At 66.4% G+C, this 230686-nt stretch carries 200 protein-coding genes, 1 tRNA gene and 5 pseudogenes (2 of these 206 running past the window's edge); 93 read left to right on the top strand and 113 right to left on the bottom strand.

Annotation, left to right across the window (positions count from 1 at the left end; translation table 11 throughout):
- The 15 genes and pseudogenes from SKC41_RS23125 to SKC41_RS23055 all read left to right on the top strand — a co-directional run.
- Nucleotides 1-334: the end of a virulence factor Mce family protein gene (locus SKC41_RS23125; protein WP_330980107.1), read on the top strand. The gene continues 839 nt to the left of window position 1, outside the view; 334 of the gene's 1173 nt are visible here — the last part of the coding sequence; its start codon lies beyond the left edge, outside the window; its stop codon occupies nt 332-334.
- Complete coding sequence (locus tag SKC41_RS23120; RefSeq protein ID WP_330979986.1) at nt 328-1878, top strand: virulence factor Mce family protein; 1551 nt, start codon at nt 328-330, stop codon at nt 1876-1878. Before SKC41_RS23125 ends, SKC41_RS23120 begins: the two co-directional genes overlap by 7 nt.
- Nucleotides 1879-2805: 927 nt before the next feature.
- Nucleotides 2806-3807 (top strand): 1-phosphofructokinase family hexose kinase, encoded by a 1002-nt coding sequence (locus tag SKC41_RS23115; protein ID WP_330980106.1) that lies wholly within the window; start codon nt 2806-2808, stop codon nt 3805-3807.
- Nucleotides 3804-7457, top strand: coding sequence for a trehalose-phosphatase (gene otsB, locus SKC41_RS23110; RefSeq protein ID WP_330979985.1), 3654 nt, complete (start codon nt 3804-3806; stop codon nt 7455-7457). The genes SKC41_RS23115 and otsB overlap by 4 nt, the downstream gene beginning before the upstream one ends.
- Before the next feature lie 600 nt (nt 7458-8057).
- Nucleotides 8058-10454 carry a phosphoenolpyruvate synthase gene (ppsA, locus tag SKC41_RS23105; RefSeq protein ID WP_330979984.1) on the top strand — a complete coding sequence of 799 codons (2397 nt, stop codon included), beginning with the start codon at nt 8058-8060 and terminating at the stop codon, nt 10452-10454.
- Entirely contained in the window at nt 10451-12076 is a 1626-nt protein-coding gene (locus SKC41_RS23100; protein WP_330979983.1) for an NAD(P)-binding protein, read from the top strand. The genes ppsA and SKC41_RS23100 overlap by 4 nt, the downstream gene beginning before the upstream one ends.
- Nucleotides 12073-15657 (top strand): pyruvate:ferredoxin (flavodoxin) oxidoreductase, encoded by a 3585-nt coding sequence (nifJ, locus tag SKC41_RS23095; protein ID WP_330979982.1) that lies wholly within the window; start codon nt 12073-12075, stop codon nt 15655-15657. Before SKC41_RS23100 ends, nifJ begins: the two co-directional genes overlap by 4 nt.
- Nucleotides 15657-16667 (top strand): dihydroorotate dehydrogenase-like protein, encoded by a 1011-nt coding sequence (locus SKC41_RS23090; protein WP_330979981.1) that lies wholly within the window; start codon nt 15657-15659, stop codon nt 16665-16667. Before nifJ ends, SKC41_RS23090 begins: the two co-directional genes overlap by 1 nt.
- 22 nt (nt 16668-16689) lie before the next feature.
- A complete protein-coding gene (locus tag SKC41_RS23085; RefSeq protein ID WP_330979980.1) occupies nt 16690-18474 on the top strand; it encodes an NAD(P)H-dependent oxidoreductase subunit E in 1785 nt (594 codons plus the stop codon).
- Nucleotides 18471-19184 (top strand): 2Fe-2S iron-sulfur cluster-binding protein, encoded by a 714-nt coding sequence (locus tag SKC41_RS23080; RefSeq protein WP_330979979.1) that lies wholly within the window; start codon nt 18471-18473, stop codon nt 19182-19184. Before SKC41_RS23085 ends, SKC41_RS23080 begins: the two co-directional genes overlap by 4 nt.
- On the top strand, nt 19181-19810 hold the full coding sequence (locus SKC41_RS23075; protein ID WP_330979978.1) for an NADP oxidoreductase: 630 nt from the start codon (nt 19181-19183) through the stop codon (nt 19808-19810). Before SKC41_RS23080 ends, SKC41_RS23075 begins: the two co-directional genes overlap by 4 nt.
- 15 nt (nt 19811-19825) lie before the next feature.
- The gene (locus SKC41_RS23070; protein WP_330979977.1) at nt 19826-21286 is read left to right on the top strand and encodes a Ni/Fe hydrogenase subunit alpha; all 1461 of its coding nucleotides are present in this window, start codon (nt 19826-19828) and stop codon (nt 21284-21286) included.
- Entirely contained in the window at nt 21270-21752 is a 483-nt protein-coding gene (locus SKC41_RS23065) for a hydrogenase maturation protease (RefSeq protein ID WP_330979976.1), read from the top strand. Before SKC41_RS23070 ends, SKC41_RS23065 begins: the two co-directional genes overlap by 17 nt.
- A gap of 153 nt (nt 21753-21905) precedes the next feature.
- Nucleotides 21906-22034, top strand: a pseudogene (pstB, locus tag SKC41_RS23060) (phosphate ABC transporter ATP-binding protein); the annotation flags it as partial.
- Nucleotides 22035-22112: 78 nt separating this feature from the next.
- A complete protein-coding gene (locus SKC41_RS23055) occupies nt 22113-23441 on the top strand; it encodes an acyltransferase family protein (protein WP_330979975.1) in 1329 nt (442 codons plus the stop codon).
- 23 nt (nt 23442-23464) lie between these two features.
- Here SKC41_RS23055 and SKC41_RS23050 read toward each other — a convergent pair whose 3' ends face one another.
- Nucleotides 23465-24106: a TetR/AcrR family transcriptional regulator gene (locus SKC41_RS23050; RefSeq protein WP_330980105.1), complete on the bottom strand. Its 642-nt coding sequence runs from the start codon at nt 24104-24106 to the stop codon at nt 23465-23467.
- A 90-nt stretch (nt 24107-24196) separates the two neighbouring features.
- On the opposite strand from SKC41_RS23050, the gene SKC41_RS23045 reads away from it, so the two are divergent.
- The 3 genes from SKC41_RS23045 to mhpA are packed head-to-tail and all read left to right on the top strand — an operon-like array spanning nt 24197 to nt 27818.
- On the top strand, nt 24197-25330 hold the full coding sequence (locus SKC41_RS23045; RefSeq protein WP_330979974.1) for a VOC family protein: 1134 nt from the start codon (nt 24197-24199) through the stop codon (nt 25328-25330).
- Nucleotides 25327-26262: a fumarylacetoacetate hydrolase family protein gene (locus tag SKC41_RS23040; RefSeq protein WP_330979973.1), complete on the top strand. Its 936-nt coding sequence runs from the start codon at nt 25327-25329 to the stop codon at nt 26260-26262. The genes SKC41_RS23045 and SKC41_RS23040 overlap by 4 nt, the downstream gene beginning before the upstream one ends.
- A complete protein-coding gene (gene mhpA / locus SKC41_RS23035) occupies nt 26259-27818 on the top strand; it encodes a bifunctional 3-(3-hydroxy-phenyl)propionate/3-hydroxycinnamic acid hydroxylase MhpA (protein WP_330979972.1) in 1560 nt (519 codons plus the stop codon). Before SKC41_RS23040 ends, mhpA begins: the two co-directional genes overlap by 4 nt.
- Here mhpA and SKC41_RS23030 read toward each other — a convergent pair.
- The 5 genes from SKC41_RS23030 to SKC41_RS23010 all read right to left on the bottom strand — a co-directional run bounded on the left by SKC41_RS23030 (nt 27796) and on the right by SKC41_RS23010 (nt 34035).
- A complete protein-coding gene (locus SKC41_RS23030) occupies nt 27796-28683 on the bottom strand; it encodes a universal stress protein (protein ID WP_330979971.1) in 888 nt (295 codons plus the stop codon). The genes mhpA and SKC41_RS23030 overlap by 23 nt on opposite strands.
- Before the next feature lie 254 nt (nt 28684-28937).
- Complete coding sequence (gene efeB, locus SKC41_RS23025; protein WP_330979970.1) at nt 28938-30245, bottom strand: iron uptake transporter deferrochelatase/peroxidase subunit; 1308 nt, start codon at nt 30243-30245, stop codon at nt 28938-28940.
- 2 nt (nt 30246-30247) lie between these two features.
- Entirely contained in the window at nt 30248-31462 is a 1215-nt protein-coding gene (efeO, locus tag SKC41_RS23020; RefSeq protein WP_442931768.1) for an iron uptake system protein EfeO, read from the bottom strand.
- A gap of 7 nt (nt 31463-31469) precedes the next feature.
- On the bottom strand, nt 31470-33080 hold the full coding sequence (gene efeU / locus SKC41_RS23015) for an iron uptake transporter permease EfeU (protein ID WP_330979969.1): 1611 nt from the start codon (nt 33078-33080) through the stop codon (nt 31470-31472).
- A gap of 121 nt (nt 33081-33201) precedes the next feature.
- Nucleotides 33202-34035, bottom strand: a complete 834-nt coding sequence (locus tag SKC41_RS23010; RefSeq protein ID WP_330979968.1) for a DUF3097 domain-containing protein — start codon at nt 34033-34035, stop codon at nt 33202-33204.
- A gap of 149 nt (nt 34036-34184) precedes the next feature.
- Between SKC41_RS23010 and SKC41_RS23005 the strand changes: the two genes are divergently transcribed.
- Nucleotides 34185-34472, top strand: a complete 288-nt coding sequence (locus SKC41_RS23005) for a DUF3349 domain-containing protein (RefSeq protein WP_330979967.1) — start codon at nt 34185-34187, stop codon at nt 34470-34472.
- Here the strand turns inward: SKC41_RS23005 and SKC41_RS23000 are convergent.
- The 6 genes and pseudogenes from SKC41_RS23000 to SKC41_RS22975 form a co-directional block, all read right to left on the bottom strand.
- A pseudogene (locus SKC41_RS23000) lies at nt 34469-35424 on the bottom strand (patatin-like phospholipase family protein). The gene SKC41_RS23005 and the pseudogene SKC41_RS23000 overlap by 4 nt on opposite strands.
- Nucleotides 35421-36491, bottom strand: a complete 1071-nt coding sequence (locus SKC41_RS22995) for an ABC transporter ATP-binding protein (RefSeq protein ID WP_330979966.1) — start codon at nt 36489-36491, stop codon at nt 35421-35423. Before SKC41_RS22995 ends, SKC41_RS23000 begins: the two are co-directional and overlap by 4 nt.
- A gap of 3 nt (nt 36492-36494) precedes the next feature.
- Nucleotides 36495-37289, bottom strand: coding sequence for a carbohydrate ABC transporter permease (locus SKC41_RS22990; protein WP_442931767.1), 795 nt, complete (start codon nt 37287-37289; stop codon nt 36495-36497).
- A gap of 34 nt (nt 37290-37323) precedes the next feature.
- Nucleotides 37324-38187: a carbohydrate ABC transporter permease gene (locus tag SKC41_RS22985; protein WP_330980103.1), complete on the bottom strand. Its 864-nt coding sequence runs from the start codon at nt 38185-38187 to the stop codon at nt 37324-37326.
- 95 nt (nt 38188-38282) lie between these two features.
- A complete protein-coding gene (locus SKC41_RS22980) occupies nt 38283-39608 on the bottom strand; it encodes an ABC transporter substrate-binding protein (RefSeq protein ID WP_330979964.1) in 1326 nt (441 codons plus the stop codon).
- The gene (locus SKC41_RS22975) at nt 39598-40605 is read right to left on the bottom strand and encodes a sigma-70 family RNA polymerase sigma factor (RefSeq protein ID WP_330979963.1); all 1008 of its coding nucleotides are present in this window, start codon (nt 40603-40605) and stop codon (nt 39598-39600) included. Before SKC41_RS22975 ends, SKC41_RS22980 begins: the two co-directional genes overlap by 11 nt.
- Nucleotides 40606-40786: 181 nt before the next feature.
- Here SKC41_RS22975 and SKC41_RS22970 point away from each other — a divergent pair, with 181 nt between their 5' ends.
- Nucleotides 40787-41143, top strand: a complete 357-nt coding sequence (locus SKC41_RS22970; protein ID WP_330979962.1) for a DoxX family protein — start codon at nt 40787-40789, stop codon at nt 41141-41143.
- Here the strand turns inward: SKC41_RS22970 and SKC41_RS22965 are convergent.
- From SKC41_RS22965 to pncA, 3 genes are all read right to left on the bottom strand, one after another.
- Complete coding sequence (locus SKC41_RS22965) at nt 41140-41775, bottom strand: hypothetical protein (RefSeq protein WP_330979961.1); 636 nt, start codon at nt 41773-41775, stop codon at nt 41140-41142. The two genes, SKC41_RS22970 and SKC41_RS22965, sit on opposite strands and share 4 nt — an antisense overlap.
- Before the next feature lie 95 nt (nt 41776-41870).
- Nucleotides 41871-42671, bottom strand: coding sequence for a ketosteroid isomerase family protein (locus tag SKC41_RS22960; protein WP_330979960.1), 801 nt, complete (start codon nt 42669-42671; stop codon nt 41871-41873).
- Nucleotides 42671-43231 (bottom strand): pyrazinamidase PncA, encoded by a 561-nt coding sequence (gene pncA / locus SKC41_RS22955; RefSeq protein WP_330979959.1) that lies wholly within the window; start codon nt 43229-43231, stop codon nt 42671-42673. The genes SKC41_RS22960 and pncA overlap by 1 nt, the downstream gene beginning before the upstream one ends.
- A 78-nt stretch (nt 43232-43309) precedes the next feature.
- Here pncA and SKC41_RS22950 point away from each other — a divergent pair, with 78 nt between their 5' ends.
- Nucleotides 43310-44272 (top strand): DoxX family membrane protein, encoded by a 963-nt coding sequence (locus SKC41_RS22950; RefSeq protein ID WP_330979958.1) that lies wholly within the window; start codon nt 43310-43312, stop codon nt 44270-44272.
- 3 nt (nt 44273-44275) lie between these two features.
- On the opposite strand, the gene SKC41_RS22945 is transcribed toward SKC41_RS22950, so the two are convergent.
- The 3 genes from SKC41_RS22945 to SKC41_RS22935 are packed head-to-tail and all read right to left on the bottom strand — an operon-like array spanning nt 44276 to nt 48333.
- A complete protein-coding gene (locus SKC41_RS22945) occupies nt 44276-44737 on the bottom strand; it encodes a gluconokinase (RefSeq protein WP_330980102.1) in 462 nt (153 codons plus the stop codon).
- Nucleotides 44738-44775: 38 nt separating this feature from the next.
- Nucleotides 44776-46770: a DUF7064 domain-containing protein gene (locus tag SKC41_RS22940; protein WP_330979957.1), complete on the bottom strand. Its 1995-nt coding sequence runs from the start codon at nt 46768-46770 to the stop codon at nt 44776-44778.
- Nucleotides 46771-46827: 57 nt separating this feature from the next.
- Nucleotides 46828-48333 carry a carboxylesterase/lipase family protein gene (locus SKC41_RS22935; protein WP_330979956.1) on the bottom strand — a complete coding sequence of 502 codons (1506 nt, stop codon included), beginning with the start codon at nt 48331-48333 and terminating at the stop codon, nt 46828-46830.
- Between the two features lie 78 nt (nt 48334-48411).
- Between SKC41_RS22935 and SKC41_RS22930 the strand changes: the two genes are divergently transcribed.
- Nucleotides 48412-49104: a hypothetical protein gene (locus SKC41_RS22930; protein WP_330979955.1), complete on the top strand. Its 693-nt coding sequence runs from the start codon at nt 48412-48414 to the stop codon at nt 49102-49104.
- 36 nt (nt 49105-49140) lie between these two features.
- Here SKC41_RS22930 and SKC41_RS22925 read toward each other — a convergent pair whose 3' ends face one another.
- Nucleotides 49141-50109: an SDR family NAD(P)-dependent oxidoreductase gene (locus SKC41_RS22925; protein WP_330979954.1), complete on the bottom strand. Its 969-nt coding sequence runs from the start codon at nt 50107-50109 to the stop codon at nt 49141-49143.
- A gap of 7 nt (nt 50110-50116) precedes the next feature.
- Nucleotides 50117-51331, bottom strand: a complete 1215-nt coding sequence (locus SKC41_RS22920; protein ID WP_330979953.1) for a cytochrome P450 — start codon at nt 51329-51331, stop codon at nt 50117-50119.
- Nucleotides 51332-51423: 92 nt separating this feature from the next.
- Here SKC41_RS22920 and SKC41_RS22915 point away from each other — a divergent pair, with 92 nt between their 5' ends.
- Entirely contained in the window at nt 51424-52053 is a 630-nt protein-coding gene (locus tag SKC41_RS22915) for a TetR/AcrR family transcriptional regulator (RefSeq protein ID WP_330979952.1), read from the top strand.
- Nucleotides 52054-52057: 4 nt separating this feature from the next.
- On the opposite strand, the gene SKC41_RS22910 is transcribed toward SKC41_RS22915, so the two are convergent.
- From SKC41_RS22910 to SKC41_RS22900, 3 genes are read right to left on the bottom strand one after another with little or no spacing between them, the layout of a single operon-like run.
- Complete coding sequence (locus tag SKC41_RS22910) at nt 52058-52876, bottom strand: mycofactocin-coupled SDR family oxidoreductase (RefSeq protein ID WP_330979951.1); 819 nt, start codon at nt 52874-52876, stop codon at nt 52058-52060.
- Between the two features lie 7 nt (nt 52877-52883).
- The gene (locus SKC41_RS22905; RefSeq protein WP_330979950.1) at nt 52884-53966 is read right to left on the bottom strand and encodes an NAD(P)H-dependent amine dehydrogenase family protein; all 1083 of its coding nucleotides are present in this window, start codon (nt 53964-53966) and stop codon (nt 52884-52886) included.
- 53 nt (nt 53967-54019) lie between these two features.
- Nucleotides 54020-54808 carry an SDR family NAD(P)-dependent oxidoreductase gene (locus SKC41_RS22900; protein WP_330979949.1) on the bottom strand — a complete coding sequence of 263 codons (789 nt, stop codon included), beginning with the start codon at nt 54806-54808 and terminating at the stop codon, nt 54020-54022.
- A 211-nt stretch (nt 54809-55019) separates the two neighbouring features.
- Here SKC41_RS22900 and SKC41_RS22895 point away from each other — a divergent pair, with 211 nt between their 5' ends.
- Entirely contained in the window at nt 55020-55619 is a 600-nt protein-coding gene (locus SKC41_RS22895) for a TetR/AcrR family transcriptional regulator (protein WP_330979948.1), read from the top strand.
- A 4-nt stretch (nt 55620-55623) separates the two neighbouring features.
- Here SKC41_RS22895 and SKC41_RS22890 read toward each other — a convergent pair whose 3' ends face one another.
- Complete coding sequence (locus SKC41_RS22890) at nt 55624-56727, bottom strand: NAD(P)H-dependent amine dehydrogenase family protein (RefSeq protein WP_330979947.1); 1104 nt, start codon at nt 56725-56727, stop codon at nt 55624-55626.
- Nucleotides 56728-57026: 299 nt separating this feature from the next.
- On the opposite strand from SKC41_RS22890, the gene SKC41_RS22885 reads away from it, so the two are divergent.
- From SKC41_RS22885 to SKC41_RS22840, 10 genes are all read left to right on the top strand, one after another.
- Nucleotides 57027-57770, top strand: a complete 744-nt coding sequence (locus tag SKC41_RS22885) for a hypothetical protein (protein WP_330979946.1) — start codon at nt 57027-57029, stop codon at nt 57768-57770.
- 203 nt (nt 57771-57973) lie between these two features.
- Complete coding sequence (locus SKC41_RS22880; RefSeq protein ID WP_330979945.1) at nt 57974-59503, top strand: nitric oxide reductase activation protein NorD; 1530 nt, start codon at nt 57974-57976, stop codon at nt 59501-59503.
- Entirely contained in the window at nt 59500-60291 is a 792-nt protein-coding gene (locus tag SKC41_RS22875) for a CbbQ/NirQ/NorQ/GpvN family protein (RefSeq protein WP_330979944.1), read from the top strand. Before SKC41_RS22880 ends, SKC41_RS22875 begins: the two co-directional genes overlap by 4 nt.
- A 26-nt stretch (nt 60292-60317) precedes the next feature.
- Nucleotides 60318-60446, top strand: coding sequence for a hypothetical protein (locus SKC41_RS22870; RefSeq protein WP_330979943.1), 129 nt, complete (start codon nt 60318-60320; stop codon nt 60444-60446).
- The gene (locus SKC41_RS22865) at nt 60443-61162 is read left to right on the top strand and encodes a hypothetical protein (RefSeq protein ID WP_330979942.1); all 720 of its coding nucleotides are present in this window, start codon (nt 60443-60445) and stop codon (nt 61160-61162) included. The genes SKC41_RS22870 and SKC41_RS22865 overlap by 4 nt, the downstream gene beginning before the upstream one ends.
- Before the next feature lie 20 nt (nt 61163-61182).
- The gene (locus SKC41_RS22860) at nt 61183-61614 is read left to right on the top strand and encodes a hypothetical protein (RefSeq protein WP_330979941.1); all 432 of its coding nucleotides are present in this window, start codon (nt 61183-61185) and stop codon (nt 61612-61614) included.
- Nucleotides 61611-62684, top strand: coding sequence for an NAD(P)H-dependent amine dehydrogenase family protein (locus tag SKC41_RS22855; protein WP_330979940.1), 1074 nt, complete (start codon nt 61611-61613; stop codon nt 62682-62684). The genes SKC41_RS22860 and SKC41_RS22855 overlap by 4 nt, the downstream gene beginning before the upstream one ends.
- Entirely contained in the window at nt 62671-63093 is a 423-nt protein-coding gene (locus SKC41_RS22850; protein ID WP_330979939.1) for a hypothetical protein, read from the top strand. The genes SKC41_RS22855 and SKC41_RS22850 overlap by 14 nt, the downstream gene beginning before the upstream one ends.
- A gap of 26 nt (nt 63094-63119) precedes the next feature.
- Nucleotides 63120-63782 (top strand): cytochrome P450, encoded by a 663-nt coding sequence (locus tag SKC41_RS22845; RefSeq protein WP_330979938.1) that lies wholly within the window; start codon nt 63120-63122, stop codon nt 63780-63782.
- Nucleotides 63779-65005 carry a cytochrome P450 gene (locus SKC41_RS22840; protein ID WP_330979937.1) on the top strand — a complete coding sequence of 409 codons (1227 nt, stop codon included), beginning with the start codon at nt 63779-63781 and terminating at the stop codon, nt 65003-65005. Before SKC41_RS22845 ends, SKC41_RS22840 begins: the two co-directional genes overlap by 4 nt.
- Here the strand turns inward: SKC41_RS22840 and SKC41_RS22835 are convergent.
- From SKC41_RS22835 to SKC41_RS22825, 3 genes are all read right to left on the bottom strand, one after another.
- Nucleotides 65002-67626 (bottom strand): sugar epimerase family protein, encoded by a 2625-nt coding sequence (locus tag SKC41_RS22835; RefSeq protein WP_330979936.1) that lies wholly within the window; start codon nt 67624-67626, stop codon nt 65002-65004. The two genes, SKC41_RS22840 and SKC41_RS22835, sit on opposite strands and share 4 nt — an antisense overlap.
- A 16-nt stretch (nt 67627-67642) precedes the next feature.
- Nucleotides 67643-80158 carry a type I polyketide synthase gene (locus SKC41_RS22830; protein WP_330979935.1) on the bottom strand — a complete coding sequence of 4172 codons (12516 nt, stop codon included), beginning with the start codon at nt 80156-80158 and terminating at the stop codon, nt 67643-67645.
- 218 nt (nt 80159-80376) lie between these two features.
- Entirely contained in the window at nt 80377-80727 is a 351-nt protein-coding gene (locus SKC41_RS22825) for a hypothetical protein (protein ID WP_330979934.1), read from the bottom strand.
- Between the two features lie 170 nt (nt 80728-80897).
- Here SKC41_RS22825 and rbpA point away from each other — a divergent pair, with 170 nt between their 5' ends.
- The gene (rbpA, locus tag SKC41_RS22820; protein WP_090603109.1) at nt 80898-81233 is read left to right on the top strand and encodes an RNA polymerase-binding protein RbpA; all 336 of its coding nucleotides are present in this window, start codon (nt 80898-80900) and stop codon (nt 81231-81233) included.
- A 22-nt stretch (nt 81234-81255) separates the two neighbouring features.
- On the opposite strand, the gene SKC41_RS31885 is transcribed toward rbpA, so the two are convergent.
- From SKC41_RS31885 to SKC41_RS22805, 4 genes are read right to left on the bottom strand one after another with little or no spacing between them, the layout of a single operon-like run.
- A complete protein-coding gene (locus SKC41_RS31885) occupies nt 81256-82050 on the bottom strand; it encodes a polyprenol monophosphomannose synthase (RefSeq protein WP_442931755.1) in 795 nt (264 codons plus the stop codon).
- A complete protein-coding gene (lnt, locus tag SKC41_RS22815) occupies nt 82047-83957 on the bottom strand; it encodes an apolipoprotein N-acyltransferase (protein ID WP_442931754.1) in 1911 nt (636 codons plus the stop codon). Before lnt ends, SKC41_RS31885 begins: the two co-directional genes overlap by 4 nt.
- On the bottom strand, nt 83950-85554 hold the full coding sequence (locus SKC41_RS22810; protein WP_330979933.1) for an amidohydrolase: 1605 nt from the start codon (nt 85552-85554) through the stop codon (nt 83950-83952). Before SKC41_RS22810 ends, lnt begins: the two co-directional genes overlap by 8 nt.
- Before the next feature lie 29 nt (nt 85555-85583).
- Nucleotides 85584-86102 (bottom strand): FxsA family protein, encoded by a 519-nt coding sequence (locus SKC41_RS22805; protein ID WP_330979932.1) that lies wholly within the window; start codon nt 86100-86102, stop codon nt 85584-85586.
- Nucleotides 86103-86175: 73 nt separating this feature from the next.
- On the opposite strand from SKC41_RS22805, the gene SKC41_RS22800 reads away from it, so the two are divergent.
- Nucleotides 86176-86871 carry a dienelactone hydrolase family protein gene (locus SKC41_RS22800; RefSeq protein WP_330979931.1) on the top strand — a complete coding sequence of 232 codons (696 nt, stop codon included), beginning with the start codon at nt 86176-86178 and terminating at the stop codon, nt 86869-86871.
- Here SKC41_RS22800 and SKC41_RS22795 read toward each other — a convergent pair.
- Nucleotides 86860-87717, bottom strand: coding sequence for a type 1 glutamine amidotransferase domain-containing protein (locus SKC41_RS22795; RefSeq protein WP_330979930.1), 858 nt, complete (start codon nt 87715-87717; stop codon nt 86860-86862). The two genes, SKC41_RS22800 and SKC41_RS22795, sit on opposite strands and share 12 nt — an antisense overlap.
- A gap of 8 nt (nt 87718-87725) precedes the next feature.
- Nucleotides 87726-88112, bottom strand: coding sequence for a PPOX class F420-dependent oxidoreductase (locus SKC41_RS22790; RefSeq protein WP_330979929.1), 387 nt, complete (start codon nt 88110-88112; stop codon nt 87726-87728).
- Between the two features lie 134 nt (nt 88113-88246).
- Between SKC41_RS22790 and SKC41_RS22785 the strand changes: the two genes are divergently transcribed.
- Genes SKC41_RS22785 through SKC41_RS22770 form a run of 4 tightly spaced genes read left to right on the top strand, consistent with a single transcriptional unit; the run spans nt 88247 to nt 92070 of the window.
- Nucleotides 88247-89452: a hypothetical protein gene (locus SKC41_RS22785; RefSeq protein WP_330980101.1), complete on the top strand. Its 1206-nt coding sequence runs from the start codon at nt 88247-88249 to the stop codon at nt 89450-89452.
- On the top strand, nt 89452-90597 hold the full coding sequence (locus SKC41_RS22780; protein WP_330979928.1) for a sulfotransferase family protein: 1146 nt from the start codon (nt 89452-89454) through the stop codon (nt 90595-90597). Before SKC41_RS22785 ends, SKC41_RS22780 begins: the two co-directional genes overlap by 1 nt.
- Nucleotides 90584-91252: a TetR/AcrR family transcriptional regulator gene (locus SKC41_RS22775; RefSeq protein ID WP_330979927.1), complete on the top strand. Its 669-nt coding sequence runs from the start codon at nt 90584-90586 to the stop codon at nt 91250-91252. The genes SKC41_RS22780 and SKC41_RS22775 overlap by 14 nt, the downstream gene beginning before the upstream one ends.
- A gap of 14 nt (nt 91253-91266) precedes the next feature.
- Nucleotides 91267-92070: an SDR family NAD(P)-dependent oxidoreductase gene (locus SKC41_RS22770; protein WP_330979926.1), complete on the top strand. Its 804-nt coding sequence runs from the start codon at nt 91267-91269 to the stop codon at nt 92068-92070.
- 9 nt (nt 92071-92079) lie between these two features.
- Here SKC41_RS22770 and cobN read toward each other — a convergent pair whose 3' ends face one another.
- Nucleotides 92080-95655, bottom strand: coding sequence for a cobaltochelatase subunit CobN (gene cobN, locus SKC41_RS22765; protein WP_330979925.1), 3576 nt, complete (start codon nt 95653-95655; stop codon nt 92080-92082).
- Nucleotides 95656-95716: 61 nt separating this feature from the next.
- Between cobN and SKC41_RS22760 the strand changes: the two genes are divergently transcribed.
- Nucleotides 95717-95872 carry a hypothetical protein gene (locus tag SKC41_RS22760; protein ID WP_330979924.1) on the top strand — a complete coding sequence of 52 codons (156 nt, stop codon included), beginning with the start codon at nt 95717-95719 and terminating at the stop codon, nt 95870-95872.
- Nucleotides 95873-96072: 200 nt separating this feature from the next.
- Here the strand turns inward: SKC41_RS22760 and SKC41_RS22755 are convergent, their stop codons facing one another.
- A complete protein-coding gene (locus SKC41_RS22755; RefSeq protein ID WP_330979923.1) occupies nt 96073-96720 on the bottom strand; it encodes an alpha/beta hydrolase in 648 nt (215 codons plus the stop codon).
- Between the two features lie 71 nt (nt 96721-96791).
- Here SKC41_RS22755 and SKC41_RS22750 point away from each other — a divergent pair, with 71 nt between their 5' ends.
- Genes SKC41_RS22750 through SKC41_RS22735 form a run of 4 tightly spaced genes read left to right on the top strand, consistent with a single transcriptional unit; the run spans nt 96792 to nt 101488 of the window.
- Complete coding sequence (locus SKC41_RS22750) at nt 96792-98243, top strand: HNH endonuclease signature motif containing protein (protein ID WP_330979922.1); 1452 nt, start codon at nt 96792-96794, stop codon at nt 98241-98243.
- Between the two features lie 21 nt (nt 98244-98264).
- Complete coding sequence (gene cobG, locus SKC41_RS22745) at nt 98265-99377, top strand: precorrin-3B synthase (RefSeq protein ID WP_330979921.1); 1113 nt, start codon at nt 98265-98267, stop codon at nt 99375-99377.
- Nucleotides 99378-99386: 9 nt separating this feature from the next.
- Nucleotides 99387-100013, top strand: coding sequence for a precorrin-8X methylmutase (locus SKC41_RS22740; RefSeq protein WP_330979920.1), 627 nt, complete (start codon nt 99387-99389; stop codon nt 100011-100013).
- Nucleotides 100010-101488 (top strand): precorrin-2 C(20)-methyltransferase, encoded by a 1479-nt coding sequence (locus SKC41_RS22735; RefSeq protein ID WP_330979919.1) that lies wholly within the window; start codon nt 100010-100012, stop codon nt 101486-101488. The genes SKC41_RS22740 and SKC41_RS22735 overlap by 4 nt, the downstream gene beginning before the upstream one ends.
- Before the next feature lie 6 nt (nt 101489-101494).
- Here the strand turns inward: SKC41_RS22735 and SKC41_RS22730 are convergent, their stop codons facing one another.
- Nucleotides 101495-103057, bottom strand: a complete 1563-nt coding sequence (locus tag SKC41_RS22730; protein ID WP_330979918.1) for a PPE family protein — start codon at nt 103055-103057, stop codon at nt 101495-101497.
- A gap of 98 nt (nt 103058-103155) precedes the next feature.
- Here SKC41_RS22730 and SKC41_RS22725 point away from each other — a divergent pair.
- Nucleotides 103156-103791, top strand: a pseudogene (locus SKC41_RS22725) (DUF2275 domain-containing protein); the annotation flags it as partial.
- Nucleotides 103792-103971: 180 nt separating this feature from the next.
- On the top strand, nt 103972-104526 hold the full coding sequence (gene sigC / locus SKC41_RS22720) for an RNA polymerase sigma factor SigC (RefSeq protein ID WP_330980100.1): 555 nt from the start codon (nt 103972-103974) through the stop codon (nt 104524-104526).
- Here sigC and SKC41_RS22715 read toward each other — a convergent pair.
- Genes SKC41_RS22715 through SKC41_RS22700 form a run of 4 tightly spaced genes read right to left on the bottom strand, consistent with a single transcriptional unit; the run spans nt 104523 to nt 107906 of the window.
- Nucleotides 104523-105248, bottom strand: a complete 726-nt coding sequence (locus tag SKC41_RS22715; protein WP_330979917.1) for a cobalt-precorrin-6A reductase — start codon at nt 105246-105248, stop codon at nt 104523-104525. The two genes, sigC and SKC41_RS22715, sit on opposite strands and share 4 nt — an antisense overlap.
- On the bottom strand, nt 105248-106003 hold the full coding sequence (cobM, locus tag SKC41_RS22710; RefSeq protein WP_330979916.1) for a precorrin-4 C(11)-methyltransferase: 756 nt from the start codon (nt 106001-106003) through the stop codon (nt 105248-105250). The genes SKC41_RS22715 and cobM overlap by 1 nt, the downstream gene beginning before the upstream one ends.
- Complete coding sequence (gene cbiE / locus SKC41_RS22705; RefSeq protein WP_330979915.1) at nt 106000-107160, bottom strand: precorrin-6y C5,15-methyltransferase (decarboxylating) subunit CbiE; 1161 nt, start codon at nt 107158-107160, stop codon at nt 106000-106002. Before cbiE ends, cobM begins: the two co-directional genes overlap by 4 nt.
- Complete coding sequence (locus tag SKC41_RS22700) at nt 107157-107906, bottom strand: SDR family NAD(P)-dependent oxidoreductase (RefSeq protein WP_330979914.1); 750 nt, start codon at nt 107904-107906, stop codon at nt 107157-107159. The genes cbiE and SKC41_RS22700 overlap by 4 nt, the downstream gene beginning before the upstream one ends.
- Before the next feature lie 35 nt (nt 107907-107941).
- Between SKC41_RS22700 and SKC41_RS22695 the strand changes: the two genes are divergently transcribed.
- On the top strand, nt 107942-108355 hold the full coding sequence (locus tag SKC41_RS22695; RefSeq protein ID WP_090603160.1) for a F420-dependent biliverdin reductase: 414 nt from the start codon (nt 107942-107944) through the stop codon (nt 108353-108355).
- A gap of 34 nt (nt 108356-108389) precedes the next feature.
- Here the strand turns inward: SKC41_RS22695 and SKC41_RS22690 are convergent, their stop codons facing one another.
- On the bottom strand, nt 108390-108653 hold the full coding sequence (locus SKC41_RS22690; RefSeq protein ID WP_330979913.1) for a hypothetical protein: 264 nt from the start codon (nt 108651-108653) through the stop codon (nt 108390-108392).
- 12 nt (nt 108654-108665) lie between these two features.
- Complete coding sequence (locus tag SKC41_RS22685; protein WP_330979912.1) at nt 108666-111263, bottom strand: WXG100-like domain-containing protein; 2598 nt, start codon at nt 111261-111263, stop codon at nt 108666-108668.
- A 418-nt stretch (nt 111264-111681) separates the two neighbouring features.
- Here SKC41_RS22685 and SKC41_RS22680 point away from each other — a divergent pair, with 418 nt between their 5' ends.
- Nucleotides 111682-112443, top strand: coding sequence for a hypothetical protein (locus SKC41_RS22680; protein ID WP_330979911.1), 762 nt, complete (start codon nt 111682-111684; stop codon nt 112441-112443).
- Between the two features lie 237 nt (nt 112444-112680).
- A complete protein-coding gene (locus tag SKC41_RS22675) occupies nt 112681-113133 on the top strand; it encodes a hypothetical protein (protein ID WP_330979910.1) in 453 nt (150 codons plus the stop codon).
- Nucleotides 113134-113219: 86 nt separating this feature from the next.
- Here SKC41_RS22675 and SKC41_RS22670 read toward each other — a convergent pair whose 3' ends face one another.
- On the bottom strand, nt 113220-113438 hold the full coding sequence (locus SKC41_RS22670; protein ID WP_330979909.1) for a hypothetical protein: 219 nt from the start codon (nt 113436-113438) through the stop codon (nt 113220-113222).
- Between the two features lie 1089 nt (nt 113439-114527).
- Between SKC41_RS22670 and SKC41_RS22665 the strand changes: the two genes are divergently transcribed.
- Both SKC41_RS22665 and SKC41_RS22660 read left to right on the top strand, forming a co-directional pair.
- A complete protein-coding gene (locus SKC41_RS22665; RefSeq protein ID WP_330979908.1) occupies nt 114528-115319 on the top strand; it encodes a DUF5631 domain-containing protein in 792 nt (263 codons plus the stop codon).
- 11 nt (nt 115320-115330) lie between these two features.
- Nucleotides 115331-115636, top strand: coding sequence for a DUF2563 family protein (locus tag SKC41_RS22660; protein ID WP_330979907.1), 306 nt, complete (start codon nt 115331-115333; stop codon nt 115634-115636).
- On the opposite strand, the gene SKC41_RS22655 is transcribed toward SKC41_RS22660, so the two are convergent.
- Complete coding sequence (locus SKC41_RS22655; RefSeq protein WP_330979906.1) at nt 115633-116757, bottom strand: M24 family metallopeptidase; 1125 nt, start codon at nt 116755-116757, stop codon at nt 115633-115635. The genes SKC41_RS22660 and SKC41_RS22655 overlap by 4 nt on opposite strands.
- Nucleotides 116758-116792: 35 nt before the next feature.
- Here SKC41_RS22655 and SKC41_RS22650 point away from each other — a divergent pair, with 35 nt between their 5' ends.
- On the top strand, nt 116793-117749 hold the full coding sequence (locus SKC41_RS22650) for a 5'-3' exonuclease (protein ID WP_330979905.1): 957 nt from the start codon (nt 116793-116795) through the stop codon (nt 117747-117749).
- Nucleotide 117750: 1 nt separating this feature from the next.
- On the opposite strand, the gene SKC41_RS22645 is transcribed toward SKC41_RS22650, so the two are convergent.
- From SKC41_RS22645 to dop, 11 genes are all read right to left on the bottom strand, one after another.
- The gene (locus SKC41_RS22645) at nt 117751-118512 is read right to left on the bottom strand and encodes a DUF4333 domain-containing protein (protein ID WP_330979904.1); all 762 of its coding nucleotides are present in this window, start codon (nt 118510-118512) and stop codon (nt 117751-117753) included.
- Nucleotides 118513-118569: 57 nt separating this feature from the next.
- Nucleotides 118570-121326, bottom strand: coding sequence for a DEAD/DEAH box helicase (locus SKC41_RS22640; protein ID WP_330980099.1), 2757 nt, complete (start codon nt 121324-121326; stop codon nt 118570-118572).
- A 24-nt stretch (nt 121327-121350) separates the two neighbouring features.
- Entirely contained in the window at nt 121351-122331 is a 981-nt protein-coding gene (tatC, locus tag SKC41_RS22635) for a twin-arginine translocase subunit TatC (RefSeq protein WP_442931753.1), read from the bottom strand.
- A gap of 55 nt (nt 122332-122386) precedes the next feature.
- Nucleotides 122387-122653, bottom strand: a complete 267-nt coding sequence (gene tatA, locus SKC41_RS22630; RefSeq protein WP_330979903.1) for a Sec-independent protein translocase subunit TatA — start codon at nt 122651-122653, stop codon at nt 122387-122389.
- A gap of 72 nt (nt 122654-122725) precedes the next feature.
- Complete coding sequence (locus SKC41_RS22625; protein ID WP_330979902.1) at nt 122726-123697, bottom strand: helix-turn-helix transcriptional regulator; 972 nt, start codon at nt 123695-123697, stop codon at nt 122726-122728.
- A complete protein-coding gene (locus tag SKC41_RS22620; RefSeq protein WP_330979901.1) occupies nt 123694-124692 on the bottom strand; it encodes a helix-turn-helix transcriptional regulator in 999 nt (332 codons plus the stop codon). Before SKC41_RS22620 ends, SKC41_RS22625 begins: the two co-directional genes overlap by 4 nt.
- 219 nt (nt 124693-124911) lie before the next feature.
- On the bottom strand, nt 124912-126270 hold the full coding sequence (pafA, locus tag SKC41_RS22615; protein WP_330979900.1) for a Pup--protein ligase: 1359 nt from the start codon (nt 126268-126270) through the stop codon (nt 124912-124914).
- A 54-nt stretch (nt 126271-126324) separates the two neighbouring features.
- Nucleotides 126325-127080 carry a proteasome subunit alpha gene (gene prcA, locus SKC41_RS22610; RefSeq protein WP_330979899.1) on the bottom strand — a complete coding sequence of 252 codons (756 nt, stop codon included), beginning with the start codon at nt 127078-127080 and terminating at the stop codon, nt 126325-126327.
- Nucleotides 127077-127955 carry a proteasome subunit beta gene (gene prcB, locus SKC41_RS22605; RefSeq protein WP_330979898.1) on the bottom strand — a complete coding sequence of 293 codons (879 nt, stop codon included), beginning with the start codon at nt 127953-127955 and terminating at the stop codon, nt 127077-127079. The genes prcA and prcB overlap by 4 nt, the downstream gene beginning before the upstream one ends.
- Complete coding sequence (locus tag SKC41_RS22600; protein ID WP_330979897.1) at nt 127952-128146, bottom strand: ubiquitin-like protein Pup; 195 nt, start codon at nt 128144-128146, stop codon at nt 127952-127954. Before SKC41_RS22600 ends, prcB begins: the two co-directional genes overlap by 4 nt.
- 102 nt (nt 128147-128248) lie before the next feature.
- Nucleotides 128249-129757, bottom strand: coding sequence for a pup deamidase/depupylase (gene dop / locus SKC41_RS22595; RefSeq protein ID WP_330979896.1), 1509 nt, complete (start codon nt 129755-129757; stop codon nt 128249-128251).
- Between the two features lie 172 nt (nt 129758-129929).
- Between dop and SKC41_RS22590 the strand changes: the two genes are divergently transcribed.
- Complete coding sequence (locus SKC41_RS22590) at nt 129930-131111, top strand: hypothetical protein (RefSeq protein ID WP_330979895.1); 1182 nt, start codon at nt 129930-129932, stop codon at nt 131109-131111.
- A complete protein-coding gene (locus SKC41_RS22585) occupies nt 131086-131721 on the top strand; it encodes a hypothetical protein (RefSeq protein WP_330980097.1) in 636 nt (211 codons plus the stop codon). The genes SKC41_RS22590 and SKC41_RS22585 overlap by 26 nt, the downstream gene beginning before the upstream one ends.
- A gap of 20 nt (nt 131722-131741) precedes the next feature.
- Here the strand turns inward: SKC41_RS22585 and arc are convergent, their stop codons facing one another.
- A complete protein-coding gene (gene arc / locus SKC41_RS22580) occupies nt 131742-133571 on the bottom strand; it encodes a proteasome ATPase (RefSeq protein ID WP_330979894.1) in 1830 nt (609 codons plus the stop codon).
- A 323-nt stretch (nt 133572-133894) separates the two neighbouring features.
- On the opposite strand from arc, the gene SKC41_RS22575 reads away from it, so the two are divergent.
- Together SKC41_RS22575 and SKC41_RS22570 are read left to right on the top strand one after the other, a co-directional pair.
- A complete protein-coding gene (locus SKC41_RS22575; protein WP_330979893.1) occupies nt 133895-134560 on the top strand; it encodes a hypothetical protein in 666 nt (221 codons plus the stop codon).
- Nucleotides 134560-134856 carry a DUF503 domain-containing protein gene (locus SKC41_RS22570; RefSeq protein ID WP_330979892.1) on the top strand — a complete coding sequence of 99 codons (297 nt, stop codon included), beginning with the start codon at nt 134560-134562 and terminating at the stop codon, nt 134854-134856. The genes SKC41_RS22575 and SKC41_RS22570 overlap by 1 nt, the downstream gene beginning before the upstream one ends.
- Nucleotides 134857-134861: 5 nt before the next feature.
- Here the strand turns inward: SKC41_RS22570 and trmI are convergent, their stop codons facing one another.
- A complete protein-coding gene (gene trmI / locus SKC41_RS22565) occupies nt 134862-135704 on the bottom strand; it encodes a tRNA (adenine(58)-N(1))-methyltransferase TrmI (RefSeq protein ID WP_330980096.1) in 843 nt (280 codons plus the stop codon).
- Between the two features lie 73 nt (nt 135705-135777).
- On the opposite strand from trmI, the gene SKC41_RS22560 reads away from it, so the two are divergent.
- Nucleotides 135778-136668: a RecB family exonuclease gene (locus tag SKC41_RS22560; RefSeq protein WP_330979891.1), complete on the top strand. Its 891-nt coding sequence runs from the start codon at nt 135778-135780 to the stop codon at nt 136666-136668.
- Between the two features lie 11 nt (nt 136669-136679).
- Here the strand turns inward: SKC41_RS22560 and SKC41_RS22555 are convergent, their stop codons facing one another.
- From SKC41_RS22555 to SKC41_RS22535, 5 genes are all read right to left on the bottom strand, one after another.
- The gene (locus SKC41_RS22555; RefSeq protein ID WP_330979890.1) at nt 136680-138050 is read right to left on the bottom strand and encodes an FAD-containing oxidoreductase; all 1371 of its coding nucleotides are present in this window, start codon (nt 138048-138050) and stop codon (nt 136680-136682) included.
- Nucleotides 138047-138559, bottom strand: coding sequence for a DUF4126 domain-containing protein (locus tag SKC41_RS22550; protein WP_330979889.1), 513 nt, complete (start codon nt 138557-138559; stop codon nt 138047-138049). The genes SKC41_RS22555 and SKC41_RS22550 overlap by 4 nt, the downstream gene beginning before the upstream one ends.
- 105 nt (nt 138560-138664) lie before the next feature.
- Nucleotides 138665-139522 (bottom strand): ATP phosphoribosyltransferase, encoded by an 858-nt coding sequence (gene hisG, locus SKC41_RS22545; RefSeq protein WP_330979888.1) that lies wholly within the window; start codon nt 139520-139522, stop codon nt 138665-138667.
- 2 nt (nt 139523-139524) lie between these two features.
- Nucleotides 139525-139806 carry a phosphoribosyl-ATP diphosphatase gene (locus tag SKC41_RS22540; protein ID WP_090603224.1) on the bottom strand — a complete coding sequence of 94 codons (282 nt, stop codon included), beginning with the start codon at nt 139804-139806 and terminating at the stop codon, nt 139525-139527.
- A gap of 95 nt (nt 139807-139901) precedes the next feature.
- On the bottom strand, nt 139902-140504 hold the full coding sequence (locus SKC41_RS22535; RefSeq protein ID WP_330979887.1) for a TetR/AcrR family transcriptional regulator: 603 nt from the start codon (nt 140502-140504) through the stop codon (nt 139902-139904).
- A gap of 301 nt (nt 140505-140805) precedes the next feature.
- On the opposite strand from SKC41_RS22535, the gene SKC41_RS22530 reads away from it, so the two are divergent.
- From SKC41_RS22530 to malQ, 12 genes are all read left to right on the top strand, one after another.
- Nucleotides 140806-141645: an MlaE family ABC transporter permease gene (locus SKC41_RS22530; RefSeq protein ID WP_330979886.1), complete on the top strand. Its 840-nt coding sequence runs from the start codon at nt 140806-140808 to the stop codon at nt 141643-141645.
- Between the two features lies 1 nt (nt 141646).
- The gene (locus tag SKC41_RS22525; protein WP_330979885.1) at nt 141647-142510 is read left to right on the top strand and encodes an ABC transporter permease; all 864 of its coding nucleotides are present in this window, start codon (nt 141647-141649) and stop codon (nt 142508-142510) included.
- A gap of 111 nt (nt 142511-142621) precedes the next feature.
- Complete coding sequence (locus SKC41_RS22520) at nt 142622-144100, top strand: MlaD family protein (protein ID WP_330980095.1); 1479 nt, start codon at nt 142622-142624, stop codon at nt 144098-144100.
- Nucleotides 144097-145152 (top strand): MlaD family protein, encoded by a 1056-nt coding sequence (locus tag SKC41_RS22515; protein WP_330979884.1) that lies wholly within the window; start codon nt 144097-144099, stop codon nt 145150-145152. The genes SKC41_RS22520 and SKC41_RS22515 overlap by 4 nt, the downstream gene beginning before the upstream one ends.
- A 58-nt stretch (nt 145153-145210) precedes the next feature.
- Nucleotides 145211-146191 carry an MlaD family protein gene (locus SKC41_RS22510; RefSeq protein WP_442931766.1) on the top strand — a complete coding sequence of 327 codons (981 nt, stop codon included), beginning with the start codon at nt 145211-145213 and terminating at the stop codon, nt 146189-146191.
- The gene (locus SKC41_RS22505; protein ID WP_330979882.1) at nt 146191-147309 is read left to right on the top strand and encodes an MCE family protein; all 1119 of its coding nucleotides are present in this window, start codon (nt 146191-146193) and stop codon (nt 147307-147309) included. The genes SKC41_RS22510 and SKC41_RS22505 overlap by 1 nt, the downstream gene beginning before the upstream one ends.
- Nucleotides 147306-148529, top strand: a complete 1224-nt coding sequence (locus tag SKC41_RS22500) for an MCE family protein (protein WP_330979881.1) — start codon at nt 147306-147308, stop codon at nt 148527-148529. The genes SKC41_RS22505 and SKC41_RS22500 overlap by 4 nt, the downstream gene beginning before the upstream one ends.
- Nucleotides 148526-149776 carry an MlaD family protein gene (locus tag SKC41_RS22495; protein WP_330979880.1) on the top strand — a complete coding sequence of 417 codons (1251 nt, stop codon included), beginning with the start codon at nt 148526-148528 and terminating at the stop codon, nt 149774-149776. The genes SKC41_RS22500 and SKC41_RS22495 overlap by 4 nt, the downstream gene beginning before the upstream one ends.
- A gap of 26 nt (nt 149777-149802) precedes the next feature.
- A complete protein-coding gene (locus SKC41_RS22490) occupies nt 149803-150534 on the top strand; it encodes a DUF3329 domain-containing protein (protein WP_442931752.1) in 732 nt (243 codons plus the stop codon).
- 16 nt (nt 150535-150550) lie between these two features.
- A complete protein-coding gene (locus SKC41_RS22485) occupies nt 150551-151318 on the top strand; it encodes a mannan-binding family protein (RefSeq protein ID WP_330979878.1) in 768 nt (255 codons plus the stop codon).
- 81 nt (nt 151319-151399) lie between these two features.
- Nucleotides 151400-152299, top strand: a complete 900-nt coding sequence (locus tag SKC41_RS22480) for a class I SAM-dependent methyltransferase (RefSeq protein WP_330979877.1) — start codon at nt 151400-151402, stop codon at nt 152297-152299.
- A gap of 64 nt (nt 152300-152363) precedes the next feature.
- Nucleotides 152364-154328, top strand: a complete 1965-nt coding sequence (gene malQ, locus SKC41_RS22475) for a 4-alpha-glucanotransferase (protein ID WP_330980094.1) — start codon at nt 152364-152366, stop codon at nt 154326-154328.
- Between the two features lie 13 nt (nt 154329-154341).
- Here malQ and SKC41_RS22470 read toward each other — a convergent pair whose 3' ends face one another.
- Complete coding sequence (locus SKC41_RS22470; RefSeq protein WP_330979876.1) at nt 154342-154623, bottom strand: hypothetical protein; 282 nt, start codon at nt 154621-154623, stop codon at nt 154342-154344.
- 53 nt (nt 154624-154676) lie between these two features.
- Nucleotides 154677-158447 carry a methionine synthase gene (gene metH, locus SKC41_RS22465; RefSeq protein ID WP_330979875.1) on the bottom strand — a complete coding sequence of 1257 codons (3771 nt, stop codon included), beginning with the start codon at nt 158445-158447 and terminating at the stop codon, nt 154677-154679.
- A 355-nt stretch (nt 158448-158802) separates the two neighbouring features.
- Between metH and SKC41_RS22460 the strand changes: the two genes are divergently transcribed.
- Nucleotides 158803-159690 carry a PAC2 family protein gene (locus SKC41_RS22460; protein WP_330979874.1) on the top strand — a complete coding sequence of 296 codons (888 nt, stop codon included), beginning with the start codon at nt 158803-158805 and terminating at the stop codon, nt 159688-159690.
- Nucleotides 159691-159825: 135 nt separating this feature from the next.
- The gene (locus SKC41_RS22455; protein ID WP_330979873.1) at nt 159826-161256 is read left to right on the top strand and encodes an amino acid permease; all 1431 of its coding nucleotides are present in this window, start codon (nt 159826-159828) and stop codon (nt 161254-161256) included.
- Between the two features lie 7 nt (nt 161257-161263).
- On the opposite strand, the gene SKC41_RS22450 is transcribed toward SKC41_RS22455, so the two are convergent.
- The 7 genes from SKC41_RS22450 to SKC41_RS22420 form a co-directional block, all read right to left on the bottom strand.
- Nucleotides 161264-162145 carry an SDR family oxidoreductase gene (locus tag SKC41_RS22450; protein WP_330979872.1) on the bottom strand — a complete coding sequence of 294 codons (882 nt, stop codon included), beginning with the start codon at nt 162143-162145 and terminating at the stop codon, nt 161264-161266.
- A 25-nt stretch (nt 162146-162170) separates the two neighbouring features.
- Nucleotides 162171-163415: a cysteine--1-D-myo-inosityl 2-amino-2-deoxy-alpha-D-glucopyranoside ligase gene (mshC, locus tag SKC41_RS22445; RefSeq protein ID WP_330979871.1), complete on the bottom strand. Its 1245-nt coding sequence runs from the start codon at nt 163413-163415 to the stop codon at nt 162171-162173.
- Between the two features lie 81 nt (nt 163416-163496).
- A complete protein-coding gene (locus tag SKC41_RS22440) occupies nt 163497-164264 on the bottom strand; it encodes a 3'(2'),5'-bisphosphate nucleotidase CysQ (RefSeq protein ID WP_330979870.1) in 768 nt (255 codons plus the stop codon).
- A gap of 65 nt (nt 164265-164329) precedes the next feature.
- Entirely contained in the window at nt 164330-165154 is an 825-nt protein-coding gene (locus tag SKC41_RS22435; RefSeq protein ID WP_330979869.1) for an SCO1664 family protein, read from the bottom strand.
- Nucleotides 165138-165725 (bottom strand): DUF3090 domain-containing protein, encoded by a 588-nt coding sequence (locus tag SKC41_RS22430; RefSeq protein ID WP_330979868.1) that lies wholly within the window; start codon nt 165723-165725, stop codon nt 165138-165140. The genes SKC41_RS22435 and SKC41_RS22430 overlap by 17 nt, the downstream gene beginning before the upstream one ends.
- Before the next feature lie 63 nt (nt 165726-165788).
- The gene (locus SKC41_RS22425; RefSeq protein ID WP_330979867.1) at nt 165789-166529 is read right to left on the bottom strand and encodes a histidine phosphatase family protein; all 741 of its coding nucleotides are present in this window, start codon (nt 166527-166529) and stop codon (nt 165789-165791) included.
- Between the two features lie 66 nt (nt 166530-166595).
- A complete protein-coding gene (locus SKC41_RS22420) occupies nt 166596-166898 on the bottom strand; it encodes a hypothetical protein (protein ID WP_330979866.1) in 303 nt (100 codons plus the stop codon).
- Between the two features lie 109 nt (nt 166899-167007).
- Between SKC41_RS22420 and SKC41_RS22415 the strand changes: the two genes are divergently transcribed.
- The 3 genes from SKC41_RS22415 to SKC41_RS22405 are packed head-to-tail and all read left to right on the top strand — an operon-like array spanning nt 167008 to nt 169402.
- Entirely contained in the window at nt 167008-168066 is a 1059-nt protein-coding gene (locus SKC41_RS22415) for a YncE family protein (protein ID WP_330979865.1), read from the top strand.
- Nucleotides 168063-168317 carry a DUF5703 family protein gene (locus SKC41_RS22410; protein WP_330979864.1) on the top strand — a complete coding sequence of 85 codons (255 nt, stop codon included), beginning with the start codon at nt 168063-168065 and terminating at the stop codon, nt 168315-168317. Before SKC41_RS22415 ends, SKC41_RS22410 begins: the two co-directional genes overlap by 4 nt.
- Nucleotides 168318-168331: 14 nt before the next feature.
- Nucleotides 168332-169402: a quinone-dependent dihydroorotate dehydrogenase gene (locus SKC41_RS22405; protein ID WP_330980093.1), complete on the top strand. Its 1071-nt coding sequence runs from the start codon at nt 168332-168334 to the stop codon at nt 169400-169402.
- Nucleotides 169403-169415: 13 nt separating this feature from the next.
- On the opposite strand, the gene SKC41_RS22400 is transcribed toward SKC41_RS22405, so the two are convergent.
- Nucleotides 169416-170777, bottom strand: a complete 1362-nt coding sequence (locus tag SKC41_RS22400) for an HNH endonuclease signature motif containing protein (protein ID WP_330979863.1) — start codon at nt 170775-170777, stop codon at nt 169416-169418.
- A 237-nt stretch (nt 170778-171014) separates the two neighbouring features.
- Between SKC41_RS22400 and SKC41_RS22395 the strand changes: the two genes are divergently transcribed.
- On the top strand, nt 171015-171353 hold the full coding sequence (locus SKC41_RS22395) for a hypothetical protein (RefSeq protein WP_330979862.1): 339 nt from the start codon (nt 171015-171017) through the stop codon (nt 171351-171353).
- On the opposite strand, the gene SKC41_RS22390 is transcribed toward SKC41_RS22395, so the two are convergent.
- Genes SKC41_RS22390 through SKC41_RS22380 form a run of 3 tightly spaced genes read right to left on the bottom strand, consistent with a single transcriptional unit; the run spans nt 171347 to nt 173829 of the window.
- Nucleotides 171347-171907, bottom strand: a complete 561-nt coding sequence (locus SKC41_RS22390; protein ID WP_330979861.1) for a dienelactone hydrolase family protein — start codon at nt 171905-171907, stop codon at nt 171347-171349. The genes SKC41_RS22395 and SKC41_RS22390 overlap by 7 nt on opposite strands.
- An 18-nt stretch (nt 171908-171925) precedes the next feature.
- The gene (locus tag SKC41_RS22385; protein WP_330979860.1) at nt 171926-172456 is read right to left on the bottom strand and encodes a YbhB/YbcL family Raf kinase inhibitor-like protein; all 531 of its coding nucleotides are present in this window, start codon (nt 172454-172456) and stop codon (nt 171926-171928) included.
- A gap of 26 nt (nt 172457-172482) precedes the next feature.
- Nucleotides 172483-173829: a M20/M25/M40 family metallo-hydrolase gene (locus tag SKC41_RS22380; protein WP_330979859.1), complete on the bottom strand. Its 1347-nt coding sequence runs from the start codon at nt 173827-173829 to the stop codon at nt 172483-172485.
- A gap of 127 nt (nt 173830-173956) precedes the next feature.
- On the opposite strand from SKC41_RS22380, the gene SKC41_RS22375 reads away from it, so the two are divergent.
- A complete protein-coding gene (locus tag SKC41_RS22375) occupies nt 173957-174121 on the top strand; it encodes a hypothetical protein (RefSeq protein ID WP_330979858.1) in 165 nt (54 codons plus the stop codon).
- A 90-nt stretch (nt 174122-174211) separates the two neighbouring features.
- Nucleotides 174212-174297, top strand: a tRNA-Leu gene (locus tag SKC41_RS22370).
- Nucleotides 174298-174445: 148 nt separating this feature from the next.
- Here SKC41_RS22370 and SKC41_RS22365 read toward each other — a convergent pair.
- Nucleotides 174446-175204 (bottom strand): TetR/AcrR family transcriptional regulator, encoded by a 759-nt coding sequence (locus SKC41_RS22365; RefSeq protein ID WP_330979857.1) that lies wholly within the window; start codon nt 175202-175204, stop codon nt 174446-174448.
- Nucleotides 175205-175707: 503 nt separating this feature from the next.
- Between SKC41_RS22365 and SKC41_RS22360 the strand changes: the two genes are divergently transcribed.
- The 3 genes from SKC41_RS22360 to SKC41_RS22350 all read left to right on the top strand — a co-directional run bounded on the left by SKC41_RS22360 (nt 175708) and on the right by SKC41_RS22350 (nt 177629).
- Nucleotides 175708-176709 carry an SDR family NAD(P)-dependent oxidoreductase gene (locus SKC41_RS22360; protein WP_330979856.1) on the top strand — a complete coding sequence of 334 codons (1002 nt, stop codon included), beginning with the start codon at nt 175708-175710 and terminating at the stop codon, nt 176707-176709.
- Between the two features lie 81 nt (nt 176710-176790).
- Nucleotides 176791-177228, top strand: coding sequence for a TIGR03618 family F420-dependent PPOX class oxidoreductase (locus SKC41_RS22355; RefSeq protein ID WP_330979855.1), 438 nt, complete (start codon nt 176791-176793; stop codon nt 177226-177228).
- 146 nt (nt 177229-177374) lie between these two features.
- Nucleotides 177375-177629 (top strand): hypothetical protein, encoded by a 255-nt coding sequence (locus tag SKC41_RS22350; protein WP_330979854.1) that lies wholly within the window; start codon nt 177375-177377, stop codon nt 177627-177629.
- A gap of 301 nt (nt 177630-177930) precedes the next feature.
- Here the strand turns inward: SKC41_RS22350 and SKC41_RS22345 are convergent, their stop codons facing one another.
- From SKC41_RS22345 to SKC41_RS22330, 4 genes are all read right to left on the bottom strand, one after another.
- Nucleotides 177931-178200 carry a muconolactone Delta-isomerase family protein gene (locus tag SKC41_RS22345; RefSeq protein ID WP_330979853.1) on the bottom strand — a complete coding sequence of 90 codons (270 nt, stop codon included), beginning with the start codon at nt 178198-178200 and terminating at the stop codon, nt 177931-177933.
- Between the two features lie 103 nt (nt 178201-178303).
- A complete protein-coding gene (locus SKC41_RS22340) occupies nt 178304-178714 on the bottom strand; it encodes a RidA family protein (protein WP_330979852.1) in 411 nt (136 codons plus the stop codon).
- 355 nt (nt 178715-179069) lie between these two features.
- A complete protein-coding gene (locus SKC41_RS22335) occupies nt 179070-179375 on the bottom strand; it encodes a DUF427 domain-containing protein (RefSeq protein WP_330979851.1) in 306 nt (101 codons plus the stop codon).
- 192 nt (nt 179376-179567) lie between these two features.
- Nucleotides 179568-180176, bottom strand: a complete 609-nt coding sequence (locus SKC41_RS22330; RefSeq protein ID WP_330979850.1) for a TetR/AcrR family transcriptional regulator — start codon at nt 180174-180176, stop codon at nt 179568-179570.
- Between the two features lie 268 nt (nt 180177-180444).
- Between SKC41_RS22330 and SKC41_RS22325 the strand changes: the two genes are divergently transcribed.
- From SKC41_RS22325 to SKC41_RS22315, 3 genes and pseudogenes are all read left to right on the top strand, one after another.
- Entirely contained in the window at nt 180445-180897 is a 453-nt protein-coding gene (locus SKC41_RS22325) for an MmpS family transport accessory protein (RefSeq protein ID WP_330979849.1), read from the top strand.
- Nucleotides 180894-183782, top strand: a complete 2889-nt coding sequence (locus SKC41_RS22320) for an MMPL/RND family transporter (protein ID WP_330979848.1) — start codon at nt 180894-180896, stop codon at nt 183780-183782. The genes SKC41_RS22325 and SKC41_RS22320 overlap by 4 nt, the downstream gene beginning before the upstream one ends.
- A 312-nt stretch (nt 183783-184094) precedes the next feature.
- Nucleotides 184095-184781, top strand: a pseudogene (locus tag SKC41_RS22315) (phosphoribosyltransferase); the annotation flags it as partial.
- Nucleotides 184782-184783: 2 nt separating this feature from the next.
- On the opposite strand, the gene SKC41_RS22310 reads toward SKC41_RS22315, so the two are convergent.
- The 20 genes and pseudogenes from SKC41_RS22310 to SKC41_RS22215 all read right to left on the bottom strand — a co-directional run bounded on the left by SKC41_RS22310 (nt 184784) and on the right by SKC41_RS22215 (nt 207263).
- Nucleotides 184784-185086 (bottom strand): DUF308 domain-containing protein, encoded by a 303-nt coding sequence (locus SKC41_RS22310; protein WP_330979847.1) that lies wholly within the window; start codon nt 185084-185086, stop codon nt 184784-184786.
- 83 nt (nt 185087-185169) lie between these two features.
- The gene (gene wag31 / locus SKC41_RS22305) at nt 185170-185976 is read right to left on the bottom strand and encodes a DivIVA-like cell division protein Wag31 (RefSeq protein ID WP_330979846.1); all 807 of its coding nucleotides are present in this window, start codon (nt 185974-185976) and stop codon (nt 185170-185172) included.
- A gap of 248 nt (nt 185977-186224) precedes the next feature.
- The gene (locus SKC41_RS22300) at nt 186225-186515 is read right to left on the bottom strand and encodes a YggT family protein (RefSeq protein WP_007170773.1); all 291 of its coding nucleotides are present in this window, start codon (nt 186513-186515) and stop codon (nt 186225-186227) included.
- A 155-nt stretch (nt 186516-186670) separates the two neighbouring features.
- The gene (locus SKC41_RS22295; protein WP_090603292.1) at nt 186671-187312 is read right to left on the bottom strand and encodes a cell division protein SepF; all 642 of its coding nucleotides are present in this window, start codon (nt 187310-187312) and stop codon (nt 186671-186673) included.
- Between the two features lie 67 nt (nt 187313-187379).
- Nucleotides 187380-188165, bottom strand: coding sequence for a YggS family pyridoxal phosphate-dependent enzyme (locus SKC41_RS22290; protein ID WP_330980092.1), 786 nt, complete (start codon nt 188163-188165; stop codon nt 187380-187382).
- Between the two features lie 16 nt (nt 188166-188181).
- A complete protein-coding gene (pgeF, locus tag SKC41_RS22285; RefSeq protein WP_330979845.1) occupies nt 188182-188889 on the bottom strand; it encodes a peptidoglycan editing factor PgeF in 708 nt (235 codons plus the stop codon).
- 40 nt (nt 188890-188929) lie between these two features.
- Nucleotides 188930-190090, bottom strand: a complete 1161-nt coding sequence (ftsZ, locus tag SKC41_RS22280) for a cell division protein FtsZ (RefSeq protein WP_330980091.1) — start codon at nt 190088-190090, stop codon at nt 188930-188932.
- 301 nt (nt 190091-190391) lie between these two features.
- The gene (locus SKC41_RS22275; RefSeq protein ID WP_330979844.1) at nt 190392-191366 is read right to left on the bottom strand and encodes a cell division protein FtsQ/DivIB; all 975 of its coding nucleotides are present in this window, start codon (nt 191364-191366) and stop codon (nt 190392-190394) included.
- A complete protein-coding gene (murC, locus tag SKC41_RS22270; RefSeq protein WP_330979843.1) occupies nt 191363-192844 on the bottom strand; it encodes a UDP-N-acetylmuramate--L-alanine ligase in 1482 nt (493 codons plus the stop codon). Before murC ends, SKC41_RS22275 begins: the two co-directional genes overlap by 4 nt.
- Complete coding sequence (gene murG / locus SKC41_RS22265) at nt 192841-194052, bottom strand: undecaprenyldiphospho-muramoylpentapeptide beta-N-acetylglucosaminyltransferase (protein ID WP_330979842.1); 1212 nt, start codon at nt 194050-194052, stop codon at nt 192841-192843. Before murG ends, murC begins: the two co-directional genes overlap by 4 nt.
- Nucleotides 194049-195767, bottom strand: coding sequence for a putative lipid II flippase FtsW (ftsW, locus tag SKC41_RS22260; RefSeq protein ID WP_442931751.1), 1719 nt, complete (start codon nt 195765-195767; stop codon nt 194049-194051). The genes murG and ftsW overlap by 4 nt, the downstream gene beginning before the upstream one ends.
- Before the next feature lie 6 nt (nt 195768-195773).
- Entirely contained in the window at nt 195774-197231 is a 1458-nt protein-coding gene (murD, locus tag SKC41_RS22255; protein WP_330979841.1) for a UDP-N-acetylmuramoyl-L-alanine--D-glutamate ligase, read from the bottom strand.
- 1 nt (nt 197232) lies between these two features.
- Complete coding sequence (gene mraY / locus SKC41_RS22250) at nt 197233-198312, bottom strand: phospho-N-acetylmuramoyl-pentapeptide-transferase (protein WP_330979840.1); 1080 nt, start codon at nt 198310-198312, stop codon at nt 197233-197235.
- Nucleotides 198309-199868 (bottom strand): UDP-N-acetylmuramoyl-tripeptide--D-alanyl-D-alanine ligase, encoded by a 1560-nt coding sequence (locus SKC41_RS22245; RefSeq protein WP_330979839.1) that lies wholly within the window; start codon nt 199866-199868, stop codon nt 198309-198311. Before SKC41_RS22245 ends, mraY begins: the two co-directional genes overlap by 4 nt.
- Nucleotides 199865-201432 (bottom strand): annotated as a pseudogene (locus SKC41_RS22240) (UDP-N-acetylmuramoyl-L-alanyl-D-glutamate--2,6-diaminopimelate ligase). Before SKC41_RS22240 ends, SKC41_RS22245 begins: the two are co-directional and overlap by 4 nt.
- Nucleotides 201433-201557: 125 nt before the next feature.
- Complete coding sequence (locus tag SKC41_RS22235; RefSeq protein WP_330979837.1) at nt 201558-203597, bottom strand: peptidoglycan D,D-transpeptidase FtsI family protein; 2040 nt, start codon at nt 203595-203597, stop codon at nt 201558-201560.
- Nucleotides 203594-204904 carry a hypothetical protein gene (locus tag SKC41_RS22230; RefSeq protein ID WP_330979836.1) on the bottom strand — a complete coding sequence of 437 codons (1311 nt, stop codon included), beginning with the start codon at nt 204902-204904 and terminating at the stop codon, nt 203594-203596. Before SKC41_RS22230 ends, SKC41_RS22235 begins: the two co-directional genes overlap by 4 nt.
- A complete protein-coding gene (rsmH, locus tag SKC41_RS22225; RefSeq protein ID WP_330979835.1) occupies nt 204901-206106 on the bottom strand; it encodes a 16S rRNA (cytosine(1402)-N(4))-methyltransferase RsmH in 1206 nt (401 codons plus the stop codon). Before rsmH ends, SKC41_RS22230 begins: the two co-directional genes overlap by 4 nt.
- Nucleotides 206081-206512 carry a division/cell wall cluster transcriptional repressor MraZ gene (mraZ, locus tag SKC41_RS22220; RefSeq protein ID WP_067233643.1) on the bottom strand — a complete coding sequence of 144 codons (432 nt, stop codon included), beginning with the start codon at nt 206510-206512 and terminating at the stop codon, nt 206081-206083. The genes rsmH and mraZ overlap by 26 nt, the downstream gene beginning before the upstream one ends.
- A 349-nt stretch (nt 206513-206861) precedes the next feature.
- Complete coding sequence (locus SKC41_RS22215; RefSeq protein ID WP_330979834.1) at nt 206862-207263, bottom strand: DUF3040 domain-containing protein; 402 nt, start codon at nt 207261-207263, stop codon at nt 206862-206864.
- Nucleotides 207264-207591: 328 nt separating this feature from the next.
- Here SKC41_RS22215 and SKC41_RS22210 point away from each other — a divergent pair, with 328 nt between their 5' ends.
- Nucleotides 207592-208194, top strand: coding sequence for a GNAT family N-acetyltransferase (locus tag SKC41_RS22210; protein ID WP_330979833.1), 603 nt, complete (start codon nt 207592-207594; stop codon nt 208192-208194).
- A gap of 130 nt (nt 208195-208324) precedes the next feature.
- Nucleotides 208325-208972, top strand: coding sequence for an LppM family (lipo)protein (locus tag SKC41_RS22205; RefSeq protein WP_330980089.1), 648 nt, complete (start codon nt 208325-208327; stop codon nt 208970-208972).
- Here SKC41_RS22205 and SKC41_RS22200 read toward each other — a convergent pair.
- Nucleotides 208969-209865: a mycobacterial-type methylenetetrahydrofolate reductase gene (locus SKC41_RS22200; protein WP_330979832.1), complete on the bottom strand. Its 897-nt coding sequence runs from the start codon at nt 209863-209865 to the stop codon at nt 208969-208971. The genes SKC41_RS22205 and SKC41_RS22200 overlap by 4 nt on opposite strands.
- A gap of 218 nt (nt 209866-210083) precedes the next feature.
- Here SKC41_RS22200 and idsA2 point away from each other — a divergent pair, with 218 nt between their 5' ends.
- Complete coding sequence (gene idsA2 / locus SKC41_RS22195) at nt 210084-211133, top strand: bifunctional (2E,6E)-farnesyl/geranyl diphosphate synthase (RefSeq protein WP_330979831.1); 1050 nt, start codon at nt 210084-210086, stop codon at nt 211131-211133.
- Between the two features lie 4 nt (nt 211134-211137).
- Complete coding sequence (locus SKC41_RS22190; RefSeq protein ID WP_330979830.1) at nt 211138-212670, top strand: alpha-(1->6)-mannopyranosyltransferase A; 1533 nt, start codon at nt 211138-211140, stop codon at nt 212668-212670.
- Nucleotides 212671-212698: 28 nt separating this feature from the next.
- Here SKC41_RS22190 and SKC41_RS22185 read toward each other — a convergent pair whose 3' ends face one another.
- Nucleotides 212699-213103 (bottom strand): Rv2175c family DNA-binding protein, encoded by a 405-nt coding sequence (locus SKC41_RS22185; protein ID WP_090603340.1) that lies wholly within the window; start codon nt 213101-213103, stop codon nt 212699-212701.
- Between the two features lie 91 nt (nt 213104-213194).
- On the opposite strand from SKC41_RS22185, the gene SKC41_RS22180 reads away from it, so the two are divergent.
- Both SKC41_RS22180 and SKC41_RS22175 read left to right on the top strand, forming a co-directional pair.
- On the top strand, nt 213195-214427 hold the full coding sequence (locus tag SKC41_RS22180) for a protein kinase domain-containing protein (protein WP_330979829.1): 1233 nt from the start codon (nt 213195-213197) through the stop codon (nt 214425-214427).
- A 68-nt stretch (nt 214428-214495) separates the two neighbouring features.
- Entirely contained in the window at nt 214496-215194 is a 699-nt protein-coding gene (locus tag SKC41_RS22175) for a TetR/AcrR family transcriptional regulator (RefSeq protein ID WP_330979828.1), read from the top strand.
- Here the strand turns inward: SKC41_RS22175 and SKC41_RS22170 are convergent.
- The 3 genes from SKC41_RS22170 to SKC41_RS22160 all read right to left on the bottom strand — a co-directional run bounded on the left by SKC41_RS22170 (nt 215172) and on the right by SKC41_RS22160 (nt 219302).
- Nucleotides 215172-216257 carry a methyltransferase gene (locus SKC41_RS22170; RefSeq protein WP_330979827.1) on the bottom strand — a complete coding sequence of 362 codons (1086 nt, stop codon included), beginning with the start codon at nt 216255-216257 and terminating at the stop codon, nt 215172-215174. The genes SKC41_RS22175 and SKC41_RS22170 overlap by 23 nt on opposite strands.
- Before the next feature lie 578 nt (nt 216258-216835).
- A complete protein-coding gene (locus SKC41_RS22165; RefSeq protein ID WP_330980088.1) occupies nt 216836-218041 on the bottom strand; it encodes a PPE family protein in 1206 nt (401 codons plus the stop codon).
- A 40-nt stretch (nt 218042-218081) separates the two neighbouring features.
- Entirely contained in the window at nt 218082-219302 is a 1221-nt protein-coding gene (locus SKC41_RS22160) for a PPE family protein (protein WP_330979826.1), read from the bottom strand.
- Between the two features lie 190 nt (nt 219303-219492).
- Between SKC41_RS22160 and SKC41_RS22155 the strand changes: the two genes are divergently transcribed.
- The gene (locus tag SKC41_RS22155) at nt 219493-220950 is read left to right on the top strand and encodes an FAD-dependent oxidoreductase (protein WP_330979825.1); all 1458 of its coding nucleotides are present in this window, start codon (nt 219493-219495) and stop codon (nt 220948-220950) included.
- Nucleotides 220951-221090: 140 nt separating this feature from the next.
- Here the strand turns inward: SKC41_RS22155 and SKC41_RS22150 are convergent, their stop codons facing one another.
- From SKC41_RS22150 to SKC41_RS22140, 3 genes are all read right to left on the bottom strand, one after another.
- On the bottom strand, nt 221091-222479 hold the full coding sequence (locus SKC41_RS22150) for a class II 3-deoxy-7-phosphoheptulonate synthase (protein WP_330979824.1): 1389 nt from the start codon (nt 222477-222479) through the stop codon (nt 221091-221093).
- 73 nt (nt 222480-222552) lie between these two features.
- The gene (locus tag SKC41_RS22145) at nt 222553-223068 is read right to left on the bottom strand and encodes a polyadenylate-specific 3'-exoribonuclease AS (RefSeq protein ID WP_330979823.1); all 516 of its coding nucleotides are present in this window, start codon (nt 223066-223068) and stop codon (nt 222553-222555) included.
- 9 nt (nt 223069-223077) lie between these two features.
- On the bottom strand, nt 223078-223944 hold the full coding sequence (locus SKC41_RS22140) for a hypothetical protein (protein WP_330980087.1): 867 nt from the start codon (nt 223942-223944) through the stop codon (nt 223078-223080).
- Nucleotides 223945-224058: 114 nt separating this feature from the next.
- Here SKC41_RS22140 and SKC41_RS22135 point away from each other — a divergent pair, with 114 nt between their 5' ends.
- Nucleotides 224059-225372 (top strand): glycosyltransferase 87 family protein, encoded by a 1314-nt coding sequence (locus tag SKC41_RS22135; RefSeq protein ID WP_330979822.1) that lies wholly within the window; start codon nt 224059-224061, stop codon nt 225370-225372.
- Here SKC41_RS22135 and SKC41_RS22130 read toward each other — a convergent pair.
- The 5 genes from SKC41_RS22130 to SKC41_RS22110 form a co-directional block, all read right to left on the bottom strand.
- A complete protein-coding gene (locus SKC41_RS22130) occupies nt 225369-226106 on the bottom strand; it encodes a lysophospholipid acyltransferase family protein (protein WP_330979821.1) in 738 nt (245 codons plus the stop codon). The genes SKC41_RS22135 and SKC41_RS22130 overlap by 4 nt on opposite strands.
- Before the next feature lie 87 nt (nt 226107-226193).
- Nucleotides 226194-226601 (bottom strand): hypothetical protein, encoded by a 408-nt coding sequence (locus SKC41_RS22125; RefSeq protein ID WP_330979820.1) that lies wholly within the window; start codon nt 226599-226601, stop codon nt 226194-226196.
- Nucleotides 226598-227842 (bottom strand): ArsA family ATPase, encoded by a 1245-nt coding sequence (locus SKC41_RS22120; RefSeq protein ID WP_330980086.1) that lies wholly within the window; start codon nt 227840-227842, stop codon nt 226598-226600. Before SKC41_RS22120 ends, SKC41_RS22125 begins: the two co-directional genes overlap by 4 nt.
- A 73-nt stretch (nt 227843-227915) precedes the next feature.
- The gene (locus SKC41_RS22115; protein ID WP_330979819.1) at nt 227916-228353 is read right to left on the bottom strand and encodes an SRPBCC family protein; all 438 of its coding nucleotides are present in this window, start codon (nt 228351-228353) and stop codon (nt 227916-227918) included.
- Nucleotides 228354-228458: 105 nt separating this feature from the next.
- A complete protein-coding gene (locus SKC41_RS22110; protein ID WP_330980085.1) occupies nt 228459-228857 on the bottom strand; it encodes a polyketide cyclase / dehydrase and lipid transport in 399 nt (132 codons plus the stop codon).
- 192 nt (nt 228858-229049) lie between these two features.
- On the opposite strand from SKC41_RS22110, the gene SKC41_RS22105 reads away from it, so the two are divergent.
- Nucleotides 229050-230686: the 5' portion of an AMP-dependent synthetase/ligase gene (locus SKC41_RS22105; protein ID WP_330979818.1), read on the top strand. The gene runs 166 nt beyond the window's last position; the window shows 1637 of its 1803 coding nt (coding positions 1-1637); the start codon lies at nt 229050-229052; the stop codon falls past the right edge of the window.

Below are 230686 nucleotides of genomic sequence, written 5' to 3'. Positions count from 1 at the left end.
GCTGTCGCTGCAGTGTCCGTTGCGAGAACTGGGCCGTGCCGCGCCGTACCTGATCCGCGCACTCAAGCTGATCCTCGTCCGGCCATTCGACGTCGACGCGGTGCCAAAGTCGTTCCGCGGCGACTACTTCAACTTGTCGCTGACGCTCGACCTGACCCTCAGCTCGGTCGACAACGCCATCCTCACCGGGACCGGATTCTCCGGAGCGCTGCGCGCGCTCGAGCAAGCCTGGGGCCGCGACCCCGAAACGATGATCCCGGATGTCCGCTACACGCCGAACCCTAACGACGCCCCGGGCGGCCCACTGGTCGAAAGGGCCGACAGGCAATGTTGACCCGCTTCATCTGGCGCCAGCTGATCATCTTCAGCATTCTGAGTGTGCTCACGGCAATTGTGTTGGGCTGGTACTACTTACAGATTCCCAGTGCAGCGGGGATTGGCCAGTACACGTTGAAGGCGGACCTGCCCACTTCGGGCGGTCTGTACAAGACGGCAAACGTGACTTATCGCGGCGCGACCATCGGCACGGTCACCGCCGTCGAGCCGACCGAGACCGGCGCGCGGGCGACGATGAGTATCGCCAACAGTTACAAGATCCCGATTGACGCGTCGGCGAACGTACATTCGGTGTCGGCCGTCGGTGAGCAATATCTGGACCTGGTGTCGGTAGGCAACCCGGGCCAATACTTTTCGCCGGGGCAGACCATCAGCAAGGGCACCGTGCCCACGGAGATCGGGCCGGCGCTAGACGCCGCTAATCGCGGACTCGCTGTGCTGCCCAAGGACAAGATCGCATCGTTGCTTGACGAAACAGCCCAAGCGGTCGGCGGTTTGGGCCCCGCACTGCAACGACTGGTCGATGCGACGCAAGCGATCGCCGGCGACTTCAAGACCAACATCGGCGACGTCAACGACATCGTCCAAAACTCCGGGCCGCTGATCGACAGCCAAGTCAATTCGGGTGATTCGATCCAGCGCTGGTCGCACAACCTGGACATCCTGGCCGCGCAGAGCGCCGAAAACGACCAGCACGTGCAAAGCATCTTGACTCACGCCGCACCGACCGCCGATCAGGTCGATGCGGTGTTCAGCGACGTCCGCGAGTCGCTGCCGCAGACCCTGGCGAATCTGGAGATCGTGCTGGATATGCTCAAGCGCTACCACAAGGGGGTCGAGCAATTGCTGGTGGCCTATCCACAGGGCGCATCCGAAGGCCAAACAGTGACAACGCCTTTCCCCGGCTACGCCGCGCTTGGTACCTCGCTGACAATCAACCAGCCCCCACCGTGCCTGACCGGCTTCCTCCCGGCAGCTGAGTGGCGGTCTCCGGCGGACACCAGCCTGGCGCCGATGCCCTCGGGAACCTATTGCAAAATCCCGCAGGACACTCCCGCCAACGCCGTGCGCGGGGCCCGCAACATCCCGTGCGTAGACGTCCCGGGTAAACGCGCCGCAACGCCGCGCGAATGTCGCGACCCCAAGCCATACGTCCCGTCGGGCACCAACCCGTGGTATGGCGACCCGAACCAGATCCTGACCTGCCCGGCGCCCGCGGCGCGCTGCGACCAGCCGGTGAAACCCGGTCAGGTGATACCCGCGCCGTCGATCAACAACGGCGTCAACCCAGCACCGTCCGACAGGGTGGCGGGGACACCACCTCCCATCAGCGATGTGCTGCAACGGCCGGGATCGGGGACCGTCCAGTGCAATGGGCAGCAGCCAAATCCCTGCGTCTATACGCCCACCGGGCCTCCCCCGGCCGTTTACAGTCCACAGAGCGGTGAACTGGTGGGGCCCGACGGTGTCAAGTACACAGTCGAAAATTCGAGTAAGACAGGCGACGACGGATGGAAGGACATGCTGACACCACCCGGCTGAATCGAGGTCGTCACCGTGTTGCGCGCGTTCAATCATTCTCACTTGCAATGCTTTTCGCCCAAATCCCGCACCCGGTCGGCGGCGCGCCACTGCTCGGCACGCACAGCTCGTCGTACGAATTCTTCGCTAACCTCGGAACGTTGACACTGACCGCACGTACAGTCATATACTTGAGGCGACCGCGCGGAACCGCCGGAACGCTCCGAGTGCGCGGTGCAACCGCGGCCGCTGAACTGCAGAGATCGGAGCACAATGCCGGAAGTGATTGGCCTGGGCCAACTCCGGAGTAACACGTGTGGGTATCTTGAGCGAGTTACCGCCGGGGAGACGATCGATGTCGTCCGTCGCGGCAAGTTGGTGGCACGGATCGTGTCGGTCGGCGACTGGAGAGTGGCTCCGATTCCGGCGGGATCTGTCAAACCCGTTGGACCGGACACCGGCGGATGGGTCGGGCTTGACGAACTGCGAACGCGTGCCGGGCGGTGCTTCGATCGGGTTGCGGCAGGGGAGACGATTTATGTTGTCCGTGGCGGCAGGTTATTGGCGCGGATCGTGTCGGCCGATGACTCGAGGATAACGGCGATCCCGGCGGGCGGTGGTCGGCAAATCGAGCTTGACGAATTGCGAAAGCGTGCGGGGCGTTACTTCGACAGGGTTGCGGCAGGGCAGACGATTGAGGTCATCCGTGGCGGCGAGCTGGTTGCTCGCATCGTGTCAGCCCAGGAACAACGACCCTTATCAGTGTCTTCAGCGTGACGGCCGATGGCCCCGACACACCAGCAGACCCAGCATCCGGACCGTCGCTGAATTCAGCGCCGACGAACGGCCCCCGGACGCGGGACTTCCGTCCCTATTGCCGGTGTCCCTGAACTGGTCGGATTCGGGGTGCAGCTCAACTACACTTCCGACAAGGCAGAACTCATGGCAATGAAGGCACCGGCGAAGTCGGGAACCAGAATTGTTACCCTGACCATGAATCCGGCACTCGACATCACCACGGCCACCGATCGGGTCATCCCCACCGACAAAATGCGCTGCGGGCTGCCCCGCTACGATCCCGGCGGCGGCGGAATCAACGTCGCGCGAATCGCCCACGTGCTCGGCGAGTCGGTATTGGCGCTCTTTCCAGCGGGCGGCCATGCCGGCGACAAGGTGACTGATCTTGTCGCTGCCTCCGGGGTTCCGGTGCAGCGGATCAGCGTGACTAATTCCACCAGGGAAAGCTTCACCGTGGACGAGCACAGCACCGGAAAGCAGTACCGATTCGTGCTCCCAGGCCCGCGGCTCACCGACGTCGAGCTGACCGAGTGCCTCGACACGCTCAGCGCCGCAGCAGGATCCGCGGACTTCGTAGTGGCGAGCGGCAGCCTGCCGCCCGGAGCGCCTGCCGACTTCTATCAGCGGGTCGCCGACATCTGTCGCGAGCGCGATGCACCGCTGATTCTCGACACGTCAGGGGCCGGACTGCGACATGTCTCCTCCGGCGTCTACCTGCTCAAGCCGAGCGTGCGAGAACTACGCGAATGTGTCGGACGAGAACTCATCAGCGAATCAGAGCAGCTCGCCGCGGCACACGAACTCATCGACCGCGGCTGCGCCCAATTCGTCGTCGTGTCACTCGGGTCTGAGGGCGCTCTGCTCGCCACACCGCTTGGAAGCCAACGTTATTCAGCTGTAGAGGTGCCTTCCGGCAGCGGTGTGGGCGCCGGGGACGCCATGACCGCCGGTATCACCGTCGGCCTTAAGCGCGGCTGGCAACTCGACAAGGCGGTGCGACTGGGCATCGCGGCCGGCGGTGCCATGCTGCTGACGCCTGGCACCGCGCACTGCCTCCGCGAAGATGTCGAGCGGCTCTTCGAGATGGTCGCCGACCCCGTAGATATCGATCCCGCCCAATGGTTGTCCGCTCGAGTAAAGACATCGCGATGACGGCGCCGGTCACCGTGGACCCGCGCTACCACGACGCCGTGATTTTCAACCTCGACGCCGTGCTGACCGACACTGACGGTGTTCCGGTGCTCGACTCGACGATCAACCTGGTGCGAAAACTGCTCGAGGCAGGAGTCGCCACGGCGGCATATTCGTTGCGCCTGGGCGGTGAACAACTCTTGAAATCCGCTGGGATTGATGATCTCTTCGGCGCCTTTGTCGACGGCGTCCCCACCGCGTTCCTTGCCGAAGCACTTCGCCGACTCGGAGCGCGCCCGCAACGGTCCGTCGTCGTCGACGACGCCGGCGCCGGGATCGCGGCGGCTCAGGACGGCGGTTTCGCGCTTGTCATCGGTGTCGACGGCTCCGGGAATCCCGACCGGTTGCTGGAGCGCGGCGCCGACGTGGTGGTTGCGGATCTGGAGGACGTCGCGGTTCGCGCGGGTGACAGGCGGATCTCGAAGCTCCCCGATGCGGTGGAGTCATACGGTCAGGTCATCGGTGTTCTGAGCGCGCGAGAACCGGTCTTGTTCATCGACTACGACGGAACCTTGTCCCCCATCGTTGCCGATCCCGGCGCCGCCACCCTCGTCGACGGAGCCGCCGAGGCGCTGGAAAGCTTGGCGTCGCAATGCCCTGTCGCCATACTGAGCGGCCGCGACCTCGCCGATATCCGCGCCCGGGTACCGGTACCGGGTATCTGGTACGCGGGCAGTCACGGCTTTGAGCTAACCGAACCGGACGGCACCTACCATCGCAACGAAGCGGCGGCCGCCGCCGTCGATGTGCTCGAGGGTGCGGCTGCCGAGTTAGGCAAGAGCCTGGCGGAAATTCCCGGAGTGCGAGTGGAGCACAAGCGCTTCGCCGTCGCGGTCCACTACCGCGAGGTCGCGCCGGAGCACATCGGCGCGATCATCTCTGCCACACACAAGCTCGGACAGCGGGACGGCCTACGCGTGACCAACGGGCGCATGCTGGTCGAGCTGCGGCCCGACATCGACTGGGACAAAGGGACCACGCTGGCCTGGATTCGCGATCGCATCGACGCGACGGGTTCCCTGCTGCCGATCTACATCGGCGACGACCTCTCCGACGAAGACGCTTTCGACGCAGTCCAATTCGACGGCATCGGGATTGTCGTGCGCCACGACGAGGATGGCGACCGAAAGACGGCCGCCCGTTTCGCTCTGCAGAGTCCCGATGAGGTGCGGGAGTTCGTGCAGCGCGGATCGAATTGGCTAGCGATTAAACGTGAGAAGTCTTCCACGGCATGGGATTTCACCTATGACGGGTACGACCCGCAGAGCGAGAAGCTTCGTGAGTCGTTGTGCACGGTAGGAAATGGCTACTTCGCCACTCGGGGCGCTGCGCCCGAAGCGGAAGCCGACCAGGTGCACTATCCCGGCACCTATGCCGCCGGCGTCTACAACCGCCTCGTCGACGACGTATCGGGCACCGAAATCGACAACGAGAGCCTGGTCAACCTGCCCAACTGGCTTGCGCTGACCTTCCGCGTCGACGGCGGCAGCTGGTTCGACATCGACGCGGTGAACGTGCTGTCCTACCGGCAGCACCTCGACCTACGCGGCGCGATACTGACCAGGGAGGTGCGCTTCCGCGACGACGCCGGACGCACCAGTTCGCTTACCCAGCGACGATTTGCCGCGATGCACATGCCCCACGTCGGCGCCCTGCAGACGACGATTCTCGCCGAGGATTGGTCGGGGACCATCGAGATTCGCTCCACGCTGGACGGCAACGTGACGAATTCGCTCGTCGAGCGGTATCGCGATTTGGCCAGCCATCATCTCGGGTTGCTGGAAAAGCGGGAGATCTCCGGCAATTCCGTACTGCTGTCAGTTCAGACCACCCAATCGCGCATTCCGATTGCCATGGCAGCGAGAACCGTCGTGTGGCGGGACGGGACTGCCGTCCCGGCCACCTACCGCCTGGTCGACCGCGAAGCAGAAATCGGTCATGACATCGCCATCGAACTGTCATCCGGCGAGACGGTGACGGTGGAGAAGACCGTGACCCTGTTCACCGGGCGCGATGCCGCGACATCCGAGCCTGCTGTCGATGCCGAGCGCTGGGTGGGCCGACTCGGCAGGTTTGCCGAGTTGCGCGACGGGCATGTGAGTGCCTGGGTACATCTGTGGGAACGCCTGTCCGTCGAGTTCGAAGACTTCACCGACGAATCGCGCATCCTGCGACTGCACCTCCTGCATCTGCTTCAGACGGTCTCCCCCAACAGTTGCGATCTCGACGTCGGGATACCGGCTCGCGGACTGAACGGTGAGGCGTACCGCGGACACATCTTCTGGGACGAGCTGTTCATCTTCCCCGTGCTCAACTTACGACTACCCGCAATCACCCGGTCGCTGCTGGGATACCGCTACCGGCGCCTGCCCGAGGCACGTCACGCCGCCCAGGCGGCCGGCTACTCCGGAGCGATGTTCCCCTGGCAATCCGGCAGCGATGGACGCGAGGAAAGCCAACGCCTGCACCTCAATCCGCGCAGCGGCCGGTGGAACCCCGACGGCAGCGCTCGTGCGCACCACATCGGCATCGCCGTCGCCTACAGCGCGTGGAAGTTTTATCAGGTCACCGGGGATCTCGCGTACCTGATCGACTACGGCGCGGAGCTGCTGGCCGAGATCGCACGCTTCTGGGTGAGTAGGGCCACCTACGACCAGGAGCGCGACCGCTACAGCATCCGAGGGGTCATCGGGCCCGACGAATTCCACTCGGGCTACCCTGATGCGCCCTACGACGGCATCGACAACAACGCCTACACCAACGTGATGGCGGTCTGGGTGATCATGCGCGCCCTCGACGCACTGAAACTGCTACCGCTGCCGAATCGACTCGATCTGCTCGAGACACTCGGACTGAAGAATGACGAACTGGAGCGTTGGGACGAGGTCAGCCGAAAGATGTTCGTCCCGTTCCACGATGGCATCATCAGCCAGTTCGAGGGATACGGCGAGTTGGAGGAACTGGACTGGGCGGGGTACCGGCAGCGGTACGGCAATATCCAGCGCCTCGACCGCATCCTCGAGGCGGAAGACGACGACGTGAACCGGTACAAGGCTTCCAAGCAGGCCGACGTCCTGATGCTGCTCTACCTGATGTCGGCGACGGAGTTATGCGAGCTGCTCGACCGCCTCGGCTACCGCTTCATCTCCGACAAGGTCCCGGAACTGGTCGATTACTACCTGGCTCGTACGTCGCACGGGTCGACGCTCAGCGGTGTCGTGCACACCTGGGTGCTGGCCCGGGCCAACCGCGATCGTGCCATGGAGTTCTTTCGACAGGCGCTGAAGTCCGACGTCTCAGACATCCAGGGCGGTACCACGTCCGAAGGCATCCACCTGGCGGCGATGGCCGGCAGCGTCGACCTGATGCAGCGGTGCTTCACGGGGATGGAGACCCGGTCCAACCGCATCATTCTCTCGCCGTACTGGCCGGAAGAACTTGGCGTGCTGGCATTCCCGATCCATTACCGCGGTCTGCACCTGCACCTGCGGGTTAGTGGAAAGGGCGTCATCATCAGTGTGGATCCGCGCGACGCTGCCGGAGTCGAAGTGGAATGCCGCGGTCGAGTCGTTCAGCTGATGCCCGGGACCACGGTCCGATTTCCCGGTTGATCTTTGCCGCTATCGATGCGTTGCGTTGCGTCGCCAAGGCCGAGGACACATCCGCAGATTGAGTGCTGGGAGAAGCGATCCGGTGACCTCTCATCGGGTTAGAACGAGCAGCTGGCTGACACGCAATGTCTGGGTGTTGTCGGCTGTTTCCTTCCTCCAAGACGCTGCCAGCGAATTGCTATACCCGCTATTGCCGCTGACCGCGGCTGGAGGGCGCGACGGGCATCGCGGTCTTGTCGGCAGGTCTGTGGGCCGGTCTGCTTTGGGGAGCGAACGGCCAACTGCTGCTGGTGATCTCAGGAATCGCCGGTAGCTTCTTAGCGGCAACCCGGCGCATCTGGGCTGGGCTGTGACCATCACCGGCCCGGACCTGATCCTTATTTAACTCCGCACGGACGATGGTCCCAGCGGCGAAGACGAGTAGCTGCTCGTATCCCGTTCGGGTGACCTTCGGCCCTGGCACCATGCCTGCCGCTGTGCGAGGTTGGCAATTGTGGTGCTATCGCAGGCGGCGTTGTCGGACAACGATACCGGGCGAGTTCGACACCGCGTGACGTGCACGTCGGGCCGACTGTTTGACGCGCTAAGAGAGGACAGGTCATGAGCACATCCAAGTACGTCCGCTTTTTTGAGGAGTTCGGTATCGATGATGTGCCGCTGGTCGGCGGAAAGAACGCATCGCTGGGTGAGATGTTCCAGAAGCTGTCCGAGCAGGGCGTCCGTGTCCCACACGGATTCGCCATCACCGCCCAGGCCTATCGCCACATGTTGGACAGGGCCGGCGCCTGGGACCGTTTGCATGCCGAACTTGACGAGCTCGACCCCGACGACGTCGCCGCGCTAGCACGTAAGGGCAAGCGCGCGCGTGAGATCGTCTACGGCGCGGGGCTTCCCGACGATCTGGCCACCGAGATTCTGGATGGCTACCGCAAGCTTCAGCAGGAGTACGGCGAGGAGGTAAGTCTCGCCGTGCGGAGCTCGGCGACCGCCGAGGACCTACCGACGGCGAGCTTTGCCGGCCAACAGGATTCGTATCTCAACATCAAAGGCGAAGAGAGTCTGCTGGACACGTGCCGCCGGTGTTTCGCCAGTCTGTTCACTGACCGCGCGATTCATTACCGAATCGATCAGGGCTTCGACCATTTCAAGGTTTCTCTGTCGATCGGCGTGATGAAGATGGTGCGCTCCGACATCTCTTCGTCGGGTGTGATGTTCTCCATCGACACCGAGTCGGGCTTTCGCGATGCCGTCTTCGTGACGGGCGCCTACGGCCTTGGCGAAAATGTGGTTCAGGGTGCTGTTGACCCGGACGAGTTCTACGTCCACAAGCCGACCTATCTCTCCGGGCATCGCGCTGTGTTGCGCCGCCTCATCGGCGACAAGGCAGTGAAGATGATCCTCGTCGAAGGCGAGACGAAGAACACGACGCGAAACGTCCCCACACCAAAGTCCGACCGCGCTCGGTTCTGCCTCACGGATTCCGACGTCTTGGAGCTGGCCGGCTACGCGTGCACCATCGAGGCGCACTACGGGCGGCCGATGGACATGGAATGGGCGAAGGACGGTCTGGACGGAAAGCTCTACATCGTGCAGGCTCGCCCCGAAACGGTGGCCTCCCAGCACAGCGCGACGGCGCTGGAGTCCTATGTGCTCGAAGGCCGCGGCGACGTACTCACCGAGGGGCGCTCGGTCGGCGAGAAGATCGCCTCGGGTGCGGTCAAACGGATCGAAAAACTCACGCAGCTGGACGAATTCAAGCCCGGTCAGGTACTCGTCGCCGACACCACCACGCCCGACTGGGAGCCGGTCATGAAGACCGCCGCAGCGATCGTCACCAATCGCGGCGGCCGCACCTGCCACGCGTCGATCATCGCCCGCGAACTCGGCATTCCCGCCGTGGTCGGCACCGGAGACGCGACCACGTGCGTGCCCGATGGCGCCGTCGTGACGGTGTCGTGCGCCGAGGGCGACACCGGCCGCGTGTACCGGGGTGAGCTGGGCTTCCATGTCGACCGAACCGAGGTGGCCGACCTGGCGCGGCCGCGAACCCAGATCATGATCAACCTCGGGAACCCCGACCTCGCCTTCAAGACGTCGTTTCTGCCGAACGACGGGGTGGGACTCGCCCGGATGGAGTTCATCATCAGCGAGTACATCCGGGTTCACCCGCTAGCACTGCTGCACCCCGACAAGGTCGACGACGCCGAGGCACGTCGAACGATCGATCGGCTCACGCAGGGTTATCCCGACGGCAGCGCGTTCTTCGTGGAACGCCTTTCCGAAGGGATCGGCACCATTGCCGCCGCCTTCTGGCCGAAGCCGGTTGTGGTGCGGATGTCGGACTTCAAGACCAACGAGTACGCGAGCCTGATCGGCGGCGCAGCCTTCGAGCCATCGGAGAGCAACCCGATGATCGGGTTCCGCGGCGCCTCGCGCTACGCGCATCCCGCCTACGCCGAGGGTTTCGCGCTCGAGTGCCGCGCAATGCGACGTGTGCGCGACGAGATGGGTCTGACGAACGTGATTCTGATGCTGCCGTTCGTGCGGCGAATCGCCGAGGCGGACCTCGTCCTGCAAACGATGGCCGACCTCGGTCTGCGCCGGGGCGAGAACGGGCTCAAGGTGTACGCGATGTGCGAGATCCCGAACAACGTGATCCTGATCGATGAATTCGCCAAGCGTTTCGACGGTTTCTCCATCGGCTCCAACGACCTGACTCAGCTGACGCTCGGCGTCGATCGTGACAGCGAGATCGTGGCCTTCGACTACGACGAACGTGACGAGGGCGTCAAGGAGATGATTCGCCTAGCCGTTGAGGGCTGTCGCCGCAACGGGATTCACTCGGGGCTGTGTGGGCAAGCGCCGTCGGATTACCCGGACATGGCCGAGTTCTTGGTCCGGATCGGCATCGAGTCGATGAGTCTGAACCCCGACACGGTAATCAAGACCACACGTCAGATCCTGCAAGTGGAAAAGCAACTCGTTCCGGCTCGATGAGTAGCGATCTCACTCCGCTACCGGACTTATTGCACGGGCACTCCCGGGCCGGACCGGTTCGCGAGCACCGGCCCGTGTACGTCGACCTGCTACCGCCCTGCAATGCCGGTTGCCCCGCCGGCGAGAACATCCAAGCCTGGCTAGCCCATGCCACCGCCGGCCGCCACGAGCAGGCCTGGCGTCAGCTCGTCACGGACAATCCGTTCGCGGCGATCCACGGCCGGGTGTGCTACCACCCGTGTGAAATCGTTTGCAACCGTGCCCATCTCGACAGCTCGGTATCCATCCATTCGGTGGAGCGATTCCTCGGCGACCTGGCTTGCGAGCGGCACTGGGAATTCGACCTACCGCCAACCCGCACCGGCAGGCGAGTCCTGGTCATCGGCGCGGGGCCGAGCGGGTTGTCCGCCGCCTACCATCTGGCCCGCCTCGGCCACGAGGTCGAGATCCGCGACGCGGGTGCGGTGCCCGGCGGGATGATGCGGTACGGCATTCCGAGCTACCGGTTGCCCCGTGACGTGCTGGATGTCGAGCTGAACCGGATCGCGGCCATGGGCGTCCGGTTGACCAGCGATCATCGGGTCGATGACCTCGCGGCCGAGCGGGACGAGGGCGGCTTCGATGCGGTATTCGTCGCGGTCGGTGCGCATCTGGCCAAACGCGTCGACATCCCGGCCCGCGACGCCGGCACGATGATGGATGCGGTGTCATTTCTGCGCGACGTCGCTTCGGGGGAAAGGCCGGCGATCGGGCGTCACGTGGCCGTGTACGGCGGCGGCAACACCGCGATGGACGCCGCCCGCGTGGCCCGCCGCCTCGGTGCCGAGGACGCCGTCATCGTCTACCGCCGCACTCGCGAGCAGATGCCCGCCCACGAAGAGGAAGCCGTCGACGCCGAACGCGAGGGCGTGCGCATCAACTGGCTGCGGACGATCAGCGCCTTCGATGGTCCCGAATTGCAGGTCGAGGTAATGGAACTCGACGCCTCGGGCTATCCACGACCGACCGGGCGCTTCGAGACGCTGGCCGCCGACACCCTGATCATGGCGCTCGGCCAGGAAACGGAATCGGCGTTCATGCGGACGCTGCCGGGAGTCGAGTTTGACAACGACGGCAGCGTGCGCGTTTCGGATTCATTGATGACCGGCTGCGCGGGCGTCTTCGCCGGTGGCGACATGGTGCCCAGTGAGCGCACCGTCACAGTCGGTGTGGGACATGGGAAGAAGGCGGCACACCACATCGACGCCTGGTTGCGGAACACCACGGGTGCGCGCCCGGCCAAACACCCGACGGCGACGTTCGACTCGCTGCACCCTTGGTATTTCGGTGACGCCGCGCGGCGTCAGCAGCCCGAACTCGAACCGGACAAACGCGTGGATACTTTCGAGGAGGTTGTCGGCGGTTTGTCCGCCGACGAGGCGACCTACGAGGCGGGGCGTTGCCTCTCCTGCGGCAACTGCTTCGAATGCGACGGCTGCCTCGGCGCGTGCCCGGAGGACGCGGTGATCAAACTCGGCATCGGGCACCGCTACAAGTTCGACTACGACAAGTGCACCGGCTGCGCCGTCTGCTTCGACCAGTGCCCCGTGCATGCCATCGAGATGTTCCCGGAGCCGAAATGACACGTGCCACGGTGGATGGCAACGAGGCCGCCGTCTCGGTCGCCTACCGACTCAACGAAGTGTGCTGCATCTACCCGATCACACCGTCATCACCGATGGCCGAGTTGGCCGACGAATGGTCCAGCGCGGGACGGCCCAATGTGTGGGGCACCGTCCCGACGGTGGTCGAGATGCAAAGTGAGGGTGGAGCAGCCGGCGCTCTGCACGGCGCCCTGCAGAGCGGCGCGTTGACCACGACCTTCACCTCGTCGCAGGGCCTGCTGCTGATGATCCCGAACATGTACAAGATCGCCGGCGAACTGACCTCGGTCGTCATCAACGTGGCAGCCAGATCGATTGCCGCCCAGGGATTGTCCATCTTCGGCGATCATTCCGACGTGATGGCCGTGCGGCAGACCGGATTCGCGCTGCTCGCATCGGCCTCGGTGCAAGAGGCACACGACCTGGCCCTGGTTGCGCAGGCGGCCACTCTGATCACCCGGGTACCCTTCGTGCACTTCTTCGACGGATTCCGAACCTCGCACGAACTCAACACGATCGAGACGCTGTCGGACGATGACCTCCGGGCGCTGGTGCCCGAAGAGTTGGTCTGGGCGCATCGCGGACGAGCGCTGTCTCCTGAGCGCCCGTTCATTCGCGGCACCGCGCAGAACCCGGACGTCTACTTTCAGGCGCGTGAAACGGTAAATCCCTTCTACGCAAGGGTTCCCGGGGTGGTGGAGGATCTGATGGTGCGTCTGGGCGAACGCACCGGCAGAACGATGCATATCGTCGACTACACCGGGCACCCGGAGGCGCAGCGGGTGCTGGTGGTGATGGGGTCGGGCGGACAGACCGTCGTGCAAACCGTCGCCGCTCTCGCCGAGCGCGGCGAGCGCGTCGGCGTGGTGCAAATGCGGCTGTACCGACCGTTTCCCACCCGCGCGTTCCTCGATGCGTTGCCGACGACGGTGCGCACGGTCGGCGTTCTGGACCGCACCAAGGAGCCGGGGTCGATCGGCGAGCCGTTGTATCTGGACGTTGTCGCGGCGCTGGCCGAGGCCTTTTTCGACAAGGAAGCAGACGGGGAACGTCTCGTCATGCCGCGCGTGACGGGAGGACGGTACGGACTGTCCTCCAAGGAATTGACGCCCGCCATGGTCGCCGGGGTGTTCGCCGAACTCGCTCGCGAGCAGCCGCGCCCACGATTCACCGTCGGTATCGACGACGACGTCTCCGCTACGAGTGTCGACTACGACCCGTCGTTCGACATCGAGTCACCCGACACGGTCCGGGCGATCTTCTTCGGGCTGGGTTCGGACGGAACCGTCAGCGCGAACAAGAACACGATCAAGATCCTGGGAGCCGAAGAACGGCTGCACGCCCAGGGCTACTTCGTCTACGACTCGAAGAAGTCGGGTTCGCAGACCGAGTCGCATCTCCGCTTCGGCCCGGGCCCGATCCGGGCCCCGTATCTGGTGACTCGCGCCAACGTCATCGGCTGCCACCAGTTCCGGTTTCTCGACAAGGTCGATGTGCTGGGCCGAGCCGCTCCAGGCGCGACTCTGCTGCTGAACTGCCGGCATCAGCCGGACAAGGTCTGGGACGCGCTGCCCCGCGGCATTCAGCAACAGCTGCTGGACAAGCGAATGACGCTGTACACCGTCGACGCCGGCCGGATCGCCCGGGAGGTCGGGCTTGCCGGACGGATCAACATCGTGCTGCAGACGTGCTTCTTCGCGATCTCTGCGGTGCTTCCCCGCGAGCAGGCCATCGCCCGCATCAAGGAATCGGTCGAAAAGATGTACGGCGACCGCGGCGCCGACGTGCTGCGGCGCGAGCTGGCCGCGGTGGACGCCGCACTGGACGGATTGCACCGGATCGAGTTGCCGGCCCTGGTGACCTCCACGCGCACGCCGGCACCGACAGTGCCCGACTCGGCGCCGGAATTCGTCCGCAGTGTTACCGCGGAGATGATCGCGGGACGCGGAAATGCCTTGCCGGTCAGCGCACTTCCGGTAGATGGCAGCTATCCGAGTGGCACGACCGCATACGAGAAGCGCAACATTTCCGAGTTGGTCGCGGCCTGGGATGCCGGGAGCTGTATCCAGTGCGGAAACTGCGGTTTCGTCTGCCCGCATAGCGTGATCCGGTCGAAGTACTACGACCAGTCCCAACTGGCGGGCGCGCCGGAGACGTTCGACTCGGCGCCGCTGGACGCCGTCGGGTTGCCCAACGCGCGGTACTCGCTGCAGGTGTACGCCGAGGACTGCACCGGGTGTGGGCTGTGCGTGGAGGCCTGCCCGGTGGTCATACCGGGCACCACCGGGACCAAGGCGATCAATCTGACTCCCGGCGAGCCGCGGCTGGCCACCGAGCGCGAGAACATCGCCTTCTTCGAGACCCTGCCGATCAACGACCGGTCCCGGGTGGACTTCGGCACCGTGCGCGGCTCGCAGTTCCTGGAGCCGCTATTCGAGTTCTCCGGTGCCTGTGCGGGGTGCGGCGAAACGCCCTACCTCAAGCTGCTCTCCCAGCTCTTCGGCGACCGACTGATGATTGCCAACGCGACCGGCTGCTCGTCGATCTACGGCGGCAACCTGCCCACCACGCCGTGGACCACCAACGCCGACGGGCGGGGTCCGGCGTGGTCCAACTCGCTGTTCGAGGACAACGCGGAGTTCGGGCTCGGCTTCCGGTTGGCCAGTGACGCGCACGCACAGCTGGCCCAGCGGCGGCTAGCCGAGTTACGCGACGCCCTCGGCGCCGAGATCGTCGACGCCATTCTCGCGGCACCGCAGCTGCGGGAGTCGGAGTTACACGCACAACGTGAGCGGGTGGCAGAGCTCAAGAATCGCCTTGCGGGCCTCGATCCCGCGGTGACGGCCGACCTGCGCAGTGTGGTGGACCAGTTGGTCCGGCGCAGCGTGTGGATCGTCGGCGGTGACGGCTGGGCGTACGACATCGGGTCCGGAGGGCTCGACCACGTGTTGGCGACTGGGCGCAATGTCAACGTGCTGGTGCTCGACACCGAGGTCTATTCCAACACCGGTGGTCAGATGTCCAAGGCGACCCCGCTGGGCGCGGTGGCCAAGTTCGCCGCCGCCGGCAAGACAGTGCCGTTGAAGGATCTCGCGCTCCAAGCGATCGCCTACGGCAACGTCTACGTCGCCAAGGTCGCGATGGGTGCCGACCCGCAGCAGACCCTGCAGGCATTCCGCGAGGCGGAGGCGTACGACGGCCCTTCGCTGGTGATCGCCTACAGCCAGTGCATTGCGCACGGCATCGAAATGCGTCAGGGGATGGATCAGCAGTACCGTGCCGTGGCCAGCGGGCACTGGCCGCTGCTGCGCTATGACCCGGTGCTGCGGGCGGCCGGAGAGAACCCGTTCCTGCTCGATTCGCACCGGCCGCGGATCTCGCTCGCCGACTACCGCACCCGGGAACTGCGCTACCGCTCACTGGCCAACGCTGATCCGGCCGAGTATGACCGACTTCTCAGCCTCGCCGAACAGGCCAACACTCAGCGCTGGAATGTCTACGAGGAGATGGCTTCCCGCGGTCCCGAACAATTCCACGCCGACGCGCGCCGGGAACGCTGATGGAACTCTCGACTTCCTATATGGGCCTCAGACTGCGCAACCCTCTGGTGGCGGCGGCATCCCCGCTGTCGCAGACCGTCGACGGCGTCCGGCGCCTCGCCGACGCAGGCGTCGGCGCGGTCGTGCTCTATTCGCTGTTCGAAGAGCAACTGCGCCGCGAGGCGGAGCAGAACGCACGCCTTGCCAATGCAGGCGCAGAAGGCTTCGCCGAAGCGCTGAGCTACTTCCCGCAGGCCGCCGACGAGGACTACGGTCCGCGCCGCTACCTGAGCCTGCTCGAACGCGCGGCCGGCACGGTCTCAGTTCCCGTGATCGGCAGCCTCAACGGCGTCACGCCCGGCAGTTGGGCGCGCTACGCCCGGTCAATGCAGGACTGTGGTTCGGCCGCAATCGAATTGAACATCTACTACCTGCCCGGCGATCCGCACACCTGCGGCCGCGACGTCGAGCAGCGTCACCTCGACATTTTGGCGCGGGTCAAGGACGCGGTGACCGTACCGGTGGCCGTGAAGCTCAGCCCGTACTTCAGTGCGACCGGCGAGATGGCGCGGCGCCTGGATGAGGCCGGAGCAGACGGGCTCGTTCTGTTCAATCGATTCCTGCAGCCCGACATCGACCCAGAGACCCTCACCGTGGTGCGCAGGGTGTCGTTGTCCACTGCGGCGGAGATTCGGTTGCCGCTGACGTGGATTGCGTTACTGCGCGGCCGGGTCGGCGCGTCGCTCGCCGCGACGACCGGTGTCGAGAACGCTGCGGAGCTGATCAAGTACCTGCTGGCCGGCGCGGATGTGGTGATGACCGCGTCGGCACTGCTGCGCCACGGTCCGGAACACGCCGCCGTGCTGCTCGATGGCTTGGGTGAATGGATGGGGCGCAAGGGATATACCGCCGTAGCGGAACTGCGTGGGCTGCTCGCGGTACCCGTCGGCGCCGACGAGAGCTCCCGCGAACGCTGGGACTACGTCAGCGCGCTACAACAAGCCAGCAGCGCCGACTACCAGATACCCTGATTGACAGGGTGGTGCAGCAACGATGACTTCCGGTATCGCGACGATTCTTAATCGGCACGAGCGTGACCGTGCTGGGCTCATCGACATTCTGTGGGATGTGCAACGCGAATCCGGCTACATTTCCGCCGAATCCGCCGCTGGGATAGCCGATTGGCTCGGGCTCTCCGTCGAGGATGTTTTGGAGACTGCGACGTTCTACCATTTCTTCCACACCACGCCGTCGGGCCGTCACCGAATTTATCTGAGCAACAACGTCATCGCGAAAATGCACGGCTACCGCCAGGTGTACGAGGCCCTCGAACTCGAGACCGGGACACGATTCGGCGGCCCCGGGTCAGACGACTTCGGGCTGCTCGAAACAGCGTGCATCGGGATGAGTGACCACGAACCGGCGATGCTCATCGACGATGTCGTGTTCACAGACCTGACACCGGCTTCGGTCGGCGAGATCATAGGGCGACTGAAAAGGGGTGAATCAGCGGCGCAGATCGCCAATCCGGCCGGCCTGCCACCCGACGAAGTGGCATATGTCGATGCGCTGACACGCACCACCGTGCATACGTCGGGACCGGTGTTCTTTTGCGGTATAACCGATTACGGCGCGTTGTGGCGCCGCTGCCTGGCGATGACGCCTGAGAACGTGATCGCCGCCGTCTCCGAGTCCGGCCTGCGGGGGCTGGGCGGCGCGGGTTTCCCCACCGGCAACAAGTGGAAGTTCTGCCGTGCGGCGACCGGCGACGAGAAGTACATCATCTGCAACGCCGATGAGGGCGAGCCCGGAACCTTCAAGGACCGGGCGCTGCTGACCTATTCGCCCAAGCAGGTATTCGTGGGCATGGCGATCGCGGCGCACGGCGTTGGGGCCCGCAACGGCATCCTCTACCTCCGCGCGGAGTATGCGTACCTGCGCGATTACCTCGCCCGGCAGCTGGCGGAGCTACGCAAGGATGGCGTGCTCGGGGACGGGTTCGACATCCGCATCCAGTTGGGCGCCGGCGCCTACATCTGCGGCGACGAAACCGCGCTCCTCGAGTCCTGTGAGGGCAAGCGGGGAACGCCCCGACTCAAGCCGCCTTTCCCGGTCGAGCACGGTTTCCTGGGCAAGCCGACGGTCGTCAACAACGTCGAGACATTCGCCGCGGCGAGCCGGATCATGCAGGAGGGTGCCGCGTGGTTCACGGCAATGGGGGTGCCGGGGTCAACCGGCACCCGGCTGATCAGCGTTGCCGGCGACTGCGCCGCGCCCGGGATCTACGAGGTGGAGTGGGGGGTGACCCTGCGTCAGGTGCTCAAGATGGTCGGCGCCGACAACCCGCGGGCCGTACAGATCAGCGGTCCCTCCGGTGAGATGCTTTCGGTGGCCGCCGATGCCGACCGCAGATTCGGCTACGACGACCTGTCCTGCAACGGCTCCTTCATGGTGTTCAACCACGAACGCGACCTGCTCGACATCGTCGGGGACTTCATGCAGTTCTTTGTCGACGAGTCCTGCGGCATCTGTGTGCCCTGTCGTGCGGGCAATGTGATGCTGCGGCAGAAGGTCGGCCTGGTGGCCGCGGGTCGGGCGGTCCGATCCGATCTCGACGACATGGTTGCCTGGGGTGGGATCGTCGCTAAAACCAGCCGGTGCGGGCTCGGCGCCACCTCGCCCAATCCGATCCTGACCACACTGAAAAAGTTTCCGGAAATCTATTCGGCCCGACTTCGTGAGCGAAATGGCGACCTGCTGCCGTCCTTCGACTCGGAGGCTGAGCTGACCGGTTATGCCCAAGCCGTTGCCGAGCTCGCTCCGCAGGAGTCGCTGTGAGCGTCCGGATCGAGATCGATGGCGAAGGCATCACCTGCGAGGAGGGCGCGACGCTCGTCGATGTCGCCGCCGAGGCGGGCGTCTACATCCCGACCTTGTGCTATCTGCCCGACCATCCTGTCCTGGGTACCTGCCGGGTGTGTTCGGTCAAGGTGAACGGCGCGGTCGCCCCCGCTTGTGCGGTCGAGGTCAGCGATGGGATGCGGGTGGAGGTCAATGACCCGGAAACCACCGATGCGCGTAAAGCATTGGTGGAGATGCTGTTTTCTGAAGGCAACCACAACTGCCCGAGTTGCGAGAAGTCCGGCCGGTGCACGCTGCAGGCGGTCGGCTACGAGGTCGACATGACGGTGTCCCGTTTCCCGTACCAGTTCCCCGAGCGGGTCGCCGACCATGCGGCGGACACGATCTGGCTGGAGCGCGACCGCTGCATCTTCTGCCAGCGTTGTGTGGAGTTCGTCCGGGATCGCGAGACCGGCAAAAAGATCTTCAGCATCAGCGGCCGCGGCGCGGATGCCCGCATCGAGATCGATGTCGAACTGGCCAACAGGATGCCCGTCGAACAGGTCCGCGAGGCCGTCGACATCTGTCCCGTTGGAACGATACTCGAAAAAGGGGTTGGGTATGACGAGCCTATCGGCGAGCGGCGCTACGAAGTCGAATCGGTGAAGGACCGGGCGCTCGAACCACTACGGAGGCAAGGCAAGTGACGGCGTCGAACACCAATGAGCTTGCATCGCATCAACTTCCGGCCACCCCGCTCGACCCCGAATTGGCCGCGAAACGCGCTGGCAAGATCAAGGTCTCGATGATCAGCCTGTGTGGCTGTTGGGGATGTAGCTTGTCGTTGCTCGACATCGACGAGCGGATGATGGACCTGCTGGACAAAATCACAATACTGCGATCGTCCTTCACCGACATCAAGCGCATTCCGGAGCGGTGCGCGATCGGATTCATCGAGGGTGGCGTCGCCAACAAGGACAATATCGAGACACTGCGGCACTTCAGGGATAACTGCGACGTGCTGATCTCGGTCGGCGCTTGCGCGATCTGGGGTGGTGTCCCGGCACTGCGTAACCTGGTGGGCCTCAAGGATTGTCTTGCGGAGGCCTACACGAACTCCCCGACGGCGCCGCCCGCCTCCAGTCCGGTGGTTCCCTACCACCATCGGATCCCCATCCTCACCAACGACGTCTATCCGTGCCACGAAGTCGTGCAGATGGACTACTTCATCCCGGGCTGCCCGCCGGAGGCGGACGCAATCCTTGACGTCCTGGAGGATCTGGTCAACGGACGTCCTGTGAATCTGCCCAAGTCTCTTAACCGTTTCGACTGATCGGGGAATGCCGGTATGGCGAAGACACTCGTAATCGATCCGGTCACCCGAATCGAAGGACACGGAAAGGTGGTCATCGAACTCGATGACGAGCACAACGTCATCGATGCCAAGCTGCACGTGGTGGAGTTCCGCGGCTACGAGAAGTTCATTCAGGGCCACCCGTACTGGGAAGCACCAGTTCTCATGCAGCGGATCTGTGGGATCTGTTTCGTCAGCCACCACCTTGGCGGCGCCAAGGCCCTCGACGACATGATCGGCGTCGGGCCGGCGTCGGGCACGAGTCTCACCCCGACAGCAATCAAGATGCGCCGGCTGGGTCACTACGCACAGATGCTGCAATCACACGTCACCGCCTACTTCTACCTGGTGGTACCGGAGATGTTGTTCGGGATAGACGCCGCGCCCGAGCAGCGCAACCTAATCGGACTGATCGAGGCCAACCCAGATCTCATCAAACGTGTTGTCCGGCTGCGTAAGTGGGGCCAGGAGGTCATCGCCGCCGTCTTCGGAAAGCGCATGCACGGCCTTTCCGCGGTGCCCGGTGGCGTGAACAAAAACCTGACAGCCGCCGACGTGAACCGCTTGCTGCGCGGCGAGGACGGATTGTCCTCCATCGACGAGGTCATCGACGACGCTCAGCTGGGTCTGCAGATGTTCTACGACTTCCATGACGAGCACCGCGCCCAAGTCGACGGCTTCGCCAATGTGGCGGCGCTGAACATGTGTCTGGTGGACGATGACGGCAACGTCGACTACTACGATGGGCGGCTCAGGGTCATCGACGAGCAGAAGAAGCTCATCCGCGAGTTCGATTACCGCGACTATCTCGATCACTTCTCCGAGGGTGTCGAGAAGTGGACCTACATGAAGTTCCCGTACCTCACCGACCTCGGCCGCGACGCCGGCTCGGTGCGGGTAGGCCCGCTGGCCCGGCTCAACGTCACCCAAGCCCTGTCGACACCGATCGCCGCCGAAGCGCTGGAGAGGTTTCACGCTTACACTGGCGGACGCGCCAACAATATGACGCTGCATACCAATTGGGCGCGCACCATCGAAATCGTCCACGCCGCCGAGGTGATCAGGGGCTTGCTCAACGATCCCGACCTGCAAAAGGATGACCTCGTGGTGTCACCGGATGCCTGGACCGGAGAGGGAGTCGGGGTGGTGGAAGCCCCCCGGGGGACCCTGTTGCACCACTACCGCGCCGATCGCGAAGGCAATATCACCTTCGCCAACTTGATCGTGGCCACCACCCAGAACAACCAGGTGCTCAACCGGACGGTACGCAGCGTCGCCGAGGACTATCTCGGCGGCCAGGCTGAGATCACCGAGGGCATGATGAATGCCATCGAGGTGGGGATCCGCGCCTACGATCCCTGCCTGAGCTGCGCCACCCACGCCCTGGGGCAGATGCCCTTGGTCGTCACCGTTGTCGACTCGCGGGGGCGGGTGCTCGATGAACACGTGCGCTGAACCAGACTGTGTCAGTCTCGCGCTGCTCGACAATCCCACGTCGCTGATCTACGGCATCGGTAACGCCGGACGTCAGGACGACGGGTTGGGCTGGGCCTTCATCGACCGGCTCGAGCAAATCCGTCCTCAGCCTCGTGCACACCTGCGCCGTACCTATCAGCTGAGCCTCGAAGACGCCGATCTGATCAGCCGATTTTCGCGAGTGCTGTTCGTGGATGCCACGAAAGACCCTGCGGTCAAATCGTTCACCGTCAGCCGTCCGGAGCCGAAGCTGGACTTCAGCTTCACCTCGCACGCAATCTCAGTGCCGGCAATCCTGGCCACCACCCAGCAGTGCTTCGAAACCGTTCCTCACGCCTATTTGCTGGCGATCCGCGGCTACGAATGGGAACTCCAACAAGGACTGACCAACGCCGCCGAACACAACCTCAGCCACTCATTGGGGTTCTTGTCGAGACCGCAGTAGCGCCGGCCGCACGAGTGGACACTTCTTTGGACTGCCGGCTCGCAGTGGCCGTCATTGGTGTGGTGAGGGGTGCAGGTCGCCTATCAGCCCACCGGCTACGGCGGCGGTGTGCAGCAGATCGTCGCGGGCACAGTCGATTTCGGCGCATCCGGCACCGCGTTCTTTCACCTCGAGGCCAGCGGCAAACGCGGACGGTTGGTCGAAATCAACGGCACCCGGCAGATTTTCTCCATGCCCGACCAAAAATCCACCGAGGATTACGTTTCCGGTCGGTTCGGCTGACCCACCTGACCTTCGATGCGGCTTGACCGCGAACGGGTACCGTGGCGCTGTGTATCCGCTCGAGCTTCCCGTGAACTGATGGACCAGGCAGACACCGCACGCCCGGACCGCAATTTGGCGGTGGATTACTACCGCGTCTCGGGCGTGATCCTGATCGTGCTGGGGCACTGGCTGGCCGGATCCGTGACCTACCACGACGGACATTTCGGACGGCAGAATCCGCTCGTCGACATGCCCTGGACGCAGTGGCTGACCTGGCCGTTTCAGGCGGTGCCGGTATTCTTCCTGGTGGCCGGTTATGCGGGTGCGGTGTCCTGGACGCATCACCGCGAGAGCGGCGGGGTGTCGCGGCAGGCCTGGCTTCGGCGCCGACTCGCGCGCGTCCTGGGTCCGACGGTGGTATACGTCGCGCTGGTGTCGGCGATCGTGGTGGCTGCGGCGGCCTACGGTGTCGGCAGTTCGCTACTGGAATATGCGGGCTGGGCGGTGGCGATGCACCTGTGGTTCCTCGCCGTATACGTGTTGGTGGTTTCGCTGACCCCGGTTGCGATTGCCGCACAACGCCGTTGGGGGCTTTGGGTGCCGGTCGTGATCGCTGTGGCAGTCACCGTGGTGGACACCATGTTGAAACAGGGCCCGTTGCACGACCTCGGTTGGCTGAACTACCTGTTGTGTTGGGGAACGCTGTATCAGCTCGGCATCGCTTGGCATGGTGGGCTATTGGCCGGCCGTAGGCCCCTGCTGCTCGCCACCGGAGCTGGTGTCGCCCTGGCACTTCTGATCTGGCTGGCGGACTATCCGATCAGCATGATCGGCGTTCCCGGCCAAGCCGTGCAGAACACCTCACCGCCGACGGTGGCCATGCTCGCGTTCGGATGCGCGCAGGCTGGAATCGCGATGGCGGCCGCACCCGCGCTCAATCGCATCCTGCGCGCGGGCGCGATCCAACGGGTGCTCGCCGTCGGCAACAACAACGTGATGGCCCTCTACCTGTGGCACATGATTCCGGTCGTGATCGTGGCCCTCGTCGGTTACCCGGCCGGCTTGTTGATGCAACCGGCGGAGGGCACGGCGCAGTGGTGGCTGGGCCGGCTGCAATGGATTGCCATCCTGGGACTCGTGACGGCGGTCGAGATGGTGTTGTTGTGGTGGGGACGGGGCCTGTTCGCCGCGCCACTCCCCCTGCTCGGCATCCCGCTGCCGCAGCGCGGGGCCGAACCGGTCATGCTGCTGGGTGCGGTGCTGGCGGCATACGGCCTCGAGTTCGTCGCCGCCGACGGGTTCGCCCCGGACGGGCACTTTGCACGGGTGACGGTCGCGGTCTTCGCGGTCGGTGCGCTACTGGTGGCGCTTCGTCCCAAACAGGTCAGCCCGCGACCCGCGGCGCCCGCGTCGACGAAAAGTTGACGTGAGCAATCGCGTGTGACCGTTCAGGCCTCGGTGAACGCATCGGGCAACGGACGCCGACACACTTCGCGGGCCTCGTCGGCCCCGAGCCCGAACAGGCGCAGCACATTTTCGGTGACGGTGTCGGCGGCACGCGCGTCGTCGCGGTCCGGATCGTCGCGCAGTAGCTTTCCGAGCCCGAGCAGCGCACCGCCGGCCATGGCGAGGGCGAGCTCCGGGTCATCGACATCGAACCTGCCCGCATCGACGCCGGCCCTGATATCGCGCAGCGCCCGGGGAGCAAGGCCGCGGTCGGACGACAGTAATGCGGGTCCATGCGCCAGCAGAATCTCGCTCTCCTGGGGTCGCTGACGAAATAGCCGACCGGTCAGCCGGAAACTGGCGGCGAAGGTTTCGGCCGGATCCTCGATCGATTCGGTGAGCCGGTCCAGCATCGCCCCGTGGGCATCGAGCACGTCGGCGACCGCGGCCGCGAACAATTGCTCCTTGGTGTCGAAGTGGTTGTAGAAGGAACCCATTCCGACGTCGGCGGCCTGGGTGATCTCGAGAACCGGCACGTTGAGTTTGCCCTCGGCGATCATCCGTTGCGCGGCCTTGATCAGCGCCGCCCTGGTGCGCTGCTTGCGCCGCTCTAGACGATTGGGCTGGTCGGCTTCCTCGGGCATCACGCTCACTGACAGAGTATGCATCACTTTTGAGGATTTCGTCAGAAACCTTGACTGAGCGTTGTCTCGTATGTGACGATTTCGTCAGTTATGTTTCCTCAAGTCAGTGACACACACCGGGATCTGCACAGTGAGCAGGGCGCACTCCCGGGCGAACCCAGCGGCCGGTCCCGGAATCCGGTGATCAAGGTCGTCGACATCGCGTGGCTCGAGTTCGAGAAGCCGGACCTGCCCCGCTCCGAGGCATTCGCGCGGGCGTTCGGGTTTGCGTCGGCACACCGCGGCCCGGACGAAATTCAGCTGCGTGGTACCCGGGCGGGCGCACCGTGCGTGATCGTGCGGCACGGACCGCGAACGCGGTTCACCGGCGCGGCCTTTCGGGCGGCGGACGAGGCCGATGTGCTGCGACTGGCCGACACGTGCGGCACCCGCGCGCGGCCGCTGCCGGATTCCCTCGGGGGCGTGTCGGTCGACCTGATCGACCCCAGCGGCATGCCGGTCCGCGTGGTTGCCGGCATGCACGAGCTGCCGGAGCTGCCGACCCAGCAGTCCCACACGTTCAACTTCGGCGACCATCCGCAGCGCATCAACGCCGGCCAGCGTCCGGCACGGGTGCCCGCTCGAGTGCAACGCCTGGGGCACCTGGTGGTGCAGACCACGAAATACCTCGAAACCCTGAACTGGTATCTGGACAATCTGGGGATGGTCGTCAGCGACTTCCTGTTCTTTCCGGGGCAGCGCGAACGCGGACCGACCATGAGCTTCATCCGTTGCGATCGAGGAGCGACGCCCGCCGATCACCACACACTGGCGGTGGCTCTGGGTCCGGAGAACCGCTACGTCCATTCCGCTTATCAGGTCAGCGATCTCGATGCCCTGGCCGCGGGCGGGGAATACCTGCGCGAGTGTGGCTACTTTCGCTCGTGGGGAATCGGCAGGCACATCCAGGGCAGCCAGATCTTCGACTATTGGCGCGATCCCGACGGCTTTCTGGTCGAGCACTTCGCCGACGGAGACCTATTCGACAACACCGTCGAACCCGGCTGGGCACCGTTGCGCGCGTCCGGCTTGGCCCAGTGGGGACCGGCGGCGACCAGAGACTTTCTGGGAACCGATCTGAAATCGGCTCGCCACGAACTGGTTTCGATGATCACCGCTCTGCGCACCCGCAACGAATTCGATATCAGCCGCCTCATCGGTCTACTGAAGGTGCCCGCATCATGACCGTTTCCGTCCTGCGCACTGCCGACGCCTGGTGGCTCAAAACCGGGACGGGTGCGGCGAAGATCGACACCGCGGCGACGACGACTGGCGCGCTGCTGGCGGATCGGGCGGCAATCGACGCCGCCGCAACTGCGCACACCGTCCCGGTAGGCGACCTCCCGCTGCTTTCGCCGGTGACCCGGCCGTGCCGAGTGGTGGCTCAAATGACCAACTTTGAGTCGCACGTCAGGGACGCGGGCATGGACCCGGCATCGGTTCCGCTGACGTTCTTTCGCAAGGCCTCGGCATCGATCACCGGTCCGTTCGATGAGATCGTCAAACCGCCACACGTTCAGCTGCTCGACTACGAAGTGGAAATCGGGTTGGTGATCGGGCGCGCAATCCCGGTCGGCACCACCATTTCCGACGCGAACTTGGCCGAGTGCATCGCCGGATTGGTGGTCACCAATGATGTTTCGGCCCGCGACGTCCAGCTTCCGCAAACCCAGTTCTACGAGGCCAAGTCGTATCCGACATTCACCCCGGTGGGACCGCAGCTGGTGTTGCTGACGGCCGACGAGCTCGCCCGCTTCGGCGATCTGCGGCTGCGGCTGAGCGTCAACGGCGTCGAACGGCAGAACGCGCTGGTCGACGGCGACATGTTGTATCGGCCGCTGCAAGCTCTGCAGTCACTCACCGCCTTCCAGGAACTCGCCCCGGGTGACTTGGTGCTCACCGGCACCCCGGCCGGCACCGCGCTCAGCGCACCACCCAAGCCGCTGGCGATGATCGGGAACCTGCTGCCGACCTCCCTCAAGTGGAAGGTGTTCTTCAGCCGTCAGGCCGGCAACCCGAATTATCTGCAACGCGGTGACATCGTCGAGGCGACGGTCGCCACCGACGACGGAGCCATCGACCTCGGGACACAGCGCAACGCCGTCCGATTCGCGTGAGCGCTAAGGCTATTCGGCGCGTTCCCGTCGTGATCGTCGGCGGCGGACCGACCGGCATCACCGCCGCGACACTGTTGGCGCAGTACGGCGTGGACAACCTGGTCCTCGATCGCTGGCGCGGCGTCTATCAACAACCACGCGCCGTCCATCTCGACGACGAGATTTACCGCGTTATCGCCCGGCTCGGCATCGCCGACGAGTTCGCCGCTATTTCGCGGCCGACGCTGGGCTTGCGATTGCTCGATGGTCGTCTCCGCGTCCTCGCCGAGTTCACTCGCGATACCGCCCGCAGCCGCAATGGATTTCCGCAGGCCAACATGTTCGACCAACCGGAGTTGGAGGCACTGCTGCGGGCAAACCTCAAGCGGCACCCCCGGGCTGCGCTGCGCGGCGAAACCGAGGTTACCGACGTGACCGACACCGGACAATACGTGCGCGTCACCTTCACCGACCGCACCGACGGCACCGTGCACCAGGTCGATACCGACTACCTGCTGGGTTGCGACGGAGCCAACAGCCTGGTGCGCACCCAAATAGGCTCAGCCATGAAGGATTTGAACTTCGAACAGCGCTGGCTGGTCGTCGACGTCGCCACCGAAGCCGACCTGGGCCAGTGGGAAGGCGTGCACCAGGTGTGTGATCCGACTCGCGCGGGTACCTACATGCGTATCGGAGCGTCACGCTACCGCTGGGAGTTCCAGTTGCTCGACGGCGAATGTGCCGACGAATTCGGCACTGTGACTGCCTTGCGGCCGCTGATCACGCCTTGGACTGCCGGTGTGGAGGACCACGAACTGGCGGTGCTGCGCGTCACGGAGTACACGTTTCGCGCTCAGATCGCCGAGCGCTGGCGCCGGGGCAACATCTTTATCCTCGGTGACGCGGCGCACCTCACTCCCCCGTTTATCGGCCAGGGCATGGGAGCCGGAGTGCGCGACGCGATGAATCTCGCCTGGAAGATCGCCGGAGTTCACCATGGCAACCTTGCCCCGGCCGTTCTGGATACCTATGAGCAGGAACGTAAACCGCACACCCGAAGCCTGATTCGGTTGGCGCTGAACGTCGGTCGCGCGATGACCGGGGGCGCCCGGGTGGGCAATGCGCTCCGCCGCGTAGTGCTGCCCCGGTTACGGCTGATCCCTGGCCTGCGCGACAAGGTGGTTGACTCCACCACGCCGGCACTGCCTTCGTCCGCGCTGGTGTGCAGATCACGCCGGCCCGGCCACCTCGCCGGCAAGCTATGCCCGAACCCGCGGCTGGCCGATGATCAGCGGCTCGACGAGCTGTTGGGAAGCGGCTTCGGCCTGATCACCACCCGCAGCCCAAACGCCGCCGATGAAGCCGCGCTTGCGCAGCGCGGCTTCATCGTGCTGGTTGCCCAGCCAGGCGACGAACTCGCGCAATGGCTGCGCGACGGCCACGCCACGACCGCGCTAGTCCGCCCGGATCGGACGGTGATGCGCGTCGGGCGCGACGTCTCCGCGCTGTGCGCATGGGCATGCGGCGTCGTGGATGGCCGGTTCGGCCCGACGCTCAAGTCGGCCGCGCAACGATGACCGGGACCAACACCGAATGCAGGACGGTGTTACTTACCGAACCCAGGATCAGGCCGGTGAGACCACCGCGGCCGTGACTGCCCACCACCACCAGCTGCGCCTCTGACGACTTTGCCTGTTGAATGATCTGTTGGGCGGGCAGATCACGAGCCAGCAGGCGGCGCACCGTGACATCGGGATATTGTTCGTGCCAACCCGCCAGCCTTTCGGTGAGACTGCGCTCGGCATCGGCCTCGACCGCCTCCCAGTCGAATGCTGGAAGTTCGAGGATTGCGACGTCACTCCAAGCGTGCAGAGCCACCAGATCGACTCCCCGGCGAGACGCTTGATCGAACGCGATCGCCGTTGCGAGTTCGGACGCCGGTGAACCGTCGATCCCCACCAGGACGGGGCCGTGCTGCGGGTCCGGCACGTCTTCGTCGCGGATGACCGCGACCGGGCAGTTGGCGTGGCGCACCACGGTTGAACTGACCGAACCGAGCACACCGCGGGCCAGCAGCCCGCGACCCGAGCTGCCCACGACGATCATCTCGGCGTCGTCGGACATCTTGATCAGGGCCAGCGCCGGAGTCGAATAGACGAACTCCTTGGTGATGGTGACCTTACGGTCTGCCGGCATCGCCTCCTCGGCCAACTTGAATGCGTGAGCGAGTTGCCGGCGGCAATCGTCTTCCAGCTTTACCAACAGCGAGTCGGGATAGGGAACCGGCGGCCAAGTAGTGGTGGGAGTCACCACCGCGTGGAAAAGGGTCAGCGGAATGTTGTGCATCGCCGCGTCGCGGGCCGCCCAGACAACGGCGGTGTCCGATGCGGGTGAGCCGTCGACCGCGACAACGATACCCAGTGGTTTGACAGGTGCCGACATTTCGTACTCCTTTCGTCAGGAGTAACGCTATTGACCGGCGTGGTGTCGGTCGTGAGGCTTTGGTCCCCAACCACCGGGACTTCAGGACCTTCACCAGGTGGGCAGCAGCGCATCGACCGGTGTCTTTCCCGGTGCGACGCCTGGTCGTCGAGCTATCGGTATCGGTCCTCGACGCAGGCGACGGCGGGAACTGTGTTGTCGTGGAAAGTCATTGGCGGTACTCGGCGCGACCGCCAAGCCCGAGCGAGATTTGCTCAGCCGAACAAACTTTGCGCGATGTAGTGGCCTTCTGCAGGCGCGGGCGGCACTGCGAAGATAGCTGAACCGATGTGACGGACGTACTCGTTGAGGAGATCGTTGGCGCCCAGCCGGTTCTGCAGACGCATGAAATGTTGCGGATCATTTTGATACGAGACGAACAGCAGTCCGGCATTCAGTTGGCCATTGGGGTCCAGGCCGTCGGTGTAGTTGTAGGAGCGCCGGCGGATCATGATGCCGTCATTGTTTTCCCGGGCGGCCAAGCCGACGTGTGAGCGCGGATCGATCAGCGGTTCGCCGTCGGCGCCCTTGGCGGCGAAGTTCGGCGTGTCGAATTCGGCCTTGCCGCCCAGCGGCGCTCCTTCCTGCTTGGTACGTCCGAAGATCTTCTGCTGGTTGCCGATCCGGTCGACGTCCCACGTCTCCAGCAGCATCCGGATCTTGCGGACGACCTGATAGGTGCCGCCGTTCATCCACGACTGGTCGCTGTTGTCGACCCAGACGAAACGTTCGTACTCCGTCTCGGTGGCGACGTTGCGGGTACCGTCCTTGAATCCCAACAGGTTTCGCGGGGTCTGCTGACCAGGGCCGGCCGAGGCTCGGCCGAAACCCAGCACCGCCCAGAACGGGGACACGATATTGCGGCCGAGGCGGGCCAGATTTCGCACCGCGTGATAGCAGACCTGCGGGTCGTCGGCGCAGGCTTGCACCGACAGATCGCCGCCGTGCAGCCTCGGATCGAGGTTGTCCCCGTTGAGCGGCGGCAGATCAGTGAATACCGCCGGACGCCGCGCGGCAAGACCGAACCGATCACCGAAGAGCGACGGCCCCAATCCGATCGTGACGGTGAGACTGGCGGGGCTCAGTCCGAAGGCTTCCCCGGTATCGGTGGGAGGCTGCACCTCGACCTGTGGCTGGACCGTTCCGACGGGCTTACCCTGCTGCAGCACCGCCACCGCGGCCGACCAGCGCGCCAGCAGCGCCTGGACATCGGCACGGACGGCGGCCGAAGCCAACGAGAACGACATGAAGACGGCGTAACGCTGTGGGAGCGTGGCGATTCCGCCCTGGTGCACCTGGCCGTAGAAGGGATAGCTGCGGCGCATGTCCACGATGTCGTCATTGTCGCCGTGGTGCGCGGTCGCGGACGCGTAGCCGGCGAACCCGCCACCGACGGCACCGACCGCGGTCCCGGTGAGACCGGCCAGCATCGCGCCGCCGAGCATCCGCCGCCGCGATACTGACGCGTCATCGGCCGGCGTCTCGACGCCGTCGGCAGGTTCGGCCGCCTCGTCGTCAGCCATGATCAGTTGGCGGAGACCACTTTTTGAGCGACCATGGACAGGCTCTGGTGCAGGGGCTGAATCACCGCGGTCAGTTTCGGCGCATCGCTGCCCTGCAGTACCGGAGTGTACGTCCGGTAACCGCCCAGCGCGGCCGGGTCGCGGTAGCCGTCCAGCACACTGAGCACCGCACGGAATTGCTGATCGATCTGACTGACCAGGTTGGCGTCGATCTTCTCCAGGCCCGGCCGAAGCGAAGCGTAAGCCTGTTGGGCGCCTTCGACGTTTCCCGAAAAGTCAACCAGGTCAATGTGACTGAATGCCTCTTCCTCGCCGGTGATCTTGGTGTTCTGCACCTCTTCGATCAAATCGCTTGCGCCGTTTGCCAAGTCCTCGGGCTTGTATTGCAGGCCGGCGACCACATCTTTCAATTTGCCTACGTTACCGACCAATTCGGTGCTCAAGGCCTTGGTACCGGGGGTGATCGCGTTACCCTGCCAGAGGTCGCGCTCGATGGCGTGGAAGCCCTTCCACCCGACCTTGGCGTCGACGGGAGTGGAAGCGCGCATGTCGATCAGATAGTCCAGGCTGCCCGCGTTGTCGCCGACCGCGAAGCCCGGCAGGACGAAGCCCTCGACGCTGGATTCCGCGCGCTCATAGAACAGTCGGGCTTTGGCGTAGGCCGCCTTGGCGGCGTCGAGGTTGCCGGACTGGATCGCCGTATCGAGTGCTTTCACTCCGTCACTGAGCTGGCCGATCTGAGTCACGATGTAGGTCGCGTAGTCCCTGGTGCCCTGACCGAGGATGCTCGCCACCGTACCCGCCGGCCCTGCCGGCGCCTGACCCGTCACCGTCAGGGTTTGGTATTCCGCACTCGCTCCGGGGCAATACAGCTGATACGAGCCGCCGTCCAGAGTGACCGTGAACGACACCGGGTTCAACCCGGGTGCGAGGTTCTCCTTCTCGCCAACGATGCGCTGATCTCGGAGCAACTCCATCTCGGTGATGCCCGGCGCGCTGGTGTTGACGACGGTGAAGGTCACCGGCCCGGCCGGCACGCTGGTGGTGTCCAGCGCGCAACCGTCTTTTCCGCCGCTGTTGGCCATCGTTACTTTGACAGCGTTCGTCCCGCCGGGTGCACTGGCTTGCCGAGATGTCGGGGGGCTCGAGGCTCCGTTCGAGTGGTTGCAGCCCGCCGCGGCCAATACCGTGATGGCTACCAAAGCCGGTGCGATCAGCCAGAATTCACGAGACCGCGACCTTGCCCGGGCGGTGCGATTCGCTATCACTCGTTTTCCTCTCCTGTTCGGCTCGCGCGTCACTGCGCATCGAGATTATGGCGCCAAGGGCACAAGCCAGCGCAAAGCAGGCTAGTACCAACGGAAGCCAGACCCGCCATAGCTGTCGCTCGGCGTGTTTCTGGGTGCCGGCGGCGATCTGCCCGGCGGTCGACTGGTCTTCGGCGGCGGTGGTCGACCAGTCCGTCGGTAGCCCACCAAGGCTGACGGTCTTAGCCCCGGTCAGCCCACCGCCGGTCAAGATCGCCGTGCGGTTGCTCGTCGCTTGCGCACTGATGACGGAATCACCTTGCGTGAGAACCGTATACACCGTAGTCGTTGCCCACTGCCCCACAAACGGCCCCGGGGTGCGGCCGGCCGCCAGACCGACCGGCAGCCGGCCCCCCGCCATGTTTCGCAATTGATCCAGCGTGACCGCCGGCGCGCCATCGGCGCCGGCGGGTTCTGAAGCCTGCCATGCCTGAACCGGCAAACCGTCCACGGTTTGGTCGTCCGCCGGGATCAGCGGGATGCGGCGGACGGTCGAGGTGTCGTCGGCGGCGACGGTCAGCTCACGTCCGTGCGGGCCGGTCGTGATCGACACGCGGGCGGTGTGGCCGGAGTGGTCAGTGACGGTGCGCGCCCGCGCACTCGGCGACGAGCTATCGGCGGGCGCCATGGTCGCCAGCACCGCCGCGACGATGACCAGCACCGCCGCGGCTGCCAGCTGCAGCCGGCAGCGGGCTCGCGGCGTCGCCGCCAGGCGCGCAGGCCAGAGGAAGGCGACGAGCACGGGCACCGCGTACAGCAGCCAGCCCAGCACCTCGATGAGGCGAGGGTCGGTGGGGATGCCGAACACGCCGGCGAGCAACGCGCCCAGCACGGACTGGCTCGGTATCCAGGCGGAGAAATCGAGCACCTGCTGCTGGCCGATGGTCACCCAGCCCGCCTCGTGTGCGGTACGCAGCGCGCCCAGCACCAGCCCGGCGGCGATCAGCACCAGGAACACCCCGGTGATTCGGAAGAAGCGGCCGAGATTGAGCTTCAGACCGCCGAAGTACAGACCGACACCCAGCAGTATCGACACCCCGAGCCCGACCGCGCCGCCCAGCACGGCGAACCACCGGTTGCCGTGCGACGTCTGTGCGGCCGCCAGCAGGAACACCGACGTCTCGAAGCCTTCCTTGAGGACGGCCAGGAACGCCATGGCGACGAGCGCAAGTGACCCACCACGGTTGAGCGCCTGTTGGGCTTCGCGCTCGAGTTCGCCCTTGAGCCGCATGGAATTGCGGTTCATCCAGATGATCATCGAGGTCACAAACACCACGGCAATGGCGTTGATGACCGTCTCCATCATCTCCTGCTGGGCCTGTGGAAGCGTCGCCGAGAACAGATCCAGACCGACGCCGACCGCAACGCTGATCAGCACCGCCAAGGCCACGCCGCCAAACATCGGACGGGTCGACTGCCCACTTCGCTTGAGGAAGGCCGCAACGATGCTCACGATAAGCGTCGCCTCCAGGCCTTCGCGCAGGCCGATGAGGAACGTGCCGAGGAAAACGCCGAATATGCCTTGCATGCGTCCGATTCCCATCCCGCGGATCGGGACCTTCGACTTAGCCTAGCCTAAGTTGTCGTCGCGATTAAGAGCGGTGGCCCGCCCTCGCGACGCCGTCCTCAACGTGATCTTCCCGCCCGGCTCAGCGACCAGGCTCGGTGACGAAGTCGATGAGTTCTTCGACTCTGCTGATCAGCGCGGGTTCGAGGTCGTTCCAGTCGCGTACCCGTGACCGGATGCGCTGCCACGCGCGGGCGATGTCGGCCTGGCTGGCGTGCGGCAATCGAAGCGCCTTGCACGCGCCGTGCTTCCATTCGATGTGCCGCGGCACCTCGGGCCAGGCCGTCAGGCCGAGCCGCTGCGGCTTCACCGCCTGCCAGATGTCGACATAGGGATGGCCGACGACCAGCGTGTCGGGCCCGCCGGGTCCCCGGCGCACCGCCTCGGCAATGCGTGCCTCTTTCGAACCCGTGACGAGGTGATCGACGAGAACACCGAGCCGGCGCCCCGGACCGGGAGCGAACTCTGCCACGATGCCCACCAAATCGTCGACGCCACCGAGATGCTCGACGACGACCCCTTCGATACGCAGATCCTCGCCCCAGACCTGCGCAATGAGTTCCGCATCGTGACGGCCCTCGACGTAAATCCGGCTGGCACGCGCGACTCGAGCGCGCGCGCCCGGTACCGCGACGGAGCCCGAGGCGGTACGGCTCGCGGCGGCCGGTACGGCGCGGCGCGGCTCGGTGAGGATCACCGGACGCCCCTCCAGCAGGTATCCGGGCCCCAGCGGAAAGCCACGGACGTGGCCATGCCGATCTTCCAGGTCGATGCGCCCGTACTCGACCCGCACCACCGCACCGACGTAACCGGTCTCGACATCCTCGACAACAAGTCCCAGGTCAGCAGGGTGTTCGGTCGAGCGCGGCTTGCGCCGACCGGCGGCCAGCACGTCGGTTCCGTAGCGATCCATCACGCGGGCAATACTAGGAACGCTCGCGGCCGAGATCGGTGATCGGCGCGCCCATAAATGCCTGCCGACCGCGTTGCCCCGCCCGCGAATCAGCTGCTTGCTGCTACGTTAATTAGGGCGCCAAGCGCGCAGCAGTTGATGAGGTGGAAGCAATGGGGATTGCCGGCCTGGTATCGAAGGCTGTCGCGTTTCTGCGCGCCGGCTACCCGACCGGGGCGCCGAAGCACGGCTACGTGCCGCTGCTGGCGCTGCTGCGCCGTCGCGTCACCGATGACGAAATCACCACCATCGCAAGTGAATTCATGGCATGCAAAGCAGGGCCGGTCAGCACCGTCGATGTCGGCGTCGCGATCTTTCGGATCACGAATGAGATGCCCTCGCCGGACGACATCGCGCGCGTCGAGCAAAGACTCGACGCGATCGGGCGCGCGCGGCGTTAATCCTGTGCGACCGGCCCGCCGCAGGCCGCCAGATAGTCGGCATAGTTCCACGTCTTCAAGAACTCCCGGCCCGGACCGATCCGCGCTGGTAGAGCGCGTCGCGCTGCGCGGCGGTGATGTCGAAGTCGATCGGGCTCACCTCGTCGGCGGGCACGAAGATGGTGCGCCGCACCGTGCATGGATCGTCGATGTAGGCGTTGTCCTGATTACTCACCAGGGTCTCTACAACGGCGATGCCCAACGACACCGGCCCGTGCACCGGATGCGTGGGCGCAATGCCCGGCCGCGCCGATAGCCGGATCCCGAACGTCGGCCACCGCGGCTGAGCCCGGTCGAACAGCTCCACCGGAAAGCTCGACAACAACCCGCCGTCGACCCAGGTGGCGCCGCCCACTCGCACCGGTTCGAACACGTAGGGAATCGCCGCCGAGGCGTGCACCGCGCGTGCCACGGAGAAGTCGTTCGGGTCGACTCCGTACGAGTCGAGGTCCCACGGGATGCGCACCAGCCGGCGCCGGGACAGATCGCTGGCGGTGACCACCAGCGACCACGCAAATTGTTCAGGTTCTTCACCGGTGCGCAGGTCGCCGAAGGTCCGCACACCCAGGTCGGCGAGCAAGCCTGCCAGCAGGTGTTCGAGATGGGCGCCGTGGTAGACCCCATCCGACAGCAGCAGTGACAGTCCCCCACCGATCAGCGGCACATGCCCGACCAGGTTGCGGTCCAGAAACTTTCGGTAGTCGAGCGAACGCATGATCTCGGCGAGCCGGGTGATTGGTTCGCCCGCCGCCTGCAGGGCTGCCACCAGCGACGCGACGATCGCGCCCGCGCTCGTCCCGGCGACCCGAGGGAATCGGTAGCCGGCCGCGGCCAGCGCGTCCACCGCCCCGACCAGGCCGATACCCCGAACGCCGCCGCCCTGGCAAACGAGATCGACGGGCTGCGTGCTCATGAGATCCGGCTCCCGTCGGTCGCGAAGAAGTGCACATGTCCGGGTTCCGGATGCAACCGCACCCGGCTGCCCTTTTGGGGTGGATTGCGCCCATCGGCGCGAGCGACGACGTCTTGGTCGATTGCCTTCGCGGAGTCGGTGATTCGGCCATACAGGTAGGCGTCGGCCCCGAGCTCCTCGACGACGTCGACCTCCATCTCGACACCGAGCCCGCCCAGCTCGAAGTGCTCGGGCCGGACACCGACCACGATCTCGCTCGCACTGTCGGCGATCTCTCGCGGCAGTTGGATCGGCCAATCCCCCAGCGACACAGCGGAATCGACGATCGGCAGAGTAAACAGGTTCATTGCCGGCGACCCGATGAATCCGGCCACGAACACGTTGGCGGGGTTGCGGTAGAGCTGGCGTGGCGCCGCGAATTGCTGCAGCACACCGTCGCGCAGCACCGCCACGCGGTCCCCCATCGTCATGGCCTCGACCTGGTCGTGGGTGACGTAGACGGTCGTGGTCTGAAGCCGTCGCTGCAGCGCGGCGATCTGATTGCGGGTTTGCACCCGGAGTTTGGCATCGAGATTGGACAGCGGCTCGTCCATCAGGAACACGTGCGGGCGCCGCACGATCGCGCGTCCCATCGCCACGCGCTGGCGTTGCCCGCCGGAGAGGTCCTTGGGTTTGCGATCCAGATATGGTTCCAGGTCAAGCAGTTTCGCCGCGGCGAGCACCCGGTCGGTGATCTCGGCCTTGGAGGATTTCGCGATCTTCAACGCGAAACCCATGTTCTGCGCGACCGTCATATGCGGGTACAGCGCGTAGTTCTGGAACACCATCGCCACGTCGCGGTCCTTAGGATCGACATGGGTCACGTCGCGCTCACCGATGCGGACGCAGCCGGCGTCCAGCGTTTCCAGTCCGGCGACCATCCGCAACGAGGTCGTCTTGCCGCATCCCGACGGTCCGACCAGGACGACGAACTCGCCGTCGTCGACAAACAAGTCGAGGCCGTCCAGGGCTGGGCGTTCCGCGCCCGGGAAGTGTCGCGTCGCCTGCTCCCAACTCACCGACGCCACGGTTCAGCCACCAAGCCCGGTCACGGCGATGCCGCGCACGAAGGAACGCTGCGCGACCGCATAGATGATCACCAGCGGCACCATGATGATGATCGAGGCAGCCATGATGATCGGCCAGCGGGCCACGTACTCTCCCCGCAGCCGCACCAGGCCGAGCGTGAGGGTGGCCAGGCTGTTGCGCTGAATCATCAACAATGGCCACAGAAAGTCGTTCCAGACGTTGACCCAGGTGAGCACGGCAAGCACCATCACGGCGGGCCTGGCATGGGGCAACAGAATCCTCCAGTAGATCTGCCACGGCGTACAACCGTCGAGTATCGCGGCTTCCTCGAGATCGGCGGGCAGCGTTTGGAAGAACTGCCGCATCAGGTAGGTCCCGAACGCACTGCCGAACAGGCCGGGCACGATCATCGCCCAGGGCGTATCAACCCATCCCGCCGTGCGCATCAGGATGAACTGCGGAATCACCGTCACGGTCAGCGGCACCATCAGCGTCCCCAGGTACAACACGAACAACGTATCGCGCCCCCGGAATTGCAGTCGCGCGAAGGCATATCCGGCCAGCGAGCAAAAGAACACCTGCCCCGCGGTCACGCACCCGGCGTACAGCACGGTATTGAAAAACATTCGCCAGAACGGCATCACGTTGAACACCTCGACGTAGTTCGACCACCGCGGGTGGGACGGCAGCAGCTTCGGCTCGCTGATCTCGCCCTCCCTCTTCAGCGAACCCGACACCGCCCAGGCGACCGGGAAAAGCCAGCACCAGGCGATGGTGATCAGCAGTGTGTAGACCATCACGGCGCGAACAGCACTGCGCTTGACCACTCCCTCAGCTAAGGCCACGCGAAGCCTCCCACGATCGCCGATGCGTCAGCCGCAACTGGACAAAGGTCAATACCAGCAAAATCGCGAACATCACCCAGGCCAGCGCCGACGCGTACCCGAATTCCAGGAATGAGAAAGCATGCTGGAACAGCATGATGCCCAGCACATAGGTCGACGTCTCCGGGCCGCCATTCGAACCATTGAGAACGTAGATCATGTCAAACGCCTGGAACGCGTGGATGATTGAGATGACGACGACGAACGACACCGAGCCGCGGATCAGTGGCACCGTGATCGACCAGAACTGCCGTATCTCGCCCGCACCGTCGATTTTGGCTGCCTCGTAGACGGTTTGCGGCACTCCTTGCATCGCCGCCAGCAGGATGATGGTCGCGAACGGCACACTTCGCCACACGGCGACCACGCAGAGCGAGGCCATCGCCCAATCGGGGTCGACAAGCCACGGAACCGGACCGAGTCCCACCCAGCCGAGCATGATGTTGAGCAGTCCGTTGTCGGTGTTGAAGACGAACTGCCAGACGACCGCCAGGACCACCGACGAGATCGCCAGGGGCATGAAGACGATTGTCCGAACGATGGCTATGCCCTTGGCTTTCCGGTTCAGCACCGCCGCCACGACGAGACTGATGACGACCGTGGGTATGACCGTTCCGAGGGTGAAGACGATGGTGTTGCGGATCGCGATGAGAAACAACGGGTCTGACGTGAAAAGGTCTTCGAAGTTCTTGAGGCCCACGAACTTTGGCGGCCTGAACACGTCCCAGCGCTGGAAGCTCATGTACAACGAGAATCCGAGCGGAAAGAGCATGAACACCGCGACCGCGGCCAGGTTCGGTGCGACGAACATGCGTCCCGCCCAGGCTCGCCGCCGTGACGGATACGGCCCCTGCGGACGGCGTTTCGCGGCGGCCGGGGTGTGCACGGCTGATCTGTTGACCGATGTCATGGGTTGCGCAGCACCTCGTCAACGGCGACCGACAACCCGGTCAGCGATGTCGCGGGGCGCGAGCCACGCAAGACGGGTCCCATGTTGCGATCCATCAGCGCAACGACCTTTTCCCAAACCGGGGTGACGGGCAGGCCTTCGGAATAAGAGGGTCCTTCGGTGAGCACCGTGAGGTTGCGAATCCGCTGGTGGGCCTTGGCGAAGCCGTCCGAAGCAAGCACGGATCGCAACACTGGCACGAAGAGGCAGGATTGCGCGATGATCGCTTGACCCACGGGACCGCAGGCGAACTTGACGAATTGCCATGCCTGGTCCTGATGTCGGCTACTCGCCGAGATAGACAGCCCGGTGGTGCCGATGTTGGAGCAGGCGCTCCGCCCGCTGGGCAGCGACGGCCCCACCGGTAGGGGCGCGACGTCGAAATCCAATCCCTCGGCGCGAATAAAGGTCTGGTATCGCCAGTGACCGCCCAGCGCCATGGCTGCCTTGCCCGCGGCGAACAGATCTGGCGTCGACATCGATTGCACCTCGGAGGCGTTGGGTGCCACCTTGTGTTTGTTGGCGAGGTCGGCGTAGAACTGCACGGCCTCCATGAACGCCGGGTTGTCGAAATTGAAATGGGTCGGATTGCGAATCGGCGTCGACCACGGTACGCCGTTGTTCATCGCGAACAATCCGGCCGAGTAGTACGAGACGAAGGTGTTCACGAAACCCCACTGCGTGGCTCGCCCCGACCCGTCCCGCTTGGTCAACGCCTTGGCCGTGTCGAGGAACTCGGCGAACGTCCACGTCTTACTCCACGACGTGGGCGGGGGCGCCACACCGGCGTCGGCGAACAGCTGCCTGTTGTAAAACAAGAAGTTTCCCGACCACTGCTCCGGAAAAGCCGATTGCTGATCGTTGAACGCGAAGGTGTCATACAGCGGGCCAACGCTGTCCGCCTTGAACTCGGCGGCGAAGGCTTGATCGCGCCCCAAGCGGTCGTTCAAGTCCAGCAAAACCCCCCGGGCGGCCAATTCCGCATAGCTCAGTTCCCAGGTCTGCAGCACATCCGGGCATTTGCCACCCGCGCAGAACGTGGACAACTGCTGCATCACGCCGGGCCCAGACCGCACCGCCCGAACCTTGATGTCGGGGTGGCGGCGCTCGAACTCAGCGACGACACGTAGGCGGGCGGCGGCCTCGTCCGGGTTGGCGGCGAAGAAGAACGTCAACGCGTCGTCGTCGGAAGCACATCCACCGGCCCACGGTGCCAGAGCCGCGGCCGTCAGCGCGCCGGCGCCGCGCATCAAGCTCCGCCGTCCGAACGGCTTATCGAGCATCGTGGTCCCGTTCTCGCCCGGTCGCCGACGCCGCCGCCGGCCGTGTCCCATGTCCTTGGTACCCGATGGGACTGGGATATGTCTGAGACGGCCACTGCGGCAGCGCGAGCACGGCCCGGCGCCGACGGCCGCCGTCGGCGGTGATGCCGATGGTGTGAATGCGATTGTCCGCGCCGATGCCGAGCTGCAACAGGATCTCCGCGTGCCCGCGCGGCGCGATCACGATGCCCGGAGCCCCGTCGATCAGCATCACCACGCCGGCCCGGGCACGCTGCGCGAATTGACGCGTCTCCTCGGCGACCTCACGGGCCCCACGCAGCTCGGCGGCCACGTGATCGGGAACCAACACGCGATCGACCCGGCGCACCACATCGGGGGCCAACAGCTCGAGCAACGTGGCGATATCACCGCCACGGGATGCCGTCAGAAACGCCTCGACGATCTCGAGGTGCCCCGCCAGGTGGCGGGGCCGGGCGGGCGAGCCACCGTGCAGCCGCGAACGGGCCCGACTCGCCAGCTTCTTCGCGGCGGTCGGTGTCCGGTCCAACACGTCGCCGATCGTCTCGAAGGGCACGGCGAACAGGTCGTGCAGGACGAATGCGACTCGCTGCGCGGGCGACAGGCGATCCAGCACCACCAGCATCGCGGTGCGTACCGAGTCGGCCAGCAGCACGTCCTCGTCGGCCGGCACCGACGTGGTGGCTGCCAGTCGGTCCAATTCGTGCGCGTCGGCCACCGGTTGCTCGGCGCGACGCTTTCGCACGCGCAGCTGGTCGAACGCCTCGCGGGCGGTGATCGTGGTGAACCACCCGGTCAGATTGCGGACGGCGCCGATGTCGTGGGCCCGGCTGGCCTTCAGCCACGCGGACTGCACCGCGTCGTCGGCATCCGCGGCCGAGCCGAGTAGCCGAAACGCCACCGCCCGCAAGTGCTGACGATCGGCGTCGAACCGCTGCGCCAGATCGGCGAGGTCCACCAGATTTTCGGTTGCGTTCATGGGTCACCTTTTCCGCAGGGGAGTCGTCAAGAAGATGACCGCATCGATCGAACTCTCCGCACCACAGAGACCAGCACCATGACCCTACCGATTGTGCGCCGCGATGCGCATCGCAGGACGGCTCGCCGCAGCGGAAATAGCTGCACCACAACGGTTTGAACGAAGGAAGGACCTGATTCGCATGCACATCGCATACCTGGTGATCACTCTGATCACCGTGATCGCCACCGGCGGGATAGCCGTCGCCGACCTCATCCCCGCGAAATTCGTGTTGGCAAACTCGGCCGAGGTCGGTGTGCCCCGTTCGTGGATACCGGCGTTGGCGTTGACGAAGCTGGCCGGGGCCGTCGGACTGGTCGCCGGGCTGGTGGGTCTGTCGGCGTTAGGTATCGCGGCCGCGGCCGGCCTGGTCCTGTTCTTTATCGGGGCGGTGCTGACTCACGTCAGGGCACACGTCTTGTACAACATCGCCTTTCCGGGCGGGTTCCTGTGCCTGTCCGCAACGTCGCTGGCGCTGCTGGTGAGTGAGCGCTACTAGCTGGTCATGCGGGTCTTGACCGCGTCGTCCTGCTTCTTGGCCACGTCCATCACGAAGTCCTGCGGAGCGGCGTCGTTGGGTCCGCTGTCGAACTCCAGGTCGACGACGACCTTGCCCTCGGAGAACACCACGTAGGTCACCGATTTGGTGTTATCGGGCGACGGCCCGACGACGATGATGCCGTTGGTCCCCACCGCGAACGGCTGCGGGGCACCGGTGACGTATTTACCCAGGGAGGCCGGTCGGTCTTTGGCGCCTTGGGCGGCCGACGCCGCATCGGTAAAGACGACGAGGAGATCCGCGATGGTGTGGGTCTTGGAGGTGTTGCTGAAGGTCACCGCCACCCCGGCCACGCCGCCGGGGTTCTGCTCCGGCGGACCCAAAGTGGTGTCGGCGCCGATGTCGGCGGCCGAGATCAGCAAGTTGGAGTAGTCGGCGAGCGGCGCGGTCCCCGAAGGCGCCGCGCTCGACGCGGATGAGGATGTTGCCGAACTCGACGATGCCGCCGAGGACGACGAGGACGTCGACGACGATGACGGGGAAGATGACTTTTCGTCTTTGCCACAGGCTGTCGTGCCGGTCAGCAAGGCGCTGATCGCCACCCCAACGCCGACGGTTTTTACCACACTCATCGCTTGCCTACGTTTCATGACAGCTATTTCTACGGCACCTATCAGGTTCTCGGCAATACATGCAACGCTGGTAGCGAGCTGATCAGGGCGGGCGCTCAGGCCGGAAAATAGCGGATGTGATCGATGGCCTTGCCGCGCCGGCCCAAGTCGGCAAACATAATGCCGCGCCCGTGAGCCGAATTGAGCGAGACGGTGATCGTGGCCCCCGCACCGATCATCTTGGTCCAGTTCGCGCCAGCGAGTTCCGCCGCGAATTCGGCGATGTCGAGCGGGTCATTGTCACCCAGAGTGATTGCGGCAGCAGGCGATAGCGCGTGAGCAGCAGCCAATGTATCACCGCGCGAAACGGCCCCGAGGAATGTCTGCACCAGCCTCTTGTGCCGGGCACCCGGCCGGCGAAAGCCGGTCATGAAGCCCGCAGTTCCAGGCAGCCCTTGATTGTTCAGCAGCCCTCGCGACAGTGCTACCGCGGGTGACACGGCCTGCAATCCGGTCCGCAGGAACTGCAGCATCATCGCCGGCAGCTCCCAGTACGCCCGCAGATGAGCAATCTGCCACTGGCCGTTCGCTTCTCGCAGGTCGTAACGCAGGAACGCGGGTATATACATCGTGGTGGCCGCACCCATCGACACCTCGAGCTCGAGGTCGCGCAGCACAACCGTGCCGAAGACGATGTCGAGGTCGCGATGGAACTTGATCGCACGCGGGCCGATGAAGGTGTCGTAGAAGTTCCCGATCTGGACCCGGCCCAGGTGCGGCCGCGAGCCGACCGGGTCTTCGATGCGGGCGTCCTCGGTGAACAACCCCACCCAACCGGCGCGGTCGTGCGCGGCGGCCGCCCGGGGCGAGCGCTCCACCGCGGCCAGCAGGGACTCCCGATCCAGTGGCACCACCATCAGACGCCCTCGATCAATTCGATTCCGGCACTTCGCATCTCGACCAGTGCTTGCGCGGCCGAACTGGGCGACACCGCCGCGGTCAGGTCGAGCAGCACCCGGGTGCTCAAACCGTTGCGCGCCGCATCCTCGGCGGTTCGCCGGACGCAATGGTCGATGGCAATGCCGACGACGTCGACCTCGTCGACGCCGCGCTGGCGCAGCCAATCGAGTAGCGACGTCCCGTTCTCCTCGGCACCCTCGAAGCCGCTGTAGGCGGCGGCCCGGGCGCCCTTGCGGAATACCGCCTCGATCCGCCGGGTGTCGAGGTCGGGACGAAATTCCACTCCGGGACTTCCCGCAACGCAGTGCGGCGGCCAGGACGACGAATAGTCGGGGTGATCGGAGAAATGGGCGCCCGGGTCGATATGGAAGTCCTTCGTGGCCACAACGTGGTGGTAGCCGGGCTCGCGGGCCAGATAGTCGTTGATGGCGCCGGCCACGTCCTCGCCGCCGGTGACGGGCAGCGAGCCGCCCGCGCAGAAGTCGTTTTGCACGTCGACGATGATCAACGCTCGCACGCGCTCCACCATATCGCCGTCAACTGCGGCGATGGGCCAGCCGGTTTGTTTGCCGATTCGCCGGGTAACCTCCGTGCCATGGTGATCCGCAGAATCGCACGCCCGCTGTTGTCGGTTGCCTTTATCGGGCAAGGAGTTGAATCCCTGCTTAATCCCAAGGCTGCGGCGCAGGCCGCAGCGCCCGCGGTCGATGGCCTGCAGGCGTTGCCGGACCAGGTGGCCCGCAGCATGCCCAACGACCCCCAAACGTTCGCCCAGATAACCGCCGGTGTTCAGATCGGCGGCGGACTGCTGCTCGCCACCGGCAAAATGCCGCGCGTCGCGTCGGCCGTACTGGCACTGACGGTGCTGCCGGCCAACTTCGGCTCCTACTCGTTCTGGAACGAGAGCGACCCGGAGCGCAAAGCCGAGCGCCGCCGCGAGTTCCTGAAAGACCTGAGCCTGCTGGGCGGGCTGATGATCGCGTCCGCCGACACCGCGGGCAAGCCGTCGTTGGGATGGCGCGGCCGCAAGGCAGCCGAGCGCCTGTCCGACCGGGTGACCTCGGCGCTGCCCGGCTCCGACGACGCGTTGTTCGACACCGACTTCAGTGAGCTCGGCGAAAAGATCGCGCACGGCTTGCACGTTGGCGCCGACCGCGGTCGCGAACTGGCCACCACCGCTGCCGAGCGCGGCGCGCCGTACGCCGAGCTCGCCCTCGACCGCGGTCGCGAACTGGCCAGTGCGGCCGCCGAACGCGCCGAGCCGCTGGCCAAGAAGGCGCGCAAGCGCAGTGAACAGCTGGCCGACCAGCTGGCCGACGAGGTGGCCGAGCGAGCCGAAAAGGCCCGCAAGCGCAGCGAAAAGCTGGCGGAAGAGGCCGCCCAGAAGGCCGGACCGCTGGCGAAGAAGGCGCGCAAGCGTAGCGAGAAGCTGGCCAAGAAGGCTCGGGTGCGTAGCGAAGAAATCGCCGAATCCGCACGCGCGCACGGCAGCCAGTTGGCCGACGCGGCGCGCGACCGGGTCGGCGGCCAGGTCAAAACCCGTCGTCGTCCCTGGTAGCGGCTAGCCCGCCAGGAAGGTGTCGACGATAGCGTCGACACCTCGATCGATGTCGACGGTGCGCCCGGGCTCGTCGGCCCCCAGCGGTTCCAATGTGTCGAGTTGCGACCGCAGCAATGCGGCCGGCATGAAATGGTGCGATCTGGCCGCCAGCCGCGCCTCGATCAGTTCCGGTGAGCCGCTCAGATACAGGAACTCCACGTCCGGACAATGTGCGCGCAACCGGTCGCGGTAGCTGCGTTTGAGCGCCGAGCAACTCACTACCCCACCGTCACGGTGGTCGGCCAGCCAGTCCCCGACGCGTTCCAGCCACGGACGGCGATCCTCGTCGGTAAGCGGTTGCCCGGCGGCCATCTTGGCCACGCTGGCCGGCGGATGCAGGCTGTCGGCGTCGACAAAGGGCACCCGCAGCCGCTGGGCGAGCGCGGAGCCCACCGTCGACTTGCCCGATCCCGAGACACCCATCACCACGACCGGTGGCGCCGTGGCCGTCGGCACCGCGCCTAAGTCTGTCGCTGGAGGTTGCGGTTCCATTCCATCCAGCCGACGCCGGTGCGGCCGTCCGTGGTGTCGATGCTGACCCAGGCGCGCGCGAACTCGCTGACCTGTCCGTCGGGGCCGGTCAGGAGTACCGGAGCGTGGCCATGGATGTCGACGTCGCCGCTGAGCCCGCCGGGGTCCAGGCTCAAGGTCATTTTGAGCGGTAAACCGTTGTCGCCGAATGCTCTTGGGTTGGTCACGGTGTGCAGTTCGGTGACGTTGCGGTCGGCGTCCTGGATGTAGCCGATACCCATCGGGGGGACATTCGGGATGTCGATGTCCAATCCGTGCAGGTGCGTGCCGTCGCCCAGGTGCAGGGCGCTCCACATCCAGTCCATGCTCCACCAGTCGCGGACACCCCACGAGTGATCACGCTGTCCCGCAACCGAATCCATCCGATAGGTGGTGCCGTTGACGGTGACGGTTCCGGTTACGGTGCATGGGATTTCGTAGCGCGTCGTCACCCGGTATTTATATGGGGCACCGTCGGTGGTCCACACCAGATTCATTGTTATGTCGACGGGTGTTCCCGACTCGCCGCGCAATAGCGCCGACGGGTCCGCGTAGGACTGCCCGCTGGCCCGCACGTCGACCCGGTAGGTCTGCAGTGGTGCGCTGGCGGCGTGGCTGATTTCGAAGGCGTCGGTGCGCAACTCCCACGGGTCTTCGGGCAGCGGAACTTCGTAATCGAGCACGGCCACGGTCGGCAGGTCCGGTCCACACAGCAGCACCTGAACCCAGGCGGCCTGCTGGTTGGCGACCAGACCGATGCGGAACCAGCCGCCGAATCCCTGTGCGGCATCGACGAAGTCGGCATACCAGCTCTCGCTCCACAGCGGTTCGTCGGTCGGCACGTGCGCCAGTTCATCGTCGTCGGTTGGCCGCAGCGGTTCGGGCGCGACCGCAGTGGGCAGCGTCGCCAGCGCGTCGGTATCGAGCACATGATCGCAGTGTCGCGCCAGCATCGTCATGAACATCTGATCGCCGCGCTCGGTGCGTTCCACCAGCATCGACGACACGATCGCCATCATCACGCCGAAAAAGCTTTGCCGCCGCACACCTTCGGTGACGTCGGCAAGCGTGATCGGCGGTTGGGGACCGAGCGCCTCGTGGTAAGCGCGCAGCAGTGCGTCGTAGTGCGCCCGACGATCCAGCGTCCGCAGTGCGCAGCCGAGGAAGTAGGACAGGTCGGTGAACGGCACACCCCAGGAGACGGTCTGCCAGTCGACGACGGTCAGCGCGCGATCGGCCCCATCGGTGCCGAACAACAGGTTGTCCAGCCGATAGTCGCCGTGGACCAGGCCCAGAATCTGGTTTCGTTCCGTTTCGGCGGCCAGATAGGCGTCGAACGCTCCGACCAGGCGTTCGCACACCATGCGGTGCGCCGGCGCGATCTGGTCGCCGTAGCGCTCGAGGAAGCCGGCGTACAGCGGTGCGACCAGGGCCTGGTTGAGCGGAGCATCCCGGTTGAGCCAGGGCGCTTGGGCCAGCGTCGTGTCGCCGAGCAGCGGGCCGTGCAGCCGACCCAACTCGACGACCGCGACGGTGGCCTGTTCGATTGTGGCACCGGCTATTTCGTTGCCGACAACTGCGGGAACCGCGTCGCCGAGCAGCAGATCGAAGACACCGGCCGAGGTGTCGATCGCGGCGTGATAGCACGGGGCGATCGGCCCGCCCAGGCGTGGCGCGATATCGCCGTAGAAGCGGACTTCACGCTCGTAGAGGCCCAGCGCCAGCCCGGTTTGCCGACTGATCGGATCGCTGGCCGCGACCTTCAACACCACCGACTCCGGTCCCACGGCCCCATCGGCGTAGTGCAGCCGCACCCGATAGCACTCGCTCATCTGGCCGGTGCCGATGCGTTCGGTTTCGAAGTCGGCGACCTCGCCGGCGCCGATCGTGGCGGTCAACCACGAAGCGGTGAGATCACTGGGTCGTTCGACTGGCTGGGTCTGCATTGACGTCCTCTGCCGAATTTCGCTGACGGATTCAGCGTGCCACGTCAGCGTGCCAGGTCACTGCGCCAATGAGAAGCCTGCCCAGGCCATCCGGCGATGCGGGTGCGGATCGAATTCGATACGGCTCTTGCGGTCGAAGACCATCACCGCGCGGTCGTCGACGGTGTAGGCGGGCCAGTCCTCACCCGGGACCCCGCCGCGACTGAACGCTCGCCAACGGCGCTGCACATGGTCGCTCACCCGAAGTGCGGCGCGCTGGTCGGCCGCCGCGGTCAAGAACGCGCCGAGCCGGGTTCGATAGAAGTCGAAAACGGCCAACAACTCGGTGGCGTGGGTCGCGCCCAACCCCGACCAGCGCAGCATCCGCGGTGCGTAGTCGTAGCGATACAGATATGTCGGTGCGTTGCCACTGTGCGCCTCGGCGAGCTGCCAGGCCGCCGAGCTGAAGGCGAAGTCCCCTCCCAGCTGGATGCAGGCCGAGGATGACGGGTAACCCGGGTACGCGGCCGTAATGCGTTCGCGGGCAGCCGGTTCCGCGTCGGCCAGCAACTCCTCAATCATTGACTTATTGGTGGGCAGCATCTTGAGGAACCTGGTGAACAACCGGCCTTCTTCGGCGTTGGTGCCCACGATCAGCGGGACGCGATGCGCCCGACCGTTCTGCATCGCCACCACGGGGTCTTCGGGCAGGCAGTCGTCGCCGATCACCGGGCCGATCGGGAAGGCGCCCAGCCTGTTCTCCATGCCATGGTCGATCAGCCGGTGTTGGGTCTCGACGAGTTGGGCCGGGGATGCCTGCATGAGCGCGTTCGCGGCATCCTCGGGGCGCGCGCCCAGCAAGTTGGCGAATCTCGTCGCGAACTGGGCCGAAATCTCCTTCGACCGAACCAGGCCCGACGCCGGGCTTTCCGCGATCGCCCGCGCGAACAGGCCTTCGGCGGCCGGTACCGCCAACAACGTGGCGGTGATACACGCGCCGGCGCTTTCGCCGAAGATGGTGACGTTGCCGGGATCGCCGCCGAATCCCGCGATGTTCTCCCGGATCCACTGCAGCGCCAAGACCAGGTCGCGCAGGTACAGATTGCTGTCGATGGTGGTGTCCGCGGTCGACAACGACGACAGGTCAAGACATCCCAGGGCACCCAGCCGGTAATTGACCGATACGTACACACAGCCGCGGCGGGCCAGCGCCGCGCCGTCGTACAGCGGGACCGCGGAGCTGCCCAGGATGTATCCGCCGCCGTGAATGAAGACCATGACCGGCAGCGGTTCGTCGTGACCAGACTCCGGCGCAACGACGTTGAGGGTGAGGCAATCCTCGCTCATCGGCTGATATCTGCCGACACCCAGCATTGTGTAGCGGCGCTGCTGGGGCGCGCAGTTGGTGAAACCGTGGCAATGACGCACACCTGACCAGGCCTGCGCCGGCTGCGGCGCCCGCAACCGCAGCCGGCCAACCGGCGGCCGGGCGTAGGGAATCGATCGCCAGCGGTTGACGCCGTCGCGGGTGAAGCCTTCGACGATGCCGTTTGCGGTGCGTGCGCGGATAGTGCGCTCGTGCATACGCCGACGGTAGCCGACACTACGGACGTAGGGCGCGCGTAGCGGCTAAATCCACGGTGTGACGGATAGCCTGTCGGCATGCGAATGGCCGTCTTGGTCACACTCTCGGTATTGGTTGCCGGATGCTCGCACAGCGGCGGCGGTCAAGCGGCGCACAGCCAGACGCCGAACACGACGGCGGTGTCGGGGTACTCCCCGACCAGCACGACCTCGCCGGGGAGTAAACCGCCCGGGCCATCGGCCCCACCGGCGGCCGGCGCGCCGATCTCAGATGTCATCGCATGGATCGAGGCAGGTCATCCCGCCGATCCGGCCCGCTATCACGCCGTCACCCGCGACGGCGTCACCACCCAGCTCGGAAAGGACGTCGCCTTCAGCGTCCCGGCCGCTAAGGTCGCGTGCACGACGGACTCCGCGCACACCGGCGGCGCGCTGACCTGTCTGGTCGATCTGTCCAGTCCCCCGCCCCGGCCGGACACGGCCTACGGCGAATGGAAAGGCGGTTGGGTCACCTTCGACGGGACGACTTTGCAGGTCGGGGCGGCCCGCGCCGACCCCGGCCCGTTCGTCAACGGCAACGGGGCCGAATTGGCGGGCGGGGACACGCTGTCCTATGACGACTACCGCTGCCGCGCCGACCAAGCCGGCCTGTTCTGCGTTAACTACGCTCGCCAGTCGGCCGTACGGTTCAGCGGCGGCGGAATCCAGCAGTTCGGCTGTCTGCGGTCGGTCCCGCCGCCCGACGGCATCGGCATTGCATTCGGCTGCTGAGGACTTTTTCGCACGACGCGGGCGGGAGTAAGGCCGCTAGTCCGGTTGGTCGGCCATGATCATGGCGAAGAGCTCGGCCATCTCGTCGGCGGGTCCGCCGGGCACCGTGTAGCCGGCTTCGTCGCGGATCTGCCCCAGGTGGTCCCGCACCTCTTCGATTGACAATTCGGGGCTGTAGAAGCCCTTGGTCCGTCCGATGAAGAATCGCGAAACATGGCCTGCACCAACGGTATAGACCTCACCGGACACCGGGCAATCGCGATGGGTCAAGAAGGCCGCCACCGGGGCAACCAGGGCCGGGTCCAGCTTCTTGAGATACTGGTTCGTCAGGTCGTTCAACACGACCTGCGCCGCCGCATCGGCCGGGGGTGCGGCACCGTCGATCGAGTGCGTCAACATCCGCGTGTAGGCGATCGGGGCGATAGCGTTGACCTTGATGTCGCGGTCGGAACCTTCGGCGGCCAGTACGCGGGTAAAACCGAGCAGCCCGGTCTTGGCCGTGCCGTAGTTACTCATGCCCGTGGCACCCAGGATGCCGGCAGCCGAAGTGGTATTGAGGATGCGGCCGTACCCCTGCTCGCGCATCGCCTTCCACGCCGGTCGCGTCACGTGGAACGCGCCCCGCAAATGCACGTCCAGCAGCGGCTCGAGCAGCTCGGCGGTCATCTCCTCGAACGGCGCATCCCGCACGATTCCGGCATTGTTGATCACGATATCGACGCGGCCCCAAGTGCTCAGGGCGGTATCGATAATCGCTTGTCCCCCTGCGGGACTGGTCACGCTGTGACTGTCCGCAACGGCCTGACCGCCCAGCTCGCGAATCTCGCGTGTGGCAGCGTCGGCCGCTTCGTTGCTCGAGCCATCTCCTGTCACCGAGCCACCGATGTCGTTGACGACCACCCGCGCACCCCGAGACGCCAGCAGCAGTGCGTACTGCTTGCCCAGGCCGCCGCCGGCGCCGGTGATGACGGCAACCTGATCGTCGAACCTCAGCTCGTTGGTCATCGGATCCTCACCAGCTCACTGGAAGCTCTTTCATGCCATAGATGTTGGCTTCTTTGAACTTCAGCCCCTCAGGCGATACCGCCAGTTTGAGCCCGGGTAGGCGACGTGCCAGCGTGGCGAATGCGACTTGCATCTCGACACGCGCCAGGTTCGCGCCGATGCACTGATGCACACCGTAGCCGAATCCCAAGTGTCCGCGGGTGTTTCGGCTGATGTCGAAGGATTCGGGATGATCGACGAAGTCCGTGTCCCAGTTTCCCGCGAGCAGGTTCATCATGACGAACTCCCCGGCGCGAACCAGTTGACCGCCGATCATCAGATCTTCGGTCGCCACCCGATCGACCTGGCTGTGCACGATGGTCAGGTAACGCATCAGCTCTTCAACGATGTTCGCGATGACGGCAGCATCGTCGGTCTGTCCGAGACGCTGGAACGCATCGGGATGTTCCAGCAGCGCAACCGTTCCCAACGAGATCATGTTGGCGGTGGTTTCGTGACCCGCCTGCATCATGATCACACCGTTCATGGCGGTGGTGGCGTGGTCGAGTTGGCCCGTGGCGACATATTCGGTGACCAGACGGCTGATCAAGTCGTCGCCGGGTTCGCGCGCTTTGCGTTCCACCAACTGCTCGATATAGGCGTACATCGCCCCGAAAGCTTGGCCTTTTTGCTCGTCGGTGGACCTCTGGTCGAGCCCGGTGGTGGTGTGGCGCTGGAAAATCTCGAGATCCTCGGGAGGCACTCCCAGCAGCAGTGCGATCACCAATGATGGTACTGGCAAAGCGAATTCGCGCACCAGATCGGCCGGTGCACCGCCGGCGATCATCTGTCCGAGATAGTGGTCGACCGTTTCCTGGATGTGCGGGCGCATCGCTTCGCAGCGCCGGAAGGTGAAGTTGGTGGTCATCATGCGCCGCAACCGTTGATGCTCGGGATCGTCGGTGCGGGCGAACATCACCGGGACCTTGTTCTCGTCGTCCTTCGGCATGATCGAGTCCGGAATGGTCTTGGCGGACAAGCGCGGATCGACCAGCGCAGCCCTGATGTCCTGGTAGCGGCTGACCACCCAGACTGGATTGCCCTGGAACATCGCCCGCCGTAGCCCGGGCTGTTCCCTCCAGTCCGCGAATTCGGAGGGCGGCGCAAGCGGGCACCGCGCCGGCCGTGGCACCGGTAGCACCGGAAGATCGGCGTCAGAACGCACTTCGGAAGTTGTTGACATAGCCCGCTTTTCCCATTAAGTGTCAGTTGTCTGCCAGTTGTAAAGCCTAGAGCTACACTTATTGGCAGTCAACTGTCAGTTAGGCTGTCACCATGACCGCGGTTGAAGACCGGCCGTTGCGGGCCGACGCGGCGCGCAACGTCGAGCGCATCCTGCGCGCGGCGCGGGAAGTTTATGGCCGGCTGGGGCCCGACGCCCCGCTGGAAGCGGTCGCGCGGCACGCCGGCGTGGGTGAGCGCACGCTCTACCGCAGATTCCCGGCGAAGGCCGATCTGGTGCGGGCCGCCCTGGATCAAAGCGTCGCCGAGGACCTTACGCCGGTGATCGACAGCGCCCGCCGTGAGGCCGATCCGCTGCGGGGCCTGACCCAACTGATCGAGGCGGCGATAGCGTTGGGCGCTCGCGAACACAACCTGCTGACCGCCGCGCGCCGCGCCGGATCGCTCACGTCCGACATCTCGGTTTCACTCAACGAAGCGCTCGGCGAGCTTGTTCGAGAAGGCCAGCGCGTCGGCAGTATCCGCGACGACTTGGTGGCCGACGACCTTCCGCGCCTGGTCGCGATGCTCTTCGGTGTGCTGTCCACGATGGCTTCCGGCAGCGACGGCTGGCGCCGGTATGTCGCCCTCGTCGTCGATGCGATTTCGGTCAACGAACGCCAGCCATTGCCGCCGCCGGCAGCATTGCATTACGAGGTCGGGCCGAATAGCTGGCCGCTGTAGCGGTTTAGTTGATCGTTACCCCGGCGTCGACCTTGAATTGGAGCCCGGTCACGTATCGAGATTCGTCGGAGAGCAAGAACAGCACCGCGTTGCTGACGTCGGCGGGCTCCACAGCCGGCGTGGGCATTGCGTTGATGAAGATGGGAATCAGGTCGGACCGCTGCTCGCCGAGCAGCGGTCCGAACGACGGCGGAACCATCCCGGTCGGGACTCCGGTGGGAAGCACGGTGTTGACTCGCACGTTCCGTGCCGCCAGTTCGTTGGCCAGGGCCAGTGTCATGCCGACGACACCGTACTTGGCCGAGGTGTATGGCGTCTGCAGCGGAAAGCCTTTGATCGCGCCGGCGGAGCTGACAGTGACCACACTGCCGCCGCCCTGCTCGAGCAAGTGCGGTATCGCGGCCGCGCAAGTGTTCCAGACCCCGATGAGATTGACGTCGACCACCGTGCGCCACTGATCAGCCGTCGTCCGGTCCCAGGCCGCGACCGTCAAGACGCCCGCGTTGGCCACCGCACCGTCGAGTCCTCCGAGTTCGCTCACTCCGCGATCGACGGCCGAGCGCAAATGCGCCTCGTCGCGAACATCGACCACACAACTCACGCAGCGGCGGCCGAAATCTTCTACCAGTCTTACCGTCTCGGCCAGGTCCTCCTCCGTGGCCAAGGGATACTCAATCTGCGGCAAGGACTGGCAGATATCGACCAGGATGAGATCCGCGCCCTCCTCGGCAAGCCGCAACGCATGGCCCCGGCCCATGCCGCGGGCCGCACCGGTGATCAGAATGCGTTTACCGGCAACGCGTCGGGCTGGTGAAGTCGTCATACTTCGGTTAGTGCTCGCTCCACATTGCGCCGCGCATCGTTGCCGACAGCGGAATGTCTTCCACCGCAACAAGTCCCTGCGGTGCGCGACACACCCACTCGATCGCATTGACAGCGCGACCCGCCGTCGAGATACACCCCGCGTCAGTGGAATCCAGCACCGGGTGTGATACATGCGTGTTGATCTCGACCCGTGGCTCACCCTCCACGACGACGCGGTGCACGCCGGTGTGGCCCTCGGGCGGGAACTCCCAGTCCGGCGCCGCGGCGGTGGTGAGCCTGGTGACGTGCTCGAGGGTGATCACCGGCTTGCCGTCGCACACCCCCTCGGTCGCAAAGCGCACCGCACCCATCTGCCCCGGCTCCACCGTCATCATGGTGCATTCGATTCGTTTTGGCGTGTACCAGGGTTCGACGCGCTGACGCACCTCGTCGAGCTTGATGTCCAGGTTGTCCGCCAGACTGCGGAGCTGACCGCCCCACATCGACACGATCACCCCGGGCAGAAACATCATCGGCGAATCGTCGTCTTCAGTCGTCCCGAAACCCATTGCGGCACCGGTGAACTCGGCATCATCGTAATTTCCGTAGTCGAAGATCTCCTGCACGGTAATCGATTCCACCCGAGTGGTGAGGCTGACCGCCGCGTGCACGAGGGTATCGCCGGAGAAGCCGGGGTCGATGCCGTTGACGTAGAGCGAGGAGTTGCCGGTCTGGCACGCTTTTTGGAGCGGCTCGCGCAGCCAGTCTTCGGCGTGGTGCGGCGTGACCAGCCAGACCATCGACGTGCCGACGACGTTGGTGCCCGCGGCGAGGAACTTGGACATCTGCTCGATCGCTTCCATCGGCCGGGTCTCACCCTGCGACGTGTACACCACGCAATCGGCACCGAGGTTCACCAGGGCGTCGATGTCGTCGGTGGCGACGATGCCCGTCGGTGCGCCGAGTCCGCACAGCTGCGCGGCGTCCTTGCCGATCTTGTCGGGACTGGCGGCATGCACGCCGATAAGGTCCAGGTCCGGCCGGCCGATGATCGCCCGCAATGAATGCCGGCCGACATTGCCGGTGGAGAACTGTATGACTCTGCGCATCGCTACCTCACTCTTCCCGTGGACGATACTGTATCGCTTTCGGTGGAGCGGACCTAGTAATCCGGTATCGGCAGCGGGGAATTGTTCGAGTCGATGCCACCGTCGACGTGGAAGGTGGCGTTGGTGGCGTAGCAATCGCGCGTGGACAGATACACCGCCAGCCTTCCGAGATCCTCGACATCGCCTAGGCGATGCAGCGGCGTGGCCTCCTGCATCTTCTCCAGCGACCCGGGCATCAGGTCCAGGCTGCCCTTCAGGCCGTCGGTGGCAAAGGAACCCAGCGCGATGGCGTTGACGCGAATCTTCGGGGCGAGTTCCTGCGCCATCGCGCGGGTGAGCGCTTCGAGGCCGCCCTTCGCGACGCAATAGGCGGTCAGCGCCCGGATGCCGAAGCGGGCCGAGCCCGACGAGATGTTGATGATGGAACCGTGTCCGGCGCTGAGCATGTGTGGGGCCGCGAGCTGACTCATGATGAAAGCCGATGTCACGCACCAGTCGAAGGTGTGCCGGAAGTCTTCGTCGGTGATGTCCAGGAACCGCGCATAGGTGGATCCGCCGACGTTGTTGACCAGAATGTCAATGCGGCCGAACCGCTCCATGGCCGTATTCACGACCCGCTCTCCGTCGGGACGACTGATCGCGTCCGCGACGAGCGCCAGCCCCTTGCCCCCGCTGTTCTCGATACCCGCAATCGTGCCAACGATATCCGCCTCGGTGCGGGCGGTGCCGACGACCGTCGCACCCGCCTCTGCCAAGACCCGGGCGATGCCGGCCCCGACACCCTTCCCGGCGCCCGTGACGATCGCGACCTGCCCGTCCAGCCGGAACTGCTCCAACGCCATGCCGAGCTCCTTTGATCGTGTGGGACGTCCGCGTCGTTCAATCTATGAAGCTTGCTGACTAAAGTCAATGAACAGCCAGGACGGCGATCGGAAGCGGCGAGCATGCACCCACAATGACCAAGTCATGCAAGCCTTTTTGGTGAGGACACGGCATAATGGTCTGGTTAGCCTCGATGCTCTCGCATGAGTCAGGTCAACCGTAAGGAAAGAAATGGCTGTGACGGATCGAGTGTCTGCACGAGAAGCCAAGCGCTTGCAGACGCGAGAGCGCTTGATGGGCGCCTCGATTGCGGAGTTCGCTCGCGCCGGCATGGCCGAAGCCGACGTCAGTGCGATCGTGGCCGCTGCCGGAGTTGCCCACGGTACCTTCTTCTTCCACTTCCCCACCAAAGAGCATGTCCTGCTGGAGCTGGAGCGTCGCGAAGAGGACCGCATTGCCAAGCAGTTCGCGCAATTCTTGAAGTCCAAGCACGATCTTGGTTCCGCTCTGAACGAGGCGGTTCGCCTGGTGGTCGGGCTGGAACGCCGACTCGGCGATCTGCTCTTCAATGACTTTCTGGCACTGCACTTCTCGCAAACTCGCCCGCAGACCGAAGACGGCAGGGATCACCCCTTGATCGTGCTGGTCGCCCAGGAAATCGCGCTTGCCCAAGAACGCGGTGAAACGGATCCGGAAGCCAACCCCATGAACAGTGCGGTGTTCTTCTTGCTTGGTCTCTACGCCCTCTTGATCACCACGAACCACTGGCCGACCGGGCACGCCCTGCTGGAAGACTACGTCGCAAGGACGTTGCGGAGCCTGAGCCTCTGACGCGCTAAGGCCGTATGACGCCGCGCAGCGGCATCAGGCCGAGTTCGTTGTGAGACATGAACCCCGGCGGAGCGTCGCAGACCGCGGGAATGGCGTTCGCGGGCCCCATCGCGGTCCAGGTGTAGCCGGGCAGCGCGTAGCCACCGTTCGGGTCGTGCGCCCCCTGCAGAATCAGCTCGGTGGATGAATCTCCCTCAATCACTATGCGGTAGTGGTAGTGCTGAGGCCAATCCTCGTGCGGTTCAATGGCATCGAAGGTATCCATCGTGTAGATCTCGTGAAAGACGACCAGCGGCCTACCATCCACCCACGCCGTCCACTTGTGATGCTGGCGAGCGACGGTGCCCTTCTTGATCACGCCCGTGAAGCCCGGCATGTCGCTGGTCTCCCCTCCTTCGAAGGGGATATCGCGCGTGGCGGACCCCAGCTCCACCTCAGTCGTGTACTTCTCGACCGTCTTGCCCATTCCCTCCACAACCATTGCCATCGACTGCGCGAACAGTGGCCAAGCCTGCCCCAACAGATTCGGCCCGTCCTCGAACCCGGCCGGATCGCTCCCCATTCCCATCTCGAACAGGTACTTCAGGGTGTCTCGTCCGAAATTCACCACCTCGTAGATGTGAATTGTGTCGATCTGGCTGACTATTCGGGCCAGTGTCAGGACGAGTAGATCTCCGGCAAAACCCGGATTGACACCGCCCGCATGAAACGAGGTGCCGCCCTCGTGGCACGCGGCATCGATCTTGTCGATGTCCGCCTGACTGTGCTCGGTTCGATACCACCATGCACCACCCGACGCGACGACGTTTTTGCCGCTGCGCAGCAGCCGGCACACCTCGTCGGGATCGGACCACAACGGTGCATAGAACACGCAATCGGCATCCAGTGCTTCGATGACGGCCTTGTCGTTGGTCGCACGTACGCCGGTGGGCGCCTTGCCGCAGAGTTCACCGGCGTCCTTGCCCACCTTTTCCGGCCGATTGCACAGCACTCCGACCAGTTCGTAGGCCGGGTTGTGCGCAAAGTGACGGAGCGCGATTGTCCCGACATTGCCGACGCCCCACTGGATTACGCGATACTTCTTCTCGGCCGGCGGCGCGGGCGTCATGGCAGCTCCTTTGCGTGGCCGAAACGGCTGAGTGCTCGCTGAGCGTAGGCGCGCCGCGAAGGATGTGTCAACGATTCACAGCTGACTTTTGTCAGTAACGTGCCGCTGGACCGGTGGCTTGCCTGACGGGAAGGCGTGCGAATCGGGCCGCTTTGCCAGGTAATACCAACGTAAAGCGGTGGTACCGGGGTCGGATGAAGACGGCCGTTCGGGTGCTGATGTTGCGGACTTACGCTGACTATAGTCAGCCTGTTATAGTGCACGGGCCGATCCAATCAGGCCGATGACGGGGAGGGCTCTTGAGTCTGCCGAAGCTACAGCGGCGCGGTGACGGCACGGGCGCGGGGACCGGGTCGAACGGCGCTGCGCAGTCGAGTCTGACCATCGACGAGCACCTGGAGCGCTCACAACTCGCGCAGCGGCAGGCCGATAAGTGGCTTGTCTCCGGCAGCTTGCTGATCGGCACCGCGGCCCTCGGTGTCTTCGGCTTACCACTGTTCCTGTGGGGAGTGCGGCTGCTGCGCCGGGCCGACCGAGATGGCCTGTCCGTTCGGCCGATGCTGGTCACGCTGCTCGGCTATCTCGTCATTATCGACGCCGCGATCAACACCGTCGGATGGGCGCTTGACCTGGTGGCAAACCACACAATTCTGGCCCGCGTGCTGCTCAACGGGTGGGGCAACATGTTCGATGCCGGTTACTTCTGGCACTACAACGAGCTATGGGTCGGCGGCGCCGCCGGCCCGGGTGAAAAGGCCATGGAAGTCGGTCTCATCCTGACCGTCTTCACCATGCGCATTGCCGCCGCGATCGGCTTACTGCAGATGAAGCGCTGGGGCCACCAATGGATGGTCGTCACCTGCTGGATGGGCGTGGTCATCTGGATCACCTACGTGTTCAACATGACGATGTTCGCCGACGTGCGCTTTGCCGGCGTCGTGCTGCCGGTCGTCGGCTGGTGGCTCTACGACATCTTCTACATCACCCCGTTCCTCGCCATCCCCTATCTGCACACCGTCAACCGTGAACTCTTTTCGGACTGACATGCCACACCCGATTCCTTTGCATCAGAACCTGTTTCGACATCCCAGGAGGTCACATCGTGGGTTATGTGTGGGAAATCCTTCGTTACGTCGCGGCGTGGGGCGGCACCGGCCTGATCATCTGGTTCTGGTACTGGCTCTTCTCCAACATCGGCACGTTCTGAGCGACAACCTGGGCAGCCGCAACGCACGGGAATCGGCCAATGGCTGAAGCTTCCGACGCCGGCGCGATGGCGCTGGAACGCAGTTGCGCGGTGACCGCGGTCGCGCTCAGCGAACAACGTCGCGAAGGCGTTCGCCTCGTCACCGGCGAACGCCGTGGCTTCGGTCTGAACGCGGCGCTCACCTTCGTTCATGTCCCCTACCCTGCGCTGTCCGATTGGACTCGCCGAACGCTGACCTGCGGTGTGGCCCTGCAATGTTCACCATCAAAAGAGCGGATCACCGAATATCGGCTGAATGAGCTGTCCGCTCGCGAACTGCGCGCACTCACGCTCGTCGAAGCCGGCGTCGCCATCGGCTGGGTAGCGCGGCGGTGGCCGGGTCTGCTCCCCGAAGTGCAACGACTGCTTCCGGATGTCCAGACCGAAGCCGCCGACCTGAACGCCTTGGAGATGCTCAACCGGGCAATCGCATTGGCCGCCGCGGGACAGGCGTTGACGGTTCATCCGTTGCTGGGCAACCTGCCGCTGGCCTACACGACGCCGCAGGGATTGACCGACAAATTACGCCGCAGCTTTGGCAGGATGCCCTGGACCACCACACAACAGCGACTGCCCCGGCCGTACTCGGTGCCCGTCGGCGGCGATGGCGGCGTCCGCAATCCCAACCTACCGCCGCCGAGCCGGCCACAAGACGACGACTTCGATGTCACGCCGGAACACCGGCCCGGCATTCCCTATCCCGAATGGAACATGTGGACGCGGCGATTCATGCGCGATCATGTCGCCGTCGTCGAACACGCCGACGGCCGGCATGCCCGCCGTCCGGTGCCAGTAGCCGTCGATGTGCGTAAGTGGTTCGAAGAACACACTCATCGTGCGATGACGAATCGACTGGAGGACGGCTCCGACCTCGACGTCGACCAATACGTCAATCACTACGTCGAGCTGACCACCGGCGAGGCCAAGGAGCCGAGGGTATTTCGCGACTTGCTGCCGAGCGGCCGAGACGTCACCACGGCGTTGTTGCTGGATGGCAGCTCATCGTTGGGGGTACACGGCGGTCGGGTGTTCCGGCTGGAATTGGCCTGCGCCGACGCACTTTCCCGTGCCATGACGCTGGCGCGAGAGCGTCATGGCGTCTTTGTCTTCACCGGTAACACCCGCCATCGCGTCGAGGTGCGGTGTCTGAAGGATTTCGAAGACCGCCGGTTCGTGCCGCCGAGCGGGCTGGGGTTGTCCACCCGCGGATACACCAGACTCGGTGCGCCGCTTCGCCATCTGACCAGCCGGCTGCTCAGCCAGCCGTCGGAGCGACGCCTGTTGATCGTCATCGGCGACGGTCTGATGTCCGATGAAGGATATGAGGGCCGTTATGCCTGGGCCGATGCCGCGCACGCGGTCGAAGAGGCCAACGACGCCGGTGTGTCGATGTATTACGTGGGAGTTGGACCGACGCGTGTCGATCCCCTCCCTGAGGTGTTCGGGCCTCGTCGTTCGCAACGTATCCGACGCGTAGAGGAGCTTCCACGAGTGCTGGCTCACGTCCATCGTGAATTGGTCGCCGCATGACCACAGACAACTATTTCGCAAACGGCAACGAAGTTCAGCTGTTTGAGCAAGCCTTTCACCAGCGACTGCCGGTGATGCTGACCGGTCCGACCGGATGCGGCAAGACCCGGCTGGTCGAGCACATGGGCGTGCTGTTGCAACGGCCCGTGGTCACGATCAGTTGCCACGACGATCTCACCAGCTCCGATCTCGTCGGCCGCTTCATGGTCAGCGGCGGCGACGTGATCTGGGCGGATGGGCCGCTGACCCGGGCCGTCAAAGCCGGCGCCATCTGTTACCTCGACGAAGTCGTCGAGGCCCGCCACGATTCGCTGGCCATCCTGCATTCGCTCACCGATCACCGGCGGTCGCTGTATCTGGACCGATCCGGCGAGGTCGTCACCGCGCCGGAAACGTTCATGCTGGTGTGTTCGTATAACCCGGCCTACCGCAGCTCACTCAAGGAGCTGAAACCGTCGTTCCGCCAGCGGTTTGTGACTCTCGGGATGCAGTATTTGCCGCCAGACCGCGAGGCCGACGTGATCGTCGCCGAATCCGGAATTCCGTTGGCCAGCGCACGACGACTGGTCGGATGCGCGGTCGCGATCCGCACTGCCGACGAAGCGTTTCACTTCGAGCCGCCGTCGACCCGAGTGCTGGTCACGGCAGCTCAGTTGATCGCCGCGGGCGCAACGGAATTCGACGCGGCCGACGCTTGCATACTCGCGCCGCTGAGTACCGACGGCGCCATCACCGACGGTTTACGTGAAGTCGCTGCGGCCAACCTGGCCAACGCCTCGAGCAGCTAGCAGGGCCCCAGGAGAGGAGCACCGGCATGGATCGCCAAGAGCAGAAGCGTAAGAGAGCGCTCATCGTCTTTCAGATAGTCATCTACGGCTACCTGCTGGCGATGTTCGGAATCCAGCTCTACATGTCGTTTGCACGGGGTTGGTGGGATCTGTGAACCTTCCACTGCTCAAACGCAATTCGGAAGGCGCATCGGCGGCCAACTCCGTCGGCCTTGAAGAGCACTATGACGAATCCCGGCATGCGCAGCGGCGAGCCGATAAGTGGATGATCGTCGGCGCCGCCCTGATGGGCATGTGGGCTCCCGGCCTGATCGGCTTCCCGATTTTTATGCGGGGAGTATTCCTGCAACGCCAAGCCCTGCGTGCCGGTCTGTCGGTGCGCCCGATGATCGTGACGCTGATCGGCTATCTGACGCTGATCGACGGCATGCTCAACAGTCTGGGCTGGTCGCTGGACCTGGTCGCCAACCACACGCTGATCAATCGGGTGCTGATGGTCGGGTGGGGCAACATGTTCGACGCCGGCTACTTCTGGCATTACAACGAACTCTGGGTCGGCGGTGCGGCGGGACCGGGCGAAAAAGCCTATGTGGCAGGGCTGATCCTCACGGTGTTCTCCATGCGGGTGGCTGCGGCAATCGGCTTCCTACAGATGAAGCGCTGGGGTCATCAGTGGATGGTCGTCACCTGCTGGATGGGCGTGGTGATCTGGTCGGCCTACATCTTCAACATGACGATGTTCGCCGACGTGCGTTACGCCGGCGTGGTGTTCCCGGTCGTCGGTTGGTGGCTCTACGACATCTTCTACATCACCCCCTTCCTCGCGATCCCTTATCTACACACGGTTAACCGCGAAATCTTCTCCGACTGAACAGGATTAGGAGCACTGCCATGACTGCACCATCCTCCACCGAGGAAAAGGACCCGACTGACGGCCTCGAGCCGGGGACGACACCGTACTACGCACGAATGCACAAATGGATCAAGCGTGCGGTCTTGGTTTGCCTGGTGGCCCTGGTGGTCGAGGGCGCGTTCACCTTGCCGTTCATGGCGGTCTACTACGGCTACCCGACGCTGAGCCTCACCGAAATCTGTAGTGAGCTCTTGAAGATTCGCTATTCGAACGACACCTTGGAGTGCAAGTACCCGTATCCCCCGCTCGGACCGCCGGAGGGCGCCGAAGGCAAAGCCACCGCCCAGGACGTGTGGGGCATCCAACCGATCCCGAAGTATCATCGGCTGGGATTCCGCGAACTCGTCAGGATTCACAACGACAGGCTTGCTCGCCAGGCGGCCCAGCAGCACACGGGGTCGCACCCTTGACGTACCGCGTCGTTCAGTGGACGACAGGAAATGTGGGCAAGAAGTCGGTCCACGCGATCACCGAGAATTCGACCTTGGAACTCGTGGGCTGCTACGCGTGGTCTCCCGACAAGGTCGGCCGTGATGTCGGTGAGCTCTGCGGCATCGAACCGCTGGGCGTACACGCGACCAACGACGTCGACGCACTACTGGGTCTGAAGCCCGATTGTGTTGTCTACAACCCGATGTTCGCCAGTGTCGATGAAGTGACCCGCATCCTCGGAGCGGGGATCAACGTCGTGACCACATCGGAGTTCATCACCGGGCACCAACTGGGCCGTGACCGGGAACGGATCATGCAAGCGTGTACGCGCGGCGGCTCGACCATCTTCGGCAGCGGCATCAACCCTGGGTTCATCCAGCTCTTCGCGATCGTCACGGCCGGCATCTCCGACCGGGTGGACCGAATCTCGATTGTCGAGTCCTTCGACACGACCATCTACAACTCTCCGGCAACAGAGATACCGATGGGTTTCGGCTATCCGATCGACCAACCCGATCTGCACGCGATCACCGAGAAGGGATCTGGCATCTTCCGCGAGGCGGTGTTCTTGATTGCCGATGCTCTTGGAGTGCAACTCGACGAAGTACGGTGTGAAGCCGAATACGCGCACACCACTGAGGATTTGGTGCTGCCCGGTGATTGGGTCATCAAACAGCGTTGCGTCGCAGGCATCGACGTCCGGTGGAAGGGAATTGTCGGTGCCCGTGAGGTGGTCGAGGTTCGCGGGGTATGGACCAAAGGTCAATCCCTGGAACCGGCGTGGTCGACAAATTTCGGCTACACCGTCACGGTGGAGGGCCGGCCCACGATCAAGAGCACCCTGAGTTTCGAGCCCCCAGCGGAATTTCACGGCGAAACCATCGACGACTACATCATGCTCGGTTTGACCATCACCGCCGTGCCGGCGATCACCGCGATACCTGCCGTCGTCGCCGCGCCACCCGGCATCGCGACCTACAACGACCTGCCCCTGCTCCTTCCGCGCGGGGTCTTGCACGCCAACCGACGGGAAGATGCCAATGCCTGAAGAACCTTCGCTGCACCACGTGGTCTTCGCCGTGGCACCGCACCGTCATGCAGAGACGGCGCAAATGTTCACGGACCTGGGATTCGTCTTCGAGCCTCTGGCGCTGACCGAACTCGGCCTGGACATCCACCTCGATTGGAATCGCGGGATCGAGTTGATCAGCCCGATCCCGGGATCGACCGGTGAGGTGGCGATTTCGGTGAACGATTTCCTGAAACGCCACGGGGACGGCGTGTTCACCGTCGTCATCGGTGTGCCGGAAGCCGAATCCGCCCAAGCCGTTGCCGAACGCTATGGCGCGACAACACGATTCCGGCAACACATGGAAGGCGAGGGCACCTATCTCGACGAAAACGACATGTCGATTTTGGGCCTGCCACTGACGTTCCTGGCAACCAACATTTCGTGATCACAACACCGAAAGGATCCGGCGAGATGACCAACACCATTCCGGAGCTCGACCTCGCCGACTTGCCCATGTCTGTCGACCGGGGCACCGGCTGGGCCGCATTGCGGGACGCCGGCCCGGTGGTATTGAGCGACGGCTGGTATGCGCTGACCCGCCGCGACGATGTACTCGCGGCGCTGCGCAACCCGAATGTGTTCTCGTCCCAGAAGGCGTTCGAAGTCGTCGGCAGCCCGCTGCCGCTGGTACCGGCGGCGTTCGATCCGCCGGAACACACGCGGTTCCGAAAGATCCTGCAGCCGTTCTTCAGTCCCCATGCACTGGCCGCGATACTCCCATCGATCCAGGCACAGGCGATCGGCATCATCGACGCGATCCCGGCACGCGCCGAGTGCGAAGTGATGGCCGACCTCGCGACTCCGTATCCCTCCCAGGTCTTCCTGACGCTATTCGGCCTGCCCCTGCAGGACCGCGAGCGACTGCACAAGCACTGGGGTTTCGGCGGCGGTCCCCATCGTTGCGTGGGTTCACATCTGGCCAGGATGGAAATGAACGTCGTCGTGACCGAATGGTTGCGTCGCATAGCGTCTTTCGAGCTCGCGCCCGGGTACCGACCAGAGATTATCTGGCCATCCCCCACGTGCACCCTGCCCCGACTGCCGCTGCGGATTCTCGCGACGGAGTCATCATGACCGTCGACACCGCGGCACCCAGCGTCTTCGATGCGGGACTCCCGACACTGCACTACGGCATCACCGACACTGTGCACGAGGTCGCGCCGCGGATTCACGAGGTACGAAAGCACGCACCGATGGCGATCGGGCCGTTAGGCCCCGAGGTACTCGGCTACGAGCTCGCCCGCGGAATACTTCGTGACCCCCGCTTCGTCTTCCCGCCCGGCATGCACATGACGGCCCGCGGAATCACGTCCGGCCCGCTCTACGACCGGGTGCTGAGCACCATTCTGGGGATGGACGGCGAGGAACATCGGCGGCTGCGCAGTCTGGTGTCCAAAGCTCTTACGCCACGGGCGTCGGCGCGCATGGAGCAGACCATCGACACGGTGATCAACGAGTTGATCGATCAGGTCGCCGACGCCGGCGAGTGTGATTTCGTCGCCGACATCGCCCGGCCCTACCCGATCCCGATCATCTGCGCGTTGCTGGGCGCGCCCGCGCAGGACTGGGAACAGTTTTCACTGTGGGCGGAGGACATTTTCAAGATCGTGCGGTTCGACTCCAACCTACTCGAGGAACAGCACATCGTGATGCGGGCGTGGGATGAATTCGACGCCTACATCGACGACATGATTGCGCAACGGCGTAGCCGGTTGACCGACGATTTGATCTCCGAATTGATTCGCGCTCAGAATGGCGGGGACCGACTCAGCAACTCCGAGATGCGCATGCTGGCGTTCAGCATCCTGAGCGCGGGCACCGACACCACCCGCAATCAACTGGCGGCGTCCATGCATGCACTGTGCGATCATCCCGATCAGCTGGCGTTGCTGAGCGACGATCCCGATCTCGCGATGCGAGCCGTCGAAGAATGCATGCGCCATTCGCCGGCGGTGTGCACCACGCTGCGCACGGTCCTCGACGACGTCACGTTCGAGGGTTACACCTTTCCGGCCGGCACCTTCATTTCGGTGAATACCTATGCTGCCAACTGTGATCCAGAGATCTATCCCGACCCGGACCGCTTCGATATCACCCGGGCCGACCCGCCCCCCATTTTGAGTTTCGGCGGCGGCGCGCACTACTGCCTCGGCGCGAACCTCGCTCGCGTTGAGCTTGCCGGAGCTCTGAAAATCCTCGCCCGGCGCATGCCCAACGCCCGTCGCGTCGCAACGTCACGCTGGAAACCGATGCTGGGGCTCAGCGGGCCGCTTGATCTGGACCTCGAATTCGACTAGCTCGGCGGTGTTTCTTCCGCGGCTACGTCAATCACCTTAATTTCTCCCGTGCTGCCGTCGACCTCGATCAGCGCCCCCGGCGGCAACGACTTCGTTGCCCCGTGCACATCGACCACACAGGGGAACCCGAACTCGCGGGCTACTACGGCGGCGTGTGACATCGGGCCGCCGAGTTCTGTCACCACGGCGGCGGCGTAGCAGAACGCCGCGGTGTACCCGACGTCGGTAACCTCCGCGACAAGAATCTCGCCGGGTTGCAGGTCGTCGATCGTTTCGGGTCGTACGATGCGCACCCGGCCGCGCACCCGTCCACCGCAGACGCCGACGCCGCGCAAGGTGTCTCCACTGGAAAGAGCCGGCGCCGACGTGGTGGACGGCTCCCAGCTCCCGCTGAACACCGTTGGCGGAGCAACGGTAACCAGGCGGCGCCATTCGGCCCGGCGGCGCTGCACCAGGTCCACAACGTCGGCCGGCAGGGCGTCGAGTTCGTCGACCAGCAGGTAGAACACGTCGTCGGCGGCGTGGAAGACCCCGGCGTCGACCATCCTGCGCCCGTACTCGCGCAGCAGCGAACGCAGCACCCAGTTGGCGCGCACCACCTTGTCGCGACGGGCTTCGCGGTCGCGGAGCTGGCGTGCGGCCAGGCGCGCGACCGGCTTGGCGCGCAGCGGAATTCGCGGGTGTTGCGGCTGGGGCGCCGCGGGCGCGCTCATTGCCCTGGCGACCATTCGGATCAGCAACTCGGGGTCATCGGCATAGCTCGTTGACAGCATCTCGAGCTCTGCGGGGCCGCGGTGACCGATCAACGCCAGCTCGGCCAGCACCGCGGCGTGGAATTGCGGCGCGTCGACGGCCAGCTTGTCGAGCCGCTCCCCGGGTTCGGCCAACAGCCGAACCACATTCGGATCACGTTGTGCCGCAAGGACCAACCGTTGCATGGCTTCGACCGATCGCGCACTGACCAGTTCCGGCCCCGCGGCCGGAGAGGTGTCGCGGCCACACAGGCCGCGCAGCAACACATTGAACGCGGCGCACAGCATGAACGACGCCGAGGCCAGCACCCAACCGTGCACAACCTCGTCGCGGGCCAACACGATCAGGCTGAGCAGCCGGCGTTCGTCGAGCTGGGTCACATCTTCGGCCAGCCGTTCCAGGCGGTCGACGTCGGCGATGAAGTCGTCGGTATCGCGGGATGCTCCGGAGCTCAGCCCCACGAGATTGACACCGAACACCCCGATATTGCGAGCATTACGCACTAGCCTTCGGGCCCGGCCGATTTCGGCGGGGCGCTGCTCGCCGAACACGGGCAGCGAGGCCATGCTGGGGCCGAAGAACCCGCTGTTGCTCACGATCATCGACGGCTTGGCGAACGGCACGGTTTCGGCCATGAAGTGTGCCGACGTAATCGCCCCGTACAACCGATGGGCGAACACCGCGACGGTGCGCATGGCGATTTCGCGCTGGACCATCCCGCCCGGACGTAGCCGCTCGGCAATGATGGCACCGCCGGCGCGCAACCCGCGGACGGTCGCCGACGCCGAAGCGGGCGAAAACGGGCCCGGCAGCGCCTCGGACAAATTGGTGGCCAGGAAGGTAGGAAAGCGCGGATCGATCGGGGTGTCGAACTCGCCGTTATCTCCCGGTGGGCCAGCCAATCTGGGGATCTCTCCATCCGCGGCAGCCGCATCGACGGCAGGCAGGTCCGCGACGTTGGCCAGCCGCCACGGCAGCGACACGACCCGGTTACCCAGCGCAATGCGGCCGCGCACCGCCACCGCGAAGTCCTCGATACATTCGTCGCAGTTCCACGTCGGCTCGAATCCCCACTGCTCGCGCAACCGTGCGGTATCCATCAGGGGGGCGCCGCGCACCAGCTCCAGCTCGCCGCGTCGTCCCCAAGGCCGCAACGGTCCGCGCAGCCGTAGGATCGGGCGACCAAGCGCGGCAGCGATCTGACGGAACGTCTGCTCACCCACGGCCGCGAGATTGACTGGGCCGCTGGCAATACCGGCGTCCACCACGGCGCGGGTGAACACGCGCAATGCGTCGTCGAGGTGGACGACCTGTATGCGGCGATCGTCAGATCCGTCGGGGAACACCGGCGACGCCAGCAGCCCACGCACCCAATTGTCGACGTTGCGCCCGACGATCAGCGCCGAGCGGATCGCGACCCACTCGGCGCCCGACGCGCCCAGCAGATCCTCGACGCGGGCCTGATGCACGCCGTTGGCCAGCACCGGAACCATCGGCTGCTGCTCGCCGATCGGACCGTCAGCGCTGCCATAGACATGCGCGGACGAGGCGAAAACAAGGCGCCTGGAACCGGTCTCGGCCATCGCTTCCAGGACGTTGGCCGTGCCACCGACGTTGACCTCATGGCCGAGACGTTCGTCGGGTCCGGGGCAGCGTGCCCAGGCGAGATGCGCGACGACGTCCGCGCCCCCGATGCCACGTTTGACCGCGCTCGCGTCCCGGATGTCTGCCTCGATGAAATCGGCCGCACTCGACCAGCTTTGCGGCCGGCGCCGCGCGATCCCTACGACCTCGTGACCCTGGCTCAGCAGCCGGGCAGACAGACCGCGGCCGAGCACACCGCTGGCCCCGGTGACCGCAATTCTCACTGACTTCCGACTTTCGCTATTCGTCGTCGTCGCTCAACGCGGCATTGAGCAGGTCCTCGAGGTCCATGTCCGCAATGTCCTTCTCGGCGCTCACCCCCGCAGCCGGCACCTGCGCGGTTGTGTCTTCGGTTGCCAATGCGAGCAACAACTCCAGCACGCCCGCCTGCCGGAGTCGCTTCACCGGAATCGAGCCCACCACACGCTGGATGTCGGCTTCCCCGGGCGCGGCGGCCGGGGTGCCTTGCTGCTCGGTTCCGATGAGCTCGGAGTGCATGTAGCCGGCCAGCGCGGCGCAGTTCGGGTAATCGAAGATCAGCGTGGGTGAAAGTGCCAGGCCGGTCGCGGACTTCAACCGGTTGCGCATCTCGACCGCGGTCAGCGAGTCAAAGCCGAGCTCCTGGAACGCCCGGTCCGGATCGATGGACTCGGGGCTGGAGTTACCCAGCACCGTGGCGATGTTGGAGCGCACCAGATCGAGCAGCACGGCGTATTGCTCGTCTTCGGGCAGACCCTCAAGGCGTTGCAGTAGAGCCGATTTCGACTTGGCCGCGGCCAGCGAATCGTCAACCTGGCGCCGGGTCGGCGCGTTGATCAGATCGACGAACATCGGCGGCAATGTGCCCCCGTCGAACTTCGCCCGCAGCGCCGCGAGATCGATGTGGGCGGGCATGAGGAACGGCTCGTCCACGATCAGCGCGGTATCCATCAAGTCCAGTGCCTGATCGGAGGACATCGCGACGATGCCGTCCCGGCCGAACCGGGCACGATCGGCGGCGCCCAGCGCACCGGTCATGGCACTGGCCTGATCCCACAGACCCCAGCCCAGTGATATCGCCGGCAACCCGCATCGACGCCGGTGCACGGCCAACCCGTCCAGGAACGAGTTGGCGGCCGCGTAGTTGGCCTGGCCCGATGCTCCCGCCAACCCGGCCATCGACGAAAACAGCACGAAGGCAGACACATCCAGGTCGCGGGTGAGCTCGTGCAGGTTCCACGCCCCATCGACCTTGGCCCGCAACACCGCATCCACCCGCTCCGGGGTCAACGAGGAAATGACGGCGTCGTCGAGCATTCCGGCCGCGTGAATCACGCCGGACAACGGTCGCGTCACCGGGATATCAGCGATCACCTTGGCCAGCGCCTCGCGATCGGCCACGTCACAGGCCACCACCTGCACCTGGGCCCCGGTCGCTCTGAGCTCGGTCATCAACTCCGCGGCTCCCGGCGCATCCAGACCACGCCGGCTCACCAACACCACATTGCGGGCACCATGCCGCGACACCACATGACGGGCCAATGCCGAGCCCGCCATCCCGGTCCCTCCGGTGATCAGCACGGTGCCGGCACCCAGCCAGTTACCCGGCCCAACAGGCACAGTCATCACGACCTTGCCGACATGGCGCGCCTGGCTCAGGTAGCGCAACGCCGCCGGAGCGCGTCGCACGTCAAACCTGGTGACCGGCAACGGCCGTAGCACGTCGTCGCCGAACAGCGCGGTCAGCTCGTCCAGCATCTGCTGGATGCGCTCGGGACCCGCCTCGAAGAGATCGAACGCACGGTAACGCACACCCGGATGCTCACTGGCGACCGCCCCGGGCTCACGGATGTCGGTCTTACCCATCTCCAGGAAGATTCCGCCGGGAGCCACCAGTCGCAGTGAAGCGTCGACAAAATCGCCGGCCAGCGAATCCAGTACCACATCCATGCCGCGCCCCGCGGTGACCGCACGGAATTTGTCCTCAAAGTCCAGGCTGCGCGAGTCGGAGATGTGGTCGTCGTCAAAGCCCATGGCCCGCAACGTGTCCCACTTACCGCGGCTGGCGGTCGCAAAGACCTCCAGACCCAGGTGCCGGGCCAGCTGCACGGCAGCCATCCCGACGCCGCCGGCGGCCGCGTGCACCAACACCCGTTGGCCGGGTTTGGCCGTGGCCAGATCCGTCAGGGCGTAGTAGGCGGTGGCGAAAACCACCGTGGTGGTTGCGGCGGCGGTGTGCGACCATCCGGCCGGCACCTTGGCCAACAGGCGCTGGTCGGTAACGGCGATTGTTCCGGTGCCATCGGGGAACAGGCCCATGACGCGGTCGCCGACAGCGAAACGGTGGTCCGGTGCGGCGGTTTCCGGCCCCATTTCCAAGACGACGCCGGATGCCTCGATGCCCATGATCGCGTCGGGGTCGGGGTAGAGACCGAGCGCGATCATCACGTCACGGAAGTTGGCCGCGATGGCCGACAGCGCGATCCGAACCTGTCCGGGACCCAGCGGCGCGTCGGCATCGGGGATCCGTTCCAGTCGCAGGTTCTCGAAGGTGCCGCGACTGCTCATCCCCATCCGCCACGGGCCATCACCCGGCGGCACCAAGAGACTGCTGACCGCACGGCTACCGTGGACGCGGGCGATGTAAACCTTTGCGCCACGTAGCAATACCTGCGGCTCGCCGGCGGCCAGGACCGCGGCGACCGCCTCGTCGTCGAGCGGTCCGTCGGTGTCGACCAGCACGATCCGACCGGGATGCTCGGTCTGCGCCGACCGCACCAAGCCCCACACCGCAGCACCGGCCAGATCGGTGATGTCCTCCCCCGGCAACGTCATCGCGCCCCGGGTCGCCACCACCAGCGTGCCTGCGCCCTCACGGGCCAGCCACGACTGCAGCACCGGCAGCACCCCGCGGGTGGCGGCATACACCCCGGCCAGAATGTCGTCGGCGACCGGTGCCGACTCGAACACCACCGCCGACCGTTGTCCCTCCACGGCCTCCAATTCCGTTGCGCCCCAGGCGGACACCGAGACCGGTTGTACCGAGGATGACGGCTGCACGATCCAGTCGACTTCGAAGAGCCGGTCCGGGCCCGAGTTCGAGACCGCGGCCAGCAACTGCTTATCGGTGACGGGCCGGGCCACCATCGACGCCACCGAAAGCACCGGCAGCCCAAGGCCATCCGTCAGCTCGATGGACACGGCGGAATCTCCCACCGGGACGATCCGCGCCCGGACTGCCGCCGCACCCGCGGCATGCAGCGAGACCTGCTGCCAGGAGAACGGCACCAGCATCGAACCTTCGGCAAGCTCGTCGCCATCGGAAGCCAGGATCACCGCGTGCAGCGCGGCGTCGAGCATCACCGGGTGAACGCCGAATCCGGCCACCGACACCCCGGCGTCCGCGGGCAGCGTCACTTCGGCGAACACCTCGTCGCCGCGACGCCACATCGAGGTCAAGCCGCGGAACGCGGGCCCGTAGCCGTATCCGCGTTCGGCCAGACGCTCATAGCCGTCGCCGATGTCGACCGCAACCGCACCGACCGGCGGCCAGGCCGACAGGTCGGCGCTCGGTTCGGCCGAGCCCGCCCGCAGCATGCCCTCGGCGTGCAACGACCAGCCGGAACCCACCTCGCCGCGGGAGAACACCGACACCGCACGAACACCCGCCTCGTCGGCACCCCCGACCACCACCTGGACCGCGACCGATCCGCCGGCCGGCAACACCAGGGGCGCCGCGAGATTCAATTCGTCGACGACTCCGCAGCCGACCTCGTCGCCGGCGTGGATCGCGAGCTCTACGAATCCGGCTCCGGGGAACAGCACGACCCCGCCGACGGCGTGGTCGTTCAACCAGGTCTGCACGCCCGGCGACAACCGGCCCGTCAGCACCACCCCGCCCGAGGCCGGCAGCTCCACCACCGCGCCCAGCAATGGATGTTCGCTGGCCGCCAGGCCCAGGCCGGCCGCGTCGGCCGGGGCGCTGTCGCTTGCGAGCCAAAAGCGCCGTCGCTCAAAGGCGTAGGTGGGGAGCTCGACGAATTTGGCCCGGCCGATGGCGGCACGCCAGTCCACGTCGATGCCGGCGACGTACCCCTGCGCGATCGCCGTGGTCAGAGTTTCCGGCTCCGGACGGTCTTTGCGAAGTGCGGACATCGTGATGACCGGTGCATCGGGAAGTGATTCTTCGATCGATGCCGTCAGGCCGCCGCTGGGCCCGACTTCGAGGAACCGGGTTACACCCGCGGCGTTGACGAACCGAATGCTGTCGGCAAATCGCACCGCCTCGCGCACGTGCCGCTTCCAGTACGCCGCGGTGGCGAAGTCGTCGCCGGCCAGCTGCCCGGTCACATTCGACACGATCGGGATAGTGGGCTTGCCGATGGCGAGTCCCGCCGCGACCGTGCCGAATTCGTCGATCATCGGATCCATCAACGGCGAGTGGAACGCATGCGAGACGGCCAGTTTGTGCACGCGGCGCCCGTCGGCACGAAGCCGCTCGGCGATCGCGGCGACCTCGTCTTCGGCGCCCGAAATCACCACGGAGCTTGGCGCATTGACCGCCGCGATGCCGGTATCGGCGGTCAGCAACGGGCGCACCTCTTCTTCGGTGGCCTGCACGGCCAGCATCGCCCCGCCCGCCGGTAGCGCTTGCATGAAGCGACCGCGGGCGGCCACCAGTACCGCGGCGTTCTCCAGGGACAAGACACCGGCGACGTGTGCGGCGGCCACCTCGCCGATCGAGTGGCCCATCACGAAGTCGGTTCGCACACCCCAGGATTCGAGCAGCCGGAACAGGGCGACTTCCACCGCGAACAAGGCCGGCTGGGCGAATTCGGTGGTGTTCAGCAGGTCTTCGTCGTGACCCCACACGACTTCGCGCAGGGGACGCAGCAGGTGCCGGTCGAGTTCGGCCACCACGGCGTTGAACGCCTCGGCGAACACCGGATACCCGGCGTGCAATCCCATTCCCATACCCAGAACCTGGGAGCCCTGACCGGGGAAGACGAAGACGGTCTTGCCGCCTTGAGCCGTGCCCTGGACGACCGATCCGATCTCGCCGCCGGCCAGTTCGTCGAGACCGGCCAGCAACTGATCGCGATCGGCGCCGGCGATGACGGCCCGATGTTCGAAGTTCGACCGGCCGGCCAGTGACCACGCCACGTCGGCGGACTCGAGGTCATGGTAAGCGCGCAGGTGGTCGGCCAGCCGGGACGCGTGAGAACGCAACGCCAACAATGACTTTGCCGAAACCACCCACGGCAGCACCGGCGCTCCTGCGCGCTCGACGACGTCATCGACGTCGGTGGGGGCGGCCTCGATGATGACGTGGGCGTTGGTGCCGCTGATGCCGAACGACGACACACCCGCCCGGTGCGCGCGCCCCGCGGCGGGCCACGGGCGCGCCTCGGTCAGCAACGACACCGCACCCGCCGACCAATCCACATGCGGGCTGGGCTGATCCACGTGCAAGGTCGCCGGCACCAGCTCGTGGCGCATCGCGAGCACCATCTTGATCACACCGGCCACGCCCGCGGCGGCCTGGGTGTGCCCCATGTTCGACTTGATCGATCCCAGCAGCAGCGGCTCGGCGCGGTGCTGCCCGTAGGTCGCCAACAATGCCTGGGCCTCAATGGGATCGCCCAAGGTGGTGCCGGTGCCGTGGCCTTCCACCACGTCGACGTCGGCCGTCGACAAGCCGGCGCTGGCCAACGCGGCGCGCACCACGCGTTGCTGCGACGGGCCGTTGGGAGCGGTCAACCCGTTGGAGGCACCGTCCTGATTGATGGCCGAACCGCGGACCACCGCCAGCACCGGATGACCCAGCCGACGGGCGTCCGACAGCCGCTCGACGACGAGCATGCCGCCACCTTCGGAGAATCCGGTGCCGTCGGCGGCTCCCGCGTACGCCTTGCACCGACCGTCGACGGACAGGCCGCGCATCCGGCTGAACTCCACGAAGATGTCGGGGGTGGCGTTGACCGTGACACCGCCGGCCAGGGCCAGGTCGCACTCGCCAGACCGCAGCGACTGTGCGGCCATGTGCAGCGCGACCAACGACGACGAGCACGCGGTGTCCACCGACACCGCGGGGCCCTCCAGCCCCAGCACGTAAGAAACTCGGCCCGACGCGACGCTCGAGGATTGCCCGGTCAGCCGGAAACCCTCCGCGGTCGGCGCGGCGCCGATTCCGTACCCCTGCGTGTAGACCCCGGCGAACATGCCCGTGGCGCTGCCGCGCAACGCACCGGGCTCAATCCCAGCTCGTTCCAAGGCTTCCCACGAAAGTTCGAGGAACATCCGCTGTTGCGGATCCATCGCGAGCGCCTCGGTCGGCGTGATGCCGAAGAAGGCGGGATCAAAGTCTCCGACCCCCTCCACGAAGCCGCCGGTGCGGGTGTAGCAGGTGCCCGGAACATCGGGGTCCGGGTTGTAGACGCCGGCGATATCCCAGCCGCGGTCGCTCGGGAATTCGGTAAGCACATCACGGCGCTCGGTCAGCATCTCCCACAGGTCCTCGGGAGAGCTCACCCCACCCGGGTAGCGGCACGACATGCCGACGATCACGATGGGGTCGTCTCCGGTGACCGCAACGGCCGCGGTGGGCGCGATCTCTTGCGGAACCCCGGCGAGCTCCTTGCGGATGTAGCCGGCCAGTCCGTTCGGCGTCGGGTAATCGAAGATCAATGTGGGCGAAAGTGCAAGCCCCGTAGCGGTTTTCAGCCGGTTGCGCATTTCGACCGCGGTCAGCGAATCGAAGCCCAGGTCCTGGAACGCCTTGTCCGGGTCGATCGCCTCGACAGTCGTGTTGCCCAGCACGGTCGCGATGTGCGAGCGGACCAGATCCAACAGCACCGCGTGCTGTTCGGGCTCGGAGAGCCCGTGCAGCCGGTGCGCCAGAGCCGATTTCGACTTCGCCGCGGCCAGCGAGTCGTCGACCTGGCGCCGGGCCGGCGCAGTTAGCAGGTCAGTGAACATCGGCGGTACGGCGGAGGCATGCGCGCGCAGCGCGGCCAGGTCGATGCGGGCGGGCGCGATGAACGCCTCGTCGACAATCAATGCGGTGTCGAACAATTCCATCGCTTCGTCCGACGACAACGCCAGAATGCCATCGCGGCTCAAGCGGGCGATGTCGGCGGCGTCGAGTCCGCCGGTCATGGCGCTGGCCTGGTCCCACAGCCCCCACCCCAGCGAGATCGCCGGCAACCCGTGTGCACGGCGATGCGCGGCCAACCCGTCCAGGAACGTGTTGCCCGCGGCGTAGTTGGCCTGGCCCGACGAACCCACCAGTCCGGCCATCGACGAAAACATCACGAACGCGGACACATCCAGTTCGCGAGTGAGCTCGTGCAGGTTCCAGGCCGCGTCCACCTTGGCCCGCAATACCGCATCCACCCGCTCGGGCGTCAGGGAGGTGACCACGGCGTCGTCGAGCACACCGGCGGCGTGAATCACCCCGGACAGCGGGTGCTGCGCCGGGATCTGGGCGATTACCGCGGCGAGTGCGGCGCGGTCGGCCGCGTCGCAGGCGGCCACCTTCACCCGGGCGCCGGCCGCTTCCAATTCGGCGACCAGCTCGGCGGATCCTTGCGCATCCGGGCCGCGCCGGCTCAACAGCACCAGGTTCTGCACGCCGTGGTGCGCCACCAGGTGACGGGCCAGCGTCGAGCCCGCCATCCCGGTCCCGCCGGTGATCAATACGGTGCCGGCACCCAGCCCACCACCGGGCGCGCCGGGAAGAGTCATGACGACCTTGCCGATGTGGCGCGCCTGACTCAGGTACCGCAACGCCGAACGGGCCCGTCGCACATCGAAAGTCGTTACCGGCAGGGGCCGCAGCACGCCGGCGTCGAACAGTTTCGCGAGCTCGAGCATCCACTCGTGCATCCGGGGACGGCCCGGCTCGAACAAGTCGAAGGCGCGGTAACGCACGCCCGGGTACTCCCGGGCGACCACACCGGGATCGCGGATGTCGGTCTTGCCCATCTCCAGAAACACACCGCCGGGGGCGACCAGACGCAGCGACGCGTCGACGAATTCACCGGCCAGCGAGTCCAGCACCACATCCATGCCGCCCCCGCCGGTGACCGCGCGGAACTTCTCCTCGAACTCGCACGTGCGCGAGTCGCCGATGTGGTCGTCGTCAAAGCCCATGGCCCGCAAGGTGTCCCACTTGCCGCGGCTGGCGGTGGCGAAAATCTCCAGACCCAGGTGCCGGCCGAGCTGTACGGCGGCCATACCCACGCCGCCGGCGGCCGCGTGCACCAACACCCGCTGACCCGGCTTGACGTCGGCAAGATGGATGAACGCCATGTACGCGGTGGTGAAAACCGCCGAGATGGCCGCGGCTTCGGGGTAGGACCAGTGGGCGGGCTTCGGCAGCAGCAGCCGGGTATCGCCCGGCACCAGCGTGCCGCTGCCGTCGGGGAAGAATCCGTAGACCGAATCGCCGACCGCGAATTCGGTGACGCCCGGACCGACTTCGACCACCACCCCCGCACCCTCGCCGCCGAGCAGGGCGTCGTGGGTGAACATGCCCAGGGTGATCATGACGTCTCGGAAGTTCGTGGCGATAGCCCGCAGTGCCACCCGAACCTGGCCCGGCTCCAACGGTGCTCCGGCATTGGGAACCGGCTCTAGGCGCAGGTTTTCGAAGGTGCCTGCGTTGCTGATGCCGAGGCGCCAGGGCCCCTCGGCGGGCGGCACCAGGATACCGTCGACCGCGCGGCTGCCGTGTACCCGTGGGGTGTAAAGCGTTGCGCCACGAAGCAATACCTGAGGCTCGCCGGCCGCCACCACCGCAGCTGTCGTGTCATCGTCAAGGGGCGCATCGGAATCCACCAGCACGATCCGGCCAGGGTGCTCGGTCTGCGCCGATCGCACCAGGCCCCAAACCGCAGCGCCCGCCAAATCGGTGACGTCCTCCCCCGGCAATCCCATCGCACCGCGGGTGGCCACGACCAGGACGCCCGAGTCGTGTTCGGTCAGCCACGACTGCACGGCCGCCAGCACCTGGTGGGTGCGCAGATACGTGGCTGCCACCGGATCACCTTCCGCGACAACGGATTCAAGCAGCTGGTGGGATGAACCGTTAGCGGCGGTGGCTGCCGGCGCCGGTGTCCACACCACCTCGAACAGCCGGTCCGGACCCGAGCTCGAGATCGCCGCGCGAAGTTGCTGCTCGTTGACCGGGCGGGCGACCATGTTGACCACCGAGAGCACCGGCAACCCCAGCCCGTCGGCAAGTTCGATCGAGAATCCCGAAGGACCGGCCGGCGCAATGCGTGCGCGCACCGCCGAAGCGCCCGCAGCGTGCAACGAAATACCCTGCCAGGCGAAAGGCAACACCACGTCGGTGGCCTGGTCGTCGGCCTGGTGTGCCATGACCATGGAATGCATTGCCGCGTCGAGCAATGCCGGGTGCACTCCGAACCCGCTGACACCGCCGGCCGCGTCCGGCAGTCGCACTTCGGCGAACACCTCATCGCCACGGACCCAGGTGGCGGTCAAGCCCTGGAAGGCCGGGCCGTAGCCGTACCCGCGGGCCGCCAGCTTTTCGTAGCCGTCGGCCGTGTTCACCGCGATCGCGCCCGCCGGCGGCCACACCGACAGGTCGGCAACCGGCTCGACCGGCGCAGAGCTCAAGGCCCCCTCGGCGTGGCACACCCACGCGGAGTCGGCGTCGGCGCGCGAAAAAATCGCGACACTGCGCTGCCCCGATTCCTCGGCCGGGCCCACCACGACTTGCACCGCCACCGAACCGAATCCGGAATCGCCGACCGGCAGTAGCAACGGCGCCTGCAACGTCAGCTCGTCGACCGTCGAATATCCGACTTCGTCGCCGGCGCGGATGGCGAGCTCCACGAACCCGGCGCCGGGGAACACCACCGCGCCGGACACGGCATGATCGGCCAGCCAGCTCTGCGTGCTGGGTGACAGGCGGCCGGTCAGCGCCACCCCGCCCGAGGCCGGCAGCTCGACGACCGCGCTGAGCAGCGCGTGCTCGCTGGTGCCCAGCCCCAAGCTCGCGACGTCGGCGCCGATGCCCTCGCCCGACAGCCAAAACCTGCGTCGGTCAAAGGCATACGTGGGCAGCTCGACGAAGCCGGCTCCGTCGAGTACCCCGCGCCAGTTCACGTTCACACCCGCGGTGAAGGCCGCCGCGGCCGAGGTCAGGAACCGCTCGAGTCCGCCGTCGTCACGGCCCAGGGTGGGAATGACGATGGCCTCGGTGTCGCCGGAGTGGTTGCTGTCGTTGAAAGTGTCCTCGATGCCGGCGATCAATGCCGGATGCGGACTGGATTCGATGAATGTCCGGTATCCGTGCTCGCAGGCGGTGCGCACCGCTTGCTCGAATTGCACGGTTTGTCGGATGTTGCGGTACCAGTAGGCGGGGTCCAAACCGGCTGTGTCCACACGGGTTCCGGACACGGTGGAGAAGAAGGCGACCCGCGAGGTGCGCGGCTCGATGCCGGCCAGCGCCGTGGTCAGCTCGTCACGAATCGCCTCGACCTCGACCGAATGCGACGCGTAGTCCACGTCGATACGGCGGGTTCGCAGATCGAGGTCGGCACAGAAGCCGATGAGTTCCTCCAACGCGGCGACCTCACCCGACACCACGATGGCGGACGGGCCATTGACGGCGGCGATGCTGATCCGATTGCCGTAGGGCGCCAGCAATTCTCGAGCACGCTCGGTGCTGCACGCGATGGAAACCATGCCGCCGGGGTGGGTCAGCGAGCGCAGCAGTTTGCTGCGCAGCGTCACCACACGCGCGGCGTCGTGCAACGACAGCGTACCCGCGACATACGCGGCGGCGATCTCGCCCTGAGAGTGGCCGATCACCGCGTCGGGATTGACGCCGACCGACTTCCACAATTCGGCCAGCGACACCATCACCGCGAAGAGCACCGGCTGCACGACGTCGACGCGATCCATACCCGGAGCGCCCGGCGCCCCGCGCAGGACGTCGATCAGCGACCAGTCGACGAATTCGGCGAACGCGTCCGCGCACGCCTCGATCTGCTGGGCGAATACCGGTGCGGTATCGAGCAATTCGACGCCCATACCGACCCATTGCGAGCCCTGGCCCGGAAAGACGAAGACGTGTTTGCCCGCGGGCAACGCGTGGCCCCGGATGATCGAGGCACCCGGCTCGTCGCCGGCCAATTCCTCCAGCCCGGCCAGCAACCTGTCGCGGTCACCACCGACGACAACGGCCCGGTGCTCGAAGGTCGCCCGGCCCGCCAACGACCACGCTACGTCCGCGATGTCGAGCCCGTCATCGGCGGCTACGTGCGCGGCCAGCCGTGAAGCCTGGGACGCCAACGCCGGCAACGACTTTGCCGAAAGCACCCACGGCACGACCGCGGGGGTCGGGGCGGGTTCCCGCGGTTCTTGCGGCGGGGCGGATTCGACGATCACGTGGGCGTTGGTGCCGCTGATCCCGAACGACGAGATCCCCGCGCGGCGTGCGTGATCCGCGGCCGACTTAACCTTCCAAGGCCGGGCTTCTGTCAGCAACGACACCGCACCCGCCGACCAATCCACGTGTGGGCTGGGCTGATCCACGTGCAACGTCGCGGGCAGCGTTTCATGGTGCATTGCCTGCACCATCTTGATCACGCCGGCAACGCCGGCGGCGGCCTGGGTGTGGCCCATGTTCGATTTGATCGAGCCCAACCACAGCGGCTCGGTGCGATCCTGGCCGTAGGTCGCCAACAACGCTTGGGCCTCAATGGGATCGCCCAAAGTGGTGCCTGTGCCGTGGCCCTCGACCACGTCCACCTCAGCCGTCGACAACCCGGCGTTGGCCAGTGCCGCACGCACCACCCGCTGCTGCGACGGACCATTGGGCGCGGTCAGGCCGTTGGAGGCGCCGTCTTGGTTGACTGCCGATCCCCGCACCAGCGCCAACACCGGATGCCCCAGCCGGCGCGCATCCGACAACCGCTCCACGACCAGCATGGCGCCGCCCTCGGACCAGCCAACCCCGTCGGCCGCCCCGGCGTAGGCCTTGCTCCGGCCGTCGGGCGCGAGGCCCCGGTGCCGGCTGAACTCGATGAAAACCGTGGGCGTGGCGTTGACGGTCGCCCCGCCGGCCAGCGCGAGGTCGCACTCGCCGGACCGCAGCGACTGGACCGCCATGTGCAATGCCACCAGTGACGACGAGCACGCGGTGTCCACCGACACCGCCGGGCCTTCCAGGCCGAGCACGTAGGACACCCGCCCGGACGCGACGCTGGAGGTCATGCCGGTCAGCCGGTAGCCCTCGATCTCCTCGGCGAGCATGCCGTAGCCCTGGACGATGAGTCCGGCGAACACTCCGGTGGCGCTGCCGCGCAGCCCGCTGGGGTCGATCCCGCCGCGCTCCAATGCCTCCCACGACAGTTCCAGCAGCATTCGATGCTGGGGATCCATGGCGAGCGCCTCGGTGGGCGCGATGCCGAAGAACGCGGGGTCGAAATCCGCGACATCGTCGACGAAGCCTCCGGTTCGCGCGTATGTCTTGTGCCGCGCGTCGGGATCGGGGTCGTACAGGCCGGCCAGATCCCAGCCGCGATCGCTGGGAAACTCCGAGATGACGTCGCGGCCGTCGGCCACCATTTGCCACAGGCGCTCGGGGGTATCAACCCCGCCCGGGAAGCGGCAGGACATGCCGACGATCGCGATCGGCTCGCTCGAGCGCTCCAGCAGCGCACGGTTGGTGCGCTTCAGGCGTTCAACCTGGACCAGCGCTTTCCGCAGCGCCTCGGTCGCATGCTGGAGTTGATCCACCTCAGTACCCCTTGCCTAACATTGGCCGTTCAACCACCGGATGCCGCGTCACGGCAGTTACGGCACAAACGACGTCGTCGTGCTGCTACGACCCAAGATGTCGCTGGTGAGTATGGCCAACTCCGACAGGATTTCAAAACGTCCCGTAATCCGCAGGAACGGGCGCCCGTCCATGGCGCGACTGTACCCGGCTAACCATTTGTCGTGGTCGAGTGCGGTCAGACGACCGCTCGACGCCAGCCGTCGGCGGCCTGGGCCGCGCGGATCAGCACTTCGCAGAGCTCGCGCAGTTCGGTCGCCTCGGCGCCTTCGTCCAACGCTGTCGCGACATCCTCGGCGGCGCATCGGACCTGGTAGACGCGATCTGATAGGTCGGACGCATCGTCGGCCGACAGCACCACGGCATCGACCGGTAGGGCCGTCACCTCGCCCCGGTTGATCGAAGCCCGCTGCTCGTAGGCCCGCTGCCGACACGACTGCCGACAGTATTGACGGCGCCGACCCATCCCGACTTCGGTCACGTCTCGACCGCACCAGCGGCATGGTTGTGGGTGGGAACGGCGGCTCACGCCTGCCGATTTTAGTCGGCCGCACTGGCCGATCCCGGTATCATTGACGGTCGAGTCGCCTATGCCGCGTGTCGACTCGGGAACTAGGCACAACGTCCTAACGTTTGCTATGCGAATAGAATCGCGTCACCGGAGCCTAGAGCTCAGAGCAATTAAAAGGAGTAACAGCCATGGCTGATCGTGTACTGAGGGGCAGTCGCCTCGGAGCCGTGAGCTATGAGACCGACCGCAACCACGACCTGGCGCCCCGTCAGCTCGCGAAGTACCGCACCGAGAACGGCGAGGAATTCGAGGTTCCGTTCGCCGACGACGCCGACATCCCCGGCACCTGGCTGTGCCGCAACGGCATGGAAGGCACCCTGATCGAGGGCGACCTACCCGAGCCCAAAAAGGTCAAGCCGCCGCGCACCCACTGGGACATGCTGCTGGAGCGCCGCTCCGTCGAAGAACTCGAAGAACTGCTCAAGGAGCGCCTCGAGCTGATCCGCTCGAAGCGACGCGGCTGACCCGGGCGGTGAGCCCGGCCGGCTAGCTGTGGTTGGCCGCGCGAGCGGCCCGAGCACCGTTCCGGCGGCTCTCAATGCCCCATTTCGCGACCTTGACCAGCGCCTCGCGAATGTTGGATCCGCTCATTTTGGAGACGCCGAGTTCGCGCTCGGTGAAGGTGATCGGCACTTCGACGACGATGAATCCGCTGTCCAGGGTGCGCCGGGTCAGATCGATCTGGAAGCAATAGCCCTTGGAGTCGACGCCGTCGAGATCGATCGCCTCGAGCACCTCGCGGCGGTAGGCCCGGTAGCCGGCGGTGATGTCATGGATGTCGATGTCGAGCGCCAGTCGCGCGTAGGTGTTGGCGGTCCAGGACAGGGCCCAGCGCCGCTTCGGCCAATTCCGCACCGCGCCGCCCTCGACGTAGCGCGAACCGATGGCCAGGTCGGCCCCGGCGTCGACGGCGTCCAGCAGGCGGCGCAGCTGTTCGGGCGCGTGACTGCCGTCGGCGTCCATCTCGACGAGGACCGCGTAGTCCCGACTCAAACCCCAGGCGAAACCGGCAAGGTAAGCGGCGCCCAGGCCGTCCTTGGCCGTGCGGTGCATGACGTGGGTGCGACCACCGTCGGCGGCGGCCAGCTCGTCGGCGAGTTCGCCGGTCCCGTCGGGGCTGCCGTCGTCGACGATCAGCACGTGTACATCGGGGCAGGCGTCCGTCAGCCGCCGATGGATCAGGGGTAGGTTCTCCCGCTCATTGAAGGTCGGGATGATAACCAGGACACGCTGGCTTCCACGATTGCCCGGAGCCCGGGTCGCCTGCTCGCCGGTGGTCATTTATCTCCTCTGTGTCGCCCGAGATACCGCGGTTGTGGGCCGCCCTTTTGGTGGAGCGGAGTGTAGTCGTCGGTGTCCGACGGAGCGTCGTGCGCGGTCGTCGGGACTTCCTCGTCGGGCCCGGGTTCGTCCGGGGCGGCCCCGACGTCTGCCGATTCAGCCGATGGCCTGGACCGCAGGCGAATCGAACGCGGGAAGCTCCCATTGTGCCGTATTCCGGCCAGAATGACCGCTCCGGCCGCCGCGACCAACACCCACTGCATAATCGGGGCCCACCGAGTTGCCGGCGTCAGCACCGTCTTGAGGCGTACCTGGATGTCGAGGTAAGCGGGCTGGAAGAAGTCGGTACGGACCAGCTCGGCGCCGTCGGGAGCGATCACCGCACTGATCCCGGTGGTACCGGCGACCACGACGTATCGGTCGTGCTCGACGGCGCGAACCTTGGCGAATGCGAGTTGCTGCTCACTCATGCGCTTGTTGAAGGTGGCGTTGTTGGCCGGCACCGCCAACAACTGGGCGCCGTTGAGCACGGCCTTGCGCGGCACCCGGTCGAAGATCACCTCCCAGCAGGTGGCCACGCCGACGGGGACGCCGGCGATCTGCACCACGTCGGCGCCCTTTCCCGGGACGAAATTGCCGGCCAGGCCGGCCTTGCTCGACAGATGCTCGAAAAGCCACCGCATGGGCAGGTATTCGCCGAACGGCTGGACGATCTCTTTGTCGTGGCGGTCGGCCGGGCCGGTGACCGGATTCCAGACGATGGCGGTGTTGGTGTACTGCTCGGGTCCTTGGTCGTGGTTTGGCACCGCGAGCACCGAACCGATCAGGATCGGCGCGTTGATCGCGTGCGCCGCCTCCGCGATGCGCTGGGCGGCGTCGGCGTTGACGAAGGGGTCGATGTCGGAGGAATCCTCGGGCCAGATCACGAACTGCGGTTGCGGGGCGGCCCCGGCCCGGACGTCCTCGGCCAGCCGCAGCGTCTCGTCGACGTGGTTGTCGAGCACCGCGCGCCGTTGTTCGTTGAAGCCGAGGCCGAGCCTGGGCACATTGCCCTGCACGGCCGCGACGGTGACCGTCGGTTCGCCACCCGATCCGGCGCCGGAGTGCCGCACCTGCGGCCAGACCATGACCGCGACAAAGAGCACCAGACAGAAGCACACGCCGGGCAGCACGACCGCGGGCGGCGGCGCCGCTTCCACTCCGGTCTCACCGGCCGAGGCGTCGCCGCGCACCCGGCTACCGGTCCGCCACCAGTTGGCGATTTCCAGCGCGATCGCGGTCACGCTGAAGCCCAGCAGGACGACCCCCATGGAGAGCAGCGCCACCCCGCCGAGCTGGACCAACGGCAGCAGTGGGCCCTCGGCCTGGCCGTAGGCCACCGCGCCCCAGGGAAAGCCGCCGAACGGGACGATCGACTTCAGCCACTCCTGGGCCGTCCACAGCACTGCGAACCAGATCGGCCACCCGGGCAGTCGACGCACCACGACGGCGAAGAAGCCGAACAGGCCGGGGAACAACGCGCACATGGTGGCCAACGTCAGCCACGGGACGGCGCCCACCAGCAGGCTGATCCATGGCAACAGCGGGACATAGAACGCGAGCCCGAACAGGAACCCGTAACCGAATCCGCCCGCCAGTGTCGTGTCGGGATGTTTGAGCACCCAGGCCAGCAACGCGGCGGCGACAACGGCCGCCCACCACCAGTTGACCGACGGGAAGCTGGCACACAGCAGCGCTCCGCCGCCGATGGTGGCCACCAGCCGCGGCAGCCGGGGCAGCAGCGCGGCCCCGATGCCGGGGACCCGAGCGATCGCCCCCTTGCCCAGCCGCGCCAATCCGTGGCCGGTGGCTGCGGCCATTCGACCGGCCGGGCCCGGACGGTCTGGCTCCGGCTGCTCCCTAGCCATGGATGACAGCGCCTCGGTGGACGGTGCCCCGGCACCGCGGGAGCTCGTCGTCCGGGCCCAGGCACGGCAAGGCGGGAACCCGCGACCGTGGGTCGGTGGACCACCGCTGGACGCTGTCGTCGGGGGTGTGGACGTCGAGGTCTCCGGCGTCCCAGACCGCGTAGGAGGCGGGAGCGCCCGGCACCAGGGCGCCCATGTTCGCGTCGCGGACGCCGCACGCGCGCCAACCGCCGCGTGTGGCGCCGGCGAAGGCCGCCCGGGCCGATACGCCACTGCCCGCGGTGTGGTGATTGACGGCCGCGCGCACGCTTCCCCACGGGTCAAGCCCGGTCACCGGGGCGTCGGAACCTAGCGCGAGGGGCACGCCTTGGGATGCTAACAGCGCGAGTGGATTGAGCCGGCTGCCTCGTTCTGCGCCAAGACGGTCGGCGTACATGCCGTCGCGACCACCCCAGAGGGCGTCAAAATTGGGCTGCACGCTGGCGATGACGCCCCACGCGCCGAGTTTGGCGGCCTGGTCGGCGGTTACCATCTCGAGGTGCTCCAGCCGGTGCCCGCAGCGGGCGACGGCGACCACCCCGAGGTCGGCGACGACTCGTTCCAACGCATCGACCGCCGCCGAGACCGCGGCATCACCGATGACGTGGAAGCCCGCCGTCACCTGCGCCTCGGTGCATGCCCGCAGGTGAGCTTCGATGACGTCGGCGTCCAGGTAGCAGGTGCCGACACGGTCAGGAGCGTCGGTGTAGGGCTCGTGCAGCCACGCGGTGTGCGAGCCCAGCGCCCCGTCGACGAACAGGTCACCGGCCAGCCCACGGGCACCGGTCTGCTCCATCAGCGCGCGGGCCTGCGCGGCGGTGCTGACCGCCTCACCCCAATAGCCGATCACCTCGACGCCGTGCTCGAAGGCGTTCAGCTGCAGCCAGTCGTCGAGGCCACCGATCTCGGGGCCCGCGCATTCGTGGACGGCGACGATGCCGGCCGCGGCCGCGGCTCCCAGCGCGGCGGTCCTGGCCTCGGCTAGCTGCGCGGGCGTGAGCAGGCCCCGGGCGACGGCACGGACCAGGTGGTGAGCGTCTCCGGCCAGCGGCCGGTCGGCGGTGAAACCGCGCGCCGCCGCCAGGTCTGGAACCAGCTGACGCAGCCCGGTCGAGGCCAGCGCGGAGTGGACGTCGATGCGCGCCAGATAGGCCGGCCGATCCCCGAGCACCGCGTCGAGCTCGGCGGTGGACGGCGGGCAGTTCTCGGGCCACGACGACTCGTCCCAGCCGTGCCCCCAGATCGGCTCGCCGGGGTGGGCGGCGGCATAGTCGGCGACCATCCGCAGGCACTGCCCGCGCGAGGTGGCCCCCCGCAGGTCCAGGCCGCTGAGGGTGAGGCCGGTCGCGGTGACATGGATGTGGCTGTCGACGAATCCCGGGGCCACGAAGCCGCCCTCGAGGTCCATCACCTCGGCGTCGGGAAACTGCCGGCGACCGACGTCGTCGCTGCCCAGCCACGCAACCACCTCGCCGCGCACCGCCATCGCGGTCGCGTCGGGATGGCTGGGGCTGTGTATCCGCCCGTTGAGCAGCAGCGTCGTCGGAATCGGGGTCACATCGCAAAACTACGTGCAGCAAGAGCCCGTCAGTTCGGGCCGGCCGCGTAGCGGGGGCCGCCCCAGTGCTCGTCGACGGGCCGGTCCTTCGGCAACGCGGGCGGCTCGAATTCGTAGACGTCGATGACCTCGCCGTCGATGTAGTCCCCGCGACCGGATGTGAACTCGGTCATGACCAGCGGTGCGTGTCGCTTAAGGCTTCGCAGCGCGATCCTGGTCAATCCGGGCCCGGCAGCCGCACGCACCGGCGGGAGCAGCAACAGCATTCCCGCCATCGTGGTGACGAAGCCCGGAACCAGGACCAGCGCCGTCGCCGTCGTCACCAGCGCGCCGTCGCCCAGGGTGCTGCGCGGTTCCTTGAGACCGGAGCGCATCCGCCCGATGTCGCGAATCAGCTGCGACCCCGCGATCGGGGCCAGCAGGCCCCAGCCGATAACGAACGTGACCAGCAGGCCCAGCAGGGTCCAGCCCCACCCCACCGTCCAGACCAGCGCGAAGATCGCCGCCAGTTCAACGACGGCGTAGACGAGTAACAACCGGCTCACCATGGAATGGCAACGTCTGCGGGTCGCGGCAGAGTTCCCCTGGTGATCGGTGTCGCGGCTGCAGTTAGATGACGATATGACCACGATTGAGATCGATACCCCGGACGGACCGATCGATGCGCTACTGAACATTCCGGCCGGTGATGGCCCCTGGCCGGGTGTGGTGGTGATCCATGACGCCTTCGGCTACGGCCGGGACAAGCAGCAGACCAACGACCGCATCGCACGGGCGGGTTATCTCGCGCTTACTCCGAACATGTACGCGCGGGGCGGCCGCATCCGTTGCATCACCCGGGTGATGCGTGAGCTGATGACACAACGTGGTCGCGCTCTCGACGACATCCTCGCGGCCCGCGATCACCTGCTCAAGCGGCCGGATTGCACCGGGCAGGTTGGGATCGCCGGCTTCTGCATGGGCGGACAGTTTGCACTCGTCATGTCGCCCAAGGGTTTTGGCGCTTCCGCTCCGTTCTACGGCGCTCCCCTGCCGCGGCACCTGAACGACACGTTGGAGGGGGCGTGCCCGATCGTGGCGAGCTTCGGCGGGCGCGACCCGCTGGGCAAGGGTGCACCTGAGAAGTTGCGCGAAGTGATCGCGGCCAAGCAGATCACCAGTGACGTCAAGGTCTACCCCGACGCCGGGCACAGCTTCGCGAACGCCCTTCCCGCCCAACCACTGCTGCGCATCGCGGGCTTCGGCTACGACGACGCCGCGACCGAAGACGCCTGGAGCCGCGTCTTCTCCTTCTTCGGCGAGCACCTAAAGACGTAATTTGTCCGACACGACGCGCGCGAAGGTGTGGGTGTCCCCGGGCCAACGCGCCGAAATGTAGTTGCCGTCGTCGACGACGAATGCGGGCCGCGAGTCGGTCGCCGTGTCCCGCGCCAACCCGGACGACTTCAGCCGCCAGTGCGGCGTACCGCGTGCGACGTCGCAGAAATCCGTCGGATCTTCAAGCGCGCGTGTGACTTCCGACTGCACGGACATATAGCCCTTCGCCTGGCCGGGCGCTTCGGTGTAGGTCCGGTAGTAATCGGAATCCCAGAATCGGGTGATCCGGGTCAGCCGCCAGGCCAGCCGCTCCATCGCCCAGGTGAGCGCCGTGGTCTTGCGTCCGTAGAGCACCGAGCGACCCGTGTTGGGGTCGACACTGCGCGCGGCCAGCAGCACACCGTGACAAATCGCGGCCACGATCATGTCGCGGGCAAATGCCTCGACGACGAGGCGCTGCAGGATGCCGCTGTCGATGTAGCTACGCATCCCACGGGCGCGATGACCGCCGGGCAGCAGCACCGCGTCGACGCCTTCCAGCGTGGCGGCACTCCAGCTGACGGGCTGCTGATACTCCGATGAACCCACCATGGCGGCGTAGGCGTCGCGACCGTTCTTGTCGGCGCGCAGCGCCAGCCCGACGAGTGACAGAGAGCCCAGTACCGGCAGCGCGGACCAGATGTCCAGACCTCGACCGGTCACCATGATGTCGTCGGCCACGCCGGGCGCACCGCTTTCGGTCGCGAAGATCACTCGGTGACCGTTGTCGGTCAAGACCCGCCAACTGACGGCGACCTCGGTCGGGTCGAAGTCACGGTCCGGGATCGGGATGAGCACCGTGCTCATGGGGAGCTCTAGCCTTGGGCCACTCGGAGTTCGAGGCCGATGTTGTTTTCCATGCCGCCGCGCAGCTTGCTGAAGAAATTGAAGACCGCGCCAACGACGCCGTAACGCTTGCCGATCGCGTCGTAAACGGTGCCGGTATCCGACTTGTCGAGCAGGGCCGCGGTGCCCTCGACCGCCTCGCTCGTCGGGCGACCACGCATGGTGCAGGTCGCCATCGTCACGCGGGGTGTATTACGAATCCGCTTGACCTTCCAGGAGTTTGCCTGCGTGATCACCAGCAGGCGGTCGCCGTCCGGAGCGGTCCAGATCGGGGTTGGCTTGGCTCGGCCGTCCTTGGTGAAGGTGGTCAGCAGGATGTATTGCGCCTTGGCGAGGTCGGCAAAAGTGGGCGTCACGGTCTCAACCTACCTGTGAACGTTGACATTCTCAGCAGTCAGCTGTCATGGTGTTAAGTGAAAACATCGTTTTCGTTTAAGAAACTGGGGCTACGACCGGAGCGAGGACACGCGTGAGCGATTCGAACACGCCGATGGCATGGCTGCCGTTCTCGATCACCGAGGCAGCGCTGGGGGGCGCCGAGGCCGACGATGTCGACCTGTCCCAGGCGTGGTCGTATCTGCAGGACCGACTGCGCGACGCGGCGCAGATCGTGCAATCGGACCCGGCCAGCCGAAATCGGGTCGACCTCGCCGCGGGAATGCGCCACCTGCTGGTGCTGCTCACCGCCGGCATTCACGAGGTGCTGCGGTTCGACCCCGATCCCGTCCTGTGTGTGCAGCGCACCAGCACCGACGATCTCGTGACCTGGGGAATGGAGTGTCCGGACTGCATTTACACCAGCGCCGTGCTGCACGGGGGTGAAAGTTACCGGTTGTTCGGCAATCGGGGCACCGCACGCTACGTCGGCCTGCAGACGATGAACGGCATCGTCGCAACCGCTAACGAACTGGTCGACGAACTCGAGGTCGATGCCGACGGGAACTTCGAGGTGGTGCTGTCCGCTTCGGAGCAGCCGGCGGGCAATTCGATGCGGCTCGACGGCGATAATCCGACATTGACGGTGCGGCACTTCTTCTACGACTGGGACACCGAAGTCGCGTCGTCGCTGCGCATCGAACGGATCGGCGACCCGGTTGCCGCCGCCGGCCGCGCGGTCGATCCGGCCGTGGCGATGGCACGACAGCTGGTCGCCCTCGGCGATTTCGTGCAGGACAACCTCGCGTTCTTTCTCCAATTCGGCGCCGCGGCTCCGACGAACGGATTCCTGCCGCCGATCGACCGCTCCGATATGGGCGCGGCCGCGGAAAACCGGCCGGTGATCGGCCGTTGGGAGCTGGGCCCGGGCGAGGCGCTGATCGTGGAATCCGAACCGCCCGAAGGGATTTACTGGAGTTTTTCCATCGGCAACCCGTGGTGGGAGACGATTCATTACGGTCGTCATCAGTCCAGCCTGAATGCCTTTCAGGCTGCGCTGGATTCCGACGGTCTGGTGCGCGTGGTGCTGTGCTCGGAAGATCCGGGCGTCGCGAATTGGCTTGACACCGCGGGCTTCAGCAATGGGCCGATCATCTTGCGTTGCGTGCGAACCAAAACGGCGCCGACGCCGTCGACGCGAGTCGTGCCGTTCGACGACCTGCACGCGGCTTTGCCCCCGGACACCGCGACGGTGTCACCCGAGCAGCGGGCACGCATCATTGCGGCGCGCCGCACCGCCGTGCGAGAAAGGTTCGCCTGATGACGTTTGACGCCGACGATTTGGAGAACGGTGCACGTGCGGCAACCGGTCTCGAAGATTTCGGATCTCCGTACTATCGCGAGGGACTCGATCGCATCGTCGACGCGCTGAACACCGAGGCCGACCTCAATGACATCGGTCAGGTCATCCAGCACGCGACCCTCAGCAACGCGTTGATTCAGCGCCTCAGGGTCGAGGACACCTACCGACAACATCCCGAGATCGACGACCAGGTGGTCGACGGCCCGGTGTTCGTGATCGGCCTACCCCGCACGGGCACCACGGCATTGAGCCAGCTGATCGCCGCCGATCCGCAATTCCGGTCGCTGCGGACGTGGGAATCTCAGGCGCCCACCCCGCCGCCGGAGGCCGCGACACAGCACACCGATCCGCGAATCGCGCAGGCCGAGGCGGGTCTGAAGATGCTCGACGACATGTTCCCGCTGATGAAGACGATGCACAACTCCGAAGCGACGGCCGCGACCGAATGCCAGGACTTGATGGGAATGAGCTTTCGTACCTTCCACTTCGACGGCGCGGTGCGCGCCCCCGGATATCTGGCGTGGCTGATGGACTGCGACATGCGCGAGACGTATACCTTTCACCGACGGGTACTGCGGCTGCTGCAATGGCACTGCCCGCCGACCCTGTGGCACCTCAAGACCCCGGTGCACATGTTCGCGCTCGACGCGCTCGTCGAGGCGTACCCGAACGCCAAATTCCTCTGGAGTCACCGCGATCCGGCCAAGGTGCTGGGTTCGGTATGCAGCCTGATCCAGTACGTCCGCAGCTGGAGCAGCGACCGCAACGATCCGCACGAGCTGGGCGCCGAGCAACTCGACAGCTGGGTCGAAGCCGTCCGGCGCGCAATGGATTTCCGTTCCCGAACGGGGAACGATCGCTTCGCCGACGTCTCCTTCGCCGATTTGCAAACCGATCCGGTGCGCACGCTGCAAGCCGGCTACGAACGCCTGGGGTTGAGCTTCACCGACGCCGCGTCGAACGCGGTCAGGCGATGGGCCGAAGAGCACAAACCCGGCTCTCGCGGCGCACATGACTACGACCTCGCCGAGTACGGCCTGACATCGGAGGGGGTTCGCGAATGCTTCGCGGACTACCTCGCCACCTACGATGCCACCGCCTGACCACACGACCGCTCCTCGGACCCGGCGCCGCGACAAGCTGGAGCCAGATCCGGCCGTGCGCCGCGAGATTCTGGCGGCCGCGTCGACGACCCTGCGCGAGCAGGGGGTCCCCGGCTTGAGCATTGCCGCGGTGCTGGACCGCGCCAAGTTGAGTACCCGCGCCTTCTACCGGCATTTCGACTCGAAGGACGAACTGGTCGCCGCGGTGTTCCTGGAGACCGCGCGTGCGGAGCGGCGACGGCTGCAACGGCGAATGTCGGCCGCCGGCACCGAGATCGAAGCGGTCGCGGCCTGGATCGACGGGCGGCTCGACCTGGCGTTCGACGACAAGATCAAATCCGATTTGCGGCGGCTGTCGCTGGAAGCTCAATCGCAAACGTCGATCTCCCCCAGCCTGATTCAGCCCGCATACGCCGAAATGCTCAAGCCGCTCAGCGATGCGCTGCGGCGGGGGCTGCAGGCCGGCGTGTTCGACCACATCGACCCGGTAAACGACGCGGAGTTCATCCAGGGCGTGGTGTGGGCGAGCATCAACCGGCAGTGGCGAACCGGCGATTGCGACCGCACCGAAGTCCGCGACGACGCGCTCCGGTTCTGCTTACGTGCGTTGGGCGTAGCCCTCGGTGCGATCAATCAGACCTGTTCAAACGACTGACTGAGGGAGTATCGATGGACCTGGGTTTTGCCGGATCGACGGCGGTGGTGACCGGTGGGAGCAAAGGGATGGGATTGGCCATCGCGGAAACCCTTGCGGCCGAAGGCGCCAGCGTGGCCGTGATGGCACGAAGCCGGGAAGCGCTCGATGCCGCCGTGGAATCCCTTCGCAGAGCCGGCGCTCCCGACGCCGTCGGCATCAGCGTGGACATGGGCGCAGCTAATTCCATCGCCGACGGTTTCGCCGCCGTCTCCGAGCGCTGGGGTCGACTCAACAGCCTGGTCCACACCATCGGACCGGGTGACGGGTACTTCGAGCAGATGGACGACACCGACTGGGACGCCGCGTTCGCGCTGGGCACGATGTCGGGCGTGCGGTCGATTCGCGCGTCGTTGCCGCTGCTGCGCGCGGCGGACTGGGCCCGCATCGTGACGCTGTCCGCGCACTCTATCCAACGGCAGAACCCACGCATCGTCGCCTACACCGCGTCGAAGGCAGCGTTGGCCAGCGTTACCAAGAATCTGTCCAAAAGCCTTGCCGCGGATGGCATCTTGGTCAACTGCGTGTGTCCGGGAACCATCGTGACCGCCAGCTTCACCGAAAACCTGAAGGACATCCTGGCGGCCGACGGCCTTGACGCCACCGACCCGCACGACGTCATGACCTGGATTGACAACAACTTTCATCAGCCCTGCGACCTTGGTCGGGCCGGGCTTCCCGAAGAGGTCGCATCCATCACCGCCTACTTGGCATCCCGGCGCAACGGCTACGTCACCGGGGCGACGGTGAACGTGGACGGCGGATCCGACTTCATCTAGCGGGCCGCGTCAGCCCTCCAGGTCACCCTCGGTTTCCAGCAGCGCCTGGCGCAGCCCGTCGAGGGTTTCCTGCGTCGGCTCGGCCCACATGCCGCGCCCGGCGGCCTCCAGCAGTCGTTCGGCCATGCCGTGCAGGGCCCACGGGTTGGATTCCGTCATGAATTTGCGGTTCTCCGGATCCAGCACGTAGCGCTCGGTCAGTTGTTCATACATCCAGTCCGCCATCACCCCGGCGGTGGCGTCGTAGCCGAAGAGGTAGTCGACGGTGGCCGCCATCTCGAATGCGCCCTTGTAGCCGTGCCGGCGCATCGCGGTCATCCAGCGGGGATTGACCACCCGGGCCCGAAATACCCGCGTGGTCTCCTCGGACAGCGTGCGGGTGCGGATCGCGTCGGGTCGGGTGTTGTCGCCGATGTAGGCGACCGGCGCCCTGCCGGTCAGCGCTCGCACCGTGGCGACCATGCCGCCGTGGTATTGGAAGTAGTCGTCCGAGTCGGCGATGTCGTGCTCGCGGGTGTCGGTGTTCTTGGCGGCCACCGCAATTCGCCGGTACTGACGATTCATGTCGTCGACCGCCTCGCGGCCGTCGAGGTCGCGTCCGTAGGCGAAGCCGCCCCAGGCGGTGTACACCTGGGCGAGGTCGGCGTCGTCGCGCCAGTTCCGGCTGTCGATCAGCTGCAGCAGCCCAGCGCCATAGGTGCCCGGTTTAGAACCGAAAATCCTTGTGGTGGCGCGGCGTTGGTCGCCGTGCTGGGCCAGGTCAGCCTGCGCGTGCGCGCGGACAAAGTTTGCGTCGGCGGGCTCGTCCAGTTCGGCGACCAAGCGCACCGCGTCGTCAAGCATCGTGACGACATGGGGGAACGCGTCGCGGAAGAATCCCGAGATGCGGACGGTGACGTCGATCCGCGGGCGGCCCAGCTCGGCAAGCGGAATCGGATTCAATCCGATCACGCGGCGCGATGCGTCGTCCCACACAGGCCGAACACCTAGCAGCGCAAGGACTTCGGCGATGTCGTCGCCGGCGGTGCGCATCGCCGAGGTGCCCCACACCGACAGCCCGACCGATTGCGGCCACTCTCCATGGTCATCGCGATACCGTTCCAGCAATGAATCGGCAAGCGCGACACCGGCTTCCCAGGCCAGCCGCGACGGCACCGCCTTGGGGTCCACGGAGTAGAAGTTGCGGCCGGTGGGCAGCACATTGACCAGGCCGCGCAGCGGTGACCCGGACGGCCCGGCCGGTATGAACCGGCCGTCCAGGGCCCGCAGTACCTGGTCGAGCTCGGCTGCCGTACCGGCCAGCCGGGGCACTACTTCGGTGGCCGCGAATCGCAGCACCGTGGCCACGTCGGCGTTGTCGGTGATCGTGTCGGCGGCGTCGGGGTCCCAGCCACTGGCTTGCAGCGATGCCACCAATTCGCGGGCGACCGCCTCGGTTTGATCGACCGTGTTCCGCTCGTCGGTGCCGTCTTCGGCGAGACCGAGCGCTTGTCGCAAACCGGGGATCGCATGCTCGCCACCGAACAGCTGGCGGGCCCGGAGAATGGCGAGCACCAGGTTGAGTTCTGCTTCCCCCGTAGGCTTTTGCCCGAGGATGTGCAGCCCGTCGCGGATCTGGACATCCTTGATCTCACATAGCCAGCCGTCGACGTGCAGCAGCATGTCGTCGAACGAGTCTTCTTCGGGCCGTTCGGTCAGGCCCAGATCATGGTCCATCTTGGCGGCCCGGATCAGCGTCCAGATCTGCTGGCGGATGGCGGGCAGCTTGCCGGGATCCAGCGCGGCGACGTTGGCGTGCTCGTCGAGCAGTTGCTCCAAACGCGCGATGTCGCCGTAGCTTTCGGCACGGGCCATCGGCGGGATCAGGTGGTCGACGAGCACCGCGTGCGCCCGGCGCTTGGCCTGAGTGCCCTCGCCTGGATCGTTGACCAGAAAGGGGTAGATCAACGGCAGGTTGCCCAGCGCGGCGTCGGATCCGCATGCCGCCGACATGCCCAGCGTCTTGCCCGGCAGCCACTCCAGGTTTCCGTGCTTACCCAGATGCACCACCGCGTGCGATCCGAATCCGGTGTCGAGCCAGTGGTAGGCGGCCAGATAGTGGTGACTCGGTGGCAGGTCCGGATCATGATAGATGGCAACGGGATTCTCGCCGAACCCGCGCGGCGGCTGCACCACCACTACCAGGTTGTCGGATTGCATTGCGGCGATGACGATCTCACCGTCAGGATCGTGGGTGCGATCGACGAACAGCTCCCCGGGCGCCGCGCCCCAATGGGCCTCGACGGTCGCGCGGAATTCTTCGGGCAGCGTGGCGAACCAGTCGCGGTAGTCCGCGGCGGACACCCTGACCGGGTTGCCGGCCAGTTTCTCTTCGGTGAGCCAGTCGGGGTCCTGCCCGCCGCGTTCGATCAGCGCGTGGATCAGCGCATCGCCGTCGTTGGCGTCGATTCCGGGCAGATCGCCCACCCGATAGCCGCGGTCGCGCATCGCCCGTACCAGGGCCACCGCGCTGGCCGGGGTGTCCAGTCCCACCGCGTTGCCGATGCGGGCGTGCTTGGTGGGATACGCCGAGAACACCAGGGCCACCCGCTTGTCCGCGGGGGCGACGTGTCGCAGCTGCGCGTGCCGGATGGCCAGGCCCGCGACCCGCGCGCAGCGTTCGGCGTCGGCCGCATAAGAGATCAGCCCGTCGTCGTCGATCTCTTTGAACGAGAACGGGACGGTGATGATGCGCCCGTCGAACTCGGGCACCGCCACCTGAGTGGCCACATCCAGCGGGGACAGGCCGTCGTCGTTCTCGTGCCACTGCTCCCGCGAGCTCGTCAGGCACAGCCCCTGCAAGATCGGAATATCCAGGGCGGCAAGGTGTTCGACGTTCCAGCTGTCGTCGTCCCCACCGGCCGACACGGTCGCGGGCTTTAGTCCCCCGGCGGCCAGCACCGTGACCACCATGGCGTCGGCCTCGCCGAGCCGGTGCAGCAGCTCGGGCTCGGCGGTGCGCAGCGACGCGCAGTAGACGGGCAGCGGTCGTCCGCCGGCCTCTTCGATCGCCGTGCACAGCGACTCGATGTAGGCGGTGTTGCCGGCCAGATGTTGCGCGCGGTAGTACAGCACCGCGATCGTCGGCCCGTCGACGGTCCGCGATTGCGGCCGTTCCAGTTCGCCCCAGGTCGGGGTCACCACCGGCTCGGTGAAGCCGACGCCGGTCATCAGCACGGTGTCGGACAGGAAGGCGTGCAGCTGGCGCAGGTTCTCGACGCCACCGTGGGCCAGGTAGATGTGCGCCTGCACCGCGATTCCGGCGGCCAATGTGGACAGTCCGGTCAACTCCGCGTCCGCGGCCTGCTCGCCACTGACCAGGATCGCCGGAATGCCACTCGCGATGACGGTGTCGATGCCGCTTTGCCAGGCGCGATACCCGCCGAGGATCCGGACCACCACAATGTCCGCGTCGGCCAAGAGGTCGGGCAGTTCGTCATCGGACAGCCGCGCGGGGTTGGCCCATCGATAGTTTTTTCCGCTGGAACGCGCGCTGATCAGGTCGGTGTCGGATGTCGACAGCAGGACGATCGTCGGCTCAGCCACCCATCATTCGTACCGTAACGCGACCGGTGGGCGGACGGCGACCGCTCAGGTCCCGGTGCAGATGCTGATGAAACGTATGGGCGCGCAGATGCTGACCCAGACGTGCGGCCGCGGACCGGACCACGCCGGCGGAGGCGGCGGGGGTGGCGGAGCGGCCGGCGGCGCCGGAGCCGGCGCCTGCGCGGCGACGACGCACGTGTTGGTTGGCGCGTCGTAGATGGTCCCTTCGCCACATTGGGCTGCTCGACTTACTGCCGGCGACATCGCCGCCGCGGTAATGGCGAGCGCGAATGCGGTCGGGAGGATGAGTGCCAAGCGATTCGCTATCCCGAACATCACAGCTCTCCGTGCGACCCAGTTCCCCCCTCAGCAAACATTGCCACAAATGGCGCTAGACCGCGCGTGTTCATGCCGTTTTCAAGTAAGTGCCGCCGCGATTCGTGCGGCGACCTCGCCGGCCACGTCCGCCGACTCGGCCGCGTGGTAGCGATCGGCGGCCGGGTCGTACGCCGCCCCCGCGATCGACCCGTGATCGGCCGCCAACTCCACCAGCTGCACCGGCCACCCCACTCCTTCGAGCTGGGCAGCGAAGTCGCGGCTTGCGGTCACCGGAACCACGTCGTCGTCCAGGCCGTGCAGCAAGGTGAACGGCGGGCCGTCCCGGCCGGGAGTCAGTTCGTCGCCCGGGATGCGACCCGTGATCGGGTCGGGGACCGTGAAAGCGCCTGCCAGACAGAAGGTATGGGTCAGCGGGAGCTCCCGGTAAGTAAGGGTCAGACCTGCCGCCGCAAGGCCGCCCATCGACCACCCGACGAGCACGAAGCGGTCGCTGCGCTGCCGCATGAATTCGACTGATCCCAACAAATCCGCGCGGCCACCGTCGCGGGAATGGGAATCCCAATCGACCACCACGACGGTGGCACCGTGGCCGGCCAGCAACCGGGCCAGTGGCCGGACGACAGCGCGGGCATTGGCCTGCATGCCGTGCCATACGAGAATGGCCGGTTGAGTCGGGTCACCGAAGACATCGGCCAAGCGCCCCGGGGCGTACTCCATCGTCTGCACTACGCGAGTGTGCCCATCACGGCCCACCGCAATCTTCGGACTTGTCGGTAGCCGTCGCTACTATCGAAAGTATGTTCGATGGCTTGCAGGACACCGCCGAGCTAGCGCGCGTTGACGATGCGGCCGTGGTCGCGGCGATCGCGGAGTGGACGCGAGCCGAAGCCGCCGCTTCGTCGCGCCGGCTGGCGGCCATCGCCGAACTGGTGCGCCGCCACGCTATGGGGCCCGTCGACCACGCCATGTGGTCGTGTGACAACTGGGACGCGATGGCCGCCGAAGTCTCTGCCGCACAAGGTATCAGCCACGGCATGGCGTCCGGTCAGATGTATCTGGCCGTGGCACTGCGCGACCGGCTACCAGAAGTAGCCGCCCTCTTCTATGACGGCGCCATCAGCACGCGGCTGGCCGCGGCGATCGTGTGGCACACGGATTTGATCAAAGACCCGGACACGCTGCGACTGGTCGATACGGCACTGGCCAAGAATGCGACCCGCTATGGGCCGCTGTCGGTGAACAAGGCGGCGCAGGCCATCGACGCGATAGTCGACCGCTATGACCCCGGTGCCTTGCGCCGGATCCGAGCGGCCGCGCGCAGCCGCGACTTGGTGGTCGACCTGGCCAATGACGAGTCGGGAACCGCCGCGGTGTGGGGCCGGCTATATGCCACCGATGCCGCGGCTTTGGACAGGCGGCTCCTGCGAATGGCCCACGATGTCTGCGATGACGACCCGCGCACCCTCGGTCAGCGCCGCGCCGATGCGTTGGGCGCGCTCGCCGCGGGAGCAGAGCGACTCCGCTGTGGCTGCGACAACGCCGAATGTGCGGCGCGCCTGGAGTGCGACGAGCGCGCGACGGGTGTCGTCATCCACGTCGTCGCCGAGGCATCGGCGCTGGACACCGCGCCCACCACCTCGGGTGTTAACCGGCCTTCCGCGTTGATCACCGGTGGTGGAACGGTTCCCGCGCCACGGCTGGCCGAGCTGGCCCGGGATGGTGCGAGGGTGCGGCCGTTGCGTCATCCCGGCAACGACGCCGCGGCCGAGTCGAGTTATCGGCCCTCGGCGGCGCTAGACGCATTTGTGCGATGCCGCGACCTGACCTGTCGATTCCCCAATTGCGATCGTCCCGCCGAGCTCTGCGACGTCGACCATACGATCCCCTATCCGTTCGGCCCCACGCATCCGTCAAATCTCAAGTGCCTGTGCCGAAAACATCACCTGCTCAAGACTTTCTGGACAGCCTGGCGCGACGAGCAGCGGCCGGACGGTACCGTTGTCTGGACTTCGCCCAGTGGGCACAGCTACACCACCCGCCCCGGTAGTCGCCTGCTATTTCCCACGCTGTGCGTGTCAACAGGCGAATTACCCAGCGCGCCAAGGGCTGACGACCGGCCCGGCTGGCGCGGGGTAATGATGCCCACGCGGCGGCGCACCCGAGAGCAAGATCGCCTCAGCCGCATCAACGCCGAGCGTTCGCTCAACGCCGCACACATCGCCGAGCGAAATCAAGCGCCGCCGTTCTGAAGCTGCCTTACCGTGGATTACATGGCCCGAACCCGCGACAGCGACGCGTGCCCCGGTGCGCTTCAGGTGCATCAGGCCGCAGACGGCGCTCTGGTGCGCGTGCGACTGCCCGGTGGGATGATCACCGCCGCGCAACTGGCGGCGCTGGCCGGCCTGTCCAGCGGCTTCGGCTCGGGAACCTTGGAACTGACCGTGCGCGCCAATGTGCAGTTGCGCGCGATCACCGACGTGTCGGCCGTCGCTGAGGGCATCGCCGAGGCCGGGCTGCTGCCGTCCGCGACGCACGAACGGGTGCGAAACATCGTCGCCTCGCCGCTGTCCGGGCGCTCGGGCGGACGCGCGGACGTGCGGGCCTGGGTGGGCGCGCTGGATGCGGCGATCTGCGCCGAGCCCAAGCTGGTGGATCTGGGTGGCCGGTTTTGGTTCAGCATCGACGACGGCCGTGCCGACGTGTCCGGGCTGGGCGCCGACGTCGGTGTACACGTCTGCGAGGACGGGTACGCGCTGCTGCTGATGGGACGCGACACCGGCCTGCGCATGGCGGCCGACGACGTGGTCACCACGCTGGTCGGGGTCGCCGTCCGGTTCACTGAGATACGCGAAAGTGCTTGGCGTATCAATGAACTGGACGACATCGAGGATCTACTGCCCGGCGCCGATTTCGGCGCGGTCCCGTTTGCGCCGGTCTCCAAACCGCCGGTGGGCTGGATACCCCAGGACGGGCCCGGCCCGGAAGGCCGAGTTACGTTGGGCGCCGCAGTACCGCTGGGTGTGCTGCCCGCGCAGGTCGCGGAGTATCTCGCCGTGATCGAGGCACCGATGGTGATCACGCCGTGGCGCTCGCTGCTCGTGTGCGACCTCGACGAGGGCGTCGCCGATTCCGCGCTGCGGGTGCTGGCGCCGCTGGGTTTGGTGTTCGACGAGAACTCCCCCTGGCTCGACATCAGCGCCTGCACCGGCAGCCCGGGCTGCGCGCACTCGGCCGCCGACGTGCGGGCGGACGCGGCGAACCTCATCGGGACGGATTCGTCGGTGCATCGTCACTACGTCGGCTGCGAACGCGCGTGCGGCAGCCCACCGAGCGGACAGGTGCTGGTCGCTACCGGCGACGGATACCGGCTGCTTCGGCCGTAGGGTGGGCAGGTGCTCGACTACATCCGCGACGCGGCGGAGATCTATCGCCAGTCGTTCGCGACCATCCGCGCCGAAGCCGACTTGGCCCGATTCCCCGCCGACGTGGCGCAGGTCGTCGTCCGGTTGATCCACACCTGCGGGCAGGTTGACGTCGCCGAGCATGTCGCCTTCACCCGGGACGTGGTGGCGCGGACCGGCGCCGCACTACGAGATGGGGCTCCCGTGCTGTGCGATTCGTCGATGGTGGCCGCCGGCATCACCAAAGCACGGTTGCCCGCCGGCAACGAGGTCGTGTCGTTGGTGGCCGACCCTCGCGCACCCGAGTTGGCCGCGCGACGACAGATCACCCGCTCCGCGGCGGGCGTGGAACTGTGGGCCGACCGGCTCGACGGCGCGGTGTTGGCGATCGGCAACGCGCCTACCGCGCTGTTCCGGCTGCTCGAGCTGATTGACGAGGGAGCCGCGGCGCCGGTGGCGGTGCTCGGCGGGCCGGTGGGATTCGTCGGCTCGGCGCAGTCCAAGGTGGAGCTGATCGATCGCCCACGCGGGATGTCGTATCTGGTGGTGCGGGGCCGCCGCGGCGGCAGCGCGATGGCCGCCGCGGCCGTCAATGCGATCGCGAGCGACACCGAATGACGACCCGGGGCACGCTGTGGGGCGTCGGCCTGGGCCCCGGCGATCCGGAGTTGGTGACCGTCAAGGCGGCGCGGGTGATCGGCGAGGCTGACGTCGTCGCGTACCACAGCGCCCGGCACGGCCGCAGCATCGCCCGTGGCATCGCCGAACCGTATCTGCGGCCCGGTCAGATCGAGGAGCACCTGGTCTATCCGGTGACCACCGAGGTGACCGATCATCCCGGCGGCTACGCCGGTGCGATCGAGGACTTCTATATCGAGGCCACCCAGCGCATCGCCGCGCACCTCGACGCGGGACGCACGGTGGCGCTGCTGGCCGAAGGCGATCCGCTGTTCTACAGCTCGTATATGCATCTGCACACGCGGCTCACGCAGCGGTTCGACGCCGTCATCGTGCCCGGCGTGACATCGGTGAGCGCCGCGTCGGCGGCAGTCGCAACCCCACTGGTGGCCGGCGACGAGGTGCTGACGGTGCTGCCGGGAACCCTGCCCGTCGCCGAGCTGACCCGCCGGCTCGCCGACGCGGACGCCGCCGTGGTGCTCAAGCTGGGCCGTTCGTATCACACTGTGCGGGAAGCTCTTTCGGCATCCGGACGGCTGGACGAAGCGTTCTACGTGGAGCGGGCCAGCACTGCCGCGCAACGCATCTCGCCGGCCGCCGACGTCGACGTGGCCAGCGTGCCCTACTTCTCCCTGGCCATGCTGCCGGGCGGACGCCGGTTCGAGGAACGCTCGCCGGTCGGGGCCGTCGCCGTCGTCGGACTCGGCCCCGGCGACCACGACTGGATGACACCACAGAGCCGGCGTGAGCTGGCCGCCGCGACCGACCTGATCGGCTACGGCAACTACCTCGATCGCGTCCCGGTGCGCGACGGGCAGCAGCGCCACCCCAGCGACAACGCCGACGAACCCGCGCGGGCGCGCCTGGCCTGCGCGCTCGCCGAACAGGGTCGCGCGGTGGCGGTGGTGTCGTCTGGCGATCCGGGAGTGTTCGCGATGGCCACGGCCGTGCTGGAAGAGGCCAAACAATGGCCCGGGGTTCAGGTTCGCGTGATCCCGGCGATGACCGCGGCGCAGGCCGTCGCCAGCCGCGTCGGTGCGCCGCTGGGTCACGACTATGCGGTGATTTCGCTGTCGGATCGGCTCAAGCCATGGGACGTGATCGAGACGCGCCTGACCGCCGCGGCGGCGGCCGATCTGGTGCTGGCCATCTACAACCCGGCGTCCAAAAGCCGGACCTGGCAGGTCGGCGCCATGCGTGACATCCTGCTGACCCATCGCGAACCGGGAACGCCGGTGGTCATCGGCCGCAACGTGTCCGGACCCGACGAGGACGTGCACGTGGTGCGACTGGCCGACCTTGATCCGGCCGACGTCGACATGCGCTGCCTGCTGATTGTCGGTTCTTCTCAAACCCAGTGGTACACAGACGATTCCGGCGACAAGGTGTTCACGCCGCGGCGCTATCCGACCTGAAGCTCGCTAGTCCTTGTCCCAGCTGCTCGGCAGCATCGGCACGGACGGACCGTCATTGAGCCCATCGCCGTTCAGCGTCGTCAGTCCTGCGGCGTCGTCCGCGCCGGATTTGGTTGCGGCACCGACGAATCCGAGCGGCCCGGCGCCAGACTCCCCGGCGGTGGTGACGGGCTCGTCGTCCGGCGCGGCGGGTGTGTCCTCGAGGTCCATGTACTCGTAGCGGTAGGCCTTGTCCTTCGCGGTTCCGCCGCGACGGCGGCGGGCCTTCAACCGCTGCTTGGCGGATGCTGCCGCGGCCGCGGCCGGGGCGTCAGCGTCGTCCGGCGCGGGCTCCTCTGACTTGCGGCGGGATCGGTTCCGCGCGCTGGCGCTTCCCGAAAGTCCGGACAGCCCAACGGCGTACAGCGCGTCGGACAGGCCCGCGCCGAGTCCCGTCGTACTGGTCGGGCCGAAGCCAACGCCGGGTCCGCCGCCGACCGGCGGGGCACCATGCGCGGGCATGGCAGTTGCCGTTGCGGGTGCAGGCGCGGGTGCGCTGACACTCGAACTGGTCGGCACATTGCCGAATCCGGCTGGAGCCGGCGCGGTGGGCATCGGCGTGGGGGCCATGGCGGGCATCGGCGGCTGGATCGCCAGGGGAACCGCGGTGCTCACCGCGATCGCCGCCGCGCCCGCCGCGGCGCCGGCGGCCCCGGCCGCGGCGACGACCATCATGGCCGGGATGGCGACGACGGCCAGCTGAATCGCCACCTGGATGAACGGCCAGAAGATCATCAGCGTGTGGAAGATGGCCCAGCCCATGGCGCTGGCCAGCGTGGGCGAGAGCCCCAACTGCGTGAAAAAGGAGGCGAGGCTGTTGACCCAGGGCACCGGCGGGAAGGGCCAGCCACCGGGGTTGAGTTCCTTGGACACCGGCCACGCAAAACTGGTCGTGTACTGCCGAATCCACGCCTCGAGCTGATCCATCCAGGACGGGTACTGCTGCGTCGCCGTGGTCGCTTGCTGCTGGGTGGTCGACGTGTCGGCGGCCGCCACCATGATGTGCGGCGCGGGTGTCGACGGCGGCACCGCGGCGAGTGCGGATTCGCTGACGGCCTCATAGGTGCTCATCGTCGTGGCGGCCTGCACCCACATGCGCGCATAGTCGGCCTCGTTCACGGCGATCGGGATCGTGTTGATGCCGAAGAAGTTCGTCGCGACCAGGGCGCCGTGAATCGCGTGGTTCGCGGCGAGTTCGCCCATCGTGGGCATGGCGGCCAGCGCCGCGGTGTAGGCGCCGGCGGCCGTTTCGTGCAATGCGGCCGCAGCCGTGCTGTCCGCGGAGCTCGCCAGCAGCCAGGTCAGATACGGGGCGTGGGCGGCGACGTACTGCTGCGCGCTCGGGCCCTGCCACTCCCCGGCCTGCACCGCACCCAGCAGCACGGTGAGTTCGTCGGCGGCGTCGGCGTATTCGGTGCTCAACGCCGACCACGCCCCGGCCGCCGCCAACAGCGGCCCCGGCCCGGGCCCACTACTCAACAGGGTGGAATGCACCTCTGGTGGAAACGCGAGCCAGATGGGGGCGGTCATTGAAGCGGGCCTTCCGGGGCGATGTGGGCTGTGCTTAGTGGTCGTTGCGCCGCGCGATTTAGTTCCCATCGGGTTTCTTCTTTGCGCCCGGCGCACGCATGCGCAACGATGCAGGGATGCGGTGTGACATTGCGCGTGAAGCGCTTTCCGCCCGATTGGACGGCGAGCGAACAGACGTGCTCGCCCAGCAGGTGGATGCCCATCTGGAGACATGCCGCGGTTGCCGCACCTGGTTGATCGGCGCGGCCACGCAGACTCGTCGGCTGGCCTCGATCGACCACGCGGACGCCCCCGATCTGGTCGCACGAATCATGGCGAGCATCGACGAGGACCCTGCGGCGCATCACGGCTGGATGCGTGTCGTTCGGGCGCGCTACGCGCGGTGGGGACTCATCGCGGTGGGTGCCTTCCAGGTGGTGCTCGCGGCTGCTCAGATCGGCGGAATGAACTTCGGCATGGTGTCGCATCACATGCACGGCGCGATGTCGGGCGAGCACCTGCTGCACGAGTCCACGGCCTGGTTGTTGGCGTTGGGGGCAGCCATGATCGCGGCCGGCGTCTACCCCGTGATGGCGACCGGCGTAGCGGCGATAGCCGGTGCGTATTCCCTTGGGCTGATGGGTTACGTGACCGCTGACGCTCTGGACGGCCAGGTGACCGCGACCCGCGTCGCCAGTCACGTACCGGTGCTGCTGGGGCTGGCGTTCGCCGTGCTGGTGGCGCGCGAACGAACCGGCGGTCGCGGGTCGGGCCGGTCTGACTTCGACGCCTTCGATGGCAAGCTACCCGCCAGTTTCCCCACTCGTCGCCGCGGCCATTTGCGGCCGATCAACCGGTCTCCGTCGGACCTCGCCGCAAACTCTACGACGGCCCGTCGTAGACTGACCGAACCCGCGCAACTAAGGTGGTTGGCCATGACCGCGTCCAGCGACGACGAGGCCGTAACCGAACTGGCCTTGGCAGCCGCGCGCGGGAACGAGCGAGCTCTCGAGGCTTTCATCAAAGCCACCCAGCAAGACGTGTGGCGGTTCGTCGCCTACCTTTCCGACGCGGGCAGCGCCGACGATCTGGCTCAGGAAACCTTCCTGCGGGCAATCGGGGCGATCGAGCGGTTCTCCGGCCGCTCCAGCGCCCGCACCTGGCTGTTGTCCATCGCGCGCCGCGTGGTCGCCGATCACATTCGACACGTCCAGTCGCGGCCGCGCACCGCCCCGGGTGCCAACCCCGAGCACGTGCGCAACGGCGACCGGCACGCGCGCGGATTCGAGGACCTGGTCGAGGTGACGACGATGATCGCCAACCTCACCCCCGAGCAACGCGAGGCGCTGCTGCTGACCCAGTTGCTCGGGCTGCCCTACGCCGACGCCGCCGCCGTGTGTGGCTGCCCGGTCGGCACCATCCGGTCCCGTGTTGCCCGAGCCCGCGATGCGCTACTGGCCGACGCGGAACGCGACGACCTGACCGGTTAGGCTTGGCGCGCAATCCAATCCGCGGCTTCTCGCACGGTTCCGACCTTGTGCACGCCCTTTGGCAGCGGCGGGCGGTCCACCATGACCACCGGAATGTCCAGCGCCGCAGCGGCATCCAGCTTCGCCTTCGTCATGTCGCCACCGCTGTTCTTGGTCACCAGGGCGTCGATGCGGTACTCGCGCATGATGGCGATTTCGTTGTCGTAGTCATACGGCCCGCGGGACAACAGCAGTTGGTGGTTGCGGGGTAATGCTTGGGTCTCGGGTTCGGTGACCGCCCGGATCAGAAACCATGCGTCGCTTTTCGCGAAGGCGTTGGTTCCCGAGCGGCCGGTGGTGAGAAATATTCGTTCATAGCGTTGGCCGGCAACGGCTTTCGCAGCTTCGTTGTCGGATGCGACGACGGTTGCGGCGCCGGGGTCCCACGCCGGCCGGGCCAACACCAGGTGCTTCATGCGCAGTTCTTCACAGGCCTGCGCGGCATGCGCGGTCATGGTCGCCGCGAACGGGTGGGTGGCGTCGACCACGGCGTCGATGTCGTGTTCTCGTAACCAGCGTTTGAGGCCGTCGGCGCCCCCGAACCCGCCGATGCGCACCTCGCCGACGGGCAGCGCCGGATCCGGGACCCGCCCGGCCAGTGAGCTGATCACGTCGACATCGGGGTGCAAGGCTTTGGCGAGCGCGCGCCCCTCGGCGGTGCCACCGAGCAGCAGCACTCGCATCAGTGTCGACTCCCCCGGGTTCGCCCGGCCGAGTACAAGTAGCTGTCCGTAAAACCCTCGGCGGCAAGCACATCGCCGACGATGATGACGGCGGTCTTGGTGATGTCGGCCTGGTGCATCTGGTCGGCGATGTCGGCCAGCGTGCCGCGCAGGGTTACTTCTTGTGGCCAGCTTGCGAAAGCAACCACTGCGCAGGGCGTTTCGGGTCGGTAGCCGTTGGACAGCAACTGCGGAACAATGGCGTCGATCTGGGCGGCAGCCAGATGCAGTACCAGCGTGCCGCCGGATCGGGCCAGAGTTTGCAGGTCTTCGCCGGCCGGCATGGCAGTCGACAGTGTCGATACCCGAGTAAGTGTGACGGTCTGCGCCACTCCCGGGACGGTGAGCTCGCGGTTCAGGGCGGCGGCTGCCGCGGCGAAAGCCGGTACGCCGGGCACGATTTCGTAGCCGATTCCCAGCGCCTCGAGTCGCCGACATTGCTCGGCGAGCGCGCTGTACAGCGACGGATCACCGGAGTGCAGTCGGGCGACGTCGTGACCCTTGCCGTTCGCATCGCCGAGTTCAGCGACGATCTGCTCGAGCGTCAACGGTCCGGTGTCAACGATCTTCGCGCCAGGCGGACACAGGGTCAGCAGGTCGTCCGGCATGATCGAACCCGCGTATAGGCATGTTTCGCATCGTTGCAGCAGTCGTTGGCCGCGGACGGTGATCAGGTCGGCGGCCCCGGGGCCGGCGCCGATGAAGTAAACGGTCACTTTGTCACCGCCCACTGGGTGACCGGGTACTGCGGGCGCCACCCGGTGAAGCCGCCCACCGGTTCGCCCTGGTAAAGCTGAAAACGTCGCAGTTCACCGCCTCGCCGTGAATATGCCTGCAGTAGTTGAGCTTCCGATTCTGTCGTCACGACATTGGCGACCAGGCGCCCTCCCGTCGGGAGGTGCTCGAGGCAAGCATCGAGGACGCCGGGATGGGTCAGTCCGCCACCGATGAAGATGGCGTCAGGCTGTGCGGCACCGTCGAACTGGCCGGGCGCTTCGCCCCGCACGTCGATGGTGACGCCGAAGGCGGCGGCATTGAACTCGATGTTCATCCGACGCTGCTCGTCTTGCTCGAACGCCACGGCGGTGCAGCCCGGCCAACTGCGGCACCATTCGACGGCGATGCTGCCCGAGCCCGCGCCGACATCCCACAACCGCTCGCGGGGCCGAGGCTTGAGAGCCGCGAGGGTGAGTGCCCGGATGCCGTGTTTGGTTATCTGGCCGTCGTGAGCGAACGCTTCGTCGGGCAATGGCGTGATGCGTTCGTCGGGCAGGTAGCGGATGGCGATCACGTTGAGATCGTCGATGTCGTCGTCGACCCAGTCGCGGGCGGTGCCGTCGCGGCGGCGTTCGGCCGGGCCGCCCAGTTGTTCGAGCACGCTGAACTCGGAATCACCGCGGCCGTGCGCGGTGAGTAATTCGCTTAAGACCTTCGGCGTGGATCCGCTTTGCGACAGCACGATCGCGTGGCCGCCGCGGCGTACCGCGGTGTGCGGCGGGGCGGTGACCAGGCTGATCACCTCGGTGTCGTGGACGTTCCAGCCCAGCCGGGCGCACGCCAGCGTCACCGATGAGACGTGCGGTATTACGCGGACGTTTTCGGCGCCGTGGAGGCGGATCAGGGTGCCCCCGACGCCGTGCATGAGCGGGTCGCCGCTGGCGACGATGTGGATGTCTGGGCCGTCGATCGGCAGTGCTTGCAGGGCGGGCAGCATCGGCGACGGCCATGGTTTGCGCTCGGCGGCCGCCGTGTCGTCAAGCAAGTTGAGTTGCCGTTCGGCGCCGTAAATGACTGTGGCCGTTTGTAATTCGCGCTTCGATTTTGCGGATAGGCCGGCCATGCCGTCGGCGCCGATGCCGACCACGACGATCATCGCGGCATCCTGCGCCAGACGAATTGCGGCAGCATCCGCATGACGGCGGCCGCGGGCCCCAACGCCCACGGGATCCACACCGTGCGCCGACCCTTCTTGAGGGCCCGGGCCGTCGCTGCGGCCACCTGTTGCGGGGTGCTGGACAGCGGTGCCGGCGTCATGCCCTCTGTCATACGCCCGATGACGAATCCCGGGCGCGAGATGAGCAAGTGCACCCCGGTGCCGTGCAGCGCATCGGCCAGGCCGCTGGCGAAGCCGTCGAGGCCGGCCTTCGCCGAACCGTAGACGTAATTGGCCCGACGCACGCGGGCACCGGCGATCGAGGAGAACACCACCAACGATCCGCGGTTTGAGGCGCGCATGGCGTTGGCCAGATGAGTGAGCATGCTGACCTGGGCGACGTAGTCGGTGTGCACGACGGCCGCGGCGTGGTCGGCGTCGGCCTCGGCGCGGGCCTGATTGCCCAAGATTCCGAAAGCCAGCACCGCGGTGGCGATGGGCCCATGCTCGGCGATGACTTCGGCGACCAGCGGGCCGTGCGAGGCCAGGTCGTCGGCGTCGAATTCACGGGTGTGGACCGCCTTCGCGCCGGCAGTTTTGACCGCGGTGACCTGCTCGTCGAGCTGATCGGCTCGGCGCGCGGCCAGCACCACCGTTGCTTCTTTCGCAAGGTGGCATGCGAGTTCAATGCCGATCTCGCTGCGGCCGCCGAGAATTAGAACTGGACCTGCGCCCGTGTCGTCCACGGCTGCGATTATCACCTGCGCTAGCGTGAGCGGTGATGGCGAACACCACGACGCGGCTCACCAACGACGCTTTGGCGTTTCTGTCCGAACGTCATCTGGCGATGCTGACCACGCTGCGGGCGGACAACTCGCCGCATGTGGTGGCCGTCGGATTCACCTTCGATCCCACGACCCACATCGCCCGGGTGATCACCAGCGGCGGCACGCAGAAGGCCGTTAACGCCGACCGTGCCGGGGTGGCCGTGCTCAGCCAGGTCGACGGCGCGCGCTGGATTTCCCTTGAGGGCCGGTCCAAGGTCAACAACGACGCCGATGCCGTGCGCGACGCGGAGCTGCGTTACGCGCAGCGCTACCGCACGCCCCGGCCCAATCCAAGGCGCGTGGTCATCGAGGTTCAGATCGAGCGGGTGCTCGGGTCGTCAGATCTGCTCGACCGCGGCGGCGAGTAGCTTTTCGCCGTTCCTGCTTTGCTCGTTAGAAGCCCTATACAGGGGTTCCACGATTATTGCCGGGCCTTTGCAACAGCAGATCATCGTGCTCATGCTTACGACAAGCCTGTACGAATTCGATCGCCGCTGTGCGGTCGCGTAGAAAATCACGATACTGATCTGGCGTTAGTTCGTAATACTCTTCATAGTCAACGATGCCATTGCTTACCGGTATTGACGCATAATATCGACCGGAGACAGACTCGATTCCGATTGAATATCTGTCGTCTCTTGAAAAGTACGTGTCTTCAAATTTCATCGATATTTCGCCTTACTGGAAGATGTCCGTGACAGTGTAGTCGCTGGGAGGTATATCCCTACCATCTACGACCGCTTCCGATGCGCCGTTAGGTAGCCGCCCACCTGGGATCCATTGTTCGTTCGCTCCTGCTTCATTGCCAGAGGGAATCCTTAACGCGAATCCTGATGGATCAGATATGTCTATTCTAACAATACTGTTTGAATCGAGAAATCCTTCGGGAAGGCCGAGCTCGGCCTCCATCGCACGTGGATCGCCCTTACTGCCATTGATCATTGCGTCAGCTTCGCTTCTCGGCATTACGAACGAAGTACCGTCCCGTTGAGCAATCCCATATTTTTCCAGATTGCTTTCTGGCATGAACCGCGTCGCCCCGTCAGCGAATTTATCGAGGTGTCGCTGAATATACTCCGGGGATAGGTACTCCGAGGGGTCAGGACGACTACCCTTCGGTGTGCCCAGGATTTCGTCGCGCTTCTCATCGCTGAGCCCGTCCGTCGAAGAGTCGTTGCCATGGACTCCGTCACCCTGGTCAGACGATTCTGATGCGCCGTCGTGCGGCTTCCCGGCTTCCGGTTTTCCGTCGTGCGGGGATCCTGGTGCCTCGCTGCGGCCATCGCCAGGTCCGTGAGGGCTTCCTTCGCCTGGTGGCGCATCATGCGGGCTGCCTGGGGAGCCGTCCTCGCCAAGCCCGCGCCATCCGCCGCGACCTGGCGCAGGTAGTTCGGCGGATGGCGCACTGGAAGGCGTGAAATGTGAAGGCGATGCATGAGGCGCCGCCGATGGGAGCGCCGGTGCATGCTGGGCTGAGGGCGCGGCGGCTGGCGGTGTTTCAAGCGGAGCACGATCGGCCGACAGCGGGACGCGAGACGGATTGGGTTCTTCGGGCTGCGGATTGCGTGACGGCAAGTGCTCGGTGGGTGCGGCCGACACCGATGCGGGCTCTCGTGGGGCTGCCGCGGGTGCTGACACTGGTTCGTGCGGAGCGACAGGTGCTGTTGGACGTCCGGGCGCCGATTCCCCGGGCGCCGTAGGCGAATGAGGCGCTGGCGTACCTGGCGGCGCTGGTTCCACCGGTCGCGGCGGTGGCCCGCTTTGAGGCTCGACCGGTGGCGCACTCACCGGACGGCCGCCGGTGGGAAAATCCGTCTTGGGCAGATCGAGTTTGAGGTTGTCGAGGTCTCTCGTCAGGTTGGTGCCGGCCTTGCCAATGTCGCCTAGCGCACCGGTAGTCGACGCAAACTCCCCGAGCTCTCCGACACGCCCTGCCGCGCCTGCTCCTTCTGCGGCCTCTTCGGCGCCACGCGCAGCCGCAGACCCTGCTTTCGCCCCCGCACCGGCTTCTCCGATTCCAGGCACAAATAAGGTCGCGCCATCGAAAACGTTCTCCCCGAATCCCAAGCCCGGCCGAGCGGTACTCCAATCATCCAGGTGCAGAAGCGATTTCCACATCTGCATGTTGGCTGCCCCGCCTTCCCCAGGATGCAGAATGAGGTTGAGCGTGCCTGCTTTGAACTGGCTCTGCACCATGTCCTTCCAGGTGTTCTCCGCTCCCTCGGGATCCAAGAGCAACCACGGCGCTGCTAAATCGCCCAGGCCGACGGCCGCTTGGGCGGCTACTTTTGCAACTCCCTCATTTGCGTTGACGAACGTGTCGAAAACAGTGGCGGCCTGGTTTCCGACAGCGTCGCCCAGGAAGTGGGTGAACTGACCGCGCATGGACTTCTCCATGTCGACGACCAAACCGTCGGCGACCTGCATCAGCAGCTTTATGCCCTGTTCGAAAGCCCTTGCCTGCCGGCCCAAGTCATGCAACACGGCGTTGATGTCGCACGCGATCTTTTTGATTTCTTCTAGCGCATCGCCATCGAGTATCGAGACCACGTCATGCCAGATATCAGTCAGCGACTCCAAGCGGTGCAACAAATTTCGGATATCGTTTTGGGCCTTGGCAACTCGATCAGCGAAATCATCGAGGATGGTCGCCATGTGCCAGCATTGCGCCCCCAATTTGGCCATCGCGACGCCGATTTGCGATAAGACCTGATTGATCTTTTCGCCTTCCGGGATCTGTTGCGTACCGACCAGCGTCCTCGATCCGTCCAGCGCATCTTGCATTCCACTGACCGCCGAGCTAAACGTGCGCCAGCACCCGGCCGCGGCATGCAGCGCCGCCACATCGCCGTCAGGCCACACGTCGTCAACGAAGGACTGCACCACTGCCCACAACAGCGGCGGGGGCTCCCCTGGGCCCAATGTTCCCGGCGGACCGGGCGCGCCAATGCGGGCCGGCTCCGCTGGTGCGTGCAGCACGCTGGCGCCGCCACCTAGCCGCGAGGCAGCTTCGGCCTTCGACCAGTTCGATGCGTCGACTTGGATCATGACGCCATTGCGCCGACATGCATTGATCGCTGCCGCAGCAGCCTTCAACAACGACTCCGCCGTCGCTTGATACGACAGCCCGAACACCTCACCGGCGACGTCCAAACCTGTGTTGGCGCCGAATCCCGCCGTCAAAACCGCCATGGCCGCGTCCAGGCCATCGCCCGCGGCGACTACGGCGCTGCCCGCAGCGGACAGCGCATCCGGGTCGACGGCAACAGGGGCCACATGCGAGATTTTTGCCCAGGCCGTCCGGCGACGCTATTCACCCGCAACTCATTGATTGCCAGTGGCGTCGGGGATGTCCGCGGCGTCTGGGCCAGGTGTCTGCGACCGCCAGCGGCGTAGTGAATTGACCAGCATTCACACCGCCATTAACCTCGCCACTAAGGCATGGGGGGCACGTAAATCGTGGTAGCCGGGAGGGTGACATGGTCGTCGACACTGCCCTGCTCCCCACAATTCCGAGCGGGAGGTCGAAATGACCGGCGACCGGATACAAATAGACCTCGATTCGCTGGCGAAATTGGGCGGCGGGCCGCCACCTCCGGGGATAACGCCCGATCAGCTCGCTACAGGCCGTTCGCTCATGAGCCAATTACTGAGAATCTTTGGGATAGCTGCTAATACGGGTGATCCCGCCGACATGTCTGGTACCGAGTCCGGCTATGCCGAACGAAGCGCGAAAACCGGTGACGCTCTGGCCAAATTCCCTGCAAACGAAGCAGAGTCAGCCGGGAAGTTAGGCGGTGCCGGCAGCCCCGCCGAGATGGCTCAGCAGATCCCGCAGATGATCTCCGGAGTCGCCGGCGGTATCTCGGGTGCCATGCAAGGTTTGCTGCAACCGTTAAGCCAGCTTCCGCAGCAGGCTGCTCAAATCGGACAGCAGATGATGCAAGCCGGCATGGGGGCGATGCAGCACGGCGCCGGAGAAGCGGCGGCCATCCCGGGTGAACTGACGGGATCGACCAGCGGCGCCGGTGCAGGCGCGGGCGGTGGCGGTGTGGGCGGCGGCGGACTCGGCGGCGCCACCACGCCGACAGGAAGCCTCAATCCACTGCCCGCACCATCAGCCGGCACTGAGCCCGCGTCAGCGCGCTCCACGTCGATACCACCACCAAGCGCCGCGGCGCCGACGAGTGCATCGAGGGGCGGGATGGGCGCGATGCCGATGATGCCGCCCGGTGCGATGCATGGAGCCGGTGGCGGCGGCAAGGATGAGAAGCCCGATACCAAACGCATTGTCGCGCCGTCTGTGAAGAATGGGGCTCCGGTCCAGGGCCGCATCACGACGCCTCCGCCCGTGGCAGAGGTCGTCAAACGTGTTGAGGGTAAACCGGTTGCGAGCCGCCGCATCATCTTGCCGGATCAAAAGCGCGATGACGATGATTCAGACTCAAACCGTTAGAAGAACGGTGCACGCCGTTAGTTGCACACCAGATCACCTTCGCTGGAACGCATTTCGATACTTGTTGCGACTAGTCAGTCAGAGCCCTGCGGCGGCGCCGAGAAGCAGATACCTTCCGCAATCGTGGACGGGCGATAGGATCGGGCTGTGACGGACCTCACTCCACCTCCACCGATGCCGCCACTCCCACAGCCTTGGCAGCCATCGTTACCCGTTCGGCCAACGCGACAGTGGCCGATGTTTGCATTTTTCACAGTTGCACTCTTAGTGACCCTCGCCGTTGCAATCGTCGGCTGGTTCCGACCTGCGCCAGCAAAGCCGCCCGCCGCGCCTACGTACACCGACCAACAGGTTGCCGAGGCCAAAGCCAAGGTGTGCGCGGCATACGAAAAAGTACGCAACTCGATAAATGCGAGTACGGCGCGAGACAGAGGCGCCGATCCCACGTCCCAGCTCGTGTTCGCCATTAACGGACAGCAGGCGATTTTTACTGGAAGCGAGTACCTTCGAACCACGCTTGCTCAAGAGCCGGCAACTTCAAGCGAACTAGCCAAAACGATTCGACAATTAACGGACATTTATCAAGAGCTCGTCATTGAATATCAAAATAACTTGCCAGATTCAGAAGAGGCACCGACGGTGCACGCCGCCGATGATACTGCGGTGGCCGTTCAAAGACTTTGCAAATGATTTTTCCTCCAGGCGAATGGTCTTTTCTCCTAATCGGCGAACAATGGCCTTATGACGAGGACTTGGCCGCACTATCTCACGGCAAGCTAAATCGCGGACAGATCAAGTCGGGTTTCATGCACTTTGCGGATCTGCTGCGTGGCGCCCAAACCGGACCGCTGTCCCAACAAGAGGGCTATACGATCGACGACCTCCGCAGCGCCTTTAGCCGAGGCGAGGAGCACGCTCGAGAGGTAGCCGAGAAGAACGGTGCCAAAGAGAGCGCGTATGGTACCGCCTTCGACAGCATGGTAAGCCTCCAGCATGCTCTAGCTAATGTGGCCGATGAAGGCAACCAGCAAATCAAAGAAATTCAAAACTCAAAACAACCGGTTGAAATCAAAGTGCCACAGATCGTCGAGGCGATCCACCGCTACCGAGCTCAGGCAAATATGGTCGCAGCCAAGTACAGCGCAAACGTTTCTGATGCAATGCAAAAGGTTCTCAACGCCGACATGCCCGGGCAATCCGCTCGCCAATTCGCCCAGTCGCACGGCCTCGAAATGGGCCAGATGTTCAGGGGACCGAATCAGGAGAATCTTCAGGAGCAGGTTAAGGGAATCCTCAACAACAGCCACACAACCGGTGGCCTGCCGCCAGATCTCAATACCCCTCCGCCGGCCTCGACCTCGCCGGCTGGACTAAATACACCAGCTCCCACCCCCCAGGGACAGCAAGCCCCGGCTGCGGCTATCTCGCCGGCTGGACTAAATACACCAGCTCCCACCGCCCAGGGGCAGCAAGCTCCAGTTGCTCCAGGCTCGCCGCCACGCCTGATGCCAGATGTCAACCGGCCGCCCGCGCCGCCCGTTTCAGCAGCACCAGCTACCCCCGCCCCAGCCACGGGGCCTATGCCTGGCGCGCCCTCGCTGTCGCACGGGGGCACCCCATCATTAGGGGTGCCAGCAGGTGGAGGCGCCCAAAGCGTTCCGCCCGTCACGGCAACACCCCTAACCGGCGCGCCAACCGCGCCTGCAAGCCCAGTTCAACCGGTCACCCCGGCCGACTTGATGCATAGCTTCGACAAGGGAATGCAAGCGGGAACACCGATTTCGGCGACGGCTGGCGCCGTGCCGCCACCTCAGCCCCCAGAGCCGCAAGCCCCACCGACAACGCCAACGTCCGGCATGGGCAGCGTCCCTGTCAATGCGCCCGCATATGAGGCAGCGCCTGTCGCCCACGCGGCAGCTCCTGATGCGACCCCGGCACCGCAGGTCGTCGCGGGACCGTCGGCACCAGCCACCCCGGCCGCACCCGCACCCTCGGGCCCGCTGCCCGCTTACGCCTCCGACATTCGGCCGGCGGCCCCCGCGGCCTCCGCCCCTGTTGTCCCGTCGAGCGCACCGCCTTCGGCGATGGCAAGCTCCGCACCGGTACACCCGTCGGCGGGACAGGCGAGCCCTGCCGGACCCACTGTCGTGCGTCAGGCTCCGACCCCGCCCCCTCCATCGTCGCCGTCGAGTTTGGGAACCGAGGCCGCCGCTGCCACCGCCACCGGGGCGGTCGCCGGGGCCGCATCCGCCAACGCCGCCGAGCGGGCACGGCTGGAACGACTCGTCGCCGCGGTCGCCCGTCAGCAACCACGCTTGGCCTGGGCAGTAGGAGATCGACCTGACGAAACCACCGTGCTGACAACCGATCTCGCGAGCGGCTGGATTCCACCGGGCATCGAAATTCCGGCCGCGGTCACGCTGCTCTCCCCCGAACGCCGCCGTGGGGATATCGAAACCTTGCTCGGCGAAGTCACTCTCGCCGCCGGCTACACCCCGATCCACGCCGTCCCCGAAGAAGACGAGCCAATTCCCACCTCGCCGCGCCCGCGACGGGTGCCCGAAATTGATGAACTCGGTTGGGAACTCAACCAAGCGACCCAGTGGCGCGACGGTCTACCAAGGCTCGCCCACACCCTGGCCAAGGCTGCCACCAGCGGCACCGGAGTGCTGGACAGGGAAGTCGAACTTCTTCAGACGCATCTGCGGGAAGTCAGCACCCGCGTTCTGGATAGCTACCCCGACAACGTCGACTGCCACGATATCGGCAACTGGCAGCTGCTGGCCGCGATCGAAGCCCTGGTGGCCGGCAACAAGTCGGAAGCTAACTATCACCTCGCCTGGTTCCAGGCCTACAGCACCACGATGAGCCAGTAAGGAAGGCAGCGATGTACGTCGACACCGGCTTACTACACTCGGGCGGCAGCCAGACGCAGCGCGCGGGCGGCCATGCCCAAGACGCGGCGGATCGCCTGTCGCGAGGGCCCGTGATGTCAGGAATGTTCGGCGATTTTGACGCCGCTGACGCCTTCCACGACGCGGTGAGTGTGGTCCATGGTAGGCATGTGAAAAGCCTTCAGGCCCATGGTGAAACGCTCATCGACATCGGCGGCAAGGCACACAAGGCCGCCGCCGGCTTCACCGAGATGGAAGAGCGCAATACTGCAGAACTGCGGGCCGTCTACCCCAGCTAGGACACCGGCACCACCACAAGTTCGTGCGGCCGGTTGTTGACGGGCAGCGCGCCGTCCTCGGTCACGATGACGATGTCTTCGATGCGAGCCCCCCAGCGACCCGGGAAGTAGATACCCGGTTCGATCGAAAAGGCCATTCCCGCAGTCAAAGGCAGATCATTGCCCTTGACGATGTACGGCTCTTCGTGCACCGAGAGCCCGATGCCGTGACCGGTGCGGTGCACGAAAAACTCACCCAGCCCGGCCTCGGTTAGCACATCGCGCGCGGCGGCATCGACCTGCTCGGCAGTCACGCCCGGGCGAACCGCCTCGAGCGCCGCTTGCTGAGCCTGCTGCAGAAGCGAATACTGCTGCGCGACAACAGCATCAGGCTCGCCGAGGCTATACGTGCGGGTGGAGTCGGAATGGTATCCAGGCTCGTAGGCTCCACCGATGTCGACGACGACAATGTCACCGGCCTGCAGTTCGCGATCCGAATAGCTGTGGTGCGGGTCGGCCCCATGCGGCCCGGAGCCGACGATGATGAACGACACATCCGAATGCCCCTCGGCGACAATGGCTTCGCCGATATCGGCGGCGACGTCGGCCTCGGTGCGACCCGGAACCAGGAACTCCGGCACCCGGGCGTGCACCCGATCGATGGCAGAACCCGCCTTGCGCAGCGCGTCAATCTCGCACTCCTCCTTGACCATCCGCAGCGAGCGCAGGATGTCGGTGGCCAACACCGGTGACACGCCGAGCAATCCGGCCAACGGCAACAGGTGCAGCGCCGGCATCGAATCGGTGACGGCAACAGCAGCAGGACCACCCAGGGCCGCAAGGACTAACTGGTAGGGGTCGTCGCCGTCGACCCAATCGCGCACCGCCAAGCCCAGTTCCGCAATGGCCGATCCCTGGAGCGAGGCCAGCTCCAGCCGCGGCACCACGACGGTCGGATCACCGGTAGCCGGCACCACCAGCGCGGTCAGCCGCTCGAACGTCTGCGCGCGCGAGCCGCTGAGATAGCGCAGGTCGTACCCCGGGGTGATCACCAGGCCGTCGAGTCCGGCCTCGGCGGTCGCCGCGGCAGCCGCCGCCAGGCGACGGGCGTAGACCTCGGCGTCGAATCGGTGAGAGTCCATGGCAGCCAGGCTAACCGCGCTGGCAGGATGGCCGCATGCCCGCACCTCTGTGCCTCCTCGACGGCGCCAGCATGTGGTTCCGCTCGTATTTCGGGGTGCCGTCGTCGATCACCGCCCCCGACGGACGCCCGGTCAACGCCGTCCGCGGATTCATCGACTCGATGGCCGTCGTCATCACCCAACAGCGGCCGAAAAGGCTGGCGGTCTGCCTCGACCTGGACTGGCGCCCGCAGTTCCGGGTCGACCTGATTCCGTCGTACAAGGCGCATCGGGTGGCCGAACCCGAACCCGACGGCACGCCCGACATCGAGGAAGTGCCCGACGACCTGACGCCGCAGGTGGACATGATCATGCAACTGCTTGACGCGTTTGGGATTGCGACAGCCGGCTCGGAGGGCTTCGAGGCCGACGACGTACTCGGCACGCTGGCCGCGCAGGAACGCGACGACCCGGTCGTCGTGGTCAGCGGAGACCGCGACCTACTGCAGGTGGTGGCCGACGACCCGGTCCCAGTGCGGGTGCTCTACCTGGGCCGCGGCCTCGCCAAAGCCACCCTGTTCGGGCCCGCCGAAGTGGCCGAGCAGTACGGCGTGCCGGCGGAAAACGCCGGGCCGGCCTACGCCGAACTCGCGCTGCTGCGTGGCGACCCGTCCGACGGCCTGCCGGGTGTGCCGGGCGTCGGTGAGAAGACGGCCGCCACCCTGCTGGCCCAGCACGGCTCGCTGGATCAGATCCTGGCCGCCGCCCACGACCCGAAATCCAAGCTCGCCAAGGGCGTGCGGGCCAAACTGCTGGGCGCGACCGACTACATCGAGGCCGCCGGCCAGGTGGTGCGGGTGGCCACCGACGCACCGATCACCTTGTCGACGCCCACCGACGAACTACCGCTGGTCGCCGCCGACCCGCAGCGCACCGCGGCGCTGGCGACCGAATTCGGCGTGGGGTCCTCGATCGCCCGACTGCAAAAAGCGCTCGACTCGTTGCCGCAGTGAGTTACTGCGGCCGTCCGACCTCGTAAGTGCCCTTGTCGTCCTGGAAGGTCACCGTCACGCGCTTCGGCGCCCCGTCGATGCTGACGGCGCAGTCAAAGGTGGCGCCCTTCGTCACGGTGGGATCGGCGCCGTTGTTGCACTTGACGTCTTTGACGTTCTTGGCGCCGTAGCCATTGGTTTCGTCGGTCAGGACCTGCTGCACACCGGCCTGCGCTTTGTTGACGTCCAGCTTGGTGGTGACGAAGAAGCCGGGCTCCCAGAAACCGAGCACCAGCACGACCGCGATCAGCAGGAAGGCGACCGCACCGGCAATGCCGCCGATCAGCGCCATCGAGCGCTTCTTCTGTGGCTGACCCGGGTACTGCTGCGGGTACTGGCCGGCCTGGCCGTACTGGCCCGGTTGCCCGTACTGACCGGGCTGCTGGCCGTACTGACCGGGCTGGCCGTACTGACCGGGCTGGCCATACTGACCGGGCTGGCCGTATTGCCCCGGCTGCCCGTATTGGCCGGGCTGACCGTACTGCTGCTGCTCGGGCTGCCCGTACCCCGGCTGCTGTTGCTGGGGGTACGGCTGCTGGTACTGGGGGTACTCGGCGGGCGGCGTATACGCCGGCGCCTGCCAGGTGCCGTCCTGGGTCGGCGGTTGCTGGTGTTGCCAGGGCGAGCCCACCTGACCCACCTGAGTCGGTTCCTGGGAGCGATCGCCACCCTCGCCGGGCGGCTGCCACTGCTGGCCCGGGTCCGATCCGTGCGGTCCGCTCATCATTTCTCCTCAATCACCTCGTGTCGTGTGGCCCTGTAACGGTAGCTCGGAGCCAGCCTACCCGGCGTCAACTGCGACGACGCCGCGCCGAACATCGTTGATGGCGCGCTTCGCCGTCGCCCGCAGTTCAGCATCCGGCGCGGCATTGCGAACCTGGTCCAACAGGTCGAGCACCTGGCGGCACCACCGTACGAAATCGCCCGCCAACAACGGCGAACCGCTGCCGGTCGCGTCCGCCGCGGCCAACGAGCCGGCCAGATCGCCGGTCCGGGCCCAGCGGTAGACGACGGTGACAAAGCCGTCGTCGGGTTCGCGGCTCGGCGCGATGCGGTGTGTTTGCTCGTCGGCGCGTAGCGCGAACGACAACTTCGCTGTCTGCAGCAACGCCTGCCGCAACCGCGGCGTGGGCGCCTCGGCGGCAAACGGAGCGCTGGGGCCGTCACCGCCGCGGGTCTCGTAAAGCACCGACGAGACGACGGCGGCCAACTCGGCGGGCTTCAGCTCCGCCCACGCACCGGTGCGCAGGCATTCGGCGACCAGCAGGTCGCTCTCGCTGTAGATGCGGGCCAACAGCCGGCCGTCGTCGGTGACGCGCGGATCACCCGCGGAGCCCTGGATGAACTCGCGCTCGGTGAGCAGCCCGACGATCCGGTCGAACGTGCGCGCCAGCGAGTTGGTGGCGGCGGCGATCTTCTTTTCCAGCTGCGCGTTATCGCGTTCGATGCGCAGATAGCGCTCGGCCTCTCGAACCTGCGCCTCGACGCCGGGGCTGTTGTGTGCCGGGTGGCGGCGCAACTCCTCCCGCAACGACGCCAGCTCCGGATCGTGGAAGCCGCCGTCGGAATCCGCGGCGCGACGGCGCGACGGAACGTCGAGCGGAGCGGCGGCCGATCGCAGCGCCGAGGCCAGATCGCGACGGACCCTCGGCTGGCGATGTTCGACGCGCTTGGGCAACGACATCGACCCCAGCGGCGCCGTGGCCCCCGAGTAGTCGGCCGACGAAATCCGGCCCGCCCAACGGTGTTCGGTGAGCACCAGCGGCCGCGGGTCGTCGCCGTCGCGCGCCGATTCCAGTACCACCGCCAGGCCGCTGTGCCGGCCGTTGGTGATCGTGATGATGTCGCCGCGGCGCAGTCCGGCCAGCGCCTCGTTGGATGCCTGGCGCCGGTGCAGCCGCGACGCCCGGGACTGCGCGCGCTCCATCTCGGTAATCCGTGCGCGCATCCGGGCGTATTCCAGGATCGGCGCGTCGGCCCCACCGAGTTCGGCGGCGATTTCGTCTTGCATCCGCTTGCCGCGGTCGATGCCTTTTACCAATCCGACGACAGACCGGTCGGCCTGGTACTGGGCGAACGATTGCTCCAAAAGTTGGTGCGCCTGCTCCGGGCCCATGTGCTGGACCAGGTTGATCGTCATGTTGTACGACGGCGCGAACGAGCTTTTCAGCGGGTACGTACGGGTGGACGCCAGCCCGGCCACCGCCGACGGCTCGGAGGTCTCCTCGGCGGGATGCCAGAGCACCACCGCGTGGCCCTCGACGTCGATCCCGCGCCGGCCGGCCCGTCCGGTCAGCTGCGTGTACTCCCCCGGCGTCAGCGGCACGTGCGCCTCGCCGTTGAACTTCACCAGCCGCTCGAGCACCACCGTGCGGGCGGGCATGTTGATGCCCAGCGCCAGTGTTTCGGTGGCGAACACGGCCTTGACCAGGCCGGCGGTGAACAGCTCCTCGACCGTGTGCCGGAAGGCCGGCAACATGCCGGCGTGGTGGGCCGCCAACCCGCGCAGCAACCCCTCCCGCCACTCGTAGTAGCCGAGCACCGCGAGGTCGGCGTCGTCGAGGTCGCCACACCGGTGCTCGATCACCTCGGCGATCTGGGCGCGTTCCTCCTCGCTGGTGAGCCGCAGCGGCGAGCGCAGGCACTGCTGCACCGCGGCATCGCAACCCGCGCGCGAGAACACGAACGTGATGGCCGGCAACAGCCCCTCGGAGTCCAGCGTCGCGATCACGTCCGGCCGCGCGGGCGGCCGGTAGAAGCGCGGCCGTTCCGGCCTGCCCCTGCCCGGCTGCCGGCGAGGACCACGCCAATCACCCATCCGGTCGGCCTCGCGGCGGTGCGCAATGTGGCGCAGCAGTTCGGGATTCACCCGCGGATGACGATCCGCGGCCGGCTTCTCGTTCTCGTAGTCGAACAGGTCCAGCAGGCGCCTGCCGACCAATACGTGTTGCCACAGCGGCACCGGCCGGTGCTCGTCGACCACCACCGTGGTGTCGCCGCGCACGGTCTGGATCCAGCCGCCGAACTCCTCGGCGTTGCTCACCGTCGCCGACAGGCTCACCAGCCGCACCTCGTCGGGCAGATGCAGGATCACCTCCTCCCACACCGGACCCCGCATCCGGTCGGCAAGGAAATGCACCTCATCCATCACCACATGGGAAAGTCCTTGCAGCGCAGCCGAATCGGCGTAAAGCATGTTGCGCAGCACTTCGGTGGTCATCACCACCACGGGCGCATCGGCGTTCAGCGACACATCGCCGGTCAACAACCCGATCCGGTCGCGGCCGTAGCGTGCCGTCAGGTCGGTGTGCTTCTGGTTGCTCAACGCCTTGATCGGAGTGGTGTAGAAGCACTTACTGCCGGCGGCCAGCGCCAGGTGCACGGCGAACTCGCCGACCACCGTCTTGCCGGCTCCCGTTGGCGCGCAAACCAATACGCCGTGACCGCGTTCTAGCGCCGCACAGGCCCGGTTCTGGAAATCGTCGAGCCCGAACGGCAATTCCGCGGTGAACCGTGGCAGCTCGGTCAGTTCGGTCACGCCGCCGTCAGGTGCCACTGTCATTTAGGTGACGTCGTCGTGTTGCCCGGCGATGTACGAAGGCTGGGGCTGCGGGTGGGACGGGGGCTCGGATATGGGTCCGGCCGGCTCGATGACCGACGCTTGGTCGTCGGGGATCGCGGTTTGGGCTGCGCGCTTGGCTTTTCGCTTGTCGTGGACGCGGGCGATCTGGATGGCCAGCTCTTGCAGCACGGACAGCGCGACGCCCAGCGCGGTCATTGAAAACGGGTCGGAGCCGGGGGTGAACACCGCCGCGAACACGAACATCGCGAAGATTAGGCCGCGCCGCCAGGCCTTGAGCTTCTCGTAGGGCAGCACACCAACCATGTTGAGCATTACGATCAGCAGCGGGAATTCGAAGCTGAATCCGAACACCAGCAGCAGGTTGATCAGGAAGCCGAAATAGCGATCGCCCGACAGCGCGGTCACCTGCACGTCGCTGCCGACGGTCAGCAGGAAGCCCAGCGCCTGGGACAGCACGAAATAGGCCAGGATCGCACCGCCGACGAACAGCAACGCGGCGGGAATCACGAACCCGATCGCGAAGCGGCGTTCCTTCTGATACAGCCCGGGCGTGATGAACGCCCACAGCTCGTAGAACCACACCGGGCAGGCCATGACGATCCCGGCCGTCATTCCGACCTTGAGCCGCAGCATGAACTGGTCGAACGGCGCGGTGGCCAGCAACCGGCATTGCCCGTCGGCGCTGATGTCGGCGCGCGCGGACTGCGGCAGCGAGCAGTAGGGGTGGCGTAGCCACTCGCCCAGGCTCTGCAGCCCGAACAGCGGATGGCCGTACCAGACGAATCCGAGAATCGTGGTGACCAGGATCGCCGCCAACGAGATCAGCAGCCGGGTGCGCAGTTCGGTCAGATGGTCGACCAGCGACATCGTCGCGTCGGGATTGGTCCGACTGCGCCTGTTGCGCGGGTTGAGATGCTTCAGGAACGCAGCAGTGCGCGCTGGAGTTTTGAATGCTTTCACGACGGTCGGTCAGTGGCGCTCGGGCACCATCTTGGCCAACGAAGCCGATTCCCGGCTAAGCGGGACGCGCTTCGGGGTGGCCCTGCTCGGTTGCCGCCGACGGGTCGACCCGCTGCGACTGCACGGGCTGGGGGGCCGCCGCAGGGGTTTCGATGGATGGCGCGTCGGACTTGTTCTCAGACTGCATCTCGCGCAGCTCGGACTTGAAGATGCGCATCGATTTGCCCAGCGAGCGCGCTGCATCCGGGAGCTTCTTGGCACCGAACAGCAGAATCACGACGACCGCGAGGATCGCCCAGTGCCAGGGACTAAGACTGCCCACTTTCATTACCTCCAGACGTCCACCCGATGCTACCGCAGCGCGGCCAACTGCCGGTGTGCCCGCGCCGTAGGGTCAGAACGTCACAGCCTGGTATGACCCCAAGGCCGCCGCCGCGGCCTCCCGTACCCGCTGGGCAAGGGAGCGCGGTTCGACCACTCGCACGTCCGGCCCGAAACCCAACACCAGGCGTGTCATCCAGTCCTCGGAGGCATACGTCATGACCGCCTCGCACGATCCGTCCGGCAGCTCGCGCACGTCGCGCATCGGGTAGTACTCGAACATCCACGACGCGGCCGGAGACACCCGTAGCTTGGCCGACGGCAGCGATGGATCGCCGTCGAATAGCGACGTGTCCGGCGGCGCCTGCAGCGCAGGCTGGGGCGGGGCGGACGGCTCGCCCAGCTCGGTGGCCTCGACGATCCGGTCGAAGCGGAACAGCCGCACGCCCTCGGCTTCGCGCGACCACGCCTCCAGATAGCTGTGTCCACCGATCAGCAGCACCCGGATGGGGTCGACGATCCGGCTGGTCAGGGTGTCGTGCGAGGCCGAGTAGTAGTCGATTGCCAGCGCGTGTTTGTACTGCACGGCGGTGCGGACGGTGGCCGCGGCGCGGCTCTCGATGGGCGCCGGCTCGTCGATCGCCGTGACCGTACCCGTCGCGTCCTGTCCGACGGCGCCGGCCGCGGCGGCGATCTTGGCGATGGCGCTGCGGGCCGCCTCCGGGTCGACCACGCCCGGTATGTCGGCCAGCGCCCGCAGCGCGACCAGCAGACCGGTGGCCTCCGGCGAGGTGAGCTTGAGCGGGCGGTCGATGCCCGCCGAGAACGTCACCTCGATGGTGTCACCGGAGAACTCGAAGTCGATCAGATCACCCGGGAAGTAGCCGGGAAGGCCGCACATCCACAGCTGGTTGAGGTCCTCCTCGAGCTGCTTGGCCGAGACGCCCAGCTCGGCGGCGGCCTCGGCGCGGGTGATCCGCGGGTTGGCCTGGAAATACGGCACCATGTTGAGCAGCCGGACCAGGCGGGTCGATACGGGGGTCATGCCGGTGTCTCCGCTTGGGCGCGCAACCGGGCCAGCACGTCGTCGCGCAGTGATTGCGGCTCGAGTACGACGGCGTCGACGCCGTATCCGGCGATTTCGCGGGCCAGCCGGTCGCTCGAGCTGATCTCGAGCTCGATCACCTCGCCGTCACGGCCAGCTAGTTGCCGGATACCGGTGGACCGTCCGGCGCGACGCAATGCGGTGGCCCGCCCGTCGGCGACCCACACCAGGGCCTGCGCGCCGGTCGGTGTCCCTGAAACGTCCGTGACCGTCTGCGCGACGATCTTGCGCAGGTCGACGCCGTCGGGGACGGTGACGGCGCCGGCCGGGCCGATCGGCTCGACGTCGGTGCCGATGCGGGAGAGGCGGAAGGTGCGGGTGGCGTCGCGGTCACGGTCGTGGCCGACCAGATACCAGCGGCCCTTCTCGGTGACCACGCCCCACGGCTCGACCGTGCGCATCGTGTAGGGCTCGGCACGCGATGGCCGATGCGGAAACTGCACGGCCTGACGGGAATCGATGGCGGACAACAGGATTCCGAGCACATCCTCGGAGCCGCGCAGTCCCGGCACACCCTCCGGTGAGGCGATGGCCACCGGCGCCTCGGGGTCGACGTCGACACCGGCGGCGCGCAGCTTGAGCAGGGCGCCCTGGGTCGCGGTGATCAATTCCGGTGACTCCCACAGCTGGGTGGCGACGGCGACCGCGGCCGCCTCGTCGGCGGTCAGCTCGACCGGCGGCAGCGAGTAGGCATCACGGTTGATGCGGTACCCCTCGCTGGGGTCCAGCGCCGACACCCGACCGACCTCAAGTGGGATGCCGAGGTCGCGCAGTTCGTTCTTGTCGCGTTCGAACATCCGGGAAAACGCCTCGAGGCTGGGGCTTTCCGAATAGCCCGCCACACTGGACCGAATCTTTTCGGCGGTGATGTAGCCGCGAGTGGACAGCAAGGCGATGACGAGATTGACCAGCCGTTCGACTTTCGAGGTCGCCATTTGCTCAAGGTTAGATGGCCCGCTCCCGGCGCGCGCACCGACTCGCCATCGCCACACTGGCCACACGCGTTTCAATTTCGGAAGGCACAGGTGGTTCTGAAATGTGATAGCGCATGCGATATCGCGTTTGCACTTCGACTAGGCCAACCCACGGGGGTGCCAATGTGACTGGTGTGACGGGCGCGGGTGCGGGTGTCACTGATGACGGGCAGGCAGCCGCTACATGCTGGCGATGAGCCGCTTCACCCGCTCGTCGACGGCCCGGAATGGGTCCTTGCACAACACGGTGCGCTGGGCCTGGTCGTTGAGCTTGAGGTGTACCCAGTCGACGGTGAAGTCGCGACCGGCCGCCTGGGCGGCGCTGATGAACTCGCCGCGCAGCCGGGCGCGGGTGGTCTGCGGCGGGTTGTCGACGGCCTCGGCGATGTCCTCGTCGGTGGTGACGCGCGTCGCCAATCCCTTGCGCTGCAGCAGATCGAACACGCCGCGACCGCGCTTGATGTCGTGATACGCCAGGTCCAGCTGGGCGATCTTGGGGTCGGACAGCTCCATGTTGTAGCGGTCCTGGTAGCGCTGGAACAGCTTGCGCTTGATCACCCAATCGATCTCGGTGTCCACCTTGGCGAAGTCCTGGCTCTCGACGGCGTCGAGCTGGCGACCCCACAGGTCGACGACCTGCTCGATCTGCGCGTTGGGCTCGCGGGTCTGCAGGTGCTCGACGGCGCGGGTGTAGTACTCGCGTTGGATGTCCAGCGCACTGGCCTGACGCCCGCCGGCCAGCCGCACCGGACGGCGGCCGGTGATGTCGTGGCTGACCTCGCGGATGGCACGGATCGGATTGTCCAGCGAGAAGTCTCGGAACGGCACGCCGGATTCGATCATCTCCAGCACCAGCGCGGCGGTGCCCACCTTGAGCATGGTGCTGGTCTCGCACATGTTGGAGTCGCCGACGATGACGTGTAGGCGCCGGTACTTCTCGGCGTCGGCGTGCGGCTCGTCGCGGGTGTTGATGATCGGGCGGCTGCGGGTGGTGGCCGACGAAACGCCTTCCCAGATGTGCTCGGCGCGCTGCGACAGGCAGAACGTCGCGGCCTTGGGGGTCTGCAGCACCTTGCCGGCCCCGCAGATCAGCTGGCGGGTGACCAGGAAGGGCAGCAGCACGTCGGAGATCCGGGAGAACTCACCGGCCCGCACGATCAGGTAATTCTCGTGGCACCCGTAGGAGTTGCCCGCCGAGTCGGTGTTGTTCTTGAACAGGTAGATGTCGCCGCCGATGCCTTCGTCGGCAAGCCGCTGCTCGGCGTCTACGAGTAGGTCTTCCAGCACCCATTCCCCGGCCCGGTCGTGGGTGACCAGCTGCACCAGGCTGTCGCACTCGGCGGTGGCGTACTCGGGGTGGCTGCCCACATCGAGGTACAGCCGAGCGCCGTTACGCAAGAACACGTTGGAGCTGCGACCCCATGACACCACCCGGCGGAAAAGGTAGCGCGCTACCTCGTCCGGGGACAGGCGGCGATGGCCGTGGAACGTGCAGGTGACACCGAACTCGGTCTCGATGCCCATGATTCGTCGCTGCACATCATCGAGGGTACTGGTTGTGTGAGCGCGACGGTCAGCAGCCGCGCCCACGGGCTAAGACTCGTCGTCAGAATCCGGGGCATCGTCCTCGGATTTCGAATGCTTCGAATGCTGCAGGAAGCTTTCCAGCGTGGATCGGCCGATGCGCCGGAACGCGCGCCGCGGCCGGCTCGCGTCCAGGATGGCGACCTCGAGGTTGGTCACGTCCAGACTGTGTTCGTCACCGCCGTTGGTGCTCCCGGCTCGCAGCGCGTCGACGGCAATTCCCAAAGCGCCGCGCAGGTCGGCGTTTTCCGCGTACGACTCCTTGAGCGCGGTGGTGATCGGCTCGGTGGTGCCCCCCATCACCACGAAGTGTGGCTCGTCGGCGATGGACCCGTCGTAGGTGATCCGGTACATCTCAGGCGGTTTGGTCTCGCCATAGTGCGCGACCTCGGCGACGCACAACTCGACCTCATACGGCTTGGCCTGCTCGGTGAAGATGGTGCCGAGGGTTTGCGCGTAGACATTGGCCAGCTGCCGACCCGTGACGTCGCGGCGGTCGTAGGCGTAGCCGCGGGTGTCGGCGAACTGGATGCCGCCGCGCCGCAGGTTGTCGAACTCGTTGAACTTGCCCGCGGCGGCAAAGCCGACGCGGTCATAGAGCTCGCTGATCTTCTGCAGGGACCGCGACGGGTTCTCCGCGACGAACAGCACACCGCCGGCGTAGGCCAGCGCCACCACGCTGCGGCCCCGGGCGATGCCCTTGCGCGCGAGCTCGCTGCGCTCACGCATCGCCTGCTCAGGCGAGATGAAGTACGGGAAGCTCACTTCTCACCGCCATCCGGGCCGAAAGTGTCGGCGCGCGAGCGACTTTCGATGACCTCGCGGGCCAATTCGGCGATGCGGCTCTCGGGCACGTCGGCGGCCCCTTCGGCGCCGATGGTGACGGCCGTGGGGAAGATGCCGCGCACCAGATCCGGTCCGCCGGTGGCGGAATCGTCATCGGCGGCGTCGTACAGCGACTCCACGGCTACCCGCAGCGCGGAGTCGCCGTCGCTAACTTGGGCATACAGCTTCTTGATCGATGACTTGGCGAAGATCGACCCCGACCCCACCGACTGGTAGCCCTCTTCCTCGATGTTCCAGCCGCCCGCGGCGTCGAACGAGACGATGCGCCCGGCGCTTTCCGGGTCGGCCGCGTGGATGTCGTATCCCGCCAGCAGCGGCAGCGCGACCAGCCCCTGCATCGCGGCGGCCAGGTTGCCGCGCACCATGATCGCGAGCCGGTTGACCTTGCCGGCGAACGTCAGCGGGACGCCTTCCAGCTTCTCGTAGTGCTCGAGCTCGACCGCGTACAGGCGGGCGAATTCGACGGCGATCGCGGCGGTGCCGGCAATGCCGGTCGCGGTGTAGTCGTCGGTGATGTAGACCTTCTTGACGTCCCGGCCCGCGATCATGTTGCCCTGCGTGGAGCGTCGGTCACCGGCGATCAGGACACCGCCGGGGTATTTCAGGGCGACGATCGTGGTGCCGTGCGGCAGGCCGACGTCACGCCCAGATTGACCGCCGCTGCCACCCAGGACGGCCGGGAGCAACTCCGGCGCCTGACGGCGCAACAAGTCCGCGAATGAGGACGCATTTACAGCAGAAAATCCGGGTAGTGCCGAGTTAGTGGACAGGCGATCGGGGAAAGGCCAGGTCACTGTCCGCCCTTTTGGACATACGCACGGACGAAGTCCTCGGCGTTTTCCTCCAGGACGTCGTCGATCTCGTCGAGCAGGTCGTCGGTTTCCTCGGTCAGTTTTTCGCGACGCTCTTGGCCCGCAGCCGTGGTGCCAGCGACGTCATCTTCGTCGCCACCGCCACCGCCACGTTTGGTTTGCTCCTGCGCCATCGCCGCCTCCTGCTATGTCTGAGCTTGCTTACTGGCCGCTTAAGCTGCCCGTTGGTATCTCTACCCTACCGGTCAAAGCCGAGGTTCTTTGGTTAACAAGCCTCAGCTCGTCAGTTGTTCCACCAGTTCGACGGCACTGTCCACGGAGTCCAGCAGGGCTCCGACGTGCGCTTTGCTGCCCCGTAGGGGCTCCAGCGTCGGGATGCGCACCAGCGAATCGCCACCGAGATCGAAAATCACCGAGTCCCAACTGGCTGCGGCGATATCGGCGCCGAATCGGCGCAGGCATTCGCCACGGAAGTACGCGCGGGTGTCGGTCGGTGGGTTGTCCACCGCCTCGAGCACCTGGTGTTCGCTGACCAGACGCTTCATCGAACCGCGCGCGACCAGCCGGTTGTACAGTCCCTTGTCCAGCCGGACATCGGAATACTGCAGGTCCACCAGGTGCAGCCGGGGCGCCGACCAGCTCAGGTTCTCACGCTGCCGGAACCCCTCGAGCAGTCGCAGCTTGGCGGGCCAGTCCAGCAGCTCCGCGCACTCCATCGGGTCGCGCTCGAGCAGGTCCAGCACGTGCGCCCAGGTCTCGACAACGTGTGCTGCCCGCGCGTCGGGGTCGCGGCCGTCGACCAGTTTGGCCACCCGATCGAGGTAGATCCGTTGCAGCGCAAGCGCTGTCAGTTCCCGACCGTCGGCCATGGCCACCGCGACGCGCAGCGAAGGATCGCGGCTGATCGCGTGGACCGCATGCACCGGCCGGGCCAACGCGAGATCGCTCAGGTCGATGCCGTGCTGCGGGCCCTCTTCGATCAGGTCGAGCACCAGCGCCGTGGTGCCCAGCTTCAGGTAGGTCGACGTCTCGGCGAGGTTGGCGTCGCCGATGATCACGTGCAGCCGGCGATACCGGTCGGCGTCGGCGTGCGGCTCGTCGCGGGTGTTGATGATGCCGCGCTTGAGCGTGGTCTCCAGCCCGACCTCGACCTCGATGTAATCGGAGCGCTGGGACAGCTGGAAGCCGGGCTCGTCGCCCGAGGGGCCGATGCCGACCCGCCCGGAGCCGGTGACCACCTGCCGGGACACGAAAAACGGCGTCAGACCGGCGATGATGGCCGAGAACGGCGTCTGCCGGCTCATCAGGTAGTTCTCATGCGATCCGTACGAGGCGCCCTTGCCGTCGACGTTGTTCTTGTAGAGCTGCAGCTTGGCGGCTCCGGGCACACTGGCGACGTGGCGCGCGGCGGCCTCCATCACCCGCTCACCGGCCTTGTCCCAGATCACCGCGTCCAGTGGGTCGGTGCACTCGGGTGCGGAGTACTCGGGGTGTGCGTGGTCGACGTAGAGCCGCGCCCCGTTGGTCAGGATCATGTTGGCCGCGCCGACCTCGTCGGCGTCGACCACCGGCGGCGGGCCGGCCGAGCGGCTCAGGTCGAAACCGCGGGCGTCGCGCAGCGGCGACTCCACCTCGTAGTCCCAGCGGGTGCGCTTGGCGCGCTGAATGCCGGCGGCGGCCGCGTAGGCCAACACCGCCTGAGTCGAAGTAAGGATCGGGTTGGCGGTCGGGTCGGTCGGCGACGAAATACCGTACTCGACCTCCGTCCCGATAATCCGTTGCATGCGTTAAGCGTAGGCCCGCCGACGTGGTGCCCCGCGCCGGGGAGCTGCCCACCGTCGAAACACCCCTTGGTTAAAGGTGATTCGCGCCAATCGCCGGGCGTTCTCCTGAACAAATACTGACCTGCGCGAAACGGCAGGCACACGGATTGCTGCGCCACTAGGGTGTGCCGGTGTGGACGTAACTGCACGCCGCACGCCGAACAGCCAGAAGGCAGCGACGGCCGCGGCTGAAAGGTGGTTCCTGGAGCGCGGTTTGCCGTCGGTGCTCACCACGCGAGGCCGATGGCGACGGCTCTGGCCGCGGTGCGCTCCGATGCTGGCCGCCTGGGCGGCCGTGGAAGCCTGCCTACTCGGCGTCTATCTCGTCAGCGACGGCAACGAGGTCTTCATCAACGGAACGCCGACGACCCACCAATGGGTGATCCTCGCGCTGCTCGCCATCGCTCTCCCGCTGGCCGCCCTGCTCGGGTGGCTGGTATCCCGGATATCGAGCGGGCGCAGCCGCACCACCGTCGCGACGGCGGCGTTGGCCGTCGCGGTCTCGTGCGGGCTCATCGAATCCGGCCCCGTCCAACTGACCCGCGATGGCGTCATCCTGCTGCTGGTGCTGCTGCTGACCGGCTCTGGCGTCGGGTCGGTGCTCGCCTGGGCGGTGCGCATGACGCTGGAGCATTTGTCCACGGTCGGCACGCTGGCGGTCCGGGCGCTGCCGATCGTGCTGCTGACCGCGTTGGTGTTCTTCAACACCTACGTCTGGCTGATGGCCGCGAACATCAACGGCGAACGGCTCTCGCTGGCCATCTTCTTTCTGCTCGGCATTGCGGGGACATTCGTCGTCTCCAAGACCGTGGAACGGGTGCGGCCGCTGCTGAAGTCGACGGCGTCATTGCCCGAAGGCAGCGACTACCTCGCCGGCACGCCTTTCGCCACGATGCATGATCCCTCGGCCGGCTCACCGCTGAAGCGCGCCGAACGCCTGAATGTGGTGTTCCTGCTGGCGACCTCGCAGCTCATCGAGATCCTGGTGGTGGCCGCCGTCGGTGCCACGATGTATCTCATCCTCGGGCTGATCATCCTGACGCCGCCGTTGCTCAAAGAATGGGCGCACAACACCGCCACCACCTCGACGGTGTTCGGCTTCACGTTCCCCGCCCCCGACTCGCTGATCCACATGTGCCTGTTCCTGGGCGCGCTGACGTTCATGTACATCAGCGCCCGAGCGGTCGACGACGACGAATATCGGGGGATGTTCCTCGACCCACTGATCGACGACCTGCATACCGCCCTGGCCGCTCGAAACCGCTATCTGGGCAACGTCGCCGACGAATCTGACACATCGACAGAAAGCGAGTAAGCACGTGACCGACCTGTCCGGGAAGCGTTATGGCGAAGTACTTCTCGTCGAGGTGGGCGAGGCCGGCCCACAAGCCACCGTCTACAACAGCTTCGGACTCAACGACTGTCCGGCCGAGTTGTGGTCCAAGCTCGACCCGCAGGCCATCGCGGCCGAACACGGCGCCGCCGCGGCCTTGCTCAACGGCCCGCGCTACTGGCTGATGAACACGATCGAAAAGCAGGCCGACGGTCCGCAGGAGCGGATGACGTTCGGCGGCATCGAGATGATCAAGCAGGCCACCGTCGCGCTGTCGTCGATGAACCCCGCGCCCTACACCGTCAACGAAGTGACCCGCAACACGGTCTTCGTCTTCAACGCCGGCGAAGAGATTTACGAGCTGGTCGATCCCGACGGCAAGCGCTGGGTCATGCAGACCTGGAGCCAGGTGGCCGACCCCAACCTGTCGCGGGCCGACCTGGCCGGGCTGGCCGAGCGGCTCACACTGCCGCCGGGCTGGAGCTATCAGCCGCGCGTGCTCGACGAGACGTTGCGGGTCGACACGACAAGCCGCCCCGCCCGCGTGACGCAGGACGACCTGACGAACAGCTACTCGTTCGAATTCGACTGAGCCGCTTAGGGATTGGATCCCTAGAGGTACTGGCCGAGGTTCGATTCGGTGTCGATGGCGCGCGACGCGCTCGACGACTTGCCGGTGACCAGGGTGCGGATGTACACGATCCGCTCGCCCTTCTTGCCCGAGATCCGCGCCCAGTCATCGGGGTTGGTGGTGTTGGGCAGGTCCTCGTTCTCGGCGAACTCGTCGACGATCGAGTCGAGCAGATGCTGGATCCGCAGACCCCGCTGGCCGGTCTCGAGCACCGACTTGATCGCGTTCTTCTTCGCGCGGTCGACGACGTTCTGGATCATCGCCCCGGAGTTGAAGTCCTTGAAGTACATGACTTCCTTGTCACCGTTGGCGTAGGTGACCTCCAGGAACCGGTTGTCGTCGATCTCGGCGTACATCCGCTCGACGACCTTTTCGATCATCGCGTGGATGCAGGCCGACCGGTCGCCGTCGAACTCGGCGATGTCGTCGGCGTGCACCGGCAGCGTCTCGACCAGATACTTCGAGAAGATGTCTTGCGCCGCTTCGGCATCGGGCCGCTCGATCTTGATCTTCACGTCGAGACGTCCGGGCCGCAGGATCGCGGGATCGATCATGTCCTCGCGGTTGGAGGCGCCGATCACGATGACGTTCTCCAAACCCTCCACACCGTCGATCTCGCTCAGCAGCTGTGGGACCACCGTGGTCTCGACGTCGGAGGAGACGCCGGTACCGCGGGTGCGGAAGATCGAGTCCATCTCGTCGAAGAACACGATCACCGGTGTTCCCTCGGACGCCTTCTCGCGGGCACGCTGGAAGATCAACCGGATGTGCCGCTCGGTCTCGCCGACGAACTTGTTCAGCAGCTCGGGGCCCTTGATGTTGAGGAAGTACGACTTGGCCTCGCGGGCGTCGTCGCCGCGCACCTCGGCCATCTTCTTGGCCAGCGAGTTGGCGACCGCCTTGGCGATCAGCGTCTTACCGCACCCGGGCGGGCCGTAGAGCAACACACCCTTGGGCGGACGCAGCGCGTACTCCCGGTAGAGCTCCTTGTGCAGGAACGGCAGCTCCACGGCGTCGCGGATCTGCTCGATCTGGCGAGTGAGACCGCCGATGTCCTGGTAGCTGACGTCGGGCACCTCTTCGAGCACCAGGTCCTCGACCTCGGCCTTGGGGATGCGCTCGAACGCGTAGCCGGCCTTGGTGTCGACCAGCAGAGAGTCGCCAGGCCGCAACTTGCGCGGCCTGGTGTCATCGTTGAGTGCGTCGGGAACGCCGTCGGGCAAGTCCTCTGCCACCAGGGGCTCGGCGAGCCACACGATCCGTTCCTCGTCGGCGTGGCCGACGACCAAAGCGCGATGCCCGTCGTTGAGCACCTCACGCAAAGTCGAGATCTCACCCACGGATTCGAACGTCCCGGCCTCGACGACGGTCAGGGCTTCGTTGAGCCGGACCGTCTGTCCCTTGCGCAGCGCGGACACCTCGATGTTGGGCGAGCACGTCAATCGCATCTTGCGACCCGAGGTGAACACGTCGACGGTTTCGTCCTCGTGCGTCCCGAGCAAAACGCCGTAACCACTCGGCGGCTGCCCCAGCCGATCGACTTCCTCCCGCAGCGCCAGCAGTTGTTGCCGGGCCTCTTTAAGAGTTTCCATTAATTTGGAATTGCGGGCCGCAAGCGAGTCGATCCGCGCTTCGAGTTGATGCACATCGCGCGCGGAGCGCGTGCCGGGCGGCGATTCGGCGGCCTGCTCGAGTTGCTCGCGCAGCACCGCGGCCTCGCGGCGCAGCTGTTCCAGCTCGGCAGCATCGCTGCTGGACATGCCGGTTTCATGATTGATCCCGAATGCTTCAGAACGCTCTGACTCACCCATGTTGCGCTCCTTTCCCGCCCCGAATTGATGCGGTGGATCCTTACAACGCTACCGGCGATTGGCCGTTCATGCGTGAACTCAAAAGCCATCAAAAGTCGCGTCTTTACTCCCGCTGGTAACCTCGGCGTCGATTTGGGACCACCGAAAGGACACCCCTTGACCGCAAAACCCCTCACCACAGGCCTTGCCGTGGTCGCGGTCATCAACGCAATGTTTCCAACTGTGACTTCCATTGCACCAGTTGGCCAGATCGCGGCAACCGCCGCCCTCCAAGAATCAGGCCTCGAATCAGACGGCGCCGAATAGCCCGGCCGGTTCAAGGGATGCACCAACATCTGTCCGTAGCGTTGAGCGCCGCCACCGCCGTGGCGGCCTTCGGGCTCGCGGCATGCTCGCACAGCGAACCCAAGGTGCTGCCGTCGACGAATTCGGCGGTGCCGGCGCCGACGTCGAGTCCGTTGATCGTCGCGGCTCCCCCGACCGCGCCGCTGCCGGTGCCCGAAGCTCTGGTCGAGGTGCTGAACCGGCTTGTCGATCCGAACGTCCCGGGCACCAACAAGGTGAACCTCGTCGAAGGCGCGACGCCGGAGAGTGCGGCCACGCTGGACAAGTTCATCAACGCGCTGCGCGACAACGGCTACCTGCCGATGACGTTCGTGGCGAACAACATCGCGTGGTCGGACAAGAATCCGGCGAACGTGGTGGCCACGGTCAGCGTCAACACCGCCAAGGGACCCAACGGCGCGTTCACCTTCCCGATGGAGTTCGCCGCGTTGGCGGGCGGCTGGCAGCTTTCGCGGAAGACAGCGGAAATGCTGTTGGCGCTGGGCAACTCGTCGGCCTCACCGTCCCCGCCACCCAGCCCGACGCCTCCGCTGCCCCCTCCGCCCGAACCGGTCCAGCCGCCACCTCCTTCGCCCGCTCCGCCGTCAGCCGCCCCGGCTCCGCCGCCTCCCGAGTCCGCGCCCGCGCAACCTCCGCCCGGCTGATGTGGATCGCCTGGCTCGAATTCGACGTGCTGCTGGGCGACGTGCGATCGCTCAAGGAGAAGCGCTCGATGATCCGCCCCGTCGTCGCCGAGTTGCGCCGCAAGTTCAGTGTGTCGGCCGCCGAGACCGGTTCGCAGGATCTGTATCGGCGAGCGGGCATCGGGGTGGCCGTCGTGTCCGGTGACCGGGCGCATGCGGTCGAAGTCCTGGATGCGGCCGAACGTCTGGTCGCCGCGCATCCCGAGTTCGAGTTGCTGTCGGTGCGACGCTCGCTGGCGCGCAGCGAGGACGACTAGCGGGCCTAGCCGTCCCTGCCCGCCCGCTTGCGGCCTAACGGCATCGGGGCCACCGTGCCCGGCGCGAGTCGTCGCGACGCCACCAGGAACGCGGTGTGGCCCCGCATGGTGTGCTGCGGCCGGACCGCCAGGCCGACGACATGCCAGCCGCGCTGCATCGTCTCCCAGGCGCGCGGTTCGGTCCAGCACCCCTGTGCCCGCAGCGCCTCCACCACCTTCGACAGCTGGGTGACGGTGGCCACGTAGATCAGCAGCACCCCACCGGCGACGACGAGCCGCGATACGGCGTCCAGCACCTCCCACGGCGACAGCATGTCCAGCACGGCCCGGTCGAAGGAGCCGTCGGGCAGCCCGGAGTCGACGACGTCGCCGATGATCAGCTCCCAATTGGCCGGCGCTGCGCCGAAGAAGACGTCCACGTTGCGCCGCGCGTGTTCGGCGTGATCGGCGCGCACTTCGTAGGACACCACCCGCCCGTCGGGTCCCACCGCACGCAACAGCGAACAGGTCAGCGCGCCGGACCCGGCTCCGGCCTCCAGCACGCGGGCCCCCGGAAACATGTCGCCCTCGTGCACGATCTGAGCGGCGTCCTTGGGATAGATGACCTGGGGCCCCCGCGGCATCGACATGATGTAGTCGACCAGCAGCGGGCGCAGCACCAGGTACGGGTTGCCGTTGCTGGATTTGACCACGCTGCCCTGTTCCAGCCCGATGATCGTGTCGTGCGGGATCGCGCCGCGATGAGTGTGGAACTCCGCACCTTCGGTCAACTTCACCGTGTAGTGGCGGCCCTTAGCGTCGGTGAGCTGAACGCGCTCGCCGACGACGAATGGACCGGTGTTGGACACGCCGTTCAGCGTGCCAGCCGACTCGCCGTCGGCGATGCTCGGGGTTGTCGGCACGGCGTCCTAGGCTGCGAATATGACCGACCAGCCAGAAGAGCAGGCGCGGGCGGCTTCCAGACCGGCTTCGAGGCCGGCACTGTCGCCGTCACGAGCGGCGGACTTCAAGCAGTGCCCGTTGCTGTACCGGTTCCGGGCGATCGACCGACTGCCCGAGCCGCCGTCGACGGCGCAGATCCGCGGGTCGGTCGTGCACGCCGCGCTCGAGCAGCTCTACGGCCTGCCCGCGGCATCGCGCGGTCCCGAGACCGCGGTCTCGCTGCTGGAGCCCGCGTGGGAGCAGGTGATCGCCGCCGAGCCCGACCGGTTCGGCGAGCTGGACGCCGTTCAGCGCGCCCAGGTACTCGACGAAGCTCGCGCGCTGCTGTCCGGTTATTACCGGCTGGAAGACCCGACCCGGTTCGACCCGCAGTGCTGCGAGCAGCGGGTGGAGGTGGAACTCGCCGATGGCACCCTGCTGCGTGGTTTCATCGACCGGATCGACGTCGCCGCGACCGGCGAGCTGCGGGTGGTCGACTACAAGACCGGCAAGGCGCCGCCGGAGGCTCGAGCGCTGGCCGAGTTCAAGGCGATGTTTCAGATGAAGTTCTATGCGGTGGCGCTACTGCGCACCCGCGGGGTGCCGCCGACCCGGCTGCGGCTCATCTACCTCGCCGACGGCCAGGTGCTGGACTACTCACCCGAACTCGACGAGCTGGAGCGCTTCGAAAAGACCTTGATGGCGATCTGGCGTGCCATCCAATCTGCCGGACAGACCGGCGATTTCCGCCCCAGCCAATCGCGGTTGTGCGATTGGTGTCCGCACCACGAGTACTGCCCGGTGTTCGGCGGCACCCCGCCGCCCTACCCTGGCTGGCCGGACAACGTTGGGGCGCAAGCTATTTCGTGTTCGAACGAACCAGCGGCATAGTCGCCACCGGGCTAATCGAGCGGCGACATCTCCTGCAGCATCGTGGGAATGAGCTCGCTGACGGTCGGATGGATGTGCATCGTGCGCGACAGCGTGGTGTACGGCGCCTTGGCCGACATCACGTCCAGAATGGCGTGAATCGCCTCGTCACCGCCGACCCCGAGGATGGTCGCCCCGAGGATCTGGTCGGTTTCCGCGTCGACGACGACCTGCATAAAGCCTTGCGTCTCACCCTTTTCCACGGCTCGGCCAACTTTGGTCATCGGCCGCCTACCGATCAGCGCCTTGCGGCCCGACGCACGGACCTCGCCGACGGTCATCCCGGCGCGGCCCAGCGGTGGATCGATGTAGAGCGCGTAGGTGGTGATGCGGTCGCTGACCCGGCGTGGATCGTCGTCGAGCAGGTTGGCGGCCACGATCTCATAGTCGTTGTACGAGGTGTGGGTGAAGGCGCCCTTGCCGTTGCAGTCGCCCATCGCCCAGATGTGGTCGACGTTGGTCTTGAGCGCATCGTCGACGACGATGTAGCCGCGGGCATCCGTCTGCACACCGGCGGCCTCTAGTCCCAGATCGTCGGTGTTGGGCCGCCGCCCCACCGCCATCAGCAGATGGCTGCCCGGGATCGGGTCGGCACCGGAGCGCGGAGTGAGTTCGAATCCGTTGTCGTTCTTGGTGATCCGCACATCGTCGGCATTGAGGATGATCTCGACGCCTTCGGCCTGCAGGATTGCCTTGATGGTGGCCGATACGTCCTCGTCTTCGCGCGAGGCCAACCGCGGGCCCCGCTCCACCACGGTGACCGCCGAGCCGAAGCGCTGGTACATCTGGGCGAACTCCAGTGCGATGTAGCTGCCGCCGACGATGACGAGATGCGTTGGCAGCGTGTCGAGTTCGAGGATGGACACGTTGGTGAGGTAGTCGACCTCGTCCAGGCCCGGGATGTCGGGCGCGACCGCGCGGCCGCCGACGTTGAGGAAGATCCGCTCGGCGTGCAACTCCTGGTCGTCGACGCGCAGGGTATGCGGGTCAATGAAGCGGGCGTGGCCGCGAACGACGGTGCAGCCGTCCATGCCCTCGAGCCAGTCCTCGACACCCTTGCGGTCGGCGAGCATGATGCCGTCTTTGCGGTCCTTGACTTTCGCCATGTCCACGCTGATCCACCCGGTCGCCACACCGTATTCGCCGCTGCGCCGGGCCAGGTGGGCGACATGCGCACTGGCGACCAGCGTCTTGGTCGGGATGCATCCGTTGTTGACGCAGGTGCCGCCGATCAGTTTGCGCTCGACGATCGCGACGCGCTGCCCCGCGTCGGTCAGCCGAGCCGCGAGCGAAGGCCCGGCCTGGCCGGCGCCGACGATGACCGCGTCGAAATGCGCGCTCACTTAACCGCCGAGATGAGGTATTCCGTCAACTCGTGACCTGTCAGCGCCGCGATGGCGAACCCGCCCAAGATCGCGACCGCATCCTCGAGCAGCGCGATCGGCAGGTCCCGTCCGCCGCTGACCGCCACCAGGCGCTTGCGTGCCTGATAGCCGCCGAGGGTGCCAAGCACCGCGCCGATGATGCCGGCTCCCAGGGCGGTAAAAGTCCAGTGCGGCCACGCGCCCAGCGCCGCGCCCGCGAGCCCGCCCATCAGGAGTCGGGCCGCGAAGACCGGTGGCGCCGTACGCGGCGGCGTCTTGGGCAGCTTGTCGTTCACCACTTCGCCGACGGCCAGAACGCTGAAGATGACGACCGTGATGATGTTGCCCATCCACGATGCCCAGGTGCCGTGCAGGTCGATCCAGCCGAGGTACGCGGCCCACGCGACCACCGCGGGAGCCGTCAGGGAGCGCAACCCGGCGACAACGCCAATCAGCAAAGCCAGCAACAGAACAAGGACATGTGTCACGGCGACCCTCCTGGGACGAACAACGCGGCAACCTTAAGAGTGGGCGGGCGTACGGGCCCCCACCTCTAGCCGGACGCTAACACAGCCGGGGCCGGGCTGGTGAGATCAGAATCGGCAGAACCTGATATCGGAAGCCAGGATCGCTTTGGCACCGATGGCCGCGAGCTCGTCCATGATCTCGTTGACGCCCCGACGCGGCACCAGCGCACGGATCGCGACCCAGTCCGCGTCGGCGAGCGGGGCGATGGTCGGCGACTCCAGACCCGGCGTGATCGACGTGGCCTTGTCCAGCACCGAGCGCGGGCAGTCGTAGTCGAGCATCAAATACTGTTGCCCGAACACCACACCCTGAATCCGGGCGACCAGCTGATCGCGTGCCGCCTGCTGTGCGCCGTCGCGGTCCCCGGCGGCGCGCTCGATCAGCACCGCCTCCGAATCACACAGCGGCTCACCGAAGGCCACCAGATCGTGCAGGCTCAGGGTGCGTCCGGATCCAACCACGTCGGCGATCGCGTCGGCCACGCCGAGTTGCACCGAAATCTCTACGGCGCCGTCGAGTCTGATGACGGTTGCTTCAATTCCCCTGTCCGACAGATCTTTTCGCACCAGATTCGGATAGGCGGTGGCGATCCGCTTGCCGGCCAGGTCGGCCGTCGTCCAGTCGAGCCCGGCCGGCCCCGCATAGCGGAAGCTGGACGACCCGAAACCCAGCGCCAGGCATTCTCGCACCGGCGCGTCGGAGTCGAGCACCAGGTCGCGCCCGGTGATGCCGAAGTCGAGCTGTCCCGAACCGACGTAAATGGCAATGTCTTTGGGCCGCAGGAAGAAGAACTCGACCTGGTTGGCGCGGTCGATGACGGTGAGGTCTTTGGAATCGGTGCGCCGCCGGTAGCCGGCCTCCGAGAGGATCTCACTGGCCGGCTCGCTCAGCGTGCCCTTGTTCGGTACGGCGACTCGCAACATGCTCATAGCTTCCGATAGACGTCGTCGAGGGACAGTCCACGCGCGATCATCAGCACCTGGGCCCAGTACAGCAACTGGCTGATCTCCTCGGCCAATGCGTCGTTGGATTCGTGTTCGGCGGCCAACCACACCTCGCCGGCCTCTTCCAGGATCTTCTTGCCCAGCCCGTGAATCCCGCCGTCGAGCGCGGCGACCGTGGCACTGCCGGCCGGTCGGGTGCGGGCACGATCGCCGAGCTCGGCGAACAGATCCTCGAATGTCTTCACGGCCAGCGATTGTTTCACGAGGCGGCGCGCAAAGTCACCTCGGTTTCTCGAGGTGACGACGTCGACCCGCTATCCCGAAGCCCCACAGGTTGTTTCGCGGTGCGCAGAACCCGTCAGCCGAACCCGGCGAGCGTGGTGCGCAGCGCGTCCTCCAATTGAACGTGGAACGGTCCGCCCGGGGCGGTATCCGGGTTCAGCCAGCGGTCGAGGACGAATTTGACTGTGGCCAAGCTTGTGTGAACCAGCAGAGCGGGTCGGACGTCGGCTGCGGCATCGACGCCCAAGCGACAGGCGACCTGCTCGAGGAACTTATCGTGATCGGTCTCGCTGACCAGCGCCGTTTTACTCAACAGGTGCGGCGCGGTGGCGATGGCATGGCGCCAGGTATCCAAATTGTCGAGCTCGTCCGCATTGCGGGCACGTGTGACGAATACCTGAATCAACGCCTCCACGGCCGACTCGTCAGGCGGTCTCGCGCTGTAGGAACGAACGATTTCGCCGATCGCCTCCCGGACGGGATCGACCAGAAGGCCCTCTTTTGTGGGCGCATGCCGGAAATAGGTACTGATAGAAATTCCGGCGGCCGCGGCAATGTCCTCGGTAGTGACGGTATCGAATCCGTGCTTGGCGAAAAGCTCGAACGCGCTGTGCTGGATCTGCGTGAGTAATTCCGCGCGGCGCCGGTCCCGTAACGAGCCGGTGTTTGCTGAGGGCATGCCATAACCTTCGTCGAGCTGACATTCCAACGCGTCGGTGCCGTCCAGTAACGATCGCAGATGAGTGACTCTACACTATTGAAAGTCCCTATCAAGTAGGCTAGTGTGACTCAGCACACACCGAGAACCGCAGTTCACAGGGCCTCGTGACACTACCTTTATGCAGATGCGTTTGACAGCACCCGGCCTCTACTGTTCTGCACTCGAGCACTTATTGGTGGGGGAACGCCAATGGAGGCGGCAGCTGGTGCGCAATGACCGGTAGATTAGGTTTGCTAGACGGACTACCGGTTGCGCGCCGATGACGACCCGGGAAGACGGCGTCATCGCCATCCAGAACTGGTCTGTCGGCTACGTCAAACGTCATCCGATCGCCTCGCTGACGACGGTGGGCGAGCAGTTCGTCCTTGGCGTGCGCACCATTCAGTACTTCTTTTTCGACCTGGTGACGGGCCGATTTCAGTGGCAGGAGTTTGTTCGCCAGGGCGCGTTCATGGCGGGCACCGCGGTATTGCCGACGATTCTGGTGTCACTGCCGATCAGCGTCACCCTGTCCATTCAATTCGCCCTGCTCGCCGGTCAAGTGGGTGCCACCTCGCTGGCCGGCGCGGCCAGCGGTCTGGCCGTCATCCGGCAGGGCGCGTCGTTGGTCGCCGCCGTTTTGATGGCCTCGGCGGTCGGCTCGGCGATCACCGCCGATCTGGGGTCACGAACCATGCGCGAGGAAACCGACGCGATGGAGGTGATGGGCGTATCGGTGATCCGCCGCCTGGTGGTGCCGCGCTTTGCCGCGGCAATCATGATCGGCGTCGCGCTCACCGGTGTGGTGTGCTTCGTAGGCTTTTTCGCGAGCTACATGTTCAACGTGTATTTCCAGAACGGTGCTCCCGGCAGCTTCGTGTCGACCTTCGCGTCGTTCGCGACGACGGACGACATGATTTTGGCGTTGGTCAAAGCGGTCATCTTCGGTGCCATCGTCGCCGTCGTGTCGGCACAGAAAGGCCTGTCCACCGTCGGTGGCCCCACGGGTGTCGCGAACTCGGTCAATGCCGCCGTCGTCGAAGCGGTTCTGCTGCTGATGATCGTCAACGTCGCGATCAGCCAGCTCTACATCATGTTGGTGCCCAGGACGGGGCTCTGACATGGCGGCCGCCCCTTACCTGCCGTTCGCGCCCATCACCGTCCCGATTCTGCGGCTCTACCGCCGGGGCACGGTGCCGATCATCCGGCTGGGCCATTTGCTGGTCTTTTTCATCCGGGCGCTGCTCGCGGTGCCACTCGCGCTGCGCCAGTACCGCGCCGAGTTCCTGCGGCTGTTGTCGAACATCACCTGGGGCAACGGCTCGATCGTGGTGGGTGGCGGAACCGCCGGAGTGGCCGTCGTTCTCGGCATGACCGTGGGCGCACTGGTCGGCATCGAGGGCTACAACTTCCTGGACCTGCTCGGCCTCGGACCGGCCACCGGCTTCGTCTCCTCGTTGGTCAACACCCGCGAGCTGGCGCCGCTGATGGCGTCGCTGGCGTTCGCCATGCAGGGCGGTTGCCGCTTCACCGCCCAGTTGGGGTCGATGCGGATCGCCGAGGAAATCGATGCGCTGGAATCCATTGCGATCCGCCCGATTCCGTATCTGGTGACGACGCGGCTGATCGCCTCGGTCGCAGCCATCGTCCCGCTGTATGTGGCGTGCCTGGCGATCGGCTATCTGACCACGCAGGTCGTGGTGGGGATCAGCAGCGGTGGCTCGACGGGCTCCTACCTGCATTACTTCACACTGATGCTGGCCGGCCAGGACATCGTCTACTCGTTGATCAAGGCCGTGATCTTCGTATGGATCGCGTCCACGATTCAGTGTTACTACGGCTACTACGCGACCGGCGGGCCCGAGGGCGTCGGGGTGGCCGCCGGGCATGGAATGAGGGCCAGCATCACCGTCGTGATCATGGTGAACATGCTCCTCACCATGGCGTTGTGGGGGGTAGACGCCGGCGCAAGGTTCGGTGGCTAGGTGAAGGGTAAGCCGAATTCCTTTGAGCTGGACGGCCGTGGGCCCTCGGACCGGCAGTTGCTTCTCACCGGTGCGGCGGTGGTAGTGGTCGCGGCGCTGCTTACCGTCGCGATGTTGCTCAAGTCCATCGGCCGGCTCAACGACTATGTCCGGGTGGTCGCCGATCTGGTCAACGTCGGCGACGGGCTGCCGCAGAAGTCCGACGTCAAGTATCACGGCGTGCTCGTCGGGACGGTCGATGACGTGGTCCCCGCGGCCAACGGAAAACCCAACTACGTCCACATCGATCTCAAAACCGAGTACGCCAAGTCGATTCCGGCCGGGGTCACCGCTCGCGTGGTGCCCAGCAACGTGTTCGCGGTGTCGTCGGTGCAGCTGGTGGGCTCGCCGAGACAGGAGGGCCCGTTCGGGGCGATCCGCCCCGGCGCGCACATCCCCGAAGACACCCGGCTTCCGACCGTGCTGTTTCAGACCACCGTCAGCAAGCTGCGCGACCTGCTGGCGGCCGCCGGCCGTGGCCGCGACGACAGATCCATCGGGATCCTGGCCGCACTGGGTGCGGCCACCGACCACCGCCGCGTCCCCTTGCTGAACGCCGGAGCGCAGCTGAATCGCCTTCTCGACCAACTGAATTCGATCGTCAGCACCGATACCGGGCCGTCGACCGTGTCCGCACTCGTCGACGCGGCCCATGGGCTGCAGGCCACCGCCCCCGATCTGCTCGACGCCTTGCACCAGGCCGTCGAACCCATGCAAACGTTCGCCGAGACGCGGGGGCAGTTGACCTCGCTGCTCTCCGGCGCCGAGGACACCCTCGGGACGGTGCACCAATCCTTCGACCACCACATCGACCAACTCATCCACATCACCAGCGATTTCACCCCGGTGCTGGGTGTGTTGGCGATGAAGTCGAACAACTTCGTGCCCGCGGTCACCAAGTTGGACAACCTGGCGAACAGATTCATGGACGAAGTGTGGGTACCGGGCCAAGATGTCGGCAATATGCGCGCGATGCTGACCTTCACCCCCAGCTCCACCTACACCCGTGCGGACTGTCCGCATTACGGGGACCTGAAGGGGCCCAGCTGCTTTACCGCGCCGCTGATCCCGGTGCGTCCCGACATGCCGGAAGTGCTGCTGCCGCAGAACTATCAGCCGCCCAAGGATCTGGCGCCGCCGCCGGGTACAGTCATCGGCCCGGACGGAAACCTCGTCGCCGTCGGACCGCCGCTGATCAACCCGAACCCCGATCTCACCGACCCCAATCCCCCACTGGCCCCGGGGATTACGCCGTCGCCACCGGTGCCGGGCAGCGCCAACCCCGATAACCCGTCGCCCGGGGCTCCCGCAACTCCTTCGCCGAACGCGCCGTGGGTCGCACCCGTGGCGCCGAAGGCGCCGTGGATACCGCAATCGTCCTTCGGAGGCAACGTCGGACCCGTCGGCAGCCAATACGAGCGAAACATGCTTAGCGTCATCACCGGGCAGGCGGCGACGCCGGCCACCGAGCTACTGCTGGGACCGGTGGCCCGCGGATCCACGGTCTCTTTGAGTCATGCACCGAAACCTGCACCCGGAGGCGCGAAATGAGATTTCGTGGCCCGTTGATCGGGCTCACGCTGTTCATGGTCGTCGCGTTGACGCTGACCTGGCTGGTGTACGTGAGCCTGCGACGTGACGTCGCCGGCGAGACGGCCAAGTATTCGGCACTGTTCACCGATGTCTACGGGCTACGCGAAGGCGACGACGTCCGGATGGCCGGGGTGCGGGTGGGCCGGGTGGAAAGCGTGGAACTCGACGGGAAACTGGCCCGGGTCGCGTTCGTGGTGCAAACCGATCAGCACCTGTACGGCAACACCGTCGCGTCGGTGACGTACCAAAACATCGTCGGACAGCGTTACCTCGGGCTGTCGTTGGGGCCGGAGGGAAATCGGAGCCTGCTCCCGCCGGGCAGTGTGCTGCCGTTGGAACGCACCGAACCATCCTTTGATGTCACCGCGCTGCTCAACGGCTACGAGCCGTTGTTCAGCCTGCTCAACCCGCAGGACGCCGACAACCTCACCAAGGGAATCATCGCGTCGCTGCAGGGCGACTCCGCCTCGCTGACCACGCTGATCAGCCAAACATCAACGCTCACCGAGACTTTCGCTGGACGAGACCAAGCCCTCGGCGACGTGATCACCAACCTCAACAAGGTGGTCGGCAACCTCGCTCGGCAGAACGACAATTTCGACGGGGTCATCATCCAAACCCGCGAGGTGGTCGACCGACTCGACCGGCGGCGTCCGGAACTTGTGGCCTCGGTGGGTTCACTGTCCCGGGTGATGGGCCGACTCTCGACATCGGCCAACGACGTATACCCGGCGCTGCGCGAATTCATCGACCGCAAACCCGGGGTGGCCCGACACCTGATGGATGTCGAACCGCAAGTGGCGTTCTTCGGCGACAACATCCCGCTGCTCCTCAAAGGGCTTGTCCGAGTGGGCAACCAGGGTGCCTACGGCAACGCCTACGTGTGCGACGTCAACTTCATGGGATTCTTCCCCGGCCTCAACGACGTCGTGCCGATCATCGTCGCCGCCGCCACGCCGGGAAACAAGACATGGCACACACCGAGATGCAGGAGCACCGCCGGTGGCTGATACGTCGGTATGGCAGCGGTTCAAGAAGCGTCCGCTGGAGAGCTACAACACCACCTGGATGGGGTTTATCGCCGTCGCCGTGGTGGCCGTCGTGATCGGGACCATGCTGGCGGTGCACGCGCTCGGTGCCGGCTACCGGCACTACACCGCCGAATTTCTGCAGGCCGCCTCGCTGCGGGCGGGCAACCCGATCGTCGTCGCGGGTATCCCGGTCGGCGAAGTGACCAGTATGAGACTCGACGGCGATCACGTCGAGGCGGGGTTGAAGATTCGCGACAATATCGTGCTGGGCAAGGATTCTCGAGCCACGATCAAGGTCACCACGATCCTGGGATCGCGGTATCTCTCGGTGCAGCCCAATGGCTCGGCGGCCCTGCCGCGCGGCACCTTCGACCTGGCGCACACCGAGGTTCCCTACGACTTGCAGTCCGCATTACAGGATGCCACCACGACGTTCGAGCAGGTCGACTCCGACCGGTTCGCGCAGTCGCTTGCGGTGCTGGGCAAGCAACTCGAGGGCCTGCCCGCGGTGGTGCCACAGGCGATGACGAACATCGGATCCCTGTCGTCGATCATCGCGGTGCGACGCGACCAACTGGGTCAGCTGCTGGGAAGCACCGAACGCGTGACCAACACGTTGCGGCGCCAGCAGGCCGGCCTCGGCAACCTGATCAATCAGGGGCAGGACCTGCTGGGCCAATTCGTCGCGCGGCGAGCCGTTTTCCACGCGATGATGCAATCGCTGACCAACCTCGTCGACACCATGAGCAAGATCGTGATCAACGACCGGTCGGGACTTGACTCGCTGATCGCCGACATGCGCGACTTCACCGCCATGATGGCGGGGCACGACGACCTGCTGAGCAACTTGCTGCAAATCAGCCCGATCTTCTTCCGTGAGGCGACCAACCTCACCGGCGAGGGCAATGCGGTGAATTTCAACGCCAACAACGTCCCGCTCGTCGACTCGTGGATGTGCGCCATCAGTGGACGCGCCAAGCAGTTCGGGATGATCGAATACTTCAAGGACTGCAAGTGATGGCATCGAAGATCCGGTCCAAGGCGGTGGCCGTCATCACCGCCCTGGTGGTGGTGGCCGCGGCCGTCGGAGTGGGTTGGTGGTGCCTGGCACCCGATCAGGAAACCATCATAGTGACGGCCCAATTCGACAGCGCCTCAGGGCTTTACGAGGGCAATGTGGTCGCGGTACTGGGGATGCCGGTGGGCAAGATCACCAAGATCAACGCCAAGGGCGGCTACGTCGAAGTCGAATTCACCGTCGATCGCCACGTCAAGGTTCCCGCTACCGCCCAAGCCGTCACGGTGTCCACCTCGATCCTCACCGACCGGCAGATCGAACTCACGCCGCCCTATCGTGGCGGTCCGGTCCTGCAGAACCACGACAACATCGGCTTGACCCGGACCAAGACCCCCGTCGAATTCAGCCGGGTGCTCAGCGTTCTCGACAAGGTCACCAAGTCGCTCGAGGGAGACGGCCACGGCGGCGGCCCCGTCGCCGACGTGCTGAACAACGGAACCAAGGTTGTCGAAGGCAACGGCGGGCAGATCAAATCGGCGCTCGACGAGCTGTCCACGGCGCTGCGCCTGTCCAGCGACGGCGGCGCGGCGACCCGCGAGCAGATCACCACGATCGTCAAGAACATCAGCTCGTTGTTCGACGCGGTAGCCGCCAACGACGGCAAGCTGCGCGAATTCGCCTCCACCATTCACCAAGTCAGCCAGATCATGGCCGACGAGGATATCGGCAGCGGCACTACCGGACGAAGATTCGACCAGCTGGTGCAACGGGCCGGCGAGCTGCTCGACGCCAACCGGGACACCATCAAGACGAGCCTGCTCAACGGCAACAAAATGCTGACGATGGTGACCAACCAGCGCCGCGACCTCGCCGAGCTTCTCGATGTCGCGCCGATGCTGGCCGACAACGCCTACAACATGATCGACCGCGCCAATGGTGCCGTGCGTGCCCGTTTCCTCACCGACCGTTTGGTCTTCGACAGCCAATACACCAAAGAGATCTGCAACTTGATGGGCCTTCGGCAACTCGGATGCAGCACCGGAACAATCCAGGACTTCGGACCGGATTTCGGGTTGACCTACGTGCTGGACGGCATGGCCGCGATGGGGCAGAAATGATCACCGCCCGCGTCCGCGTCGGGTTGGCCGTGTCGGCCACGGTGCTGATCGCCTCCGGATGCGGCACGAATGGTCTTGCCAGCCTGCCTCTTCCGGCGCCGGGGGTGGGTTCGGGCGGATACACCTTGACCGCGGTGTTCTCCAACGCGCTCAACCTTCCGATGAACGCGAAGGTGAAGCTCGCCGGCGCCGACGTCGGGCAGGTCGAAGCGATGGTCGCGCGCAACTACACCGCGGTCACCACGCTACGGATCAGAAACGGGGTGCGACTGCCGCGCGGCAGCACCGCCGAATTGCGCACCGCCACACCGCTGGGCGACGTGTTCGTAGCGCTCAAGCCCCCCGCCGACGATCCCGCCGACGATCCGATGCTGCGGGGCGGCGACACCATCGGCCTGGATTCGACGGCCGCGGCAGCGACCGTCGAATCGGTTCTGAGCTCGGCGGCGATCCTGGTCAACGGCGGCGCGGTGCGCAATTTCACCAACATCATCAACGGTTTCGGCAAGGCCACCGGTGATCAGGGCCAGGCGTTCGGTGAGCTGATCCGCAAGTCCAACCAACTGGTCGCAACGCTCGACGCCAGATCCGGCCAGATTTCGGGCGCGTTGACCGAATTATCCCGCCTCGCAGACCAACTCGACGCCAAAGACGCCGCCATCACCGACCTGATGACCGCGGCCCGGCCCGCCACCTCGGCCCTGGCCGACAACACCACCCAGCTGTCGGATCTAGCGGTGCAGGTGGGCAACACCTCCCGGTTGCTGGCCAGGTTCCCGTCGATCGGGGGGACCGACACCAGCGGCCGCAGCGTCATCGGTGACCTCAACACGATTGCCCGGGCCGCCAACGACGTTGCGGTAAGCCCGGATACCAGCTTTTACGCGATCAACCGGCTGATTCCCCCATTGGTCAAATCGACGTCAGGAAGCGCGATTTCGGTACACGTGGGCGTCGACAAGCTGATCCTCGGATCGCTGCCCGACATCGGATATCCCGGCGACATCGGGCTGCACGGGCCGCACCACTACAACATGAACCTACTCGTCGGCACCCTGAAATACACCCTGTGGCGGTTGCAAGAACGCGTCGTCGGGCGGGGACCGAACTCGCCGCAGGTCCCCGTCATGCCGGACCCGAACATCCCGGGCCAAATCGATATCGCCCCCGGTCCTGCCCTGCCCGCGCCGGGACCGCCAGCACCGGGACCGCAGCCATGATCGCCGAAGCCGCCGATGTCGTGGTCAAGGTGGTGCGGGCCGCGCATCGCCAACAGGTCTGGCTGTCGGTGGCCGGACTGGTGCTCACCCTGGTGGTCGGAACCGCTTACCTGCTGATCGGGGCATTGCGGGTGGCACCGTTCGCGTCGTCCTACCGGGTCACCGTGCAGCTACCGGATTCCGGTGGCCTGCTGCCCAATCAGGATGTGGCGTTGCGTGGCGTGCGAATCGGCCGCGTCGAGTCGTTGCAGATCACCGACAGCGGCGTCAATGCGATCGCCAGCATCTCGTCGAAGGTGCGGATTCCGGCCAACAGCGTCGCGCGCGTGTCGGCGCTCTCACCGGCCGGCGAGCAGTACATCGACTTGCTGGCCGAATCCGATGCCGGGCCGTATCTGCATGACGGCAGCCTGATCGCGCTGGCCCACACCAGTGTTCCGGTCAGCCTGGCGCAATTGCTCGGTGACGCCGACGGGATGCTGGCCCAGGTCGATCCCCGCAAGGTCGAGCTGATCAAGAAGGAACTGAGCCTGAGCACCCAGGGCCCGGCGAAGCTGGCCGCCATCGTCGACGGCGGCACGTTCCTGCTGTCGACGCTCGATTCGGTGCTGCCCCAAACCACCAGTATCATCAAGACCAGCCGGGTGGTACTCACCCTGGCGAGTGATAAGAACGCCGGATTAGCCGCCACCGCAACCGAACTCAATCGCACGTTGTCCGGGATTGCGCGCATGCAAGCCGGCTATCGGCGGCTAACCACGCAGACACCGCAGACGCTGTCGGCGGTCGACAAACTGTTCTCCGACAATTCCGACACGATGGTGCAGCTGCTGGGCAGCATGGCCACCATGTCGCAATTGCTCTACCAGCGGGTGCCGGCGCTCAACGCGCTGTTCCCCGACTATCGCGGCTCGGTGTTGGACGCGGTGTCGAGCGCCTTCCACGACCAAGGAGTCTGGGCGATCGCCGACCTCTACCCCCGCTACGTGTGCGATTACGGGACGCCCGCGCACCCGCCGTCGGCCGCGGACTACTACGAGCCGTTCATGTACACCTATTGCCGCGACACCGACCCCGCCGTGTCGATCCGCGGGGCCAAGAACGCGCCGCGCCCGGGCGGCGATGACACCGCCGGTCCGCCGCCGGGAGCGGACCTGGGGCGCCAAACCGACCCAACACCCAAGGGCCGCTTCACAATTCCCACGCCGTACGGCGGACCCCCGCTGCCGATCGATCCGCCCCACTAAGACCCACCTAAACTCTGACAGAGGAGTTGATTGTGACCGCCACATCCGAGAAAGTTGCCGACGCCGAAATGCCCCAAGCGCCAAGCCCAGAACCCGAAGACGTCGAGGGCGCCGACGTCAAAGACGAGGACGTCGAGGACGTCGAGGACACCGGCGTCAAAGACGCTGACGCTGAGGACGTCAAGGACAGCGAAGCGGCCGACGAGGCCGACGAGGACATCCCGTTCGGGCGCAAGGCCAAGAAGGACAAAGGCGACAAGACCCCGCTGCGCAATCGGCCCTGGGGGCGCTATCTGCGCCGCAGCGCACTGCCGCTGTTACTCATTGCCTCGCTTGCGGTTAACGGCTTGCTCGGCTGGAAGCTGTGGCAAGAGCATCAGGTGAAGGAGGCGGGCCAGCAGGCTCAACAGGCCGCGATCACCTACGCACAGGTGCTGACGAGCATCGACTCCAACAAGGTCGACGAGAACTTCCGGCAGGTACTCGACGGCGCGACCGGCGAGTTCAAAGACATGTACACCCAATCCAGCGTGCAACTTCGGCAGCTGCTGATCGACAACAAGGCGAGCGCCCACGGCGTGGTGGTGGATTCGGCGATTCAGTCCGCATCCACGAATAAGGTTGTGGTGCTTGTCTTTATCGACCAAACCGTGGCAAATTCGCAGTCGCCCGATCCACGCATCGACCGCAGCCGGATCAAGATGACGATGGAGAAGGTCGACGGCCGCTGGCGGGCCAGCAAAGTCCAGCTCCTCTGAGCCGGTGAGACACGCCATGCTGAAGAGACTGAGCGCAACACTTCTGTTGCTCGCCGCGACGGCGCTTCCCGGTGCGGCCATCGCGCGGGCCTCGGCACCGTCGTTCTGCGGTGAGCTCGGCGGCGACTGGGACGGCCAGTACTGCCACACCACGGTGACCTCGGAACGCAATGCCGTCCGTGACATCAAGGTCGCGCTGCCCGGCGAGCTGATCGACAACCCCGTCACCAGTGGTGTGGTGCGCGACTATCTGCACACCCTGGTCAACAACTGGCGAAACGCCAACACGCACATGGCCGCCGACAGCTATGGCGAGGAGAACTACGAGATCTTTCGGCACGCCAACCTGCTCAGCGCGGTGTTCCACGAGGACTACCACGCCGACGGGCCCAAGCCGAACAATGCCTACCGAACCTTCACGTTCGACATGGCCAGCGGCCGGCGGCTGCAGCTGTCGGATGTGACGACGTCGAATCCGCTGACCGCGATCCCGCCGCTGGCGCAGCCCTTCATCGAAACCGCGCTCAATCAGGCACCGCCGCCGCACGATCCGGGGACCTACCCTTTCATCGCCGACCGCTGGACACCAGACAAGGTGTACTCCGGCGCATACAAGGCGTGGGCGCTGACCCCCGACGAGTTGATCATCTACATGCCGGACTATCCCGTCGGCCACGACGAGCCGATCAACTTCTCCCCCGGCCTGCCGCAGTGGTACATGGACGGCGGCACCGTGCAGGCACACATCCCGCTCTCGGCGTTGGCGCCGGTCCTGCGCATCTAGTCGGCGGCCCCGCCGGTCCCCGCGTACAGTGGCGGTGGTTAAGTCACCTAACTAACGCTGAGGCACCGCGGAGGAACACCCATGGCCCGCACCGAGAACGACACCTGGGATCTGGCGTCCAGCGTCGGCGCGACCGCGACGGCGGTCGCGACGCAGCGCGCGATGGCGTCGCAGGGGCCGGACGCGCGGCTCAACGACCCGTGGGCCGATCCCCTGGTGCGCGCCGTGGGCAGCGACACCTTCATCAAGCTGATCGACGGAAAGCTCGGCGACACCGACGATCCGGTGATGAACCGGCAGGCCGTGATCGAGCAGATCACCGTGCGCACCCGGTACTTCGACGAGTTTTTCCTGCAAGCCACCGACGCGGGCGTGCGGCAGGCCGTGATTCTGGCGTCCGGCCTGGACACCCGGGCCTACCGGCTGCCGTGGCCGGCTGACACCGTGGTCTACGAGATCGACCAACCGGGCGTGATCGACTTCAAGACCCGCACGCTGGCCGACCTGGGTGCACAGCCGCCCGCCGAACGCCGCACCGTCGCGATCGATCTGCGCGAGGACTGGCCCGCCGCGCTCGTCGACGCCGGACTGGACACCTCCAAGCCGACCGCGTGGAGTGCCGAAGGCCTGCTGGTCTACTTGCCACCCGAGGCGCAGGACCGGTTGTTCGACAACGTCGCGGCGCTGTCGGCGCCGGGCAGCAGGATCGCCTGCGAGCACATGGATTTCCGCAACATCCCCGCGGATTGGGCCGATAAGCTCACCGAGAGGTCGCGGCGCATTGGTTCGAAGATCAATCTGGCCGAGTTGTTTTACACCGGTGATCGCAACGCCGCCGGTGAGTACCTCGCCGATCGCGGTTGGCAGGTCGACATCACCACGACCGAGCAGGCCTTCGCCGCCAACGGTTTTCAGGTGCCGCAGGACGAGCTGGCCTCGTTCGGCGGGGCATCCGGTTACCTGACGGCCGTGCTGGGCTGACACGCCCGGCCGGAGCGGTCCGTGTAAGCGGAGCGCACGCGGGTACACCCCGGTCGTGTCTCCGGTGCCCGACGATCTACGTAAACTCGCCAAAGCCCATGGGGTGGCGACCTTTTACCGCAATGAACGACGCGAACCGGTCGAGGTCGACCCCGAGGTCGTGGTCAAAGTCCTTTCGCTGCTCGAGGTGGATGCCGCGACCGATGCGGATCGGCGTCGGGAGTTGGACAAGCTGGCCGACTGCGAAGCAGTCCTCGCGCCCACCGTCGCCGTCCGGGTCGGCGGCCGAACCCAGCCGTTTCCCGGTGCGGTGGGATTGGTCAGTGAGGACGGCGCCGAAAGCAACCTGCGCGACGAATTACCAGCCGATCTGTCCCCGGGCTGGTACCGCCTGCATACCCGCGACGGCCAGGAGACGACCCTGGTGGCGGCCCCGCCCCAGGTGCCACAGACACCGGCGACCTGGGGATGGATGCTGCAGCTCTACGCGCTGCGTTCCGGACGCTCCTGGGGCATCGGCGATTTGGCAGATCTGCGCGAGTTCATCGAGTGGACCGCTGCCGAGCACGGCGCGGGCGCGGTCTTGCTCAACCCGCTGAATGCGCCCGGGCCGACGCACCCGGTGCAGCCCTCGCCCTACACGCCGTCCAGCAGACGATTCGCCAATCCGCTGGCGCTGCGCATCGAGGATCTCGATGCGTACCGTCGGGCCGACCCGGCGACGCGCACGGAGGTGGATGCGCTGCGTGTCGCACCCGATACCGAGCGCGTCGACCATGATCTCGTGTGGGTCGCCAAGCGCGGCGCGCTGGAATTGCTGTGGCGCGCCCAAGGCCGGCCTAACCCCCTGGACGAGCCGGGGGCGTCCACCGCGCTGCGCGATTGGGCCACGTATTGCGCACTTGCCGAGCGGCACGGTGGTCGCTGGCCGCAATGGCCCGAACCCCTACGAGATGTCAACGGCCCTGCCGTGACCGCGGCCCGCACGGAGCTGGCGCCCCGGGTCGCCTTCCACGCATGGGTCCAGCAGCGCTGCGCGGAGCAGCTCGGCGCAGTGCGCAACACCGCACGCGATGCGGGCATGGCGCTGGGCGTTCTGCACGACCTGCCGGTGGGAGTCGACTCGGACGGCGCCGACGCATGGGCACTGGCCGACATGCTGGCCACCGGGGTCCACGTCGGTGTACCTCCGGACAACTTCACCCCGCGCGGCCAAGACTGGGGATTGCCGCCGTGGCGCCCAGACCGGCTCGCCGAGACCGGATACGCCGCGTTTCGAGACATGTTGTGCGCCACACTGGTTCACGCCGACGGCTTACGGATCGACCATGTCGCGGGCTTGTGGCGGCTGTGGTGGATCCCGCCCGGCGACACCCCCGACCGAGGCACCTACGTGCACTACGACGCCGATGTCATGCTCGCGGTACTGGCGTTGGAAGCCCACCGGGCGGGTGCCACCGTCGTCGGCGAGGACCTGGGCACCGTCGAAGCGGAAGTCACCGAGGCGCTGGGCGCCAACGGCATGCTGGGCTGCGCCGTGTCCTGGTTCACCCGCGACGAATCCGAGCCCGACCAACCGTTGCTGCCAGCATCGAAATGGCCGACGCGGGTGGCCGCCAGCCTCTCCACACACGACTTGCCCACCGCGACGGGTTTTCTGCGGGGTGAACATGTGCGCGTGCGTGCGGAACTCGACCTTCTCAAGGACGTGCCGGCCGAACAATCCGCGGCCGACAAGGAAAAAGCGGAGTGGCTGGCGTTGTTACGTGCCGAAGGGCTATTGCCGGCCGATCCGGACGAGGCCACGATCATCTCGGCCATGCATCGCTTCTTGGCGGCAACCCCGAGCCGGTTGAAGCTGATCTCGCCGTACGACATCGTCGCCGAGCCGCGCCAGCCCAACTTGCCCGGCACCATCGACGAATACCCCAATTGGCGGCTACCGCTGCCGAAGACGCTCGAGCAGCTGCGGGTCGACCCACGAGTCGCCGAGATCGCCGCCGTTTTTCAGGCTGCCGCCGAAAGCTGAACCGCCGAGATTTTCAGTTCGCCTGACGGCGACGCAGGTCGATCGAGATCACGTCGGCAATGTGCTCGCTTTGCACACGCTGGTGCTGATCGTCCGCGGCCGTCGTCTTGCGGTGGGCGGACCAGCGCACGCTTCCCGCCAATTCGTTGTAGTCCCAGGCCAAATCGCCGACTTCGCGGTTGACTCGGCCGACCGCGGTGGACAGCGCTCCCACGATGCGCCGGACATGCAGGACCGTGACGTTCACGGCCGCCACGGCAATATCGGCGATGCGGTTCAACTCTCGCTCCAGCACGAACACCCCTCCCCTGAATGCCCCCTTGAGCTTAATCGTTGAAGTACCCGGCCTCAGTCCTCCGGGTTGTAGCCGAGGTTGGGGCCGAGCCAGCGCTCGGCTTCGGCCAGGGTCCAGCCCTTGCGCTTGGCATAGTCGGCGACCTGGTCCTGGGCCAACCGGCCGATCACGAAATACTGCGACTGCGGGTGTGAGAAATACCAGCCGCTGACGGCGGCACCCGGCCACATCGCCATCGACTCGGTCAGCTCGATGCCGGAGCGCTGCGTGACGTCCAGCAATTCGAAGAGCGTCACCTTCTCGGTGTGCTCCGGGCAAGCCGGGTAGCCGGGGGCCGGACGGATTCCCACGTACTTCTCACCGATGAGTGCCTCGTTGTCCAGCTGCTCGTCCGGCTGGAATCCCCAGAACTCCTTGCGGACCCGCTGGTGCATCCGTTCGGCGAACGCCTCCGCCAGCCGGTCGGCGAGCGACTCCAGCAGGATCGCGCTGTAGTCGTCGTTGGCCGCCTTGAACTCCGCGATCTTCTCACCGCCGCCAAGCCCCGCGGTGACGGCGAATGCGCCGACGTAGTCCCGGAGGCCCGTTTCTTTGGGGGCGATGAAATCACCCAGCGAGCGGTTCGGGATGCCGTCGCGGTGCTCGCCCTGCTGGCGCAGGTTGCGCAACGTGGTCAGCACCTCGGTACGGGTGTCGTCGGTGTAGACCTCGATGTCGTCACCGACCGCGTTGGCCGGGAAGAACCCGATCACCCCGTTGGCCGTCAGCCACTTCTCCTTGATCGCGGTGTCGAGCATCTCCTGGGCGTCGTCGTACAGCTTGCGCGCGGCCTCGCCAGAGGTGGGGTTGTTCAGGATGTCGGGGAATCGGCCCTTCATCTCCCAGGCGTTGAAAAACGGCTGCCAGTCGATGTATTCGCGCAACTCGGCGAGGTCGTAGTCGTGGAAATCCCGGACGCCGAGGCCCTGGGCGGGCACCGGCGGCGTGTAGCCGTCCCAGTCGATCGGCGTCCGGTTCGCGCGGGCCTTCTCCAGCGTCAGCATCGGCCGCTCGTTCTTCTGGGAGTGCCGCTCGCGAAGAGCTGCGTAATCCTTCTCGGTGGCCTCCAGCAGGGCCGGACGCTGCTTGTCGTCGAGCAACGCCGCGGCGACCGGCACCGAGCGGGACGCGTCCTTGACCCACACCACCGGACCCGTCCGGCGCGGCGATATCTTCACGGCCGTGTGAGCCCGCGAGGTGGTCGCGCCACCGATCAGCAGCGGGATCTCGAGGCCCTCACGTTCCATTTCGACGGCGAAGTTGGACATCTCGTCCAGGGAGGGGGTGATCAGTCCGGACAGCCCGATGATGTCGGCGTCGTGCTCCTTGGCCGCGGCCAGGATCTTTTCGGCGGGCACCATCACACCGAGGTCGATCACTTCGAAGTTGTTGCACTGCAAGACGACCCCGACGATGTTCTTGCCGATGTCGTGGACGTCGCCCTTCACGGTCGCCATCACGATGGTGCCGTTGGTGTCCTTCTTCACAGCCTCGCCGGGCAAGGGCTCCGCCTTTTCCGCCTCGATGAACGGCAGCAGGTACGCCACGGCCTTCTTCATCACCCGGGCTGACTTCACCACCTGGGGCAAAAACATCTTGCCCGAGCCGAACAGGTCACCGACGACGTTCATGCCGTCCATCAGCGGACCCTCGATCACCTCGATCGGGCGACCGCCCGCTTCGGCGATCTCGGCCCGCAACTCCTCGGTGTCATCGTCGACGTGAGCGTCGATGCCCTTGACGAGGGCGTGCGTGATCCGCTCGCGGACCGGCAGGCTGCGCCACTCGGCCACCGCCGGGTCCTCAGACTTCTCCGAGCTGTTGAACCGTTCGGCGATCTCCAGCAGCCTCTCGGCCGCATCCTCGCGGCGGTTCAGCACGACATCCTCGATCCGCTCCCGCAGCTCGGGGTCGATCGAGTCGTAGGGCACCAGGGCACCGGCGTTGACGATGCCCATGTCCAGGCCGGCCTTGATGGCGTGGAACAGGAACACCGCGTGGATCGCCTCGCGGACAGGGTTGTTGCCCCGGAACGAGAACGACACGTTCGAGATGCCGCCGGAGATGTGCACCCCGGGCAGGTTCTCCTTGATCCAGGCGCAGGCCTCGATGAAGTCGATCCCGTAGGTCGCGTGCTCCTCGATACCGGTCGCCAGCGCGAAGCAGTTCGGGTCGAAGATGATGTCCTCGGCCGGGAAGCCGACCTCTTCGGTCAGGATCCGGTAGGCGCGCCCACAGATCTCCTTGCGGCGCTCCAGGTTGTCGGCCTGCCCCTGCTCGTCGAAGGCCATCACGACGACGGCCGCGCCGTACTTGCGGCACAGCCGTGCCTCCCGGATGAACTTCTCCTCGCCCTCCTTCATGGAGATCGAGTTGACGATCGGCTTGCCCTGCACGTTCTTCAGGCCCGCCTCGATGACCTCCCACTTGGAGGAGTCGATCATCACCGGGACGCGGCTGATGTCCGGCTCGGCCGCGATCAGCTTGGTGAACCGATCCATCGCGGCGACGCCGTCGATCATGCCCTCGTCCATGTTGATGTCGATGACCTGCGCACCGACCTCGACCTGCTGCAGGGCGACCGACAGTGCGGTGTCGTAGTCCTCGGCCTTGATCAGGTTGCGGAACCGGGCCGAGCCGGTGATGTTGGTGCGCTCGCCGATGTTCACGAACAGGGAGTCGTCGGTGATGTTCAGCGGCTCCAGACCCGACAGCCGGGTGGCCACCGGGATCTGCGGCAGCTCGCGGGGAGTCTTGCCCTCGACGACCTGGGCGATTTCGGCGATGTGCGGCGGCGCCGTTCCGCAGCAGCCACCGACCAGGTTGACCAGGCCGGCCTCGGCGAAGTCGGCGATGTAGCCGGCCTGACGCTCAGGGGACTCGTCGTACTCGCCAAAGGCGTTGGGCAGACCGGCATTCGGGTAGCAGGACACGAAGGTGTCCGCGATCCGCGACACCTCGGCGATGTAGGGCCGCATCTCCGGCGCACCCAGGGCGCAGTTGAGGCCCACCGCGAGCGGCTTCGCGTGCCTGATCGCATTCCAGAATGCCTCGGTGACCTGGCCGGACAGCGTGCGCCCCGAAGCATCGGTGATCGTGCCCGAGATGATCAACGGCCAGCGGCGGCCGCGCTCCTCGAACAGCGTCTCGACGGCGAACACGGCCGCCTTGGCGTTCAACGAGTCGAAGATCGTCTCGACGATCAGCAGGTCGGCGCCCCCGTCGACCAGGCCGTTGGCGGATTCGAGGTAAGCGGCCACGAGCTGGTCGTAGGAGACGTTGCGGGCCCCGGGGTCGTTGACGTCCGGCGAGATCGACGCGGTCCGGGTCGTCGGTCCGATGGCGCCGGCGACGTAGCGGGGTTTCTCCGGGGTGCTGTACTCGTCGGCGGCCTTGCGAGCCAGGGCGGCGCCGGCGTAGTTCAGCTCGTAGCTGAGGTCGGCCATGTCGTAGTCGGAGAGCGAGATCGCGTTCGCGTTGAACGTGTTGGTCTCGAGGATGTCGGCGCCCGCATCGAGGTACTCGCGGTGGATACCCTCGATGATCTGCGGCTGCGTCAGCGTGAGCAGGTCGTTGTTGCCCTGAAGAGCCGTCGGCCACTCGGTGAACCGGTCGCCGCGGTAGCCGGCCTCGTCCGGCCGGTCCCGCTGGATCGCCGTGCCCATCGCGCCGTCGATCACCATGATCCGCTGGCGCAGCGCCGCCGTCAGTTCGTCCGTGCAGTCGGGGCGGATGTTCGGCGCGAAGGCCGTCGTCTCGGCGTCGTTCACGTACGTTCCTTCCATAGCGGAAGGCGTCCTTGACTCTGCCGAGCGTGGCGGTGACCGGCGGGAACCCGGCGAACCGTTGCAACGCCTCTCGACCAGAAAAGTCTACGTCCTCCCCCGACGTCTGGACGCCCAGCTCGACCGGACCACTCGGTGATCGCGGATCGTGTCGGCACAGTAGTAATTACCAATGTTAACCAGTTTGCTGCCAAGCGTATTTCGTGTCGACCGCGTCGAGGAGGCCCATGACGAGGTCGTGTTCGCTGGTAGCAGCCACGCCGCAAGGATAGTCGGCCTAGGCAAATGCCCAGGTGCGCCGGCCGACCGCGCGGCTGGGAGTCGTCGCCGGGCGGGCAGGCCTTAGGCTGATTCTGTGACTCCGCCCGATCGTGGCCCGGAAGCCTCATCGCTGCCCGACCTACACAACACGATTGTTGTGGCGGCGTTCGAGGGCTGGAACGACGCCGGTGACGCGGCCAGCGATGCGCTGGAACACCTCGACGCGATCTGGGAAGCCCACCCGATCGTCGAGATCGACGACGAGGCGTATTACGACTACCAGGTGAACCGCCCGGTCATCCGTCAGGTCGACGGGGTGACCCGCGAACTGGTGTGGCCGGCGATGCGGATCACCCACTGCCGGCCGCCCGGCAGCGACCGCGACATCGTGTTGATGCACGGCGTCGAGCCCAACATGCGCTGGCGCACGTTCTGCGCCGAGCTGGTGGCCATCGCCGACAAACTCAACGTCGACACGGTGGTGATCCTCGGCGCGCTGCTGGCCGACACCCCGCACACGCGGCCGGTCCCGGTATCCGGCGCGGCCTACTCGCCCGAGTCGGCGGAGCGGTTCGGCCTGCAGGAGACCCGCTACGAAGGACCGACCGGGATCGCGGGGGTGTTCCAGGACGCCTGCGTGGCCGCCGGGATCCCGGCGGTGACGTTCTGGGCCGCGGTGCCGCACTACGTGTCGCACCCGCCGAACCCGAAGGCGACGGTGGCGCTGCTGCGCCGTGTCGAAGACGTGCTGGATATCGAGGTTCCGCTGGCCGATATGCCCGCCCAGGCCGAGGAGTGGGAGCTGGCGGTCACCGAGATGGCCACCGAGGACGAGGACTTGGCCGAATACGTGCTGTCGCTGGAGCAACGCGGCGACGCGGAGGTCGATGTGAACGAAGCCCTGGGCAAGATCGACGGCGACGCCCTGGCCGCCGAGTTCGAGCGCTACCTGCGCCGCCGCCGCCCGGGATTCGGGAAGTAATTGACGGTCTTGTCCTGTTGCCGTCGGAGGCCGACTGCGAAAAGATCGCTGGCAAACCAACCGGATTAACCGTCCCCGGTCTTGGCAATTCGGGGCCTTCCCGCAGGTTGGGCGAACGACGACGATTGGACCTCGATGACCGCCCTGCCTGACACGCCTCAACCCGATGTCCCGCCGGCGATTCTCAACGAGGAAGCCGGATATCACAAGGGACTGAAACCTCGCCAGCTGCAGATGATCGCGATCGGCGGCGCGATCGGAACCGGCCTGTTCCTGGGCGCCGGCGGGCGTCTGGCCAACGCCGGGCCCGGGCTGTTCATCGTGTACGGGGTGTGTGGCGTCTTCGTCTTCCTGATTCTGCGCGCGTTGGGCGAGCTGGTGCTGCACCGCCCGTCGTCGGGTTCGTTCGTGTCCTATGCGCGCGAGTTCTTCGGCGAGAAGGCCGCCTACGTCGTGGGCTGGATGTACTTCCTGAACTGGGCGATGACGTCGATCGTCGACACCACCGCGATCGCCACCTACCTGCGCCACTGGACGACGTTCGCGGTTGTCCCCCAATGGGTTCTCGCGCTGGTAGCCCTCGTGGTGGTGTTGTCGATGAACCTGATCTCCGTCGAGTGGTTCGGTGAGCTCGAGTTTTGGGCGGCGCTGATCAAGGTGTTCGCGCTCGTCGCCTTTCTGATCATCGCGCTTGTGTTCCTGGCCGGGCGATTTCAAATCCAGGGGCACGACACCGGGCCCGGCATCTGGTCCGACCATGGCGGCCTGTTCCCGGCCGGCGCGGTGGCACTGTTGGTGACCACCTCAGGGGTCGTATTCGCTTATGCCGCAGTCGAATTGGTGGGTATCGCGGCCGGCGAGACCGCCGAGCCCGAGAAGATCATGCCGCGGGCGATCAACTCGGTGATCGCGCGAGTCGCGGTGTTTTACGTCGGTTCGGTCGCCCTGCTGGGGGTGATGTTGCCCTACACGGCATTCAAGGCCGGCGAGAGCCCGTTCGTCACGTTCTTCTCCAGCATCGGCTTCCACGGTGCCGGCGATTTGATGAACATCGTGGTCCTCACCGCGGCGCTCTCCAGCCTGAACGCGGGACTGTATTCGACGGGCCGCATCATGCACTCCCTCGCGATGAGCGGCAGCGGCCCCCAGTTCGCGAAACGGATGACCAAACGTGGCGTGCCCTTCGGCGGAATCGCGATGACCGCCGTCATCTGTCTTTTCGGCGTCGCGCTCAACGCCTTCAATCCCGGTAAAGCGTTCGAGATCGTGCTGCACAGCGCCTCGCTGGGCATCGTCGCGTCCTGGGCCATGATCGTGTTGTGCCAGCTTCGGTTCTACAAGAAGACCCAGGCCGGGATCCTGGAGCGCCCGCGATTCCAGATGCCGTTCACCCCCTACAGCGGCTACCTCACCTTGGTGTTCTTGGTCTGCGTCGTGGTGCTGATGGCCTTCGATAAACCAGTCGGCATCTTTACCGTTGGCTCGTTACTGGTGATCGGTCCGGCGCTGGTGGTGGGTTGGTTCGTGGTGCGCAAGCGGGTCGCGGCTTCCGCCACGCACTGGTGAGCGGGCGCTAGGGCTGGCCCAACTCCTGGTTGTAGGCGCTGGTGGAACGGCCAAGCGCGGCAACCTCGGCGTCCATCTGGGGCATCAGTTCCGCGGTGGTTCTGCGAATCGGGAGTTCGCCGACGCGGGTGGACAGCACCGGCTTGAGCCAGCGGAACGCGACCACCCAGCCCGGGCAGTAGACCCGGTCCTTGCGGCCCTCGATGCCCTTGACGAAGGCGGTCGCGCAGCTGTCCACGTCGGTGGTCTTGCTCAACGGCCACGGCAGTTTCTTGAGCAGCGTGGTGAACGCGGGCAGGTCGGCCTTGGTGTCGCGCACCAGAGCCGTGTCGATCCACGACATGTGCGCCACCCCGATGCCGACGCCGCGATGAGCGACCTCGAGTCGCAGCGCGTTGGCCAAGTGCTCGTTGCCGGCCTTCGACATGTCGTAGGACGCCATTCCCGGGGCCGCCGCGAACGCCGCGAGAGACGACACGATCAGGAGGTAACCGCGGCGGTCGATCAGCGCGGGCAGCGCCGCGCGCGCGGTGTGAAAGACGCCGAGCAGGTTGACATCCAGCACCCGCTTGAATGCCTCCGGGTCGACCTGCAGCACCGAGCCGTAGCTGGCGATGCCGGCATTGGCCACGGCAACGTCGAGGCCGCCGAAGCGTTGCACCGCGTTGTCGACGACGGCCTGCATGGCGGGCAGGTCACGCACGTCGGCGACGGCCGTCAGCACGTGCTCGTCGCCGCCGAGCTCGGCGGCCAGGGTGTCCAGCGCGGCCCTGTCGAGATCGGTCAGCACGAGTTTGGCGCCCTTGTGACGCAGCCGGCGGGCGACCTCGGCGCCGATTCCCCGGGCACCCCCGGTGATGAGAACGACTTTGCCCTGCACCGATGTCATGGCCGTCAACTACCTTTCACAGCGATTACAGTTCCACGCCGAGCAGCGCATCGATTGCGGTGGCCACTGACTTCGGCGCACCCTCGTCGTGTCCGCCGTACTCGAGTGCGTCTGTGGTCCAACCGTCAAGTGCTGCAATCGCTTTGGGAGTGTCCAGGTCGTCGGCCAGGTACTTGCGCACCCGGGCGATGACGTCGGTGGCGTCCGGGCCGGCGGGCAGCATCGTCGCGGTGCGCCAGCGCTGCAGCCGCGCGGCGGACTCGTCGAGCAGCTGCTGGCTCCAGGACCGGTCCGCGCGGTAGTGCCCGGCCAGCAGGCCGAGCCGAATGGCAGCCGGCGAGGCGCCTTGCGCGCGCAGCACCGACACCAGCACCAGGTTGCCGCGGCTCTTCGACATCTTGTGCCCGTCCCAGCCGATCATCCCGGCATGCACATAGTGCCGGGCGAATCGCCTTTCGCCCCTTACACATTCGGCGTGCGCGGCAGTGAATTCGTGATGCGGGAAGATCAGGTCGCGGCCGCCGCCCTGAATGTCTAGGCCACTGCCGATGCGGCTGAGTGCGATCGCCGCGCACTCGACGTGCCAACCGGGCCGCCCGGCGCCGAACGGTGAAGCCCAGCTGGGCTCCCCGGGCCGCTCGGCCCGCCACAGCAGCGCGTCGAGTTGATCGGTCTTGCCGGCGCGGTCGGGGTCGCCGCCGCGCTCGGCGAACAGCCGCAGCATGGTGTCGCGGTCATAGCCCGACTCGTAGCCGAACTGCGGCGTGGCATCCGCGCGGTAGTAGACGTCCGGATATTCCCCAATTTCCGGGTCGACGACGTACGCGGCCCCCGACGCCAGCATCTTTTCGACGAGCTCCACCACTTCGGGAATGGCTTCGGTCGCGCCGACATACTCGCGCGGCGGCAACACCCGCAGCGCGGCCATGTCCTCGCGGAACAACTGCACCTCGCGATCGCCGAGCTCACGCCAGTCGATGCCGTCGCGCGCGGCCCGCTCGAACAGCGGGTCGTCGACGTCGGTGACGTTCTGCACGTAGTGCACGTCGTGCCCCAGATCCAGCCACAGCCGGTGAATCAGGTCGAACGCGAGATAGGTGGCCGCGTGGCCCAGGTGCGTGGCGTCGTACGGAGTGATCCCGCAGACGTACATGGTTGCGGTCTTCCCGGCCGCCACCGGACGGACCTGGCGGTCGGAGGTGTCGTAAAGCCGTAGCTCCGGGCCGCGTCCGGGCACCACCGGAACCTCTGCGGGAGACCACGACTGCATGCTGTCGACTTTAGGCCCGGTGACGATGCGGCCCGCGCAGCGGGCGGCTGAGGAGGCGGGCAATCGGCCTAGGCGGGGCGGTCAGCGCCACGCGTCGCGGATGGCCGCGAGCAGGATCGGCGCTACCTCCGCACGGCACATGACGAAGTCGGGCAGGTACGGGTCTTCCTGGTTGTAGCGCATCGGCGAGCCGTCCAGCCGCGACGCGTGCATCCCCGCCGCCATCACCACCCCGGCCGGCGCCGCCGAATCCCACTCCCATTGACCGCCGGCGTGCAGATAGGCGTCGACGTCGCCGTCGATGATGGCCATCGCCTTGGCGCCCGCCGAACCGATCCCCACCGGCTGGATCGCCAGCGACTGCCGGATGCGGTGCAGCACGGCCGGTGGCCGGGTGGCGCTGACGGCGATGCGCAGCGGGTGCGGAATGCCGACCCGCGCCTGGCTGTCGTTCACGGTGTCGCTGCGATACACGATGTTGTCCCGCGCCGGCAAAGAGACTGCCGCATCGGTGATTTCGCGCCGGCCATCGACGGGACGCTGCCACAGCGCGATGTGTACCGCCCAGTCGTCACGCCCCGGGGTGGAGAACTCGCGGGTGCCGTCGACCGGGTCGATGATCCACACCCGGTCGTGCTTGAGCCGCTTCAGATCGTCGTAGGCTTCCTCGCTGAGCACGGCATCGTCGGGGCGCTCGGCCCGCAGCCGCCGCAGGATCAGCTCGTTGGCCAGGCTGTCACCCGCGTCGCCCAGCATCCACGGATGACCGAAGCCGACCTCCTCGCGGACTTTCAGCAGCAGCTCCCCGGCGTCGGCGGCGAGATCGGCGGCCAATTCGGCGTCAGTCATCTCCTCCGATTGGTCTTGAGAGGCCGGGCGCACCGTTTCAGTATCGCCGACGGCGATGCCGGACCCTAAAAGGCGGGCCAGGGAATGGGGCGATGCCGATTGGGGACGGGCATCACCGGGTTGTCCAGCAGCGCGTGCGCCCGCATGCCCAGCGCCGCGATCTCGGTGCGGGTGATCTGGCCAGCCAGCGCATCGCCGAATTCATCGCCCAGCGCGTCGCACAGGCCGGCAATGGCCTTGCACGTCTGATCGTCGATCGGCTTGCCGGCCCAGCCCCACAACACCGTGCGCAGCTTGTTCTCGACGTGCAGGCACACTCCGTGGTCGACGCCGTAGATGTGGCCCTCGAGATCGCGCAGCACGTGCCCGCCCTTGCGGTCGGCGTTGTTGATCAGCACGTCGAACACCGCCATCCGCCACAGGCGAATGTCGTCGGCGTGCATCAGAACGACCTCGTCGCCGCGGTAGTCCTGGGCGCGCAGTACCGGCAGATAACCCGGCTGCTGCCGACCGGCGGGAAACAGGTCCACCAGATCCGGCCCCGGCCGCGGATCGCTGTCCACCTCGTCGCCGGGCTGCTTCACCCACAGCTGCAGCATGCCCGGTCCCGCCGGACCGTGACGAATGATGGTGTAGGGCACCAGGTTCCAGCCCAGCTGTGCCGACACCTGGTACGCGGCAAGCTCGCGGCCGGCCAGCGTCCCGTCCGGGAAGTCCCACAGCGGCTGCTCGCCGGAGATCGGCTTGTAGACGCAGTGCACGGTGGAGTCGCCCAATGTGGCCTCGCACAGGAACGTGGCGTTACTGGCCGAGCGGATCCGTCCGAGAACGGTCAGCTCGCCGTCGCGCAGGACCTCGCGATCGTCATTCTGGTTATTCAGTGGGGTCATCGTTGGACCCGAGCAGCGCGCCGCGCTTATAACCGTTGGAGCGCGCGCAAATGTGGCCCTCAGGGTCCAGCGGTTCGTCGCACAGCGGACATGGCGGGCGTCCCGCCGAGATCACGCGATTGGAGCGGGTGGCGAACTGCCGCGCCGACTCCGGGGTCAAGAACACCCGGACCGCGTCGGGGCCTTCGTCGGTGTCGTCGAGCACCACCGAGGCGTCGAACTCGGCGTCGGTGACGGCCAGCAGTTCGACCACGACGGTCTGGGCCTCCGAGTCCCAGCCCAGGCCCATGGTCCCGACCCGGAACTCCGCGTCGACGGGCGTGATGAGCGGGTTGAGGTCGTCGACCTCGGACGGCTCCGGCGGGACCGGCGTACCGAACCGGCGGTTCACCTCGAGCAACAGCGCGCCGATGCGTTCGGCGAGCACCGCGACCTGTTGCTTCTCCAGGACCACCGACACCACCCGGGAATCGCCCACCGCTTGGATGTAGAAGGTCCGATTTCCGGGGTGACCGACGGTCCCGGCCACGAAGCGGTCGGGAGTGCGGAATACATGGATTGCGCGAGCCATGGCACCTCCAAAATACCGGCTGTTGCCGTCGCAAGGCGATTCGATTCGGTTGCCGCGACCGACTTAGTCTGTGGATCCCCCGACGACCGCGTCGCTCGACGGCTCCGCTTCGGCCGGTTGTTGTTGCGGCTCTTCTGATTTGTCGCTCTCGTCGCCCGTCTGGGGTGGCGGACCGGCCCGCAGCGCCGCGGCCAGCCGTCGACCGGTGTGGTTGACGTGTAACACGAACGGCCGCAACGGGGTGTACCGGATGACGCTCACCGACGCCGGGTCGGCGGTGACGCGCTGGAAGCCGTCCAGATGCATGCCGTAGGCGTCGGCGATCAGCGACTTGATGACATCACCGTGAGTGCAAGCCACCCACAGCACATCACCGCCGTGCTCCTCGCTCAGCCGCCGGTCGTGTTCCCGCACCGCGGCCACCGCGCGCGTCTGCACCTGGGCCAGCCCCTCGCCACCGGGAAACACCGCCGCGCTGGGGTGCGCCTGAACGACCCGCCACAGCGGCTCCTTGCCCAGCTCGCCGATCTTGCGGCCGGTCCATTCTCCGTAGTCCACCTCGGCGAGCCGGTCCTCGACGAATGGCTCCAGGCACAGCGCCTCGGCCAGCGGCGCGACCGTGTTCCGGCAGCGCAGCAACGGCGAGGTGATCATCGCGCGGATCGGCAGGTCGCCGATCCGGTCGATCAGGCCCATAGCCTGCTCGCGGCCCTTGTCGTCGAGGTCGACGCCCTCGGAACGGCCGGCCAGGACGCCCGCGGTGTTCGAGGTCGACCGGCCGTGGCGCAACAGGATCACAGTCACGTCGCGGCCGCCGTTTGTGTCACGACGACGACCGTACCCGGTGCGATTCGCCGCGCCCGGAAGTGACTAGCGAGAGACGGGCACCGCCGCCGCGACCGAGTCGCGCACCGCCGCGGTCAAACTGCGCTCGTCGGTGAGGTCGATGTCGACCAGACCGCGCACCGCCGTCGCGACCACGTCCTCGGCCTGCGGAACGGGCCCGGCAAGACGCGGCCGGTAAATTTCGACGATGAGCGAGCGATGCTCGATGTGGAACGAAAAACTGCGTCCGTCACCAACTTGTCCGTATCCGCTCGCAAAGATGCCGGTCGAAATGTCTTCGAAAGCAAACTCTTTGTGTGCGGTATGCCGGTCAGCGATGACGGTCATAATCCGACCATACCTCTCCAGTACGGGCGCATGTCGGCAACATGGCCCGATTGGATGCGGAGCCGTTCCTTAGAATTTGTATCCATGTCCCCCGATTCAAGGTTGGTTGTTGCTATCACGTCGTAAGACCAAGAAACGAACAGCTCAACGATCTTTTGTTAGATTGGTCACTTTGCTGGCGTTAGTCGCTGGTTGTTCATCGAATCCGCTCGATAGCGCCCCGCCCACCATCGAATCCGCGTATCCCGCCCAGTCGCCGCCGGTCTCGCAGAATCCGGCCGGCACGGTGCGGCCCCTGGCCGCTCACGTCGCGGCGACGGTCTTCGACGACGGCACCCACCAGCTGGCGGTGTTGACCCCCGGCGCCGGTCCGGGGGCGGCCGCCAGTGTCGCGGTGTTCGGCCCCGGGCAGCTCGCGCCGCGGGTGATCGGGCTGCCGGGCCCGGCGACCGCGCTGACCAGCGACGGCCACGGCACGGCCTACCTCGCCGCCCGCGGCGGCTACGTCGTGCTGGATCTGACTGGCGGCCACACCACGCAGGTAAACGTCGCCGATTCAGCCGGCGTGGACTTCACCGCGATCGCGCGCCGGGCGGACGGCAAGCTGATGCTGGGCAGCGCCGACGGTGCCGTGTACACCGTCGGCGCTGCGAGCGCGGACACTGCGACGGTGCAGAACCGGACGAAGGTTTTCGCCCGGGTTGATGGGCTTGTGACACAAGGAAATACGACGGTGGTTCTGGATCGCGGACAGACCTCGGTGACGACGATCGGCGCCGACGGCCGGGTCGCACAGTCGCTGCGGGCCGGCGCGGGCGCGACCACGATGGCCGCCGATCCGGTAGGCCGGGTCCTGGTGGCCGACACCCGCGGCGACGAACTGCTGGTGTATGGAGTCGACCCGCTGATCCTGCGGCAGGCCTACCCGGTGCGCCAAGCCCCGTACGGACTGGCCGGCTCTCGGGATTTGGCCTGGGTGTCACAAACCGCATCGAATATGGTTATTGGTTACGATTTATCAACCGGAATTCCCGTCGAAAAGGTGCGTTACCCAACTGTGCAGCAACCCAACTCGTTGGCCTTTGACGAGGCATCGAACACCTTGTACGTGGTGTCGGGGTCCGGTGCGGGGGTCCAGGTCATCGAGCGCGCGGCGGGAACGCGTTGACGGCGCCGCGGTGGAGTCGCCTACCGGCGGGCTGGGTCGCGGACATGTCCGACGACTACGAATGGGTTCCGCTGCGCCTGCCCCCGGAGGTGACCAGGCTCAGCGCCTCCATCCGGCTGTCCATCGAGGCCGAATACCGTGGCTGGGAGCTTACCCGGGTGCGGTTGTACAACGACGGCAGCAGACGGGTGTTGTTGCGCCGCAAGAAAACTCGCATCAGTGACCGACGGCCCGATCAGCCGGAACTGTGACGGTGGAAAACGGTCTGTACGGTCTGGCGCGCCGCCTGTTCTTCTTGATCCCGCCCGAGCGGATTCACACGCTGGTTTTCACCGCGCTGCGCGTCGCGACCGCCGTCGGGGTGCCGCGCCGGCTGCTGCACCGGCTACTCGGGCCGAGTGATCCGGTGTTGGCCAGCACGGTGTTCGGCGTGCACTTCCCCGCGCCGCTGGGGCTGGCCGCCGGCTTCGACAAGGACGGCATGGGGCTGCGCACCTGGGGCGCCTTGGGTTTCGGGTATGCCGAGGTCGGCACCGTGACCGCGCACCCGCAGCCCGGCAACCCGGCACCGCGCCTGTTCCGGCTGCCCCAGGATCGGGCGCTGCTGAATCGGATGGGGTTCAACAATCACGGTGCCGGCGAGCTGGCCACCCGTCTGGCCCGCCATCAGCCGGACGTGCCGATCGGGGTGAACATCGGCAAGACCAAGGTCACGCCGGCCGCCGAGGCCGTCGACGACTACCGGGCCAGCGCGCGGCTGGTCGGCCCGCTGGCGTCGTATCTGGTGGTCAACGTCAGCTCGCCGAACACGCCGGGGTTGCGCGATCTGCAGGCGGTCGAATCGTTGCGGCCCATCCTGGCCGCGGTGCTCGCCGAGACGTCGGTGCCGGTGCTGGTCAAGATCGCCCCGGATCTCAGCGATTCCGACGTCGACGACATCGCGGACCTGGCCGTCGAGCTGGGACTGGCCGGCATTGTCGCGACCAACACCACGGTGTCGCGAGAGGGTCTGCGCACCCCGGGAGTCGACGAGCTGGGGCCCGGCGGCATCTCCGGGCCGCCGGTGGCACACCGCGCCGTCGAGGTGCTGCGCCGGCTCTACCGCCGGGTCGGCGATCGCCTGGTGCTGATCAGCGTCGGCGGCATCGAGACCGCCGACGACGCGTGGGAGCGCATCACCGCCGGCGCCTCGCTGCTGCAGGGTTATACCGGCTTCATCTACGGAGGCGGCTTGTGGCCCAAGCACATTCACGACGGCATTGCGAGGCGGCTGCACGACGGCGGTTTCGCCACACTGAGCGATGCGGTCGGGTCGGCGGTCAGCCCGCCGACCTAGGCCGCCCGCCCGGCTAGGCCACTCCGTCTGCTCCGTCGACTAGCAGGACTTCCGGGTGATGAAAGGTGTTGACCCGTGGCTGATCTCGGTCGAGATGTGGTGGCGGAATCCATTCGGTGGCAACGTCTTTGCGCTTTCGGGTCTTCCAGCCCTTCTCGAGCAGCTTGTGATCGGGGCCGCAGGCCAGGGTGAGCTGGTCGATGTCGGTGCGGTGGGTGATCGCCCAGTCTTCGACGTGGTGTACCTCGCACCAGTAACCGGGTACGTCACAGCCCGGTCGCGTGCAACCACGATCCTTCGCGTACAAGACTATTCGCTGTCCCGCAGAGGCCAGCCGTTTGGTGTGGTACAGCGCCACGGGTTTGGCGTCGTCAAAGACCGCCAGGTAGTGGTAAGCGTCACGGGCCAGCCGGATCACGTCACTCATGGGAAGCAGGGTGCCGCCGCCCGTCAGCCCTTTGCCGGCCGCGGCATCGAGATCCTTCAGTGTGGTGGTCACGATGATGGTGGTCGGTAAACCGTTGTGCTGACCCAGCTTTCCGCTGGCCAACACGGCGCGTAGGGCGGCGTTAAGGCCGTCGTGATTGCGCTGGGCGGCAGTCCGGATATCACGCCGCGCGACAACGGCGGCGGGTGTGCCGTCCACGACGGGCAGGTCGTCCTCGGGATTGCACATACCGGGGGAAGCCGTTTTGGCCAGCACGGCTTCAACGGTGGCGCGGGCTTCGGGGGTCAGCCAGCCGGACAGCCGCGACATGCCATCGATGTCTTGCTTACCCAGCGTGAGTCCGCGGCGGCGGGCGCGATCGTCGTCGGTGAAGTTGCCGTCGGGGTTGAGGTAAGCGGCCAGCCGGTCTGCGAGCTTGGCCACCTGGTCGGGCCGATAGTGGGTGGCATGTTCGGCCAGATCCTTCTCGGCGTATTCCCGGGTCTCGATGTCCACCCAGGAGGGCAGCGCGTCGAAGAACTGGCGGATCACCGCGACATGGGATGAGCCGATATTGCCGTCGCGCTGGGCCTTTGCCGTCGCGGTCAATCGCGGGGGCAGCGGTTCGCCGCTGATCGCCCGCCGCGGCCCCAGATCGGCCGCCTCAGCAATACGCCGGCCGGCCTCACTTCGCGTGATCCGCAGCTGGTGGGCCAGCGCAGCGGTCAAGGTTCCACCCAGCTCACCGGAGTCGGACTGTTCGCCGAGCTGGTTGATCAATTCATGCCCCGGAACCCGCAGCCGCCGGGTTTCGCATTCGAGCCGCTCAAGCAGTGCCAGCCGTTCCGGTGTGGTCAGCGCATCGTACGAGTGGTCGACGATGCGCGAGACCGCGCCGCGCAGTGCGTCGAAGTCCTCTTGGATCTCCTCGCGACTACTCGAACACATATTCGAATAATATGTCCCACCGCCGACAAAAAGGCCCGATCTGAAACCACTGAAACCAAAGTGACTCAAGTGATTTGAGATGTTGGGAGCCGGCGAGACGACTTCACCGGGAGCCAATCAACATCTTTGCGCTAGCGACAAGATGCGAGCTAAGAGCGATTTTGTGTTTCGCTGTTGGTTGCCTCGCGTCAATGTATGGTGGCCGCACCACAATCGATCCTTCCGAGGAGGCCGCCGGTGCGATTCAACCGATTGACGATCGTCGGAACGACTGCCATGGCAGTGGTGATTGCGGGCTGCGTCGGCGGCACGGCGAACGGCGAGCCGCCCGACACCTCCACGTGTTACGACCTTGGCAATGCCAAGGACGACCTCATGCTCGCGTCGAAACCGGAGACCGCCCGCAAAGCTGCCGACACGCTGGAGAAGTACAGCCCTCCCGACGCGGTTAAAGCTGCGATCGAGCATTTCGTCACCACCGTTGGCATCCAACCCAGCGATTCGACTCTCGACGCCAATCGCAGCTCAATTGCCGACTGGCTCAGGCAAATGTGCCCAATGCTGCACACTTACTGAAGATACTCCGCGACGAAATCGACTGTGCGACGGTGCCATTCAAAGTACGGTCGCAGCATCGAATGGTCCGCACCCGCGATGCCCACCCACTGCGCGTCCAGCCCGCGCTGGCGGGCTCGTACCGTTTGGATGCGCGATGCTTCGGGGTCGGTGCGGGTGTCGGCGGTGCCGTGCACCACCAGCAGCCGGGTCGACGGCGGAATCAGGTCGCCGTCATCGCGGGGCCAGTACGGTGCCAGCGCAACCACCGCGCCGACCCGTCCACCGGCAGCAAGCCGAGTCGCGACTCGACCACCCATCGAATGGCCTACCAGCACAATGTTTTTCGCATCGAACTGATGACTAACGGAGTCAAGCACCGCAGTGGCGTCGACCACCGCGTCGTATCGCGGGCTGTTCCAGCCACGAAGGCGGTACCGGACGAGTCGCACCTCGACGTCGCGGCCCAGCCGCCACCTCAGGGCGGCAGCGACCAACATCATCCGGACGTTGGCCGGCTGCCACCACCGCGACGCCTCGTCGCTGCGCACCCGCCCGCCCGGTAGGACGAGCACAACTGCGCGAGGTTTCACCTACTTCTGTTCGTAGGTGCCGTAGATGTAGGCCCGCGCGATCGCGTGCTGGAACAGGTTGAAGCCGAGGAACGCCGGGCTCGCGTCCTCGGTGAGGTCGATCTTGTCGACATCGACGGCATGCACTGCCACGTAGTAGCGATGCGGACCGTGCCCGGGCGGCGGCGCGGCGCCGATGAAACGCCGCATGCCGGCGTCGTTGACCAGCTGCTGGGCGCCGCCGGGCAGCTCGCGGCCGTCGCCCGCGTCCTCGGGCAGCTCGGTGACGTCGGCCGGCAGGTTGGCCACGGCCCAGTGCCAGAACCCGGACAGCGTCGGGGCGTCGGGGTCATAGACGGTGACCGCGAAGCTGCGCGTCTCCGCGGGGAATCCCGACCAGCTCAGCTGCGGGCTCACGTCTTCTCCCCCGGCGCCCATGATGCCGCTGACCTGCGGCGTCGCCAGCGGCTGACCGTCGGTGATCGAGGTCGAGGTCAAGGTGAACGACGGCAGCTTGGGCAGCGCGTCATACGGGTCGGACGGCAAGCTCATTGGCGATCCTCTCGTTTCGGTTTTCTCTAACAGTGGGTCAGGAAATGGGCCAGCACGTCGGTGCCGAACCGCAGCGCATCGACGGGTACCCGCTCATCGACGCCGTGGAACAGAGAAGCAAAATCCAGCTCCGGCGGCAACTTCAGCGGCGCGAAGCCAAAGCAGCGAATGCCTATGCGCGCGAAGGCCTTTGCGTCAGTCCCGCCGGACAGCATGTAGGGCACGGTGCGGCCGTCCGGGTCCACCGCGAGCACCGCGGCGTTCATCGCGTCGACCAGATCGCCGTCGAAACTGGTCTCGTACGACGGCAGGTCCCGGATCCACTCCCGGGTCACGTCTGCACCGAGCAACTCGTCGATCTCGGCCTCGAACGCGGCCTGCCGGCCGGGCAGCACGCGGCAGTCGATCACCGCCTCGGCGCTGCCGGGGATCACGTTGGCCTTGTACCCCGCCTTCAGCATCGTCGGGTTGGCGGTGTCACGCACGATCGCCTTCAGCATGCGGGCCATCGGGCCGAGTTTTTCGATCGCGCCCTCCAGATCGCCGGAGCCGGTGTCGAAGGTCAGGCCGGTCTCGTCACTGATGGCGGCCAGGAACTCGACGACGGTGTCGGTCATTACCAGCGGAAACTGGTGCCGGCCGATCCGGGCAACGGCCTCAGCAAGCAGCGTGACCGCATTGCGGTCGTTGGCCATCGAGCCGTGCCCCGCCTGGCCCCGGGCGGTCAGCTTCATCCACTGGATGCCCTTCTCGGCCGTCTCGATCAGATACAGCCGGCGTTCGCCGCCGTCACGACGCGGCACGGTCAGCGAGAACCCGCCCACCTCGCCGATCGCCTCGGTGACGCCCTCGAACAGCTCCGGGCGGTTGTCGACCAGCCAATGCGACCCGTACTTGCCGCCATGCTCCTCGTCGGCCACGAACGCGAACAGCAAATCACGCGGCGGCACGATGCCGGCCTGCTTCAACTGTCGGGCGACGACGATCATCATCCCGACCATGTCTTTCATGTCGACCGCGCCGCGGCCCCAGACATAGCCGTCCTCGACCGCGCCGGAAAACGGATGCACGCTCCAATCGGCGGGTTCGGCCGGCACGACGTCGAGATGCCCATGGATCAGCAGTGCGCCCCGTGAGCTGTCGGCGCCCTTGAGGCGGACGAACACATTGCCCCGCCCGGGGGCGCCGGATTCGAGGTATTCGGGTCGGTAGCCGACCTCGGCGAGCTGCTCGGCAACCCAGTGGGCGCATTCGGCCTCGCCCTGCGTGGTCTCGGGGTCACCGGTGTTGGTGGTGTCGAACCGGATCAGCCTGCTGACAACTTCGACCACATCGTCGCTTGGATGGTTGGGAACTCCGTTCTCAACTGTCACAACCACCTTTCCTACCACTGCCGGGGCTGCCCGGCTCAGGCAGCGGAACCCAGTCGGCCCACGATGGGCCCGGCGCAACGCCGCAGCCTTCTCAAGGTACCCAAGGGGGGTATGGTATTTTCCGCGGATGAGGATAGCGGGCCTGGCCGCCGTAGCCGTTCTGGGCGCCGCCGTGCTGGGGCTGGTTGAGGTGGCCGCCGCCGCTCCCACCCACGCCCAGGTCGCCGGCCGTGCAATCCAGGGCCATCAAGGCGGATGTCTGCCCTGTCGGGTGCGCCACCACCACCGCTAGCTCGCCGTCGAATCAAACCGCCGTCGGCAAGCTAACTTGGGTCCGCGCGGGCCGATCCGCTAGCCTTAGCTGCCAACTCTCGTTGGTCTGGTCCGAGTGGCGGAATGGCAGACGCGCTAGCTTGAGGTGCTAGTGCCCTACTAATGGGCGTGGGGGTTCAAGTCCCCCCTCGGACACATACGAATCGGCGAGCGGAATGAACGCCAAAGCGCCGGGATCGGTTATCCGTGGCGCGCGGCAATCGCAGACCTTCGCTGTTGGTCAATTCTTTGTGGCGCTCCGATTTTCACCAAGGCAGCCGACGCGACGAGGGATGCGTGTGGCTTACCGAGGGGCCGACGCGCGTCGGGGCCTGAGCTCCTCGATGCGATCGAGGACCTCATCGAGTGCCGTTTCGAGCGGAGCGGGGTCCCGGCGAATCTGCGCGAGCAGCATGCCGCCTTCGACCGCGGCCAACAGTGCGGTCGCCAGCCGGTCGGGATCGGCCTTGCGGCGCAGATCGCCCCGGTCGCACATGGCCCGTAGGCCCTCACGGATCGCCGCTTCCCACTGGTCGAATCCGCCGGCGAGGTCGGCTCGACACTCCGGAAAGGCCTCGACCAGCTCCCCGACCAGCGACCCGACCGGGCAGCCGCCCTCACAGTTGCGCTGGCGAAGCGTGTCGACGAGGAGGTCTCGCCAGGCGCGTAACCCGTCCATGCTGTCCAGCCCGCCCAGCGTTGCCAGGAGTGCGTCGATGCGGTACGCGATGACGGCCCGGATCAGCGAATCCTTGTCCCCGAAGTAGTGATACACCTGCGAAACGCCAACGCCCGCCGCCTTCTGGACGTCACCGAGACTCGTGCCGGCGACACCATGGTCGTGCATCAGTTGCGCTGCTGTCGCCACGATGCGCTCCCGCGTGGCCCGTCCCTTGGGGGTGAGCCGTCGCGGCTCGGTGACCGATTCGTTCGCTGCCATCACGTTGGCCAGGTCTGGCGAGATCTCGTCGCTGCGGGCCCCGCTGCCCTGATCCCCTTTCCGATTCGTCTCATGCTGTCCGTCGTTCCAGTGCGTGGTGCTCGCGCGCCGCGAACCCTGCATCGTCTTACCGGGTTCTGCACGGTCCCGCTCGCGGCAACCTGGAAGTCAGTGTAGCTCTGACCGCACCCCAATAGTGTAGTCAACACTACATAGCACGATGCACCATCTGTTGCCGCAAGCACGGGGTCGCTTCCGCCGCGGTGCGCCTGCTCGTTGCTATCGATAGTTCTAAATATGCTTAATACCATCATATTTAACGATGTAACAGCTATCTGCGCCGGACGGCCTAGTGGTAGACATGCGCCTACTTGGAAGGGATGATTATGTAGCGTAGAGTACAAACCATATGTAGGCTAGGTCAGTCATCCCACACAGAAAGGGCATCATGACGGCGACGTTGGCACTCGACGCCGCCTGAGTACTGCCGAGTACATGACATCGATGAAACCCAAGGTCTTTGGGCTGATCATCGAGCCACAGCGCCACGCCCACCGATGGAGTTCTGTCACCGGTGGCGCCGGCGCAAAGTCTCTATCGAGCGTTTATCGGAAGGAAATCACAGCATGGTTGCGACGTCATCCAAGGCGGTTCTGATCACCGGTGCCAACGTTGGGCTCGGCAAGGAGGTGGCGCGCCAACTCGCTCTTGCCGGCGATTTCGACAGGATCTATCTGGCGTGTCGCAACACTGACAGCGGGCGGGCCGCGGCCGCCGACCTGGAGCGCATCACGGGCAGGTCCATCTTCACGGTAGTTCGAATGGACCTGACCGATTCGGACTCGGTGAGGTCCGCGCTGAGCACGTTGGATGGCCCACTTCATGCGGTCGTCATGAACGCTGGCGGCACCGGTGGCCCGACACCGCTGGCGCTCACCGCTGATGGCGTCACGCACGTCTTCGGTTCCAACGTGCTTGGCCACGTCGTAATGCTCGAGAATCTCCTCGCCGACGGGGCGTTGACCAACACCGCGGTCCTGGTGGGTAGCGAAGCCGCGCGCGGTGTTCCCTCGATGGGGATGGCGCGGCCCACGTTCACCGACCACTCGGTGGAGGAGTTCGCCGGCGTCATCGACGGTTCGTTCTTCAAGCAGCGCAAGTTCAATACGTTCCTCGCTTACGGGCAGGTGAAATACCTTGGTGCGTTGTGGATGTCGGCGCTGGCGCGAAAGCATCCCGACCTTCGGCTGCTCACAGTAAGCCCGGGCAACACCGCGGGAACGGAGGCATTGCGCGACATGGGCCCGCTCACCAGGGCCTTGATGAATCATCTTCTGTTGCCCTACGTCCTTCCCGCGTTGGGGCGCGGACACCGGTTGGAGACGGGTGCCCAGCGGCTGGTCGATGGAGTAACCGACGAACAGTTGCGCAGCGGCGTGTTCTACGCCAGCGCACCGGGCAAGGTCGTCGGGCCCCTAGTGGATCAGGCTGAGATCGTCGCCGACTTCAAGGACCCGGCAATACAACAGCATGCCTACGAAGCCATCCATCGCTTCGTGAAGAAGCCACGCTCACACCAACAACCGCCTCCCCGCACCATCGGTGCGGATGGCGTCGAGTCCCGCTGACAGACAGGGCCCGGCACACGCCGCGGCGGCGACCGAACAACAGACGACGAGCATGGTCCACGACAACAAGGAGGACATTCCGTGACGACTCTTCAAGAAGCAGCATCGCTGTCCAGCGACGAGCAGGGCCTGGTGGTGGTGTCGACGTTGCGAGCCAACGGCACCATCCAGTCGTCGCTGGTTAACGCCGGCGTCCTGGCCCATCCCGTCACCGGGGAGACCATCTTGGCCGTGGTCGCGGTAGGCCCCGTCAAGCTGGCGAACCTGCGGGCTCGACCCCAGGTCACGGCCACCTTCCGCAACGGTTGGCAGTGGGCGGCCGTCGAAGGGCGCGCCGAGCTGGCCGGACCCGATGATCCCCAACCCTGGCTTGACGCCGAAGGGCTGCGGCTGTTGCTCCGAGCGATCTTCACCGCAGCCGGCGGCGAACACGACGACTGGGACGAGTACGACCGGGTGATGGCCGAGCAGCGCCGGGCAGCGGTGCTCATCCGCCCCGACCGGGTCTACGGCAACTGATGGCGTTACGCGACAAGGCGTTTCGGGGTTGTCCGTCGGAGGTGTTGCAGTTCTAACGAAGGCCCGGACAGCAACAACTCCAATGCCTACTAGGCCGCCCACTAACAGATGTACGACGAGATGGTCGTCGCGCAGCGCCAATTGACGTGCGGCGCCACCGGATCACCCCCGCGCCCGCGGTCATCGGGTATTGGAGCGACGCGATCCTCGGGCTTCAGCAACCTACGCTCGCGCGCCTCGACTACATCGACGCATTGCGTAGCTGGGCCGAGGCCATCGTGGACATGCAGCAGGGCAACGACTTTCGCGACGGCGAGCCGTGCGAAACGCACCGAACACACCATCGATCACATCGCGTCCTTTACGACGGCAGGGGTTGTCTAGACCACGACGCCTGGTGACCCGAATGTCACGCCCCCGAGAATCGGGGTAAAACGTATCTGCGCCAATGAATCCCGTGAAACTTCGCGCGGCTGCGTACGACCGACGCCCCACCCTCGACGGTGGTACCAGAACCCGCTGTGTTGCCATCGGCGGGCACGGCCGGCGGCACGTCGGCGCGAATCCCGCCGGGGAGGTCGTGCCCGGCGCCACAAGCCGACCGTCGCCAAGAGCTCAGTCCCCAGGGGTCGGGCAGCGGATCGCTTGTCCAACCGCGCTCGGCGGAGGCCACTGTGGCTGGCCGGCAACGCTATACGGCCGTCACGGGGTGAAGGTGGCTAGTGCGGTGACGTGAATCTCGGCATACGATCGGATCGGCAGGCTGGCAAGCGCCTCCTCCAAGGCGTCGGCATCAGCGGCTGACCAGATCCCGATGTTGGTCCGGGTACCAGGCAACCGCCAGAGCTGCCGAATCACGCCCTGTGACAGCAGCTCTCGGCCCCTGGACCGTTCACGTTCGATCAGAGCCGAACGTTCGTCCTCGGGTAGCGCGTAGGCGCGGGCAACGTCCACGCGAACTAGGAAGTCCATCGCTTCTTTATCCTTTCGGTGTTGCCACCGTTCTGGCCAGGGGCCGGCTTCGAGGTGTGGCGGCCAGTCTGCGTCGCACTAGCCTCACCGCCGACGAGCCTTGCTAATCGAGAACCGCGATCGCCTCCACCTCGACGAGGTGCTCGGGGACGAACAACGCGGCGACACCGATCAACGTGCCCGGCGACAGGAACGTGTCGACACCGAGTTTGGCGCAGGCCTGGGTGCGGCCCTTCTCCACCAAAGGCATCTTGTCCACAGTCCAATCCACCACATAGATGGTCAATTTCGCGATGTCGGCAAAGGAGCCGCCTACCTCGGCGAGGGCGGCGCCGACGTTGAGATAACACTGCTCGACCTGCGCGGCGAGGTCACCCACGCCGACCAGCGCCCCGTCGGCATCCCAGGCGACCTGCCCGGCCATGAACACGAGCCTGGAACCGGTCGCGATCGACACCTGGCGGTGAAAGTCGACCTTGGGCAAGCCTTGCGGGTTCGTCAAAGTGATGGTCATCCAGACTCCTTGTCGTCGTGAGGGCTATCGACCCTCGATTGCGAAAACATGCGGCTTGGGTTGGTGGGTCGCCGTCCACTGCCGGGTGAATTAGGCGCCGCGGTGGGTTCACCCCGGGATGCGAGGGTGCGGCGCGAGAGGAACCTGCCCAGGAAGGGGTTCACTCGGTTGTCCAGCGTGTGGTGCAGCGGGGTCGTGTCGGTGCCGGCACTCGCCGCGAGTTTCCTTGTTAGGGAACCGATTTCATTGATTACTGCCTGGACCTCCTGCATCGTTGGCAGTGGATTTGAAGGGCATGGTTATTCCTGATGTGCGCGGCGCAAAAAAGAGTGCGGTTTGTTGCTCCGAAAGGCATTCACTCACCGATCGTCACTTGAACCTGGTCAAAGGCGCCGTAGGTGCTGTAGTCACGGCCGACTCGCTCAAACGAGGATGGGTACGGGTCGGGATAACTCCACGCGGCATCGTGATGGGTCGAACCATCTATCGATACGTCGTGATACTGAGCGTGCCCCTTCCACGGGCACGTGTAGGAAGTCGGGCTGTTGCTGAACAACGCAGCGTCCAGCGACGAGGGCGGGAAATAGTAGTTGCCCTCGATTTCGATCAGGTCCGAGTCCGGTGCATCGGCGATGACGATCCCGTCGATGGATGCCTTCATTTCGTGGTCCTCTCCAGGTGTTCGACTGGCAGTCCTACCCGCGCGGGGTGCACAGATAGATACAAATATGGGCTTGGCTGGAAGGCCCGATGCGTCGGCAGCGAAGCTCTGAGCGCCGACGGGCCAGGCGTAGTGGGTCGATACCACAGTGGTCACGTCGGCCGGCGCAGCGGCTGGGTCTGAGGTGGCTGCTCATGGCAAAGGTGCGGCCTCGGCCTGACGGTCGGCGACGTCGTCAATCCAACGCAGTAGCCGCCGGCTCTGCCGGTGCATCAAGTCGGGATCGCGCAGGGAGTGGGTGAGCACAGCGATGCCCTGGTAGGCGGCGATCAACGTGACCGCCAGATCGCGCGCGTCGGGTCGGCCCATCTCCCGGAATTGCCGCTCGGCCCAGTCGACTACCGAACCCAACAGCTCCTGACTACCGGCGGACGCTTCAGTCCCGCATCGCTTGTTCAGCTCGGAGGCGAGCGTTCCGATCTTGCACCCGTACTGCGAGATGGAATCGCGGGCGGCGTCGAGCTCCTTGACGAGACCCTTCAGACGCGCGCGCGGCGTCCGTCGCCGATCCAGACGAGCGAGCAGCTCGGCGCCTTCCCCGGAATAGCCCTCGACGATCGCGTCGACCAACTCGTCCTTTGTCCTGAAGTAGTAAAAGATGTTCCCGGCGGCCACGTCGGCCTCCGTGGCGACGTCGGCCAACGTCGTCCGCTCGACACCTTGGTGGTAGATCATCCGGCGAGCACTTTCGATCAGCCGCTGACGTTTCAGGGCTCCCTGTGACCGGTGCGTCACGACCATGTTCACCGCCTTTATGAGTTAGTTGACTTACTAAAAAGCGTAGCACTCAACGGCGATCCCGCTTTGCAGTCAGGCTGCGAAGACGCGCTGATCATCCAATCCGGGTTACTCGCAGCACCCGCCGGTGCCTCCAGATGTTAGGTTAGTTACCTCACCTATTTTGGAGGTAAGTCCGGATGCGTACTCGACCCGCCCACGCCTTGGTCTGCCTCGTCGGGCTCTGGGCATCGCCGGGAGATCACCGCGCACACAGTCGAAAGGCGCACGGATGACCCGGTTTTCGATCGGCGGCATCGTGAGGCGACGTTGGACGGTGATCGTGACGGTGCTCGTCGTGACGCTTGCGGGTTTCGGCGTGTATCGGCTGCACGGCATCTTCGGTTCGAACGACGTGGTGTCGTGGCCGCGCGCCGACTCCATCGAGAACAGTAACTACGACCCCAAGCAGGTCCTGTTCGAAGTCGTCGGCAGTCCCGGGGCGGTGGCGACCATCAACTACCTGGACGAACACGCCCAGCCCCAGCGCGTCGACGATACGACGCTGCCCTGGTCACACCTGCTGACGACGACCGACCCCACCCTTTTCGCCGATCTCCGTGCGCAAGGGGATGCAGACTCTCTCACCCTCACCTGCCGCATCACCGTCAACGGCATCGTCAAGGTCGAAAGGTCCACCAACAACGTGAACGGCTACATTGCCTGTCTGGACAAGTCCGCATGAGCGAGCACCGCGTCGAGGACCCGGTCCAGCACTCGAGGATCGCTCGCACCATCCGTCACCTCGCCATCCCCATCGCGATCCTCTGGGTCGTCGTCGCCGCCCTGACGAACGTCCTCATCCCAACACTGGAGGCCGTGGGAGCGGTCCACACGGTGGCGCAGAGCTCGCCGGTCTCGCCGTCGCTGAAGGCGATGAAGCACATCGGTCAGGTCTTCGGCGAGTTCGACTCCGACAGCAACGCGATGATCGTCCTGGAAGGCGACCAACCCCTCGGCGCCGACGCCCACAAGTTCTACGACGTCCTGGTTAAGAAGTTGGCTGCGGACACCGTCCACGTCGAACACATCCAGGACTTCTGGGGGGATCCGATCACCGCGGCGGGCGCGCAAAGCAAGGACGGCAAAGCCGCTCTCGTGCAGTTGTATCTGCGGGGCAACCAGGGTGAATCGCAGTCCAACGAATCGGTCGACTCCATCCGCAACGTCGTGGCCAACACCCCGCCACCGCCGGGCGTCACGGCCTATGTCACCGGTGCGGCGCCACTGACCACCGATCAGTTCGAGGTCGGCAGCGCGGGCACCGTCGAAATCACCGCCGTCACCTTTCTGGTCATCGCGGTGATGCTGCTCATCGTCTACCGCTCGCTGGTCACCATGATCCTGATGCTCGTGACCGTCCTGGTCGAACTGTCCGCCGCCCGTGGGGTCGTCGCCTTCCTCGCGCACTCCGGGATCATCAGCCTGTCGACCTACACGACGAACCTGCTGACCCTGCTGGCGATCGCCGCGGGCACCGACTATGCAATCTTCGTCGTCGGGCGCTATCAGGAAGCCCGCTCCGCCGGTGAAGAGCGAGAAGCGGCGTACTACACCATGTTCCGCGGGACCATCCACGTCATCGTCGGCTCCGGGCTGACCATCGCCGGCGCGGTGGCCTGCCTCCACTTCACCCGATTGCCCTACTTCCAAAGCCTTGGCCTGCCCGCCGCCCTCGGCGTGCTCGTGGCGCTGGCGGCCGCGCTCACCCTGGGCCCCGCCATGCTGGTGATGGCCAGCCACTTCGGGCTGATGGACCCCAAGCGCAAGACACGCACTCGCGGCTGGCGTCGCATCGGCACCGTCATCGTGCGGTGGCCCGGTCCCATCCTCGTCGCGTCGATCGCGCTGGCCCTGATCGGCTTACTCGCGCTGCCCGGATACAAGACCAGCTTCGACGGACGCCCCTATCTGCCGGCATCGGCGCCTGCCGTCGTCGGCTACGCGGCCGCCGAACGCCACTTCTCCGAAGCCCGGCTCAATCCTGAGCTGCTGATGATCGAATCCGACCACGACATGCGCAACCCCGCGGACATGATCCTGCTGGAACGGGCGGCCAAGGCCGTGCTGCACGCCCCTGGCATCGCCTTAGTGCAGTCGATCACCCGACCGCTGGGCACGCCAATCAGCCACAGCTCCATCCCGTTTCAGATCAGCGCGTCCAGCGCGAGCAGCATCATGAACCTCAGCTACCAGCAGGCTAGGGCCCGGGACATCCTCAAACAGGTCGACGAAACCTCCAAGTCGATCGACATCCTGCAACGACAACTGGTGCTGCAGAAAGAAAGCGCCGCTGCCACCGACGACCAGACCCGGGCATTCCACGACACCGTCGACACGATCAATCAGGTCCGCGACCACCTCGCCAATTTCGACGACTTCTTCCGGCCATTGCGCAGCTACTTCTATTGGGAGAAACACTGTTTCAACATCCCCTTGTGTGCGGCACTGCGATCGGTCTTTGAATCCATCGACGGCGTCAGCGAGCTCGCCGACAAGTTCGCGACGATCACCGCGAGCCTGGACAAACTCAACGCCCTGCAACCGCAGCTGGAAGCCCTCATTCCGCCCCAACTCGCCGTTCAGCAAGCCAACCGCGACCTTCTCCAGTCGAACTACGCCACCACCGCCGGCATCGATGCGCAGACGGCGGAGGCGCTGAAGACCGCGACCGCGCTGGGCAAGGCCTTCGACGACGCCAAGAACGACGACTCCTTCTACCTGCCCCCCGAAGCATTCGGCAACCCGGACTTCAAGCGCGGCCTCAAACTGTTCATGTCGCCGGACGGACATGCGCTACGCATGACCATCACCCATGAGGGTAATCCCGCTACGCCGGAAGGGATCTCGCACATCGACCCGCTCAGGAACGCAGCGTTCGATGCCCTCAAGGCCACCCCGTTGTCGGACGCGAAGATCTACATCGCGGGAACCGCAGCGACCTACAAGGACATTCGGGAGGGCGCGACGTACGACCTGATGATCTCCGCGCTGGCCGGGATCAGCCTCATTCTCCTCATCATGATCTTCATCACCAGGAGCCTGATCGCCGCGCTGGTCATCGTCGGCACCGTCGCGCTATCCCTGGGCGCATCGATAGGGCTGTCCATCCTGGTGTGGCAGTACATCTTCGGCGTCCAGCTCTATTGGGTGATCGTGCCACTGGCCGTCATGCTGCTGTTGGCGGTGGGGGCCGACTACAACCTGCTGCTGATCTCCCGCTTCAAGGAGGAGCTGCACGCGGGACTCAAGACCGGCAACATCCGCGCGATGTCCGGTACCGGCGGCGTCGTCACCGCGGCAGGCCTGGTGTTCGCCGCCACCATGTCCTCCTTCATCGTCAGCGACCTCGTGATGCTCGGCCAACTCGGCACCACCATCGGCCTCGGGCTGATGTTCGACACGCTGATCGTGCGGTCGTTCATGACACCGTCAGTCGCCGCCCTCCTCGGTCGCTGGTTCTGGTGGCCACTGAATGTGCGTACTCGACCGGCCAGCCAGATGTTGCAGCCTTACGGCTCCCGCATCTCCGTGCGACGCCTGCTGGACCCCGGACCCCGACGGGCGTGACCCAGCCCGATCGAGGCGCACCACCAGATGCCAGCGCAGGTCATTCGCTAGGGTCAGAAAGCTGGCAGTTCAACGACTCGAATCAAAGACCTCAACCCGTGTCGCAGGTGGCTGGAACCAAAGTGACACAAGATATTTCACCAGTGTGCGCTCACGGCGATCCTCGCTCAGAGGCGGGCGCAACGACACGGCAATGACCGGCCGAACGGCGCCAGCAGACTCCGCCCTGGCATCTAATTCCCTTGAAGCACAACACTATTCGACCAATTCGGTCCGGTTCCTCGGGAGAATTGCGGCTCCGGAGTAGGCTGACTACGACCCATGAACCCACGAAACGGCTACCTGCGCCGCAGGGCGACGCGATCCTTCCGCGACCGCCACGACGCCGGCCGCGCGCTGGCCCAGCAGCTAACGGCCTACCGCGGCAAGGACAACGTGCTGGTGCTCGGCCTGGCGCGCGGCGGCCTTCCGGTCGCCTGGGAGATCGCCTCGGCGCTACCCGCCGAGCTCGACGTGTTCCTGGTTCGCAAGCTGGGGGTGCCGCGCTGGTCGGAGCTCGCGATGGGCGCGCTGGCCAGCGGCGGCGGCGTGGTGATGAACGACAACGTGGTCTCCAGCCTGCACATCACCGACGAGCAGGTGCGCGAGGTCATCGAGAGCGAGACGGCCGAGCTGGCGCGCCGCGAACACGCGTATCGGGGTGGCCGCCCGATCGCCGACCCGCACGGCAAGACCGTGATCCTGGTCGACGACGGCATCGCCACCGGCGCCAGCATGCTGGCCGCCGTCCGGGCTGTTCGGGCCGCCGGGCCAGAGTCCATCGTCGTCGCCGTCCCGGTCGGGCCGCAGTCGGTCTGCCGCGAACTCGCGCAGGTGGCCGACAACGTCGTATGCACCACGATGCCACCGGGATTCGAAGCCGTAGGACAGTTCTACGACGACTTTCGCCAGGTCAGCGATGATGAGGTGCGCCAGCTACTGAGTACGCCGACGCGCTGAGGCTACTTGGCCGGGTCCTCGCCGCGGGTGTCGGCCGCGACCGTCTCGTCGGCCGGCTGCTCAGCGGTTTCGTCCGGAACTTCCTCCGGGTAGTCGACTGCCTCGTCCGCCGCCGGCTGCTCGTCGTGGGCTTCGTCAGTTGTGTCACGGCGCTGCCGTTCCCGCAGCGCGTCGACGATCAGCAGCACGACACCCAGGACGCTGGCGCCGATGCATACCCAGGCGACCAGCTCGTTGCTGGTCACGACTGCGAACACCAGCGCAACAAGCCCGATCAGGGCCAGTACCAGCGCAATGATCAGCATCAGTCATCCTCCAGCCGAGGGGCGGGACTGCCAGGTCCAGTGCAAATAAGTGTGCCGAACAGGCCGTCCGGCACTACTCCCCGCTAGTTACTACCCCGATTGAATTGGTCGAACCCACCGGCATCGGCGCTGGAGTCGACGGGAGCCGCCGATCCGCGCTGGCCGAGTTCCTCAAGCTGGGACTCGAGGTAGGTCTTGAGGCGGGTGCGGTATTCGCGTTCAAAGGTGCGGAGCTGCTCGAGGCGGCCTTCCAGCACGGTGCGCTGCTGGTTGATGGTGCCCATGATCTCGGAGTGCTTGCGTTCGGCGTCAGCCTGCAGGGCGTCGGCCTTCTCCTGGGCCTGACGCAACTGCGTCTCGGAGCGGGTTTGCGCGTCGGCCAGCATCGCGTCGGCGCGCTGACGGGCTTCGGTGACCGTGGTTTCTGCGGTCTGCCGGGCCTCGGTCATGATCTGGTCGGCGTTGGCGCGAGCGTCGGACAACAGCTTGTCCGATTCGGCCTGCGCGGTGCTGGTGAGCCGGTCCGCGGTGTCTTGGGCCAGGCTCAGCACGCGGGCCGCCTTGAGGGCCTGCTCCTCGTTGGTCCCGGTTGCGGCCGCCGGCGCGGGCGCCGCCTTGACCGGCTCGGGCTCGGGCTCGGGCTCGAAGACAGGGGCAACAGGGGCGGGCTGAGCAGCAGGGGCGGCGGCAGCGGCGCCGCCACCGGCGGCCAATTCGCGGTCCAGCTCCTCGACCCGCTGGCGCAGATCGGAGTTCTCTTCGATGAGCCGCGTCAGCTCGTTTTCCACCAGGTCGAGGAACGCGTCGACCTCGTCCTCGTTGTAACCGCGCTTGCCAATAGGCGGCTTACTGAACGCCACATTGTGGACGTCGGCTGGTGTAAGCGGCATTGTTTCGTCCCCTCAAGTTCCCGTCAAACGTTCTCGAAAGTGTAGAACGGAGTGGCAGCGGTTGTGCAACTGCCGCCCATCCTGTCACACCAGACCCGGCGGTCGCCGATTAGCCCAATAAATAAGAACCAATTTCAAACACTAAGAGTCATAAAATCCCAATCCTTAGAATTTGCAAATCGCGCGCATCAAACCGAGGCCGATCCGTGGCCAAACCGTCGCTTACAGCAGCCGACACATAACGCGGCTCACGCCGCAGCGCCGAAAGCGAGCTGCATGCCGATGAACGCGACCAGCAGAAGGACCATGATGGACAGGTCAAAGCGGACCGCCCCGATGGTGAGCTGCGGGATCAGCCGACGCAGCAGTTTCACCGGCGGATCCGTGATCGACATGATGATCTCCAGGATCACCACGGTGATGCCGGTGGGATGCCAATCACGGCTGAACGAGCGGATGAACTCGACGACGACCCGCGCGATAAGCAGCAGCCAAAAGATGAATAGCGCAAACCCAAGGATCTGAAAGAACAGCACCAACGAGAGCCCGACCTTACCGATGAGACGTCAACCGCCGCGCGATAGCGCGGACATCGCAAGAGTACCGACTCACCCTTGAGCGGACATCTCAGATGCGCCGCGTCGGCAGGCGGGTGATAGACACCTGACCCCGCGCTCTGACGGGGCAGATGTGGCTATTGATAAGCGTAGAAGCCGGTTTCGGCGATCCGGCGGCGCTCCTCGGGCGAGACGTCGACGTCGGCGGGCGACAGCAGGAACACCTTGGTCGCCACCTTGTCGAACGAGCCACGCAGGGCGAACGCCAGCCCAGCCGCGAAGTCGACGAGCCGCTTGGCGTCCGCGTTATCCATCGACACCAGGTCCATGATCACCGGCGTGCCGTCGCGGAACCGCTCCCCGATAGTGCGGGCTTCGCTGTAGTCCTTGGGCCGCAGCGTCGTGATCTTCGACAACGGGTGACCGTCCTCGAACATCATCGCCATCCGGCGCGGGTCCATGGCGAGGGCGCCACGGGTGCCGCCACCACGGAGGAAGGACCCCAACCGCGGGCGGCCCATCTCCGGGCGGTCGAATTCACGGCCGCGGAACGGCGGCGGCTCGTCGGCGTAGCCACCGCGGTAGCCGGGAGGCGCGTAGTCGCCGGCCTCGCCACGTGGGTCGTCGTATTCGGGCCGGTCATAGCCGCGGCCGTAATCCTCGTCGAAGCGAGCACGAGGGAATCCGCGCGACGGTGCGCGGTCGTCGTAATACTCGTCTTCGTAGTCGTCCATCGGGGCCATCCCGAAATAGGCCTTGACCTTGTGCAGTGTGCTCATTGCGTGCGACCCCTTCTAGCCCTGGGATTTCTGTTGTCTGTGATGAAGGTGTGACTACAGTGACTACTCACGGTGACGGTAGCCGCCGTGGGCCCAATAGCGCGGTACCGACACGCACACACGTCGAACCGTGTTTTACGGCAATCTCGAAATCGTTGGACATACCGGCGGACAACCCGACCGCTTTCGGGTGCGCGTCCAGCACCCGGCGATGTTCGGATCGCAGCCGCTCAAAGGCCGCGTCGGGGTCGGCGCCCAGCGGCGGAATGCCCATCAGCCCGACCAGTTCCAGGCCTCGCGACTCCTCGACCTGCGCACAGAGCTCATCGAGGGGTCGCGGCGTCGTGATGTCGACGCCGCCGCGCGAGACGTCGCCGTCCAGACTGACCTGAACGTAGACGCGCAACGGGTGCTGCCGGCCACCGTCGGTCAACGTCGCCGTCACCGCGCGTTCCAGCGCCGTTACCAGTTGCGCGCTGTCGACCGAATGGGCGGTGTGCGCCCAGCGGGCCAGCGAACGCGCCTTCTTGCGCTGAATCCGTCCAACCATGTGCCAGTGCAACTCTCGCGAATCCGACCCCCCGGAAGTCGCAGAAGCTGAAGCCAAGCGAGTGAGTTCCGCCACCTTTGCGGCCGCTTCTTGTTCCCGTGATTCGCCCACCGATCGACAACCCAATCGAGACAAAATCGCGACATCGCTTGCCGGAAAGAATTTGGTAATTGGCAGAAGTTCAATTTCGCCGACATTGCGTCCCGCCGCTTCCGCGGCCGCCGCTAGTCGCGAACGCACTGCGGCCAACGCGTGAGTCAATTCAGTTTCGCGGTTGCCCTGACTCGACGCCGAGTCCGCCATTCCAACCGCCATCACGTCACTGCATCCAGACCAGCGACGCCAGCCGCCCGGTCGGGGCGTCCCGGCGATGACTGAACAGGTTGGCGTCGGCAACCGTGCAGCGCGGATCGATGTCGATCGATGTGACGCCCAAATCCTTTAACTGGCAAGCGATTCCGGCCCGAAGGTCGAGACCTGGCCTGCCATTCGCGGTGGTGGCGCGACTGCCCGGCAGGGCCGCCTCGACCTCGTCGGCCATCGCCGCGGGCACTTCGTAGTTACGCCCGGAGACGGCCGGACCGAGCAGCGCCGAGATGTCGTCGGGCTGGGCGCCCAGCTTGCGCATCGCCTCCACCGTGCGCAGCACGACGCCCCGCTGCGCGCCGACGCGCCCGGCGTGGACGGCTGCGACCACCCCCGCGCGCGCATCGGCCAGCAGCACCGGCACACAGTCGGCCGTCACCACGGCCAACGCCAGTCCGGGCGTGCACGTCACCAAGGCGTCGGTGTCGTCGAAGGCGGTATCGCGCGGCTCGTCGACGACCTCGACCCGATCGCCGTGGACCTGGTTCATCCACACCACCCGGTCGGCACCCAAGCCGATGGCACGAGCCAGCCGGGCGCGGTTGGCGGCCACCGCCGCAGGGTCGTCACCGACATGGTCGCCGAGGTTGAAGGTGTCGAAGGGCGGCTTCGAGACGCCGCCCGCGCGGGTGGTCGTCACTCGCCGGATGCGAACGCTCACGTGACCAGTATCCGGAGCGTCGGGTTTCCCCTGCTCGGCGTCAGCGGCGCATGAAGGGAGGCACATCGACGTCGTCGTCATCGCCACCGATACTCAACGTCGCGCCGTTGGTGTGCACCGGGACGCTGACGGCGTCGACCGGCTCGAACAGCGTCGAGGTGAGCTTGCCCGCCTTCGCCGACTCGATCCGGTGGGCACCGCCGGCCTTCTCCCCCTTGTCGGCACTGCCGCCGACCACGGGTTTGCGCCCGGACCCGGCCGCGTCGAAGCCGGCCGCGATGACGGTGACGCGCACCTCGTCGCCCAGCGAGTCGTCGATCACGGTGCCGAAGATGATGTTGGCGTCCTGGTGTGCGGCGTCCTGCACCAGCGAAGCCGCCTCGTTGATCTCGAACAGGCCCAGGTCGCTACCGCCGGCGATCGACATCAGCACGCCCTGGGCGCCCTCCATCGAGGCTTCCAGCAGCGGCGAGTTGATGGCGATCTCGGCGGCCTTGAGTGAGCGGCCTTCGCCGCGGGCCGAGCCGATGCCCATCAGGGCGGTGCCCGCGCCGGACATGATGCCCTTGACGTCGGCGAAGTCGACGTTGATCAGGCCGGGCGTGGTGATCAGGTCGGTGATGCCCTGGACACCGTTGAGCAGCACCTCGTCGGCACTGCGGAATGCGTCCATCAGCGACACCGCGGCGTCGCCCATCTGCAGCAGGCGGTCGTTGGGAATCACGATCAGGGTGTCGCAGCTCTCGCGCAACGACCCGATGCCGTTTTCGGCCTGGTTGCTGCGCCGCTTGCCCTCGAACGAGAACGGCCGGGTGACCACGCCGACGGTCAGCGCGCCCAGCTTGCGGGCGATGCTGGCGACGACGGGTGCCCCGCCGGTGCCGGTTCCGCCGCCTTCGCCGGCGGTCACGAACACCATGTCGGCCCCGCGCAGCAGCTCTTCGATCTCGTCCTTGGCGTCCTCGGCGGCCTTGCGCCCGACCTCGGGATCGGCGCCGGCGCCGAGTCCGCGCGTGGAGTCGCGGCCCACGTCGAGCTTGACGTCGGCATCGCTCATCAACAGTGCCTGCGCATCGGTGTTGATCGCGATGAACTCGACGCCCTTGAGGCCCTGTTCGATCATCCGGTTGACGGCGTTGACGCCGCCGCCACCGATACCCACAACCTTGATGACGGCCAGGTAGTTATGCGGGGGGGTCATCATCTCGTCTTCCTCCCTGGTGGGGATTCGGTTCCTTACCGATTTGGTGGCGGTCCCCCTGGCAAACTCTCAACCTCAACCATAGAGTTAGAGTTATGTCAAGTAGTTCCGCGCAACCAGAACGGTATGGGCACGACCCGCGCTAACCCTGCAGGCGCGCCGACGTGCCGCGCGGTTTTTTCTGCGCCGCGAGCCGCCCGGCGAACGTCACGCCGGCGTGGCATCCGGGCGGGAGTGCGGCGCCAGCGTGACTCTCGGAAGCAGCGTGACTCTCGCGGGTGGGCGGCGGTGCCGCGGATCGCTACTTGACGGTGGGCAGATCGGGGCTGGACACGTCGTAGGTCTTGCCCGGCTGCGTGAGCAGGGCGGCGAGCTTTTCGGCCTTCTCATCCGTGCGGTCGGTCGTCCCCCAGATCACCACTCGCCCATCGCCGAGGGTCAGGGTGATCGACGCCAGCGACGGCGCCGCGATCCGGCCCACCTGGCCGGCGACCTCGGGGCGCAGTGCCAGCAGCACCTGTAGCGCGGCCTTGGTGGTCGGGTCGGTCGGCCCGGGGTTGGCGACGTCGATATACGGCAACGCCGGGGGCGGCGGGCCGGTCGCGAAGTCGACACCGTCGCGGTCGAACAGATGCGGCCCGTCGGGAAAGTCCTTCACCACCACCGGAACTCGCTCGACGATCGTGATCCGCAGCGCCGACGGGTACTGGCGCTGCACCCGGGCGCTGGCCACCCGGCGGATCGCGGCCACCCGGTCGGCGACCTGGTTGGTGTTGATCTGCAACAGCGGCGTGCCGACCCGCACCTGCGCCGCGTCCAGGACCTCTTCGCGGGTTACCGCGCCGGTGCCGGTGACCACGATGTTGCGCGCCGACATCACCGGCGTGAAGTAGAGGATCAGCGCCAATCCAACCCCGACGATGACCAACATCATGGTGGCGAGCAGCATCTTGAGGCCCCGGACGACGCCGCGCGCAGGTTTTTGGGGGCCATTGGGCCCGTTGCCGGTGCGGCCACTGGCCCGGCGCTTGGCTTCGCGGCGCGCTTCCTCGATCGCGGTGGCCCGTTCCTGCGCGGCGCGGCGCTCGGCTCGTTCGCGCCGGGCCCGGCGGCGCGGACCCTCGAATTCGGCGGGCTCGTCCTCGGATTGGGCGGTTTCCGGTTGGGCTTCTTCGACGGGGATCGGTTCGGTGACCGCGTTCTCGTCGGGCGGCGGGGTGAGGTCAGGAGAGTCGGCGGCCAGGTCGGTGGGTGTGGTGTCGTTGGGCTCGGTCATCGCAAAACCCCGGGCTGGCCGGGCGCGCTGCGATTGGCCCGCGCCCGCAGCGCGTTCACGATTTCGGCGCCCAGCAGCGTCACGTCGCCGGCGCCCATCGTCACGATCACGTCCCCGGGACCGGCGGCGGCGGCGACCTGCTCGGCGACCGCGGAGAAATCCGGCAGGTAGCGCGCCGGCACGCTGACGTGCTCGGCGACGCTGGCCCCACTGACACCGGCCAACGGCTTCTCGCGCGCGCCGTACACGTCGAGCACGAACACCTCGTCGGCGGCGTCCAGGGCGTGGCCGAACTCGGCGGCGAAAGTCTTTGTCCGCGAATATAAGTGGGGCTGAAACACCACCAGCGAGCGACCCTCGCCGCCCTGCTCGACGACCGTGCGGACCGCCGCCAGCGTGGCAGCGATCTCGGTCGGATGGTGGGCGTAGTCGTCGAACACCCGCACCGAGCCGACCGTTCCGACCAGTTCGAAGCGGCGACGCACCCCCTCGAAGCCGGCCAGCCCGTCGAGCACTCCGTCGGTCGGGGCGCCGACCTCGGTCGCGGCCAGCAACGCACCCAGCGCATTGAGCGCCATGTGCCGTCCCGGCACCGACAGGCGCATCGCGCGCACGGGTCCATCACCCAGCCGGATATGCGCGACGGCTCCGGTGCCCTGCTGCTCCCAAGACAGCAGCGTGGCGGCCTGGGGGTACCGCCCGCTTGCCGGGGCCTGCTGGTCGGGCGCAGATCCGTAGCGCAGCACCCGGATTCCCAGTTCACTGCTGCGCTGCGCCAGCGCGGCGGCGCCCGGGTCGTCGGTGCAGACCACCAGCGCTCCGCCCGGGGCCAGCCGCTCGACGAACGCGTCGAAGACCGCGACATAGGCGTCTTCGCTGCCGTAGTAGTCCAGGTGATCGGTCTCGATATTGGTGACCACCGCGACGTTCGGCGCGTATTCGAGCAGCGAGCCGTCGCTTTCGTCGGCCTCGGCGACGAAGCAGTCGCCGCTGCCGTGGTGGGCGTTGGTGCCGGCCTCGCCGAGATCCCCGCCCACCGCGAACGACGGGTCGCGACCGCAGTGCTGCAACGCCACGATCAGCATCGACGTCGTTGTGGTCTTGCCGTGGGTGCCGGTGACCATCAGCGTGGTCCGCCCGTCCATCAGCTTGGCCAGCACGGTCGGCCGCAACACCACCGGAATGCCGCGGCGCCGGGCCTCGACCAGCTCGGGGTTGGTCTTCGGGATGGCGGCGTGAGTGGTGATGACCGCGGTCGGGCCGCCGGGCAGCAGGTCCAGCGACGACGGGTCGTGCCCGATGCGGATCTGGGCGCCCCGGGCCCGCAGCGCGTGCACACCGCGGGATTCCTTGGCGTCGGAGCCGGATACCTGCCCGCCGCGGTCCAGCAGGATGCGGGCGATGCCCGACATGCCGGCTCCCCCGATGCCCACCATGTGCACCCTCTGTAGCTCGGGCGGCAACTGGTCGGCCGTCACGGCGTTTTCCCGGCCCTCCGGCCGGACCTCGGCCCCCTGTCACGTGCCTGTCGCGCGATGTCCAGGGCCGCCGCGGCGACCCGGCGCGCCGCGTCCGGATGCCCTACCCGGGCGGCGGCCGCGGTCATCGCCGCCAGCCGCGGCGGGTCGGTGAGCAGCCCGATCACCTCCCGGGCCACCAGGTCCGGCGTCAGGACGGCATCGGAGACGACCATGCCACCGCCGGCGTTGACCACCGGCAGCGCGTTGAGCCGCTGCTCGCCGTTGCCGATCGGGAGCGGAACGTAGATGGCCGGCAGGCCGACGGCCGACACCTCGGCGACCGTCATCGCCCCGGAGCGGCAGATGGCCAGGTCCGCGGCCGCATAGGCCAGGTCCATCCGGTCGAGATACGGCACCGCCCGGTATGGGGGATCGCCGTCTTCTGGTTCGCGCAGCTCGAGGGTGTTCTTCGGCCCGTGCGCGTGCAGCACGGACACACCCGCGGCGGCCAGCTCGGCGGCGGCCCCCGAGACCGCGCGGTTGAGCGAGACCGCGCCCTGCGAACCGCCGAACACCAGCAGCACCCGCGCGTCGCCGGCGAACCCGAAGTGCCGGCGCGCCTGGGCCCGCAGCGACGCGCGATCCAGCGAGGCGATCGTCGCGCGGACCGGCACCCCGACCACCTCGGCACGGCGCAGCCCGGAATGCGGCACCGCGGACAGCACCCGGTCCGCGGTGCGGGCACCGACGCGATTCGCCAGCCCGGCGCGCGCGTTGGCCTCGTGAATCACCACCGGGATGCGCCGCCGAACACCGGGGACGCCGCGTGCCGCGAGGTAGGCGGGCAACGCCACGTAACCACCGAATCCCACCACCACGTCGGCGTCGACGGCGTCGAGCACCAAGCGGGTCTCGCGCACGGCGCGCCACACCCGCGGTGGCAGCCGGGCCAGGTCACCGCTCGGTTTACGGGGCAGCGGCACCGGGGTGATCAGCTCGAGGTGGTAGCCGCGTTCGGGCACCAGCCGGGTCTCGAGCCCACGCGCGGTACCCAGCGCGGTGATGCGGACCTGCGGATCCAACGCGCTCAGGGCATCGGCGACGGCCATCGCGGGCTCCACATGGCCGGCAGTGCCACCGCCGGCCAGCACGACCGACAACGCGGCACCGGCGGGCGAGGGACTAACCCCCTGCCCGCCGGTCGGCACGTTGAACGTGTGATTCACCCGTAACGCTGACCTTCCAGTGCGCGAGCGCGCCGTGTTTGGCGCTGACCGGCTCCCTGTCTGGGATAGCGCTGATCAGATCCATGATGCCTTGACCGGGTTTCCGCGCGGGCAGCTGTCCGCGGAAAAACCGGTCGCAGGGGCGGCTCGGGCTCGCGGCGTGCCTTACGCGTGGGTGGCTCGGCTTTCCGGGTCGGGGCCTTACGCCCCCGCGCCGGGGCGGCCGGTCGCGGCGCCCGGGGCTGCGACTTCTTGCGGTCGCGGAACGACTCGATGCGAGTCGGCGAATACGGCTCGGGCAGCGGCAGCCGCAGCAGCCGGTTCATCTTGTCGTCGCGCCCGGCGCGCAGCGCGGCCACCGCCTCGGGCTCATGCCGCGCCGCGTTACACATGATGCCGATCATGAAAAGCGTTGCGGCCGTGGATGTTCCGCCTGCCGATATCAGAGGCAGCTGCAGACCGGTAACCGGCAGCACGCCGATCACGTAGCCGATGTTGATGAAGGCCTGCCCGAGGATCCACATCGTGGTGGTGGCGGTCAGCAGCCGCAGGAACGGGTCGGCCGACCGGCGCGCGATCCGCATCCCGGTGTAGGCGAACAACCCGAACAGCGCCAGCAGCCCGAAGGCGCCGATGAAGCCCAGCTCCTCGCCGATGATCGCGAAGATGAAGTCGTTGTGCGCATTGGGCAGGTAGTTCCATTTCGCGGTGCCCTGGCCGAGGCCGTCGCCGAAGATGCCGCCGTGGGCCAGCGCGAACTTCGCCTGCCGCGCCTGGTAGCCGGTGTCCTGCGGGTCGTTCTCCGGGTTGATCCAGGAGCGCACCCGGTCCGACCGGTAACCGGCGGACATGGCCAGCACCGCCCCGGCCATGAAGACCGCGATTAGCGACGTTCCGAAGACTCGCAGCGGCAACCCGGCGTACCACAGCAGGGCGAGCAGGATGATGCCCATCGACACCGTCTGCCCGAGGTCGGGCTGGGCGACGATCAGCCCGAGCGCGATGACCGCCGCCGGCACCAGCGGGATCAACATCTCGCGCAGCGTGGCCCGCTCCATGCGCCGCGACGCCAGCAGGTGCGCACCCCAGATGGCGAACGCGATCTTGGCCAGCTCGGAGGGCTGCATCGAGAAGCCCGCGACCACGAACCACTTCCGCGAGCCGTTGGCGAGGTTTCCGATGCCGGGAACGAGCACCAGCACCAGCAGGATGATGGTGACGACGTAGCCCGGGAAGGCCACCCTACGCAGGAACCGCACCGGCATCCGCATCGAGACATAGGCCCCGAAGACCCCGATGACCGTCCACAACACCTGCTTGCCGAAGATCACCCATGGCGAGCCGTCGTCGCCGTAGGACCGCACACCCGAGGCCGACAACACCATGGTCAGGCCCAGCGTGGTCAGCAGTCCGGCGATCGCGACGATCAGGTGAAAAGACGTCATCGGGCGGTGCAGCCAGGCGCCGAACCGGGCGCGCGGACTGTCCTGCGGATCCTTGACCTGGACTTTTGCCGCCGTCGGGGCCTGGTCCGGGGCCTGGTCCGCCTCGGCGGCGCCCGACGCCTCGGGGGCGCCCATCGCATCCGTCGGCGCCTCGGCATCCGTCACGGTGTCGGCCCCGGTGCTTTTCGGGACGGCGTCCGCCGCCTCGACCGGCGGGGCCTCGATTTTCTTCTTGCCCCGGCGTAGGCGCCGGGTCAGCGCGTTACCCACACCCGCCTACCGCAGCGCCGCGCGTACGGCGGCCGCGAATGCGTCACCCCGGTCGGCGTAGCTGCTGAACTGGTCAAACGACGCCCCCGCCGGTGCCAGCAGCACCGTGTCGCCCGACCTGGCCAAATTACGAGCCGCCGCCACAGCAGCGGTCATTACGCGAGCGCCGAGACTATCCCCCACACTGTCAACTTTTGTCACATTAGTATCAGCAGTCGCATACATACCAGCATCCTCGCCTGTCACAACCTGGACCACGGGTACATCGGGCGCGTGTCGCGATAACGCCTCGGCAACCTCTTGCCGGTCTCGGCCGATGAGTACCGCGCCGACCAGACGAGATGCCATTCTGGCGACCTCCGCGTGCAGCGTTGCACCCTTGAGCAAACCACCGGCCACCCACACCACCCGCGGGTAGGCCATCACCGACGCCTCGGCGGCGTGCGGGTTGGTCGCCTTCGAATCGTCGACGTACCGGATTCCGTCGGCCACCGCGACGACTTCGGACCGGTGCCGACCCAGCTGAAACGTCGAGATGGCGTCCGCGATCGCGGCGGCGGGCACGTCGACGCTACGGGCCAGGGCCGCTGCGGCCAGGGTGTCGAGCACGCCCACCGGGCCCGGCACCGGGATGGACGCGGCCGACAGCAGGGTCAGATCATCGGCAAACGCGCGATCGACCAGCTGCCCGTCGCGCACCCCGAGCTCCCCCGCGGCCGGCTCGCCGAGCCGGAAACCCACCCGCACCGGTGCCGCGGCGGTGCTCAGCAGAGCAGCGGCCCGGCTGTCGTCCAGCCCGACCACCGCGACCCCGCCATCCAGCACCCGGGCCTTGGCCGCGGTGTACTCGGCCATCGACGCGTGCCAGTCCAGGTGGTCCTCGGCGATGTTGAGCACGACGCCCGCCGCGGGCCGCAGCGACGGTGCCCAAAACAGCTGGAAGCTTGACAGTTCGACGGCCAGCAGGTCGGCCGGCTGGTCCAGGACGTCGAGTACCGGGTCGCCGATATTGCCGCACAGCAGGCTGCGCCGCCCGCCGGCGATCAACATGGCGTGCAGCATCGACGTCGTCGTGGTCTTGCCGTTGGTGCCGGTCACCACCAGCCAGCGCCGCGGTGTGCCGTAGCACCCCGCGGCATCCAGCCGCCAGGCCAGTTCCACGTCGCCCCAGATCGGCACGCCCGCCGCCGCGGCGGCGGCCAGCACCGGCGCCGACGGCTGGAATCCCGGGCTGGTGACCACCAGCGCGTAGTCCGCGATCTGCGGAACCGCGGTGGTGGGATCGACTGTGCGGACACCGTTTTCGGCGTACGGGGCCAGCATGGCCGGATCGTCGTCGCACAGCGTGGCCACGGCGCCGAACCGGGTCAGCGCACCTAGGATCGCCCGGCCGGTCACCCGGGCACCGGCGATCAGGACGGGCGCACCCACCGACAGCGGAGACAAGGGTTCCGGCCCGGACATGTCATGCGCCGATCGTGGCGAGCCACTCACCGTAGAACAGCGCCACTCCCAGCCCGCACGCGATCGCGGTGAGCAGCCAGAAGCGGATGATGACCGTCGTTTCGGCCCAGCCGCTCAACTCGAAATGGTGATGGAAGGGCGCCATCCGGAACACCCGGCGCCCGGTGGTCCGGAAGGTGAGGATCTGCAGCACCACCGAGACGACCTCGGCGACGAACAGCGAACCCAACACCACCGCGAGCAGCTCGGTGCGGCTGGCCACGGACAGACCGGCGATGATGCCGCCCAGCGCCAGCGAACCGGTGTCGCCCATGAAGATCTTGGCGGGCGCGGCATTCCACCACAGAAAGCCGATGCAGGCGCCCGCGGTGGCCGCGGCGACCAGCGCGAGGTCCAGCGGATCGCGCACGTTGTAGCAGCCCAGGCCGGGCGCGGTGGCGCACGCGTTGCGGTACTGCCAGAAGGTGATCAACACGTACGCGCCGGTGACCATCGCCATGCAGCCCGCGGCCAGCCCGTCGAGGCCGTCGGTGAAGTTGACCGCGTTGGACCAGGCGCTGACGACGAGCACGCAGAACAGCACGAACAGTCCGGGAGCCAGTGTGACGGTGGCGATTTCGCGCACGTAGGACAGATCCGCGCTGGCCGGCGTCAGGCCGTTGGCGTTGTGAAAACCCAAGACCAGCACACCGAACAGCACCGCTGCCACGATCTGCCCGACCGTCTTGGCCGTCTTGTTCAAGCCCAGGTTGCGCGACCTGCGGATCTTGATCAGGTCGTCGAGGAAGCCGACGCCACCCAGCACGGTGGCCAACCCCAGCACCAGCAGACCGGACGCGGAGGCGCCCTCGCCGTCGAACGCCAGCCCGGCCAGGTGCGTGCCCAGGTAGCCGGCCCAAATGCCCGCCACGATCGCTACGCCGCCCATCGACGGGGTGCCGCGTTTGGTTTGGTGGCTCGGCGGGCCGTCCTCGCGGATCTGGTGGCCGAAGCCCTGCTTGGTGAACAGCCGGATCAGCGCGGGGGTCAGCAGAATCGACACGGTCAGGGCGATCGCGACGGCGACGAGTATCTGCCTCACGGGCGGACCTCGCCCGCGGAGCCTGCTGGACCTTCGGCGACCAGCGCCTCGGCCAGTGCGCCCAGTCCGGCGGAGTTCGACGCCTTCACCAGGACCACGTCGCCGGGCTGCAGTTCGGCCCGCAACACGTCGAGGGCGGCGTCGCCGTCGGCGACCTGCACGGCCCCCCTATCGCCGGAAGCGCCCCACGAGCCCTCCATGACCGCAGCGTGGTGCATGGCGGTTACCGACCTCCCCATTCCCACGACAACAAGTCGAGACACATCTAAGCGCACCGCCAGCCGGCCGATGGCATCGTGCTCGGTTATCGCGTCCTCCCCCAGCTCGGCCATCTCGCCGAGCACCGCCCAGCTCCTGCGCTTTTCGGCGTTCCCAAGCCCGCCGCCGCGGGCGATCTGAGCCAGCGCCTGCAGTCCCGCGCGCATCGAGTCAGGGTTGGCGTTGTAGGCGTCGTCGATGACGGTCACCCCGTCGGCCCGGTTGGTCACCTGCATGCGGTGCCGCGACACCGGGCCCGCCGCGGCCAGCGATGCCGCGATCTGCTCGACGCCGGCGCCGCACTGCAGGGCGACCGCGCTGGCACACAGCGCATTGGTGACCTGGTGTTCGCCGTACACGCCGAGTCGCACTTCGACCTCCAGAGCGCCTCGCGCGTCCATCGCGTGCAGGGTAAAGCGCGGCCTGGCCAATTCGTCCAGCGACACGCCCTCGGCCCAGACGTCGCTGGGCCCCGAATCGGTCTCGCTGGATCGGCTGACCCGAACCACCCATCCCGAGCTGACGTGCGCCATCGCCGCCACCGATGGGTCGTCGACGTTGAGGATGACCACTCCGGACGACGGAACAGCTTGTGGCAGTTCGGATTTAGTGCGCGCGATCGCCTCTCGCGAGCCGAACTCGCCGAGGTGCGCGGTGCCCACGTTGAGCACCACGCCGATGGCGGGCGGGGCGATCCGGGCCAGCGCGGCGATATTGCCGGGATGGCGTGCCGACATCTCCAACACCAGGTAGTCGGTGCGCCGGGTCGCCCGCAGCACCGTCCAGGGATGGCCCAGCTCGTTGTTGAACGATCCCGGCGGCGCCACCACCTCACCCAGCGGCTCGAGCACCGCGGCGACCAGGTCTTTGGTCGACGTCTTGCCCGACGAGCCGGTGATCCCGATGATCGTGAGCCCGCCGGCCACCAGCTCCTCGGCCACCGCCTTGGCCAGCTTGGCAAGCGCGTCCAGCACCGCCGCGCCCGAGCCGTCCGGGTCGTGCTCGAGCACCCCGGCCCGCGAGCCCGAAGCGCCTTGCGGGGCAACGACGATGGCGGGCACCCCGACCGGCCGCGCGGCCAGCACGGCGACCGCACCGGCCGCGACGGCCGAGGCCGCGTGGTCGTGTCCGTCCGAGTGGGCGCCCGGCAGCGCCAGGAACAGCCCGCCGGGGCCGACGGCGCGGGAGTCGAATTCGACAGTCCCGGTGACGTGCAGTTCGGCGGCGTCCTGCGGCGTGATGTCGGCCAGTGTGCCGCCGACGATTTCGGCGATCTGCGCGACGGTCAGCTCGATCATCGGCGGTCGTCCAACGCCTGCGCGAGTTCGAGGCGGTCGTCGAACGGGCGGACCACATCGCCGGTGCGCTGGCCGGTTTCGTGGCCTTTGCCGGCGACCAACACCACGTCGCCCGGGCCGGCCCAGCCGACCGCATGCCTGATCGCCTCGCGCCGGTCGCCGATCTCGACCACCTCCGCGCCGAACCCGGCCGCTCCGCTGAGGATCTCGCGGCGGATGGACGCGGGGTCCTCGCCGCGCGGGTTGTCGTCGGTGACGACGACCAGGTCGGCCAGTTCGGCGGCGACGGCGCCCATCGGCCCCCGCTTGCCCGGGTCGCGATCGCCGCCGGCGCCGAACACCACCGCCAGCCGCCGGCCCGGCTGCCGCAGGGTGGTCAACACCGCCCGCAGCGCGCCGGGTTTGTGGGCGTAGTCGACGAGGGCCAGGAAATTTTGGCCGCGGTCGATTTCTTCCAGCCGCCCCGGAACGCGGGTGTTCAGCAGCCCGTCCGCCGCCTGCTCCGGCGAGACTCCGACCGCGTCGAGAATCGCCAGTGCCACAAGGCAATTCGCGACGTTGTAGGCGCCGGTGAGCCGAATGCCGATCCGGTGTCTACCGCCGGCGGGGTCCACGGCGGTGAACTCTTGTCCCGTTCCCAGCGGCGTCACATCCGTCGCGCGCCAGTGCGCCGGCTGGCCGGTGCCGCTGACCGTGATCGGATCGATGGCCCGCTGCGCCATCGCGCGCCCGGCGTCGTCGTCGATACACACCACGGCCCTGCCGGCCCGCAGCGGCGAATTCGGGTCGAACAGTAGGGCTTTCGCGTCGAAGTAGTCGGCCATGGTGGGGTGAAAGTCGAGGTGGTCTCGGGACAGGTTGGTGAAACCGCCTACCGCGAAACGGGTTCCGTCGACGCGGCCCAGTGTCAGCGCGTGGCTGGAGACCTCCATGACGACGGTGTCCACCCCACGCTCGGCCATCGCGGCCAGCATCGCCTGCAGCGCCGGGGCCTCCGGAGTGGTCAGGGCGCTGGGGATGTCGGCGCCGTCGATGCGGATGCCGATGGTGCCGATCAGCCCCGCGGTGTGGCCGCCGGCGCGCAGACCCGACTCGACCAGATAGGTGGTGGTGGTTTTCCCGGAGGTGCCGGTGATGCCGACCACCGTCACCCGGTCGGACGGGTTCCCGTACACGGTCGCGGCCAGGCCGCCGAGCACGCTGCGCGGCGCGGGATGCACCAGCGTCGGCACCACCGGTGCGCCCATCTCGTCGACCCCGGCAGCGTCGGTGAGCACCGCGACGGCGCCGCGGCCGATCGCGTCGCCGGCATAGCGGGCGCCGTGGGTGGCCGAGCCGGGCAGCCCGGCGAACAGGTCGCCGGGCCGCACATCCTGGGCACGCAGCGTCACGCCGGTGATCGCCAGGTCCGGGACGGCACTGGGGCCGTTCGGGTCGTCGGCCAGCACCGCCCCCACTTGAGCGGCCAGCGCAGGCAGTCGCACACCCGCCCCCCTGCTGGGGCGCAGCTCAGCGGACACCTGCACTCCGGTCACACCTCCCTGGGACGCCGCGCGATTGCCATGATCAGCCATGACACCCTATCGAGACGCGCCCGGGCTGCGGGCACGCCCGCGCCCCCGTCGAGTGTGCGCCGGGGGCGGCCGGTGTGTGTCGAGGGCGCCCTGGACGCACGCTCAAGCGTGGCGCCTATGTGGCCTGCAGGGTCAGCAGCGGGCCGGGATCGGGTGACAGCGGGACGTTCTCGCGCTGCATCAGCCAGCCCGCGATGTTGTGGAACAGCGGGGCCGCCGAGTGGCCGGGCGTGCCGTCCGCGTTGCGCTCCGGGTTGTCCATCATGATCCCGATCACGTAGCGCGGGTTGTCGACGGTGGCCATCCCGGCGAAGGTGATCCAGTACACGTTGTCGAAGTAGCAGCCGCAGCCCGGGTTGATCTGCTGAGCGGTACCGGTCTTGCCGGCCATCTGGTAGCCGGGCACCGCGGCCGCGGGTCCGGTGCCCTGCTGGTAGCCCATCGGGTCGTGTTGCACGACGGCGCGCAGCATCTGCCGCACGGTCTGCGCGGTCTGCGGCGAGACCACCCGAACACCTTCCGGGCGCGCTTCTTCGGTGCGGGTGCCGTCGGAAGCGATGGTGGCCTTGATGATTCGCGGCGGTATCCGCAGGCCGTCGTTGGCGATCGTCTGGTACATGTCGGTCATCTGCAGCAGGGTCATCGAAAGACCTTGGCCGATAGGCAGGTTGGAGAACGTGCTGCCCGACCACTGGTCGATGGGCGGCACCAGGCCGGCGCTCTCACCGGGCAGCCCGACGTTGGTGCGCTGCCCGAGCCCGAACTTACGGACCATGTCGTAATAGCGTTCCGGCCCAACGCGTTGAGCCAACATCAGTGTTCCGACGTTGGACGACTTCCCGAACACGCCGGTGGTGGTGTAGGGCATCACGCCGTGCTCCCACGCGTCGTGGATGTTGACACCACCCATGTTGATCGAGCCCGGGACCTGGAGTACCTCGTCGGGGTTTGACAGGCCGTACTCGATGACCGAGGAGGCGGTGACGATCTTGTTCACCGAGCCCGGTTCGAACGGCGACGACACCGCGAGATTGCCGAGTTGCCGGTCGCCCTGGCGCCCGATGTCCTGCGACGGGTCGAAGGTGTTGTCGTTGGCCATGGCCAGCACGTCACCGGTCTTGGCGTCCAGCACGACGGCCGAGACATTGTGTGCCCCGGACATGTCCTTGGCCTGCTGGACCTGCTGCTGCACGTAGAACTGGATGTCGTCGTCGATGGTCAGCTGGACGGTCGAACCGTTGACCGCCTTGTGCCGGTTGCGGTAGCTGCCGGGGATGACCACGCCGTCCGAGCCGCGGTCGTAGGTGACCGAGCCGTCGGTTCCCGACAGCACGGAGTCCATGCTGTCTTCGAGTCCGAGCAGGCCGTGGCCGTCCCAGTCGATGCCGCCGACGATGTTGGCCGCCAGCGATCCGCCCGGATATTGGCGCAGATCCTGCCGCTCGGAGCCGACCTCGGGGTACTTGTCCGAGATCGCGCTGGCGACCGCCGGGTCGACCGCACGCGCCAAATAGGTGAAGTTGTCGTCGGTTTGCAGCTTCTTCAGCACGGTCGCGTAGTCCGGCTTGTTGTTCAGCCGGCCGGAAACCTCTTTGGCGATATCGCGCAGCCGCGCCTGCGGATCGGGAGCGGCCGGGTTCTTCTTCTTGGCCTCTTCCAATTGCTGGCGGATCTTCTTCGGCTGAAACGTCAGCGCGCGCGACTCGATGGTGAACGCCAGCTGCTGATTGTTGCGGTCAACGATGCTGCCGCGGATGGCCTTTGAGACGTCGGTGACCTTGAGCTGGCCCGCGGCCTGGGCGCGCAGCTTCGGCGCGTTGGTGACCTGCAGGACGAACAGCTGGGCCGCCGCCACCAGCGTCAGCGCCAAGATGACCAGATTGCCGGCGCGATGCCGGAAGACGAACGATGCGCCCCGGGTGCCGGCCTCGACGACCTGCCGGGTGCGCCGCTCACTGGCCGAATGACCGAGCGGCGCCTCGCCGGATTTCTTGGCCTTGCGGAATCCCTTTGGTTCCTTCGCGTCTCGGCCCTGTTGCGCCTTCTCCGGCTTCCGAGTTCGAGCGGGTTGCCGGACGTCCCTGGTTCCCTGTGGTTTACGCGAACCGCGTGTCGGCCGCGACCGTCGAGTGCGGCTGTCCTCGCCGCGACTCACCGCGCGGGCCCCGGCAACACGGCGGCGGGCGGCGCGGCGCTATTCGGTGCGATTGCCGGTGCGGCTTGCGGCCCCGGCAGTCCGGGCGCGACCGGGACTGCGGCCTGCGGCGCCCGTTGCACGGGGACGGCTACTTCCGCCGGCAACGGCGCGGGCGGTACCGAAAGGGGCAGTCCGCCTACGGGAATGGGCACTTCCGCAGGCGCCGGTGCGGCCGCTGGGCCCGCCGGCGCGGGCAACCCCGGCATCGGCAGCCCCGGCGTGGGCATCCCTTGGGCCGGCAGCGACTGTGCCGGAAGTCCTTGCGTCGGAAGTACTTGCGTGGAAAGTCCTTGGATCGGCAGTCCTTGCACCGGCAACCCCGGCGTCGGCAGCATACCCGGGAATTGCCCGCCAACCGGGCCACCGGGCACCCCCGGCGCGCCGGGTACCAGCGGCGCGGCCGGCGGCAAGTGCTGACCGCCCACGGTCGTCGAACCATCCGGCGCGCGCAGCAGCGCTTCGGGCCCCACCGGCCGGCCCGGCACCAGAGCGGCACCGGGATCCGGTTGCACCCGAACCGGGACTTCCGGCGGGACTGCCGCCGGTTTCGGCAGCGGCTGCGGGCCTTCGTCGGGCAGCTTGGTGTTCAGCGGCGGCGGCGGAACGCCGTCGGCCGGCTTGGGCGTGCCGACCACCACCCAGCTACCGGACGGATCCTGGACCAGGTGAGCGGTGTCGCGCGTCGGGATCATGCCCTGCTTGCGCGCGGCCTCGGCGAGCGCCGGCGCGGCTTCGGCCTCGCGTACATCGCGTTCGAGCGCCTCCTTCTGCTGCTGCAGCATCCGGGTCTTCTCGCGCGCGTGACTCAACTGATAGGAGCGTTCGGCGGAGGCGGTGGACAGCCACAGCGTCAGCGCCAGCCCGGCACCGAGCGCGCCGATGATCAGCACGACGAACGGGACCTTGGCCAGTAAGGTCTGCGGCCGCAGGTCGATCGAGGCCAGCCGGATGGCAATCCGTTCGGTCAGCCGGGGCCGAATAACCCTGGGCGCCTTGGCCTTGCGTGCCTTGGCGCGGGCCTTGGCCTGGCCGCTGCTCTTGGGGCGGGCCGTCCGCTCGACCGGCCGCGTATTCGGGCTGGTCTGCGGGCCGGATTTCGACACCCGCGCCTCGCGACCGGTCGTCGAACCCTGCGCCGGCCGAGTGCGCCGCGCCGTCGAGTCCGCCGCGTTGCGCCGGGTCTTGCGGGCCGCGCCGTCACGCCCACCGCGACGGTCGTTGCCGCCCCGGCGTTTCGGCGTCTCGCGCTTGGCTTTCGCTTTCATGAGTCGCCCTTCTTGGAAACCCGCTGCTGTGGTTGTCCCTCGGATTCCAGCCGTTGCAAGGCCCGTAGTCGCACGGCGGTGCTACGAGGGTTACGTTCGATTTCGTCGGCGCCGGCACGCTCGGCACCGCGGGTCAGCGATTGGAATCGCGGGCCGCGGCCGGGCAGCTCGAACGGGAGATCCAACGGCGTGCGCGAGGCGACCGCATCGGCGAACTCGCGCTTGACGATCCGGTCTTCCAGTGACTGGTAAGCCATCACCACGATGCGCCCGGCGACGGTGAGCGCGTCCAGCGCGGCCGGAATGGCCCGGCGCAGCGTGTCCAGCTCGTCGTTGACCGCGATCCGCAGCGCCTGGAAGGTGCGCTTGGCCGGATGTCCGCCGGTGCGCCGGGTCGCGGCCGGAATGGCCTCATACAGCAACTCGACCAGCTCGGCGGTCGTTGTGAACGGGGTGCGGGCCCGCCGACGCACGATATGGGTGGCGATCCGGCGCGCGAACCGCTCCTCGCCGTAGCGGTGCAAGATGTTCGCCAGCTCGGCCTCGTCGTAGGTGTTGACGATCTCGGCCGCGGTCAGCGGCGACGACGGATCCATCCGCATGTCCAGCGGCGCGTCCTGGGCGTAGGCGAAACCCCGCTCGGCGCGGTCGAGTTGCATCGAGGAGACGCCCAGATCGAACAACACCCCGTCGATCGATTCGTTTGCGGCATAACCGGCTTCGGCCAGCGCCTCGGCGATGCCGTCATACCGCGTGTGCACCAGGGTGATTCGGTCGGCGAACGGCGCCAGCCGCTCGCCGGCGATGTCCAGCGCGCTGGGATCGCGGTCGAGGCCGATCAACTTCAGACCCGGCAGGTCGGTCAGGAATCGTTGCGCGTGCCCGCCCGCGCCAAGGGTGGCGTCGACGAGCACCGCGCCGGATCCGTCGGAGTGCTGGCGGGTCAACGCCGGGGTCAGCAGTTCAACACAGCGCTCCAGCAGCACGGGCACATGCCCGAAGTCCTTGTCAGCCAACGCAACACCTCCCCGGGTCTGGAGAAACTCGTCAGAAGGAGGGACGGCCTTACAAAGACGCGCCCCTGCACCGAGGTCCCTGTCCGAAGTTACGAACCAGGCGTTGGGGAAGTACGCCAGGGTCGGTTCGGGCAGAGGCCACGATGCACGGGCATGCGCCTCAGATGATGTCGCCGAGTGCTTCATCGCTGGCCGCGGAGAAGTTCTCTTCGTGCGTTTGCTGGTAGTCCTGCCAGGCCTGGGCATCCCAGATTTCCAGGTAGTCGACCGCACCGATCACCACGCAGTCCTTGGAGAGGTTCGCGTAGCGACGGTGGTCGGACGACAGGGTGATGCGGCCCTGGGCGTCGGGATGTTGCTCATCGGTGCCGGCGGCCAGATTGCGCAGGAACGCCCTGGCTTCCGGGTTGCTTCGAGACGTCTTGCTCGCCCGGCGGGCCAGCTGCTCGAATTCCGCCCGCGGGTAGACGGCGAGGCTGTGATCTTGGCTCTTGGTGACCATCAACCCCCCTGCCAGCGCGTCGCGGAACTTGGCGGGCAACGTCAGTCGCCCTTTGTCGTCGAGCTTGGGCGTGTAGGTGCCGAGAAACACCAGCTCACCTCCTGTCGAGACCGGGTCTCGGCTCGCCCAAACACTTCAGCCACCATACCCCACAGCCCCCCACTTTGCCCCATAAAAGGGGTGTCATCGGAGTGTTTCGCTGCTCATTTGCCACCACACACCGGCCGGGGGCCGTCGACCGCCATCTCGAACGTCGCATACGGCGCCGGGAAACCGCATTTCAGACCCCCAAGTCGGGCAGTGGGGCGAAGTGGGGCGCCTCGGTGGGGCGAAGTGGGGCTCGGATTGGCCTCGATTAGGACTCGAATCGGGCTCCAGGCACAAAAGAAGGGGTAGCCGCTTGGGCTACCCCTTAAGGTCTGCGTGTTGGGTGGTTTGGTTACTCGTCGAAGCGGCGGCGGAAGCGATCTTCCATGCGGCTAGTGAACGAGCCTCCGCCGCCCTTGTTGCGGCGTTGGCGCGAGCCCGGCACCGGCCCGGACTGGTTGGGGCGCCCGGACATCCGCGGACCGGTGATGGCGAACACGACACCACCGAACATCACTACGAAGCCAACGACGCTGAGAATCGGGAAGCTGCCAATCATCGTGGCCTTGAACGCCACGCCGGAAACCAGCATCGCCAGACCGATAACGAAGAGCGCCGCACCCTGCAGGCGGCGCCGCGCGGTCGGCGCGCGGAACCCCCCACCCCGTACGCTCGAAGCGAACTTGGGATCCTCGGCGTAGAGAGCGCTCTCGATCTGATCGAGCATCCGCTGCTCATGATCGGAGAGTGGCATTCGTCCCTCCTTGCCGACAGTCTGACACGTAACTATCGATAGCACGCGGATGCCCATTGTATGGGCAACTAAGTCAAATGATACGAGGTCGATCTGACCCGTACCACTGGTTCGTCCGCGATTCTATCTCCGTTGCTTCCCGACAATCATCGGGCGGCAACGCCGATGCGTTACAACAGCCTTGCCGAAACCGACCGAGCGGTCCGCTGGTTGCCGCCACCGCCCGTCCGCCGTTCGGCCCCGGACCCGATAATGGCGATACGTGCCCGCGACCGACGGCGATCACGTGCATGAGGCCCGTTCACTGTGACGAGGAGGACACCGCGAGTTGGCGATATTCCTCATCGATCTGCCGCCGAACGATATGGAGCGCCGTCTCAGTGACGCCCTCGGCGTCTACGTCGACGCGATGCGCTACCCGCGGGGTACCGAAAACCAGCGGGCGGCGATGTGGCTCGAACACATCCGCCGGCGCGGGTGGCAGGCGGCCGCCGCGGTCGAGGCGGACACGGACGAGGGTGGCGCCGTGCCGTCGGCGTCCGAACTCAGCGATGCGCCGTTGCTCGGGGTGGCCTACGGCTACCCGGGGGCGCCGGGCCAGTGGTGGCAGCAGCAGGTTGTCTTGGGCATGCAACGCGGCGGCCTGCCAGCGCAGCAGATCACGCAGCTGATGGACAGCTATTTCGAGCTGACCGAACTGCACATCCATCCGCGCGCCCAAGGCCGCGGCATCGGCGAGGCGCTGGCCCGCCGGCTGCTTGCCGCCCGCTGCGAGCGCAACGTCCTGCTCTCGACGCCGGAAACCAACGGCGAGGCCAATCGCGCCTGGCGGTTGTATCGGCGGTTGGGCTTCAACGACATCATCCGCCGCTACCACTTCGCCGGTGACCCACGGGCGTTCGCGATCCTGGGCCGCCCGCTGCCGCTCTGAGGGCCTCGCCGGCGGACTCGCAAGCCGACGACATGGGCACGCGTCACACCAGATCTGGCACGATAACCTGGTGCGCGCCAGCTCTCCCCCACGTCGAACCCGAGCAACCACTCGCGTGCTGGCCATCGCGATGCTGATGCTGCTGGTTCCCCTGGCGACCGGATGCCTGCGGGCCAGAGCCTCGCTGACGATCTCGCCCGACGACCTGGTGTCCGGGGAGATCATCGCGGCGGCCAAACCGAAGACGCCGAAGGACACCGGCCCGCAGCTCGACACCAACAACCTGCCGTTCAACCAGAAGATCGCGGTGTCGAACTACGACAGCGATGGCTACGTCGGGTCGCAGGCGGTGTTCTCCGACCTGACGTTCGGCGAGTTGCCGCAGCTGGCCAACATGAACTCCGACGCGGCCGGCGTGAATGTGTCCCTGCGCCGCAACGGCAACGTGGTGATCCTGGAAGGCCGCGCGGATCTGACATCGCTGACCGATCCGGATGCCGACGTCGAGCTGACCGTCGCCTTTCCCGGCGTCGTGACGTCGACCAACGGCGACCGCGTCGATCCCGATGCCGTGTCGTGGAAGCTCAAGCCGGGCGTGGTCAGCACGATGACCGCTCAGGCGCGCTACACCGACCCGAACACCCGTTCCTTCACCGGCGCCGGGGTATGGCTGGGCATCGCGTCGTTCGCGGCCGCGGGCGTGGTGGCGCTGCTGGCCTGGATGAGCCGGGACCGCTCCGAGCGGTTCACCACGCCGGGCAATCAGCCGCCGAGCTAGACGCGCTGGGCGGGCGCCCAGTAGTCGATCATCTCGGCGAAGGTCGCAAACGCCGGGCCGGACAACCCGTACGTCGCCTCCAGGTGGACGCTCAGCGGAAAGCCGAGCTCGGCGACGCCGTCCACCACGCGTTTGTAGAGGTCGAGCATCATCTGGCGCTTCTGGGGCGGTTCGCGGCCGGCCAGCTCCTTGACGAACTCCTGCTCGGCGGCCACCGCGGCATTGCCCGGATCCTGAATCAGCCAGTTGATCAGGCCGGTCTTGTTCTCCATCTTCGGCACGAAGCCGAACGACAGCAGGATCTCGGGCCGGTGATCGGTGGTCTTGGCGAACTCAGTCAAAAAGCCCACGATCGCATCGGAATACAGCAACTGGGTCATGCCGTAGGTGGCGCCCCGGTCGCATTTGAAGTTGAACCGGCCGTGTTCACCGTCGCGGGTCGGGATCAGGATCACACCGCGATTGGGCACCAGGTCGCGATAGATCGACAGGGCGTCGGTCGGCGCGACGCCGGAGCCCTCGCCGTCGTTCATCGTGCGCGGGACGCCGACGAACACGACGCCTTCCATGCCGGAGTCGGTGAGCGAGGTGAGCCGCCCGCGCAGCGTCGATTCGTCCGAGAACGCGGTCACCTGCGTGCAGAGGCCGCTGATCCCCGGCAGTTCGGGCTTGATCACCGACCAGAAGTCCAGGACGTCGAACTTTGGCTTCATCGCGATGGGACGGTCGTCGTCCTCGGCGATGATGCCGGGAATCATCACATGACGGATGCGGCCGGCCAGGCCGGACTCCGCGGAGTACTGCAGCACCTTGCGCGCCTCGTCCAGCGCCCGCTCCCGACCCTCGTCCACGTTAGGCGGCACCAGCTCGAGCGCGACGGTGTTGAGAGTCACGCGGCTCCTTTCCATCGGATCCATCGGACGAATCGCACCTCGCCAGCATAGGGGCGTCGGGTTACCGCCCGGCTTGGCGGGGACCGGCGGTCACGGGGAGACGCGCATCACTATGGCGCCGAATACACTGGTCGGGCTAGAGAACACCGGGGCATGCCGAGCGAGAAAGGGGCGCCGCGCTGAGCCTGAAGACCCCAGCAGAAGCGGCAACCGTCGAGTTGACCGGCGCGATCGGCGAGCAGCTTCGCCGGTACCTGCACGAGCGGCGTGCGGAGACCGCCCATATCGGCGGCGACTACGCCGCGCTGCTCTCCGCTCTCGAAGACTTCGTGCTCAACGGGGGCAAACGGCTGCGGCCCGCCTTCGCGTATTGGGGATGGCGTGCGGTGGCCGACACCGAACCCGACGCGCACGTGCTGCTGCTGTTTTCCGCCCTGGAGCTGCTGCAGGCCTGCGCGCTGGTGCATGACGACGTCATCGACGACTCCTCCACCCGCCGCGGCCGTCCGACGGTGCACGTCCATTTCGCCGCGGCGCACCGCGCCCGGCAGTGGCGCGGCTCGGCAGAACGGTTCGGCATCTCGGCGGCCATCCTGCTCGGCGACGTCGCCCTGGCCTGGGCCGACGACATCGTGTTCGGGACCGAGCTGCCTGCGGATACCCAGCGCCGGGTCCGACGGGTCTGGGCCGATATCCGCACCGAGGTGCTCGGCGGGCAATACCTGGACATCGTCGCCGAGGCCAGCGCCTCGGAGTCAATCGCGTCGCCGATGAACGTCGCCACGTTCAAGACCGCCTGCTACACGGTGACGCGACCGCTGCAGCTCGGCGCCGCGGTCGCCGCCGACCGACCGGACGTGCAGGCCGTCTTCCAGCGGTTCGGGACCGACCTCGGCGTCGCGTTCCAGCTGCGCGACGACGTGCTGGGCGTATTCGGCGATCCGAGGGTGACGGGCAAGCCGTCGGGCGACGATCTGCGCTCCGGCAAGCGCACCGTGCTGCTGGCCGAGGCAATGGAGTTGGCTGACAAGTCAAACCCCGTGGCGGCCAACCTCTTACGAAGTTCGATCGGCGCGCCGTTGACTGACCCGCAAGTGGCCGAGCTGCGCGACGTGATCGAGTCGGTGGGCGCGCTTGCCGCGGCCGAGCAGCGCATCGCCACGCTGACCCGGCGGGCGCTGGCCGAGCTCGCCGCCGCTCCCATCAGCGATGCCGCCAAGGCGGGGCTCTCCGAACTGGCCAGAATGGCCACCGACCGGTCCGCCTAAGTCGATGACCACACCGGACACCGGCACGCCGACGGTGAAACGATCTGTTGCGCAGCGTCTTTCGGAGCTTAAAGAGTTCGCTTCGGCGCCGCAGGCCCGCAGCGCGAAGCTGGGCTTCCTGGGTTCGCTGCTGATCACCGCCGGCGCGCTGGGGGCGGGAAGCACCAAGCCACACGACCCCGTGCTGGAGTCAATCGACATGTCCTGGCTGCGATTTGGCCACGGGCTGGTGCTCTCGTCGATCTTGCTGTGGACGGGCGTGACACTGATGCTGATCGCGTGGCTGGCGCTGGGCCGCCGCGTGGTAGCCGGCGAAACCACCGAATTCATGATGCGCGCCACCACCGGCTTCTGGTTGGCGCCACTGCTGCTCTCGGTGCCGGTGTTCAGCCGCGACACCTATTCCTATCTGGCCCAGGGTGCGCTGCTGCGCGACGGTTTCGACCCCTACGCGGTTGGTCCGGTGGCGAATCCGAATGTGTTGCTGGACAACGTAAGCCCGATTTGGACGATCACCACCGCGCCTTATGGTCCGGTGTTCATTCTCATTGCCAAGCTCGTCACGGTGGTGGCCGGAAATCACGTGATCCTCGGCACCATGCTGCTGCGGTTGTGCATGCTGCCCGGCCTGGCGCTGTTGATCTGGGCCGCTCCCCGGCTGGCGCACCACATCGGCACCAGCGGCGCGACCGCGTTGTGGATCTGTGTGCTCAACCCGCTGGTGCTGATCCATCTGATGGGCGGGGTGCACAACGAAATGCTGATGGTGGGTCTGATGACGGCCGGTATCGCGCTGACCTTCGCACGCCGTCACGCCCTGGGCATCACCCTGGTCACGATCGCGGTGGCGGTCAAAGCCACTGCCGCGCTGGCATTGCCGTTTCTGGTCTGGGTGTGGATGCGGCACCTGCGCGACCAACGCGGCTACCGGCCGGTGCGGGCGTTCGCGGCGGCCACCGCAATGGGCCTGCTGATCTTCGTCGCGGTCTTCGGCATCCTGTCCGCGGTGGCCGGAGTCGGCCTGGGCTGGCTGACCGCGCTGGCCGGCTCGGTGAAGATCATCAACTGGCTGACCGTGCCCACCGCCGCTGCGAATGTGATCCATTGGGCCGTCAACGGTTTCGTCCCGGTCGACTTCTATGCCACGCTGCGCGTCACCCGCTTCATCGGCATCGTGGTCATCGCGGTGTCCCTGCCGCTGCTGTGGTGGCGGTACCGCCGCGACGACCGGGGCGCGCTGACCGGGATGGCGTGGTCGATGCTGATCGTGGTGCTGTTCGTGCCGGCCGCCCTGCCGTGGTACTACTCCTGGCCGCTGGCGGTGGCGTCCCCGCTGGCGCAGTCGCGACGGTGGATCGCCGTCATCGGCGGGCTCTCGACCTGGGCCATGGTGATCTTCAAGCCCGACGGATCGCACGGCATGTATTCCTGGACGCACTTCGGGATGGCCACGGCGGCCGCGCTGATTGCCTGGCGGGCGCTGTACCGGGCGCCGGAAGCGCCCGCTGAGCAGGCCGAAGAACCTCTGGCCGCTTAGTACGCCTGTTAATACGCCTTAATACGCCTTAATAGGCCATCGCCTGGGCCCGGCGCACCACCTCGCGGGCCTGATGGGCGTGCAACGCGTCGACGGGACGAGCGTTGCTGAGTGCATCCCTGCTGCCGTCGCGCGTCACCGTCAGCGACGCATCGGGGGTGAACAGCCAGCGCACGATCTCGGTCTCGTGATAGCCGCCGTCGTGCAGGATCGTCAGCAACCCGGGCAGGCTTTTGACCACCTCGCCGGAATTCGTGAAGAAGACCTGCGGTATCACCACACCCCCGGCGCGGCGCACCGCAAGCAGGTGACCTTCTCGCAGCTGCTGCTGCACCTTGCTCACCGGCACGCCGAGCAATTCGGCGACCCGGGGCAGGTCGTAGGTTGGCTCGTCGGGATCCAGAACATCGTCGCCGGCCGGAATACTGCCCACGGCGCAAGTGTAGGCCGTGGTCGCCGGGTGCGGAGGCGCCTTGAGCGGATGTTCTCCTCGCCAATCGCCGGCCCGCACCTACGATGGCCCGGTGACCAGACCCGGGACGGGCGACCCGTTGGACAGCACATTGCTGGATGGCCGCTACCTGGTCCAGGGCAAGATCGCCAGCGGCGGCACCTCGACGGTCTACCGTGGCCTCGATGTCCGGCTCGATCGTCCGGTCGCGCTGAAGGTGATGGATTCGCGGTATGCCGGGGACAGCCAGTTCCTGCACCGGTTTCAGCTCGAGGCGCGCACGGTGGCCCGGCTGAAGGACCCGGGGCTGGTCGCCGTCTACGACCAGGGCCTGGACGCGCGTCACCCGTTTCTGGTGATGGAGCTGATCGAGGGCGGCACCCTGCGCGAGTTGCTGGCCGAACGCGGTCCGATGCCACCCCATGCCGTGGTGGCGGTGCTGCGGCCGGTGCTGGGCGGGCTGGCCGCCGCGCATCGCGCCGGGCTGGTGCATCGCGACGTCAAGCCCGAGAACGTGCTGATCTCCGACGACGGCGACGTCAAAATCGCCGATTTCGGGCTGGTGCGTGCGGTCGCGGCCGCCGGAATCACCTCAACCAGCGTCATCTTGGGCACCGCGGCCTACCTGTCGCCCGAACAGGTGCGCGACGGTAATGCCGGCCCGCGCAGCGATGTCTACTCCGTCGGAATCCTCACCTACGAGCTGCTGACCGGCGTTGCGCCGTTCACCGGCGACTCCCCGCTGGCGGTCGCCTACCAGCGGCTGGACCACGACGTACCGCGTCCGGGCAGCGTGATCGAGGGCGTGCCGACCCCATTCGACGACTTCGTGGCGTGCGCGACCGCGCGCGACCCCGCGCAGCGCTACGCCGACGCGATCGAGATGCTCGCCGACGTGGAGGCGATCGCCGAGGAGCTGGACCTGCCCGACTTTCGGGTGCCGGCACCGCGCAATTCCGCCCAGCACCGCTCGGCGGCACTGCACCACGGCCGGCGCAGCGAGCAGCAACCCCCGGCGCCGCCACCGCAGGCTCCGGTCCGGCAGCCCACCCGTCAGCTGACCCGCGGACCCGGCGACTGGCCGCAACCCGAGCCCCGCACCGAGGCCGACTCCGAACCCGAAGACGATTACGAATATCAGCCCGTCTCAGGCGAATTCGCCGGCATCGCGCTGAGCGAATTCGCGGTGGCACGCCAGAATGGCCGCCGCATGGTGCTGATCTGGGTGGCGCTGGTACTGGCGTTGACCGGCCTGGCAGCGACGGCCGGATGGACGCTGGGCAGCAACCTGAGCGGCCTGCTGTGAGTGGTGACGCGCGGCCTCCCGCTGCTGAATGAGCTTTTCAATAACGGTTGAAATGATATGGTTCGCACGTGCCCTCACCTGGGGAAACGACGAAGCGACGAGGCAGACGTCAAGGCGAGCCGGTATCGCGCGACACGGTACTGCGCGCGGCAAAGCGCCAGTTCGCCATGAACGGCTATGACAAGACACCGTTGCGAGCGATTGCCGACGATGCCCGAGTCGACCCGTCGATGATCCTCTATCTGTTCGGCTCGAAGGCGGAGTTGTTTCGCGAGTCGATGAAGTTGGTACTGCCGGCCGACCTGCTGACGACCGTGGTCGCCGAGAAGGACGACGACTTGGGCTACCGCGTGGTGCGGGCCTACCTCAGTATCTGGGAGCGGCCCGAGACGGCCGCGAGCATGGCCTCGATGGTGCAGTCGGCAACGTCGAACAGCGATGCCAACGAAGCGTTTCGCGTCTTTCTGCATGACTATCTGCTGACCGCGGTGTCCGGTGCCATGGGCGGCGGCGATGAAGCTCGACTGCGCGCGACGCTGGCCGCGACCAACCTCGTCGGCACCGCGATGTTGCGCTACATCATGCGTGTGCCGCCGCTGTCGTCGCTCGGGGTCGACGACGTGGTCAGGTTGTTGGGGCCTGCGGTGCACCGCTTCTTGACCGCCCCCGCCGACGAACTCGGACTGGAATCGCCCGCGCAACCGCCTGCCAAGACGCCGCGAAAGAAGGCGAAGCCGCGCGCAGCTACACCGCGGTCGCCTCGATGATGCTGAGCGGCGACACGGTGTCGACGACCCGGTTCAACCGGAAGCCGGCTTGATCGAACAGCCGGCCGTACTCGTCCGCGGTGCGTTCGCGCGCGCCGGCGACAACCAGCATCTCGATGTCCACCCACTTGCCGTGGAAATCGCGGTCGTGGTCGGGAATGACGAACTCGCAGAGCAACAGTCGCGCACCGGCAGGGGCCGCGGCACGGACGTTCTTCAGGATGCGGACCGCGTCTTGCTCGGGCCAGTCGTGTATGACGTTCTTGAGCACATAGGCGTCGCCGCCCTCCGGCGCGGAATCGAAGAAGGAGCCCTCTTCGATCCGGACGCGGCCGTCGACGCCGTACTTGCCAAACAACTCCGGGGCGCCCGCCACGACCTCCGGAAGATCGAACAGCACGCCGCGCGAATTCGGGGCGGTCTGCAGGATCGCCGCCAGCAGCCGACCGTGTCCGCCTCCGACATCGACGATCGTGCCGAACGCACCGAAGTCGTAGGCCGCGGTCAAGGGCACGGTCGCGAATTCGGACACGTTGGTCATGGCGGAGTTGAAAATCGCGCCTAGCTCGGCTTCGTCGGCCAGGTACTCGAAGGCCGGTTTGCCGCGAAGCTCCGGAAGCACCGGATTCCCGGTCCGGACCGCGTCGGTCAGGTGGCTCCAATGCTCCCGATGCTGAGGCGATCCGACCCACCGCGCCATCCCGGCCATCGACACCGGCGCGTCGGTGCGCAGTGTTTGCGCGAGCGGGGTGAGCACGTAACGCCCGTCCTTGCGCTGGCTGAAAATCCCGATGCCGATCAACGCGCGCATGAGTCGCCGCAATGCGTCGGGCTCGGCGCCGACCCGGTCCGCCAGGTGCTCGCCGGACAGCGGGCCATTGGCCAAGGCGTCCGCCACGCCAAGATCCGCCGCGCTCGCGATCGCCTGAGCAACCCACGCGTTCAAGATCAATTCCATCATCACCGCCGCAGGCGGAGCCGAACGTCGGCGCAGCAGCGACAGATGGTCGCGGAACCGCTCGACGGCTCGCGCGACCTTGACCGGCGGAACCTTAGACGTCAAGTGACTACCTTCCTCGTTCACCTTCGCCACGATGGACGTATCTCGTGGCCGAGTTCTCTCGGCCGCTCGGACAGCAGCAGGTGATCCACGCCGCAGACCAAGCGCCAACGCGCCCAAAGGTACTTGTTCACCTGAACGCCCCTGCTGCGCGGTGATCGACCCGTCCGCGTAGCAACTATGCCCGCAAGCTTCTTGTATTTCAATGCGTATTGAAAAAAAGCTCTTTTCGATCTACAGTTCTGACAGGGGGTTCAAATGAACGGAGTCGTCATGTCAGGTCTAGCCACAAAGATCGTCGTTGCGACGATCCTCGCGTTTACCGCCGTAACAGCGACCGGATGTGTTCCAGCGGCCAGTGTGGAACCACCACTCGGGGTTGCCGCGGGGTAATGGCGCATAGCGCCGAATACCTAAGCGGCACTTCGCAAGTCAAGTACAGCCAACCTCTGGCGCTGCCCCGCCATGACCCAATATCGATCGGGCGTTCACCTACCGGGTGCCACCTGGTAGGTGAACGCCTGTACCCGCTGACCACTTCGCGTCGGAGGTGACCGTCACTTGATCCACCATGCCGGCTCTCAGCCGGACGCGATTTGAGCCCACTCCAACAGCCCATCCACGTTGAGCTGAGGCTGAATTCCTGCGGTACCCGCCAGACCTGGTGTGCTGCTCAGCCCGGCTAACACGGGCAACGCTCCCGCCGCGCCGGACGAGGTGGGGGCGACCGGGGCCACGGCGGGGCCGGTGATGACGGTGCCGGTGTTGACGGCGATGACGGAGCCGCTGGCGAGGGTGACGTTGGTGCCGGCGCCGACGGCGGTGATGGACCCGCTCGGGACGGTGAAAGTGCCAGCGACGCCTGGGGAGCCAGAAAGGACGGTAAAGGTTCCGCTGTCGACTACGCCCGGGACGCCAATGGAAACATCGGTGCCGGCGGCGAAGGTAAAGGGAAGTCCGCCGCCGTTGATGTTGACCGTGACGGTCACCTGGGTGACGGCAAAGAACTCGGAATTTGCGGCGAATGTGACCGGGTAGCCGTTGCTGGCGGTGGCGGTGACGCCGGTGGTCAGGACGGCTCCGCCGGGCGCGACGTTGGCGGTGCTACCAGCAGGGAGTACGGGGTCGCCGGCGCTGGCGGTCGTGGCGAGTTGCTGGGAGCTGGTTTGTGCGCTGAGTTGCGCCAGTGATTGGGTGCGGGCGCTGGTGGTATTGGCGGCGGCCTGGGCCACCGCGCTGGATTGGTCACCCCGTCCCGCCTCGTTGGTGGTCTGCGGCGGATCGTCAAACGGTGCCAGGGTGCTGGCGATTTCGGAGTCGGCCGCATAGCCGTACATGGCGGTGGCGTCCTGAACCCACATCTGCAGGTACTCCGCTTCGGTCGCCGCGATCGCCGCGGTGTTCTGCCCGAAGAAATTGGTGGCGACCAGCGCGATCAGCTGTGCCCGGTTGACCGCGATCACCGGAGGCGGCACCGTCATCGCGAACGCCGCCTCGTACGCCGCCGCCGCCGCGCAGGCCTGGGCCCCGGTCTGCGCGGCCTGAGCCGCGGCAGCCGACAACCACTCCACATAAGGAGTGGCCGCCGCGCTCATCAACAGCGACGAAGGGCCCGACCACGCCTGACCGGTCAATCCCGCCAGCTGCGCCGCATAACCACTGGCGGTCGACTCCAGCTGGGCGGCCAGCGCGTCCCAACCCGCCGCCGCCTCCAGCAAAGGCCCCGCCCCCGGACCGGCATACATCAGCCCGGAATTGACCTCCGGAGGCAACAACGCAAAATCCATGTCGCCCAGACCCTTCGGGTGCACCACGATTTGTCTACCTTCAGCCGGCAACCGTTTGAGCCCACTCCAGCAGCCCATCCACATTGAGCTGCGGCTCAATGGCCGCGGTGCCCGCCAGGCCCGGCGCGGCCAGCCCGCCCAACGGGGCGGCCCCCACCGCGCTCGACGAGCTCGGGGTGACGGAGGCGATGGTGACCGTGCCGAACGCGTTGGTGATGGACGCACCCGCGGGGCCGGCGATGGCGGTGGCGGTGTTTGCGAGGGTCTGGATGGCGGCCTGCCCCCCGGCGACACCGGGCAGGGTGGCGGAGCCGTTGACCAGGGTGACCAGGACCTCCTGGAAGGACCCGGGAGTCAGCACGACGGGGTTGGCCCCGGCAGTGAAGTCAACGCCTCCCGGAATCAGGACACCGTCCGCGGAGCAATCGATGAGCGTGTGAATTGTGCTGCCGGGGTTCATAATTACCGAGCCGTAAGTGATGAGGTTAGTGCCAGGGCCGGTGACTGTGATGTCGCCACTGTTGATCAACATGCCCGTGTTGGTACCGAGGGTGATGGTGCTGCCCGGCGGGGCCGTCACCGTCTGGTCCGGAGCAACAGGCCCGACGGTGTCGGTGGTGGCGGAGCTCAGCGTGTGCATCGTGGCATTGCTCGTGGCCACCTGCCGTGTCGCGTCGCCTGTCGTCTGCGCCATCGTCTGCGCTTGGGCCTGCGCCTGTGCATCCGGCCCGGCCGGGTTGGTGGTCTGCGGCGGATCGTCAAACGAGGTCAGGGTGCTGGCGATTTCGGAGTCGGCCGCATAGCCGTACATGGCGGTGGCGTCCTGAACCCACATCTGCAGGTACTCCGCTTCGGTCGCCGCGATCGCCGCGGTGTTCTGCCCGAAGAAATTGGTGGCGACCAGCGCGATCAGCTGTGCCCGGTTGACCGCGATCACCGGAGGCGGCACCGTCATCGCGAACGCCGCCTCGTACGCCGCCGCCGCCGCGCAGGCCTGGGCCCCGGTCTGCGCGGCCTGAGCCGCGGCAGCCGACAACCACTCCACATAAGGAGTGGCCGCCGCGCTCATCAACAGCGACGAAGGGCCCGACCACGCCTGACCGGTCAATCCCGCCAGCTGCGCCGCATAACCACTGGCGGTCGACTCCAGCTGGGCGGCCAGCGCGTCCCAACCCGCCGCCGCCTCCAGCAAAGGCCCCGCCCCCGGACCGGCATACATCAGCCCGGAATTCACCTCCGGAGGCAACAACGCAAAGTCCATGTCAACGGTCCTTTCCGCGGTCGGTGCGTGCCTATTTCAATGCCTATTGAATATTTTTTCAACGGCCATAGAATAGCTGCGACCGCGGCCGGGCGCCAGCTATCGGCGGGACATCACGGTCGCGACACGAATCTTAAAGTAATCTCAAGTTTCTCTTATTTTTCTTAATTTTCGGGTAGCGTGCTGCTTCATGGGTTCGACAACGCATCGCGTCGACTCGCCGAACCGGCTCGGCGAGCACGCAGTCGTACTGGGTGCCGGAATGGCGGGTTTGCTTGCCGCCCGCGTGCTTTCAGAGTTCTACGATTCGGTCAGCGTGGTCGAACGGGACAGGTTGCCCGACTATCCGTGTCATCGCCGGGGCATCCCCCAAGGGCGGCATGCGCACAACTTCTACAGCCGCGGCCTGCAGGTACTGGATGAGCTGTTTCCCGGACTGCTGGACGACCTGGCCCGGGCCGGGGCGGTCCTGGTCGATGACGGTGACCTGTCGCACTTCTACGTGCGCCTCGGGCGTTACCAGCTGAAAAGCGCGGGCAGATTCGCCGATCCGGCCGCGCTGACGCTGCACATGGCGAGCAGGCCGTTTATGGAGTTTCAGCTGCGCCGCCGCGTCAAGGCCCTACCGAACGTGACCTTCCTCGACGGGCACGACGTGTCCGAGCTGCTCACCACCGGCGATATCGTCAACGGTGTTCGCATCATCCGGCGCTACAACGGTTTACTGACAACACTGGACGCCGACCTGGTGGTCGATGCGATGGGGCGGGCGGCGCGTACCCCGGCGTTCTTGGAGAGGCTGGGTTTCGAACGGCCCACCGAGCACCGCATGGCCGCGAGATATAGCTACGCGAGCCAACAGCTGAGCATGCCCACGGGATCGATCGCCCAGCGGCTCGTGATGTTCAACCCAGGCGACGACAGACCAGGAGGCCTGTTGCTGGCCAACGAACATGACACCTGGATGCTGGCGATCGGCCAGCCGGCCGAAACCGGCGAACCGCCAACCGATTACGACGCGATGCTCGCGCTGGCCGCGCCCTTCCTACCCGCGGACTTGGTGGAAGGACTACGCCAGGCGCACCCCATCGGGGAAGCCGTCACATATCAGCACACCGCCGCCGTGTGGCGCCGCTACGACCAAATATCGCGATTCCCATCGGGTTTGGTGGTCCTCGGCGACGCATTGTGCGCCCCCGACCCGACCTACGGCCAGGGCATGACAATCGCCGCGCTGGAAGCGCTGACTCTGCGCGATTGTCTGCTGGCTGGCGATGATGCATTGGCACATCGCTATTTCGGTGCGACGGCGCGCTACATCGGCGAGATGTGGGCGGCAAACAGAGCCAGGTCGCGGGTCACTTCCCCGGTTCGCGACCGGAGTTCCAGGCGGGCGCGGCTGCAAGGCTGGGTGACTCGAGCGGCACTAAACGCCGCCGCCCACGACGTTGTGCTGACCGAACGCTTCTTTCGGGTTTCCAACTTCATCGACCCGCCGTCGCGGCTCCAAGATCCCGCCCTGCTGCCACGCATCTTCTGGGGCAACCTGCGGGCCCGGGTTTCGCGGACACCGTCACCGCCCGAGCCTTCGTCGCGGGCCGGCACCGCCACCGAACGTCAGCGGGAGAAAACGGCGGCGACGCGATAGCAGCGACTGCAGTGCCGGGGCCGCCGAAACCCAACCATGGGAACGCATTCAAAAGCGATACCGCCGGTGATATCGCATTCGCGGATCGGTCGCCGCCTCCCCGACTGTGCTGCTGTGGCGAATGACCGGACTGATGTCTCTCAGTCGCGCAGCATCTCGGCGACCAGGAACGCCAGCTCCAACGACTGCTGAGTGTTCAGCCGCGGGTCGCATGCCGTCTCGTACCGGCCGCCCAGGTCGTGGTCCGAGATGTCTTGCGCGCCACCCAAACACTCGGTGACGTCCTCGCCGGTGATCTCGACGTGGATGCCGCCCGGATGGGTGCCCAGCGCACGGTGCACCTCGAAGAAGCCCTGCACCTCGTCGACGATGCGGTCGAAGTGCCGGGTCTTGTAGCCGGTAGACGACTCGTGGGTGTTGCCGTGCATCGGGTCGCACTGCCAGATCACCTGGTGACCGGTGGCCTGCACCTTCTCGATGATCGGCGGCAGCAGGTCGCGGACCTTGTTGTTGCCCATCCGGCTGACCAGCGTGAGCCGGCCCGGCTTGTGGTGCGGGTCGAGGCGCTCGACGTACTCCATCGCCAGCTCGGGCGTCATCGTCGGGCCGAGCTTGACGCCGATCGGGTTCGCGATCACCTCCGCGAACGCGATGTGCGCGCCGTCGAGCTGGCGGGTCCGCTCCCCGATCCACACCGTGTGCGCCGACAAGTCGTAGAGCTGCGGGTCGCCGTCTTCGCTTTCCGACAGCCGCAGCATCGCGCGCTCGTAGTCGAGCACCAGAGCCTCGTGGCTGGCATAGATCTCGGCGGTTTGCAGATTGCGGTCGGCCACGCCGCACGCGCTCATGAAGCTCAGCGCGCGGTCGATCTCGGCGGCCAACGCCTCGTAACGGGCACCGGCCGGCGAGGTCCGGACGAACTCCCGGTTCCAGTCGTGCACCCCGTGCAGCGAAGCCAGCCCCGACGAGGTCAGCGCCCGCATCAGGTTCATCGCCGCGCTGGCGTTGGCGTAGGCGCGCACCAGCCGCGACGGGTCGTGCTCGCGCGCAGCGCCATCCGGGGCGAAGCCGTTGATCATGTCGCCGCGGTAGGACTTCAGGCCCAACGCGTCGATGTCGGCCGAGCGGGGCTTGGCGTACTGACCCGCGATGCGGGCGACCTTGACCACCGGCAGGCTGGCACCGTAGGTCAGCACCACCGCCATCTGCAGCAGGGTGCGGACGTTGCCGCGGATGTGCGGCTCGGTGTTGTCGACGAACGTCTCGGCGCAGTCGCCGCCCTGCAGCAGGAATGCCTCGCCCTTGGCGACCTGGGCGAGTTGGTCCTGCAGCCGCGCGATTTCGGACGGCACCGTCACCGGCGGAACGCTCTCCAGGACCGTGCGCATCGCCGCGGCCTGCTCGTCGGGCCACGCCGGTTGCTGAGCAGCCGGCTTAGCCAGCGCAGCGTCCAGCCGGGTCCGCAGGTCAGCGGGCAGCGGCGGCAGTGCAGGCAGCTGGTCGATCGGTATGTCGACGGTCCAGTTCATCGGTCCATGATATCTGTGGCCAGCCTGGGCGAATGCCATTCGTCAGGTGCGCAGCAGCTCGGGCTGGGGCTCATTAACGGGTCGCTTCCGCACCCGCTTCGTCGCCGGAGACTATCAGTCGGAATCGGCGCATCTGATCGCGGGCATCCACCAGCGCATCGTGGACGTCGCGGTGTCGTGGCGGCAGCGGCGGCGATCCCCGATCTTCCCAAAGCTGGCGCAGCTCCCGGGTGAAGCGCGGGATCGCCTTCGGCAGTCCCGGCATCGTCCCCCACAGTTGGCACAACGCGACGTGGTCGTAGGCGGCCACCCAGGCCCACAGCTCGATCGGCTCGGCGGCCTGGCCACCCGAGATGCCGAAGAACTCTTCCAGGTCGTGGCGAATCTGCTTGCGCGAGCGCCACAGCTGCGAAGCCGGCGGCGGCAGCTTGGGCAGCACGTTGGCGCGCACCCAGGCCCCGGCGCGCTCGGGATCGAATTCGGTGGACACGGCGTAGTACTCGCGGCCGTCTTCGGCGACTACCCCGATCGAGACCAGCTCGATGGTGCGGCCGTCCTCGATGAATTCGGTGTCGTAGAAGTACCGCACTCCGAAAGGCTATCTGCCGATCAGGATGGGCTCGGTTCCCTCGGGCGGCGCTGCGGCATGGACGTCGTGGTCGAGCTGGGCGTCGACCAGGCGTTCGTCGGGCAACCGCGGCGTGCCCGCGATCGCGCATTGCAGCCACAGCTTGGCCTGCACGACGGGCCGGCGCCATTTGCGTTCCCGCTGCAGCGCGCGCCGCATCTTGTCCGGCTGGGTGGTGTATCGCCAGCGCGCCCACGGCGCATGCGGACGCGACAGCCGGATCGCCCCGATGACCAGCAAGACGACGATGAACATGCCGAGCAGACCGGTCCACACCTTGCCCTTGAGCACCACCACCACGGCCAGCGGCAGCGTCATCACCATCGTGGTGAGCACCGCGGCATGCCAGACGAACGAATCGGTGCCGTGCCAGAACGGAAAGAAGAACGTCAATGGGTGCAGCCCCATGATCAGCAATCCGGCCACCGCCACGGCGGCGAACACCGCGTCCACCGAGGTGCGGCCGTCCTCTTCCCAGTAGACATCGGACAGGTGCAGGATCAGCGCGTACTCGTCGAGCACCAACGCCGCACCGATACCGAAAAATATTGCGGATACCGTGTTTTCGGGCTCTTGGCCGTTGACGGACAACGTCACCAGCGCCACTCCGGAAATCATCACCAGCACCACCCCGAACGTCACGTGGTGGACGTGCACTCCCCCGACGTGGACGTTGCGCGGTTGCCACCATCTGGCCGGGCGCCCGGACGCGACGCGGTGCCGGATGAAGCGCACGAAAGTCCGGGTGACAAAAAAGGTCAGGATGAAGGCGACCAGGCAGCAGAGCAGGGGAAGCCGGCCGCCGTGGACGATGTCGTGCGAGAACCAGTGGGCCACCCTGGGCGTGAACCATCCCAACACGTTTGCAACCTACGCCCGCACCTCCCCGCGACGCGGGAGCCGCGCTGCGAGACATCGCGGCCATCGACACCGATTACGCTGATGTGCGACATGAGTAATTCGCAGGCGCCCGTTGTGGGCAGCCGACCGGGGCGGGCGTTGGTGTGGGGCTTGTTGTGGCTGCTGGCCGCGGCGGCCCTGGGCTATGCGGCCTGGGGCTTGTTCGCGCACACGCCGTACCGCATCGACATCGACATCTATCAAATGGGCGGCCAGACCTGGCTGGACGGGCGTCCGCTGTACCGCGGTGACGTGTTGTTCCACACACCGATCGGGCTGAATCTGCCGTTCACCTACCCCCCGCTGGCCGCGATCGTGTTCTGCCCGTTCGCCTGGCTGCACATGCCGGCGGCCAGCGTTGCGATCACGGTGCTGACCCTGGTGCTGCTGATCGTCTCGACGGTCATCGTGCTGACCCGCCTCGACGTGTGGAACACCTCGGCGCTGGTGCCCGGGCCGGCCTGGCTGCGCCGCTGGTGGCTGGCGGTCGTCGTCGTGGCGCCGGCCTCGATCTGGCTGGAGCCCATCGCCTCGAACTTCGCGTTCGGCCAGATCAACGTCGTGCTGATGACGCTGGTGATCGCCGACTGCGTGCCGCGCCGCACGCCCTGGCCACGGGGGCTACTGCTGGGGCTGGGCATGGCGCTCAAACTCACCCCCGCGGTGTTCCTGCTGTATTTCCTGGTGCGCCGCGACTTCCGCGCCGCACTGACGGCCATGACGTCTTTCGCGATATGGACGCTGGTCGGGTTCATCCTGGCCTGGGCCGACTCGTGGGAGTACTGGACGCACACCGTGCACCACACCGACCGGATCGGCTCCGCGGCGCTGAACACCGACCAGAACATCGCGGGCGCGCTGGCCCGCATCGGGCTTTCCGAGCAGCTGCGTTTCCTGCTCTGGGTGGGCCTGTGCCTGGCCGTGCTGGCCCTGACCATCTGGGCGATGCGACGGGTGTTGCAGGCCGGCGAGACGGCGCTCGCGGTGATCTGCGTGGCCCTGTTCGGACTGATGGTGTCGCCCGTGTCGTGGTCACATCACTGGGTATGGGTGCTGCCGACGCTGCTGGTGACCACGATCCTGGGCTGGCGGCGCCGCAACATCGCGCTGGCCGCCGTGACGCTGGCCGGAGTGGCGCTGATGTACATCGACTGGACACCGATCGAGCTGATGCCCAAGCACCATGAGGAGACCGCCAACTGGTGGCGCCAGCTGCTCGGGATGGGTTACGTGTGGTGGGCGCTGGCCGTGCTCGTCACCGCCGGACTCACGGTCACCACCCGGGTCACGGCTCGGGATGCGCAGGGGCGCACCGATTCCGGCGCCGGCCGTCAGCTGCTGCGCGACGTGAACGTCGCGACCTAGCCGACAGCGGTCTCGGGGATACGCGTGGCCTCGTCGTCCGGCCCCTGACCGTTCGAGCCGCTGCCGCGGTTCTTGACGGTCGAGGCGTAGACGTCGACGTACTCTTGACCGGACAGACCCATCAGCTCGTAGATGACCTCGTCGGCGACGGCCCGCTCGATGAACCGGTTACCGGCCAGGCCCTCGAATCGGGAGAAGTCCATCGGCTTACCGAACCGGACCGTCACCTTGCCGAAGCGCAGCATCGAGGTGCCCGGCGGGTTGACGACGTCGGTACCGATCATCGCGACCGGAATCACCGGCACCCCGGTCTCCAGCGCCAGCCTGGCCAGGCCCGTCTTGCCCTTGTAGAGCCTGCCGTCGGGCGAACGGGTGCCTTCCGGGTACATGCCCATCAACTTGCCCTCACCCAGCAGCCGCTGAGCGGTGTGCAGCGCGGCCTGGGCGGCGTCGGCGTTGGTGCGGTCGATCGGCACCTGGCCGACGGCGGTGAAAAACCAGCGGCTGAACCAGCCCTTGATTCCGGTGCCGGTGAAATATTCGGACTTCGCCAGGAAGGTGATGCGCCGCCGCACCACCAGCGGCAGATAGAAGCTGTCCATCACCGCGAGGTGGTTACTGGCCAGGATCGCCGGGCCCGTGCTCGGAACATATTGCAGGCCTTCGACTTTCGGCCGGCCAAGTAATTGCAGCAGCGGACCCAGGAGGATGTACTTGAATAGCCAGTACGCCATGGCCCTCCCTCTCGCCCGAAACCCGCCGATGTTCTGCGCCAACTGTACCCATCCGCGACGGAGGGGACCACTTTCAAAACCTGAGGATCACTCTTCGATTGTGACCGCGATGGGCTGGTAGCGAGTCCGCACGCCGGCCTCGCCCGCGCGGGGGTCCTCGGCCGGCGCTCCCCCGCCGGACGGGCCGTCCGGCGGCGGTTGCGGTGTCGGTCGCGAAGACCGGTCGATGTCATTGACGTCACTGACGATCGCGCGAATCACTTCCAGCAGAGCGATGCTGTGATCGGCGATCACGGTCAGCAAGGGGTGCTGGTCGCCGGTCGCCAGCGCGGCCAGCGCGCACACCGGACACCAGATCTGCTGACACTTGCCCGTGCCGACGCCGTTGCCCGCCGTCATCGCGGCAGCCATGCGTACGGCGGGGTCGATCCCGTTCAGAATCGCCTCGGCGAGTTTGCGGAGTTCCGGGCCGATATCGGCGTGCGGCTTGCTCACCTAGGCCACACCTCCGGATCTGGTCGAAAACGAACTGTCAGCTCACCGCCTCGCAGATGCGCGTCGAGCACCGTGCACCGCCGTAGCACCGACGCCAACCGAACCCTGCGCCGCAAGCCGCCGGCGCTGATGATCAGGTCGTCGTCCACCCGGCCCAGCGAGAGCGATCCGGGGTCGAGCTGGGGCAACGTTAGCCGCATACGGTAGATCGACCCAAGTCCCGACCCCGATTCAAGATCCACAATAGGTCGCAACGGTCCTGGTGGGGCGGCTCCACGCCGCAGCCGGGCGCTGTCGCGCAATCCGCCCAGCGCTTTGGGGCCAATCGGCTCACCCGCTAAGTGCGGGGTCATCACGAGCGCCACATCACCGATGGTGGCATCGAGCTCCTCGAGTACCGCACGCTGCTCACAGATGCGCTCGCCGTACCAGTAGAACGCCGGGTGCTCGGGCAGGTTGCGGTACTCGTAGGACTCGTCCTCGACCAGAACCTGGTTGATGATCAGCTCCTCGACACGGACCCCCATCAGCGACAACGAGCCCAGCGTCCGGACCGCCTCGGCGGCCACCACGCGCTCGGGAGTCAGCACCAGGTGCGCGCTGACCAGATCCCCGTCGGTGAGCAGCGCGCTGAGCCGCTCGACGCTGGAGCTGATGCGTTCGATCAGCTCCACCACCGCGGCCGAGCGGGCGTCGTCGGCGGTGATGGACAGCCGGCGGTGGCGCGGCCAGGCGCGCTCGACGTAGAGCCCGAACGTGGCGGGCAGGGTCAGCATGCGCAGCGCGTCCGCGGTCGAGGCGCAGTCGACGACGACGCGATCCCATTTTCCCGACGCCGCGAGCTCGCCGACCGCATGCAGGCCGAGCACCTCCTGGATGCCCGGCAACGCCGAGAGTTCTTCGGGGGCAATGCTGCTCAGTTCGGAGTCGGGGAACCGCATATCCAGGGCGGTGACCACCTCGTACCAGCGGGCCTCGAGCAGGGCCAGAGTGTCGAGCGCCATCGCGTCGAGGGATCCACTGCCCGTCTCGGCGGCTCCCCCGGTTTCCAGGTCGGCAAGCACCCGAACCGGTTCGCCGTGTCCGCTCGGCGGGACGGGGATGCCGAGCACGTCGCCCAGCGAGTGCGCTTGGTCGGTTGAGACCACCAGCACGCGCTGCCCCTCGATCGCGTCGCAGACCGCGGTGGCAGCAGCGAGGGTGGATTTTCCTACCCCGCCCTTCCCGACGAAGAGACTGATCCGGGCCTCGGAAAAGGACTTGGCAGAGGGCTCCGAAAAGGGCTCAGAGGCGGGCGGGGTGGGTGAAACGGACTCACTCAGCCTCGACTCGTTTCTTCAGATCCTTTAATGCGGTGTCGGTCAGCCTGCGCTCGGCCTTGCGCTTGAGCAACCCGATCATCGGGATGGCCAGGTCGACCGAGAGTTCGTAGGTGACATCTGTCCCAGAATCCTTGGCCGCCAACCGATATGACCCTTCGAGGGAGCGCAGCAGCGAACTGGAGACCAACGTCCAGCTCAGCGACTTGTGGTCGGCCGGCCATTGGTAGGACATCACCATGGTGTCCTTGATGACGCCGGCGTCCATCACGAAGCGCACGGTCTTCGGGTAGCCGTCGGCCCCGCGCTCCTGCACCTCGGCTTCCTTGTACTCCGAGATCCAGTCCGGGTACGAATCGATGTCGGCGATCACCTGCAGCACCGTGCCGGGGTCTGCGTCGATGTGAATCGTCTGGGTCGTCTTTTCCGCCACCTGGCCGCTACCTTCTCTCCCGCAAGGGGGTTCACCCCCGGTCATCTCCGGTAGTACCCCGCCGTCGGACCGAAACGGTACTCTCCGGGCGAACCTTGACCGGAGTTAAACTACCGGAGAAACACCGACCGGTCGTGACCGTTCCAGTGTCGTCTTGACCTCGAAAGCCATATTCTTGCCCGCTACCCGACGGCGGTGTGTCATCTTCGCCAAGTTCAGTTTGGCCAGCTCGTGGGCCGCCACGCCGGTGGGTTCGGCGTGCATGAAGTAGTGCAACACCACCCCGTCCAGTCCGCCCGTCTGAGGCTCCAGCCACACCTCCATGGTGCCGGTCAGCGCCCCGGTGACCGCCCAGCGGATTCCCTTTTCGGCCCGGTCCTCGACGACCTGCAGCCGCAGATCCGGCCACCACCGACGCCAGCACGCCCGGTCGCCGATCGCGGCGCCGACCAGTGCGCCGTCGGCGGCGACGTACGTCTGGTCCGCGATCTGGATGCTGTGCATGGTGTCAGCTTCACACATCGATATCCGCCGCACGTCGCCGAGGGCGTCGCCGCGGTGCGCACCCGGCTGGGCAATCGGCTGGGCATTCGACGACGCCGCCCAACCGACTGTTTGGTTGCTGTGCGAATACCGCGATTAGTCTGAGTTACAGCAAGCCGGCCACCGGTCACCAGATCAATCGGAGTCAAAAGAGTGCGTGAGTACAGCGTCCCTGCCCGCTTCTCCGTCGGCGAGCACGACAACATCGCGGCCATGGTCTTCGAGCACGAGCGCGACGACCCCAGCTTCGTCATCTATCAACGTCAGATCGATGGGGTGTGGACCGACGTCACGTGCGCCGAGGCCGCCCAGCAGGTCCGTTCCGCGGCGTTGGGTCTGATCGCGCTGGGCGTGGAAGCCGGCGACCGGGTGTCGATCTTCTCGGCCACCCGCTACGAGTGGACGATCCTCGACCTGGCCATCCTGTCGATCGGCGCCGTCACCGTCCCGATCTACGAGACCTCGTCGGCCGAGCAGGTGCGCTGGGTGCTCAAGGACTCCGAAGCCGTGGTGGCGTTCGCCGAAACCGACGCGCACGCCGCGACGGTCACCGAGCTCACCGGCGAGCTTCCCGCCCTGCGCCGGGTGCTGCACATCGACGGGTCGGGCCCCAAGGCGCTCGACCAGCTCGTCGAGGCCGGCACGTCGGTCGACCCCGAGGAGCTGACCGCCCGGCTGGCGGCGTTGCGCCCGGAGAATCCCGCAACGCTGATCTATACGTCGGGGACCACCGGACGTCCCAAAGGGTGCCAGCTCACGCATTCCAACCTGCTCTACGAGACCCGGGGTGCCAAGGAGTGCCTGCCGACCCTGCTGCACGAGGGGCAGCGGCTGCTGATCTTCCTGCCCCTGGCCCACGTGCTGGCCCGGTCGCTGACGCTGTCCGCGTTCGCCAACAAGGTGACTTGCGGGTTCACCGCCGACATCAAGAACCTGCTGCCGATGCTCGCGGTGTTCAAGCCGACCGTCGTGGTGTCGGTGCCGCGCGTGTTCGAGAAGGTGTACAACACGGCCGAGCAAAACGCCGCCAATGACGGCAAGGGGCCGATCTTCGCGCGGGCCGTACAAACCGCGGTCGACTGGAGCGAGGCGCAGGACAACGGTGGTCCCGGGCTGCTGCTGCGCGCCAAGCACGCGCTGTTCGATCGGCTGGTCTACCACAAGCTGCGCGCTGCGCTGGGCGGCGACTGCCACGCGTCGGTGTCCGGCGGCGCACCGCTGGGTGCCCGGCTGGGCCACTTCTACCGGGGTGTGGGCCTGACCATCCACGAGGGCTACGGCCTGACCGAGACCAGCTCGGCGATCACGGTGAACCAGGTCGGCAGGGTCAAGATCGGGACCGTCGGAACGTTGTTGCCGGGCAACAGCATGCGCATCGCCGACGACGGCGAGCTGTTGGTGCGCGGCGGCGTGGTGTTCAGCGGCTACTGGCGCAACGAGCAGGCCACCGCCGAGGCGTTCGCCGACGGCTGGTTCAAGACCGGCGACCTCGGCGCGCTCGACGAGGACGGGTTCCTGAAGATCACCGGCCGTAAGAAGGAGATCATCGTCACCGCCGGCGGCAAGAACGTCGCCCCCGCCGTGCTGGAAGACCAACTGCGCGCACACCCGTTGATCAGCCAGGCGATGGTGGTCGGGGACGCCAAACCCTTTGTCGGAGCACTGATCACGATCGACCCGGAGGCCTTCGACAGCTGGAAGCAGCGCAACAGCAAGGGTGAGGGACCCTCGGTCGGCGATCTGGCCACCGATCCCGACCTGGTCGCCGAGATCGACGCCGCGGTCAAGCA

Source organism: Mycobacterium sp. 050128, from assembly GCF_036409155.1.
Taxonomy (GTDB): Bacteria; Actinomycetota; Actinomycetes; order Mycobacteriales; family Mycobacteriaceae; genus Mycobacterium.
This window is presented reverse-complemented; position numbering and strand designations above follow the sequence as displayed.

Excerpts from the sequence above, each read along its gene's own strand:
- SKC41_RS22150 (WP_330979824.1), bottom strand. The coding sequence starts at position 222,479 with ATGAACTGGACCGTCGACATACCGATCGACCAGCTGCCTGCACTGCCG.
- SKC41_RS22890 (WP_330979947.1), bottom strand. The coding sequence starts at position 56,727 with ATGACGCCCGCGCCGCCGGCCGAGAAGAAGTATCGCGTAATCCAGTGG.
- SKC41_RS22420 (WP_330979866.1), bottom strand. The coding sequence starts at position 166,898 with ATGACCGTCATCGCTGACCGGCATACCGCACACAAAGAGTTTGCTTTC.
- murD (WP_330979841.1), bottom strand. The coding sequence starts at position 197,231 with ATGTCCGGGCCGGAACCCTTGTCTCCGCTGTCGGTGGGTGCGCCCGTC.
- SKC41_RS22960 (WP_330979960.1), bottom strand. The coding sequence starts at position 42,671 with ATGGTGGTGCCACTGGATCGGGAGTCCCTGCTGGCCGCGGTGGAGCGC.
- lnt (WP_442931754.1), bottom strand. The coding sequence starts at position 83,957 with ATGGCTAGGGAGCAGCCGGAGCCAGACCGTCCGGGCCCGGCCGGTCGA.
- SKC41_RS22330 (WP_330979850.1), bottom strand. The coding sequence starts at position 180,176 with ATGGTCGTGACGCACCGGTCACAGGGAGCCCTGAAACGTCAGCGGCTG.
- SKC41_RS22560 (WP_330979891.1), top strand. The coding sequence starts at position 135,778 with ATGACCGACCAGCCAGAAGAGCAGGCGCGGGCGGCTTCCAGACCGGCT.
- SKC41_RS22675 (WP_330979910.1), top strand. The coding sequence starts at position 112,681 with ATGTTTGCATTTTTCACAGTTGCACTCTTAGTGACCCTCGCCGTTGCA.
- SKC41_RS22435 (WP_330979869.1), bottom strand. The coding sequence starts at position 165,154 with ATGACCCCACTGAATAACCAGAATGACGATCGCGAGGTCCTGCGCGAC.
- SKC41_RS22160 (WP_330979826.1), bottom strand. The coding sequence starts at position 219,302 with ATGGACTTTGCGTTGTTGCCTCCGGAGGTGAATTCCGGGCTGATGTAT.
- SKC41_RS23045 (WP_330979974.1), top strand. The coding sequence starts at position 24,197 with ATGTTTCCTCAAGTCAGTGACACACACCGGGATCTGCACAGTGAGCAG.
- SKC41_RS22495 (WP_330979880.1), top strand. The coding sequence starts at position 148,526 with ATGATCGCCGAAGCCGCCGATGTCGTGGTCAAGGTGGTGCGGGCCGCG.
- SKC41_RS22485 (WP_330979878.1), top strand. The coding sequence starts at position 150,551 with ATGCTGAAGAGACTGAGCGCAACACTTCTGTTGCTCGCCGCGACGGCG.
- SKC41_RS22905 (WP_330979950.1), bottom strand. The coding sequence starts at position 53,966 with ATGCGCAGAGTCATACAGTTCTCCACCGGCAATGTCGGCCGGCATTCA.
- SKC41_RS22165 (WP_330980088.1), bottom strand. The coding sequence starts at position 218,041 with ATGGATTTTGCGTTGTTGCCTCCGGAGGTCAATTCCGGGCTGATGTAT.
- SKC41_RS22655 (WP_330979906.1), bottom strand. The coding sequence starts at position 116,757 with ATGGACTCTCACCGATTCGACGCCGAGGTCTACGCCCGTCGCCTGGCG.
- SKC41_RS22990 (WP_442931767.1), bottom strand. The coding sequence starts at position 37,289 with ATGGTCTACACACTGCTGATCACCATCGCCTGGTGCTGGCTTTTCCCG.
- SKC41_RS22645 (WP_330979904.1), bottom strand. The coding sequence starts at position 118,512 with ATGAGCGGACCGCACGGATCGGACCCGGGCCAGCAGTGGCAGCCGCCC.
- SKC41_RS23055 (WP_330979975.1), top strand. The coding sequence starts at position 22,113 with ATGGACCAGGCAGACACCGCACGCCCGGACCGCAATTTGGCGGTGGAT.
- SKC41_RS22570 (WP_330979892.1), top strand. The coding sequence starts at position 134,560 with ATGTGGATCGCCTGGCTCGAATTCGACGTGCTGCTGGGCGACGTGCGA.
- SKC41_RS23070 (WP_330979977.1), top strand. The coding sequence starts at position 19,826 with ATGGCGAAGACACTCGTAATCGATCCGGTCACCCGAATCGAAGGACAC.
- wag31 (WP_330979846.1), bottom strand. The coding sequence starts at position 185,976 with ATGCCGCTTACACCAGCCGACGTCCACAATGTGGCGTTCAGTAAGCCG.
- SKC41_RS22375 (WP_330979858.1), top strand. The coding sequence starts at position 173,957 with ATGAGGATAGCGGGCCTGGCCGCCGTAGCCGTTCTGGGCGCCGCCGTG.
- SKC41_RS23085 (WP_330979980.1), top strand. The coding sequence starts at position 16,690 with ATGACTTCCGGTATCGCGACGATTCTTAATCGGCACGAGCGTGACCGT.
- SKC41_RS22505 (WP_330979882.1), top strand. The coding sequence starts at position 146,191 with ATGGCATCGAAGATCCGGTCCAAGGCGGTGGCCGTCATCACCGCCCTG.
- SKC41_RS23065 (WP_330979976.1), top strand. The coding sequence starts at position 21,270 with ATGAACACGTGCGCTGAACCAGACTGTGTCAGTCTCGCGCTGCTCGAC.
- SKC41_RS22215 (WP_330979834.1), bottom strand. The coding sequence starts at position 207,263 with ATGCCACTCTCCGATCATGAGCAGCGGATGCTCGATCAGATCGAGAGC.
- SKC41_RS22155 (WP_330979825.1), top strand. The coding sequence starts at position 219,493 with ATGGGTTCGACAACGCATCGCGTCGACTCGCCGAACCGGCTCGGCGAG.
- SKC41_RS22850 (WP_330979939.1), top strand. The coding sequence starts at position 62,671 with ATGCCAATGCCTGAAGAACCTTCGCTGCACCACGTGGTCTTCGCCGTG.
- SKC41_RS22205 (WP_330980089.1), top strand. The coding sequence starts at position 208,325 with ATGCTGATGCTGCTGGTTCCCCTGGCGACCGGATGCCTGCGGGCCAGA.
- efeB (WP_330979970.1), bottom strand. The coding sequence starts at position 30,245 with ATGGCTGACGACGAGGCGGCCGAACCTGCCGACGGCGTCGAGACGCCG.
- rbpA (WP_090603109.1), top strand. The coding sequence starts at position 80,898 with ATGGCTGATCGTGTACTGAGGGGCAGTCGCCTCGGAGCCGTGAGCTAT.
- SKC41_RS22335 (WP_330979851.1), bottom strand. The coding sequence starts at position 179,375 with ATGAAGGCATCCATCGACGGGATCGTCATCGCCGATGCACCGGACTCG.
- SKC41_RS22600 (WP_330979897.1), bottom strand. The coding sequence starts at position 128,146 with ATGGCGCAGGAGCAAACCAAACGTGGCGGTGGCGGTGGCGACGAAGAT.
- SKC41_RS22730 (WP_330979918.1), bottom strand. The coding sequence starts at position 103,057 with ATGACCGCCCCCATCTGGCTCGCGTTTCCACCAGAGGTGCATTCCACC.
- SKC41_RS22695 (WP_090603160.1), top strand. The coding sequence starts at position 107,942 with ATGGCGAACACCACGACGCGGCTCACCAACGACGCTTTGGCGTTTCTG.
- SKC41_RS22735 (WP_330979919.1), top strand. The coding sequence starts at position 100,010 with ATGACGACCCGGGGCACGCTGTGGGGCGTCGGCCTGGGCCCCGGCGAT.
- nifJ (WP_330979982.1), top strand. The coding sequence starts at position 12,073 with ATGACACGTGCCACGGTGGATGGCAACGAGGCCGCCGTCTCGGTCGCC.
- SKC41_RS22525 (WP_330979885.1), top strand. The coding sequence starts at position 141,647 with ATGGCGGCCGCCCCTTACCTGCCGTTCGCGCCCATCACCGTCCCGATT.
- cbiE (WP_330979915.1), bottom strand. The coding sequence starts at position 107,160 with ATGATCGTCGTGGTCGGCATCGGCGCCGACGGCATGGCCGGCCTATCC.
- SKC41_RS22770 (WP_330979926.1), top strand. The coding sequence starts at position 91,267 with ATGGACCTGGGTTTTGCCGGATCGACGGCGGTGGTGACCGGTGGGAGC.
- SKC41_RS22455 (WP_330979873.1), top strand. The coding sequence starts at position 159,826 with ATGACCGCCCTGCCTGACACGCCTCAACCCGATGTCCCGCCGGCGATT.
- cobG (WP_330979921.1), top strand. The coding sequence starts at position 98,265 with ATGGCCCGAACCCGCGACAGCGACGCGTGCCCCGGTGCGCTTCAGGTG.
- SKC41_RS22860 (WP_330979941.1), top strand. The coding sequence starts at position 61,183 with ATGACTGCACCATCCTCCACCGAGGAAAAGGACCCGACTGACGGCCTC.
- SKC41_RS22840 (WP_330979937.1), top strand. The coding sequence starts at position 63,779 with ATGACCGTCGACACCGCGGCACCCAGCGTCTTCGATGCGGGACTCCCG.
- SKC41_RS22715 (WP_330979917.1), bottom strand. The coding sequence starts at position 105,248 with ATGCGAGTGCTGCTGCTCGGTGGCACCGCCGAGGGGCGCGCGCTCGCC.
- SKC41_RS22950 (WP_330979958.1), top strand. The coding sequence starts at position 43,310 with ATGGTGATCCGCAGAATCGCACGCCCGCTGTTGTCGGTTGCCTTTATC.
- hisG (WP_330979888.1), bottom strand. The coding sequence starts at position 139,522 with ATGTTGCGAGTCGCCGTACCGAACAAGGGCACGCTGAGCGAGCCGGCC.
- SKC41_RS22980 (WP_330979964.1), bottom strand. The coding sequence starts at position 39,608 with ATGCTCGATAAGCCGTTCGGACGGCGGAGCTTGATGCGCGGCGCCGGC.
- SKC41_RS22985 (WP_330980103.1), bottom strand. The coding sequence starts at position 38,187 with ATGTTCGTCGCACCGAACCTGGCCGCGGTCGCGGTGTTCATGCTCTTT.
- SKC41_RS22510 (WP_442931766.1), top strand. The coding sequence starts at position 145,211 with ATGGGGTTTATCGCCGTCGCCGTGGTGGCCGTCGTGATCGGGACCATG.
- SKC41_RS22530 (WP_330979886.1), top strand. The coding sequence starts at position 140,806 with ATGACGACCCGGGAAGACGGCGTCATCGCCATCCAGAACTGGTCTGTC.
- SKC41_RS22620 (WP_330979901.1), bottom strand. The coding sequence starts at position 124,692 with ATGGCGACCTCGAAAGTCGAACGGCTGGTCAATCTCGTCATCGCCTTG.
- SKC41_RS22340 (WP_330979852.1), bottom strand. The coding sequence starts at position 178,714 with ATGACCATCACTTTGACGAACCCGCAAGGCTTGCCCAAGGTCGACTTT.
- SKC41_RS22785 (WP_330980101.1), top strand. The coding sequence starts at position 88,247 with ATGGCATGGCTGCCGTTCTCGATCACCGAGGCAGCGCTGGGGGGCGCC.
- SKC41_RS22900 (WP_330979949.1), bottom strand. The coding sequence starts at position 54,808 with ATGGCGTTGGAGCAGTTCCGGCTGGACGGGCAGGTCGCGATCGTCACG.
- SKC41_RS22190 (WP_330979830.1), top strand. The coding sequence starts at position 211,138 with ATGACCACACCGGACACCGGCACGCCGACGGTGAAACGATCTGTTGCG.
- SKC41_RS22535 (WP_330979887.1), bottom strand. The coding sequence starts at position 140,504 with ATGCCCTCAGCAAACACCGGCTCGTTACGGGACCGGCGCCGCGCGGAA.
- arc (WP_330979894.1), bottom strand. The coding sequence starts at position 133,571 with ATGGGTGAGTCAGAGCGTTCTGAAGCATTCGGGATCAATCATGAAACC.
- SKC41_RS22800 (WP_330979931.1), top strand. The coding sequence starts at position 86,176 with ATGACCACGATTGAGATCGATACCCCGGACGGACCGATCGATGCGCTA.
- SKC41_RS22450 (WP_330979872.1), bottom strand. The coding sequence starts at position 162,145 with ATGACATCGGTGCAGGGCAAAGTCGTTCTCATCACCGGGGGTGCCCGG.
- SKC41_RS22295 (WP_090603292.1), bottom strand. The coding sequence starts at position 187,312 with ATGAGCACACTGCACAAGGTCAAGGCCTATTTCGGGATGGCCCCGATG.
- SKC41_RS22965 (WP_330979961.1), bottom strand. The coding sequence starts at position 41,775 with ATGAGTGTGGTAAAAACCGTCGGCGTTGGGGTGGCGATCAGCGCCTTG.
- SKC41_RS22385 (WP_330979860.1), bottom strand. The coding sequence starts at position 172,456 with ATGAGCTTGCCGTCCGACCCGTATGACGCGCTGCCCAAGCTGCCGTCG.
- SKC41_RS23040 (WP_330979973.1), top strand. The coding sequence starts at position 25,327 with ATGACCGTTTCCGTCCTGCGCACTGCCGACGCCTGGTGGCTCAAAACC.
- metH (WP_330979875.1), bottom strand. The coding sequence starts at position 158,447 with ATGGAAGGAACGTACGTGAACGACGCCGAGACGACGGCCTTCGCGCCG.
- SKC41_RS22845 (WP_330979938.1), top strand. The coding sequence starts at position 63,120 with ATGACCAACACCATTCCGGAGCTCGACCTCGCCGACTTGCCCATGTCT.
- SKC41_RS22400 (WP_330979863.1), bottom strand. The coding sequence starts at position 170,777 with ATGTGTTCGAGTAGTCGCGAGGAGATCCAAGAGGACTTCGACGCACTG.
- SKC41_RS22135 (WP_330979822.1), top strand. The coding sequence starts at position 224,059 with ATGAGTAATTCGCAGGCGCCCGTTGTGGGCAGCCGACCGGGGCGGGCG.
- SKC41_RS22780 (WP_330979928.1), top strand. The coding sequence starts at position 89,452 with ATGACGTTTGACGCCGACGATTTGGAGAACGGTGCACGTGCGGCAACC.
- SKC41_RS22360 (WP_330979856.1), top strand. The coding sequence starts at position 175,708 with ATGGTTGCGACGTCATCCAAGGCGGTTCTGATCACCGGTGCCAACGTT.
- SKC41_RS22880 (WP_330979945.1), top strand. The coding sequence starts at position 57,974 with ATGGCTGAAGCTTCCGACGCCGGCGCGATGGCGCTGGAACGCAGTTGC.
- SKC41_RS22345 (WP_330979853.1), bottom strand. The coding sequence starts at position 178,200 with ATGGACTTCCTAGTTCGCGTGGACGTTGCCCGCGCCTACGCGCTACCC.
- rsmH (WP_330979835.1), bottom strand. The coding sequence starts at position 206,106 with ATGAAGCACTCGGCGACATCATCTGAGGCGCATGCCCGTGCATCGTGG.
- SKC41_RS22130 (WP_330979821.1), bottom strand. The coding sequence starts at position 226,106 with ATGGCGTACTGGCTATTCAAGTACATCCTCCTGGGTCCGCTGCTGCAA.
- SKC41_RS23050 (WP_330980105.1), bottom strand. The coding sequence starts at position 24,106 with ATGCCCGAGGAAGCCGACCAGCCCAATCGTCTAGAGCGGCGCAAGCAG.
- SKC41_RS22110 (WP_330980085.1), bottom strand. The coding sequence starts at position 228,857 with ATGCACAGCATCCAGATCGCGGACCAGACGTACGTCGCCGCCGACGGC.
- SKC41_RS22760 (WP_330979924.1), top strand. The coding sequence starts at position 95,717 with ATGCTGATGAAACGTATGGGCGCGCAGATGCTGACCCAGACGTGCGGC.
- SKC41_RS22320 (WP_330979848.1), top strand. The coding sequence starts at position 180,894 with ATGAGCGAGCACCGCGTCGAGGACCCGGTCCAGCACTCGAGGATCGCT.
- SKC41_RS23090 (WP_330979981.1), top strand. The coding sequence starts at position 15,657 with ATGGAACTCTCGACTTCCTATATGGGCCTCAGACTGCGCAACCCTCTG.
- SKC41_RS22245 (WP_330979839.1), bottom strand. The coding sequence starts at position 199,868 with ATGATCGAGCTGACCGTCGCGCAGATCGCCGAAATCGTCGGCGGCACA.
- SKC41_RS22910 (WP_330979951.1), bottom strand. The coding sequence starts at position 52,876 with ATGACGACTTCACCAGCCCGACGCGTTGCCGGTAAACGCATTCTGATC.
- SKC41_RS22665 (WP_330979908.1), top strand. The coding sequence starts at position 114,528 with ATGGCAAGCTCCGCACCGGTACACCCGTCGGCGGGACAGGCGAGCCCT.
- SKC41_RS22440 (WP_330979870.1), bottom strand. The coding sequence starts at position 164,264 with ATGACTGACGCCGAATTGGCCGCCGATCTCGCCGCCGACGCCGGGGAG.
- SKC41_RS22895 (WP_330979948.1), top strand. The coding sequence starts at position 55,020 with ATGGCTGTGACGGATCGAGTGTCTGCACGAGAAGCCAAGCGCTTGCAG.
- SKC41_RS22325 (WP_330979849.1), top strand. The coding sequence starts at position 180,445 with ATGACCCGGTTTTCGATCGGCGGCATCGTGAGGCGACGTTGGACGGTG.
- SKC41_RS22680 (WP_330979911.1), top strand. The coding sequence starts at position 111,682 with ATGTCTGGTACCGAGTCCGGCTATGCCGAACGAAGCGCGAAAACCGGT.
- SKC41_RS22870 (WP_330979943.1), top strand. The coding sequence starts at position 60,318 with ATGGATCGCCAAGAGCAGAAGCGTAAGAGAGCGCTCATCGTCTTTCAG.
- SKC41_RS22925 (WP_330979954.1), bottom strand. The coding sequence starts at position 50,109 with ATGACCAACGAGCTGAGGTTCGACGATCAGGTTGCCGTCATCACCGGC.
- SKC41_RS22625 (WP_330979902.1), bottom strand. The coding sequence starts at position 123,697 with ATGACCCCCGTATCGACCCGCCTGGTCCGGCTGCTCAACATGGTGCCG.
- SKC41_RS22875 (WP_330979944.1), top strand. The coding sequence starts at position 59,500 with ATGACCACAGACAACTATTTCGCAAACGGCAACGAAGTTCAGCTGTTT.
- SKC41_RS22795 (WP_330979930.1), bottom strand. The coding sequence starts at position 87,717 with ATGAGCACGGTGCTCATCCCGATCCCGGACCGTGACTTCGACCCGACC.
- SKC41_RS22660 (WP_330979907.1), top strand. The coding sequence starts at position 115,331 with ATGTACGTCGACACCGGCTTACTACACTCGGGCGGCAGCCAGACGCAG.
- SKC41_RS22650 (WP_330979905.1), top strand. The coding sequence starts at position 116,793 with ATGCCCGCACCTCTGTGCCTCCTCGACGGCGCCAGCATGTGGTTCCGC.
- SKC41_RS23005 (WP_330979967.1), top strand. The coding sequence starts at position 34,185 with ATGGGGATTGCCGGCCTGGTATCGAAGGCTGTCGCGTTTCTGCGCGCC.
- SKC41_RS22970 (WP_330979962.1), top strand. The coding sequence starts at position 40,787 with ATGCACATCGCATACCTGGTGATCACTCTGATCACCGTGATCGCCACC.
- mshC (WP_330979871.1), bottom strand. The coding sequence starts at position 163,415 with ATGCAGTCGTGGTCTCCCGCAGAGGTTCCGGTGGTGCCCGGACGCGGC.
- SKC41_RS22575 (WP_330979893.1), top strand. The coding sequence starts at position 133,895 with ATGCACCAACATCTGTCCGTAGCGTTGAGCGCCGCCACCGCCGTGGCG.
- SKC41_RS22690 (WP_330979913.1), bottom strand. The coding sequence starts at position 108,653 with ATGAAATTTGAAGACACGTACTTTTCAAGAGACGACAGATATTCAATC.
- SKC41_RS22940 (WP_330979957.1), bottom strand. The coding sequence starts at position 46,770 with ATGCAGACCCAGCCAGTCGAACGACCCAGTGATCTCACCGCTTCGTGG.
- SKC41_RS23030 (WP_330979971.1), bottom strand. The coding sequence starts at position 28,683 with ATGTCGGCACCTGTCAAACCACTGGGTATCGTTGTCGCGGTCGACGGC.
- SKC41_RS22750 (WP_330979922.1), top strand. The coding sequence starts at position 96,792 with ATGTTCGATGGCTTGCAGGACACCGCCGAGCTAGCGCGCGTTGACGAT.
- SKC41_RS22805 (WP_330979932.1), bottom strand. The coding sequence starts at position 86,102 with ATGGTGAGCCGGTTGTTACTCGTCTACGCCGTCGTTGAACTGGCGGCG.
- SKC41_RS22480 (WP_330979877.1), top strand. The coding sequence starts at position 151,400 with ATGGCCCGCACCGAGAACGACACCTGGGATCTGGCGTCCAGCGTCGGC.
- SKC41_RS31885 (WP_442931755.1), bottom strand. The coding sequence starts at position 82,050 with ATGACCACCGGCGAGCAGGCGACCCGGGCTCCGGGCAATCGTGGAAGC.
- SKC41_RS22365 (WP_330979857.1), bottom strand. The coding sequence starts at position 175,204 with ATGCAGGGTTCGCGGCGCGCGAGCACCACGCACTGGAACGACGGACAG.
- SKC41_RS22975 (WP_330979963.1), bottom strand. The coding sequence starts at position 40,605 with ATGAACGCAACCGAAAATCTGGTGGACCTCGCCGATCTGGCGCAGCGG.
- efeU (WP_330979969.1), bottom strand. The coding sequence starts at position 33,080 with ATGCAAGGCATATTCGGCGTTTTCCTCGGCACGTTCCTCATCGGCCTG.
- SKC41_RS23120 (WP_330979986.1), top strand. The coding sequence starts at position 328 with ATGTTGACCCGCTTCATCTGGCGCCAGCTGATCATCTTCAGCATTCTG.
- SKC41_RS22670 (WP_330979909.1), bottom strand. The coding sequence starts at position 113,438 with ATGCTGGAGGCTTACCATGCTGTCGAAGGCGGTACCATACGCGCTCTC.
- SKC41_RS22520 (WP_330980095.1), top strand. The coding sequence starts at position 142,622 with ATGTTGCTCAAGTCCATCGGCCGGCTCAACGACTATGTCCGGGTGGTC.
- SKC41_RS22775 (WP_330979927.1), top strand. The coding sequence starts at position 90,584 with ATGCCACCGCCTGACCACACGACCGCTCCTCGGACCCGGCGCCGCGAC.
- SKC41_RS22515 (WP_330979884.1), top strand. The coding sequence starts at position 144,097 with ATGAGATTTCGTGGCCCGTTGATCGGGCTCACGCTGTTCATGGTCGTC.
- SKC41_RS22930 (WP_330979955.1), top strand. The coding sequence starts at position 48,412 with ATGCGAATGGCCGTCTTGGTCACACTCTCGGTATTGGTTGCCGGATGC.
- SKC41_RS22945 (WP_330980102.1), bottom strand. The coding sequence starts at position 44,737 with ATGGGTGTCTCGGGATCGGGCAAGTCGACGGTGGGCTCCGCGCTCGCC.
- SKC41_RS22275 (WP_330979844.1), bottom strand. The coding sequence starts at position 191,366 with ATGACCGAGCCCAACGACACCACACCCACCGACCTGGCCGCCGACTCT.
- SKC41_RS22430 (WP_330979868.1), bottom strand. The coding sequence starts at position 165,725 with ATGGCTCGCGCAATCCATGTATTCCGCACTCCCGACCGCTTCGTGGCC.
- SKC41_RS23100 (WP_330979983.1), top strand. The coding sequence starts at position 10,451 with ATGAGTAGCGATCTCACTCCGCTACCGGACTTATTGCACGGGCACTCC.
- SKC41_RS22915 (WP_330979952.1), top strand. The coding sequence starts at position 51,424 with ATGACCGCGGTTGAAGACCGGCCGTTGCGGGCCGACGCGGCGCGCAAC.
- otsB (WP_330979985.1), top strand. The coding sequence starts at position 3,804 with ATGACGGCGCCGGTCACCGTGGACCCGCGCTACCACGACGCCGTGATT.
- SKC41_RS23115 (WP_330980106.1), top strand. The coding sequence starts at position 2,806 with ATGAAGGCACCGGCGAAGTCGGGAACCAGAATTGTTACCCTGACCATG.
- sigC (WP_330980100.1), top strand. The coding sequence starts at position 103,972 with ATGACCGCGTCCAGCGACGACGAGGCCGTAACCGAACTGGCCTTGGCA.
- SKC41_RS22935 (WP_330979956.1), bottom strand. The coding sequence starts at position 48,333 with ATGCACGAGCGCACTATCCGCGCACGCACCGCAAACGGCATCGTCGAA.
- SKC41_RS22310 (WP_330979847.1), bottom strand. The coding sequence starts at position 185,086 with ATGCTGATCATTGCGCTGGTACTGGCCCTGATCGGGCTTGTTGCGCTG.
- SKC41_RS22290 (WP_330980092.1), bottom strand. The coding sequence starts at position 188,165 with ATGGCGGACTCGGCGTCGAGTCAGGGCAACCGCGAAACTGAATTGACT.
- dop (WP_330979896.1), bottom strand. The coding sequence starts at position 129,757 with ATGCAACGGATTATCGGGACGGAGGTCGAGTACGGTATTTCGTCGCCG.
- ppsA (WP_330979984.1), top strand. The coding sequence starts at position 8,058 with ATGAGCACATCCAAGTACGTCCGCTTTTTTGAGGAGTTCGGTATCGAT.
- SKC41_RS22230 (WP_330979836.1), bottom strand. The coding sequence starts at position 204,904 with ATGAAAGCGAAAGCCAAGCGCGAGACGCCGAAACGCCGGGGCGGCAAC.
- SKC41_RS22920 (WP_330979953.1), bottom strand. The coding sequence starts at position 51,331 with ATGTCAACAACTTCCGAAGTGCGTTCTGACGCCGATCTTCCGGTGCTA.
- ftsZ (WP_330980091.1), bottom strand. The coding sequence starts at position 190,090 with ATGACCCCCCCGCATAACTACCTGGCCGTCATCAAGGTTGTGGGTATC.
- SKC41_RS22500 (WP_330979881.1), top strand. The coding sequence starts at position 147,306 with ATGATCACCGCCCGCGTCCGCGTCGGGTTGGCCGTGTCGGCCACGGTG.